We start from the raw sequence: 223,551 nt of genomic DNA, 5'->3' as shown, positions 1-223,551 counted from the left end.
GCGAACCGCCGGCCAATCCCGGCGTGATCCGCAAGGCGACTGTCGCCTAAGACGCGGGCTTTGGCGCCGGCGGGTCAGCGATCCGCCGCGCGCTGAGGATCTTTACCGGCGGCTCCAGCATCTGGCCCTTGAGCGGCCCCTCGCCCTTGATGGGTGAGAGCGGCGCATCCCAGATCTTGCGCACCACATCCATCCCCTGCGTGACCCGGCCAAAGGCGGCAAAACCGGCCTGGGCTTCAGGTTCGGCCGCCTTGGGATCGGCATCCAGGCTGGGCAGGTCCGACAGCAGGATCGACCAGTCGGCCGTTGCCGTGCCGGGCGCATGGCGCGCCATCGAGATTGTGCCGGCCTTGTGATTGATCCCGGTCAGGCTGGTCGGCTCATGCGCGATCGGTTTGAGCACCTTCAGCGGATGGCCCTGCAAGCCGCCCTGGATCAGGCCATTGGGCTGGTCGCCCCAAGGGAGCCGCATCGAGCGGTAAAACACGATCCCATCGAACTTCTTGAGATCGACATAGCGCACGAAGTTCTGCGTGGTGATCGGCGCACGCTTGTTATCGAGCTCTAGCTCGATCATGCCCAGTTCGGTCACCAGCGCGATCTTGACCGTGTCGCCCAGCGGCGGAGCCGGCTTGGCAGCGACGGGGCGCTTGGCCGGGGCCTTCTTGGGCGGCGCGGCGGCCGCCAGCACGAAGAGGGCAGGAATGGCGAGCAGGGCGAATCGACGGTTCATGGGCTGATGCTGCCTGATTACAGCCCGGTTTTCACCACCCAGTCGTGGAAGATCCGCACTGCCCGCACGTCCAGCGCGTGCGGCTTGCAGATGAACCAGTAGGAATAGGGGCTCTTGACCTCGATATCGTAGAGGTTGGCCAGGCGGCCATCCTGCGCGCGGTCGAAATGGGCATCATGCATGATCGCGATGCCCAGGCCTTGGGCCGCAGCCTCGAGGATCAGCTGTCCCGAATCGTAATGGTCGATCGCCGCCGGCTCCAGATCGGGCAGGCCGATCGCCTGCTTCCAGGCGATGAAGCTGTCGGGCAGCTCGTTGTGGATCAGGAAGGTCTGGCGCGACAGGGTTTCGCGATCGGGCACCGGTCCGATCTCGTCGGCCAGGACCTTGGAAGTGATCGCATAGACCTTATTGTGATCGAGCTGGACCGCATGGAACGAAGGGTCCGGCTGGGGCGACAGGATGAAGGCCGCATCGAGCGTGTCACCGACCCGGTGATCAAGATGCGGGCTGGTGTCGAAGTCGATATGCAGCCGCGGTTGGGCCTTGCGCAGTTCGGGCAGGCGCGGGAACAGCCGCTGGCTGCCGAACAGCGGCAGGACGCCTAGGCGCAGGCGCAGCACGCGGCTGTCCTCAACCTGGCCCTCGACTGCCGCCGCAAGTTCGTCGAACTTGGGTGCTACCGCGTTGTAGAAGGTGCTGCCATCGTCAGTCAGCTTCATCGCCTGGTGCTGGCGCGTGAACAGCCGCTTGCCGATAAAGTCTTCCAGGGCTGACACCCGGCGCGAGAGCGCCGAGGGGCTCAGGCCAAGCTCATCGGCCGCCGCGCGGGCAGAGCCAAGCCGGACGATCCGCACAAACGCTTCGATCGCGCGCAGAGGGGGCAGACGGCGAATGGCCAAGGGTTACTCTTCGGATTCGTCCTGGGGAGAGGGCGGATGCAGGCGCAGACGGGTAACATGCTTTTCATTGCCTGCAATCACTTCCAGCCGCCAACCGCTGGGATGCTCGAGGATTGACCCGACTGGCGGCACCGCCTCGGCCAGCAGGAAGGCAAGGCCGCCAAGCGTATCGACGTCTTCCTCAACCTCAGCCAGGCGGCGGTCGATCGCTGCGGCCACGTCTTCCAGCTCCGCCCGGGCATCAGCTTCCCACATGCCGTTTTCAAGCCGGGTCAGCAGTTCCTCGGGCGCGTCATCGTGTTCGTCCTCGATCTCGCCGACGATTTCTTCGACCAGGTCCTCGATGGTGATGATCCCGTCGGTGCCCGAGTATTCGTCGATCACCACGGCCAGGTGGACGCGGCTGGCGCGCATGTCGTTCAGCACGTCCAGCGCCCCGCGCGCCTGCGGGACATAAAGCGGCTGGCGCAGCAGGCTGGTCCAGTCTTTGGGCGGCTTGCCGCTGGCCAGATGCTTGAACACATCCTTGATCAGGACCATGCCGACGATCTCGTCCAGCGTGTCGCGATAAACAGGCATGCGCGAATGGCCATGGTCGGCAAAGGCCGCAACAACGTCTTCCCAGCTGGCGGTTTCAGGTACGGCGACGATCTCGCCGCGCGGAATCGCGACATCGTCAGCATCGTGCTCGCTGAAGTGGAGCAGATTGCGGAGCATCTCGCGCTCCAGCGCGGAGAGGTCGCCGTTGCGGACCGAGCCGCCGTCGTCCTCGTGCTCGTCGATCGCTTCTTCCAGCTGGGCGCGCAGCGATTGCTCGCCGCCGCCGTCAACCCGCTCAAACCAGCGCTTGATCGCGCGCCAGGTGGAGCGCCTAGACTCCCCTTCTCCGGATGGGCCCTCGGCCATGGTACCTGTCAGTCCCCTTTTGGCGATCCGGTCACTGGATCGCGATCGCCATATGGGTCGGCAATGCCCATCAACGCAAGAGCCTTGATTTCCAGTGCTTCCATCGCCGCGGCGTCTTCGTCGGAGTGAACATGGTCGTGGCCCGCCAGATGGAGCAGGCCATGAACAACCAGATGGGCGGCATGGTGTTCCAGCGGCACGCCCTTGTCCGCGGCCTCGCGCGCGCAGGTTTCGAGCGCCAGGGCGATGTCGCCCAGCAGTTCGGGCGGGCCTTCAGGGCTGAGCGCCAGCAGGCCTTCGCGCTCCAGCATGGGGAAGGACAGCACGTTGGTCGGCTTGTCCTTGCCGCGCCATTCGCGGTTGAGTTCGTGCACTTCGGCATCGTCGGAGAACAGCAAGCTGGCGGACAGGCGCGGGTTGGCCAGTTCGGGAGCCACCTGGCTCAGCGCGGCAAGGGCGCGCCCGGCCACGGCTTCCCAGTTCGGGGGTGTGGGCCAACCGGCTTCGATCGCGATTTCCAGTTCCAAACCAGTCTCCGTCACCCCGGACCTGATCCGGGGTCCCGCTTTTCAAGCCCGACATCAAGGGGAAGCGGGACCCCGGGTCAAGCCCGGGGTGACGAGGAACGGCCGACTGACCTACCCATGCTGCCCCTCATAGGCATCGACAATCCGCCCGACGATCGGGTGGCGGACCACGTCGGCGCTGGTGAAGCGGGTAACGGCTATCCCTTCGATGCCCTCCAGCCGGGCGACGGCGTCGTTAAGGCCGCTCATCTGCGGTCCGCCGGGGATATCGACCTGGTTGGGGTCGCCGCAGATCACCATGCGGCTGTTCTGGCCGAAGCGGGTGAGGAACATCTTCATCTGCGCGGGCGTCGTGTTCTGCGCCTCGTCAAGGATGATGAAGCTTTCGGCCAGGGTTCGCCCGCGCATGAAGGCGATCGGCGCGATTTCGATCTCGCCCGAGGCGAGCCGGCGCTCGACCTGCTCGGGCGGCATGCAATCGTAAAGCGCGTCATAGAGCGGGCGCAGATAAGGATCGACCTTGTCCTTCATGTCGCCCGGCAGGAAACCTAGCCGTTCCCCTGCTTCCACCGCCGGCCGGCTCAGGATCAGGCGCTGGACGGAACCAGTGATCAACTGGGAGACCGCCTGAGCCACCGCGACATAGGTCTTGCCGGTACCGGCCGGCCCGAGTGCGAAGATCACGTCGCGGCTGGCCAGCGCCTTCATGTATTCGATCTGGGTCGCGCTGCGCGGGACGATCGTTTTCTTGCGGGTGCGGATCATCACTGAGGGGGCGCCGGTATCGCCCGAGACGATTCCTTCCAGCGTCGGTTCAGCCGACATCATGATGATCGATTCGACCGCACCGGGATCAAGCTCCTGCCCGTTCATCAGCCGCTGGTGCATGGTCTTCAGCACGTCGCGCGCACGGGCCACGCTTTCTTCCGGTCCTTCGATCTGGGCACGATTGCCGCGCGCAGAGATGAACACGCCGAGCCGGTTTTCGATCTGCACCAGGTTGGCGTCGAACTGCCCGAACAGCGCCCCCAGGATCGTGGCTTCGTCAAATTCCATCTCCGTCCGGGCACGGCGGGGCTGGATGCGGGTTTGCCCGAAGACATCGCGGTCATCGTGGGCGCGGGCAGGTTTGCGAGCCATAAAGTGGGCGGGGCGCTCCTTTCAGTGCAGCCGGACTGGCTGATTCGAAGCTTAGGCGCAGGCGTGCCGCGCGCAAGCGACACTGGGGTTACAGTCGGTGGAAAACCGGTCAGACGGTGGCAGGTTCCAGCAACCGGGCCGACAGCGAATTCGGCCCTGCTTCGGTCAATTCCACCTCGACCAGGTCGCCGATCGCGGCATCGCCCGTAAAGTGGACCGACTGCAGCCAGGGGGATTTGCCAAGCCACTGGCCGGCGTGGCGGCCCTGCCGTTCGACCAACACGGTGCAGCGTTTGCCCAGCGAAGCCTGGTTGAAGGCCAGTTGGCTGGCGTTGACCGCGGCCTGGAGGCGCTGGAGCCGCTCGTCCATTACTGCGGCGGGAACCTGTCCGTCCATCGTCGCGGCGGGCGTGCCAGGGCGGGCCGAATACTTGAAGCTGAAGCACTGGGCATAGCCGACCTGTTCGACCAGTCGCAGCGTGTCTTCGAACTCGGCATCGGTCTCGCCCGGGAAGCCGACAATGAAATCGCCCGACAGGGCAATGTCGGGCCGCGCGGCGCGAACCTGGTCAAGCACGCGCAGATAGCTCTCGGTTGTGTGGCTGCGGTTCATGGCCTTGAGCACCCGGTCATTCCCGGCCTGGACCGGCAGGTGCAGGAACGGCATCAACTGCGGCACGTCGCGGTGGGCGGCAATCAGCCCGTCGGTCATGTCGTTGGGGTGGCTGGTGGTATAGCGGATCCGGGCAAGGCCGGGGATCACCGCCAGCACTTCGATCAGCTTTTCCAGCCCGCGGCCATCCGCGTCGCGCCAGGCATTCACGTTCTGGCCCAGCAGGGTCAGTTCGCGCGCACCGGCCTCGACCAGCTTTTTCGCTTCTTCGACCAGATCGGTGAACGGGCGCGAAACTTCGGCGCCGCGGGTATAGGGCACCACGCAATAGGTGCAGAACTTGTCGCAGCCTTCCTGTACGGTCAGGAAAGCGCTGGGGCCAACCTTGCGACGCGCCGGCAGGGCATCGAACTTGGTCTCGGCCGGCATGTCGGTATCGACCGCGCGGCGGCCCTCGACCGCTTCGGCGATCATCGCCGGCAGGCGGTGATAAGCCTGGGGCCCCACCACCATGCTGACGGCGGGCGCGCGCTTCATGATTTCCTCGCCCTCAGCCTGGGCGACGCAGCCGGCCACCGCGATCAGCGGGCTGGTGCCGTCCTCGCGGCGCAAGCGGCCAATGTCGGAATAGACCTTCTCGGCCGCCTTCTCGCGGATGTGGCAGGTGTTAAGTACGACGAGATCGGCCTCCTCCCCCTCGGGCGCGGGGGTGATGCCCTGCTCGCCCAGCAGTTCGGCCATGCGTTCGCCATCATAGACGTTCATCTGGCAGCCGAAGCTCTTGACCCGATAGGTCCTGGGGGGCGGAGTGGGGCGCATGGGCCGCGCCGATACGCCAATTGGCGCAGCTTTTGAAGCGCTATCCGCTTAGCCGCGCCAGCATCGCGTCGCGCGCGGCCTGGGCGATGGTCTTGCGGCTGGCCAGCTCTGCCCCGCTCAACACCGGCAGGAAGTGCACGGTCAGCTCAATCGGGCGGCGGCGGGCGAGCAGCCGGAGGAAATTGTCGACGCCGTGCTCTTCGCCGACCCAGGCAATGTCTGCGGCTTCCGGGCCGAAGTGGAGCAGCACCGGCTGGACCGCGATGCCATCGGGTAGCGGTTCCAGCGCAGAGAGCAGCGAGCTCTTGAACGGCAGCAGGCCCGTGCCGTCGCTGGTGGTGCCTTCCGGGAAGATCGTCAGCGCCCCGGTATCGCGGATCGCGGTGCGCACATCCTCGACCTGGCGAGCAACGCTCTTGCGGTCGTGCCGGGCCACGAAGACCGTGTCGTTCATCTTGCACAGCCACTTGAGCAGCGGCATCGCAGCCAGGCCATCGTGGCCAACAAAGGCGCTGCCGGTGGTGGCCGCCAGCGCCGGGATATCAAGCCAGGAAACATGATTGGCCAGCAGGAAGGCCCCGCGATGGACCTTCTCCCCCCGCGTTTGTAGCCGCATCCCGGCAATCGCGCCGATTCCAGCCAGGAAGAAACGCGGCACCGGATTGTGGCTCATGAAGGGCTTGGCAAGGTAATAGAGTGGCAGGCAGGCCAACAGGAGCAGCAGCATCGCCGCCAGCCGCAGCGTAACCCTAACCCAGCCTAGCAGCGGTAGGCGGCGCGGCCGGCTGAGCGCGATCGCCACGGGTGGTTACTGGCCTTCCCGGCCAAGACGGACGCCGTAAAGCTCCATCCTGTGGTCAACCAGCCGGTAGCCCAACTTTTCGGCGATCTGGCGCTGCAGCGCCTCAAGCTCAGGGTCGACGAATTCGATCACCTTGCCGGTTTCGACATCGATCAGGTGGTCGTGGTGGGCTTCGGGCGCGGCTTCATAGCGGGCGCGGCCATCGCCGAAATCGTGACGATCAAGGATGCCAGCCTCTTCGAACAGGCGCACGGTGCGATAGACCGTGGCGATCGAGATGCGCGAATCGACGGCGACCGCGCGCTCGTGCAGCTTTTCCACGTCCGGATGGTCAGTGCTTTCGGACAGCACCTTGGCAATTACACGGCGCTGCTCCGTGATGCGGAGGCCGCGCTCGGCGCAAAGGGCTTCGATGTCGATCTGCTGGTGCACTGGCTGTCCGTCAATGAAACGTCCCGCCGGATATGAACCCGGCGGGACGATTCTTCAACCGCGTGTGGCGGACTTATCCGGCCTCAGGCCTTGGCAGCCTTGGGCTTGCGGCCACGCTTCTGACCCGGCTTGCGGCCCAGGCCGATCTTCTTGGCCAGTTCGCGACGCTTTTCGGCATAGTCCGGGGCAACCATAGGATAGTCGGCGGGCAGGTTCCAGCGCGCGCGATACTGTTCCGGGGTCATGCTGTAGTGCGTCATCAGGTGGCGCTTCAGCATCTTCAGCTTCACGCCGTCTTCCAGGCAGACGATGTGATCGGGCTTGACCGAGGCGCGGATCGAAACCGCCGGCTTCGGCGCTTCTTCCACGATCGGAGCGGCAACCTGGCCCAGACCGGCGAGCGCCCCATAGACCTTGCTGATCAGCGGAGCGACATCATCGACCGAGACGGGGTTGTTGCTGACATGTGCGGCAACAATATCGGACGTCAGTGTAATAAGCATCTCATTCAAGTCGGACTGCGGAGTTTCCATGACCCGCTACCTTTCGTTCTAAGCGACCACTTTGTTTTTTTGTTTCGCAGCGAGTCCTGAAACCTGCCGCATTGTTCGCCTATGCCGGTTAAGCAGCTATCGCAAGCCAAATGATGCTAAATTTGCTGAAAAGGATCGACTTTGTACGAACGGCGTTAACTATAGTGAGCAGCGAAAAGTAATCGCGTCAAGTCGATCTCCACCAGGGGTGCGGTAGTAGTTGGTGCGGGTGCCGATCTGTACGAAGCCATTCTGCCGATAGAGGTGGACTGCCGGATTGTCGCTCCGCATCTCCAGCAAAAGCTGCCTTGCCCCGCGCAGGCGGGCATCATCTTTGCATTGCTGCAACAATTGGTTACCAATCCGGCGGCGACGAAAATCAGGCGAAACTGCGATGAGAAGCAGTTCTTCTTCCTCGAACCCATAGCGTGACAAAGTAAAGCCGGCGGGTTCGCCCAGGACCTCGGCGATCCGGTAGTGACAATTGCCGACCAGCAGTGCGTCTTCCACCTGGCGGCGGGTCCAGGCCTCGCCATAGACCGGATCAAAGGCGGCCTGCATCACCGCCATGATCCGATCGATATCGTCAGCCGGCGGCATCATGCTGCGGGCAGGCGGGCGTCCGGGGCCCGGCCATAGAGCGGCTGATCGGCCGGTCCGATCAGGACAGCAGGGAGCAACCCGAAAGAGCGGGCGTCGGGATGCAAGGGCAGCGCCTGTCCAGAGCCGCGTCGTGTTACCAGTGCTTCGGCCTGGGTGCCGGCGACAAGATCGATACTGCTGGACGCAGCTGCTGCATCCGGATTCAGCGAGGCGAGTTCACCAAGCGGAAGACCGTCTGCCGCGAACGATTGAACGAACCACTCGCCATGCCCGCCAGTCATCGCCACGGTGCAGGGCTGCGTGCCCGCCTGGTCCTGCGCCATGGCTGCAACCAGGGCGAGAGAGGGATAGCCGACCAGCTCGCAATGCCAGGCCAGCGCCAGCGCCCGTGCGGCGGCAAGTCCGACCCGCACGCCAGTAAAGCTGCCCGGGCCAAGCGCGACAGCGATGCGATCTGCTCTTCCCTTGTCAGGCAGCGCGCCGATCATCGGCACCAGTGCTTCGGCATGGCCGCGCCCCAGCAGGCGGTAGTCGCCCGCCAGCACGTCATAGCCCTGCAGCAAGGCAACCGAGCAGGCCTCGGTCGCGCTATCGATTACCAGCGTCTTCATTACGCGCCTGTTAGCGCGTCAGGCTTTTTTGGCAAAGTGCGGCTGCGGACGGATGTCCGCCGTGCACTCAGGCAATCCTGTTGAAGGTATCGAAATCAGGGCGTGGGCTGCGCTCAAAGATCGTCGCGGGATCGCCGTAGCCAAGGGTCGAGATGAAGTTCGACTTCACCCGCGGCGTTTCGGCGAAAAAGGCTGCGTCAACGGCGTCGTTTGAAAAGCCCGACATCGCCCCCGTATCCAGCCCCAAAGCGCGCGCGGCGAGGATGAAATAGGCGCCCTGGAGCGAGGAATTGCGCATTGCCGAAACCTCGCGCAGCGGTTCGTTGCCATCGAACCAGGCCTTGGCGTCGGTGTGCGGGAACAGCCAGGGGAGCTGTTCATGATAATCGATGTCCATGCCGATGATCACGGTAACCGGGGCCTTGAGCACCTTTTCGGCATTGGCCGGCAGGCAGCAGGCGGCGAGCTTGGCCTTGGCCTCGTCCGTGGTGCACCAGACCAGCCGCGCGGGCAGCATGTTGGCGCTGGTTGGGCCGAACTTCATCAGGTCCCAGATCGCATGAAGCTGTTCGGTGCTGACCGGCTTGTCGAGGTAGCCGTTATAGGTCCGCGCCGTGCGGAACAGCTGATCGAGCGCAGCATCGCTGAGCGGCTGAGACATGTGTAACTCCCCTGTTTGTGCGGTGCAGATCAGGCCGCGCGAACTTCGCTCACCTCTGGCACGTAGTGCTTAAGCAGGCTCTCGATCCCGTGCTTGAGCGTTGCGGTCGAGGACGGACAGCCCGAGCAGGCGCCCTGCATCGAAAGGTAGACCACGCCCTCGCGGAAGCCGCGATAGGCGATGTCGCCACCATCATTGGCGACGGCCGGACGGATCCGGGTTTCGAGCAGTTCCTTGATCTGGGCGACCACGTCGGCGTCGGCCGGATCGTCGCCGTAGTCGGCGTCTTCTTCAGCCGGGACAGCAATGCCATTGCCACTGGCCGCATGGAACAGCGGGGCCTGGCTGACGAAGTGATCGAGCAGGATCGCCACAACCTGGGGCTTCAAAGCCGACCAGTCCGCGCCCTCACCAGCAGTGACCGAAACGAAGTTGAAACCGAAGAATACGCCAGTCACGTCGCCCAGGCTGAACAGCGCTTCGGCCAGAGGAGAGGCGGCAGCCTCGGTCTCGTCGCGGAAGTCGCGGGTGCCGGACGGCATAACTTCCTGCCCGGGCAGGAACTTCAGCGTGGCCGGATTCGGGGTGGTTTCGGTCTCAATAAACATGAGGCCGATGTAGGCCTTTACCGGGCGGGTTCAACCGCCAAAATCACAGCTCGCGAAGGGCCTGCGCCGGCTTGGCCCGCAGCAGCGGCAGCGAGCCGGCCAGCGCGAAGGCAACGGTCATTCCCAGGCCAGCGCCCAGCACGGCCAGCACCTGCGGCCAGTTGGGCAGCCAGTCGAACTTGAACAGCTGCACGATCACCAGCCAGCCGATCGCCGAACCCAGGACCAGCGCCACGCCGGCAAGCAGCAGTGCCAGCAAGCCATATTCGGCCAGCTGCAGCAGCAGCAATTGCCGCCGGCTGGCGCCAAGGACGCGCAGCACCACGTTATCGTAAAGCCGACTGGCCCGCGCTGCGGCAATCGCGCCGAGCAGTACGGCTATCCCGGCCAGTACCGCGACCGAGGCCGCAGCAAGGATGGCGGTTGAGACCTGCGTCAGCAGTTCGCGCGCTTGCTTGAGCACGCCGCCGACCTCGATCACCGAACTCGCCGGGAAGGCCTTGAGCAGTTGCGGGAGCAACTGGGTGCGGTCGGCGCCAGCGGGCAGGTCGATCGTCGCTGCAAGGTTGTGCGGGGCATCGGCCAGCGTGTTAGGCGAGAAAACGAGGACGTAGTTGAAGCCCATCGAATCCCAGTCGATCCGCCGGAACGAGGCGATCCGCGCGCTGCGCTCTACGCCCAGCACACCGATGGTGATCTTGTCGCCCAGCTTCAGATCGATCGCCTTGGCCAGTTCCTCGTCAACCGAGACCAGCGGCTCGCCGGAATAGTCCTTGGGCCACCACTGGCCGGCAGTGAGCGAATTGCCTTCGGGCAGGGTGGCAGAATAGGTCAGTCCGCGCTCACCGCGCAGTGGCCAGGCTTCCTCGGGAATTTCCTTGAGGTCTGCCACCCGGGTCATCGCGTTCTCCGGGCCATAGGCCAGGATCGCCCCGCGCAGTGCGGGAACCTGGCGGACCTTGGCCTGCGGCGCGGCGGCCAGGACGATCCGCTCCATCTCTGCGGCGCGGTCGCGCGGCAGATCAAGCATGAAGTAGTCCGGCGCGCGCTGCGGGACGCGGCTGGCGATATTGGCCGAAAGGCTGGTCTGGACGACAGCAAGCAGGACGAACGCCGAAAGGCCGAAGCCCAGCGCGGTCACCAGCGATCCCGTCTGCGCGCCCGGGCGGTGGAGATTGGAGAGCGCCAGGCGCAGCAAGGGCCGCTGCGGTCGCGGCAGGCGCGCTGCCAGTTTGCGCAAGGCCCAACCAAGCAGGCCAAGCAGGCCGAGTACGACAATGGCGCCCGCCAGAAATCCGGCGGTTACGGGCAACTGCGCCGCGCTTGCCAAAGTCAAGCCGATGATTGCGGCAAAGCCCAGGCCGACGGGCCAAACCGCTTCACGCCACTGACCCGAAAGGGGCGAGACCCGTGCGCGCATTAGCGCCAGCGCCGGGAAACGCCGCGCGGCAAGTAGCGGCGGGGCGGCAAAGACCAGCCCGACCAGCAAGCCATAGGCGGTGGCCCGAGCAAGCGCCGCCCAGTCGAAAACGATACCGGGGGCAACCGGCAATAGTGCCCCAAGCGCCTTGCCAAGGGCAGGCATGACCAGGATGCCCGCCAGCAAGCCTGCAAGGCTGCCAACCACGGCGGCGGCCAGCAGTTGCAGCAGGTAGATCCGGGTGATGTCGCGGCTGGTCGCGCCAAGCACCTTCAGCGTGGCGATGCTGTTGCGCCGTGCCTCAAGATAGGAGGATACTCCGCCGCCGATCCCGATCCCGGCAATTGCCATCGCCGTCAGGCCGACGAGGACCAGGAACTCACCCATCCGCGATACGAACCGGTCCGCCCCCGGCGCGGCCCGATCGCGCTGGCGATAGGTAAAGCCCGAGGTTGGGAACTTCGCCTTCAATTCGTCAATCGTCGCCACCGGATCGCGCTGCGCTGGCAGCAGCAGACGGTACTTGCTGCGGTACATCGCGCCAGGGGCGGTCAGGCCGGCGGCTTCGGGAAAGCCATCAGCAACGATCACCGTCGGGCCGAGCGCAAAGCCCTCGCTCAGGCGGTCGGGTTCATCGGCAATAACGCCGGCGATCTTCAGCGTCTGACCCGCCAGCGAGAACGTGCCGCCATTCTGTTGTTCCAGCCGCGCCAGTGCATCGGGTGAGACCCAGGCCGTACCGGGTGCCGGCGCGCCAACCTTGCGGCCATCGCTCAGCGTCAGCCGGCCGACCAAGGGCCATGCCTGGTCCACGGCCTTCAGCTCGATCGGCACCACGGTTTCGTCGCTTGAGGCCATGGCCTGCAGTCGCACGCCGCCCGAAAGTTTCCCGAACTTCTCAAGCTCGGCGCGTTCGGCCGGGGTGGCACCGCGCTGCCAGACCTCGATCTGGACGTCCCCGCCAAGGATCGTTTGCCCGCGCGACTTCAGCTCGTCCTCGATCGCCCCGGTCAGCGTGCCGATCGCCGCCAGCGCGCCGACCCCCAGGAACAGGCAGGCCAGCAGCAGCCGCAGGCCGCGGAACCGCGCCGACAGGTCGCGCCGGGCAATCGTCCAGGCGGTGGACCAGGAAAGGGCGGTCTCACTCACGCGGCGGTATCGCTCGCAATGCGGCCATCGGCGAGCGTCACCACCCGTTCACAGCGTTCGGCCAGGCCTGCATCGTGCGTGATGATCACCAGCGTGGCCCCGGCGTCGGCGCGGCGCGCGAACAGCAGGTCAACGATCGAACTGCCAGTAGCGGCGTCGAGGTTGCCGGTCGGCTCGTCGGCAAAGACCAGCGCGGGGCGCGGGGCGAGCGCGCGGGCGATGGCAACGCGCTGCTGTTCGCCGCCCGAAAGCTGGGAGGGATAGTGGTGCAACCGGTGGCCAAGGCCAACGGCGGCCAGTTCCGCTTCTGCGCGGGGGCGGGCATCGTCCATCCCGGCCAGCTCCATCGGCGTCATGACGTTTTCCAGCGCTGTCATAGTCGGCAGCAGGTGGAATGCCTGCAGCACGATCCCGATCCGCCCCCGGCGCGCGGCGGCAAGCGCATCCTCGTCGAGCGCGGCAAAGTTCTCGCCGGCAACATCCAGCGCCCCGCCGCTTGCCCGCTCAAGGCCTGACAGAACCGCCATCAGCGAGCTCTTGCCCGATCCCGAAGGGCCAAGCAGCGCCAGGGTCTGCCCCTGCGGCACGGCCAGGTCGATCCCGCGCAGGATCTCGACCGCCGCCTCGCCAGAGCCAAGGGTAAGTGTCAGGTTCGTGGCGGTGATCGCCATCTGGGGGCTTGTCACGTCAGCGAATGGCCATAGCTAGGGGGAAACGAACTGAAGGAACCTTCCGGCATGAAATGGAAATCGGCAGCGCGACTTGCAAGCCCCAGCGGGCTAATCTTGGCGCTGGTCTTTGTGCTGGGTGCCTGCGGATCGGAGCAGCCGGCCACGCCTGCGCCTGCGCAGAGCGCCAGCGCGGTGCCGGACCTGCCGGTGATGGGCGATGAACTGCGGATCGTTGCACTGGGGGACAGCCTGTTCGCTGGTTACGGGCTGGAACCCGGCCAATCCTATCCCGCGCGGTTGGAAGCGGCGCTGCGCGCGCGCGGGCTGAACGCGCGGATCACCAATGCCGGGGTTTCCGGCGATACCACGGCGGGCGGTTTGGGCCGCCTCGATTTCACGCTCAACAGCATGGAAAAGCCGCCGGCGCTGGTGGTGATCAGCCTGGGCGGCAACGACATGCTGCGCGGCCTGCCACCTGAAGCGACCCGCAAGAACCTTGACGAGATGCTGGGCAAGCTCAAGGCGCGCGGCATTCCCGTGGTGCTGATGGGCATGCTTGCCGCCCCGAACCTGGGAGCGGACTATCGCGGCAAGTTCGATCCGATCTATCCGGCGCTGGCGAAGAAGTACGACGCGGCGCTGGTGCCGTTCTTCCTTCAGCCCCTGCTGGGGCGGCCCGACCTGGTTCAGGCTGACCGGATTCATCCAACCCTGGCGGGGATCGACCTGATGGTCGAAGCGACGGTGGATCAGGTGGCCGGGGCCCTGCCGAAGGTAACTAACCCAGCCGCTCCGCCTGCCCGTCCCTGACACGCCAGATTGCCGCTTCGTCGGCAATCGCCGCGAACGGGGCCAATTCTGTCCCCGTCAGCCAGACCTGGGCACGACCAGTGCGCAACCGGTCGAACAGCGCGGTGCGGCGCACCGGGTCAAGGTGAGCGGCGACCTCGTCCAGCAACAGCAGTGCCGGGCGGCTGTCTTGCAAAAGATCGGCATGGGCCAGGGTGATCGCGATCAGCAGCGCCTTCTGCTCACCGGTCGAGCAGGCGCTGGCGGGCTGGTCCTTGCCCGCCATGGTCACGGCCAGATCGTCGCGGTGCGGCCCGGTCAGGGTGCGCTGCGCGGCGCGGTCGCGGCGGCGGGTGGATGCAAGCTCGGCGGCCAGCGCGGCAGCATCGCGCGGCCCGCCCGGCTGATAAGAAAGTATTGGCCGGGCAAAAGGCGTTTCGGGCAGGAGCGCCAGCCGCTCGGCCAGCGCGGCCACCAGCCGCGCCCGCGCCTCGGCGACGAGCGACCCGGCTTCGGCCAGCTGGCTTTCGAGAGCCTCAAGCCAGGCCGGATCGGGTTCCGCTACCTCGCTCAACAGCCGGTTGCGTTCGCGCAGGGCATTCTCCATCCGCGCTGCGTTCCGCGCATGGCCGGGTTCGAGCGCGAGGACCAGCCGGTCGAGAAAGCGCCGCCGCGCGCCGGCCCCTTCGCTGAACAGCCGGTCCATCGCCGGGGTCAGCCAGCCGATCGACAGCCATTCAGACAGGCCCAGTGCAGGAATCTCGGCGCCGTTCGCGCGCGCCACCCGTCGCCCCGGTCGGTCCGGCTTGATGCCCGTGCCAAGCTGCACCCCGCCTTCGAGCTCGGCACTGACAGCGCAGCCACCGTCGCCGCCCTGGCTCGGCAGTTCGGCCAGGGCGGCGCGGCGTAGCCCGCGGCCCGGAGCGAGCAGCGAAAGCGCCTCGAGCACATTGGTCTTGCCGGCCCCGTTCTCTCCCACCAGCAGATTGAACCGCGCTGTCCCTGAGAGGCGCGTCTCGGGGTGATTGCGAAAATCGGTCAGGGTGATGCGGTCCAGCGCCATTGGCGTGGCGATAGAGCGCTGCCCATGCCCTGTCACCCCACAGCACTGATCCACACAGTTGGTGAATTTTCCCAAAACGTGGCATTCATCCTGCGGAAAGTTCCTCGGAAAAATTCGAAAATCACGAAATTCAGCCGTTTTTCAAAACTGGCACGGTGTCTGCAATCATTGTGGCATCCGCAGGAATGGTCCGGCGGACGGAAAATTGGATAGGGAAATGACAATGTTTGGCTTCTCGCAACTGCCCGCTCGCTTCACCGCCGCAGTGTCGGCCTTTGCTCTCTCGCTTGCCCTGATTGGCGCCACTGTCTCGATGCCGAGCCAGGCCCAGGCCCAGACCTCGGGTGCCTATGTCGGAGTTGTCGCGTAATGGGCTCGATCGATCGCTCGCGCTCTGATAGCGCCCCCGCCGCCGGCTTCCGGCTCGACAAGGTCAACGGCAAGTTCATGGGCGTCAGCGCCGGAATTGCCAATCACTTCAACGTCGATGTGACGCTGGTCCGCCTGGGCTGGGTTGTCGGCACGGTCCTGGGCTTCGGCTCGCTGGTCCTGATCTACCTCGCAATCGGCCTCATCGCCGATTGACCATCGCCGGTGAGGCCCCGTCCAACCAGGGACGGGGCCGCCCACCGGAACGTTTTAGACCGAATTCGCCTTGGCAAAGGGCGAGAAGTCGGTCCCCTCGTCAAAGACCTCCACCCCCTCGCGGCGCTTGAGCCAGCCGACCACCGCATAGGTCACCGGGGTGAGCAGCGCTTCCCACAGCACCTTCAGCAGCCAGTTGGTGACCATCACGGTCAGCACCTGTTCGGTCGTCCAGATCCCGAGGAAGGCGATCGGATAGAAGATCAGGCTGTCCACTGCCTGGCCGAAAAAGGTTGAACCGATTGTGCGGCTCCACAAGGCCTTGCCCTTGGTCCAGATCTTCATCTTGGCAAGGACGAAGCTGTTGACGAACTCCCCCGCCCAGAAGGCGATCACCGAGGCGGCAACGATCCGCCAGGTGCTGCCGAACACGCTTTCATAGGCGGCCTGGCCGTCCCAGCCCTCGGCCGGCGGCATGGCCACCACGACATAGCTCATGAAGGCCATGAACAGCATCGCGGCAAAGCCCATCCACACGCAGCGGCGAGCATTGGCATAGCCGTAAACCTCGGTCAGCACGTCGCCGATCACGTAAGACACCGGGAAGAACAGGATCCCCGCGCCAAAGGTAAAGCCGCCCAGTGTCGCCAGCTTGCTCGCCCCGATCAGGTTGGACAGCAGCAGGATCGCGACGAAGGCCGCCATGACATAGTCGAAATAGCGGAAATGGCGGCGTGCGCCGGCCACTCCGTCCAGCTGGGCTAGGTTCGTGCTCATGCCCCTGCCTAACCCGGTTTGCGCGCCGCGCAAACCCCGCCTATGGGATGCACGGCGCGCGCCCGTAGCTCAGCTGGATAGAGCACGTGACTTCTAATCTCGAGGCCGCAGGTTCGACTCCTGCCGGGCGCGCCAGCTTTCCCCGGGTTGCGGCAGCAGCCAAGGTAGCCAGTTCATTCCCAGGCCAGAGCAAGCGCGCCAGCCGTTGATGGGAGAGCTGCGCCGAATGTGCGGGTTCGGGAACATCGGGCCCACACGTACGGCCAGGAAGGTCACGAAGCGCAAGTGCTAATCCACGGTCAGGACATAGGGTCACGGCTGAATGGACCTACGGCCACGACCCCTATACACTTACCGGCCAGGCTTGAGTGGCTTAAGCGGGATCGCCCGGATCGATCCCCCTCACCGGACGACTTTCGCCAAAGCGCGGGTCGTTTGATTGCAGTGGAATTACTGCGACAGGTGCTTAACCCTCCCATTGTGGCGCACCGATGCACTAGACACGGCCCGGCAGATCGTCCGGCGGGAGGAGCGACGCGATAGCAGGCGGTCGAGGTCGGACCCGCTGAGGTCCATTTCTGCTTCGGCGGCGATGCGCTAGGGATCATCGGGGCTGAGGCTTGAGGACTTGACGAAGTGAACGTTATCATTTAGGTGAACGTTCACATTTGGAATAGTGTGCGCCTTAAAGCACGCATTTCTGGGGAGGAAGCGCTGATGAATGATTCGCGGAAGATCGCGTCGAGGCACCTGCTGATCGGTGCATCGCTGCTGGCACTGGGGCTGACTAGCCAGGTCGCCCAGGCCCAGGAAGCTGCGCCCGAATCCGGTGCTGAGGATGAGATCGTCGTTTCCGGGATCCGCGCCAGTTTGAAGGCCTCGATGGACCTCAAGCGCGACGCCCAGGGGGTGGTCGATGCGATCTCGGCTGAAGACATCGGCAAGTTCCCCGATACGAACCTGGCGGAATCGCTGCAGCGCATCACCGGCGTTTCGATCGATCGCAACAGCGGTGAAGGGTCCAAGGTCACGGTCCGCGGCTTCGGGCCAGACTTTAACCTGGTGCTGCTCAATGGCCGCCAGATGCCGGCCTCGGGCCTGGGCAGCTGCTGCGAAGCCCCGGCCTCGCGCAGCTTCGATTTCGCCAACCTGGCCGCCGAAGGCATTGCCGCAGTCGAAGTCTACAAGTCGGGCCGCGCTTCGCTGCCTACCGGCGGTATCGGCTCGGTCATCAACATCCGGACCCCGCGTCCGCTCGATCGGCCCGGCTTCCAGGGCAGCGTTGCGGTCAAGGGTGTCTATGACCACACCTTCGAAGGCACCGAGATCACCCCGGAAGTCTCGGGCATCGTCAGCCAGACCTTCGCCGACGACAAGATCGGCATTCTGCTGAGCGGTTCCTACCAGAAGCGCAAGGCCAGCCTGGCCCAGTTCAACGCCGGCTGGCGCGAAGGCTATCTGGGCAACGAAAACAACTGGGGCTCGCTCCCGGTTGACGCCAACGACTGGCGCGGCAACTTCGCCCAGACCCAGAACCGCCCGAACGCGACGACCGTCTACCAGGTCACCCAGAACGCCGGTTACGATTTCACGGATATCGAGCGCGAGCGCATCAACGGCCAGGTCGTGTTGCAGGTGAAGCCCAGCGATACGCTATCGGCCGTGATCGATTACACCTACTCGCAGAACACGATCGATGCCCGCACCAACAGCATCGGCGTATGGTTCAACCACAATCAGACTTCGAGCAGCTGGACCAACGGCCCGGCCGCCGGCCCGAACTTCTACGCCGAATCGTTCGGCGCGGGCGAAGGCAAGGACCTGGCGATCACCGGTGCGCTGGCCGCCAACCGGTCAACCAACCACTCGATCGGCGGCAACCTCAAGTGGGATGGCCCGGGCGGGCTGCGGCTTGAGCTCGACGGCCACCACTCGACCGCCGAAAGCAAGCCGACCTCGCCCTATGGCAGCAACATTGCCATCGGTAGCGCGATCTTCGGCGTGCGCGACCAGCGGGTCGATTTCACCACCGAAATGCCGGTGATCTCGGTCAACATGTACCCGGGATCGGAAATCGCTGCGTCGAACATCCGGCCGGCCGGCAACGCCATGCGTAACGCCTACATGAAGGACACGATCAACGAAGTGTCCTTCCGCGGCGGCTGGGATTTCGATGCCTCGCTGATCGACAGCCTCGATTTCGGGGTCACCTACACCGAGAACAAGGTGGTCTCGCAGTACGGCTTCCTGCAGAGCGACAGCTGGGGTGGAACGCTGAGCGCGGCGCAGACCCCGGATGACATCTACACGCTGACCGGCCTGCCGAGCCGCCTGGCCGGCATGGACGGGTCGAACGGTGCCGGGATCATCCAGAACTATTTCCAGATCGATACCGCGCGCCTGATCACCCTGCTTGACCAGCAGGTCGGCATCTGCCGCACGCCCTGGACCGGAACTCCGATCCCGGGCACCTGTTTGGCACAGTACACCACCGATCGCCGCATCCAGGAAAAGACCTGGTCGCCGTTCATCCAGTCGAAGCACAGCTTCGATCTGGGGACTGCCCGCGCCAACCTGCGGCTTGGGGTGCGGTATGAGAAGACCAAGATCTCGTCTTCGGCGCTGGTGCCCGTGCCAACTGGCACGAGCTGGGTTGCTGACAACGAAATCGGCCTGATCTTCGGTGCCCAGTCGGACTTCACCACCCTGACCGGTGAGTATGACAACTGGCTGCCTGCCTTCGACTTCGATGTCGGCATCGGTTCGAACATCAAGCTGCGCGCATCGTACAGCCACACGATCACGCGGCCCGACTATGCCAGCATGCAGGGCGGGATCACGGTCAACCAGCCGCTCCGTCCGGGTGGTGGCAGCACCGCCGGCAGCGGCAACCCTGGCCTGATCCCGTACAAGTCGAAGAACATCGATCTCTCGGCCGAGTGGTACTATGGCGATACGAGCTACATTTCGGTTGGCTACTTCAACAAGAAGGTCAGCAACTTCATTGCCAATACCACGGTCCAGGGACCGCTGTTCAACCTGACCAACCCCGCCACCGGTGCCGCAGTCCAGGCCGCCCGGACGGCGCTGGGCGGGAACCCGGGCTTTGCCGCGATCCTCGCTTATCTGGCGGTCAACAACCCCAGCGTGGTTGAATTCAGCAACGGCACGCCGCGCGGCGTGCTTGGCCGGCCGACCGACCCGGCGGTGCAGTTCACCATCACCCAGCCGGGCAACAGCACCCAGGTGGCGAAGCTCAGCGGCTGGGAGTTCGCGATCCAGCACAGCTTCTGGGAAACCGGTTTCGGCGCACAGCTGAACTATACGATCGTCAACAGCGATACGAAGTTCGACAACACGCTGCGCTACACCGCCACCCAGTTCGCGGTGAATGGGGTTTCGGACAGTGCCAACGCCGTGCTCTACTATGACAAGAACGGCTTCCAGGCCCGCGTTGCCTACAACTGGCGCGATGGGTTCCTGAGCGGCTATGGCTTCGATCCCTATTACATCGACGCCTATGGCCAGTTCGATGTCAGCGCGAGCTGGGAGTTCAAGAAGGGCCTGACCGCCTTCGTCGAGGGGATCAACATCACCAAGGCGGATCGTCGCGGCCACATGCGCAACGACCAGACGGTGTTCTTCGCGGCACCGGGTTACGCCCGCTACTCGGCGGGTCTGCGCTACACCTTCTGATGACAGGCGGATAGAACCGCCTGGCTGAAACGAAGAGAGCCGCACTGCTTGCCGGTGCGGCTCTCTTTCGTCATGGTCTGGCCGGCAGAACAACGGTGCGCAGGGAATGGAAAGTCCGATCCGGCAAGTGGTGATCGTGGGTGGCGGTACGGCCGGCTGGCTCTCCGCTTGCCTGCTGGCTGCGCGGCTGCCGGAACTGACGGTCACCCTGGTCGAGAGCCCCAACATCCCGACCATCGGGGTGGGCGAGGGGACCTGGCCGACCATGCGCGAGACGCTGGCTTCGATCGGCATCCCCGAGGCCGAGTTTCTGCGCGAATGCGATGCCGCCTTCAAGCAAGGTTCGCGCTTTGATGGTTGGGTCACCGGCGCCGGAGATGACACCTATCTCCACCCCTTCACTTTGCCGCCGCTGGGCGATCTGCGCGAATTGCTGGCGGCCTGGCAGCAGGTCGCGCCGGATCAGCCCTTTGCCCAGGCAATGACGCCGCAGGGCGCGGTCTGCGCGGCGGGGCTCGCGCCGCGTCAGCGGGCGATGCCGGACTTTGCCGGGGCGCTGAACTATGCCTATCACCTTGATGCCGGAAAGTTCGCCGCACTGCTGATGCGCCATGCGACCGGGCGGCTGGGCGTCCGCCATGTCAGTGCCGAAGTCTGCGGGACACGCGCGGCTGCGAACGGCGATATTGCCGCCGTACTGCTGCGCGATGCCGGAGAGCTCGCGGGTGACCTGTTCCTCGATTGCACCGGCCAGGCGGCGCTGCTGATCGGCGGGCATTGCCAGGTTGACTGGATCGACCGTTCTGACGTCTCGTTCAACGATCGCGCGCTGGCGGCGCAGGTGCCGGTCGAGCCGGGCAGTCCGATTGCCGCGCAGACGGTCGGCACCGCACACCGCGCTGGCTGGATCTGGGACATTGCTCTGCCGACACGGCGCGGGATCGGCTGCGTCTATGCCTCGCGCTTTCTCGATGATGATGCTGCCGAAGCGGTCCTGCGAGACTATATTGCTGCCAAGGTTCCGGGTGCCGATGCCGCCACGATCCAGCCGCGCCGGCTGGCCTTCCAGACCGGCCACCGCGCCCGCTTCTGGCAAGGCAATTGCCTTGCCGTCGGTCTCTCAGCCGGTTTCATCGAGCCGCTTGAGGCATCAGCGATTGTCCTGATCGAGCTGTCGCTGCGGCGGCTGATCGAAGCCTTCCCGGCGGATCGCGCAGCGATGGAGCCCTTATCGCGCCGCTTCAACGACTTGTTCCGCCAACGCTGGGACCGGATCGTCGAGTTCCTCAAGCTGCACTATGTCCTGAGCCGGCGGACCGAACCCTATTGGCTAGCGCAGCGCGATCCGGCGACGATCCCCGAGCGGCTAACGGAAAGCCTGGAGCTCTGGCGCCACCTGCCGCCGTCGCCGCGCGATTTCCCCGATTTTGAGGAAATCTTCCCGGCCGCCAGCCAGCAGTACGTGCTCTATGGCATGGGCTTCCCGCTGCCATCGCGTCTGCCGCAGCCCAGCGGCCAGGCGCTGGCCCGCATCTCCGAGGTGCGCGACCGGGCCCGCGCCATGCAGGCCGGCCTGCCCGAAAATCGCAGCTATTTCGCGGCGCTTGCCGCTTCCGCGCCAGAAAGGCCCGCCGCCGCATCATGAGCAATCACCAGATCTTGAACCCGACCGATCACGGCGCCCTGCGCGTCCGGGCCGACGCGGCGCCCGAGCTTGGCGATGGCGTGATGTCGTGTCTGGTGGTGCCAAGTGAGTTCCGCCGGCTGGCCTGCGAATATCCGATCTTCTTCCGGTTTGATGGCGAAAGCCGCAGCTTTGCCGCGCTGGCACTGTTTGGATTTGAAGGCGGGGAGAACCTGTTCCTTGAAGACGGCCGGTGGGACGCGGCCAGCCGGCCCTTCGCCATGGCGGTTCAACCGTTCCTGGTCGGTCGGCCGCAAGGCGGCCAGGGCGCGGGGCAGGTGCACATCGACATGGACCACCCGCGCGTGGTGCTGGCCGGGGGCGAGGGCGTGCGCGTGTTCGACGATGCCGGCCAGCCCAGCCCCTGGCTGGAAGAGGTTGCGGGTATGCTGGGTGCGCTCGATGAAGGCTACCGTGCCAGCGGCGAATTCTATGCCGCGCTGGATCGGCACGATTTGCTCGAGCCGTTCTCGATGGACGTGACGCTGGACAACGGCGCCAGCCACCGCTTGGTCGGCTATCACCTGATCAACGAGGAAAAGCTCCGCGCGCTCGATGCAGCTGCACTGGCCGGACTGCATGACGCTGGCCACCTCGAGCCGATCTTCATGGCGCTCGCTTCGCTCGGCAATCTGGGCAAGCTGGTGCGGCGCAAGAACCGGCGGGCCGATGGCTGAAACGGCCGACATCCTGGCCGATCTGCCGCGCGTGGCCGAGGAGATGCTTGCCCCCGCGGCGCTCGACGCGCGATTGGCCGAGGCGGACCAGCCCTTTGTGGTGCGCGGGCTGGCGGCGGACTGGCCGCTGGTGCAGGCAGGGCTGGAAAGCGCCGATGCCGCGCGGGCCTATCTCGTCTCGCTTGGCCGCGAAGCCAAACTGACCGGGACGATCGGTGAACCCGGCGGCGGCGAGCGGCTGTTCTACAACGCCGCGATGGGGATGAACTTCCGCTCGGCCCAAGGCCCACTCGACGGTTTCCTCAAGCTGATGGCGCGCGACGAGAGCGATCCCGCAGCGCAGACGATCTACCTCTCCTCGATCGACATGCGGACCTATTTCAACGGTCTGGTTGAGGCCAACAATCTGCCGCTCGGTGATCGCCGGCCGCTCGAATCGATCTGGATCGGCACGCGCACCCGGATCGCCGCGCATAACGACGTGCCGGATAACCTGGCCGTCTGTGCGGTCGGTAAGCGGCGCTTCACGCTGTTTCCGCCCGAGCAGTTCGCCAACCTCTATCTGGGTCCGCTGGAGAATACGCCGGCGGGCCGTCCAGTCTCGATGGTTGACCTGCTTCGGCCCGATTTCGAAACCTATCCGCACTTCCGCGAGGCGCTGGCGCAGGCGCAGGTGGCCGAGCTGGAGCCGGGTGACGCCGTGTTCATCCCCTCGCTGTGGTGGCACCATGTCGAAGGGCTGGCACCGTTCAACGTGCTGGTGAACTACTGGTGGCGCGATGCCCCGCACTTCCTGGGCAAGCCCGAGGATGCCCTGTTCCACGCGATCCTGGCGCTGCGCGATCTGCCCGAGGCGGACAAGGCGCGCTGGCGCGACCTGTTCGATCACTATGTCTTTATGGGTGGAGCAGCTGTGACCCAGCACCTGCCACCCGAGGCGCGCGGCATTCTGGCGCCGCTGACTGCTGAAACTGCCGGCCAGATCAAGGCCCACCTCTTGCGGAGTCTCTCGCGATGAACCCCACCAAGAAACTGCGCGTCGTTGTTGCCGGCGGCGGCACGGCCGGTTGGATGACCGCCGCTGCGCTCGCTGGAACGCTGGGCGATTGCATCGAGCTGACGCTGGTCGAATCCGATGCGATCGGCACGATCGGCGTCGGCGAAAGCACGATCCCGCCGATCGTGCTGTTCAACCGTCTGCTCGGGATCGGGGAGGCAGAGTTCATGGCCGCGACCCAGGCGACCTTCAAGCTGGGGATCAAGTTCGAGAACTGGAAGGACGTGGGCGAGACCTATTTCCACTCCTTCGGCACCACCGGCAAGGATCACTGGTCGGCGGGCTTCCAGCACTTCTGGCTGCACGGGCTGAGCCAGGGGATCGAGCACAGCTATGATGACTACTGCCTGGAACTGAAGGCGGCCTTGGAAGGCAAGTTCGCGCACCTGCCCGATGACAAGATGAACTATGCCTACCAGCTCGATTCCGGGCTCTACGCCGCCTTCCTGCGCAAGCGTGCCGAAGGGGACGGGGCGGTTCGGATCGAAGGCAAAATCGCCGAAGTCGAGCTGGACGGCGAAAGCGGCAATATCGCCGCGCTGCGGCTGGATTGCGACCGGCGGATCGCGGGTGATCTGTTCATAGATTGCACCGGCTTCCGCGCCTTGCTGATCGAAGGCGCGCTCCACGCCGGGTTCGATGACTGGACCCATTACCTGCCGTGCGATTCCGCCATTGCCGTGCAGACCGCCAGTGTCCGCCCGCCGGTGCCCTATACCCGCGCGATTGCCCATGATGCCGGCTGGCAGTGGCGCATTCCGCTGCAGCACCGCCAGGGCAACGGGATCGTCTATTGCAGCCGCTATCTCGACAAGGATGCGGCGCTGGAGCGGCTGCTCGGCACGGTCGAGGGGCAGGTCCTGACCCAGCCCAATTTCATCCGCTATACCACCGGCGCGCGGCGCAAGCAGTGGCACCGCAACTGCGTGGCGATCGGTCTGTCGGGCGGGTTCATGGAGCCGCTGGAATCGACCTCGATCCACCTGATCCAGCGCGCCGTGCTGCGGCTGATCCGGATGCTGCCTGGCGGCCCAGTGAGCGAGCGCGACATCGCCGAGTTCAACGACCAGCAACTGACCGACATGGATCAGATCAGAGACTTCCTGATCCTGCACTACAAGGTCACCGAGCGGCGCGATTCCCCGTTCTGGCGGCACTGCGCGGCCCTGCCGATGCCCGATAGTCTGGCCCAGAAGATCGAACTGTTCCGCGAAACCGGCCGCGTCTTCCGCAAGAACGAGGAGTTGTTTGTCGAGAACAGCTGGGTTCAGGTGATGATGGGGCAGGGCATCATGCCCGAAAGCTATCACCCGATCGCCACCAAGCTGCGCGCCGACGAGCTCGACAAGTTCCTGGCCATGCTGCGCGATTCAGTCGCCAAGACTGTCGCCGGCCTGCCCGACCACCAGACCTATATCGCCCGCTATTGCGCGGCGCAGGATGCACGGGCGGCATGAAGCGCGCGGCGGTTCTTGCTCTGGCCCTGCTGGCGGCGCCTGCTGCGGCGGCTGACAATTGGACCATGGTCTGGTCGGACGAGTTCGATGGCGACAAGATCGACCGTTCCAAGTGGGGCTTCGATGTCGATTGCTGGGGCGGCGGCAACGACGAGCACCAGTGCTATACCAAGAGCCCGCGCAATGCCACGATCGAGGATGGCAAGCTGGTCATCACCGCGCGGTATGAGCGCGTTACCGGCCCGGCGCTGCCCGAGCATCTGCGCCGCACCTCGGCCACGCCCGAGGCCGAAGCGACCCGCGACATCAGCTCGGCCCGGCTCTCCACTCGCGGCAAGGCTTCGTGGCGCTATGGCAAGGTTGAGGTGCGGGCCAAGCTGCCGCAAGGACAGGGGACCTGGCCAGCGATCTGGATGCTGCCGGAAAAGGACCGTTACGGCACCTGGGCTGCATCGGGCGAGATCGATATTCTTGAGGCCGTGAACCTGGGCGTGCCCTGCGCCAAATGCCCTGGTGGGCGCGAGAACACGATCCTTGGCACGCTCCACTTCGGCGGCAAGTGGCCGAACAACAAGCACAAGGGCGAGGAAGTGCCCTTCCCCGAAGTTCTCGACGGCGGCTTCCACACCTATGCGATCGAATGGGGGCCGGAACGGATCACCTGGCAGGTTGATGGCAAGACCTATGCCGTGCGCACGGCCGATGAATGGTCGACCACCGGCTCCAAGGTTCGCGGCGCGCCATTCGATCAGCCGTTCCACCTGATCCTCAACCTTGCAATCGGCGGCAAGCTGGCCGAAACGCGCGGGCTTGGCGGGGTGCGACTTGACAGCTATCCCAAGCGGATGGAGATCGATTGGGTTCGCGTCTGGCAAGTGCCCGAGGCGAAAGGGATCTCCGCCGAGACTGGCTCGGCGCAAGGGGGCAAGTAATCGATGGCGCGACGCCGCCAGGCTGTAACGATCAAGCACGTGGCTGCCGATGCAGGGGTTTCGCTGCAGACGGTCAGCCGCGTCATCAACAATGAGCCCAACGTCCGTCCGGAAATGAAGGAGCGGGTCCAGGCTTCGATCGACAAGCTGGGCTATGTTCCATCGATCGCTGCCCAGCGGCTGAGCGGATCACGCTCTTACCTGATCCTCGCCATCAACGACCGCGACCGCACGATCGCTGACTGGCAGGCCCGCCAGGGGACCGACTGGGTCGATCAGATGCTGCTGGGCGGCATGCTGAAGTGCGCCGAGCACGGCTACCGGATGATCTTCGAACTGGTCGATACGCACTCCGACCATGTCGAGCGCGAACTGCTCGGTGCCATTGCCGCGCTGCAGCCCGACGGGATCATCCTGACGCCGCCGCACTCCGACAATCCTCAGATCGTCAGTTTCCTCGCTGAACAGAAGATTCCCTTCGTGCGGATCGGCTCGATCCAGAACGGCGCGGGCATCCCGGTCTCGATGGATGATGAGGGCTCGGCCTATCAGGCGACGGAGCACTTGCTGGAACGCGGCCATCGCCGGATCGGCTTTATTTCTGGCTCAAGCGAATATGCCCTCAGCGGCTGGCGCGTCGATGGCTGGCGGCGCGCGATGACGGAGGCGGGGCTGCCTTGCGACGGGCTGCTGGCCGAAGGTGACTTCAGCTTTGCCTCAGGCGTCGAAGCGGCCGGCAAGCTGCTGTCCGGTCCCCAGCGGCCAAGCGCAATCATCGCCAGCAATGACCAGATGGCGCTCGCCACGCTGGAGGTTGCGCGGCTGATGGGGCTGACGGTGCCGCGGGACCTGTCGCTGATCAGCTTTGACAACACGCCGCTGGTCCACTTCACCCAGCCGCCGCTGACCGCTGTCGATCAGCCGATTGCCGCGACCACATCGCGGGCGGTCGAGTTGCTGATCGCCGCCCAGAAGGGGCAGCCTGCGCCCAAGGAACTGACTGTCGAGCGCGCCAGCATCTTCGTGCGCGAATCCGTTGCCCCGCTTGCAGACGCACCGGGTGCTTGATCCGCGCGCACCGGTTGACCGGTTCATCCTGCTCTATGCACTGGCCTGGGCGGGCGGAACGATTGGCTATGTCCCGCTGCTTTCGATCCTGCTGCCGGTTCAGGTCGCAGGCCTGGCCGGCAAGACTACCGGGGTGGATTGGCTGGCCTATATCGCGCTGATCGGCGCGATCGCGGCGAGCCTGGCGGGCATTCTGTTCGGCTTCCTCAGCGACATCACCCATAACCGCCGCGGCTGGATCGCCGCCGGGCTGGCGCTGTCCTGCACCCTGTTGCTGGTGATCGGACGGATGACCAGCCTGCCCGGAATTGTCGCCGCGATTGTCGCCTGGCAGCTCGGGCTCAACATGATGCTTGGGCCGCTGGCCGCATGGGCCGGTGACCTGGTCCCTGATGACCGCAAGGGCCTGCTTGGCGGACTGATGGCCTTTGCGCCGGGGTTGGGGGCGCTGTCGGGGGCGCTGGTCACCATTCCCGGATTGGCGGATGGGCAGGCGCGGCTGGGCCTAGTTGCCCTGTTGGTGGCTGTCTGCGTGCTGCCGGTTGTGCTGAACAACGCACCGCCCCTGCTCGAACGCCCTCAGGCGCCGTCTGAACAGCATCGTGCGCGCGGTTTGGCGCTGCGGATGTGGCTGGCGCGGCTGGCAGTCCAAGTGGCCGAAGCGACGCTGTTCGCTTACCTGTTCTTCTGGCTGCTCAGCCTGGACCCCACAGTCAGCGATAACCAGACCGCACGGCTCTTCAGCCTGATCATGCTGGTTTCGGTGCCGTTAGCCCTGCTGGTCGGTCGATGGTCAGACCGTACCGACCGGCCGATTGCCCCGCTCCAGATTTGCGCGCTGGTCTCGGCGTTGGGGCTGCTGGGCATGGCCCTTGCGCCTGGCGTGACTGGAGCGATGCTGGCCTATGGCCTGTTCGGCGTGTCGAGCGCGGTGTTTCTTGCGCTGCATTCGGCCCAGACCCTGCGGATCCTGCCCCGGCCCGACCGGCGCGGGCGCGATCTGGGATTGTTCAATCTTGCCAACACGGTTCCGTCACTGGTCATGCCGTGGTTGACCATCGCGATTGTCCCCGTGGCGGGCTATCCGGCCTTGTTCGGCCTGCTGGCCCTGCTGGCAGCGAGCGCCGGACTGCTGCTGCAGAAGGTCTCACCCGCCCGCTAAGCCAGCAACTTGACTTTCCCCCTTTCCTCATGCGAATGAGAACGTTCACAAAATACCGGGGTGAGAGAGTTCAATGCGCATCGGGATGCTGACGGTCGCAAGCGTCATGTTGGTGGCAGGCTGCGCGCAGGGGCCCGCCGTTTCGACCGCGCCGGTCGCGCTGGCTCAAGCAGCGCCGCAAAGTGAAGACGCGCGGATTGCCGACCTGCTGGCTCGGATGAGCCTGGAGCGCAAGGTCGCCCAGCTGATCCAGCCGCAGATCAACTCGTTCACCGCCGCCGACATGGAGCGCTACCGCTTTGGCAGCTACCTCAACGGCGGCAACGGCGGCCCCTATGGCGACGAGTTTGCACCGGCTTCCCAGTGGCTCAAGCTGGCGGACGAAATGTGGGAAGCCTCGACCGAGCCGCTGCCGAACGGCGAACCGGCGATCCCGGCGATCTGGGGAACGGACGCCGTCCACGGGCACACCAACGTAATTGGCGCGACGATCTTCCCGCACAACGTTGGCCTTGGCGCCACCCGCGATGCCGGTCTGGTGCGGCGGATCGGCGCGGCGACCGCGCTGGAAATGCGCGCAACCGGCATCGAGTGGGATTTCTCACCGACCATCGCTGTGGCGCGCGATCGGCGTTGGGGACGCTCCTATGAAAGCTATTCCCAAGACCCGGATATCGTCGCGCCGCTGGGTGCCGCGCTGATCGAGGGGCTGCAAGGCAAGGTCGGCACGCCGGAACACCTCAGCGGTGACCGGGTCATCGCCACGGCCAAGCACTTCTTCGCCGATGGCGGCACGACCCAGGGGGTCGATCAGGGCGATGTCAGCGGCGATATCGCCGAATTGAAGGCGATCCATGCCAAGCCCTATCCCGCCGCGATTGCCGCGGGCGTGGAAAGCATCATGGCCAGCTTCAACTCGGTCAACGGGGTGAAGATGCACGGCAACCGCGATCTGCTGACCGGCGTGCTGCGCGATGAATTCGGCTTCAAGGGCATGGTCGTGGGGGACTGGAACGCCCATGGCCAGATTCCCGGCTGCAAGGTGGACGATTGCACCCAGTCGCTACTCGCCGGGCTCGACATGTACATGGTGCCTGACGACTGGCGCGCGCTCCACGCCAATCTGATGCGCGACGTGCAGAACGGCACGATCCCCATGGCGCGGCTGGACGAAGCCGTGGCCCGCGTGCTGCGCATGAAGCTGCGGCTGGGTCTGCTGGAGCCGACTGCGGTCAAGCCATCGCTGCGACCCAATGGCGGCAATTTTGCGCTGCTCGGCGCGGCCCAGCACCGCGCCGTTGCGCGCGAGGCTGTCGCCAAGTCGCAGGTCCTGCTCAAGAACGATGGCGTCCTGCCGCTGGCCGCTGGTGCCAAGATTCTGGTAACCGGCCGCGGGGCGGACAGCGTCGCCCAGGCCTCCGGTGGCTGGACGCTGACCTGGCAGGGCGGGCTCGAGCTGACCAACGAGAAGTATTTCCCTGGCGCCACCTCGATCTGGACCGGCCTCAAGCAAGCGGCCGAAGCGGCGGGCGGATCGGCCACGCTGTCGGTTGACGGCAGCTATGCCGCCAAGCCCGATGTCGCCGTGGTGGTCTTCGGCGAGGAGCCTTACGCCGAATTCGAAGGTGACCGGAAGAACGCCGTCTTCACCGATGAGGAAGGCCTGAACCTGCTGCGCAAGTTCAAGGCGGCCGGCGTGCGCACCGTGGCCGTATTCCTTTCGGGCCGGCCACTATGGATGAACCGCGAGATCAACGCTGCCGACGCCTTTGTCGCCGCCTGGCTGCCGGGCAGCGAAGGCGCCGGCGTGGCCGACGTGCTCTATGGCAAGCGCCCCGCTACCGGCCGGCTCTCATTCAGCTGGCCGGCCCACTGCGATGGCAAGCCGGTCAACGGGCCGGAAGGCGCGCTGTTCAACCTCGGTTACGGTCTGAGCCTGGGTGAGCGCAGCACGGTCGGCAAGCTCGATGAAACCTGCGCCTACCTCAACGCCGGCCCGGCAGCTGACTGGTTTGTCGATGGCAAGCTGGCGCCCGGAACCATGATCACCGGCGATGGCGCACCGCTGCCGGGCCTGCGCGGCCAGGCCGGCGGCATCGCCGCGCGCGGGGTTGATCGCAAACGCCAGGAAGATGCGCGTGAGATCACTTTCGCTCCGGGTGCGACCCTGTCCTTCGCCCATCGCCAGTCCGGTTCGGGAGCGTTCCGGATCAGCTATTTCCTGCCCGATCAGCCGCAGGCGCCGGTCAAGCTGACGCTAGGCAAGAACAATGTCGACATCACCCGCCAGCTTGCGCTGAGCGCGGGGAAGGGCTGGCGCGAGATGATCATCACCGATGCCTGCGCGCCGGGGCTTGGCCAGTCGCTGGCGATTACCTCCAGCGGGCCGCTCAAGCTGCAGATCGCAGCCGTATCGCGCCAGGCCATGCCGGCGGGGGCGGACTGCTCGTTCTGACGCTCAGAGCGTCTTGATGATGCCAGAGAAGTCCACGCCGCCGTTCCCGGCAGCCGCGAAGGCTTCGTAAAGCTCTTCGGCGCGGGTGCCCATCGGGACATTCGCGCCAACGCTCTGCGCAGCTTCGAGCGCGAGCTTGAGGTCCTTGAGCATCAGCGCGGCAGCGAACCCGCCCTGGTAGCCATTGTCGGCGGGCGATTGCGGGCCAACGCCGGGGACCGGGCAATAGGAGGTCATCGACCAGGACTGGCCCGAGGCCTTCGACGAGATATCGAAGAAGGTCTGGAGGTCCAGCCCGAGCTTCTCGGCCAGCGCAAAGGCTTCGCAGGTGGCGATCATCGTCGCGCCCAGGATCATGTTGTTGCAGATCTTGGCGGCCTGGCCCGCGCCGCTGGCACCGGCGTGGATCACGGCCTTGCCCATGGCGGCCAGGATCGGTTCGGCGCGCTTGAAGGCGTCCTCGGTGCCGCCGACCATGAAGGTCAGCGTACCGCCATTGGCCGCAGCGATCCCGCCCGAAACCGGGGCATCGACCATCGCATAGCCAGCGGCTTCGGCGGCAGATGCAACCTTGCGCGCCGTATCGACGTCAATGGTCGAGCAATCGAGCAGCAGCGCGCCAGCCGGAGCCTGGCCGATCACGTCGGCGGTGTAGACGCTCTCGACGATCTTGCCGTTGGGCAGCATCGAAACCACCGCATCGACGCCCTGCACGGCCTCACGGACGGTCGGGAAGACCGCGCAGCCGTTGCCCGTGGCGCGCTCGGTCGCCTCGGCGCTGAGATCGAAGGCATGAACCGTGTGCCCGGCCTTAACCAGGTTCGCGGCCATCCCGCCGCCCATGTTGCCGAGGCCGATGAAAGCGATCTTCATAACACACCCAACTCCGAGAGAAATCCAAAGCCGCCAATGAAGATCATCACCGGGCCGAAAAGCGACATCATCACCAATTGGAAACGCTGAAGCCACCGATCGAAACCCGTCACTGGTAGAGGCTCAGCGCCAGTGACCTTCAAAATACCCGCCTCAAGAATGCTGATGTTGTCGTGTTTGAGGTTGCGCCAGCCGCCCACCGCAGACCATGTGAAAAACACGCCTGCACCAAACATGACCACTGAAATGATTAGCGCCCGGTCCATACGCCCGGCCGCTTCTCGATGAAGGCGCCCATGCCTTCGACCTTGTCCTCGGTCGCGGTCAGGACCTGGAAGATCCGGCGCTCCATGATCAGGCCCTGCTCCAGCGTCATTTCGAAAGCGGCGTTGACCGCTTCCTTGTTGGCGATGACGGCGAGCGGGGGCATGGCGGCGATCTCGGCGGCGAGCTTGACCGCCTCGTCGACCAGGCTGGCAAGCGGGACAACGCGTGAGACCAGGCCCGAGCGCTCGGCTTCCTCGGCGCCCATCATCCGCCCGGTCAGGCACATTTCCATCGCCTTGGACTTGCCGATGGCCCGGGTCAGCCGCTGGCTGCCGCCCATGCCCGGGCCGACGCCCAGCTTGATTTCGGGCTGGCCGAACTTGGCGTTCTCAGATGCGATAATGATGTCGGCCATCATCGCCAGCTCACACCCGCCGCCCAGGGCAAAGCCGTTGACTGCGGCGATCCAGGGCTTGCGCGTGGTCTTGACCAGGTGGCTGGTCCAGCGGCTGAAGAAGTCCTGCGCAAAGAATTCGGCGGCCGGCTTTTCAAACATTTCCTTGATGTCGGCGCCGGCAGCAAAAGCCTTTTCGCCCGCCCCGGTGAGGACCGCGCAGCCCTTCGAGGCATCGGCCTCGAACTTCGCGAAGGCGTCGATCAGCTCTTCCAGCACCGTTGAGTTGAGCGCATTGAGCGCCTGCGGCCGGTTAAGCGTGACCAGCGTCACCGCGCCGCGCTGTTCGACCAGGATGTTTTCATAGCTCATAGGGGTTTCCATTCCTCATCGGCGGGGAGGGGGGCGAAGATGCTGTCGATCAGCGCATCGCTCACGCCCTCGGGGGTGGCGGGGTCCCACTTGGGGGCATTGTCCTTGTCGACGATCACCGCACGGACGCCTTCGGCAAAGTCGGGGCGGGTCAGGACACGCGAGGCGATGCGGTATTCCATCACCATGTTGGCGGCAAAGTCGGCGCAGTTGAGGCTGTCATGGAGCTGGCGCAGCGCGACCTTGCAGGTCTGGGGTGACTTGGTGCGCAGCGCGGCGAGTTCCTTCGCGGCCCACTCGCTGTCGTCGGCCGCCAGGCTGGCGAGGACGTCCTCATAGCGGTCCGAAGCAAAGTGCTTGGCGATCGCGGCCGCATTGGCCTCGATCTTCGCCGGCGGCGGGGTGACTGCCAAGGCGGAGAGGACCTGGCCCGGCTCGTGGCCGTGGGCAATCCGCTCCTTGGCCTCGGCCAGCACATTGTGCGGGAGGTAGTGGGTGGCAAGGCCGGCCCACTTGCACTCGGCTCCATCGAGCCGCGCGCCGGTCAGCGCCAGGAACTGGCCGATCCGGCCGGGCAGGCGCGAGAGGTACCAGCCGCCGCCGACATCGGGGAACAGGCCGATCCCGGTTTCGGGCATGGCGTAGCGGGTGTTCTCGGTCGCGACGTGGAACCGGGCGGGCTGCGAAATGCCGACCCCGCCACCCATGGTGATCCCGTCCATGAAGGCCACCACCGGCTTCTCGTAAGTGAAGATCAGGTGGTTGAGCTGGTACTCGTCATGGAAGAACTTGCGGCCCGAAGTGCCGCCATCGTTCAGCGCTGAATTGCGCAGAAAGGCGATATCGCCGCCGGAGCAGAACCCGCGGCCTTCGGCGTGATCGATGATCACGGCCTTGACCTCTGGATCGTCGCGCCATTCAAGCAGCGCCGCCGTCATGGCGTGGACCATCGGCAGGGTCAGCGCATGGATCGCACCGGGGCGGTTGAGCGAGAGGAAGCCGGCGGCCCCTTCGCGGCGAATGATTACTTCGTCGGTCATTGGCGGAGGAGGTCCCGGCCGACGATCATCCGCATGACCTGATTGGTCCCTTCAAGGATCGAATGGACGCGCAGATCGCGCCAGAAGCGTTCGATCGGATAGTCCTTGAGATAGCCATAGCCACCGAACAGCTGCAGTGCGTCGTTGACGATCTTGCTGCCGTTGTCGGTCGCCAGGCGCTTGGCCATGGCCGAAAAGCGGCTCTTGTCGGGCGCATTGGCGGCAACCTTGCAGGCGGCAAGATAGAGCAGCGCGCGCGCGGCTTCGAGGTCGGTGGCCATGTCGGCCAGCATGAACTGGGTGTTCTGGAAATCGGCCACGGGCTGGCCGAACTGCTGGCGCTCCTTGGTGTACTTGATCGCCTCATCCAGGCAGCGCTGCGCCCCGCCAAGCGAGCAGGCGCCGATGTTGAGGCGGCCACCATCGAGGCCGGCCATGGCAAAGCGGAAGCCTTCGCCCTCCGCCCCGACGCGGTTGGCGACGGGCACGCGGCAATCCTCGAAGATCACCTGCGCGGTGGGGGAGGCATTCCAGCCGAGCTTCTTTTCCGGCGCACCGAAGGAGAGCCCCGGTGTATCCTTCTCGACCACCAGGCAGGAGATGCCCTTGGCACCATTGTCGCTGGTGCGGACCATGCAGACGTAGATATCGTTCACCCCGCCGCCGGAGATAAACTGCTTGGTGCCGTTGAGGACGTAGTGATCCCCGTCGAGCCGCGCCGTGGTCTTGAGCGCCGCCGCGTCAGAGCCCGAGCCCGGTTCGGTCAGGCAGTAGGAGGCGATCTGCTCCATGGAGACCAGCCCCGGCAGGTACCGCGCCTTGAGCTCGGCTGAGCCGAAGCAATCGATCATCCAGGCGGCCATGTTGTGGATCGAGATATATGCGCTGGTCGCCGGGCAGCCATAGGCCATGGCTTCCATGATCAGCGCTGCTTCCAGCCGGCCAAGGCCGATCCCGCCGCTCTCTTCCGAAACATAGATCGCGCCAAAGCCCAGCTCACCGGCGGCTTTCCACACGTCGACCGGATAGTGATGCTCCTCGTCCCACTGGGCGGCGAACGGCGTGATCCGGTCAGCCGTGAACTTTTGCGCCATGTCCTGGATGGCGAGCTGGTCTTCGGTAAGGGCAAATTGGTCGGTCATTGAACTCACTTAGCCTGGCAACGGGTGTATTTGAACGGTTCGGGCGCCGCATCCTGTCCGGCTTCGCGGCGGATAAGGGTGCCGTCCTGAAGCTCAAGCGTTTCTTCGCGCTGCCAGGTCATGCCTTCACCGGTGAAGTCGAAGCTGGCGCGGATCCGCGTGTCGCTTGCTTCAGTGATCGCACCCAGCTTGCCGAGCGATTCATAGAACTTCAGCGTGGTCGCATCGATCAAGAGCAGGCCCTTGGCGTCGCCCTTGGTCGATGTGCAGTCCGCCGGGACCAAGCCCCAGGCGCCGCGCAGCTGCTCGGGAATGGCATCGATCTGCACTGCGGCCGGAGTGGTAGCGCCAGGTGTCGCCGCCTCACTGGAATCGGGCGCCGGTGCCTTCTCGCTTGAGCATGCGGCCAGCGCGCATAGCAGTACGGCCGCGGAAAGTCGGGTCATCATACGTAACTCCTCCTTTGCCGGGGCCACGCCGCTGCAGCGGCCTTCACCCCATGGTCGGAATGACGAAGGCATTGCCGCCATCGGGCGAGCCATCGGGCCAGCGGGCGGTGACGGTCTTGACCTTGGTCCAGAACTTCACGCCTTCCATACCGTGCTGGTTGGTATCGCCAAAGGCGCTGCGCTTCCACCCGCCAAATGTGTGGTAGGCGACCGGCACCGGGATCGGCACGTTGATGCCGACCATGCCGACGTTCACGCGGGCGGCAAATTCGCGGGCGGCGTGGCCGTTGCGGGTGAAAATGGCGACGCCGTTGCCATACTGGTGCTTGCTCGGCAGGCTCAGCGCTTCCTCGAAGTCCTTGGCGCGGACCATCTGCAGGACCGGGCCGAAGATCTCGTTGTGGTAGCTGCTCATGCCCGGGGTCACGCGGTCGAACAGCGTTGGGCCAACGAAAAAGCCGTTCTCATGCCCCTGCAGCGTGAAGCCGCGGCCATCGACCACCAGTTCGCCGCCTTCGTCAACGCAGGTCTGGATCCAGCGTTCGATGTTTGCCTTGTGCTGCGCGGTGACGACCGGGCCGTAATGCGCCTCGGGATCGGTTGAGATGCCGATCTTGAGCGCTTCGATCGCCGGGATCAGCTTGGCCTTGAGGCGCTCGGCGGTGTCATCGCCCACCGGCACGACGACTGGCAGCGCCATGCAGCGCTCGCCCGCCGAGCCGAAAGCGGCACCGGCGAGGTCGTTGACCACCTGATCGAGGTCCGCATCCGGCATGACGATGCCATGGTTCTTGGCCCCGCCCATCGCCTGGACGCGCTTACCGGCGGCGACGCCGCGGTTGTAGACATAGTGGGCGATGTCCGACGAGCCGACGAAGCTGACCGCGCTGATGGCCGGGTGGTCGAGGATCGCGTCGACCATTTCCTTGTCACCGTGGACAACCTGGAAGATACCCTCGGGCAGGCCTGCTTCCAACCAAAGCTCGGCAAGGCGCACCGGCAGCGAAGGGTCGCGCTCAGAGGGCTTCAGGATAAAGGCATTGCCGGTCGCCATCGCCACCGCGCCCATCCACAGCGGGATCATCGCCGGGAAGTTGAACGGGGTGATGCCTGCGCCGATGCCCAGCGGCTGGCGCATCGAGTAAACATCGATCCCAGGGCCGGCACCTTGGGTATATTCGCCCTTCAGCGCGTGGGGGATGCCGCAGCAAAATTCGACCACTTCCAGCCCGCGCTGGATATCGCCCTTGGCATCGGCGATGACCTTGCCGTGTTCGATGCTAAGCATCAGTGCCAACTCGTCCATCTTCGCCTCGACCAGGGCCTTGAAGTTGAACATCACGCGGGCACGGCGCTGGGGGTTGGTGGCGGCCCAGGCGGGCTGGGCGGCCTGGGCAGCGGCAACCGCGCGGTCCAGCGCGTCCTGGCTGCCGAGTACGACTTCGGCCTGCACGTCGCCGCTGTTGGGGTCATAGACCGGCGCCTTGCGGGCGGCGGCAAGGCCACCGGTACCACCGGCGATGAAATGGTCGATCTGGCGCATGATTGGTGATCCCTCTCGAATCTTTGTGGCGCTGCCATGCGCCCCGACTTCGATGCAGACAACACCCAATTTTGCGGATAGAACCTGCGAATATGCAGGGCATGGACTGGAGCGACTTGCAGGTATTCCTGGCGATCGCCCGGGCGGGCCAGATGGGCCGCGCGGGGGCGGCGCTGGGCGTGGACCCGACCACCACCAGCCGCCGCCTCCGCCGCCTTGAAGCCGCCTTGGGCGAGACCCTGTTCGAGCAGACCCGCGAAGGTCAGGTGCTGACCGAAGCGGGCGAACGGCTGCTCGCCAAGGTCGAAGCGATGGCCCAAGCTGCGACCGCGATCCGCGAGGGTGGCCCCGCCAGCGCGAGCGGGCTGCTTTCCGGCACGCTCCGGATCAGCGCCTCGGAAGGCTTCGGTTCGTGGTTCCTGGCGGCCCACGTGCCCGATTTCGTTCGCGCCCACCCGGCGCTGACGCTGGACCTGGTTGCCAACAGCGGTTTCCTCAGCCTGTCAAAGCGCGAGGCGGACATCGCGGTCATGCTCTCGCGGCCCAAGGCCGGGCCAGTGATTGCCCGCAAGCTCAGCGATTACAGCCTGAGGCTCTATGCCGGCCAGGCCTACCTCGACCATGCCGGCGCGCCGCACAGCCCGGCCGACCTGCTCAAGGGCCACAGCCTGGTCGGCTATATCCCCGACCTGCTCTATGCTCCGGAACTGCGCTATCTTGATGAGCTCCAGACTGGCCTTGCCCCGGCGCTGCGTTCTTCCAGCATAAACGCCCAGCACCACCTGATCGCTGCTGGCGCCGGGATCGGCGTGCTGCCGTGTTTCATGGGCGATGCGGATCCGGCGCTAGTGCCGGTCTTACCAGAGCGGCGGATCACCCGCTCGTTCTGGCTGGTGACTCACAAGGACACCCACCAACTCGCCCGGGTGCGGGCGGGGCGTGACTGGATACTGGGGGTGGTGCAGCGTCACCGGGGCCAGCTATTGCCGGAGTAGCCCAAGCTGTGCGGGTCAAGCCTGCACCGGCGGTATGGTCTTAAGGCATTTCGAAGGTCGGATGGGTCTTGCTCAAGTGGTCGACAATGGCCGAATGCATCGGACGCTCAAAGTAGACACCAGCCACGTTCTCTCTGATCCACCGAACGTAGCCGACCCAGATTTCGAGCGTTTCGAGCTTGATGATGACCCTGTGACCGGGCTTGACCGACCCATCGAACAGCTCGATCTTGCAACCCTGCTCAGAGATATCGACCAGTCGGCCGCCGATCTGCCCTTTAACTGCGCTTCGGACGCTGGCCTTGGCCTTCAGCGGGCGCCGCTGGCTTTCCCGCTCGATAGTGAATTTGGGGAAGCGATTTTCGATCGGCGACATGGTGAACTCACTGTGGCGGCACGCGATCCACACTATCCGCCGCGTGTTAAGGGTTTGCTAAAAGACCCGTCGCTGGCTTCTGAAAAACGAGCTCTGCAATCAGTTCTGGCGGAAAAGGTCTCCAACCGGGACAGTGAAGGCGGCGGTCAGGCCTTCCGGTTCCCAGGTCTGGGTAATTGTTCCGTAAAGCTGATCGCGTGCCGTGGTTTCGATCAGCGCGAGACCGAAGCCGGGTGTGGTTGGCGGAGAAACAGGTGGGCCGCCGCTCTCGCGCCATTGCAGGGTAAGGCGCTGGTCAGGGCCGGGGGTGCCGGCTTGCCAGCTGACAGCCACGGAGCCGCCAGAGACCGACAACGCACCGTGCTTAAGTGCGTTGGTGATCAGCTCGTGGACGATCAGCGCGATCGACTGGGCAGTGAGCGGTCGCAGCCGGACCTTCGGACCGTTGATCGTGACGCGTTCGGCCTGGGCACCCTGGCGCGGGATATAGGGGGACAGTTCCTCCTCGATCAGATCGCGCAGCTCGGCTCCGTCCCAGCGGTTCTGTGCGAGCAGGGTGTGAGTGCGTGCCAGGCTGCCAATGCGCCCGCTGATCGCCTTGCGGAATGCGATGATATCTGATGCTTCGGTAAGCTGCACGATCGCCTGGATCACCGCCATGATGTTTTTCGCGCGGTGATCGACCTCGCGCGAGAGCAGATGCTCGCGCGATTGCGCAGCCTTGCGCTCAGTGATGTCGATAAAGGCCGCAACCGCGCCGCGCAGCGTGCCATCGGGGGCATAGAGCGGGGTGGCATTGCCCAACAGGTCGCGCAAGGTGCCGTTGGCAAAGGCAATCCGCTCTTCAAAGTCGCGCACCAACTCGCCGCGGGCGGCGCGCTGGACCGGCAATTCCGACGGAGCAAGTTCGTGGCCGGTACTATCGAGCACCTTGAAGTGGGCCACCGCAGGGTTGTCATCGCTGGACTTCGACATGTTGTCGGTCACATCGGGCAACTGGAGCAACTCGGCAGCGAAACGGTTGCCTGTGATCTGGGTGCATGCGGAATCGCGCGCCACCCAAATTGCCGCCGGGACCGCGTCGAGCAGGACCTGAAGCTCTTCTGCGCGGGCGCGGGCCACCTCTTCGGCTTGGCGCAGCAGGCGCCCCTGTTCGGCCAGGGCGTTTTTGGCGCGGCGCTCGTTGGCGACGACGGCAAGGACCAGGATTGTCACCGCCGTCACGGCAATGAACTGCTGCACCAGCGAAACTTGCGGACCGCCAGTATAGGCAAGTGCGGTCATCGGGCCGAGACCGTGATCCGTGGCCCAAACCGCGAGGGTGGCCAGAATTGTCACCGCCAGCGATGCGCCGCGCAGCTCAAAGGCTAGTGCAGCCCAGACGAGCACCGGGAAGACGTGCCAGGTGCGAAGGAAGGCCTGGTCCGGGGGAAGCAGAAACAGGCAGGCAAAGGCGGTCGTCACCAGCATCACGGTGGCAAAGTGAAGCCAGCCCAGCGCGCTAAGCCGCGGGGCGGGTCGGGACCACGAGAGCACCAACGGACCGATCAGTATCGCGCCGACGAAATAGGCGACAACCCAGTTGGAAAAGACCTGGACCATAATGGCAAAGGGATAACCCGTGACACTTGCCATGATTGCAGTTCCGAGCGTTGCTGCGACAAGCGCGCCCGCCAGGCCGCCCCACACGAAGTAGCGCAGCAGCTCCGGCAAATCGGGCAGGGTACAATCGATCCCGCCCCGGCGCCGGACCAGCAACAAGGGCACAACCACGGCGACCGTGTTGGCCAGGGCCAGGGCCAGTTCGACCCACAAGGGTAGCTGCGATCCAGCCAGCCAGCCTGCGGCCAGCCTGCCCAGAAAGATCGCAGGCCACAGCCGCAATCCGCCCAGGAGCAAACCGGCGACGGCCACACCGGACGCCGGCCAGACCGGGCTCGCCGCGCCAAAAATCGTCGACCATTGCAGCCCCAAACAGGCCAGCGCGACATAGGTCAGGAACAAGGCCAGGAAGGTTACGACTGGATTGTCGGCGAACTTCCAGTTGCGCACTCCATTCGGCGGCATTGACATCCCCGGTTGGCCCAATTCGTTAAAGCTAACAGATCGTGTGCAGAAGTGACACCTGTATGGACTCGGTCCGTCGCAAGGTTTGGTCCCGCTTGTGGATAGTGCAGCGCTTGATCGATCCGCTGCATCCAGCCAGTGTGGGGCAAAGGCATCCGGGGGCAATAATGATACGACAGGTACTATCGGCGACTGCGCTGCTCGCGGCGATCGGCGCACCTGCTGCAGGAGGCAGCGCTTATGCGTCGATAGCCTTGAGCGAGACAGAGGCCGCGAGCCCCACGCTTCCGCAGCTACTCTCAGCTCGCGAGCGCGCCGAAACGGAAAATCGCCTGCTTGCCGCGCGGCTTGATAGGGTCATCCCGGCGATCATGCGAGAGCAGGGGATCGACCTGTGGCTGCTGGTGGCACGCGAGTATTTCGAGGAGCCGGTCGTCGCCTCGATGCTCGATGCCGAGAACATGCATGCCCGGCGCCGGACGATCCTGATCTTCTACGATCCTGGCCAGGGCAAGCCGGTCGAACGGCTGACGGTCAGCCGCTATGGCCTGGGCGGCCTGTTCGCGCCAGCCTGGGATCCGGCCAAGCAGCCGGACCAGTGGCAGGCAGTGGCCGAGCTGATCGCCGCGCGTAATCCAGCGAAGATCGCGATCAACACGTCAGACCTCTACCAGTTCGCCGATGGCATGACGGTGAGCCAGTATGACAAGTTCACCGCCGCATTGCCCGCGCCGCTGCGCGCGCGGATCGTCAGCGGCGAAGGGCTGGCGATCCGCTGGCTGGAAACCCGCACGCCGGCGGAAATCGAGCTTTATCCCACGATCCTGCGCACGGCCCATGCGGTTATCGCCGAGGCCTTTTCGCGCAAGGTCATTACCCCTGGCGTGACGACGGCCGAGCAGGTTCAGTGGTGGTACCGTGATCGGCTGCTGGAATTGGGGCTGACGCCCTGGTTCCATCCCTCGGTCGCGATCCAGCGCCAGGGCGCCAAGGGCATGCTCGACGGGGCTGAAGTCATTCGCCCGGGTGACCTGTTGTGGACTGATTTCGGTATCACCTACCTGCGGCTCAACACCGATACCCAGCACCTGGCCTATGTGCTGAAGCCGGGCGAAACTGCGGCACCGGCCGGATTGCGCCAGGGGCTGGCGAACAGCAATCGCTTGCAGGATATCCTGCGCCGCCACTTCGCAATTGGGCGCAGCGGCAACGAAGTGCTCGCGCTGGCGCGGGCTGAGGCGATCGCTGCTGGGCTTGAGCCCTCGATCTATTCGCACCCGATCGGCCTTCACGGCCATGGGGCTGGACCTTCAATCGGCTTCTGGGACAATCAGAATGCCGATCCGCGCGGCAGCGGCGTGATCAACGCCAATACCGCCTGGTCGATTGAGCTGACAACCTATGCCGCCGTCCCCGAATGGGGCGGCCAACGTGTCGATTTTCGGGCGGAGGAGAACGCTTTCTTCGATGGAAATAGCGTCCGTTTCATCGATGGCCGCCAGACTGAGCTGACGTTGATCCCTTGAGCAGTAGAGATCCGTTGAACTGCGGATCGCCGGATTAGCGGGGCAATTAGCCTTACTGTTTACCTTGATTGGAATTCCCGTCCCGCTGGGGTTTTATGAGAACGCTCATGAATACGACAGTAACTGCCGCTAGTTCACCCGCACCGATTTCTCCCGCCAGCGCGGCAGGCCGGTCGATGGCGCAGCTCGCCTTGTATTCTGGCATCAGGGCACGGCGCTATGGCCTTCCGGCGCAGTACATTCGAAATGCCGGCCGAACCGAACATATGCCTCGTTTTTCAGGCGATTGCTTGCATCTGGCAGGAACTCGGAAGGGGTCCCGCGATGGGTAAGCAGGAGACGCAATCCGAGTTGGCGGCTAACTTGGATAAGCTGCTGGTGGAATGCCTGCGGATGGCTGATGAAGCCGGATTTGGCATGACCGCCATTCACATCGCCACAGCCCGCGATGCTCTCGCCAAAGAAGATCTGATCAAGGTGCAAGATACGCGGCTGCGCAGGGAGCCTGGCAACGAGAATGAACTTGCACCCAGGTCATGAGCGGCCTCTCGGCGCAATGAACGGCGCTGCCTAGAACAATCGGCATTCAAACAACGCGGCCTCCTGGCGTTTCAGTCTCCAGTGCCAGTTAATGTGATTCAGACGATCAAAGCATAAGGCTGATAGGGCTCAATCAGCTTCGGTCAAAGTATCCAACGCCATCTGCACATATGCCGCCGCCAGGGGCTTCTTTAGCTTATCGAGCAACAGGAGCGCCTTGGAGAGCTGATCTCGCAGTTCGGATATCGTCGCTGTGCTGTCGTCCGCGCCTGCCTGCGACTTGAGGCTGCTGTCTGCTGGCATCTCTGAACATCCCGACCCTTGTTAAGGCCCGTTATATCAAGCAAAAAAATACGTGCAAACGCATATATTCATCGGCCTGGGCTGCCGCAGCCCATTGGCAAGGCGCCCAAGCAAGGGTGCATTCGACCATAAATTTGCCAGGTAGCGTGAAGAGCGGATTGACAGCCTAAGTGTCTATGTGATTCTTCATGGCACACCGTCAGAGCGCTGCTCCAAAGAAGGGGCAGAGAGCAGAAGGTGAAGGCCAGTGATTGGGGGGCTTTTGACGGCATAACGGGGTGCTAAAGCAAATGAAAGTTCAGGTCGAAGAGAACAATCTACAGGAGCAACTGCGGGACCTTGGTGCCTATCTGTTGCAACTTGCCGATGGTCGGGCCGCTCCTCGGCCTAACTCGGAAGTAGTCTCGCTTGAAGATCGCTCGGCCAGGCCGGACGGCGCCCCGATTGATGACAGTATACGACTTCGGAACATAGCGCGCGAAGAGTATCGCCGGCGCCGTTCACGTGGCGATTACTTCGATGAATATCTATTTGCCGAACCGGCTTGGGATATTCTGCTTGATCTCTACGTGGCCCATGTTGATGAGATCAGAATTTCAGTAACTTCGGCTTGCTTGGCTTCCTCATCGCCCAGCACAACCGCCTTGCGGTGGGTTGCCATTCTTGAAGGACAGGGCCTGGTTAAGCGGACTGGCGACAAGGCCGATCAGCGTCGGACCTGGGTCGCGCTGACTGATCTCGGGGTCCAGAAGATGACGAACTATCTCCGCGGCAAGTTAGCCTCTGCCAGACCGAACCGCTCCAAGTACGCTTAGGCGCCAAAGGTCGCAGCTGCGCAAGGCGCTTCGATAACCGGATTTGGCGGCGCCGGCGCAATGCTTGGCACGCTTGAGCGGGCCTCGCGCTCTTGCGTCACTGGCTAGTTGTGCGGTCTGGGCAAACTTGGCCCCCGCAGGACATCCAGTGCCAGTTGGACATGGGCTGCGGCCAGGCTGAGCTTTGCTTCATCCAACTGGAGGAGCAAATCTTCGGTTGCTTGGATAATGTCGCGCTGCACGAGTCCTGCGTCGCGTCCGTGTCCAATATGATCGCTATGCGGCGTTGCCACTCAAAATCCTCCAGAAAGTGTCGACGCGCTAAGCTTCAAGCCTTTGCCCAACAACCTGAAAAAAATTACTGGTCCACCCAGATGCTGGCTCGTCGACGGTTTCTTTCTTCAAGTTTCTCCCACCAGGTCGGCGGCATCACGCGCGCTGCAGACGCGCTGATTCCGGATAAACCATCGATCTCGCTATTCGGTTCCACCTCAGCGACATCGCAAGACAATAATTGTGAAGATGGGGTCCCAGCCGATCGCAAACGGGCCATCAATTGCGTTCAGCCGCTTTCGGACATGAAGTTTGCCGGCCTTTAACTGTTCGCGTTAACTGGTGTTAACGAGCCAGTCCGCTACGCCGAACGCGATGGTGCTGGGGAGTGCGCGATGGTTCAAAGTGCCGGACGAGCAGCTGCGCTGGGAACGATCCGTGACCAACTAGATGGAGCGATCGAAGTTCAGCACACCCAGTCTGGTCAAATGGGGATATCGGTTTGAACTGCCGTCAAACATCCGGTCCTGGCAGTCGCTGAGATACCGACGAGCTTGTTATGTCAAAGGACAATTGGGGCTCTGACCAGTTTGAAGTCTTGTTATTCGGATCTCGCCGGCAGTATAAAGCCCGAGTGGGATATCTTATATCGAACTGATTTAAACAACTCATACTTAAGAAACATTATTATTCAATAATACGGAATAATTTTGAAAATATATATATAAGATATTGGAAATCATTATGTGTTCGGCGCGTAGCGGATGGAATTTTTGATCTACGAGTAGTTCTTATGATAAATTCGGTTTGATGATAATTTTTTGCATATTAGATATGAAAAAGTAATTATAAAATTGCTTTGGGGATCATAAATTTGAAATTTATTTACAGCCCGACTTGCATAATCGCCTCAGTTAGTCGAAGAGGGATCGTCGCGAAGCAAGTGTGCTCATCATCTAGGGAGACAGCTCCGTGAGCGATCGTCAATCTTTGCCGCGTGTGCAAGAGCAGACTGTTTTCCAGAAAGCCGCTGGCGAAGTGCTCGCCCAGCGGATCGAAGCTCTGGCCCTGGAACTGCGAAGCGTTAGTAATCCTGAAGCAGGCGCATTTGCGAGCAATGAAACCCTGAGCGTACTCGCTGCGACGCTCCGCATCGTTCTGAAAAAGATTGACGAGATATTCGAGTTCGAAGGGTTCGTCTTTACGCCAGCGTGCGTCATCCTGCTCGAACTGTTCCAGGCACGGGCAAGGGGCAGCGTCCTCTCGATCTCTGCCCTATGTCAACCGATGAGCTCATTGGCAGTGGGTCTGCGCTGGATAGAGGTGCTGGAGAGCTGGCAGCTAGTCGAAAAGCTCGACGCCGGCTCTGACGAACCGAAAGTGGTCTTGACGGAAAGGGGTTACCTCCGAACAGCACAAGCTCTTCAGTTGCTGTTGTGATGCGCTATGATCCACCACATTCGCGGGTGGCTTGTCATCGCCTGAGAGCGACCGGAAGCTACTGGTGTTCAAGCAGTCCTTCAAAGCAATCCATCGCTTCAGCCCGAAGCAATATCAGCGCGTGCTCGACGTAAGCCGCCGGGATCCGGTTGTGGGCCCGGTCCAACGCATCAAGTGCCGCCTCTAGCAGCGCAATTGCACCTTGGAGGTCGGAAGCGTTTTCGAACGCAATTTGCAACAATTCTGCTTTCACTCTGAAGTTCCTTCCCAGAAACCGCGCGCCTATGACAGCGCACCGCGCGCATAACCCTGAATGTGGCCGTCAGGTTCCATTCATGAAGCGGCTGAGCAACAAAGGCCGCATCGCGGTCATTCCGCTTCTGATTCAGCAGATACCGCTGGGACGGCGTCAGCCAGCGCCCGGTCGACTTCCAGCAAAGCTTGCTTGAGATGCGCTACCGCTTTCTCGATTTCCGGTTCAGGGTGTCCCTGATGCGCCTGCAAGCTTAAGATTACATTCGCCAGCTCGGCGCGAACAGACTGCAACAGAGCATTGGAATCGGCGGTTGTAAGCATGGCGGTCCCCTTCCGCTCTGGCTCCCGCCGGCGACCATCTCGTGTCGCGGTGAGGTTGGCCCTCCCGCGGCATTTGATGGGGCAGCGGGAGTCGCCTGAGCTGGCGCAGTTAGCCACGCCTGCGCCTGGAAGCACGTGATCTTGATCACGCCCCACCAAAGCCGTGCCATACACTAGAGCCCGGCACTTGCTTATCCGGTGAATTGCGGATGGCGGGGTTTCTGGGCCGCTCACCATCCTGCCCTATCGCTGTCGTCACCGGCCTTTGACTGGTAATCGAGGAGAAGCTCATGAATATGGCTGTATCTGGTGCTGTTGGACGCGGTCATGCCGCTCATGCGCGCCCGGCCAATTTCGGCCAACTCAACTCTGCGATCGCGCGCGGCGACCTTGCTGTCGCGCAGAGCGCATTTACCGCGCTCAATGAATCGACTGCACCTGCCGCAATGGCTGCGAAGGCTCGCGGCTCGATGGAAGCCGTTGGCGCTGCCATCGCCTCGGGCGATGTCGAGGCAGCCAGAAAATCGCTGGCGGATTTCCGTGCAGGCCGCCGCACCGAACCTGCACCTTCGGCCGAGCCCGCGCCGGTTGAAGCACCGGCCCTTTCGCCAGCGCCAGAACCTGGGGCTAGTGCACTCCCCACCCAAGTTTCCACGACGGAACAGATCATCGCAATGCTTGCAGGCACGGATTCAGCCGCCAAGACTCCGGCCTAGGCCAAAGGCAGAAAAGCAAGACCGGCAGGCATCGGCTGCCGCCGCACCAAAGTTAGGGACATCCCAAGGGTCGCAATGGGCCGCCCGTTTTCAAACGGGCGGCCCATCATCGCGGCCGATGATATTGCCGCCCTCAATGGTACTAACCTAGCCGTGCGAACCGACCATTCGCTCATCCGGTTGGCGATTTCGCCGGGCTCTGCGCGACCAGGCGGTAGCCAACACCAGGTTCGTTGAGGATAAGCTTTGGCCGGGCTGGATCACATTCCAGCTTCTTGCGCAGGGCTCCCACCGCAACGCGCAGGTAGTCGACATGGTCCTGCTGCGCCGGTCCCCAGACGGCGCGAAGAAGCTGGGTGTGGGTCAGCACGCGGCCTGTGTGCTTGGCAAGCTCGGCAAGGACAGCGAACTCCTTCGGCGTCAGGCGCACCGCTTCGCCGCCTCGCAAAACCTTGCGGCGGTGCAGATCGATTGAGAGCTCGCCAAGTTCAATCGCCTCATACTGCTCGGCCGGACCGACATCGACGAGGTTGTCGATATGCCGTTCGACCCGGGTAACCTCGGCATCAAGTTGCGTTACCAGCGCCTTGTTGGCGCTGCCTTCGCGGCGCAGCGCACGGACGGCGCCTTGGATCGCCTTCAGACTGGGCTTCACATCATCGCCGATCGAGGTGAGGAGCGCAGAGCGGATCTTGTCGCGCAGGCGTAATGCCGCACTCTCGCGCGCCTCGCCATCAAGCCGCGCGCGGTCGAGCGCGAGGGCCATCTGGTCAGTCAAGCTTTCAAACAAGAGCAGTCCATCATCGCGCACGGGCGGAGTGCCATCGGTTCGCGCGAGACCGACCACAGCGACAACCTGGCCGTCCGCCGTGACGACGTGGAACTGCCAGTCGGCCTGCGGTGCGCGCTTTTCCCCGCGTCCGGAGCGCTCGCCCGACTGGAGCGTAAACGATGCCGCAGCGAGATCACTTGGGCTGAGCGCCGCTTCAGCTGACGACTGCGCGAGCAGCTCACCATCGTCATTCTGACCCAGCACGACGACATGGCAATCAAACAATTCTGCGAGCCGAAGTGCGCTCGCTTCGGCAACCTGCGTCTCACTGCGCGCGGAAAGCAGGCGGCGGGCGAAGCCAGCAATCATGGCATTGCGCGCCGCATGCTGGGAAGCCAGTTGCGCCTGCCGCCGGACCGATGACGCCAGCTGGCTACAGACCACGGCGACAAGGAACAACACGACCACGGTCACCACATCGGCCGCAGCATGAATCTCGAACGTATGCAGGGGCTCGGTGAACCAGTAATTATAGGCCAGCGCTGAGGCCACCGCCGCGACCAGCCCCGGGCCTAGCCCGCCGTAAATCGCCGCCCCCAGCACGGGCAGCAGGTACAGCATCACTACCGGCGAATTCCCCCAGCGGGAGGCGAGGTAGAGCCCGAAAGCAGTCGAAAGAACGACAAGCAACAAGGCGCCGCAATATGCAGCGAGCTTCATGCCGATTGAGCGGTCGAGGTCCGACACGACGGTTGGGGCGTCTCTCATGGCGCGAAGATGCAACCAAGGTTCTGCGGCGTCGAGCAATTATGCCATGTACCCACGAAATCCACATGGAATCTTTATGCCGCGAGCGCCCACAATGAAGACATGTCACACAGCACTTCGGCCCGCGTTCGCGCAGCTAACCAAGCCCCCTCACCCCAGCCGCAGAAGGACAGCTTTCCCGTTCTCATGCTCGGCGCCATCGGCGTCGTATTCGGCGATATTGGCACCTCCCCGCTTTACGCGATGAAGGAAAGTTTCATCGGCCCGCACCCGCTGGCTGTCGATCGGGTGCATATCTTTGGCGTGCTCAGCCTCGTGTTCTGGTCACTGATGCTGATCGTTACGGTCAAATATGTCTTCGTCGCCATGCGGGCCGACAACCGGGGTGAGGGCGGCTCCTTCGCGCTGCTGGCACTGATCTCGAGCCACCTCGATGACCGGCGCAAGGCGTTGCTCATGGTACTGGGCGTGGCTGCTGCCGCCCTGTTTTATGGCGACGCCATGCTGACCCCGGCAATCTCGGTGCTCTCCGCTGTCGAGGGGCTGACTATCGTCGAGGCGCGGCTTGAGCCTTTGGTCTTGCCGATTGCCGTGCTGATCCTGCTGGGACTGTTTTTCATCCAGTCCCGCGGCACGGCAAAGGTGGGCGCGCTGTTCGGTCCTATTGTGCTGGTCTATTTCGGGACGCTCGCCACGCTTGGCGTGGTCAATATTGCTGCGCGGCCGGAAATCCTGGCCATCTTCAACCCAGTATGGGCGCTTGAATTCTTCCAGAAGGATCCCCGCCTCGCCTTCCTCGCGATGGGATCCGTTTTCCTTGCCGTAACGGGTGCGGAGACGCTCTATGCCGACATGGGCCATTTCGGCCGCAAGGCAATCGGGGCGAGTTGGCTAGTCCTGGTTTTCCCTTGCCTGATGCTCAACTACATGGGCCAGGGGGCGCTGCTGCTTGCCAATCCGGCGGCGGTGGAGAACCCGTTCTATCTGATGGCCCCTGATTGGGCACGCCTGCCGCTGATCATCCTTGCGACCTTGGCAACGATCATCGCCAGTCAGGCAGTGATCTCAGGCGCTTTCTCGGTCACGCACCAGGCGATCCAGCTTGGGTTTCTGCCGCGCTTCAAGATCCTCCACACCAGTGAGAAATCCGCTGGGCAGATCTACATGCCTGCTATCAATTGGGGCCTGTTGGTCATGGTGCTTGTGCTGGTGCTGGGCTTCCAGGAATCCACACGGCTGGCCTCGGCCTATGGCATCTCGGTGGTCGGCACCATGCTGATAACCACGGCCATGCTTGCTTTCCTGCTGTTCAAGGTATGGCGCTGGAAGCCGTGGGCAGCGGCAGCAACGATTGGGCTGTTTGCCCTCGTGGACGTATCGTTCTTCCTGTCCAACATCGCCAAGATCGCCGACGGCGGTTGGGTGCCCTTGCTGGTCGCGGGCGTTATCTTCACTGTGCTGACGACCTGGGCCAAGGGGCGAAGTGTGCTTCGCCATCACTTGCTAGCCGATGCCATACCGCTTGAGGTTTTCGTCAAGTCCACCGCTGCCTCGGTCCACCGGGTCAAGGGCACCTCGGTGTTCCTTTCTGCCGCAAGGGAGGGCGTTCCTGCAGCGCTGCTGCACAACCTCAAGCATAACCAGGTCCTGCATGAAAATGTCGTGCTGTTGACCGTGGCGGTAGAGGAAACTCCGCGAGTTGAGGCGGAAAAGCGGTTGGAGATGCGCAGCGTGGGCCACGGCTTCACGCGGGTGATCCTGCACTATGGCTTTACCGAGGAAATTGACATTCCGCGTGACTTGGCACCCATCAGCCAACACGGCATCGGTCTCGAGCCCATGCGGACCAGCTATTTCCTTGGGCGGCAAAAGCTGATCGCCGCAAAAGAAGTGGCCGGCATGGCATTGTGGCGCGAACACCTGTTCGCCTGGCTGCTCAAGGTTTCGGAGTCGGCGATGGATTACTACCGCCTGCCCGCCAACCGTGTTGTCGAGCTTGGTAGCCAACTTAGGATCTAGGTTTCACACAATCCGCCGCGATCATTGCGATGACTGCGCACGCCGAGCACACGAGTCATTGCGTGCTGATCTGGCACTCCACGAAGCAGGCGGTCGTCCAGGTGCGCCGATCTGCAACCCCCGGTGGTTTGTGGACGTAGACCTGCTAGGTCTGGCAGCATGACCAAGATCCACAAGCTTTCCGGTATCGTCGACGTCGACGGGTTTCAATACGAGTGGGAGCTGCGCAGCGAGCCGCAGTGGGGCGAGTCTGAAGGCTGGAAAGGCATGACTGTCGCTTTGCTGCGCAGGCACACACAGCGCGGCGCCTTGCTGGAATTCCCCCCGCCGAAGCGCTTGCTGAAGGGCATGCAGCGCGGCCGGCTTCAGGTCAGTGACGCGGTCATAATCAGGGGCATCCAAGCAGCCTTGCAGGCCGGTTGGGAGCCCGCTTCGCGGGGAAAGCCGATCGTTTTCGTGGTCGATGCTGATGGCAACTAGCTGCACGCCAGCCTTCGTTTAGCTTAGTCGTTCAGCCAATCCGCCGTGATCTCGCCCCGGTGCCCCTCGGGCGCCAGCGCGGCGCGCAGGGCTTCCAACAGCGGCGGCAGCGCCTGCGAAAAGGCGTAGGGCGGGTTCACGATAAAGAGACCGGCGCCGTTATAGCTGCCCGGCTGATCGCTGTCGTAAAGCCAATGTTCCACGCACAGGAACTTGGGGATTCCGAGCCGGCGCAGCTGCTGCTTCCACCGCGATTGCGTGGCGCGGTCTTTCAGCGGATACCAGATCACCGTCACGCCATGTGCCCATTTGCGGTGTGCCGCGGCGAGCGTGGCCGTGATGCGAGCGCGTTCGTCCGTCTGCTCGTACGGCGGGTCAACCACAACCACACCGCGAGGGGATCGGGTCGGCAGCATCGCCAGCCAGAATTCGTAAGCGTCGCGCGCATGCACGGCGGCAGATGTGCCGCGCATTGCGCTGCGCAGAGTATCGACATCCTGAGGATGCTTTTCATTCAGAATCAGGAAGTCCTGCGGGCGCAGAAGCTGCGCCAGAATCCGCGGCGAGCCGGGGTAGAGGCGCGGTGCTGCTCCCCCGGTATCTCCGTCATTCACCGCCTCTACGGCGGCACGGTATTCGCCCAGCAAGGGGTTCGGATCGGCAAAGGCCCGCAGCACGCCCTGTGCGGCCTCGCCGGTGCGGCCTGCCTCCTCGCCAGCAAGATCGTACAGCCCGCAGCCGGCATGGGTATCGATCAGGGTCAATGCGCTCTGCTTGTGCTGCAAGGCCCGCACGAGTGCGATCAGCAGGCTGTGCTTCACGACATCGGCGCTGTTGCCGGCATGGAAAGAATGGCGATAATTCACTGCGATTCAGAGTCCTGGCGTTTTGCCTTTATATGAGTTGTTGGCTGCAGCCGGAGTGCCGCCAAGAGTCTCTGGCTTCAACCCTATTAGGCCCAGCCCTTAAACCGCGCGGAACTGCGCCGTTCTTCGGGCATGCGATGCCCGAAGGCCAAACTCGGTTACCTTGTGAGACTGATTGGTGCGGTCGAGAAGACTCGAACTTCCACGGGCTTTCGCCCACAACGACCTCAACGTTGCGCGTCTACCAATTCCGCCACGACCGCTAAATCAACGGGGCGAAGCTTGTCGCCCCGGGGGGGTAGGAGCGGGCCATTAGCAAAGGGTTCCGGGGGGTGCAAGCGCGGAAAGGGCGCGGCACCTTACACGTACTGTGCCGGGCCGGGACGTCCCGTTCTGAACGATTGCGGTTATGGTAAATTCGCCGTTTACCTATGGCGATGATTGCTCCCCTGCTCCTGCTGACCGTTGCCGCAGGCGCTTCTGCGCCGGCACCCGAAGCGCCGCGCGGCGGGGTTCAGGCTGTGGCCTTGGCGACGGTCGAGATCGTTTCGGCAGCGCGAGCGACGATTGATCCCGGCCCGCAGGAGCCACACCGCCAGGTCCGGCGCAATGGCACCGGGCAGGCGCTGATCGAGTTCGAATAGCCTAGTTTGGCTTCCAGCCGAATTCAGCCCGCACGCCGGACTTGGGTACCGGTACCAGGGCCTCGCGAATGTCGGCGCTTTCACCTGGCGCCAGGACGCGCTTGGGTGAGCGGACTTCGGCGCTATAGACGATCCGCCCGCCTTTTTCGCGCAGCACGATCAGGATCCCCGGCACCGAACGCGGGCTTTGCGAGGTGTTGGTGACCGTGCCGTTGGCGCCGAAATACCAGGTGCCGTTGGGCAGTTGATAGCGGTCCTGCTGGCGCGGCGGAAATTCCAGCTTCAGCCCCGGCTGCTCTTTGGCGAAAACCGGCTTGGCGAAGGGCATCCAGTCCGGCAGGCCGTACCAGGCCGTTGCGCCGACTGCCCCGATCGAGATCGCGGCGAACAGCACGGCGGCCATCATCCACATCCGGGCCGGATTGCGCCGCGGTGCCAGCAGCGGCTGGTGGTCGAACTGCGAAGCCTCGTCATAGTCGCCATAGGGACTTTGATAGATCGGTTCGGAATAGACCGGCGGGACGGGAACCTCGTCTACCGGCGGTGCGGCATCCAGCCGGTGGCTGGCCGGAGCAGGTTCCTGTTCCGGTTCAGGTGCCGGCTGCGGTTCGGGCTCAGTCGGTGCTTCGGACTCAGGCTTTGAAGCAGCATCGGCCGGTTCGGCTGCCGGTTCCGCCGGTTCCGACCAGTTCCAGCCCGAAGTGGGCGGCGCGGCTTCGGCTTCGGCCTTGGGCGGCTCAGCAGCTTCCGGCTCGGGCGTTGGCGGCGGCGGTGGCACTGGTGCCGGCGCGGGTGGCGGCGCGATCTGCGGGCCTTCCTGGAACCAGTTGTGCTTGCACTTGGCACAGCGCACGGTCCGCCCGTCGACGCCGATCGCACTGTCGGGCACGACATAACGGGTGGCACAGGCGGGGCACGCGATGATCATCGTGCCACCGTTAAGCATGGTGTGCCGCAAGGGAGCAAGCGCAAGGACGGTGAAGCTGCGCTGCATTGCCCTTTTTTCCACATTGATTGGTCGCTATAGCCGCCCGCGAAGAACCCTCTTGCCGGATTGACCTTGCCCGCGATGACCCCCGGAACTCCAGGATGACCACAGCCGGCCCCGGGGAGATCGTGCATTTCGACAATGTCGGGCTGCGCTATGGCACCGATCGCGAGGTGCTGAGCGATGTTTCGTTCACGCTTTTCCCGGGCAGCTTCTATTTCCTGACCGGGGCGAGTGGTGCCGGCAAGACCTCGCTGCTCAAGCTGCTCTATCTCGCCCAGCGCCCGTCGCGCGGGATGATCCGGATGTTCGGCACCGATGCGATCACCCTGCCGCGCGATCGCCTGCCGGGCTTCCGCCGCCGGTTGGGCGTGGTGTTCCAGAACTTCCGGCTGGTCGAGCATCTCTCGGCCTATGACAACGTTGCGCTGCCCTTGCGGGTGGCCGGGGTAGCCGAGCGCGAGCTGACGAAGCCCGTCACCGACATGCTTGAATGGGTTGGCCTGGCTGACCGGATGCAGGCCCGCCCGGCCCAGCTTTCGGGCGGAGAGCAGCAACGCGTGGCGATCGCCCGGGCCGTGATCGGCCGACCCGAACTGCTGGTCGCCGACGAGCCGACCGGTAACGTCGATCCTGACATGGCGGTCAAACTGCTGCGGTTGTTCGAAGCACTCAACCGGCTGGGAACGACCGTGGTTGTCGCGACCCACGATGTCCACCTGCTCAAGAAGGTGCCGGATTCGCTGATTATGCGGCTCGACAAGGGGCGGCTGTCCGATCCAACCGGTGCGCTGCGCTATCCGCCGCGCCCGCGGTCGATGCAGGGCTGAGCGGCATGGCGATCAAACTTCCCCCGGTACCGGGCAGTTCGCTGATGCGCGGATTGCGGTCGCTCTCGGGCCTCAACGATACCGAGCTGGTTCCGCAGTCACGCCTGGCCGGGCCGATGCCCTGGGTGATCGCGATCATGGTCGCGCTGACGGTCATCGCCGCTGCTGCTGGTCTTGCCGCCAGCAATGTTGCGCGCAATGCCGCCGATACCTTGGCTGGCGGGGTGACAGTCCAGATCGTCGAAGCGGATCCCACGGCGCGGTTGCGCCAGGCCGAAGCTGCTGCAAAGCGGCTTAACGCCGTGCCGGGGATCGATGCGGCAACCGTGGTCAGCCAGGAAGAGGTTGAGCAGTTGATCGAGCCATGGCTTGGCGGGCTGGTGATCGAGGGACAGGAAATCCCTGTCCCGGCGATCGTCGACGTGCGGCTGCGCGAAGAGGTGACGGGCGAAAAGCTTGGTTCGCTGCGGCGCCTGCTGCGCGAAGTGACACCCAATGCGCGCGTGGATGCCCAGTCGACCTGGCTGCGGCCGGTCTTTGGCGCGATCGATTCGCTACGGCTGCTGGCCCTGGCCCTCGTCGGCCTGCTGGCAGCGGCGCTGGCGGCGGTGGTGCTGCTGGCGGTGCGCAATGCGCTTGGCACCAATCGCGAGACGATCGAGATCGTCCATCTGCTGGGCGGCACCGATCAACAGATCGCGCGACTGTTCCAGCGTTCGGTTGGCTTCGATGCGGCTGGAGGCGGGGCAATCGGCCTGGGGCTTGGCCTGGTGGCCGTGCTGCTGCTGGGACAGCAGTTTGCCGGGCTCGACGCCGGATTGGTCAATGGCGGTGCGCTGGGCTGGGTTGATTGGCTGCTGCTGGCGCTGGTCCCGGTCGGCGGGGTGGGTCTCGCCATGTTGACCGCGCGCTGGACCGTGCTGCGCGCGCTGCGGCGGATGCTTTGATCATGGCTCGCACGCTTGGCCGGTTCTTCGGTTTCATTGTTCTGATCTGGGCGCTGGGCTTTGTGCTGTTCGCCGTAAATCTGCCGCAACCGGCGGGTGAGGAGCGCACCGATGGCGTGGTCGTGCTGACGGGCGGGGCCGGGCGAATTGAGCGCGGACTTGAAGCGGTCAAGCGCGGCTGGTCGCGGCGGCTCCTGGTCTCGGGCGTGGATCGCAGCGTCAAGCCATACGAGTTTGCGATCGAGTATCGCGTGCGCCCCGCGCGGATGGCTTGCTGTGTTACGCTGGGATATCAGGCGATGGACACCCAGTCGAATGCGCTGGAAACCGCCGAATGGCTAAGGCGTCAGCGGGTTGAGAGCGTGCGCCTGGTGACCAGTGACTGGCATATGCGCCGCGCCCGGTTGGAACTGGACCGGTTGGCCCCGCCTGGCGTCACCATTGTTGCCGATGCCGTGCCGACGCGCCCGAGCCTGTCGACCCTGTTTCGCGAATACAACAAGTATCTGGCGCGCAGCCTTGCTGCTGCGCTACGGCCGCAGTGACCCGTCATGATCCTGCTGCGCAACTTCCTTTTCTACATGGCCTTCTATCTGGGCAGCCCGGCCTATGTGCTGCTGGCTGCGGCACAGTATGCCTTGGGGATGGACCGGGCCTTCCGACTGACGGTGGAGCGCTGGTCGCGCTTTCATGCGGCGATCGCGCGGAACCTGTTGGGCATCAAACTGGTAGTAGAGGGTGAGATCCCCAAGGGCCCAATCCTGATCGCGATGAAACACCAGTCATTCTACGAGGCGATCTACGTCCCCGGCTTCTTTGATCGCCCGGTGGTTTTCGCCAAGGCGGAACTGATGCGCATTCCGGTCTGGGGCAAGGTCGGCCAGCGCTATGGCCTGATCGCGGTCCAGCGTGACCAGGGTGCTTCGGCGCTGCGCAAGATGCTGAGCGCGGCGCGCGCCTATAGCGCTGAGGGCCGGCCGCTGGTGATCTTCCCGGAAGGCACCCGTGTGCCCTTTGGCCAGCGCGGCGAGTTGCAGGCCGGGTTTGCCGGGCTTTACAAGCTGCTTGGCCTGCCTGTCGTGCCGGTCGCGGCCAACAGCGGGCCGCTTTACCACCGCTGGCTCAAGCAGTCCGGGACAGTGACTTACCGGATCGGCGAAACGATTCCGCCGGGCCTCCCGCGCGAGGAAATCGAGGCGCGGGTCCAGGATGCGATCAACGCCCTGAACGGCCCCGCCGCGTGAGCGACCAGGCCCGGCGCTCCCCGCTCGACGTGCTGGGGCCAGGGCTGGTTACGGGCGCGGCGGATGACGATCCCTCGGGCGTCGGCACTTACAGCCAGGTCGGCGCGCAGTTCGGCTATGGCATGGGCTGGACGCTAGTCTTCGGCTTTCCGCTCCTCGCCGCGATCCAGGCGATCTGCGCGCGGATCGGCGCGACGACTGGACGCGGCATCGCCCAGAACCTGCGGCGGCACTATTCGCCCGCCTTGCTGCGCGTGGTGGTGATCCTGCTGCTGGTGGCCAATGTCATCAACCTCGGCGCGGACCTTGGCGCGATGGGCGCGGCGGTCGCGCTGCTGATCCCCGGGCCGGTGCTGGCCTATACCGTCGGTTTCGGGGTGGTCAGCGTGCTGCTGGAAGTGTTCCTGAGCTACAACAGCTACGCCCGCGTGCTGAAGTGGGCCACGCTGTCACTGTTTGCCTATGTCGGCGTGGTGCTGGTGGCCAATGTGCCACTGGGTGAGGCTGCGCGCGGCCTGCTGGTGCCGCAATTCAGCTTCGATCGCGATCACGCGATGGCCCTGGTGGCGATCTTCGGGACCACGATCAGCCCCTACCTGTTCTTCTGGCAGGCCGGGCAGGAGGTGGAGGAACAGCACCGCCGCCACACCAAGCCGCTCCACATCAGCCCGCGGGATGCCGGGCCGGAACTGCGCCGGATCCGGCTCGATACGCTGGTCGGCATGGGCTTCTCGCACCTGGTCGCGCTGTGCATCGTGATCGCCACCGCGGCGACGCTGCACGCCAATGGCGTGCGCGAGATCGAAAGCGCGGCCCAGGCGGCCGAGGCGCTGCGCCCGATTGCCGGAAATCTGGCCTTCGCGCTGTTTGCGGTCGGGATCATCGGCACCGGCCTGCTGGCCGTGCCGGTCCTGGCCGGGAGCGCTGCCTATGCGGTGAGCGAAACCTTCGGCTGGACTGAAGGTTTGAACCGCAAGCCCAAGGAAGCAAAGGCTTTCTACGGCGTGATCGTGTTGGCAACAGCGGGCGGGATCGCGCTCAATTTCATCGGCATCGATCCGATGAAGGCGCTCTACTGGGCGGCCGTGGTCAACGGCCTGCTCGCTCCGCCGCTGATGACCGTCACCATGTTCATCGCGACCAATCCCAAGGTCATGGGCAAGCTGGTGCTGTCGCGGCGGTTGAAGGCCGTGGGCTGGCTGGCGACCGCCGTGATGTGGGTAATCGCCGCAGTCTTCCTGCTGGTCTAACCCATCCCGCTTAACCGGCGTGATCGCTGCGGCCGAAGTCGGGCCGCGCATCGTCCTGGCCTTCGGCGATGATCGAGCGGCGGATCGCGCGGGTGCGGGTGAACAGGTCGAACAGCGTATCGCCATCGCCCCACCGGATCGCCCGCTGCAGCGCGGTCAGATCCTCGCTGAAGCGCTGGAGCATTTCGAGCACGGCGTCCTTGTTGGTCAGGAACACGTCGCGCCACATTGTCGGGTCGGAGGCGGCGATACGGGTGAAGTCGCGGAAACCGCCGGCCGAGTACTTGATGACCTCGCTCTGCGTCACGCCCTCAAGATCGGAGGCCGTGCCGACGATGGTATAGGCGATCAGGTGCGGGAGGTGGCTGGTGACGGCCAGAACCAGGTCATGATGCTGGGCATCCATCAGCTCGACCTTGGCGCCCAGGCCCTCCCAGAAAGCAGACAGCGCCGCGACCTTGGCCGCATCCGCGCCCTCGGGCGGGGTGACGATGCACCAGCGGCCCAGGAACAGGCTGGCAAAGCCCGCATCCGGCCCGGAACGCTCGGTCCCCGCCACCGGGTGGGCCGGGATGACGGTGTGACCTGGCAAGGCCTTCGCCAGCGCCTCTGCCACGCTCTGCTTGGATGAGCCGACGTCGCTGATCACGGCTCCGGCGGGAATGGCGCTGGCCAGTTCGCCTGCCACTTCGCCAATCGCGCCAACGGGCACGCAGAAGATCACCAGGTCAGCCTGCGCGACGGCTTCGGCCCCGGTTTCGCAGACCGTACCGACCAGGCCGCGCTCGGCGGCGCGGGCGCGGGTGGCGGGATCGCGGTCCCAGCCGGTGGTGGCGACGCCAGGCAGGCGATCCTGCACCGCCAGGCCGATCGAACCGCCCAGCAGGCCGAGGCCGATGATCGCGACGCGCTCAAAACTCATCGGGCCGCCTCCGCCATTTCGCGCAGCGCGGCGGCAATGGCGTCCATCTGCTCCGCCGTGCCAATCGTGATGCGCAGTGCATGGCCCAGGCCCTGGTTGGGCAGCCAGCGGACGATATAGCCGCGCTCGGCCAGCCCGTTGTAGGCCGCCTCGGCGCTCAGTGCGCCTTCGAACAGCACCAGCAGGAAATTCGCCTCGCTCGGCACGGCGCGCAGGCCGTGATTGCCCAAGGCCTCGATCGCGGCGGCAAAGCGCGCCCGCTCGGCCCGGTTATGCTCGCGCGATGCGGTCACGAAGGCCTGGTCGGCCACTGCCGCCAGCGCCATGGCCTGGCCGCTGTTGGTCACGTTGAACGGCCCGCGGATCCGGTTGAGCGTATCGATCAGCCCCGGCGCCCCGGTGGCCCAGCCAATCCGCTCACCCGCCAGGCCATAGATCTTGGAGAAGGTGCGGGTGACGAGCACGTTGGCGTGGGCCGCCGCCAGCTCAAGGCCGTGGTCGTCCTGCTCGGGCGTCAGATACTCGGCATAGGCCTGGTCGAGCACGAACAGCACGTCGGCGGGCAGCCCGCCATGGAGCCGCGCCACCTCGCTCGCCGGCAGGTAGGTCCCGGTCGGGTTGTTCGGATTGGCCAGGAATACCACCCGTGTCCGCTCGGTCACGGCGGCCAGCAGGGCATCGACATCGCTGCCATAGTCCTTGTCCGGTGCCTCGATCGGCACGGCCCCGCAGCGCCGCGCGGCGATGTCGTAAACCGCAAAGCTGAAGCGTGAGAACAGCACCTCGTCGCCCTGGCCGGCATAGCCCTGCGCGGCCAGGTTCAGCAGTTCGTCCGAACCGGTGCCCAGCACGATCCGCGCCGGGTCGATCCCGTGCAGCGCGCCCAGGGCTTCGCGCAAATCGCTGCTGCCCGGATCGGGATAGAGGCTGGGAACCTGCGCAGCGGCCCGCGCTGCCAGGGCCGCCGCGCTGGTGCCCAGCGGGTTCTCGTTGGCCGAAAGCTTGACCAGCGGCCGCCCGTCCGCACCGCTCGCCTTGCCGGGAACATAGGCGTGGATGGCATTGATCCAGGGCTTGGGGGCAGGGGCGTTAGTCATGATGGACGGGCCCTTAGCAGGCTTGCGGGCAATTGACAGCCTGCTCGCGCTCCCCCAATCCCGCGCCCATGGCCGACGCCGAAGCCTTGCTGGCCCAAAGCCACGTGCTGGAGCACGCTGCGCCGCTTGCCCTTGATGGCGGGCAGGCGCTGACCGGCGTGCGCGTGGCCTATGAGACTTACGGCACGCTCAATGCCGACAAGTCCAACGCGGTCATCATCTTTCATGCCCTGACGGGGGACCAATGCGTCGCCAGCCCGCATCCGATCACCGGCAAGCCGGGTTGGTGGGTGCGGATGGTCGGCCCGGGCAAGCCGATCGATACCGACCGCTTCTTCATCATCTGCGCCAATGTGCTGGGCGGCTGCTATGGCACGACCGGGCCGGCCAGCCTTGGCCCGGATGGCCAGCCCTATGCCATGCGCTTCCCGGTCATCACGATCCGCGACATGGTCCGCGCCCAGGTCGGCATTCTCGACGCGCTGGGGATCGAGCAGCTCCATGCCGTGGTCGGCGGGTCAATGGGCGGGATGCAGGCGCTGTCCTTTGCCGCCAACTGGCCCGAGCGGACCCGCGCCGCACTGGTGATCGCCAGCACCGCGCGCCACACGGCGCAGAACATCGCCTTTCACGAAGTCGGGCGGCAGGCGATCATGGCCGATCCCAAATGGAAGGGCGGCGACTATTACGCCGGCGGCAAGGGCCCGGACAAGGGTCTCGCCGTCGCCCGCATGGCCGCGCACATCACCTACCTCTCCGAAGAGGGGATGCATGAGAAGTTCGGGCGCAAGCTGCAGGACCGGACCGAGAAGACTTTTGGCTTCGATGCCGATTTCCAGGTCGAAAGCTACCTGCGCCACCAGGGGCTGAGCTTCACCGACCGGTTCGATGCCAACTCCTATCTCTATATCACCCGGGCAATGGACTATTTCGACCTGGCCGAGGAAGTTGCCGGTGGTGAGGGGGGCGGCCGCCTGGCCGACGCCTTCCGCGCCAGCAAGGCCCGGTTCTGCCTGGTCAGCTTCGATACCGACTGGCTCTATCCCACGGCGGAAAGCCGGACGATCGCCCACGCCCTCAATGCCGCCGGCGCGCCGGTCAGCTTTGTCGAACTGTCGGCGCCATTCGGGCATGACAGCTTCCTGCTCGATGTCCCCGCGCTTGACCGGGTGATTGCCGGGTTTCTCAAGCAATGACTGCACTGCGCCCCGATCTGGCGGTGATTGCCGCCAATGTCGCGCCGGGCAGCCGCGTGCTCGATATCGGCTGCGGCGATGGCGCGCTGATGGCGGCGCTGCGCGACGGCAAGCAGGTCGATGCGCGCGGGATGGAGCTTGATCCGCACGACGTCGCCGAATGCGTCGCCAAGGGGCTGTCGGTGATGCAGGGCGATGCCGATAGCGACCTGATCGACTATCCTGACGCCGCTTTCGACTATGCTATCCTGTCCCAGACGCTGCAGACCACCAAGCGGCCGGACAAGGTGCTGGACGAACTGCTGCGCGTTGGGCGCCAGGCCTTTGTCAGCTTCCCCAATTTCGGCCACTGGCGGGTGCGAGCCAGCCTGCTTTGGAATGGACGGATGCCGGTGACACGGCTGCTGCCGATCGCCTGGTACGAGACGCCCAATATTCACCACGTGACGGTCAGCGATTTCCGCGATCTCGTGGAAGCCAAGCATCTGACCGTGGAGGGCGCCTGGTTCCTCTCCGGCGACAAGCGGATCAGCGACGCGGCCGCCAGCTGGCGCGCCGAGCACGCGGTGTTCCTGCTCTCGCGCTAGCAGACCTGCAGCACGCTATCCTCGCGGGCTAGTGCCCACAGGCTGAGCCCGGCGCTTGTCGCCCGCTGGACCGCCAGCGAGGTCGGCAGCGAAATGCAGACCAGGGTGGTGGCCCCGCCGCGCACGGCCTTCTCGACAATCTCGTAACTGCACCGCGCGGTCGAAAGGACGAAACCGGGCGCGACTGCCTGGCCGGTGCGAGCCATGGCGCCGATCAGCTTGTCGAGCGCATTGTGGCGGCCGACATCCTCGCGCAGGGCGGTGACGGTGCCATCCGGCCGGCAATGGGCGGCGGCGTGGGCTGCGCCGGTCGCCGCGCCCAGCGGCTGGCGATCGCGCAGGGCCGCAAGGGCGGCAAAGATCGCGGCCGGTTCGATCGGATCGTGCAGAGCGACCGGGGGCAGGGGCCGGGCCACTTCGGCCAGGTTCTCGATCCCGCACAGCCCGCAGCTCGATTCCGCGACACGGCGCCGGACGCGGTCTTCCAGCTTGTCGATACCAAGTCCGGCCAGCTGGGCGCGAACGATCCAGCCCAGTTCGACTTCGGCAATCGCAATGTCGGAAAGGTCGGTTGCCCGGGCGGCCAGCCCTTCGCTGAGGGCAAAGCCGGTGGTGAAATCTTCGAGGTCCTGCGGGCTCGCCATCATCACCGCATAGGACAGGCCGTTGAATTCCAGCGCAACGGGCGCTTCCGGCACCCAGGCGCGCGTGATTGCGCGCCGGGTGCCGTCAGGCTTTACTTCGGTTACATCCGGTGCAGCGCGCACAGCTTGTTGCCATCGGGATCGCGCAGGTAAGCCAGGTACAGCTTCATCCCGCCGTCGCGCACGCCCGGCGGGTCTTCGATCGCCTTGCCGCCCGCGGCAACGCCGGCAGCGTGCCAGGTGTCGCACTCTTCCGGGGAGTTCATCGCAAAGCCGATGGTCATGCCGTTGCCAGGGGTCGCCGCCTCGCCGTCGATCGGCTTGGTGACAAGGAACATGCCGCCATTGTGCATGTAGATGATCCGGCCCTTCGGATCGACAATGCCGGGCTTGCCGCCCACTGACACGAAGAGCGCGTCGTAAAATGCCTTCGAACGATCGATGTCGTTCGAGCCTACCATCATATGGCTGTACATGGCCCTGGTTCCTCTCCTTGGGTTGCGGGAAGCAACCTGTTTAAGCGCGCGATTAAGGACGTCAATCGTTTCACGCGCCCGGTCGTGCCAGCGCGGCAAAGCGCACGGCATTGGCAAAGGCGGCGGCGCGGCGGGCGCGGCGTTCCTCGGCCTCGGCATCGCGGCCCCATTGCTCGGCCTGCCATTCCTCTTCGAGTTCGGCCGCGATCCACAGCGCCCCGGCATCGGCACCAGGCTCCAGCGCGGCGAGGCCGATTACCAGCGAGGCAGCCAGCGACGTGAGGGTATTGAGCGCGGCTAGTGCCAGCGGATCAACGCCCTCCAGCCGCTGCGCCAGCCGGGCCAGCGTTTCGGGCGGCTGGGCACGGTGGATGACCCCGCTGATCCGCTCGAATCGGACGCCGTAACCCGCCTCGGCAGCAGCCAGCAAAGGCTCCCACCGCTCAAGCTGGCGCCGGTAGAGCGCTTCGCCCGGATCGGCGCGGTAGCAGAGCGTATCGGTCTCGGCGAAGCCCAGCAGGGTGGTGCGCACCGCCGCAGCGTCGGTTGCGACCACGTCGATCGCATAGTCGGCCATGTCGCGCAGCACGAAGCTGGCGGGCACAATGGTCTCTTCCTGCGCAGCCCATTCGGCGGCGAGGGCGGCGGCAAGGGCCTCGCTCGGCACGACCTGCTGGTTGCCGCCCGCCGTTTTCACTCCGCGCCCGTCAAGCTGGACCTGCCAGCCGCCGGCAACCGCAGCGGCTTTTGCATCCTTGTAGAACCGCTTCATTCGGACGGGGTCTTCCACTTGCGCGAGAGCAGCAGCGGCGCGAGCAGCGCCTCGAACAGGCCGGCGGCGGCCAGGACGAAGCCGGCCTCGCGCGGCCAGTCGATCCGCCCGGTCATCACCAGCAGGCCAACCAGGACCATCGCCACGCCGCTCAGCCGCACGATCTGGATGACGATAAAGCGGTTGCGGGCCTGGGTATCGTTATCGCTCATGACAGCAGCTCCAGCAGATGGCGGGGATCGCGGGCGACGGCTTCGGCCCCGGCTTCGGCCAGCTCGTCAGGGGTATGGTAGCCCCAGTCGACTCCCAGCGCGCGAACCCGGGCGTTGACCGCCATGACCATGTCATAGGCCGTATCGCCGATCATCACGGCGTGCTGCGGCAGAGCGCCAGCCTCGAACAGCGCGGCATCGAGCATGGCCGGGTGCGGTTTCGAGGGGTGCCGGTCGGCCGTCTGCAACGTCACGAAATGGCGGCTGAGCCCGTGGGTGGCGAGGCAATGTTCAAGCCCCCGGTCTGACTTGCCCGTGGCGACACCCAGCAGCCAGCCATCATCGCGCAGCGCATCAAGCAGTTCGCGCACCCCGGCATAGAGCGGCTCAACCAGCTGTCCGGCCTCGCGCGCCGTGCGGAAGGCGTGGCGATAGGCAAGATCGATCCCCTGCCGCAGCTCTTCATCGGCATCAGGCACCAGCGCCCGCACTGCCTGCGGCAAGCTGAGGCCGACGCTGCGACGCACCAGGTGCCGGTCGGGCGCGGGCAGGCCGTGCGCCGCAAAGGCCGTGTCCATCGCCTCGCAGACTGCCGCCTGGCCATCGACCAGGGTGCCATCGCAATCGAATACGGCGAGGCGGGTCGTCATCCGGCCAGGTTCCGCATCAGCGCGGCAATCGCGGCCGAACCGCTGGCCTCCAGCCCGGCGGCAACCCGCTCGCGCTCTTCGGCTGGCTTGTTCTGGCTAAGCTTCAGCGTCTCGCGCCAGCCCAGGATCTCCAGCTCGAAGCCAATGATCCCGGCCATCAGCCGGCGGATATAGTCAGGCGGGCTCTTGTCCATGGTCCAGGGCTCACCCGCCAGGCGGGCTTCCTCGCGCGCCGAGAGTGCCTCGAGGTGGCCCAGCAGCCCGTCGCTATCCATCCGCCGAACCCGTCCTTCGAGTTCGAGCGACACATAGTTCCAGGTCGGCACCTGGCCCTGGTCGGCATACCAGCGCGGGCTGACATAGCCGTCCGGGCCGTTGATCACCGCCAGCACGGTCGCGCCGTCAAGATGCTTGGCCAGGCCATTGCCGCGCGCGATGTGGAATTGCAGCGCGCCGTCCCCGGTCGAGACCAGCGGCGTATGCGCCAAGCGCGGCCCATCGGGCGTGGCGGCGAAGACCATGCCAAAGCCGATCTCCTCGATCAGCGTTTCCAGCAGCGCGCGGTCATCGTGGCGGAACTGCGGGTTGGGGTGCATCAGTAACCTCCCCTCCCGCTTGCGGGAGGGGCCGGGGGTGGGCCCTTGCGCGAGCGGTGATTGGTTGCGGGCCCACCCCAAACCCCTCCCGCAAGCGGGAGGGGCTTATCGGCAGCACTGCGAACCGGACGGTTCATTTCTTCCTACCCGTCGGCTTCGGACTGCCCTTGCCCTTGGTTGGGCCGCGCTTGGCCAAGGCCTTCGTCACGGGCTTTCTGGTCGCCACCCGGCCATCAGCGCGGCCGCGCCGTTCGCCGCGGCGCTCCTTGCGGACCTGCTTGGCATGGGCCTTGGCGGCCTGTTTTTCATCCGCCTTGCCGGGCTTGTAGGGCTCGGGCAGGGCGTCGCCGTCGTCCTCGTCAAAGCCCAGGCTGGCCATGGTATTGGCGAAATGCTCGGGCAGCTCCGCCCTCACGTCGATCACATCGCCATCGGGATGGTCGATGATCAGGCGGCGGGCGTGCAGGTGCATCTTGCGGCTGATCGAGCCAGACAGGAACGCCTCCGGCCCGCCATACTTGCCATCGCCCACGATCGGGTGGCCGATCGCCGCCATGTGGACGCGCAGCTGGTGGGTGCGGCCGGTCAGCGGTTGCAGTTCGACCCAGGCGGCGCGGTTGCCCGCCCGGTCCAGCACGCGGTAGCGGGTGCGGGCAGACTGCCCTTCGCCGCTCTTATCGACCATCATCTTCTCACCGCCGGTGCCCGGCTGCTTGGCCAGCGGCAGCTCGATCAGGCCATCGGCGATGTCCGGCACGCCGGTGATGATCGCCCAATAGATCTTGCGGGCGGTGCGGCCCGAGAAGCGCTTGGAGAAATAGGCTGCGCTGCCCGGCGTGCGGGCAATCAGCAGGACACCCGAGGTGTCCTTGTCGAGCCGGTGGACCAGCCGCGGGCGCGGCGCGCTTTTGGTGCCCTCTAGCCCGCCCCCAACGAAAGCATCGAGCAGCCCGTCGACATGCTCCTTCATGCCCGATCCGCCCTGCGTCGCCAGGCCGGGCGGCTTGTTGAGCACGATCGCGGCGCGGTCCTGGGTGATGACCATGGCTTCGGCCCGGGCGATCTCTTCCTCGGACAGCTCGCGGCGCGGCTTGGCGCCGCCCTTGGCCGGGGCATCGCCGCCGGGCGGCACGCGTACAACCTGGCCGGCGGAGAGCCGGTCGGCCGGATCGGCGCGCTTGCCATCGACGCGGATCTGCCCGGTGCGGGCCCAGCGGCTGATCATGGCAAAGCCGATCTGCGGCAGGTGGCGCTTGAACCAGCGGTCCAGCCGCACGCCATCGTCGTCGTGCTGGACCGTGAACTGGCGAACTTCGCTACTCATGCAATTCCTCGCGCCAGGGCCAGCCCGGCAAACAGTCCGCCCACACCCAAGGCCAGCGACAGGCCGACATACAGCGCTGCCTGGCCGAGCGCACCGCGCTCCAGCAGCAGCGCGATCTCCAGGCTGAAGGCGGAAAAAGTGGTAAAGCCGCCCAGCACGCCCACGCCCAGCAGCAGGCGCCACTGCTCGCCGCCGGTGCCATTGCGGGCCAGCCAGCCGGCTAGCAGGCCCATTGCCAGGCTGCCCAGTACGTTGACGGTCAGCGTAGCATAGGGAAACGGATGCGCCCCGATCAGCCGCCCCGCCGCAAAGCGTAGCCATGCCCCGACCGCGCCGCCAGCGGCGACGGACAGCGATGCGGCCATGAAGGAAGGCTGGGCAGTCATTGCCGGTGCCTTAGCCGGGGTTTGGGAAAACCGCCACCCTTGCGCATTAGCGGGCGAGCCAACCTGCCTTGTCACCCCGGACCTGTTCCGGGGCAGTGCTTTTCTTCGGCGACGCTAGCCAAGATCCGGTGCTCCGCAGGAAGGCAGCACCGCCCCGGAACAAGTCCGGGGTGACTATTATGGGTGGGGGCGCGCTTTCCCCGGCGCCGCCAGACAGACCAGCGCCGCCACCACCGTCCCCAGGCACAGGTGCCACGGAAAGGCCACGCCCTTCAGCGCGAGCGGGAGGCCCAGTGCGTCGATCACATAGGGCTGGAAGGCCAGCACGGTCAGGAACCCCGCGGCAAAGGCGGCCAGCACGCTGGCGGAAGACCCGCGGCGCGAAAACAGCGCCACGCCGTAAACCCCCAGCAGCCCGGAATAGGCAAAGGCCATCACCCCCAGCACGAAGTCCAGCAGCGCCGTATCGGCATAACGCTGCCAGTAATAGGACAGCACCGCCATGGCGAACAGCGCGAGGCCCAGCGCCACCGTGGCAATCCGCCCCATCCGCACGAAATGGGCCTCGCTCTTGTCGCCCGCAAAGGGCCGGTAGAGGTCATTGACCAGCACCGCCGACATCGAGATCAGCCCCGAATTGATCGCCGCCGCCGCGATCACGCCGACGGTGACGAGGCCGCGTAGCCCCGGCGGCAGCTCGGTCAGGATGTAATGCATGAACACGGTGACCCTCTCACCGTTGTAAGTGCCAGCGGCCGCGCCTTGATAATGCAACCACAGCAGCGCGCCGATAGTCAGGAACAGCAGGATCACCGGCAATGAGGCCCAGGCCGAAACGAACAGCGCCCGCGTGCCTTGCCTGGCATCGCGGCAGGCCAGCACGCGCTGGGTGGTATCCTGGTCCAGCCCGGCATTGGCGAAGTTCAGCAGCACCACCCCGGTCAGCACCGCCCACAGGCCGAACGGTGCGGACAGGCTGGGGGAGGGGTCGATCAGCGCCAGCTTGTCGGTGCCATCGGGGGCATGGCGAAGTGCGTCGATCGCCTGGGGCAGGGTCAGCGGCAGGCTGGTCCACAGGAACCAAGCCACCACCAGCGCCGCGCCGACATAGAGCACCACCTGCACCAGGTCGCTCCAGATCACCGAATTGAGCCCGCCCATGAAGGTAAAGGCCAGGCCAAACACCAGCAGGATCAGCATGGCCACCAGCATGTGGCCGGGTGCGACATCGAGGAACAGGATCATCGAGACGGCGATGGCGGCCAGGTACAGCCGCGCCCCGCTGGCGAGGATCCGGCCGACCAGGTACATCCCCGCCGCCGCCCGCCGCGCGGTCGCATCGAACCGCGTCTCCAGCAGCTCATAAACCGTGGTCACCCCGGCGGCATAGAACTTCGGCATCAGCCAATGCCCCACCAGCCAGGCCGCCACCAGCGTCGAGAAGACCCCGCCGATATAGGTAAAGTTGCCGCGATAGGCGAAGTCCGGCACGCCCAGGAACGTCGCCGCCGATTGCACGGTGGACAGCACCGAAATCGCCACCAGCCAGGTCGGCGCATGATGCCCGGCCAGGAAATAGTCCTCGCTCTTCATGCCTCGCCGCGTGGTCAGCCACCCGGCAGCAGCCAGCAGCACCACGTAGAGGCCGAGCACGGCCCAGTCGGGCAAGGTGAAAGTGGTGTTCATGCGTCCCCCTGGGGCGGGGTGTAGCGCCACTTACCCTTCCGCGTCACCCCGCACTTGATGCGGAGTCCCGCCTGCACTGGCGAGCGAGAGGAGGCGGCAGGGAAAAAACCCGGCCCCGGATCAAGTCCGGGGCGACGGAGAAGGGAAAGCGCTTACATCTCCTCCCGCGCAGACCAGGCAAGGAAAAAGCCTGGCAGGACCAGCGCGGTCGTGAACATCAGCAGCATGAAGTTCTTCATGACGCCGACCGACAACTCAAAGCCGATCACTTTGGCCAGGAACTCGGGCACCATGCCGCCCAGCACAGTCATCGCGACGATATACTTGAAGGCAGAGAAATAGGCGCGGTTGCGATCGGCCAGCTCGCGTTCGTCCAGCATGGCATCGGGGGCATTGGCCATGACGCCGTAGGTGCCGATAAAGAACACGATGCTGGCGATCATGCCGGTGAGGGCGGCAAAGCCCACGATTGCTTCGACCGAACCGTCAGCCGAAGGCAGACCCAGCTTGGCCAGGAACCAGCTGTGCATCGCGATCAGCGAATAGCTGCCAAGGATCCGGGCAGTGCGCGGGCTCTGGTTGATGCGGGTGATACGGGGGGCTTCAGTCTGTACCATTGCGGTTCTCCTCGGCAGCCTTGCGATCAAGCTGCGCAGCAAGGGATGGGAAGGGTTCGAGCGCGAACAGCGTTTCCACGCTCACGCCAAAGGCCTGGGCCAGTTTCAGGGCGAGTTCTACCGTCGGCCGGTAATCCCCCCGCTCAAGATAGCCGATGGTTTGCGGGTTCACCGCAACCAGTTCTGCCAGCTCCTTGCGAGAGAGGCCCTTTTCCTGCCGAAAGAGATTGATGCGATTGAAGAGCATGCGCGCCATCTAATCGAGTCGTTGTATATATACAACAGAAAAATTTCATTTCTGCATTTTTGAATGAAATTCCGACGAGACCATGGATTTTCCTACACCGCCACCGCCTGCTAAAGTCGCGCCGGCTCTTTCTTATCGTCGATCCCCCCGCTTCGCCGGCCAGCGCGCTGACCCGCTGCGCGCAGCGGCCCATTTTCTTATTCTCCAACCGGCGCATCCCCGCCAAAAACGGCCCGAAGCCCAGCAAATCCGCCAGTTCCAGCCTGTTGGAAGAAGCGGACTCGGTGTCAACTGTGTCAAGTCCAACGTAACGCTGCCCGAATCCCGATGGCTTTGGCGTGGGGCGGCACGTCCGGCCGCAGGAGCGTGCAAAAGCTTGCCTTTGCGGCGACTCCTTGCTAACGGCCCCCCACTTCGAGCCGGTCCTGTTCGGATTCGGCACGGTTTTTCGTTGCTTTTCGTAGGGCGCAACCCCGCTGAACAGATTCGCGTGGGGCTCTGTGCTTTCGTTTGTGAGGTGTGTCGGTTTATGCAAATTCTCGTCCGCGACAACAATGTCGAACAGGCTCTGCGCGCGCTTAAGAAGAAGCTGCAGCGTGAGGGCGTGTACCGCGAGATGAAGCTGCGCCGTCACTTCGAAAAGCCTTCGGAAAAGCGCGCCCGTGAAAAGGCCGCCGCTGTCCGCCGCGCCCGCAAGATGGAGCGCAAGCGGATGGAGCGTGACGGCGTCAAGTAAGCTTGCGCGCGTTTTGCCGATAAGCCATGAGGGCGCGGAGCAATCCGCGCCCTTCGCTTTTGGCGCATAGCAGGAAGAGAATTCATGACCGAGATCACCCGCGTTCCGCTGCAACCGATCGCCAAGGGCGCGCTGGGCAAGCTGTGGCTGGGCGTGGCCGCGGCGGCGCTGGCGGCTGGCGGCCTGGCCTGGGCCACCCTGCCCAAGGGCGTCGATGTCGATGTGATCAAGGCCGGCACCGGCCCTTCGCCGACCGTCGCCGATGTGGTCCAGATCAACTACAAGGGCATGCTGGAAAACGGCAAGGTCTTCGACCAGGCCGAACGCGCGGTCTTTCCGGTGGAAGGCGTGATCCCCGGCTTCACCCAGGCGCTCGAAAAGATGCAGAAGGGCGGCAAGTACAAGGTCGAGATCCCGGCCGAGCTGGCCTATGGCGCTCAGGCGCAGCGCAACCCGCAGACCGGCGCGGTCGAGATTCCGGCCAATTCGGATCTGGTGTTCGAGATCGAACTGCTCGATTTCAAGAGCCGGGCCGAGGTTGAGGCCCAGATGCGGATGATGCAGCAGCTGCAGCAGCAGATGCAGGCCCAGGGCGGCGGCGCGGCCAAGGGCGGAATGCCCAAGGGCGGCATGCCGCCCCAGCCGCAATAAGCACCTGCCTTGAAGCGCGCGCTGGCCGATGCTAGCGCGCTGGCAACCAATTCTAACCTAAGGGAACGCCATGTCGGTCGATACCGCTACCGTGGCCAAGATCGCCGCGCTGGCCCGGATCAAGCTGTCCGAGGGTGAAGTTGCGGCGATGGTGCCGGAACTGAACGGGATCCTCGCCTGGGTCGAGCAGCTCGGTGAAGTCGATGTCACCGGCGTCGAGCCGATGACCGCCGTGATCGAGAACAAGCTCCGCCTGCGCGATGACGTGGTCAACGCCGATCCGCTGACCGGCGGTGACAACCGCGATGCCATCCTCGCCAACGCCCCTGCGGCCGAACACGGCTTCTTCGGCGTGCCCAAGGTGATCGAATAGCATGACCGACCTGACCGAACTGGGCGTCGCGGCGATCCGCGACGGTGTCGCCAAGGGTGATTTCACCGCGGTTGAAGTGGCCGAAGCGTTCAACGCCAATGTCGCCGCCGCGCAGAGCGCGCTGAACGCCTTCATCGTCGCCACGCCGGAGAAGGCGCTGGAAGCGGCGCGGGCCACCGATGCCAAGCGCGCCAAGGGTGAGCCGCTCGGCAAAATGGGCGGCGTGCCGATCGGCATGAAGGACCTGTTCGCCACCAAGGGCGTCCAGACCACTGCCGCCAGCCACATCCTCGAAGGCTTCACGCCCGAATACGAAAGCACCGTCAGCCAGAAGCTGTGGGATGCCGGCGCGGGCATGCTGGGCAAGCTGAACCTTGACCAGTTTGCGATGGGTTCGTCGAACGAGACGAGCTACTTCGGCAATGTCATCTCGCCCTGGCGGCGCAACGATGGCGGCAATGCGGCGCTGGCGCCCGGCGGGTCTTCGGGCGGCAGCTCGGCGGCAGTCTCGGCCCGGCTTGCCCCTGCTGCGACCGGCACCGACACCGGCGGCTCGATCCGCCAGCCCGCCGCCTTTACCGGCATTTCGGGTATCAAGCCGACTTACGGCCGCTGCTCGCGCTGGGGCATCGTCGCCTTTGCTTCGTCGCTCGACCAGGCTGGGCCGATGGCCCGCGACGTGCGCGATTGCGCGATCATGCTGGAAGCCATGGCCGGGTTCGATCCGAAGGATTCGACCAGCCTCGACCTGCCGGTGCCCGCATGGGAAGCCGGCCTCTCGGGCGACCTCAAGGGCAAGAAGGTCGGCATCCCGCGTGAATACCGCATGGACGGGATGGACGCCGATGTTGCCGCCAGCTGGGATGCCGGGATTGCCTGGCTGAAGGACGCGGGCGCCGAGATCGTCGACGTGTCGCTGCCGCACACCAAGTACGCCCTGCCGGCCTATTACATCATCGCACCGGCCGAAGCCTCGTCCAACCTCGCCCGCTATGATGGTGTCCGCTACGGCCTGCGCGACCTGCCCGATGGGGCCGGCCTGCAGGACATGTACGCCGCCACCCGCGCGGCGGGGTTCGGGGCAGAGGTCAAGCGCCGCATCCTGATCGGCACTTATGTGCTCTCGGCCGGCTTCTATGACGCCTATTACACCCAGGCGCAGAAGGTCCGCACCCTGATCGCGCAGGACTTCAAGAACGCCTTCACCCTGTGCGACGTGATCCTGGCACCCACCGCGCCGACCGCCGCCTTCGGCCTGGGCGAGAAGAGCGACGATCCATTGAGCATGTACCTCAACGACGTCTTCGCCGTCCCGGCGAGCCTCGCTGGCCTGCCAGCCATGTCGGTCCCCGCTGGACTCAACCGCGAGGGACTGCCGCTGGGCCTGCAGATCGTCGGCAGGCCGTTTGACGAGCAGGGTGTCCTCAACGCCGGCCTCGCGATCGAAAGCCGCGCTCAGTTCTCGGCCAAGCCGGAAAAGTGGTGGTAAGATGAGCAACTATCGCATTCAGGGCGCCACGGGCGAATGGGAAGTGGTGATCGGGTTGGAAGTCCACGCCCAGGTTTCCACTCAGGCCAAGCTGTTCTCCGGCGCCGCTACGGCCTTTGGCGCGGAGCCCAACAGCCAGGTCAGCCTGGTCGACGCGGCCATGCCCGGCATGCTGCCGGTGCCGAACCGTGAGTGCATTCGCCAGGCAGTGCGCACCGGGATGGCGATCAACGCGCAGATCAACAAGTGGTCGCGGTTTGATCGCAAGAACTACTTCTATGCCGATCTGCCGCAGGGCTATCAGATCAGCCAGCTCTACCACCCGATCGTGGGTGAGGGCGCGATCGAGGTGATCCTGGACGAAAAGGACCCGGAAGGTTCGACCAAGACCATCGGGATCGAGCGGATCCACGTTGAACAGGACGCCGGCAAGCTGATGCACGATCAGCACCCGACCATGTCCTATGTCGATCTCAATCGCTCGGGCGTGGCGCTCATGGAGATCGTCAGCCGCCCCGACATGCGCTCACCGGCCGAGGCTGGGGCTTATGTCGCCAAGCTGCGGCAGATCCTGCGCTATGTCGGGTCCTGCGATGGCAACATGGACCAGGGCTCGATGCGCGCCGACGTCAACGTTTCGGTCCGCCGTCCGGGCGAGCCCTTCGGCACCCGCACCGAGACCAAGAACGTCAACTCGGTCCGCTTCGTGATGGCTGTGGTCGAGCAGGAGGCGATGCGCCAGGTTGGCGTGATCGAGGACGGCGGCACGGTTGTCCAGGAAACCCGGCTCTACGATCCGGACAAGAACGAGACCCGCTCGATGCGCAGCAAGGAAGATGCGCACGACTATCGCTATTTCCCCGATCCTGACCTGCTGCCGCTGGAACTGGACGATGCCTTCCTTGAGGAATGCCGCGCCAGCCTGCCCGAGCTGCCCGATGCCAAGCGTCACCGCTATGAGACTGCGCTGGGTCTTTCGCCCTATGATGCGGCGCAGCTGACGCTAGAGGTCGAAACCTACCAGCAGTTTGAGGAAATGCTGGCCGCCGTGGTCAAGGCCAGCGGCAAGGGCGAGCGTGACCTTGCCAAGCGGGTCGCCAACTGGCTGTTGTCTGAGCGGGCCGGTGTGCTGAAGTCGATCCCGGAAGGGGCGGCGCACCCCAAGAACACGGTTGCGGCCAATACCGCGTTGATCGTCGCGGCGAGCGAAGGCACGATCTCGGGCAGTAAGGCCAAGGAAATCTTCGCCGCCTACCTCACCAGCGACATCGACCTTGCGGCTGAAATCGACGCCAACAAGCAGACCAGCGACACCGGCGCGATTGAAGCGGCGATCGCGCAGATCCTGGCCGACAATGCCGACAAGTTGGCCGAGTACAAGGGCGGCAAGGAAGCGCTGTTCGGGTTCTTCGTCGGCCAGACGATGAAGGCGATGCAGGGCAAGGCCAACCCGCAGGTTGTCAACGAACTCTTGCGCAAGGCGCTTGCCAACTAGCTGACGGTAACGCAGAAACCTCCCAATTGATGTCCGGGGGAGGGGTCCAGAATGCGGAGTGTTTCGCTGGTTACGGCTGTTGCCGTGGCCTTCGCGTCGATGCCGGTGGGGGCGCAGGAGCAGGCCGCGCCGCAGATCGTGCCCTATGAGCTGCCCGATCCGGCCACGCTGGCCATGCCCAAGCTGGACTTCACCCCGACCCCGGCGGACGAGGCCGACTTCGACAAGTACTTCTATTTCCACCGCGAAGGCACCGGCTTTGCTGAAGCCTATTCGGACATTCGCGAATGTGACGCCCTCGCGAGCGGCTCAAGCATCTATCTTGATGGCAGTGCGGCGATGGCCGGCGCCATGGCGAACTATGGCGTCTTGGCCGCCGGGATCGGCTCGGCAGTTGGCGGCCTGATCGCCGATGCGATCTTCGGTTCGGCCGCGCGCCGCCAGCAGCGCCGGATCAATCTGCGCAACTGCATGGGTTTCAAGGGCTATCAGCGCTACGGCATTTCCGGAGAGCTGTGGAAGGACTTCAACTTCGAGGAAGGTCACGGCCGCAAGAAGGAGGGCGAGCGCGACGACGCGCTTGAGATCCAGGCACTGGTGGCATCGGGGCCTAAGCCCGAGACGAAGGAGTTGGGGCTGTGATCCGCGCACTTAAACTGATCCTGGCGGCCAGCGCGCTGGTTGCTCCATCACTGGTCCTGGCCCAGGCGGTCGAGGAGAAAAACCTTGTTTCGGGCAAGCAGAAGCTCGATCCGGCATCAGGCTATATCTTCATCCAGGCTAACTACCGCACTTTCGGGACTTTCCTGCGCGTGCCGGATGACAGCACCCGCGCCGAACACAAGAAGGACTGGGACGAAGCCTTCGCCAAGGCGCAGAAGAAGTACCCCAGCAAGGTCAAAGACTGGGAAGCCGAAGTTGCCATCGCCAAGCAGACCCGCAAGGCGCCACCCGAACCCCCGGTCGAGCCAACGCCCGAGAACTTCTCGATCGATCCGATCGAATTGCGCGATACCGTGTCGTTCGGGCCGATGTTCATCTATAACAAGGATGAAGTCGCAAGTCGCTTCAACTACCTCACTGCAGTTAAACCAGGCACCTACATCTATTATGGTCCGGTGCTGATGCAGCCGGGCGGGATCACCGGCGGACAGTGCTTCTGCATGGGAACAGTCCGGTTCGAAGTGAAGCCAGGCGTGATCACCGATCTGGGCAACTTCCTGATCGCTGCGCCCGATGCTGTGAAGGACTGGGATGTCGCGAGCGCCGACGCCTGGCGGCGGGCAGAGGAGAAGGCGGCAAAGAAGGGCGAACCGGTTGACATGCCTGGTGCCGGACGGCCCAAGCTGGCCTATGGCGTGCCGGACAGCCTCAAGGCATTGCCCGCGGTGCAGGCCGAGTTCCACGCCCACGGCAAGCTCAACAACTACTACGCGCTGATGTTCACGCGGATTCCCCCGATCCAAGGCGTGCTGGCCTATCGCCGCGATACGGTTATCGATCTGCGTACCGGACAAGATGTGCCCAACCCGGTCATCAAGACCCAGGTCAAGATCAAGAAGTAAGCCTTGCGGGCAAAAGAAGGGGCGCCGGAAGCACTGCCTCCGGCGCCCTTGCTGTTCGGTTCGCCGAGATCAGCCCTTGCGGGTGCCGCTCATCGGGAAAGTGCCGAATGCGCCGGCCTTTACGCCGCCGGTGATCGTGTCGCCATCGACGGTTGCTTCGCCTTCCAGCGTCATCGGCATCGGGACGGTCATCTTCATTGACCAGGTCAGCTTGTTGCCGTCGATCTTGCCGTTTTCAAGGTCCATCGAACCCATCGCCCCGGCGTTCTTGCCGGTGAAGGTGTCACCATCAACCACGATCGTGAACTCGCTCTTCTGATCGCCCATCGGGGTCTTGGTCACGCATTCATAAGTGCCTGCAATCGACATCGATTCTCTCCTCAACTTACAGCGGGGTAAGTAAGTTCTTCCTTGCTCGCCCGCGCGCCGCTGTCAATCGGGCAGCGCGCGGGCCAGAGCAGGGTCACTTGGCGGCTGGAATTACCTCTACCGGAAGGCCGAGCTGCTTAAGCTGCGGTTCGACCACCTTGGCATCGCCGACCACGACATAGACCAGACCTTCGCCCAGTTTCATCTCGCGCGCCTTGGCGTCGAGCTCGGCTGCGGTCATCGTCTTGTAGCGATCGGCCAGGGTCTCGTACCAGGTGTCCGGCCGCTTGAAGTTGACGATGTTGACCAGGCCGCCCAGCACGTCACCCGAGGTTTCGAATGAGCCGGGGAGTTCGCGCGCGCTGCCGGTGGTTGACCAGCCCAGCTCCTCGGCGCTCACGCCGTTGGTTGTGAGGAAGCTGGTCAGTTCCTTGCGGATCTCGGCGATCGAATCCCCGGTACGGTCAGCCTGGACCGGTGCCTGGACGCGGAATGTGACCCGGTCCTGGGTGTTGCCCACGCCGCTGCCGGCGCCATAGGACCAGCCCTTGGTCTCGCGCAGGTTCATGTTGATGCGCGAGAGGAAGTTGCCGCCCAGGATATCGTTGGCCGAGCGCAGCGTCAGCAGATCATCGGTGCCCTTCACCGGCAGGACCTTGCCCGCCAGGATCAGCGACTGCGGCGAGGCCGGACGGTCGACCAGCACGATCCGTTCCGACTGGACCGGGATGGGCACGTTGAAGTTCTTGGTCGGTGCAGGGCCGGCCGGGCCCTTCCAGTCGGCGAAGCTGGCTTCGAGCAGCTTGGTCACTTCGGCCAGCGAGGTATTGCCGCTGACGAAGACCTTGGCGGTTTCTGGGCGGAACCACTGGTCGTGGAAGTCCTTGAGCTGCTCACGGGTCAGCTTTTCGACCACGGCCGGATCACCCGTGCCCGACGGCGCGATGCCATAGGGGTGGTCTTTGCCGTAGAGCAGTGGCTGAAGCACGCGGCTGGCGATTGGGCCAGGATTCTTCAGCTCGGCGCGGATCGCGGCAAGCTGCTGGACGCGGACCCGCTCCAGTTCGGCCGGGGCCAGCGCCGGGCGGCGGATGAAGTCCGAGAACAGCTTGAGTGACGGCGCCAGGTTGGGCGTTACCGTATCGAGCTGGAACGAGGTGGTGTCGGTATCGGCAAAGCCGCGGATGTTGGCGCCAAGGCGCTCGCGGGCGCGGGCCAGCTCGGTCGAATCGAGCTTTTCCGTGCCTTCGTTCATCAGCCGCAGCAGCAGCGCCTGGGTGCCGAGCGCCGACTTGGGATCGGCGGCAAAGCCGGCATCAAACGAGACGCGGACCGAGACCACCGGCACAGCTGCGCGCCGGGTGAAGTAGACCTGCATCCCGTTGGAGAGCTTGGCCCGTTCGATCGTCGGGAAATCAAGCGGGGTCAGTTCGCCCACCTCGGGCAGCTTGGAGCGGTCTGCCTGGGTTGCCGTGGCTGCACCGCCAGCCCCGGCGACCGGGAACAGCGGATCGCGGAAGAAGGCCGGGCGCGCGCCCAGGCCGTCGGGCGAGACGACATAGCCGCCGCGGTTCTCACCGCCTTCGGTGCGGGTGCCAGGCTCAACTGTCAGCGAGAAGACCGGGCGCGAAAGCCACTTCTGCATCGCGGTGCGGACCGCCGCCGGGGTCAGCTTGGCCATCCGGTCGAGCGCGATCCGGTAGTGGCCCGGCGTGCCGTTGTAGAGCAGGCCTTCCGCCAGCGTGGGGGCCTTGCCGCTGAATCCGCCGACCGATTCGAGCCCGCGGATCTCGTTGGTGGCATAGGTCGTGCTGGCCCGGCGCAGTTCGTCAGGGGTCGGGCCTTCACGCAGGAACTTTGCCACTTCGCCATCGAGCGCGGCACCAACCTTGGCCGGGTCTTCTCCCGGCTTGACGTCGGCATAGATCACGAACTGGCCGCCCTGGGCAAAGATCTGGGCATCGGCGGTGACGCCAACAGCGACCTTCTGCTGGCGGACCAGCGCGTCATCGAGACGCGAGCTGGCGAGGCCGCCCAGCACCGAAGCGCCGGCTTCCAGCGCGAGGTAATCAGGATTGTCGAGGCCGGGGATCGCCCACATGCGGTAGATCCGCGTGGTCGCCACCTGGTCTTTGATGGTCTTGGCCAGCGGCGCCGGCAGATCGGGCACCGGTACACTCACCGGCTTGATCTTGGGACCAGCCGGGATCGCGCCAAACCACTTGGTCACCTTGGCCTGAGCGGTCGGCAGGTCGATGTCACCGGCCAGCACCAGGATCGCATTGTTGGGGCCGTAGTTGTCGCGGAACCACTGCTTCACGTCTTCAAGGCTGGCACCGCTGAGGTCTGCCATCGAGCCGATGGTCGAGTGGTGGTAAGGGTGGCCCGAGGGATAGAGGTTCTCCAGCTGCTCATATTCGACCAGACCATAGGGCTGGTTGTCACCCTGGCGCTTTTCATTCTGGACCACGCCGATCTGGTTGGTCAGCTTTTCCTGGGTCACCGCGCCGAGCAGATAGCCCATCCGGTCGCTTTCCAGCATCAGCGCCCGGTCGAGCGCGCCGGTCGGCACGGTTTGGAAATAGTTGGTGCGATCAAACCAGGTGGTGCCGTTGAAATCGGTCGCGCCGACTTCCTGCAGCGGCTTGAAGAAATCGCCCGGGGAGTTTTCCGAGCCGTTGAACATCAGGTGTTCGAACAGGTGCGCAAATCCGGTTTTGCCCTTGGGCTCATGCTTGGAACCGACCCCGTACCAGACCGAAACGGCGACGACCGGTGCCTTGCGATCAGTGTGGACCAGGACCTGCAGACCATTGGGCAGGGTGAACTGCTGGTAGGGAATATTGACCGACTTCACGAGCGCCGAAAGCGGTGCCGGTTGCGGGTCCTTAGCAGTGTCCTTGGCCAGGGCCGGGGTCCCGGCAATGGCAAGTGCGATGATCGATGCAGTAAAGAATCGTGGCATAACAGGCCCCTTTTGCGACGTCGCGCCTTAGCTAGCAGAGCGGGACGCAGGCGCCAGCGCATGCGCCGTCTTTTCGACCAACTGCAAACGCGGCTGGACCTGCGGTTTTAGTCACCGGCCTAGTCACCGGGCTGGCGCACCTCGGTGCTGCGATAGCGGACCTGCTGCTCGCTGTTGGCGGGCACGGCCAGCACCAGCACCTGCTTGCCGGGCTTGCGCTCGGTTCGCCCGGAAAGCCGCGAAAAACGCATGTCGCTGCCGGTCGGAAACTCCAGCTCGAAGCGGATCGGAAAGGGGTTGGCGTTCTTGACCGTGACCAGGTGATCGGCCCACTTGCCCTTTAGATCGCTGGCCTCTTCCTCGTGCTCAAGCGTCACCTCCTCGCTATTGCCGATCTCAAGTTCGACCTCCTCGTCGACTGCCTTGTCCGGCAGAGTGCTTTCGCCCATCACCATCGTGCCGTTTTCGCCATCCTGGTAGAACACCAGGCGACCAGCCGGGAGCGGCTTGCCCAGGCCCTCCTTCTCACTATTCTTGAAGCGGAACAGGATCTGCGGATCGCTCGGTTCGTTCCACTCCACCTTTGAGCGATAGGCCAGCACGCCCTTGATCTCGTCCTTGGCCAGAAAGGCAACCTGCTTCTGCGACTGGGCCGCGACGGTGACCGGTATCGGCACGCGATAGAGCTTGAGATCGCCCAGGCCCTCCATCACGGCAGTGACCGCGACAGGTGCCGACATCAGCGAGGCTTCGCGCCGCATGCCCGTGACGATGATCTCAGCTGAATCGGCCATTGCCATCATCATCGGCGGTGGCGCGGGCGGGGGTGGCGGTGGCGGCGAACGGAGCCCGCTGGAAGTCGTGCCAGCCGGCCAGCAGCCCCAACTTCGGTTAAGCGAACTGGCGGCCCAGCGGGCGTCTTCGCCGGTGTCGTCGCTGGTCGCGTCCGAGCGCTGGATGCGGCCCGCCACGGCGGCGAGCGTAGCTTCGGGAAAGGTCGTTTCGTCGCCGCTTGCCATGGTCAGCCAGCCCAGCAGGCCGACTGACTGGCCATCTGGAGCGATCGTAACGACGTAGTTCGCGTCCCAATCGAACCCGGTAGCCAAATAGGCTAGGGTGATCGTTACCGTGCCGCCCGGCTGGTCACGCGTGGTCATCGACAGCACCGGCTTGGCCGAGAGCGTTGCTGGAACGTTAGGGTAGAGAACGGTCTGGTTGAGGCCCGAACAATAGAGCGCCTCGATCCCGCGCGGTGTGGTCACCACCAGTCGGTCGGCGGCGGAACGGATCGTCGCGCTTTCCTCCACCGTCTTGCCGGTGGCCGGATCGGTGTGGCGCAGGGTCACGCGCTGGCCGGTGAAGGCATCGACCAGCCCGCCGTGTGAGAGCAATGCAGCGTCGCGGTTGCGTTCGCGCGGTGCGGCGTTGAACATGATTGCGGTCTGGGGGACAATCCCGCCAGCGACGCCTTCAAACCGTACCGTTGCCACTCCGGCGGGCAGGGTGACAGTACGGGTTTCGACGATCAGCGCCAGCGAAGACGGGTCATCCGCATCAATCGGGTCCTCGCCCCGGTCGGGATCGCGATAGAGCGTCACCGCAACCTTTTCTGGCACGGCCGAGATGACGACTGGCGCGCGCTCTTGCGCAGCCAGCGGCGCGGCGATCAACAGCAGCAGGGCGGCGAAGCGGCGCAAGCGCTTACCAGGGCGTGAGGAAGGTGACGGTCAGTTCAACCTTGCCGTTGGCCGGCACCGGCACCTCCCAGCGGCGCTCGTCGGCGTTCTCCTGCATGCCTTTGATGCTCTCCTGCGGCACACGGACATCGCGCCACCACCACCATTGGCCAAGGCCGCCCTGGACCACGTCGACCGTCACCGGTTCGGGCTTGGCGTTGGTGACGATGTATTTCATCTGGGTGCGCCAGAACTGCTTGGGCCGCTCGACCGCGGTTTCGCGCACCGAGCCATCGGGCATGGTCACCCGCCAGCGTTCGAACTTCTCCCACTCGTCGGTGGTGATGCTCTCACGCTTCTCGACCACCGGCTGGACCTTCACGTCAAAGGCATCACCGGTGCGCAGTGCCAATGACGAGCCGGCCGGGGTGTGCGGAATGTCGCTCTCCCCAATGAACTGCGCCTGGCCGCGGCTGTCGCGCATGTAGACACGGACGACCCCCGCTGGCAGCGCCTCGCCGATCCCGCCCTGGCGAGCGGAAGAGAACTTGAGGATCGAGGCTGCGCTTTCAGCCTGGTCCGCGCTGGCCAGCCAGCCGCTGCGAAACTCATATCCGCGCCGCGCCGGCACGCCTACGGCATCAAGGAAGCTGACCTGCTTGGTCTGGGCATTGGCGATCGTGGTGCGACCCTCGATCGGGTAGACGTGAAAATCGCCCAGCCGCTGGCTGGTCCCACTCTCCGTTCCGGCGACATTGCCGCGCGGACGGCTGCCGGCACCGCGGTAATAGGCCGGTGACTGGTTGATCCGCCCGACGCTGCCCGCCACCAGCAAGGCCCGGGCATTGCTGAAGGTGGTGCCGGTGCTGTTGGTCAGGGTGATCCAGCCCTGGACATCTATTTTCCCGGCTTTGTCGTCGAACAGCGCGACATAGTCCGCCTTCCAGCCCAGGCCCGGGGTCAGGTAGCTGAGCGACATCGGGCGCGGGCCAGCCTTGGCAGCATCGACAGTCACGCTCAGCGTCGGGCGGGCGCGCAGGCCGGGCGGGATGGCATCGAAGATCACCCGCACCGGCAGGCCATCGTCGCGCAGCACCTCGATCCGCTCGCCGATCCGCAGGACCACACCGCCGTTGACCGCCAGCACCGTTGCCCGCTCGCGGGTTTCGGCACCGGTCGCCGGATTTGTGTGCAGCAGGGTGACCGTCTGTCCCACGGCCTTCTCCATCAGCGCAGCGGGGGAGAGCAGGTCATAGTCAAAGTTCTGCTCGACAATCCCGAAGCCTTCGCCGCCCAGTGTCACCGTTTCGGAGCGGATCTGGGCCGAGACATCGGGAAACTCCTGCCGTGACTTGCCGGCGGGCAGATTGACCTGCCGCACATCCTGCACCAGCGCCTGGCCATTGTTGTAGATCGTGACCGACAGATCGCCCTGCGCCGACCGCTCCTGCGCCAGTCCACTGCCCGCCAGCATGGCCAGACCGGCCCCTGTTATGATCCGCCGCATCGCCAAGGCTCCTCTTCCCGTGTCCTGCAAAGACTAGGCCGTTTCAGCACTTTGTCACCAGCCTGCAACAGATGGGCATGCAAGTGCCGTCAGCCCCTTGCGAATCGTGCCGAGCCGATTACGCTTTGCTGAACGCCTGCTATCCTGTGGGCCTGGAGGGCGGGGTTTGCTCAAATTTTCCATGCGGTTGCTGGCCATTGCGCTGGCTGCGGTCGGGGTAGTGCTGCTGGCGCCGACCGTTCCGCTGCTGGCACAAGGCGCGCCGATCCCTTCGGTTCTGGAAGAGCTCAAGACGGTTACCGCTGATGAAGGGCAGGCCGGCTTTATCGCCCGCTTTTCTCCGCAGGAGCCCAGGGTCGAACCGCTCAACTCCAATCCGGAAAGTCCCGCCCTGATTATCCGCAACACGTTGCGGGTGAATTCGATCCCGGTCCGTAGCGTGCAGAAAGGACTGGTCCGCATGGTCTCTTTTGAGACGCGCGGTGCCGATCTGGTCATCCGCTTCGATACGGTAAGGCCTGCGACGGCTTCGATCGAACCGGCTGGTCCGGCAACGATCCAGATCAAGATCCGGCCTGTCAGTGAAGAAGAGGCGACAGGTAGCCGTCCGCTTGGTTCGCAGAGCGAGCCGGTGGCGAAAGCCAGCGAGCTTAGCCCGCGAGCGGCTCTAAATCCGGGCGATCGGTATGAACTGGTGCCGCTTAAATATGCCGATGTCAGCGAAGTGATCGGCCTCTTGGGCGATGGCACCACTATCGAGCCGAACAACGTGTTCATTCGCCGCGAGCCCGGCTTTGGTTCACCTGCTGCGGGCAATCAGCCGAGTTACTATCAGAGCCAGAGCGCCGCGCAGGCTCAGCCTAAGCCGCTCGGCCAGGCGTTTGGCAACGGCTTGGGGATCGACCGACGGCTCAATGCGATCTGGATCACGGGCAGCGCCGAATACATCGAGCGGATCAAGGATCAGATCGAACTGATCGACGTGCCAGTGGACAGTGTCATCCTCGAAACACAGTTTGTCGAACTGACCGAATCCGGCGCAAAGAACCTGGGCATCGATTTCAATAATGGCGCTGGGCAGATTGCAGCCGGACGGCTTGAAACAGGCTCTTTCCTGCCAAACAGCATCAGCCTCAATCCGCGCGACGTACTGCCATCCGGCGTGCTTCAGGCGGCGATCTATGCGCAGATCGAGAAGGGTGAAGGGCGCATCCTCTCGCGTCCGCGCATCGCGGCCCAATCGGGTTCCACCGCAAAGATCATTACCGGGGATGCCCTGCCAATCCTGACCTCAATTGCGCTCTCCGGGGTCAACGCTGTCTCGCAGCAGGTGCAGTATGTGAATGTCGGGGTGACCTTGCAGATCGCGCCGCGGGTCAGCCCGGATGGCTATGTCACCTCCCAGATTTATGGCGTGGTTTCCTCGGTTACCGGCTTTTCGCAGGGCTACCCCACGATCAGCCAGCGCGAGGCCGAGACTTCTGCTTCGGTGCGGGATGGGGAGACTTTCGTGATCGGCGGCCTAACGCAGGAAAACGTCCTGCGCCGCAAGGGCAAGGTGCCGATCCTTGGTGACATCCCGCTGGCGGGCGAATTGTTCAAGATCGAGCGATCGACCCGCTCGAAGACCGAGCTCTACATTGTCATTACACCGCACATCGTGCGTCATCGCCGCTTTGAAGAGAGCGCGACGGGCGCTGCACCACCATCTGGTGGAGCAACTGCCGGCTCGCAAGATACGAAGAATTGAGCGTCACTTCGCCTGGGTGGGAGGCGGTGAAACAATCTTTCCCAAGGCGTAGTTGGCTAACAACAAATATTTGTTAAACTGTGTAGAATTGGGAAATTCCGGCACTAGACTAATGCTGTTTGTGCGTTAGTCTCAGCCATCGCTCCGTGTTCTTACGGGGACGGTCGCACTGATGTGAATCTCATGGGAGAACGGGGATTATGACCAAGACGATCCGATTGGCGCTTGCCGCACTGCCGTTTGCCGCACTGGCCGTGCCGGCCCAGGCTCAGGTGGCGGGAGAGAAGATCCCGAACGCCTATATTTGCGTGTTCAAGGCCGGCGCGGTTGGACGCGGCCAGGCAGAGGCTGAGGCGCGCGGTGCCGTCCAGGCCCATGGTGGGCAGATGGGTCATGTCTACCGCAACACCATCCGCGGCTTTTCGGCCAACATGCCGGCCGCCGCGATCGAACGCATGAAGGCCGCCAATCCAAACATTGCCTATTGCGAGCAAGACCAGTTCATGGCGACCCCGCCGATCCGGATCGAAGCACGGCCCGGCGGTGGCGGCACCCAGCCGCCGCAGGAAACCCCGTGGGGCATCGCTCGCGTGAATGGCGGGGCTGCTGGCACCTTTGGCACCGCCTGGGTGATCGATACCGGGATCGATCAGACCCATCCCGATCTCAATGTCGATACGGCGCGCAGCCGCAGCTTCCTCGGCGGCACGACGCTGCCCTGGGATGAGAACGGCCACGGCACGCACGTTGCCGGCACGATTGCGGCACTGAATAATACGATTGGCGTGATCGGCGTGGCACCGGGTGCGCCCGTGGTAGCCGTCCGCGTGCTCAATCGTCGTGGCAGCGGAACCAATTCGGGCGTCATCGCCGGGGTCGACTATGTCGGCAGCGCGGGCCGGGCAGGCGATGTTGCCAACATGAGCCTGGGCGGCGGCGTCAGCCAGGCCCTTGACGATGCGGTGATTGCCGCGGCTGCTGGCGGCGTAAAGTTCGCGCTCGCGGCAGGTAACGAATCCGATAATGCCAACAACCACTCGCCGGCTCGTGCGAATGGTCCAAACGTCTTCACAGTATCGGCCTTCGCCAACGGCGATGTCTGGGCCAGCTTCTCGAACTATGGCAACCCCCCGATCGACTATGCGGAACCGGGCGTGTCGATCAAGTCGACCTGGCTGAGCGGTGGCTACAACACCATCAGCGGCACTTCGATGGCGACGCCGCACCTGGCCGGCATCCTTCTGGCGCGGGCAACGCCGGCCAATGGCGGCACCGTCAGTGGCGACCCGGCTGCTCCAGCGGACACGATCGGCACCCGCTGATCATCCAGTTCGAACCAAGCGAAGGGGTCCGGGCAACCGGGCCCCTTTTCGTTTGGCTTCAGTTGGTCACCACCTCGCGGCTGCGGGCATGGGCGAGGATGCTGGGACGATCGAAGTAGACCGGCTTGAACCGCTTGGCGGCGAACAGCGGTGCCTGGTCGGCATAGTGCGGGCTGTTCGGGCGGGTGGTTGCTGCGCCATAGGGCTGGATCGACTCCGAGCGGACCTGGCCGGCCTTGTCCCATTCGATCAGCATGACAAAGCTGTCACCGTGTTTGACCGAAAGCCTGCCGTCGGGATCGACATCCCAGTCGGTCGCGGCGCGCAGGGTATCGCCGCCGCCGTCCATCGGCAGGTCGACCTTGCCCTGGCGAATGCGCAGCACCTCACCTAGCGGCGGGTCGATCCGGCCGAAGTGCTGCTTCAGGTGCGCGACGCTTTCTGCCAGCACGGACCCTGGGTCCGGGGGGCTTTTCAGGCCGTAGCTGGCCTTCATTGCCGGTTCGAGCACCATGACCGCCAGGGCATCGGCGCCATTGCCGCGCCCATCGGCGGTCATGTCCCACCCGGCGAGCAGGCGCTGGGCCGCGGCTAGCTCACCTGACAGCTTCAGCTTCGCGATCCCGTCGAGCATCCAGGCCACATAGCCGGCGCGTTCATATCCGGTGTCGAACTTGATCCGCAGCAGTTCCTCTCGGCCGATCCGGGGTGTTTCGGCCAGCAACTTGGCGGCGCGCAGGGTGCGATTGGTCAGATCGGTTTCGACCCCCCAGATCGCCGGAACCTTGGCCGGATCCAGTTCGCTGCCCGGACCCGCAGCCAGGAACGGCGTGTTGTTTGAATTAAAGACATAGCCGGAAGCCGGATTGACCACCTTGGGCACCAGGCGCCAGGCGATCGGGCCTTGCCAGATCAGGTCGGAGCGATCGCCCGGCACCACGCTGCGCCAGTTGGGGCCCGCCTTCCGGTCGGGCAGGGCGGCATTGTACCAATAGGCGATATTGCCGGCCTTGTCTGCGTAGATGAAATTGGTGGCGGGCACGGCCTGCATGGCCATCGCTGCCTGCCATTGCCCAAAGTCCTGGGCTTTGGTGATGCGGTAATACTGCGTCACGCTGTCGATCCGGCCCATTCCGGCATAGCGCACCGCAAAGGCTCCGCGCGCATTTATCAGCGCCGGGCCGTGGGCGGTGCGCCAGACGGTGCGCGGTATCGGCAATACGAAGGGGCCGAACCGCACCGGCAACCACACGCGCTTGCCCGCTAGTTTCTGCCATTTGCCATCAAGGCGATAGCGGGTGCCGATCTTGTCGAGCTCCAGCCGGTAGATGTCGATCAGGTCGGGCCGGTTGACCGTGTTGGTCCAGCCCAGGTTGGCATTGTGGCCCATGAACGGGAAGGGTGAGCCGGGGAAGGTTGCCCCGGCAAAGTTCCAGCCCTGCTGGCTCGAAATGCGCAGCTCGTACCAGGCGACCCCACCGCGCCAGGGCTGATGGCTGTTGGAAAACAGACGGGTTACCCCATCGCCAGAGCGTTTGGGAGCGATGGCAAAGGCGTTGGATCCGGCGTTCTCAACCGTCTCGCCAATCGGCAAGGGCATCGGCCGCGAGGTGACAAGCTGATCGCCGCCGCCCTCACCGAACAGCGGTGCCGGCTTGCCATCCAGCCGCGGGCCGTGCTCCGGACGGAATTCTGTCCCCTCGCTCAGCGGCCTCAGCACCCGGTCCAGCCCAAAGAAAAAGGGCAGTCGCAAGGCGAAGCCGGTGGCGATATCCTTGCCGTTGACCGGGAATAGCCGCGTCAGGCGGATCTCGCTGCGGTGCTGGGCAGCATAGCGGTTGAGGCCCGCGGCATAGGCTTCCAGCACGGCGCGGACATCGGCCGGCAGCTGATCATAGTCGCGATTAGCCGCATCGCGCGCGCCCACGAAGTGATAGGCGAAGTCGACACCCGCCCCGTCCATCCCGGCGATCGCGCCATAGCGGCCGCGGGTCATGGCCACGACTTCCTGCAGCGTCTTGAAATCGTCCTCGGCATGGGCCCAGGCCGTGCCGAAGGCGACATCGGCGTCGGTCTTGCCGATGATGTGCGGTACGCCCCATTCGTCGCGGAGCACCTCGGCGCGATAGTCGCGCCGCGGGGGCGGGGGGCCAGGTTGCTCGGCAAGATAGGGTTCCCATGAAGCGAGCGTAACGGCGGCAATCGCTGTCACAACGATCAGGCCGCCAAGCCCCTTGCCCATCCAACCCATGATTCTCCCCTTCAGATTTTCGTTTTGGCTGCTGTGGCCCACCTTGAAATGCTCGGCAAAGATGGTCAATTGCGCGGCAACGGGCTGGGGGGCTTGTCTTGGGAGAAAATCACCATGCGCCTCTTCCTGGCCGCTACCTGCCTTGCTGCCTTCGTTTTGCCTACCGCTCCGGCCCAGGCTCAGACCGTGATAGGTTCGGGCGTTCCCGCTTCGACCGCGAAGAACAGCGCCGAACGCCCGATCGGCTTTGCCGCTGCTGCGCCCGCGGATGCGGCTCTGGTCGTCCTGACCGCTGACAAGGCGATCCCCGCCGATGCGCCGCTTTCGGCAGACGAGCGCAGGGCGGTCGAGGCCGCGCTGGCCGCTGGCGGCTTTGCGGCCAAGGCCAATGAAGCCCTCTCTCTGCGCGGAATCGGCGCGCGTCCGCGCATTCTGATGATGGGTCTCGGCAAGGACGGCGGCAGCAAGGCGGTAATGGAGGCCGCTGGGAAGGCCGCGCAGGAACTGCGTAGCGAGAAGGCCCCTATCGCCATCGCTGGGGCCGGTAGCGGCGCGCTGATGGCCGATGCGGCCTTAGGCTATGCGCTGGGGCAGTACCGCTTTGACCGCTACAAAACCACGACCGGCGCGGCTCCTTCGACCGCAGCCGTAACGATCCTCGGCAGCGACACGGCGACGGCTCAGGCTGCCTGGAGCGGCCGCCACGCCGCGACCGCCGAAGCTGTGCGGTTCAGCCGCGACCTGTCGAACGAGCCGGCTTCGACGATCTACCCAGACAGTTTCATTGCCCGCACGCGTGAAGCCTTTGCCGGGGTTCCCGGCGTTTCGATCGAAGTGTTGGACGAGGCTGCGATGCGCAAGCTCAACATGGGCTCAATCCTGGGCGTCGGGCAGGGCAGCCCGCGCGGTTCGCGGCTGCTGCTGGTGACCTACAAGGGCAGCGATGCCGCCCCGCTGGCGATGGTCGGCAAGGGCATCACCTTTGACAGCGGTGGCGTTTCGATCAAGCCGGGTGCGGGCATGTGGCGGATGAAGGCTGACATGTCGGGCGCGGGCGCCGTGGTAGGCGCTGCGCTGAGCCTCGCCAAGAGCAAGGCACCGGTTCACGTTGTTGCGGTCGCCGCGTTGGCTGAGAATATGCCGGACGGAAACGCGCAGCGGCCCGGCGATGTCGTCCGCACGATGAGCGGCAAGACCGCCGAGATCTTCAGCACCGATGCGGAGGGCCGGATGGTTCTGGTCGATGGGATCGAGTATGTGGCGGCCACCCGCAAGCCCGCCGCCATTGTCGATGTCGCGACCCTGACCGGGGCCAAGGTCACGGCGCTGGGCGATGAGTATGCCGGGCTGTTCGGCCGTCACGACGGACTGGTTGCTGCGGTCCAGGCGGCGGGCGAGACGACGGGCGAGGCCGTCTGGCGTCTGCCGCTGCACCCCAACTACGCCGAGGATCTCAAGTCCGATGTGGCCGATATCAAGCACGGCACCGAGGGTGTGCCGCCCGGTGCCGGCCACGGTGCGCACTTTATCGGCTATTTTGTCGATCCGGCCACGCCCTGGGCTCACATTGATATTGCCGGCAATGAAATGAGCGATACAGCCAAACCCTTGTCCCCCAAGGGGGCGACCGGCTTTGGCGTGCGGCTGCTCGATGAACTGGCGCGGACCTGGAAGCCGTAACCTGATCTTTTCTCGTATCACCCTCTTGTGTTGCCGATAAGCAACACTACTTTCGGTGTCACAGGAGGGTGATACACCGATGAACCTCGAAAAATTTACCGACCGCGCCAAAGGCTTCCTGCAGTCCGCGCAGACCGTGGCGATCCGGCTAAACCATCAGCGGATCACGCCGGAACACATCCTGAAGGCGCTGCTCGAAGACAACGAAGGCATGGCTGCCGGTCTGATCCAGCGCGCGGGCGGCAATGTCGGCATAGCCCAGGCCAAGGTGGACGAAGCGCTGGGCAAGATCCCGGCCGTTTCGGGCAGCGGCGCGCAAGCGGCACCGGGGCTGGAAAATGATTCCGTCCGCCTGCTTGACGCCGCCGAACAGCTTTCGAGCAAGGCCGGGGACAGCTTCGTCTCGGTCCAACGGATGCTCCAGGCGCTCGCGCTGGGTACGACCAATCCGGCTGGGCAGGCGCTGAAGGCGGCCGGCGTTGATGCACAGAAGCTGGAGGTTGCGATTCAGGAGCTCACTGGCGGGCGCACTGCTGACAACGCCAGTGCCGAGAACGCCTATGACGCGATGAAGAAGTATGCCCGCGACCTGACCCAGGCCGCGCGCGACGGTAAGCTCGATCCCGTGATTGGCCGCGACGAGGAAATTCGGCGCACGATCCAGATTCTGGCCCGGCGGACCAAGAACAATCCCGCGCTGATCGGCGAGCCTGGAGTCGGCAAGACTGCGATTGCCGAGGGCCTTGCCTTGCGCATCGCCAATGGCGACGTGCCCGACAGCCTCAAGGATCGCCGACTGATGTCGCTCGACATGGGCAGCCTGATCGCGGGCGCCAAATACCGTGGCGAGTTCGAAGAACGTCTCAAAGCTGTGCTTGACGAGGTCAAGGGCGCCGAAGGCGAGATCATCCTGTTCATCGACGAGATGCACACCCTGATCGGGGCGGGCAAGGGCGAGGGGGCGATGGACGCCTCCAACCTGCTCAAGCCCGCGCTGGCCCGCGGCGAACTGCACTGCATCGGCGCGACCACGCTCGACGAGTATCAGAAGTACGTTGAGAAGGACCCTGCGCTGCAGCGGCGCTTCCAGCCGGTCTTTGTGGGCGAACCAACGGTCGAGGACACGATTTCGATCCTGCGCGGTCTCAAAGAAAAGTATGAGCTGCACCACGGCGTGCGGATCGCTGACAATGCGATCGTCGCCGCGGCAACGCTATCCAACCGCTACATTGCCGACCGCTTCCTGCCCGACAAGGCAATCGACCTGATGGACGAGGCGGCTTCCCGCATCCGCATGGAAGTGGAGAGCAAGCCCGAGGAAATCGAAGTGCTCGACCGGCGGATCATCCAGCTGAAGATCGAGGAACTGGCGCTCGCCAAGGAGAGCGACCAGCCTTCGAAGGATCGTCTTGCGGCACTGAAGGAAGAGCTGGCCAACCTTGAGCAGCAGTCCGCCGAGCTGACCACGCGCTGGCAGAACGAGCGCGACAAGATCGCTGCTGAAGGCAAGATCAAGGAGCAACTAGATCACGCCCGGCTCGAGTTGGAGCAGGCCCAGCGCAATGGTGACCTCGCGAAGGCGGGTGAGCTTTCGTACGGCCGCATCCCCGAGCTCGAAAAGCAGCTGGCCGATGCGCAGGGCGCTTCGGAAAACGCATTGCTGCGCGAAGAGGTGACCGCTGACGACATCGCCGCCGTGGTCAGCCGCTGGACCGGGATCCCGGTCGACCGGATGATGGAAGGCGAGCGCGAAAAGCTGCTCAAGATGGAAGAGGCAATCGGTCAGCGCGTGATCGGCCAGCAGGATGCGGTGGTCGCCGTGTCAAAGGCGGTGCGGCGTGCCCGCGCCGGGCTGCAGGACCCGAACCGGCCCTTGGGCTCGTTCCTGTTCCTGGGCCCCACGGGCGTCGGCAAGACCGAGCTGACCAAGGCACTCGCCGGGTTTCTGTTCGATGACGATACCGCAATGGTCCGCATCGACATGTCGGAGTTCATGGAGAAGCATTCGGTCGCCCGCCTGATCGGCGCGCCTCCGGGCTATGTCGGCTATGAGGAAGGCGGCGTGCTGACCGAAGCGGTGCGGCGCCGGCCCTACCAGGTCGTGCTGTTCGACGAGGTTGAGAAGGCCCACAGCGACGTGTTCAACGTCCTGCTGCAGGTGCTCGACGATGGCCGCCTGACCGATGGGCAGGGCCGCCAGGTCGATTTCACCAACACGCTGATCATCCTGACCAGCAACCTGGGCAGCCAGTATCTGGCGAACCTGGAAGACGGGCAGGACGTTGAAAGCGTCGAGCCGCAAGTGATGGAAGTCGTGCGCGGGCATTTCCGCCCCGAGTTCCTCAACCGGCTGGACGAGATCATCCTGTTCCACCGCCTGGGCGTGGAGCACATGGCGCCGATCGTCGAGATCCAGGTTGGCCGGGTGGCCAAGCTGCTGAAGGACCGCAAGATCGTGCTCGAGCTGACCGACGCCGCCAAGCGCTGGCTGGGCCGGGTCGGTTACGATCCGGTCTATGGCGCGCGGCCGTTGAAGCGGGCGGTGCAGCGCTATCTGCAGGACCCGCTGGCCGAGAAGCTGCTGGGCGGGGAGATCCCCGATGGCAGCACGGTCAAGATCGACGAGGGCGATGGCGCGCTGACGATCACGGTCTGATACAGCCAGCCACGGACACAAAGAAAGGGGGCCGGAACTTGCGTTCCGGCCCCCGATCTTTTGCCTTGCGGCCCGTGCCTTAGAAGTTGGCGCGGAAACCGGCGTAGAAGAACCGGCCGAAGGTTTCGTACGGGTCACCACCGGCAGTGCCCAGCAGGCCGAGCGGCGGCTTGCGGTCGGTGAAGTTGTCGACGCCCATGTAGAAGCTGTACTTCTTGTCGGCGGTTTCAAAGTTCACGCGGGCATTGTGGTAGATCACACCCGGGTAATAGACCTGCGGGAACTGATCGAGGTTCTGCGGGTCCAGGGTGGTCAGCGTGTTCGGCGTGCAGGTGCGGCCGGTGTAACCGGTCGAGCCGCTGGTCGGGCAGATCCCCTGGTAGGGGTTCTGGGCTTCCCAGGTACCGATGGTCTGCTTGCCGATGTAACGCAGGTTGTAGGACACATCGACCGGACCGAAGTCATAGTTGATGTTGAAGTTGGCCGCCCAGCTCGGGTCGCCCAGCTCGTCCTTGATGCGGTTCGGTTCCTGCGGGAACAGCGGGTTGGTGAAGTTTTCACGCTTCAGCACCCGGGTCGCGATCCCGCGCAGCGACAGACGGTGACCGTTGTCGAAGGTCTTGCGATACGACAGGTCGATGTCGATACCGTCGGCCTTCAGCGCCGCGAAGTTGATGCCGCCCGCGATCACGGCCGGATCCACGAACAGACCGGTCGAGGCATTGCGGTTGACGGTGGCGCAGTACGGGTTGGAGATCCCGCCAGCGGTGTCATAGCAGAGGTTTACGATCTGCTGGGCACCAAGGGCCGAAATCACGTTCTCAACCTTGATCCGATAGTAGTCGATCGTCAGGTTGAGGCCCGGGATGAACCGCGGTTCGATCACCACACCCAGGGTAAGGCTCTTGCCCTTTTCCGAGTTCAGGGTCGGGTTACCGCCCGAGAGGAATGGCGTGCTCGAGGTGAGCGCGGTGCAGTTCCGCCAGGGCGAACCAACCGCGCCGTTGAACGCGGTGGTGGCGCAAGCCGCGGCCGAAGCAGCATTGTGCACCGTCGGAACGCCGGCCGCGGCGCAGTTTGCAGCGCGGTTCGGGTTGCCGGTGATGTTGTTGCTGTCGCAGGGGTCGGCGATGAAGGCGAAGTTCTGCGAACCGGCCGCGAACAGGTCGCTCTGCGTCGGCGCGCGGACCGAAACCGCGTAAGCCGCACGGAAGCGGATGTCCTCGATCGGCGCCCAGATGCCGTCAACGTTCCACGCCCAGACAGTGCCGGCGCGGGTGTTGTAGTCCGACACGCGAGCAGCGCCGCGGACCGACAGTTCCTTGGCGAACGGCATGTCCTTCAGCAGCGGCACGTCGAGCTCACCGAAGGCTTCCTTCACGGTAACCTTGGGCGGAGTGAACGGCGCCAGAGCGTTCAGGAAGGTCGAACCGCTGGCGGTGAAATCGTCCCACACGCTCGAGGCAGTGTCTTCACGGTATTCGCCGCCCAGCACGAAGCCGATCGGGCCGCCAGGCAGTTCGAACAGCTGCGAGCTGTCACCCGAAACACTGGCCAGGAAGTTCAGCGATTCTGCGCGCTCGGTGCGGATGCCATCCGAATGGATGAAGTCCAGAGCGGCCTGGCTGGACTTGCCGAAACCAAACAGGTTGACGGGGACGCAGTCGGGACGAACGTTGGTGGTGGCGTTGATCGCGCAGATCACGCGCTGACCCGACGAATTGGTCGCAAAGTTCGAACCGCTGAAACCAGCCGGAGCCACGACCGCTTGAGTTGCCAGCAAGAAGCCGTCGTCATTGCCGGCCAGATCGAACAGCAGCAGGTTGTTCTTCGCAGCAACATCGGCTTCGAAGCGCCCGTAGTTGACGGAAACTTCGTAGTTCCAGTCATCGTTGAACGTGCCTTCAATCCCGCCGACGATGCGGAAGGTCTTGCGGTTGTGGTCTTCGCTACGACCACCAAAGTCGACGTTGAAGCGCGACATGGTGAAAACGCCGGTCGGCGAAAGGCAACGGCCGGTCGCCTGCAGCTGGGTCAGGTTCTGCGCCGATAGGAAGCCGTTGGAGCAGCTCAGTTCCGCACCACCGCCGAAGAAGCCCGGGATCGAGCCCTGGAAGAAGCTCGGCTGGCCTTCGCCAAAAGCATCGACATGGACATACTTGGCTTCGACATAGGGACGGAACGCATCGCTGATGTCATAGTGCGCAAGCAGGTTGAACGCGAAGCGCTGGGTGCCAGCGGCCATCACGCCGGTGTTGCGCAGGGTCGAGCCATTTCCGCCGATCTGGTTGCCTGAACCGACCGGAGCATAGGACAGCGTCGGGGTGTCGGCATAGAGCGTGCCATCGTTGGCAAAGCGCAGGTAGCGACGGGTCGGGCTAGTCGACGGATCAAGCGCGCCGATGGTGCCGGCATCCGAGATCGCCGCGTTGCGCACGCCGCAGACAAAGGCGTTGTCGTAGATGCCATCGGTACCGCCCGGTTCGCCGCCGGTCGGCTCAACGACCTGGAACTGGCAGCGGCCAGTGAGGGCACCGGTGATATCGTCACGCTGATAGAAGAACAGCGGTTCCGCCTTGGCATATTCGGCGGCGATGGCGATGTTGCCACGACCGTCGGCGAAGTTCTTGCCCCAGGTGCCCGAGACGAAGTAGTTGCCACGGTCGCCGCGCGACGAGATCGCGCCCTGACCGCGGAAGGCGAGGCCTTCGTAATTGCGCTTCAGCACGAAGTTCACAACCCCGGCAACGGCGTCCGAACCGTAAACGGCCGAGTTACCGCCGGTCACGATGTCAACGCGCTCAAGCAGGTCAACCGGGATGGTGTTCACGTCAACCAGGTAGTCACCCGGCGAGGCTGTGATGTGGCGCTTGCCGTTGACCAGCACCAGGGTGCGGGGCGTGCCGAGACCACGAAGGTCAAGGATGTTGAGGCCGGCGGTGCCGATGAAGCGCGACGAGTTGCCAGCGCTGAAGGTCGAACGCAGCGAAGGAAGGTCGTTCAGTGCATCACCCAGCGAGACGTCGCCGGTTTCGGTGAGTTCACCGACCGAGACCGAGGTCAGGGGAACGGGCGAGCTGAGCGTCGGGCGAGCGATACGCGAGCCGGTAACGACGATCTGACCGCCTTCTTCCGAATCGCAGACGCCGTTGGCGTTTTCATCGGCGCATTCGGCGGTCTGGCTGGCCTGCGGCGCAGCATCCTGCGCGAAGGCCGGCGTAGCGACACTTGCCACACCCAGCATAGCAACCGCGATGGCGGCGCTTTCCAGGCTGGTCGCGCGGTAAAGCGCGGACTTGCTGAAGAACTTCATGTGTTAGCCCCTTGATCATGACCCGGCACAATAACCGGATCGGCGCGAAGTCAGGTGCCCTTTGGAGAGGGAATCACCCTTCTGGTCCCCTGCGGGACCGGATGGGGCTTCCTGAAATAACCGGTACTGCGATGCAATTTGGAATTAAGGTCAGGTACAGGTTTCGGTCGTGCTGTTGTCATTTTACAACAGGCACAAGCAACCTGCGGTCCGCAGGAAACGATTCATCGCGCGATGCACGCTTGACGCTCCGCCGGGGTCACCTTAATCGATCGATTAAACACGTTTCGCAGGAAAGGAATCGGTTCGATGGCTACCGCCTATATCGTAGATGCAGTCCGCACCGCCGGCGGCCGCCGCGGCGGACGCTTGGCCGGAGTTCACCCGGTCGATCTTGCCGCCGCCACGCTTGATGCGCTGGTTGCGCGCACCGGGATTGATCCGAACGCGGTTGACGATGTCGTGATGGGCTGCGTTAGCCAGGGCGGCCAGCAGGCCGGGCAGGTCGGCCGCAATGCTGTGCTCGCCTCGAAGCTGTTGCCGCAATCGACCCCGGCGGTGACGATTGACCGCCAGTGCGGTTCCTCGCAGCAGGCGATCCAGTTTGCGGCGCAAGCAGTGATGAGCGGCACCCAGGACGTGGTGATCGCCGCCGGCATCGAAAGCATGACCCGCGTGCCGATGGGCTCCACCGCGATCTTCCACATGAAGGAGGGCCTGGGGAACTACAAGTCGCCCGGTCTGGAAGAGAAGTATCCCGGCGTTTCCTGGTCGCAGTTCATGGGCGCCGAGATGATCGTCAAGAAGCACGGCTTCACCAAGGACCAGCTCGACCAGTTCGCGCTTACCAGCCACCTGCGCGCCAAGGCTGCAACCGAGGCCGGGGCCTTCAAGAACGAGATCGTGCCGATCGAGATCGAAACCCCCGAAGGCAAGCAGTGGCACACCATTGACGAAGGCATCCGCATGGACGCCACGCTGGAAGGCATCGCCGGGGTCAAGCTGCTGCAGGAAGGCGGCGCACTGACCGCCGCGACCTCCAGCCAGATCTGCGATGGCGCTTCGGCTGCACTCGTCGTCTCGGAAGAAGCGCTCAAGCGCTACAACCTGACCCCGCTGGCCCGGATCCACACCCTGACCGTGACCGCCGGCGATCCGGTGATTATGCTGGAAGAACCGCTGTTCGCGACTGACAAGGCGCTGGCCAAGGCTGGTTTGAAGATCGGCGACATCGACCTTTACGAAGTCAACGAAGCCTTCGCCTCGGTGCCGATGGCCTGGCTCAAGCATACCGGCGCCGATCCGGACAAGCTCAACGTCAATGGCGGCGCGATTGCGCTGGGCCACCCGCTCGGCGCTTCGGGCACCAAGCTGATGTCGACGCTGCTCAACGCGCTCAAGGCGCGCGGCGGCAAGTATGGTCTGCAGACAATGTGCGAAGGCGGCGGCGTCGCCAACGTAACGATTGTGGAAATGGTTTAAGCTTCAAGGGAGCAATCTGAAATGAAACTCGACAACACTGTTGCCGCGGTCGTTACCGGCGGTGCTTCGGGCCTTGGTGCTGCCACCGCCCGGGCGCTGGCCGCCAAGGGCGTCAAGGTCGCGATCTTCGACCTGCAGGAAGAGAAGGGCAAGGCTATCGCCGACGAGATCGGCGGCGTGTTCTGCGAATGCAACGTGACCGACGATGCCTCGGTCGATGCCGCCTTCGCCAAGGCCCGTGAAGCCCATGGGCAGGAGCGGATCCTGGTCAACTGCGCCGGCACCGGCAATGCGATCAAAACTGCCAGCCGCAGCAAGGAAGATGGCAGCATCAAGCACTTCCCGATGGATGCCTTCAACTGGATCATCCAGATCAACCTGGTCGGTACCTTCCGCTGCATCGCCAAGTCGGCGGCCGGCATGATGACGCTGGAGCCGCAGGAAGACGGTGATCGCGGCGCGATCGTCAACACCGCTTCGGTCGCGGCTGAAGACGGCCAGATGGGCCAGGCGGCCTATTCGGCCTCGAAGGGCGGCGTGGTTGGCATGACCCTGCCGATTGCTCGCGACCTTGCGAGCGAGAAGATCCGCGTCAACACCATCCTGCCGGGCATCTTCGATACCCCGCTGCTGGCCGGTGCGCCGCAGAACGTGCGCGACGCGCTGGGCGCCTCGGTGCTTAACCCCAAGCGCCTGGGCAACCCGGATGAATATGCCAATCTCGCCATGTGCATGATCGAGAACGGCTACTTCAATGGCGAGGATGTCCGGCTTGACGGCGGCATCCGCATGGCGCCCCGTTAAGCAACAGGAACCTGGCCGGGCGTCATAGGTTGACGTCCGGCCGCACCCTCCCCGGGAGAGAGACATGGGCTATTCGCAGATTGACCTTCATATTGGCGAAGGCATCGCCACCCTGACGCTCAACCGGCCGGAGAAGATGAATGCCTTCACCCGCACGATGATGGACGAGATCATCGATGCGATGGACCGCACCGACGCCGATGATTCGGTCCGGGCGGTGATCTTTACCGGGGCAGGCGACCGTGCCTTTTGCGCCGGGGCTGACCTGACGCCCGATGATGGCCGCGCGGTCTTTTCGGACTCGACGCCGGTCGAGGACCTGTCCGATCCGCGCGTCCGCGATGGTGGCGGGCTGCTGACGCTCCGCCTGTTTCAATCGAAGAAGCCGCTGATCTCGGCCTGCAACGGCGCGGCGGTGGGTGTAGGCGTGACCATGCAGCTGCCGATGGATATCCGCCTCGCCAGCGACAACGCCCGCTATGGCTTTGTCTTCGCGCGGCGCGGGATCGTGCCCGAAGCGTGCTCCAGCTGGTTCCTGCCGAAAATCGTCGGGATCAATCAGGCGCTCGAATGGTGCATGACTGGCCGGATTTTCGGTGCCGAGGAAGCGCTCAAGGGCGGACTGGTCCGCTCCGTCCACGCGCCGGGCGAATTGATTGATGCAGCGCGCGGCCTGGCGCGTGAAATTGCCGACAACACCTCAGCCGTTTCGGTCGCGATGACCCGCGCCATGCTCTGGCGGATCCCTTCGGGCGCGCACCCGATGGAGGCGCACAAGGTCGATAGCCGGGCGATCTACCGCCTGTCGAAGGGGGCCGATGCGAAGGAAGGTGTGCAAAGCTTCCTCGAAAAGCGCCCGCCCGCCTTTCCGCTACGGGTTTCGAGCGATATGCCAGACTTCTATCCTTGGTGGGGAGAGGAGCCGCCCTTCGCATGAGCCAGCTGGCTGTTGATCAGAACGAAGCCCCCGAGGGCGCACGCGAACTGCTGCTGCACACCGCTTCGACGATCATGCGCGAAGGCGATATCGTCGATATCTCGCTGTCCGAACTGTCGCTGCGCTCAGGGCTCAACTCGGCGTTGGTGAAGTATTATTTCGGCAACAAGGCCGGATTGATGAAGGCCCTGCTTGATCGCGACATGCAGGGGATCGTCCACGCGGTCGACGCGTTGATGTCGAAGGAGTGGGATCCCGAAGCACGGCTGCGCCATCACATCGGCAAGATGGTCGAAACCTATTACGAGACGCCTTACCTCAACCGCCTGCTGATGCGGCTAGTGCGCGAAAGCGATCCCGAAGAAGCGCACCGGATCGCCGATTCCTATCTCAGCCCATTGAGCCGCGCCTATGATCGGCTGATCAAGGACGGGGTCAAGCAAGGCGTTTTCCGCAAGGTCGATCCCCAGCTGTTCTACTTCACGGCGACCGGAGCCTGCGACCGGTTCTTCTCCTCGCGCCTGGTACTGAAGCACTGCTATGATACCGAGGCGCTAACCGCGGAACTGCGCGATCGCTATCGCGAACACTGCATCGATTTCATCATGGCGGGGATCCTCGCGCACAACTGAGCTGAGGATTGGCATGAGTGAGTGGCATATCGGCGTGATCGGCGGCTCGGGCCTGGCCGGTGGCGTCGGGCTTGAGAACGCCCAGGAAATCGCAGTCGAAAGCCCATTCGGTGAACCGTCTTCGGCGGTAACTACCGGCACACTCGCAGGCGTTCGCGTTACCTTTCTGCCGCGCCACGGGATTGGCCATGCCATTCCACCGGCTTCGGTCAATTTTCGTGCCAATATCGACGTGCTGAAGCGCTGCGGGGTAACTGATGTCATCGCGCTTTCGGCCATCGGTTCGCTGCGCGCGGACATGGCACCGGGGCAGATGGTGGTGGTCAATCAGTTCCTTGATCGCACCGTCAGCCGTCCGGCCAGCTTCTTCGGTCCTGGCCTGGTTGCCCATGTCAGCTTGGCCGATCCGGTTTGCCCGCGGCTGTCAGAGGGACTGGCCGATGCCGTTGCGGCTGAGGGTGCTGTTGTCCATCGCGGCGGCACCTATGTAGCGATCGAAGGCCCGCAGTTTTCGACCCGCGCAGAAAGCCTGCTCTATCGCAAGTGGGGCGGGGACGTGATTGGCATGACCGCAATGCCCGAAGCTCGCCTCGCCCGCGAGGCAGAGCTGCCCTATGCTCTGCTTGGCATGGTGACCGACTATGACGCCTGGCGAACCCACGAGGCTGGGGTCGAGGCTGGCGATGTGCTGGCGGTGATGCAGGCCAATGCTGCGCTGGCCGGCCAGGTGCTGCGCCGCTTCCTTGCCAGCCTGCCCGAGACGCGGCCCGCTAGCCCGATTGACCGCGCGCTCGATCATGCGATCATGACCGCCAAGGCCCAGCGCGACCCGATGCTAGTCGCCAAACTGGGCGCCGTTGCCGGAAGGGTGCTGGGATGAGCGAGCTGGTCCTGTACGATTACTGGCGCTCCTCTGCTGCCTACCGCGTGCGGATCGCGATGAACTTGAAGGGTCTGTCCTGGACCTCGCACACGGTCGATCTGGCGGCGGGTGAGCAAAGCGGGGCAGAGCACATCGCCCGCAATCCCCTTGGGCTGGTGCCGGTGCTTGAGGTGGATGGCGAGGCGATTGCCCAGTCGCTGGCGATCATCGATTATCTCGATGCCCGCTGGCCCGAACCGCGTCTCTTGCCGGCCGACCCGATGGCCCGCGCCCATGTCCTCGGCCGGGCGATGACGATCATTTCGGAAGTACACCCTTTGCAGAATCTGCGGGTCCAGAACTTCCTGCGCGACGAACTTGGGGCGGATGTGGCGGGCGTTACCCGCTGGCTGCATCGTTGGCTGGGCGATGGCCTGGCCGCGCTTGAGGCCGATGCGCCCGAGCATGGGCTGTTCGGCGGCGATCGGCCCAACCTGATCGATATCTGCCTGGTCCCGCAGATGTACAGCGCTCGTCGATTTGCCGTCCCACTTGAGCGCTTGCCCAGGCTGGTGCGCATCGACGAGGCGCTCCGGGCGATCCCAGCAATCGCGGCTTCTGCCCCCGAAGCGGTGAAGCCGGCGTGACGGCGCTTGGCGCGGCAAACCGGTTGCACTAGAAACCGATTCGATGGCCAAAGACAGCTCACGCCTGGCGGATTTCCTGCCCTATCTGATGTCGGTCACCACCAACGCGGTGAGTGACATGATCGCGGGCGAATATCGCGCCCGCTTTGGCCTCAAGATCCCTGAATGGCGGGTCATGGCGGTGCTGGGCGATGCCGGGGCCCAGACCCAGCGCAGCCTGGTTGGTGCGACCCGGATGGACAAGGTCGCAGTCAACCGCGCCTGCAAGGTGCTGGAGGATCGCGGCCTCGTGGCGCGCAGCCCGAATGCGGATGATGGCCGCTCCCACCACATCGAGCTGACCGCCGCCGGCAAGGCGATGCACGGCGAGATCATGCCGCTGGCGCTTGATATGGAGCGGCGGCTGTTCGCATCGCTTTCGGCCGCCGAACTGAAAGATTTCAAGGTGCTGCTGGCGCGGATCACCAACCGGGTGGCCGAACTCGAAGGCGCCGATCCAACCAAGGAATTGTCCCGATGAAATTCGCCACCCTTCCCGGAGGGCGCGACGGGCGCCTCGCCGTGGTCAGCACCGATCTGGCCTGGTACGCAGATGCATCGCACCTAGTGCCGACGCTGCAAGCGCTACTTGATGACTGGGATCGGCATTTTCCGGTGCTCCAGGCCCTGGCGACCGAGCTGGAACATGGCGCGATCCCGCGCGAACGGTTCCATGAACGCGAGGCGCTGGCCCCCTTGCCGCGCGCCTATCAGTGGGCTGACGGTTCGGCCTACGTCAATCACGTCGAACTTGTCCGCAAGGCGCGCGGGGCCGAACTGCCCGAGAGCTTCTGGCACGATCCGCTGATGTACCAGGGCGGCAGCGACGATCTGCGCGGTGCCCGGGCTCCCATCATTCTGGCCGACGAGGGCTGGGGCTGCGATATGGAAGCCGAGATCTGCGTCGTGACCGGCGACGTGTCGCAGGGTGTCTCGCCTGCGGCGGCGCTCGATCACATCCGGCTGGTCGGCTTGGTCAACGACGTTTCCTTGCGCAATCTGATCCCGGACGAGCTGGCCAAGGGCTTTGGCTTCGTCCAGTCGAAACCCGCCAGCCATTTCTCCCCGGTCTTCGTGACGCCTGATGAACTGGGCGATGCCTGGACCGGCGGCCGGCTCAATCTGGTGCTGCGGGTCGACCTGAACGGCGAGGCCTTTGGCCGGGCCGAGGCGGGTGAGGAATGCACTTTCGATTTCGGCACGCTGATCGCACACCTCGCCAAAACCCGGCGGGTCATGGCCGGATCGATCATCGGTTCAGGGACGGTCTCCAACCGCGATCCCGATGGTTCGCCCGGTCGCCCGTGCAAGGATGGCGGGCGCGGCTATTCCTGCATCGCCGAACAGCGGATGATCGAAACGATTGCCTCTGGCAAGCCGGCCACGCCGTTCCTGCGCTATGGCGACAGCGTGCGGATCGAGATGCGCGACCGCGCCGGCCACTCGATCTTCGGCGCGATCGATCACACTGTGGTCAAGCCCTAGACCCTAAAACGAAACCGGGCCGGAACTCCTTTCGGAGAACCGGCCCGGAACGGGTACCCCACCCTTGAGTGGAAGTTCTAGCCGCCGCCCTTGACTGGGCCGTTGCTCGAGAAGGCGTCGGCGATCGAGCAGGCTGCCGGGCCAAGAATGACGACGAACAGCACCGGCAGAATGAACAGGATCAGCGGTACGGTCATGATCGCCGGCAGACGCGCCGCCTTTTCTTCGGCCCGCATCATGCGTTCATTGCGGAATTCGGCCGAAAGCACGCGCAGCGCCGAGGCCAGCGGCGTACCATAGCGTTCGGTCTGGACCATGGTGGTGGTCACACCCTTGACCGCCTCCAGGTTCACACGCCAGGCGAGGTTTTCGAAAGCCTGGCGGCGCTCGCTGAGGAACGACAGTTCGATCGCGGTGAGGGCGAACTCGTCCCCCAGTTCCGGATAGGCGCGGCCCAGTTCGCGCGCCACGCGGTTGAACGCAGCGTCGACGGTCAGACCGGCTTCGGCGCAGATCACCAGCAAATCGAGCGCATCGGGCAGGCCCTTGCGGATCGCGTCGGTGCGCTTTGAGATCAGGTTGCCGATGTAAAGCTCGGGACCCTTGTAGCCCAGACCAACCGCCGCAGCGAAGGCCATCAGCTTCTTCATCCCGCCCCATTCGGGGAAGACGTTCATGCCATAGATCGCGATCCCGGCTATACCGCCCAGCACGATCGGCAGGACCATGCGCGCAAAGATCACGACAATGCCGAGTTCCTTCTTGCGGATCCCGGCCTGGGCCAGTTTCTGCTGGATGGCCTCGACCTGGCTCTGCTGCAGCACCTTCAGTGCCGACAGCGTGTCCTTCATCTTGTCGGCCGTCTCGTTCTTGCGGACGAGCGAGGCGCGCTTCTTGGCGGTCTGAGTAATGATGCCGCTCTTCAGCTGGTCGCGCCGCTCGTTGAGCGACTTGACCCGCTTTGCCATTGGATCGCGGATCGTCACAGCCGTGTAGATCGCGAACAGCACCGCCGTGGCTGCAAGGCCGGCCAGGATCGAGCCGACCCAGATTACGTCGACGCCGAGCAGCGTGGGACCGGGAGGTGTATTCAACATGTCCTGTTCCTGTCCCTGCTCAGATTTCGAAGCTGACCATCTTGGCCATGATGAAGGCCCCGATCGACATCCAGGTAAGGCCGCCCAAACCGGTCACGATCAGGCGATCGTCGGTCCAGAAGCCGGCGAGATACTTCGGGTTGATCATGTAGATCATGATGAAGACGATGAACGGCAGTGCGCCCACGATATAGGCCGAGGCTTTGGATTCTGAGCTCATCGCCTTGATTTTGAGCTTCATCTGGGCGCGTTTGCGCAGCACGTCGGCCAGGTTCGAAAGCGTTTCGGCCAGATTGCCGCCGGTTTCCCGCTGGATCGCCAGCGTGATGCAGAAGAAGCTGAATTCAGGAGTGTTCAGGCGGTCGGCGGTTTCCTGGAGGGCGTCTTCCATGGTCTTGCCGATCTTGATCCGTTCGGTCACCAGCTTGAATTCCTCGCCCACCGGACCCGGAACTTCGGTCGAAACCACGCCCAGCGTTTCGGTCACCGGCAGGCCCGAGCGCAGGCCGCGAACCAGCAGCTCGATCGCGTCTGGGAACTTGGCGGTAAAGGCGTTGGTGCGCCGGCCGATGAAGAAGCTGACCACGAAGTGCGGCAGGCCGGCACCGACCACCAGGCCAATGCCCAGCGACAGCGCGGCAGCACCCGTCTTGATGAACAGCAACAGCGCCACGACCAGGGCGAGGCCGCCCGAGGCGTAGACATACTGACTCAGTGTCCAGCCCTTGCCGGTGCGGTGGAGCCGCATCATGAGCGCCGCGACACGACTTTCCGAACCTGCGATCTGGTGCAGTTTGGGCTTGCGCGCAGCCACAGCTTTCTTGAGCTGCGCCTCAACCTTGTCGACCGTGCTGTCCGAGTGGCGATAGCGCAGCCCCTGGAGCCGGCGCGATGCTTCCTTCGCCGGCGAAGGTCCGGCAAAGCCCATATAGCCCAGCACCATGAATGCCATCATGCCCACGGCGATCAGCAGCAGTTGGGTGATGTCCATTGACTGATCAGGCCTTCTTCAAAAAGGGATGATACGGGTTCCGGGCCAGGCTTAGGCCCGGGCCGGTTCCGTGGCGGTCTTCTTGGGCAGCAGCGCCTTGAGATCGAACTTGCCAAGCAGCGACGACTTGGGCTTGATCGCATCGTCGACAGCTTCGCCATCACCCACGCCGTGGACCGACTTGGCGATCTCGCGGATCACGCTGCCGGCCTTGGTCGAGCGGTTGGCATCGGCAAAGGTCTGTCCCAGCTTGGCGGCATTGGCCGCAGCCTTGGCGTCATAGGGAATGGTGAAGCCGATCTTGCGCTCGATCGAGGCCTCGAAATCGGCCTTGCTGATCTCGCCCGTGCCGGGCAGCACCTTGTTGGCCACGACGATCGTTTGCACGTGCGGTGCGTTACTTTTCATCCAGGACAGGACGCGGATCGCGTCGCGCGCCCCTGCCAGGGTCATTTCCGTGACCAGCAGCACGACGTTCACGTCGTTCAGCAGGTGCGGGAAGTTGATCAGCATGTTGCGCGGCAGGTCGATCACCGTCATCTCGAAAGCCTGCCGGAATTCTTCCTGCAGCTGGATGAAGGCGGCACCGTCAGTCATCAGCGGCGAGTTGATCGGCGCTTCGGCCGAAAGGATCGCCAGATGATCGTTGGCGCGGATCATCGCGCGTTCGATAAACAGGCCGTCGATGCGGCTGGGGTTTTCGATCGCATCGGTCAGACCGCGGCCCGGTTCGAGGTCGAGTGCCAGGGCACCGGTGCCGAAATGGATATCCAGATCGAGCAGCGCGGTCGGCTGCTTTTCATCACCGCTGAAGAGCCAGGCGAGCGAAGTCGCGATGGTTGAGGCGCCGACGCCGCCGCGGGTGCCGAGCACGGCGACCGAGACATGCTTCTTGGCCGCAGCCGGATCATGCGCCTTGGGCGTGGCAAAGACCGTCTGAGCATTGATCAGCGCATCGCGGACCTGACCGGGCGAGAGCGGTTTCAGAAGGTAATCCTGAATCCCGCTGCCAAGCAGGTCGCGATAGAGGCGCACGTCGTTGACCTGGCCAATCGCGATCACCACCGTGCCGGGTTCGCAGACCTCGGCCAGGGCGTTGATATCGCTCAACGGGTCGCCGCTTTCCGACAGGTCGACCATCAGGATGTTCGGGCTGGCCGAGATAGACAGCGACTGGACCGCGTTGCGCAGGCCACCCTTGTTGCACTTCTCGGGCTGCCAGCCCATCTCGATCACGACCGGACGCAGGACATCAAGCGCGGCATCGTCGCAGATATAGGCACTGAAGGCGTCACGATTGCCGGACGCGCCGGGCTTCCAGGGAGCATTCATGGCTTACTGGCCTTTCTTCTGGGTATTATTTTCCTTGAGGCCGTCTTCGCCCGTGGGCTTGGCGTCTCGATAGGATTCAATGGCCTTGTTGCTGCTCATCACGACAGTGCGGCCGGTCGTGTTGGCGCCTTTCAACAGATGCTCAGGATCAGCCACCATCGCCGCCAGGTTGGCATTCGAGGCGCAGCCATAGTTGGTGCTGGTGGCGTTCTTGAAGTTTGTGTCCGACTTGGCCGACCAGTCCGGGCAACCCGGAACCGTAGCCGAAGCTCGGGTCACGATCACCCGCGCAGTGCCTGCGCTGACAGCGCCAGGGGTAACCGGTGCCGTATCGCCGACCAGCAGGCCAAAGCGTCCGGCTACAGCTTCCACGGCTGCGCGGGTCGCACCGCTGGACAGCGGATCGTCGATCGAGATCCGGTCACCGTAACGCAGGTCCATCGCTTCGAACCAGCCAGCCAGTCGGCGGGATTCGGGGAGCGAGAGGCCACCCGGATTGGTCGTCACGTCAAACGTGTAATTGGTGCGGCTGACAACCGGCTGGTGGACACTTTCCAGCTGGGTGTTCTGGGCCATGCCACCACAGCCGGCAAGCATGGTGCTCAGCGAGAGAGCGATGGCGGCGCCAAGCGCCTTGCGGTTCTGGTTGCTACGCATGGTCATCACCTCTCTCAGTTCATGCTGAAGCCGGGCGCGGCGGCTTCGGCAGCAGCAGTGCGCGACTTCTTCTTCGAACGCTTGTCATCCACCGGAACAGCAGCCGGCGGCGTATCGAGTTCACCCACCTTGGGGGCAGGCGCGCCGTCCGGGGCGGCAGTCGGCACCGGGCGGGTACCGCCCGACTTGCCGTTGTTTTCCATGTTCCCGAACACCCGCTGGATGTCGGTAGGGTTCTGGTAGCCGTCGGTCGGCAGCTTGATGTCGTTGGCATCGACCGGGTTGACCAGATAAGGGGTCACCACGATCACCAGTTCGGTCTCGCCGCGCTGGAAATTGGTTGAACGGAACAGCGAACCCAGGATCGGCAGGTCGCCGGCGCCGGGCATCTTCTTCACGGTGTTCTGGGCATTGTTGCCCATCAGTCCGGCGATCATGAAGCTTTGGCCGGAACCCAGCTCGATCGTGGTTTCAGCACGGCGCACGGTCAGCGCAGGGACGTTGAAGCCGTTGAGCTGGATTGAGCCCTGGCTCGACAGTTCCGACACTTCCGGGCGGACCCGCAGCGAGATCCGGCCATTGGCCAGGACCGTAGGAGTATAGGCCAGGCTGACACCGAAGCGCTTGTATTCGACCGAGGTCGAACCCAGGCCCTGGCTGATCGGGATCGGATATTCGCCCCCTGCCAGGAAGTCGGCCGTTTCGCCTGATAGCGCAGTCAGGTTGGGTTCTGACAGGCTGGTGACGAGGCCAAGGGTTTCACCCAGGTCCAGCGCGCCCAGCACGTCCATGCCAAACAGGCGACCAGCGGCAGCAATGGTGGTGCCGTTCGCAGCCTGGTTGACGATGTTATAGCCATCGCCCTTGTAGTTGTTGCCCACGGCCAAGGGACCCATCGGCTGGCGCAGCCCGGTCACCGGATCGACGAACGAAGGGGCTACCTGCTTGAACGCAGGGCCTTGGCCGATGCCGAACTTGAACCCGCCCGAATCGTCGACCGAGGTCAGGCTGGCGCCGATCTGCTTGACCAGCGAGCGGCTGACTTCGGCAAATTTGACGCGCAGGTTGACCTGCAGCGGCGTCGCGGTCTTCAGCCGGGTGATGACATTGGCTTCCTTGCCGACAAAGGCTTCGACCAGCCGCTTGGCTTCCGAGGCGTCTTCGGGCGAGGCAATTGTGCCGGTCAGCAGGAAGGTGTTGGTCCCCATCGTCGAGACGGCCACCTTGGCATCGGGCATGGCCATCCGCAGCATCTGGTCGACGCTGTCGATGTTCGAGCCGACGCGGACATTGGCTGACCAGATGACGTCGCCGGCAGCGTTGCTGGCATAGACGGTGGTTTCACCACCGGCCTTGCCGAAGACATAGAGCTGGCGCTGCGACTTCACCTGGACATCGGCAACCGAGTCATTGGCGACGAACACATCGGCCATGTTGCCGCCGATGGTGACCAACTGACCCTTGCCAATCGACAGCACGACATCGTTTGCCGGGCGGGTCATTGACTGGGCATGGGCTGCCGGAGCGGAAGCCAGGGCCAGCGGGGCCAGCATGCAGCTGGCGCTCAGCAGGGTGGTAACAAGGCGCTTCATCGGATTGCCTTTCTTCAGGGCGGTCGCGGCGTGGTTGGCGTTACGGATCATCTCAGCGCCTCCCGACCTGTTCGACAGAGGTGTTCTTGCCGCGGGTCACCCGGACCACCGGGCCCTGCGGAGCAGCAGCAATGACCGAGGCACCAGCGGACGAGGGGGCAGAAGCGGCGACCGCACGCGGCGCGATCGACGCCGGGGCGAGGGTGCGGCGCTGGAAGCGCGAGACGTCACCACCGGTCACGAAAGAGGTCGCGCCGTCGATCGGGCGGTTCATCGCCTGGCCGAGCAGCTTCTCTTCCTGTTCCTTGGTCGCGCCGGCCGGCACCTTTACAGTGCCGCTGGCGATCGCCTGATCGAGCTCAGTCTGGTTGTCGGCCAGGCTGCGCAGCGCCAGGCTGATCGTGCCGATGGTCTGCGCAACGGCAACCTTCTCGGCAATTTTCGGCGTCACTTCGACCGTGATCGAGCGGAACCCGCGGACGACAGTCTTGCCTTCGACGATTTCGGTTTCGGTTGACTGGTCTGTGGCAAGAACGCGAACGTTGCGGAGGATGGTTTCGGCGGCCTTGAGGGCTCCGCTGCTGCCACCGTCATCGCCGCGAACTGTCTGGGTCAGCACCAGGTCGACGTGGTCACCCGGGAAAACGAAGCCAGCCACGCCGGTCTTCTGGGAGACCGGGATCGTCACGGCGCGCATGCCCGGGCCAAGCGCCGCAGCCAGGAAACCGCGGTCGCCAGGCGAGACAAGCGCACCCTGGGTCACCGGCTGACCGGCGGTCACAGGATAGCGGACCACGGTGCCAAGCAGCTTGTTCATGTCGGCTTCGCCGTCGATGAAATAGGCGTCCTGCACCATTTCTTTTGGCCAGGCTTGGAACGAGATCGAATCCGCCGTGATGATCGTGCCGACGGGGAGCGCACGCTGCGCGACTAGAACCTTCGGACCTTGCGGGACCTGCGCTGCCTCGGCCTGGGGGGCCGAGGCCCCGGCAAACAGGGTTCGGGCGGCCATGGCCGTGCCGATCGCAACGACCAGCGCGCCAAGCAGCAACATCAGCTTCTTCTTATCCATGGCTTTGCAAGCCCCCTAGAAAAACACCAAGATCGGAAGGGTTATCGGTGCGAAATGGTTAAAATCCGGTTCCACCCACTGCGCCGCTGGCGACAGCTGTCTGCGCAGCCGGAAGGAACTGGCTGGCCAAGGCCCAAAGCCCGGCAGTCGAAATCGCGACGCCATAAGGAATTGCCAGGCGTTCGCGGCGGCCGCGCATGCTGTGCCAGACGGCCAGCACTACGGTCAGCACGCCGCCCAGCAGCGCCATCATGATCACTAGTTTCAGGAACCAGGATGGTGCGATCCACAGCGCCAGCGCCGAAAGCAGCTTCACATCGCCGCCGCCCATGGCGCGCAATGCAAACAGACCGGCGCAGACGGCGAAGGTCACCACTGCAATGCCCAGCTGCCAGGCCACGTCCGGCCACAGGCTTAGCCCGCTGGCCCACCAGTAGAGCGGCGCACCCAGCGCGATCGCTGCGTTGAGCCAGTTGTCGATCTGGCGGCGGCGGATGTCGGTAAAGGCGGCAACCACCAGCGCGATTGCCAAGGCCCCCAGCAGTACGTATTGAAATTCGACGTTCGGCATTGCCCGCCCCCTGGTATCGGGAGCATGGATACAGGGCAGGGCTTACCAAAAAGTAACCAAGGTAAAGAGGCTCGAATTAGCCACATGTCCGCCGCGTTCGATCGCCGGGTCATTCCTGCCGAAGCCGCTGAAAGCCGCTGGATTGCGCCCGATGGCCAGGCCATCCGCCGGATCGACTGGGCGCACCCCAATCCGCGCGGGGCGATCCTGTTCATGAGTGGGCGCGGTGACTTCTATGAGAAGTACCTTGAGGCCTTGTCCTACTGGAATACCCAGGGCTGGTCAGTAACCGCCTTCGACTGGCGCGGTCAGGGCGGATCGGGGCGGCTGGGCAGCGATCCCTATACCGGCCATATCGACGATTATGGCACCTGGGTGGCGGACCTCAGGGCCTTCTGGCGCGAGTGGTCGGCCACGGTCGGCGGCCCGCGCGTAGCGATCGGTCATTCGATGGGCGGCCACCTGACGCTGCGCGCCGCGGCGGAGCAGGCGATCGATCCCGCCGCGCTGGTGCTCTGCGCGCCGATGCTGGGCCTGCGCGATGGCAATATGCCCGACTGGCTGATGCACCTGGTGGCGCGCATGATGTGCCGTCTGGGTGATCCGGCGCGGCCGGCCTGGAAGTGGAGCGAGAAGCCCGGACAGCCGCCGGACAGCCGGGGTGATCTGCTGACCCACGATCCCGACCGCTATGCTGACGAGCTGTGGTGGCGTGACGCCCGGCCCGAGGTGGTCATGGGACCCGGTTCGTGGCGCTGGGTTGAGCGGGCCTATGCCTCGATGCGCTGGCTGGCCCGGCCCGAGGTGCTGGCCCGGGTCAAGCAGCCCGTGCTGTTGCTGGCAACTGACCGGGATGCGCTGGTCAGTTTCAAGGCCAGCGCCCGAGCTGCGGCGCACTTGCCGATCTGCGAGCTGGTCAATCTTGGCGAGCGCGCAAGACACGAAATCCTGCGTGAGACTGACCCGGTGCGACTGGAGGCTCTGGCGCGGATCGATGCCTTTCTGGCAAGGGCCGCGGCATGAGCGAGAAGTTCGATTTTGCGGTAATCGGGGCGGGGATCGCCGGCGCGTCGGTCGCCGCAGGCCTTGCCCCGCATGCCCGCGTGCTGCTTTTGGAAGCGGAGGACCGGCCCGGCTATCATTCCACAGGCCGCTCTGCCGCTTTCTGGACGGAGAGCTATGGCGGGCCGCAGGTTCAGCCGCTGACGACAGCATCGGGGCCGTTCCTGCACGAGCATGGCTTCCTCAGCCCGCGCGGTGCCTTGACACTGGCCCGGCAAGCGGAACTGGCCGAACTCGCTGCCTTTGCGGCGGAGTTCCGAGACCTTGGCGTGCGGGTCGACGATCTTGACCGCGCTGCGCTGGAAGCCCGTTTGCCAGGTTTGCGGGCCGAGTGGGTCGCCGGAGCCTATGAGCCTGATTGTTGCGACATCGATGTCGCCGGTTTGCATCAGCACTGGCTTACCGGTGCACGGCAAGGCGGGGCAGAGCTGTGGACTCGCTCTGAACTGGCGCAGGCTGAACGGCGCGGCTGCGCCTGGTCGCTGACCCTGACGGATGGGCGCACGGCTGAGGCCGAAGTGCTGGTCAATGCTGCGGGAGCCTGGGCCGATCCGGTGGCGGAGCGGGCGGGGGTGCGGGCGCTTGGCGTACAGCCCTACCGCCGCACTGTGGCGCAGTTGCGGCTTACGGACGGACCACCTGCTGACCTGCCACTGGTGCTCGGCATCGATGGTCTGTTCTATTTCAAGCCCGAGGCTGGGCGGCTGTGGCTGAGCCCGCATGACGAGACCCTGAGCCCGCCCTGCGATGCTGCGCCCGAGGAGCTGGATGTGGCCCTGGCGATCGATCGGTTCGAGCACGTAGTGGACTGGCCGATTGCCCGGATCGAGCACCGCTGGGCGGGGCTGCGCTCTTTCGCGCCCGATCGGCTGCCGGTCTATGGCTTCGAGCCCGGTCAGCCCGGGTTCTTCTGGTTTGTGGGGCAAGGCGGCTTTGGCATCCAGACCGCGCCGGCCGCCGCCGACCTGGCCTGCGCGCTGCTGCTGGGTCAGACGCCGGCCGCAGTAGATCCGGCGCCCTATGATCCGCAGCGGTTTCGCTAGCGAATCACAGTTTTGACGCTAGGCTGGGCGAGTCGTCGCAATCCTGGGAGGTATCCCGACATGGCTCACCGTTTCGAAATCCGTCAGAACAAGGCTGGCGAGTTCGTCGCCTATTTCTGCTACAACGCGGAAACGATCTTCTGGACCGAAGGCTACAGCAGCAAGGCCAGCGCCAAGAACGCGATCGAATCGATCCTCAAAAACGGCCCCGGCGCCGAAGTGGTCGATACGACCGCCGGCTAACCCACCTTGCCTGAGAGGGCCGCATCGCTCGCCAGGCGGTCGGCCCGCTCGTTCTCTGGATGGCCATCGTGGCCCTTGACCCAGATCCAGTCGATCCGGTGCCTTCGGCGCGATTCGAGTAGCTGTTGCCACAGGTCGGCATTCAGCACCGGCTTCTTCTGCGAATTGATCCAGCCGTTCTTTTGCCAGCCGAAGATCCACTTGGTGATCCCGTCGATCACATAGCGGCTGTCAGTATGCAGCGCGACGTGGCACGGCTCCTTCAGCGCATCGAGCGCGCGGATCACCGCGGTCAGTTCCATCCGGTTGTTGGTGGTATGGGCTTCGTGGCCCGACATTTCCCGCTCATGCTGCCCCATCCGCAGCACCACGCCCCAGCCGCCAGGGCCGGGGTTGCCCTTGCAGGCGCCGTCGGTGTAGGCTTCAATCCGCTTCATGTGGCGGCAAAGACGGTGGCATTGGCGGGATCGGCGTAGAATTCCAGGCGCCGGGCAAAAGCCACTGGGTCCTTGCGGGTGACCAGGGCATCGGCGGGGGTGTTAACCCAGTCCCAGGCCCGCGTCAGGGCAAAGCGCAAGGCGGCCCCGCGCGCCAGCAAGGGCAGGGCGCTGCGCTCAGCGTCCGAAAGCGGGCGGACCTCCTCGTAACCGGCGATCAATGCTGAAGACAGCGCCGGATCGAAGTGCTTGCCATCATTGGAAAAACACCAGGCGGCGTGCGTCACCGCCAGGTCATAGGCAAACAGGTCGGTACATGCGAAATAGAAGTCGATCAGCCCGGTCACCTGGGCGCCCAGCATTAGCACGTTGTCCGGGAACAGGTCGGCATGAATGGTCCCGCGCGGCAGGCCTTCGGGCCAGCCAGCCAGCACAGCAGGGAGTTCGCGTGACACCAGTTCGGCAAAGCCTGGGTCGATCTCGGCCAGCCCGTCCGGCCCGCATTCCTGCGCCAGCCGCTGCCATTCGGCCCGGCCCATCGCATTCTCCCGCACGCCGGCAAAATCAGCAGCAGCCAGCTGCATCTGCGCCAGCGCGCGGCCTACCGCCTGGGCCTGCCCCGGCGTTGGCGCGCTCACCGAGACGCCCGGCAGAAATTCGATCAGCGCCACAGCCTTGCCATCGAGCAGGCGATAGAGGTTGCCCTGGCGGTCATGGATCGTGCGCGGCACCGGGCAGCCGCGCGCGGAGAGGTGATCGAGCAGAGAGAGGAAGAACGGCAGGTCGCCCACTTCGATCCGGTATTCGTACATGGTCAGGATGAAGCGTGCACCGGCTCCGTCCTTGCCAGTGGTTTCGACGAGCCAATTGCTGTTGGAGATCCCCTCGGCGATGCCCTTGACCGAAGTTAGCTCACCAACATCGAATTCCGCTACCAGCCCGGCCAGCACTTCGGCGCCAAGGTGCGTATAGACCGCCACGCCTCGAACCTAGTCCGCGAGCTGCCGGGGCAGCTTGAAGATGATCTTTTCCTCGGCCGTGACGACCTGCTCAACCGCGACCGTCCGGAACTCGCCGATCCGGTCGATGACTTCCTGAACCAGCGTTTCGGGCGCAGAAGCCCCGGCGGTCAGGCCCATGGTCTCAACCCCGTCAAACCAGGCTTCGTCGATTTCGCTGCCGCGCTGAATGAGGTGCGCCGTCGCACCGCAGCGCTGGGCAACCTCGACCAATCGCAGTGAATTGGAACTGTTGGGCGCACCGATCACCAGCACCAGCTGGCATTCCTCGGCGATTGCCTTGACCGCGGCCTGGCGGTTGGACGTGGCATAGCAGATGTCCTCTGCCTTGGGGCCGGCGATCCCGGGATAGCGGGCGCGCAGGGCTGCAACGATTTCTGCCGTGTCATCCACCGAAAGGGTGGTCTGGGTTAGGAACGAGAGCGCAGCGTCGGCGGGAAAGTCCAACGCGGCGACATCTTCCAGCGTTTCGACCAGGGTGATCGTGCCTTCTGGCACCTGGCCGAACGTACCGATCACTTCCGGGTGGCCCTTGTGGCCGATGAACAGGATGTGCCGCCCTGCCTCGATCTGGCGTTCGGCCTGGCGGTGCACCTTGCTGACCAGCGGACAGGTGGCATCAAGCCAGTCGAGACCGCGTTCAGTAGCATTGGCGGGGACCGACTTGGGCACGCCATGGGCGCTGAATACCACCGGCGCGCCATCGGGCACTTCGTCCAGTTCCTCAACGAAGATCGCCCCCTTGTCGCGCAGGCCATCGACCACGAAACGGTTATGCACGATCTCATGCCGGACATAGACCGGCGCGCCATAGCGGCTCAGGGCGCGCTCGACGATCTCGATCGCGCGGTCGACCCCGGCGCAGAAGCCGCGCGGGGCGGCGAGCAGAAGGCGAAGGGCCGGTTTGCCCGGCTGCGGAAAGGGCGCGTTCATGTTCGCCCCCCTAGCGTTTTGGCATTGACGCCGCTAGGGCAAGTTCTGCCCAAGGACAGGAACCTGCCAGAATGACGCCTCGTACCCGCCTCTATGCCGCCGTAACCATTGCTGCTGCCCTGGCCGGGTGCCGCGGGACCGGGGACCTGGTGGTCGATGAAGGCGTTGGCATCACCGCCGTGCGCAGCGCCTGCCCCGCCGTCGGCGTGCCCGACTACACTGGCGACGTAACCCTATTCCGCACCCCCGGCGTGGCCACGGCCGACAATATTGACCTGGTCGCCGCGCTGACCAATGTCCGGTCGACCTGCAACGAGACGGGTGAGCGGGTCTATACCGCCGCCACCTTTGACGTGCTGGCTCGCCGCACCGACGTGCGCGGTGCCCGCACCGTCACATTGCCCTATTTCGTCACCGTCCTGCGCGGCGGCAGCGCGGTGATTTCGAAGCGGGTCGGCTCGGTCACCATCAACTTCGCCGATGGCCAAGAACGCGCCCAGGTCAGCGGCTCGGCCAGCGCCTATGTCGACAAGGCTGAAGCCAGCCTTCCGGCCGATATTCGCGAACAGATCACCCGCAAGCGTAAGGCTGGCGATGCGGATGCGGCAGTAGATCCGCTCTCGCGGCCCGAGGTCAAGGCGGCCGTCGCCCGCGCGACTTTTGAAGTGCTGGTTGGCTTCCAGCTCAGCCAGGACCAGCTGAGCTACAACGCCACGCGCTGATCGCAGGCCCTCCCGCTGCGGGAAGGTTTCATTTCCAGCCCAAACCGTCTAACCGGCGCGCCATGACTGCTGCCTTGACCATTCACGCCGCCTTTGTCGGCCATATTGCCGCTGCGCTTGATGCGCTTGAAGCCGCCGGTACCCTGCCGGGCGGGCTTAACCGCGCTGCTGTGGCGGTGGAGCCGCCCCGCGATCCGAGCCACGGCGACCTGGCGACCAACGCGGCAATGGTGCTGGCGAAGCCCGCTGGCCTCAACCCCCGCGCCCTGGCCGAACTGCTGGTGGCAGAACTGACCAAGGTGCCGGGCGTGGCCAGTGCCGAAATCGCCGGTCCCGGCTTCATCAACCTGCGCGTCGATGCCGCGGCCTGGATTGCCGAACTGCGGGCGATTGCGGCGCTTGGTGGCGATTATGGCCGGTCGACCATGGGGCAGGGCAGCACGGTCAACGTCGAATATGTCTCGGCCAACCCTACCGGGCCCATGCACATGGGCCACTGCCGCGGTGCGGTGGTCGGCGATGCGCTGGCAACGCTGCTGGAATTCGCCGGGCACAAGGTGATCCGCGAATACTACGTCAACGATGCGGGTGCGCAGGTCGATGTCCTCGCTCGCTCAGTCCACGTCCGCTACCGCGAAGCGCTTGGCGAGGCTGTCGGTGACATTCCCGAGGGACTCTATCCGGGTGAGTACCTGATCCCGGTCGGCCAGGCACTCGCCGCCGAATTTGGCGACAAGTACGCCAAGGCACCCGAGGCTGACTGGCTCATCCCGTTCCGCACCCGCGCCGTTGCGGCCATGCTTGAGATGATCAAGGCCGACCTGGCCTTGCTTGGCATCCATCACGACCTGTTCTCCTCTGAGGCAGAGCTGCAAGCCGCCGGCAAGCCGGACGAGGCCGAAAAGTGGCTGCGCGCGCACGACCTGGTTTACGACGGCCAGCTTGAAGCGCCCAAGGGCAAGACGCCCGAGGACTGGGAGCCGGTCGAGCTGCCGCTGTTCCGCTCGACCAAGTTCGGCGATGATCAGGACCGTCCGATCAAGAAAAGCTCGGGCGAATGGACCTATTTCGGTGCCGATCTCGCCTATCACTTCCAGAAGGCGCAGAGCGCTGACGCGCTGGTCGATATCTGGGGCGCGGACCATGCCGGCACGGTAAAGCGGATCAAGGCTGCCGTCGCTGCCATGACCGGGGCCGAGGGCAAGCCCACGCCGTTCGAGGTCAAGCTGGTCCAGATGGTCCAGCTGATGAAGGGCGGCCAGCCCTTCAAGATGTCAAAGCGGGCGGGCAACTTTGTGACGCTGGCTGACGTGGTCGAGATGGTCGGCAAGGACGTGGTCCGCTTTACCATGCTGACCCGCAAGCCCGATGCGCAGATGGACTTCGATTTCGACAAAGTGGTCGAAGCCTCGAAGGACAACCCGGTGTTCTACGTCCAGTACGCCCACGCCCGAATCCGATCGACCCTGCGCAAAGCAGCAGCCGAAGGCTTTGCGCCAGGAGATGCCGCGCTCGAACTGCTGGGCGAAGAGGAGCTTGGCCTGATCAAGCTCGCTGCTCAGTTCCCGCGGCTGGTCGAAGCGGCGGCCGTAGCGCGTGAACCCCACCGCGTCGCCTTTTTTCTCCAGGACCTTGCTGCAGCATTCCACGGTTACTGGAATGTCGGGAATGACCGGCCTGAAAAGCGCTTCATCGTGGCACAGGACGCCGCGATCACCTCCGCAAGGCTTTATCTTGCCACGCAAATCGGGCAACTTGTCCGCAATGGCCTGGCGCTCCTCGGCGTTGAGGCGGTGGAGGAAATGTGATGGTGGGGGCCATGGACGATCGCCGCGACGAGCATGACTGGGACCAGCATGACGACGATCGGCTGGAAACCGAGCAACTTGAGCTTGATGCTCCGGAAGATCGCCTGCCGTGGCTGGAAAGCGCCGAAGATGACGACGAGTACGAAGGCTACGACACCAGTCGGCTCCTCGTGATTTTTCTGGGCGGGCTGGCTGTCCTGGTCGCCGTGGTCGGCGGGATCTGGTGGTTCACCAACCGTGGCCCCGATCCCGAGCTGGTTGCCGATGGCAGCGTGGTTGCGGCACCGACTGAACCTTACAAGACTGCCCCGGCCAACCCCGGCGGCAAGACGTTTGATGGCACCGGCGATGTCAGCTTCGCGGCCTCCGAAGGGCAAGCGCGTCCGCCGGTGATGGCCGGTCCGGCCGATGCCGGTACTCCAACGACCGCTCCTGCACCGACTCCAGCGGCTACTGCTGCATCAACTCCCGCCGCTGCTTCAGTCGGGGTCGGTGTCCAAGTCGGCGCGTACTCTTCGCAGGCCACAGCCGAAGCCGGCTGGGCCAAGCTGGTGGCGCAGGCCAATGGCGCCTTGGCGGGTGTGTCGCACCGCGTGATCGCCGGCACGGCTGACAACGGCACGATCTATCGCCTTCAGGCCGTTGCTTCTGACCGCGCGAGTGCCACGGCGCTGTGCGGCCAACTCAAGGCTGCCGGCATTTCCTGCCAGGTGAAGTAAGCCGGTAATCCACACGCATCGGGGCTGGCCTGCTTGCGCGGCGGCGCACTTAGTGCGAACGTTGGCTGTCATGACTCCCGCCATTTTCGGCCTTTCCGGACTGACCCTGACCGCCACGGAGCGGGCCTTTTTCCGTGAGGCCAACCCGGCGGGCTATATCCTGTTCGGCCGCAATATCGAAAGCCGCGAACAGGTGCGGGCGCTGACCGATGATCTGCGGGCGATCCACGGCCGCGAAAAGCTGCTGATCACCATCGACCAGGAAGGTGGCCGGGTCGCCCGGATGAAGCCGCCAGTCTGGCCAGTCTATCCAGCGGGTGCCGTGTTTGACCGTTTGTTCGACCTAGCCCCCGCATCGGCCATCGAAGCCGCGCGTGCCAATGCCGAGGCGCTGGGGCATGATCTGCACGAGGCCGGCATTACCTGTACCCACGCGCCAGTGCTGGATGTCCGCCAGCACGGTGCGCACGATGTGATCGGTGACCGTGCTTACGGGTTTGAGCCGCTGCGGGTTGCTGCCATAGGCCGTGCGGTGCTCGATGGCCTGGCTCGCGCCGGGGTGGTCGGGACCATCAAGCATATGCCGGGACATGGCCGCTCAATGGTCGATACCCACAAGGAGCTGCCGACCGTCTCGGCCAGCGCGGCCGAGCTGGAAAGTGATATCGCCCCGTTCAAAGCCCTGTCCCAGGCGCCCATCGCCATGACCGGGCACCTGGTCTTCACCGCCTGGGATGCCGACCATCCGGCGACGCAATCACCCTTTGTGATCGAGCGGATCATCCGCGGGAAGATTGGCTTCGATGGACTGCTGCTGACCGATGACCTCGATATGGAGGCGCTGTCCGGCACTGTGCCTGACCGTGCCGAAGCTGCGATCCAGGCCGGGTGCGACATTGCGCTCAACTGCTGGGCGAAAATGGACGACATGACTGGCATCTGCGAGCGGCTTGGCTCCATGTCCGAAGCAACCGCCGCGCGCCTCGCCCGCGCGCTCAGCGCGATCCGCGCGCCGCAGCCAACGGCCGAGCAGGCCGAGCTTGCGGCCAAGCGCGATGCCCTGCTGGCGCTGCTTGAAACCGCGGAGGTGCGAGCATGAGCGAGCTCGATGACGCCCCGGCGATCACCCTGCCCGAGGATGAATGGGCCGGACCCGGCGCGGCGGCGACCGAGGATGCTGCGCTCTACCTTGAACTCGATGGCTGGGAAGGGCCGCTCGACCTGCTGCTCGACCTTGCCCGGCGGCAGAAGGTCGATCTGCGCAAGATTTCGATCCTGGCGCTGGTGGACCAGTACCTGACCTATATCGAGCGGGCCGAGGCACTGCGGCTGGAACTGGCCGCCGATTACCTGGTGATGGCGGCCTGGCTGGCCTACCTCAAGTCCGCCCTGCTGCTGCCGCGCGACGAGCAGGAAGACCCGAGCCCCGAAGAGCTGGCGCTGCGCCTGCAACTGCGGCTGCAGCGGCTGGCGGCGATGCGCGATGCGGCGGCGCGGCTGATGGGGCGTGACCGGCTGGGCCGCGACGTGTTCCTGCGCGGCGCGCCGGAAGGTCTGCGGGTCGATCGCAAGTCTCTATGGCAGTGTGACTGGTTCGCGCTGGTCCAGGCCTATGGCCAGGTCAAGGCGCGGACCCAGCCGGTGGTGCACATGGTGCGCGACCGGATGGTGATGACGCTCGACAGCGCTTTGTCGCGGGTCTCGGCCATGCTCGGCGTCAATCTCGACTGGATGGAGCTTCGCGATTTCCTGCCGCCGCACGCCGATCCCAAGCTGCGCCGCTCGGCCATGGCTTCCAGCTTCGTCGCCGCGCTGGAACTCGCCCGGCTGGGTAAGGCGGAATTGCAGCAGGAACAGACCTTTGGTCCGCTCATGCTGCGCGGGATCAAAGCATGACCCGTCCGGACGATCTGGTCCGCGCGGTCGAGGCGACGTTGTTCGCGGCCGAAGAGCCGATGACGGTCGAGGCGATTTCTACCCACCTCGGCGGGGCCGACGTGAAGGCTGCGCTGGCCGAACTGGCCGCGACCTACAAGGATCGCGGCGTTCAGCTGGTCGAGCGGGCCAGGCGCTGGCATTTTCAAACCGCGCCGGATCTTGCCCACTTGCTCCGGCGCGAGCGCGAGGAGGTGCGGCGGCTGTCGCGCGCCGCCACGGAAGTCCTCGCGATCGTTGCCTATCACGAACCGGTTAGCCGCGCCGAGATCGAAGCGATCCGCGGCGTCCAGACCGCCAAGGGCACGCTTGACGTGCTGATGGAGGCGGGCTGGGTGCGGATCGTTGGGCGCCGTGAAGTTCCTGGCCGTCCAGTGATTTATGCCACCACGCCTGAGTTCCTGACGCACTTCGGGCTGGAGAGTCGGCGCGACCTGCCCGGGCTGGACGAACTCAAAGCCGCCGGTTTGCTCGATCCGGTCGACGATGCCCTGGCCGATGCGATGGAAACAGCCGATCAGCGGAGAGAAGCCGCTGAGGCTGAAGCCGGACTGGCAAGCGAGGACGAAAGCGCCTAGATAGGCGGAGACGGGGGCCGGAACCTCGAATTGGAGTCGATAAAATGGGCGGTTTTTCAATCTGGCACTGGCTGATCGTGCTGCTGGTCGTGCTGGTCCTGTTCGGGCGCGGCCGCGTGTCGGAAATCATGGGTGATTTCGGCAAGGGCATCAAAAGCTTCAAGCAGGGCATGGCTGACGAAGAGACCAAGCCTGCGGCGCCGCCGGCCCAGATTCCCGCGCCGGGCGAGACCACTGCCGCCACCGAGGCGAGCAAGACTGAACAGAAGTAAGCAGGCAGGACCAGGCGCGTGTTTGATATCGGCGCCTCCGAGCTGCTGCTGATCGTGATCGTCGCGGTGGTGGTGATCGGTCCGAAGGACCTGCCGCTGGCGTTGCGCACGGCCGGGCGTTGGATCGGCAAGATCCGGCGGGTGTCCGGTCATTTCCGGGCGGGCGTAGAGACGATGATCCGCGAGGCGGAACTCGCCGAAATGGAAAAGAAGTGGCGCGAGCAGAACGAAGCGATCATGCGTGAGCATCCGCCCGAAAGCGCCAGCGCCGAAGCCGCGCTGATCGGGCAAGACCCGGGCACAGTGAAGGCGGAGGAGCCGGCGACCGCCAGCCCGGAAGCCGCCCCTGCCAAGCCGAAACGCGCCAAGGCGAAGCCCAAACCGGATCAGGCCGCCTGACATGGTGCTGAAGATCAAGGACATCGACGAGACGCAGGCACCGCTGCTCGACCACCTGATCGAACTGCGCGCGCGGCTGATGCGGATAATCCTGGCGCTGGTGGTCGCTTTCTTCGTCTGCTTCTATTTCGCCAACGACATCTTCGGCTTCCTGGTTCGCCCGCTGACCAATGCCTTCCCGCCGGGGCAGGGCAAGCTGATCTACACGCAGCTTTACGGAGCGTTCTTCGTCAACGTGAAGGTAGCGCTGTTCGCCGCATTTCTGGTCTGCTTCCCGATCATCGCCAACCAGCTTTGGGCCTTTGTTGCGCCGGGGCTTTATGCCAAGGAAAAGAAGGCCTTCCTGCCGTTCCTGCTGGCCACGCCGATCCTGTTTACCGCCGGCGCGGCGCTGGCCTATTTCGTGGTCATGCCGACCGCGTTCCACTTCTTCCTGGGGTTTGAGGGTGAGCGCGGTGGCCTTTCGCTTGAGGCCTTGCCCGAGACTGGTGCCTATCTCAGCCTGGTCATGCAGTTCATCATGGCTTTCGGGATCAGCTTCCTGCTGCCGGTTTTGCTGCTGCTGCTCAACCGCGCCGGCATCATCAGTCGCGACGATCTGGTGCGGGCGCGGCGCTATGTGATAGTCGGCATCACGATCATTGCCGCGGTGATCACGCCGCCCGACGTGATCTCGCAGCTGATGCTCGCGATCCCGCTGTGGCTGCTTTACGAAAGCGCGCTGGCCATCATGTGGTTTACCGATCGCAAGAAGGCAGCAGCGACCGGGACCGAACTGGCCCCCACCCCGGGCGAGACGATTTCCTGAACGTCAGTTGCCGTGCTGGTGCACCGGCCGGCCGCCAACCCAGACCTGCATTACCTGCGTCGCGCGGATCTCAGCGGGTGAAGCCAGCATCGGATCCCGGTCGATCAGCAGGAAGTCGGCGCGTTCGCCGCGCTGCAGCCGGCCAAAGCGGCCTTCGGCAAAGCCGGCATAGGCACCACCCGATGTGTAGGCGGCCAGGGCCAGCTCACGGCTGACGCGTTCCTGCGGCTGCCAGCCGCCAAACGGCTGCCCGTCCGGTCCGGTGCGGCTGATTGCGGCGGCGAAGCCTGCCCAGGGATCGGCCAGTTCGACCGGTACATCCGAGCCGAAGGCCAGCCTGGCCCCGCTCGCCGCAAGGCTGGCCCAGGCATAAGCCCCGGCCAGACGGTTCGGTCCAAGCCGCGCTTCGGCCATCAGCCGGTCGGAAGTCTGGTGGACCGGCTGCATCGAGGCAATCACCCCGGCCTTGGCAAAGCGTGGAATGTCAGCCGGATCGACGACCTGGGCATGCTCGATCCGCCAGCGCCGATCACCGGTGTAGGTCTGGTTCATGTCCTCTATCGCGGTGAGCGCAGCGGCATTGGCCTCGTCGCCAATCGCATGGATCGCAACCTGGAACCGATCGAGCGCGGCGCGGCTCATGAAGTTCTTGAGCTGGGTATCGCCTGTCACCCGCAGACCCTTGACGGTCGGCGCATCACTGTAGGGTGCCTTCAGGCTCGCCCCGCGCGAACCGAGCGCACCATCGGCATAGAGCTTCACCCCGTTGAGGCGCAGTTTGTCGTCATAAAGCCAGGGCGAGGGGCCGGGGCCGCCGATCAGCGCCATGTTGTCGGTCCCCATGGCATAGGCCATGATCCGAACGCGCAGCGAGCCATTGTCGCCGGCGCGGCGGAAAGACTGCCAGTCTTCAACGGTTGTACCCATGTCGGCAATGGCAGTCACACCCCGCGCCAGCAGGATTTCCTGCGCCTTGGCAAGAGCCAGGTCACGATCCTCAGGGCGCGGTGCGGGTACCGCCTTGGCGACCAGTTCGGTCGCATTGTCGACCAGCACCCCGGCAGGCTTGCCGCCAGGCAGCCGCTCGATCGAGCCGCCGGCCGGGGCCTTGGTAAGTGCCGTGACGCCCGCAGCGGCCAAGGCCTTGCTATTGGCCCATCCGGCATGGCCGTCGACGCGCTCAAGCCAGACCGGGCGATCACCGATCACCGCATCAAGCTCGGCAGCGGTGGGGAAGCGCTTTTCCGGCCACAGCTCCTGGTTCCAACCGCGGCCGAGGATCCACGGGCGGTCCGGGTTGACCTTTGCATAGGCGGCAACCTTGGCCAATGCCTCTGCCAGCGATTTCGTGTCGGTCAGATCAAGGGTCAGGGCGGAGAAGCCCAGGCTCATCACGTGCCCGTGGCTGTCGATCATGCCCGGCACCATGACCTGGCCCTGGCCATCGACGAAGTAATCGACCTTGCCGGGGCGCTTGTCGCCGCGATGGAGGACCTGCACGATCCGGCCATCGTCGCCGATGAGAAGGCCGGTGAAGCGTTCAACCCCGCCGGTCGCGTCAATGGTCAGGCCGTCAACATTGTCGACCAGCGTATCGGCAAGGGCAGGAGCGGAAAGGGCGAGGGCAGCCGTTGCCGCCAGCAGTGCGCGGATCATGCGCCACCCCGCTTGGGCAGTCGGCGGATCAACGAGGAGGTATCCTGCCGGCCGCCGCCCAGCGCCTGTACCTCAGCATAGAACTGGTCGATCAAGGCGGTGACCGCCAGCGGCACGCCAAGCGAGCGGCCTTCTTCCAGCGTCAGGCCCAGGTCCTTGCGCATCCAGTCCACCGCGAAGCCAAAGTCGAATTCGTCTTTGGCCATTGTGTGCCAGCGATTGTCCATCTGCCAGCTTTGCGAAGCCCCCCCAGAAATCGCGTCATAGACCTTGTCGAGATCGAGGTGCGCGGCCTGGGCAAAGCGCATCGCTTCAGAGAGGCTGGCCAGCACGCCGGCAAAGGCGATCTGGTTGACCATCTTGGTGGTCTGCCCGGCGCCGGCCTTGCCGACATGGACGATCCGCTTGGTATAGGCTTCCATGATCGGGCGCGCGGCTTCGATTGCTTCGTCGCGGCCGCCGCACATCACGGTCAGCGTGCCGTTCTCCGCCCCGGCTTGGCCGCCCGTGACCGGCGCATCAACGCAGTGGACCTGCAGGTCGCGCGCCTCCACCGCGATCTGGCGAGCGATCCGGGCCGATACGGTGGTATGGTCGATAAACACGGCACCCTTGCGCAGCGTCGCGAAGACCCCGGTCGGGCCGAGCACGACGTCGGCCAGGTCATCGTCGTTGCCTACGCAGGTCAGCACCACCTGCGCGCCTTCGGCCGCTTCGGCGGGGGTTTGCGCGATGCGGACGGCGAGACCGGGATTGGCTGCCTGCCATTTCTCCAGTCGCTGCGGGCTGCGATTGTAGATGGTCAGCTTGTGACCGGCGTTGCCGATGTGCCGCGCAATCGCGCCGCCCATCACGCCCAGGCCCAGGAAGGATACGTGTTTTGGTTCGCTCATCCCCCGGTCATAGCGGCTTGAGCAGGCTTTTCCAGACGGGCTTGATTGTATTCCAGATTGAGGGTGAAATCGCCCGAGCAGATTCCCGGCGCTTGCCTGGCATTCTCGCATTGCAGGTCTTGCGCAGGAATGCGCATCATCGACATCCCATTACGGTGCAACCCGGACAGGCCAGCCGCAGCCGGGCGGTTCCCTCCGCGGCCCCAAGTGGGATGGTCAACCCGGTGTCGAAGCGGGCTTTGGAACGGCAGCGCATTTCTTGCCTGCCTGCGGTTTGCATGGGGCGGCGCTTTCCGTTACGGCCCGCGCATCATGACCAGCCTTGTTGAAACGCCCGCCCTCCTGACCCTCGACGATGTTCGGGCAGCGGCGATGCGTATTAGCGGCGCGGTCGTGCGGACGGACATCGATCACTCCCAGACCCTGAGCGACATTACCGGCGCGCAGGTCTGGCTGAAGTTCGAGAACCTGCAGTTCACGGCGGCATACAAGGAACGCGGCGCGCTTAACGCGATGCTGCTGATGGACCCGGAAAAGCGCGCTCGCGGGGTGATCGCGGCTTCTGCCGGCAATCATGCCCAGGGCCTGTCCTATCACGGCACCAAGCTGGGCGTGCCGGTCACCATCGTCATGCCGCGCCCGACGCCATCGGTGAAGGTGATGCAGACCGAGGCGGTCGGCGGCAAGGTTGTGCTGCATGGCGAGACTTTTGACGAGGCCTATGCCCATGCCCGCCTGCTTGAAGCGGAGCTGGGGCTGACCTTTGTCCACCCGTTCGACGATCCCCATGTTGCAGCAGGTCAGGGCACGGTTGCTCTCGAGATGCTTGAGGACGTGCCCGAGCTCGATACGCTGGTGATCCCGATTGGTGGCGGTGGCCTCGCCTCGGGGATGAGCGTAGCTGCCCGCGCCATCAAGCCGGACATCCGGATCATCGGCGTCGAGGCTGAACTGTTCCCTTCGATGTACAATCGGCTGAAGGGCGCCAACCTGCCCTGCGCCGGCGACACTCTGGCCGAAGGCATTGCAGTCAAGGAACCGGGCGCTTTCACCAGCAAGGTCCTGGCCGATCAGCTCGATGATCTGGTGCTCGTCAGCGAAGGCCAGATGGAAAGCGCACTGGCCCTGCTGGTGCAGATCGAAAAAACCGTGGTCGAAGGTGCCGGGGCTGCCGGCCTTGCTGCAGTGATGGCCTATCCGGAGCTGTTCAAAGGCCGCAAGGTGGGGATCGTGCTGACCGGCGGCAATATCGATACCCGCCTGCTCGCCAACGTGCTGCTGCGCGATCTTGCCCGGTCGGGCCGTCTCGCTCGCCTGCGGCTGACATTGCAGGATCGGCCCGGCGCACTGTTCAAGGTGATGCGCGAGTTTGACAAGCACTCGGTCAACATCATCGAGATCTATCACCAGCGGATCTTCACTACCCTTCCGGCCAAGGGCCTGATCACCGATATCGAGTGCGAGGCGCGCGATGCCGATCAGCTCGATGCGCTCGTCGCCTCGCTGCGCGAAGCGGGCTATTCGGTGACGCAGGTGGAACTGGGCTGAGCCCGATTTCTGCCTTCCGCCGCATGGCTGTGCAAAATAACGGTTCGTTTACCCTGTTTCGTGGTTAAAACTCTTTCAACGCCACCCTAGCGCGGGCATAGTGCCAGACGTTAACCCGGAAGAGGATTCCAACAGCCCGTGAACGCCCCTGTGCGCTTTCCCCGGTTTTTCGTGACCAGCCCGGCGCCGTGTCCCTATTTGCCGGGGCGCAGCGAACGCAAGGTATTCACGGAACTTAAGGGTCCGCATGCGGACGCCCTGAACGATGCGCTGGGCCGGATTGGCTTCCGTCGCAGCCAGACCGTGGCCTATCGCCCCTCGTGCATTGACTGCAACGCCTGCGTCTCGGTCCGGGTCGTAGCGGACGAGTTCAAGGCCTCCTCCACCCAGCGCCGCAACCTAAAGCGCAACCGGGACCTGGTAACCACGTTCTGCCGGCCATGGTCGACTGCCGAGCAGTTCGAACTGCTGCAGCGTTACCTGGGCGAACGCCACCCCGGCGGCGGCATGGCGGCGATGGACGAAGTCGATTTTGCCGACATGGTCGAGCATACGCCGGTCGATACCTACATGGTCGAATACCGCGAGCCCACTGCCGATGGCTCTCCCGGCCGCCTGGTTGGCGCCTGCCTGACCGACAAGCAGGGCGACGGGCTGTCGATGATCTACAGCTTCTACGATCCCGACCATGCCGAGCGCGCGGGTCTGGGCAACTACATCATCCTCGATCACATCCGCCGCGCGACCGAAATGGGGCTGCCGTTCGTCTACCTCGGCTACTGGGTCGAGGGCGCGCAGCGGATGCAGTACAAGGTCCGCTATCGCCCGCTTGAGCGGTTGACCCGCTCAGGCTGGACCCGGATCAGCGATGCTGAGCAGGATCGCCTGATTGCTGCCGCCGCAGTCGGTCGCCGTAACGCCGCTCTGCCGCTCGACGGCAGCGGTAAGGATGGTGTCCCCGGCGGACAGGACCAGTACCGCCTGGCCGATCCGGCCTAACCTTTCAGCAAGAGAACTTGCGCCGTCTCCAGCACCCGGTCATTGCCGGCGGCGATATCGGCTGCGTTATTGTGGACGGCGATGTCGGGCGTGACGCCGGCATCGGGTTCGCGGGTTTCCGGGTAATAGCCGATCAACGGCACGTCGAATTCGATCCCGCTTTCCGGCAGCCGCGCAAAGAAAAATGCCCCACCATTGATTCCGCGCCGATTGCCGCCGGTAGTCTCACCGATCAGCGTGCCAAGCCCTGACGCCTTGACCAGACTGGCGAACTGGTAGGTGGCCGAACTGTTCTGGGGGCTGGTTAGCACCGCCATCGGCACGGTCAGGCGCGGTTCCTGCGGCTTGATCAGGCCATCGTCCTCCCACCGGGTCAGCCGCAGAAACCGATCGTCGTGCGGCTGGACTTGGTCACCCCAATTGCGGAAGCTGTCGTCCCAAGTGTCGAGATAGGGGTTGAGCGCGGCGGGCACCTGACGATAGCGCACCAGCCGCGCCGCCTTGGGCCGAGCAATGTCCTTGGCGGCAAGGCGCGCCAGAATCAGATCACCGCAGTCATTGCCGCCCTCGTTCTCACGCAGATCGACGATCAGGCCCTTGGCGCCCTTCAGGCTGTCGAGCCGCTCGTTGAGCCAGGCCTGCCAGTCCCACTTGCTGTTGTAGACCGCCCACCCTGGCATGGTCAGCAAGGCGATCCCATCCGGCCGCATTTCCCACTGCCAGATCGGTTCATTGCTGCGCGGATCAAGCGCGCGGATGAACTTCTTGCGCGCGCCGAGGTCCACGGCCGGCACATCAATCCAGGCGTCACGGCTGGTGCCGGGTGCGCGAAAATGGACGTTGAATTTACCGCCCTTCGGCGCGCCGTAAGCGAGGCCGCGCAGCACGTCGAAGGTCTCGATCTCGTCCGCTCCGGTCGGCGAAAGCAGGGCGCGGCGCTTGCCGTCGTTGCTGCCATCAGCGCGGACCAGCGGCTGCAGGCGGCGCAGGATCGCGGCGGGGGGAACGCCGTCGATCGCCTTGATCACACTACCCTTCGGCAGCCAGAGGCCCTCGGCCTGGTTCTCGGTCACCACCATCTGATCGCCGATCCAGCGGAAGGCGAGTGGCAGGCGATCCTTACGGGTGAACAGCCGCTCGGCCACGGCGCGCTTCTGGTTGTAGAAGCTGGGATAGGAATGGCCGCAGCGGATGCTGGCAAGGAAGCCAGTCAAGGCCAGGAAGCGGTCTTCCAGGTCCGGTGCCGCACTCCAGCGTTCACCCAGCTGGGCCAGGCCAGCCTCAAAGGCTGCAGGGCTGAGGTAGCGGTGCAACCCCGGGTGGAGCGTGCGCAGGATTTCGCCCACCAGGCGAATGTCCTCGCTTTGGCGCGGGCTGGCGCGCAGGATGGCGGGGGTGGCTAAAGCTGCGCTGGAAAGCGCAGCGGCGGAGAGGAATTGGCGGCGGTGCATCATGTTGGCCGTTCTGCCCAAACCAGGGCCAGGATGCGCCTCAATTTGCCAATTTGCTGCGTTTTTCCGGTTTTGAGACGCGGCGGCGATAGGCTGACGGGGCCTCGCCCAGGGCAGCCGCGAAGGCGCGGTTGAAGCTGGCTTTTGAGCCGAAGCCTTCTTCCAGTGCGATGGTGAGGAGGTCGGCCTGGTCACCGCTCCGTAGCCGTTCGGCCACCGCCTCGGCGCGCAAGGCGGCGATGAAGCTGGCAAAGTTGCTGCCAGCGCCCTGGTTGATCGCGCGGCTGAGATAGCCCGTGTTGGTCCCCAGCCGCCGGGCGAGGCGAGCCAGCGTCAGCTCCGGATCGCGCGCCAAGCCTTCGACCCGGACTTTCGCCGCCCACTCGCGACCCAGTGCGGTCCAGTCCTTGCTGTCGGGTGTCGCTGCGGGGGCAAGGTCAGCCAGGCGCGGGAAGGGCAAGGCGGCGTGGCGCCAGCCCTCGATCCCAAGATACAGCGCGCAAGCCGCCATGGCCAGGTACAGGCCCATCAGGTTGACGTAACCCAGCGGCGCGATCAGGTCCCACAGGCTGTAGCTGGCCCAGACCGCAAACAGCAGCCCCAGCGCCGCCAGCGCTCCGGCCAGCCAGCGCCCAGCATACCGGTGCGTATCAGCAACATGATCGGGCAGGGCCTGGCGATAGGCCGTCAGCCGCCTGGCCGAGGCCCGGCCATACCCGGCCATCTGCGCCAGCAGCGCAAGCGAGGTGATCAGTTGGTAAGTGCCCGAGGAGCGTTCCGCCCAAGCCATCTTGGCATCGAATGGCAGGGCAAAGCAGGCCGCGAGATAAAGCATCTGCCCAGCTGCGGGCAGCAAGTGCCGCCAACCTTGCAGCGGCCAGCGACCTTCGGTCAGCGCGGTCAGATAGAGCCAACCAAGCGGCGCCACTACCAGCGTGATCTGGAACGGCGCGAAGGTCAGCCACATCCATTTGTCGTAGAACCCGGCAAAGCCGATCAGCCAGGGCATGACCATCAGTGCCAGCACCGCCAGCAGTGCAGCGAGCGTGCGGTTGGCGCTGCGGTTGGGCAGGGTCAGGGCCAGCGCTGCGGCCAGGATGACCAGCTGCATCACGGCCACCGTCAACACCGCCGTCCGCCAACCGAAGCTCAATCCTTCAAGCATGTCAGCAAGATGCCTGTGACGAGGCCGCGCTGCAATGGGGGCTTAAGGGCGGGGCGAGCCGAGAAATTCCACCAGCCGATCGCGCCAAACGCGATAGCCGTCCCGGTTGGGGTGGAGGCCATCGTTGAACAAATCGCGGCGTTGCAGGCCCTGCTGATCAGTGAAGGCCGGGTAGAGATCGAGATAGGCCATGCCATTTGCCGCCGCATAGCTGCGCAGCATGGCGTTGACCGGCACGACCAGGTCACGGTTCTTCTCGGTGGAGTCGGTCGGCAGCAGCGACTGGATGACGATCTGTGCCCCCGGCTTGCGCTCACGAATGCGGTTGGTGACCGCGACCACGCCGCGATAGATGCTGGCCGTGGCAGGACTTTCGGCATCGAACGAGTTGTTGATGCCCAGCATCACGAAGATCCGCTCCGGCTGCAGATCGCGCCGATCAAGCCAGCCCTGGCCGCCTTTCGCGGCGGGCAGCAGGCGGTGCAGCACATGCTCGATCCGGTCACCAGACACGCCGAGGTTGAGCGCGGATCGCGCGGGAACGCCGCCACCAAAGCTTTCATCCCAGACCGCACGGCCCATGAACTGGCCCGGAAACCAGGGGTTGGCATCGAGGTGCCAGAAGTCGGTGATCGAATCGCCAATGAAGACCAGCCGGACCGGCCGCAGGCTCTGCCGCGAAGCGAGTTGCCGGTCGATCTCGCCAGCGCGCTTTTGCCAGTAATCAACCCGCGGGGCGGGCCGCTCCGCCACGAAGACGGCAGGTGTCTGGGTGAGGGCGGGGAGCGGTGTCGAGAGCGCCAGCGCGGTGGCCAGGCCTTTTGTCCAAGTTCGGCCGTGCATCATCCCCATCATCCCACCCGTTGTTATCGCCTGCGAGGCTATCGGCTGGACCGGGGCGGGGCCAGCGCGCGGCATACGTATACCCACCGCACAACACTGGCCAAAAGCAAACCCCTCCCCGCGCGGGCGGGAAGGGGGCTGTGCTTGCTCAGGTCAGTGCGATCAGGCCGGCAGGCCGCTGATCGACTTCATTTCCATGAAGTCCTTGAGGCCGGCCAAGCCGCCTTCGCGGCCGTTGCCCGATTGCTTGTAGCCGCCGAACGGCGCGCCCGGGCTAGGGCCCCAGTTGTTGATCGCGACCATGCCGGCGCGCAGCTTCGGCGCCACGGCCGCGGCCTTGGCCGGATCGCCGGTGATCGCGGCCGAGAGGCCGTATTCGGTGGCGTTGGCCAGTTCGATGCCCTGCTCGAGGCTGTCATAGGTCAGGATCGTGGCGACCGGACCGAAGATTTCCTCGTTGGCGATGCGCATGTCCGGGGTCACGCCCGAAAACACGGTCGGCTGGACATAGTAGCCGCGGTTGACGCCGGCCGGCAGGTCGGTGCCGCCGGTTTCCAGCTTGGCGCCTTCATCGATCGCCGACTGGATCAGGTCGCGGACCTTGTCGTACTGCGCCTTGTTGACCAGCGGGCCAAGGTGGTTGCCTTCGGCCATCGGGTCACCAACCGGGGTGTGCGAGTACATGTTCTTGTAGAACGCGACGGCCTCGGCCTCGCGGTCCTTGGACACCAGCACCTTGGTCGGGCTGATGCAAGACTGGCCGGTGTTGATCAGCGGACCCATCGCCACCGGGGCGAGCTGGGTGGCGAAATCGGCATCGGGCAGGACCAGGTTGGGCGACTTTCCGCCCAGTTCCTGGTGGACGCGCTTGACGGTCGGCGCGGCGGCGATCGCCACGGCGATGCCCGCACGGGTCGAGCCGGTGAAGCTGACCATTTCGATGTCCGGGTGGCTCGAGATCGCGTTGCCGGTGGTCGGGCCATCGCCCTGGACCAGGTTGAACACGCCCGGCGGCACGCCGGCAGCATCCAGGATCTCGGCAAAGATCGCGGCGTTGGTCGGGCACTCTTCCGAGGGCTTCAGCACCATGGTGTTGCCGGCGGCGAGGGCCGGGGCAACCTTTAGCGCGATCTGGTTGAGCGGCCAGTTCCACGGGGTGATCATGCCGACCACGCCGATCGGCTCGTAAGCCACCTTGAAGCCCGGACCGTCTTCCATGAAGTCAAAGTCCTTGAGCGCGGCGATGGTGCTCATGAAGCCGCCGATCCCGGCGCCAACCTGGGCCGTGCCGGCGAAGGAGACGGGCGCGCCCATTTCCTCGGCCATCGACATGGCAAGGTCTGCGCCGCGCTTCTTGTATTCCTCGACAATCCGGTTGAGCAGCGCGAGCCGTTCTTCCTTGGTGGTCTGGCTGAAGGTCTTGAAGGCGCGGCGCGCGGCCGCCACGGCCTTGTCTACGTCAGCCTTGGTGCCGACCGAGATGACCGCGCAAGCTTCTTCCGTGGCCGGATTGATCACTTCGCGGCGGGCGCCGCCTTCGCTGTCCACCCACTTGCCGTCGATATAATGTTGCAGCCGCTCGCGCATCGCGAATCTCCCTTAATGGATCGATTAAACGCGGACTATGTCGGACCCGGCGGGCAATATTTCAAGCGTCAATCTTGCCAGGGATGCCTGACAAGAGTTCTTGACAGGCGAATCGGTATCGGTAAAGAGTTCTTTACAGGCTGAGAAAGGGCTGCGGTGGAAAACCGGTTGAAGGAACTGCGCGAGGCGGCCGGCTGGAGCCAGGGCGAACTGGCCCGGCGGCTGGGCGTTTCGCGCCAGACGATCAATGCGGTTGAAACCGACAAGTACGATCCCAGCCTGCCGCTGGCATTGCGCATGGCCAAACTGTTCGGCTGCGCCGTGCCGGAGATATTCATCGACCGCTGGGAACCGGAGATCTGATCATGGAAGCGTCGCGCAGGAAGTTTGGCATCGTGATCGTGCGGATGGCAATCGGCGCAGTGGCTGGCTTTGCAGCCATGAAGTTCGGGCTGGAGAGCGGCCTGGGACCGCTGCTGCGTGAAGCTGGCCCGGGCAGTGCGGCCCTGGCCGGATGCGGGCTGATCTATGGATTGATGGGGCTGTTTGTTGGCATTGGCGTGGCAGTGCCGGGGATGGGTGCCAAGCTGCTCAACGTCACCGGGCGCGAGGATATCGAGGACCAGCGGGCGCAAATGACGGGCGGCGCGGTAAGCTGCCTGGCGCTTGGCATCGGTATGATCTTGTTGGCGCTGGCCACGCCGGGCGGGGCGGTGCCGGGTGAAGTCGGGTTGGCTGCGTTCGGCTTTGCCCTGTTCCTGACCGCGGCGATCACCCTGCTGCAATGGCGCGGCTATGACGAACTGTGGCGCAACATGTCGATGGAAAGTGCTGCCTGGGGCGGCACGCTGATTGCCATGACCTTGCTGGTGTGGGGGGCGTTGGCCTTGATTGGCCGGGCGATCCTGCCGGATCCGGCTGGCCTGGTTGCGCTGGTCATGGGTTTGAACCTGCTCGGCACTTTCATTGCGATCGGACGGCGCGGTCTGCTGATCGAGGCTTAAGCGGATCAATCGCCGCGATAGAGCGCCGCCTCGGCTGTACGCCGGCGAACTAGACCGCTGAGGCGGCGACCGCCGGCATGGACCCACTTGCCGAATTCGCCCGCCGCACCGATAAAGTCCCCGCCCCTGTGCAGCCTGGTCAGCGTCGCGCGGGCAATCGCGCCGGTGTTGTAGTGAAAGCTGACCAGGGCATCGAACTGCTGCTGGCTGGTCGGCGCTTCACCAAGCGCGCGGGCGACTTCGGCGCTGTAGCGGACCAGGTCCGCCTCCAGCCGCGCATCGCACTGCGCCTGTGACCAGACCGTTCCGGGGGCGATGCCAGGTCCCGTTGCGCCCCAGCCGATGGTCCAGGGATCGCCGCCTGTGCCGGGATCGGGGTAAGCCTCGAACAGGCCATCGGCCCGCCTTTTCGAGCAGCCTTCGAAGCGCTTGATCAGGCTGACCCCGTTGGGGCCGATCCGGCGGGCGGTCTTGGCCGGCGGTGCCTGGTCGGTCGTCTGGCCGATCGCCCGGTCGGTCGCCTGGTCCAGCGCGGTGACTTCGGCAGTGCGGAAGCTGCGGCCCAGCAACCGCCGGACAGCGTCAAAGATCGGTTTGCGGTTCATCGGAAGAGCCCTCGCGATATGGCGGAAGGCAAGGCATTTACATCACACAAGGTGCTGTAGGAAAATGGTTTCTGAAAACGCGAAGGGCGTCCGGATTGCTCCGGACGCCCCCTCGGTGAACCGATGACAGGCCTGAATCAGGCGCTGTAGTACATGTCGAATTCAACGGCCGACGGCGTGGTTTCCCAGCGCATCACTTCCGGCCACTTCAGTTCGATATAGGCTTCGATCTGGTCCTTGGTGAAGACGCCGCCCTGCAGCAGGAAGTCGTAATCGGCTTCCAGGCTTTCGAGTGCTTCACGCAAGCTGCCGCAGACGGTCGGCACCTGGGCCAGTTCGGCCGGCGGCAGATCGTAGAGGTTCTTGTCCATGGCTTCGCCCGGATGGATCTTGTTCTTGATCCCGTCGAGGCCGGCCATCAGCAGCGCCGAATAGCACAGGTAGGGGTTGGCCATCGCGTCGGGGAAGCGGAATTCCACGCGCTTGGCCTTGTCACCGGCGCCATAGGGGATGCGGCACGAAGCCGAACGGTTGCGGGCCGAATAGGCCAGCAGCACTGGGGCTTCGTAACCCGGGACCAGACGCTTGTAGCTGTTGGTGGTCGGGTTGGTGAAGGCGTTGAGCGCCTTGGCGTGCTTGATCACGCCGCCGATGAAATAGAGGCACATGTCGCTGAGGCCGGCATAGCCGTTCCCGGCGAACAGCGGCTTCCCGCCATCCCAGATCGAGATGTGGGTGTGCATGCCCGAACCGTTATCGGTCTTGATCGGCTTGGGCATGAAGGTCGCGGTCTTGCCATAGGCCTGGGCGACCTGCTGCACGACATACTTGTAGACCTGCATGCGGTCAGCGGTCTGCACCAGGGTGCCGAAGGTCAGGCCAAGCTCGTGCTGGGCCGAGGCCACTTCGTGGTGGTGCTTGTCGCAGGGCAGACCCATTTCGAGCATGGTCGAGACCATCTCGCCGCGAATGTCGACGCACGAGTCGACCGGCGCGACCGGGAAGTAGCCACCCTTGGCGCGCGGACGGTGAGCCAGGTTGCCGCCATCGTACTCGCGGTTGCCGTTGGTCGGCAGTTCGATGTCGTCGATCTTGAAGCCGTTGCCATCGTAGCCGTCATAGAAACGGACGTCGTCGAACAGGAAGAACTCTGCTTCCGGACCAACATAGACGGTATCGCCAATGCCGGTGGTCTTGAGGAAGGCTTCGGCGCGCTTGGCAGTCGAGCGCGGGTCGCGGCCATAGAGGTCACCGGTCGAAGGCTCGACGATGTCGCAGGTGATGATCATCATCGGCGTGGCGCTGAACGGATCGATGAAGACCGAATCCAGATCCGGCTTCAGGATCATGTCGGACTCGTTGATGGCCTTCCAGCCTTCGATCGACGAACCGTCGAACATCAGGCCGTCTTCCAGCTCGTCCTCACCCATCACGTGGGCGCACATCGTCAGGTGCTGCCACTTGCCCTTGGGATCGGTGAAACGCAGATCGACCCACTCGATCTCCTCTTCCTTGATCCGCTTGATGATGTCCTTGGCCTTGGTCATTGGTCTTCCCTTTTTAAGTCCCCGACCTGCGGCCGTGGGCGTGTTCCGGATGGAATGGTTGGATCAGATGGCGTCGTTGTCACGCTCGCCGGTGCGGATGCGGATCGCCTTCTCGACGGCGTAGACAAAGATCTTGCCGTCACCGATCCGGCCGGTCTGTGCAGCGGCGGCAATCGCTTCAACAGTGCGGTCAGCCAGGTCATCGCTCACCACGACTTCAAGCTTAACCTTGGGCAGGAAATCGACAACGTATTCGGCACCGCGATAGAGCTCGGTATGGCCCTTCTGGCGGCCAAAGCCCTTGGCCTCGGTCACCGTGATGCCGGAAACGCCCACTTCGTGCAGTGCTTCCTTTACCTCATCGAGCTTGAATGGCTTGATGATCGCTTCGATCTTTTTCACTTCGTATTCCCCTGCGCAGCATGCCGGTACCGTCCCAAGTGCTGGGCCGGCCCGGCCTTATGGAATGCCACGCGCGCTTCCTATCAAGAATCGTGCCAGTGGCCTGTCAGGGGGCCTAGTTGATCGCTGCGTCTGCGAAAAGGGCTGAATCGCAACAAATGAATTTTGCGAGTCATTCGCGTGTAATTTTTGCGAAGTGCGCGGCGGTTCTGGCTTGCCTGATTTTTCAGCAGACGCTGCCTAAATAATGAGCAAACTACAGGTTGAGGCCTGCCGTTTCGTTGAGCCCGGCCATCAGGTTGAGGCTTTGCACGGCAGCACCACTTGCCCCTTTGCCCAGGTTGTCGAGCCGCGCGACCAGGCGCGCTTGTGACCCATCCTTGGCGCCGAAGACCCACAGATCAAGGCGGTCACTGGGCTGCATCGAGCGGCGCAGCAGCAGCTCGTCCTTGGGTTCATCGTGGACGGTCACGATTTTGCTGCCGGCATAGAATTCGACCAGCGCCAGCCGCAGCACCTCTGGGGATCCCGCCATTGGCATGGCGCTCAGCGGCAGCGGTACTTCGACCACCATGCCGCGATGCGCATCGATCACGGCGGGGGCGAAGAGCGGCGGATGGGCCAGGCCGGCATAGCGCTGCATTTCCGGCACGTGCTTGTGCCCCATTCCCAGTCCATAAGCGCGGAAGGCGATATCGCCATCCTCGTCAAACCGCTGGATCAGCGCCTTGCCGCCACCGGAATAGCCCGAAACGGCGTTGACGGTGTAGGGCCAGTCCGCTGGCAGCAGCCCCGCGCGGACCAACGGCGCAACCAGGCCCAGGAAGCCGGTGGGATAGCAGCCCGGATTGCTGACGCGGGAAGCCGAAGCGATGGCTTCGCGCCCGGTCAGTTCGGGGAAACCATAGGTCCAGCCATCCGCCACCCGTTGCGCGCTGGAGGCATCGATGATCCGCACCTTGGCGCCCTCGGCCAGGGCCAGGGCTTCCTTGGCAGCTTCATCGGGCAGGCACAGCACGGCAAAGTCCGCCGCGCGATAGGCATCGCGCCGCGCGCGCTCATCCTTGCGGGCTTCTTCGTCCAGGATCAGCAGTTTGAATTCAGTGCGGCGGACAAGGCGTTCGACGATCTCCAGGCCTGTGGTCCCGGCGGCACCATCGATGAAGACCTTGTGCGCCACCTCAGTCGTCGAGCGCTTCGACCGGCAGGTAGCCGACAAAGCCATCCTCGCCGACCTGGCCCCAGGCCCAGCCGCCGGTCACATCGAGCACGTTGAAGACTGTGCCTGCGGCCAGATTCTCGCGCACTTCGGCATCGGCCCGGTTGGCGGCGAGCAGGCTGGCGCCGCCCGCGACGACCTTGCGCGGCATCGGCACGGCATAGTGCGGCACGAAGCAGCGGCCGGCGAGGCGGATATGCGCCAGGTCCCCGCGCACCGGCCAGTGCGCCGCGTCAAGCTTTTCAGCCGGGCCGTTGAGGCCATATTGGCCTGCGGGAATGGCGGATGCGGTCAAGGTTTGGTGCCCCGGAAACTGGAAGACCGGGCGATTAGCGCCGGATGCCCCTGCTATCAAGCTATCCATAACGCCCCTTTAACAGCCCCCATGCCGCGCGCAGGCCCAGTGCGTCGCCGCCCTTGGGCCGGCCTGGCTTGGCGGCGGGGCGCCAGGCGAAGGTATCGAAGTGGGCCCAGTCGGTCCCGACCGGCACAAACCGGTCAAGGAACAGCGCGCCGACCGAGGCCCCGGCAAAGCCGTTGCTGCCGGAGTTGTTGAGGTCGGCAATGTCGCTCTTCAGGTACTCGCGGTAGCCATCATAGAGCGGCAGGCGCCAGCAGGGATCGCTCGCCGCTTCGCCTGCCGCCAGCATTTCCGCGGCGGTTTCATCACGCCGAGTGAACAGGGCGGGGAGGTCCGGGCCGACCGCGACGCGGGCTGCGCCGGTCAGGGTGGCAAAGTCGATCACCAGTTCGGGTTCTTCCTCGCCGGCGCGAGTCAGGGCATCGCCCAGCACCAGCCGCCCTTCGGCATCGGTATTGCCGATCTCAACCGAGATCCCGGCGCGGCTTTTCAGCACGTCACCGGGGCGGAAAGCATTGCCGGCAATCGCGTTTTCCACCGCCGGGATCAGCAGGTGCAGCCGGACCTTGAGGTGATGCTGCATGACGAGCTGGGCGAGGGCGAGGGCATGGGCTGCACCGCCCATGTCCTTCTTCATCAGCGCCATGCCTGAGGCCGGCTTGATATCGAGCCCGCCAGAGTCAAAGCACACGCCCTTGCCAACAATCGCCAGCTTCGGGTGCTTGGGATCGCCCCAGGTCAGCTCCAGCAGGCGCGGGGCATGATGGCGTGCGGCAGCGCGGCCGACGGCGTGAACCATCGGATAGCCCTGTTCCAGCGCATCGCCGCTGGTTACCTTGATCTCGGCCTTGTGCGCCTTGGCAACACGGGCAACTTCGGCCTCAAGCTGAGCCGGGCCCATGTCTTCCGCTGGCGTATTGACCATATCGCGGACCAGGGCCGTGGCGGCGACTTCGGCGAGCGCCGGGCTGATCGCCGCAGCAGCCTTGGTCAGCAGCACACGCGGGCCTTCCTCGCTCGGTTCGGCGCGGTAGCGGTCAAAGCGGTACTGCCCGGCCGCCCAGCCGAACAATGCCGGGCCGCTATCGGCATTCGCGACGCGATAGGTCCCTGCTGGCAGGCTTTCGCCCAGCCGAGCGAGGCACCAGGTGCCGAGTTCGCTGGCATTCGCCACGCCGGTAACAACCGACCAGTCCTCACCATTGGGCAGGATGGCGTGTTCGAAGGGGCCAGCGGAAAACTTCTGCGCGGCCAGGGCAGCACGGGCCGCGCCGGGCAGGCCCTTCAGAAAATCATCCAGCCCCGCCTTGTCGACGACATGGATCGGCGTGGCGCTTTGGTCACGGTCGGGCTGGATCAAGGCATGCTTATCGGTCATGGAAGCAGCCATAGCCGCGCTGCGGCGCAAGGTGCGAGAGGAAATTGGCAAATGCGCAAGGCCGCGATCCTGTTCCTGCTGCTGGCGACGGCCTGCGTGCCCGAAAAGGACGAAAGCAAGGCGCCCGATGCGCCGGAAACCGCAACGGCCATTGCGGTCACCCCGACTGAAGCCGCAACGGCCGCGCCCCAGCCGCGCAAGACCGAGGAACGGACCAACGCGTTCGAATTCGATTACAGCTACCCCGCCGAAGCCGCTGCCATCCCGGCGCTGGCCGCCGAACTGGATGCGGACCTGGCCAAGCAGCGCCGCGAACTGGTGGCGGCTGCGCGCGAGGGGCAGGTGGCCGCCAAGGAAAACGGCTTCCCCTTCAACCCCTATTCCTATTCGGCGGGCTGGTCGGTCGTGGCGGACTTGCCCGGCTGGCTCAGCCTCTCAGCCGGGGCAAGCACCTATACCGGCGGGGCGCACCCCAACCACTGGTCGCAGGCGCTGCTGTGGGACAAGGCCGCTGGCCAGAGCCGCCGCGCGACCGATCTGTTCACCTCGCGCGGCGCACTGGCGGCGGCGCTCCGCGATCCCTTCTGTAAGGCACTCAACCGCGAACGCGCGGCGCGGCGGGGCGAGCCGATCGACCCGGCCAGCGAGGACATGTTCGACCAGTGCATCGATCCCACGGCCTCCACCGTGATCCTCGGCTCCTCCAACAAGCAGCAGTTTGACCGGATCGGGATCCTTATCGCGCCCTATGAAGCCGGACCCTATGCCGAGGGCGATTACGAGGTCACCCTGCCAGTGACCAAGGCCGTGCTGGCGGCGGTCAAGCCCCAATATCGTTCGGTCTTTGCGCTGGGCCGCTGACGCCGCCCTCGCTTTTTGGCGGGGATGCGCCTATATGGCGGGGCGATGACACAGTATCAGGTAGTAACCGGAACCGAGACCGTCCTGCGCGACGGCACGATCAAGCTCCACGGGCCGGAAGGCTTCGAGGGGATGCGCCGCGCCGGGCGGCTGGCGGCAGAGATCCTTGATGCGCTGGTACCGCATGTCCAGCCGGGGGTTTCGACCCAGGAACTGGATGATCTGGTGCGCCAGATGACGCTCGATGGCGGCGCCGTGCCGGCCACCCTGGGCTACCGCGGCTATACCCACTCGTGCTGCATCTCGATCAACCACGTGGTCTGCCACGGCATTCCTTCGGACAAGGTCCTGAAGGACGGGGACATCGTCAATATTGACGTCACCCCGCTGCTCGATGGCTGGCACGGCGATACTAGCCGGATGTACCTGGTCGGCGATGTGCCGCTGAAGGCGAAGCGGCTGGTCGACGTGACGCACGAATGCCTGATGCTGGGCATCGAAGCAGCCAGCCGCCCCGGCGCGCGGCTGGGTGATATCGGTGCCGCGATCCAGACCTTTGCCGAAGCCAATCGCTATGGCGTGGTCCGCGAATTCTGCGGGCATGGCCTGGGCCGGCTGTTCCACGATTCGCCCGAAGTGGTCCACGCTGGGCGCCATGGTACCGGCCCGGAACTGAAGCCGGGGATGTTCTTCACGATCGAACCGATGATCAACCTCGGCAAGCCCGGAGTGAAAGTGCTGGAAGATGGCTGGACGGCCGTGACCCGCGACCGCTCGCTTTCGGCGCAGTTCGAACACTCGATCGGGATCACTGAGAACGGGGTGGAGATCTTCACCAAGTCGCCCAAGGGGCTGGACAAGCCGCCCTACTAACTCCGTCCACTTCGGATCGCTGCGCCAGCGGCAAAGGGCGTGATCGCCACAAGTACCAGGCTGAAGGCCGCGGTGAGGGCGATGCCCGCCTCGCCGCCGGTCGATAAACTACCCGCACCAAAGACCAGCAGCGGCACAGCCAGCGGGATGACCAGCAGGCCCCCCAGCGCCGCGCCGCCGCGCAGTCCGGCCGTCAGCGCCGCAACCAGCACGCCCAGCGCGGCAAGGCCCGGTGTTCCGGCCAAGAGGCCCAGCTCGACCGTCTGCAATGTCGCTGCGTCAATCCCGACCAGCGCGCTGGCAGGCACAGCGGCCATCAGCAGCGCCGGGGCGAAGCTGAGCCAGTGGGCGACCATCCGCGCGGTCATGGCCAGTTCCTCGCTGATCCCGCGCAGCGCGAGTTGGTCGAACAGGCCCAGCTCCAGATCGGGCTCGACGAGCCGGTCCAGCGGCAGAATCGCCGCCAGCAGCGCCGCGATCCACAGTACCCCGCCGCCGGTCCGCGCCAGCACTGGCGCATCGGGACCGACCGCGAAGGGATAGAGCATCGCGACCGCCAGGAAGAACAGCACCGGCAGCAGGGTCGCCCCGCGCCGCTCACCGCCAAGCAGCAGGCTAAGGTCGCGCCGCAGCAGGATCAGGAAATGCCTCATGCGGTAAAGTCCGCCAGATCGATCGCTGCGCCGCCCGGCAGGGCAATCGGCTGGTGCGAGGCAACCAGGGCAATCCCGCCTTGCGCGCAGTGCTGCGCGACCAGTGCCTCGACCAGCGCAACGCCGCGTGTATCAAGGCCATTCAAGGGCTCATCGAGCAGCCAAATCGCGGCCTCCTGTCCCAGCAGCCGGGCCAGCGCCGCGCGCTTCTTCTGCCCGGTGGAAAGATAGCGCACCGGCACTTCGAGGAGGCTGGAGAGACCAAGCTGGGCCAGTTCAGCATCGCCCGGCCCGTCGAGCCGCTGCCAGAAGCCCAGCGACTTGCCCAGTGGCAGGCCGGGGTCGAGGGCAGGGCGCTCGTCGAGCAGACCGACACTGCCTTGGCGTTCGACTGTGCCGACCAGCGGGCGCAGCAGTCCGGCGAGGATGCGGATCAGGCTGGACTTGCCAATGCCGTTGGCGCCCTTGACCTGCAGCGCCTCCCCCGTTGCCAGCTCCAGCGCGAGGCCGCGGAACAGCAGCCGCTCGCCGCGCTGGCAGGCCAGATTGTTCGCAGTCAGGCGGCACGCTTGCATCACCCAGCGCGATAGGGGAAAGCGGGCGCACTGCCAAGGAGCCGCTCATGTCGATTGCCCGCCTGACCGATACCGAACTGTCCGATCTGCTGACGCGGCACCCGGACTGGCAGCTCCGCGCCGATGGCCTCGCGCTGGAACGCACGTTCAAGTTCACGGATTTCAACGAAGCCTTCGGCTTCATGACCCGCGTCGCGCTCTATGCCGACAAGGCCGATCACCACCCGGAATGGTTCAACGTCTACAACCGGGTGGAGATCACGCTGACCACGCATGACGCCGGCGGTATCTCGGGGCGCGATGCGGCGATGGTGGAGTGGCTGGCGGGCGTTGCAGCCTGACCACTTCGATGAGGCATGAGTTTAGCTATTCAGGGTAAACCCAGCCCTCAGCTGAGCCATAATCTACGGGCTTCCTTCCGAGGTTTTTCTCCAAGAGGCGGGTTTCACGGTCTGACCAGCCTTCATCGGGGTCAAACTCCCCTGGGTATGTAAAGTCGAATGTGAAGTCGGCATCATTTATGATCAGTTCGAAGTACTCCCAGCGCTTCCCTTTGGGTTCGGCGTACCAGGCGTCGAGCACTGGGTCGGATAGTTTGTCGAGCATGTCGTGCCGTAAGATATGGTCGCCTTCTTCTGAATAGACGGCGATGCTGACAAAACCATCGTCTGCCATACAGTAACTAAATATCTTGCCATCAGATTCTACAAATTCATCGATTATGTCCACAATACGACGATAGTTGGACTGCCGATCGGCACTGTCGCTGCTACCCATCTTGTTTGCCCTTCTTATTCGATAGTCTTATCGAGTGCTCCACACCGTTTATGTACCAAACAACATCAATTTTGTGTGGGCGGTTGGAGCGACCTTCAAATCGCGGCCTGATATCAACTGCCACTTTCTTGCCCCGAGCGAGACTACGAGCCCATTCGTCTTCAAGTGCCCGATATCGCCCGCGATTGACATTGGAATCCTGAGCGAAATGATTGAATTTTTCGCGCGGGCCGTTGAATCTAGTGCCGATGTAATGGCCACCATCGTCAGTCGGCAGTCGATCGGGCCTACCTGCACGTGCCTGCATTGACCGAGACGCTCTGAGCGTGGCCCTGCGGTAAGCGTTCCTGAAATCTGCCGCGTGCGAAATTGCGCATCAATCCCAAAGGCGTAGCCATTTGCGCAAATTGTCTTGACGACCGAGTTTGGGGATGAGGAAGCACTTGGACGCTCGCTTGGCGCTGGCCCCGGTTGCCTGACGATAATCGGCGGCGGGCTTTGTAGCTTGGCTGGCTTTGGCTTAGATTTGGGTTGGGGTAGTCCGGTTGAGTCCCCGGAGACCGCTGCGCCACCTCCATCAAAGCCACCGCCGCCGCCAGCAAATCCGCCAAACCGGGGTGGTACCTTTCGGCCCATTCCCGCACGGGTGAACCGACCATCCTCAATATCGTGCCATGGGTTGTATTTCAGTGCCAAAGACGCGCCAGGGCTCGTCAGCACCACGCCTGTGCGCAGGTAAATCTCAAACCTGCTCTTGCCAGCAAGAAGCAACCCTTGGGGACTCATCGCCAAACTCCAATTGCATTGGCGATGGGGCTAACATTCTAAGGCCTTGTAGGAAAGAACAAAAATAGAACAAAAATGGATGTATCTTCCTACTTCCCCAGCGGCCGCGCGCTGGAGCGCATCTGCTTGCGCACGCGGCCGGGCAGCCAGCGGGCGGCGAAGGCGATGCGGTGGGCGGTCTTGCCGACACGGTTGTGGAGCTGGTCGCCGTGGACTGCAGCCCAGGCCGTTTCCGCCACTTCGCTGACCGGGGTGATTTCCAGCCCCGCCTCAACCACCCGTTCGCGGATGGCTTCGTTGCTGCCCTGGTTCGAGGTCATGTCGATCAGCGGCGTGTCGATGAAGCCCGGCATCAGGCTGGCGACCTTGATCCCGTCTTCGGCCCATTCGCCATCCAGGCTTTCGGTGATCGCGCGCACGCCGAACTTGGTGGCGGAATAGACCGAGGCGCCCGGCGTGCCATAGATCCCGGCAGCGCTGGCGGTGTTGAGCAAGCACGAACCCGGCGCGCTGGCCTTGAGCCATGGATAGGCGGCCTGGGCACCGAACAGCACGCCCTTGAGGTTGATATCAAGGCAGCGCTCGATTTCCTCGGGCTTGTTCTCGATCAGCGCGCCGCCCAGCGGAATGCCGGCGTTGTTGAAGACGACATCGATCTTGCCGCCGGCCGCCTTGGCAAAGGCCTCCAGCGCCGCATCCCAACCGGCACGGTCGCGCACATCAAGCTTGTGCTGGAAGGACGATCCGGCCGGCAGCAGCGCCGCCGTATCCTTCATCCCGCTTTCGCTGATGTCGGCCAGACCGACAAACCAGCCATTGGCGGCAAATTTCTGCGCCACGGCCCGGCCAATGCCCGAACCGCCACCGGTGATGAAGATGGCCTTCCTTACAGTCATGTCAGTAACTCCCTGCGCCCCTCTATCGCGGCGCAGGGAGTTCTGTCGAGCGGCAATTCTACTTCGCCAGCGCCTCGCTCAGCCCCTGCACATGTGCCGCACCTTCGACGATTTTGGCGGTCGACTTCTTGACCGTATCGCCGATCGGCTCGGCCCGTCCGCCCAGACAGGTGGCAAGGAAATTCTCGGCCACGGCGGTGAAGGCGATGTTGTTGGCGGGCTTGGCAAAGCCGTGGCCTTCATCCGGGAACAGCACATAGCTGACCGGGATGCCCCGGGCCTTCATCGCCGCGACAATCTGGTCGCTCTCGGCCTGGTTGACGCGCGGATCGTTGGCGCCCTGGCCGATCAGCAGCGGCCGCACGATATCGCCGGCCTTGTATAGCGGCGAACGCTCGCGCAGCAGCGCCACGCCTTCCGGTGTATCGGGATTGCCCATGCGCTGGACAAACTGTTCACGGATCGAAGCCCAATAGGGCGGGATCGTCTTGAGCAGGGTTTCCAGGTTCGACGGGCCGACGATATCCACGCCGCAGGCGAACTTGGTGGGGGTGAAGGTGACTCCGGCCAAAGTAGCATAGCCGCCATAAGACCCGCCCATGATCGCCACCTTGTCCGGGATCGCGATGTTCTTGGCGATGGCCCAGTCAACCGCGTCGATCAGGTCATCATGCATCTTGCGGCCCCATTGCAGGTCGCCAGCGCTGATGAAGTCCTTGCCGAACCCGGTCGAGGCGCGGAAGTTGACTGCCAGCACGGCATAGCCGCGATTGGCCAGCAGCTGGTGGTAACGGTCGGTGCCAAAGCTGTCGCGGCCCCACGGCCCGCCGTGGACCAGCAGCACCATCGGAACCGGCTTGTCGGGCACACCATCGCCATCGGGATCGCTGCCATAGGGCAGGGTCAGGTAGGAGACGAGGTTCAGGCCGTCGCGCGACTTGATCTCGCGCGCATACATCGCTGGAAGCGGCGCGCCGACCAGATCGGGCCGGGGATTGTAGAACTCGGTCAGGGTGCCCTTCTTGCGATCGTAGAGCCAGGTCCGCCCCGGTTCGGTGACCGGATCGTTGCCAACGATCCAGCGGTCATCCTTATCGGTGCGCGAGGCGACGAAGAATTCGCCCTTCAGCTTGGATTTCAGGAAGGCCAGCGACTTGGCGATATCGGGATCGATCGCGGTCCATTCGTTCTGCAGATAGTCGACCGAATAAGCCTCAACCTCGCCGGTGACGGGATCGCTCAGCGTGCCGCCGATATCGGCGCGGGCATCCTGGGCAACGATCCGTTTCTTGCCGGTGGCCACATCCTCGGCAATCAGCGCGGCGGTGTTGCGGCCGCGGCTGTCGAGCCAGTAGAGCGTCTTGCCATCGGTGGTGAACCCGGCTGGGGCGGTAGTCAGCGAATCCTCAAGCCCCGTGCTGCCAAACGGCTGGGCATCGACTTTGCCATTGGTGACCCGGAAATAATCGAGCCCGCCCTTGGCATTGGCCTTGCTGGCCAGGCGGATCACCAGGTTGTTGTCAGCCGTGAAATCGGCATAACCGCCATCGTTGCGCAGCACCTCGGTCAGCTTGCCGGTCTTGAGATCAAGGCTGTGGATGTCATGGTAGCGCGCATCGCGGTTGTTCAGGCCAACCAAGATCCGGTCGCGGTGGAGCGTCGAAGCGCCGACCAGGGTCACGCGGGTCTTCTCGAACGGCGTCAGGTTGCGTTCGGTCCCGGTCTTGGGGTCGATGCCATAGAGCAGGAAGTTCTCGTCGCCGCCCTTGTCCTGGATGTAGAGCACCGACTGGCTGTCGGGCGCCCAGAAGTACTGGCGGATCGGGCGGTCCTTGCTGCTGCTGATCGCCTTTGCTGCGGCTAGGTTGCCCGCCGGGGCGACCCAGATGTTCATCACCCCGTTCACCGGCGCAAGCCAGCTCAGCCACTGGCCATCCGGGCTGATCCGCCCGGCCGACTTGACCGGATTGCCGAACAGCGCCTGGCGCGGGATCAGCGGGTTGGCGGCATCGGCATTGAGCGTGGCCGGGGCGGCCAGGGCTGTAGCGGCCAGCACGGCGGCCAGCGCCGGCTTTACTTTGAACATGAATGGTCTCCCGTTAGTGTATTGCTTAGACAATACACGTTCCGCGATCCTTATCAAGCGTGTTGCGCAGCAGCTTAAAGCGCTGGATTGTTATAGCAATGCCAGGTGAAGATCGCCGTCGCTCCCCGGTGCGGGCGCCAGGCTTCGGCCATCTCGCGGGTCAGTTTTTCGCTCGGGCGTTCGGGCAGGTCGAGCAGTTTGTGCAGGCCTGCCTGAACCGCCAGATCGCCGGCCGGCCAGATATCCCCGCGCCCTTCAGCGAAGAGCAGGTAGATCTCGGCTGACCAGCGGCCGATGCCCTTGATCTGGGTCAGCTGGGCGATGGCTTCCTCGTCGTCGGCGGGCAGGGCCTCGAAATCGAGTTCGCCGTTCACTACCAGTTCGCACAAGCTCCGCATGTAGCCCTGCTTCTGCTTGGACAGGCCGCAGGCGCGCAGGGTATCGAAATCGGATTCGAGCACCTTTTCAGGCGGCAGTTCGGGCCCAAGGTGGTCTTCGAACTTGCGCCACATCGATGCGGCCGCCGCCACGCTGACCTGCTGGCCGACGATCGTGCGCATCAGCGTGCCATAGCCGCGCGGGCGGATCCGCGGCTCGGGATAGCCGGTGCGGGTCAGCGCGCTGGCAAAACGCGGTTCGATGGCGGCCACGCTGTCGAGGCCGTGTTTAAGCTGCTCTGCGGTCAATCCCACACCAATGGTCCTGCTTGCCAAAGGAAAGCGCGTTGGTTAGCAGCCCCGGCGAAGCGCCGATAGGGTGCAGAGAAGAGGAAACGACGCGATGCCGAAGCTGGTAGTGGTCAATCGGGCTGGTGAAGAAAAGACGGTCGAGGCTTCGGCTGGCCTGTCGGTGATGGAAGCGATCCGCGACAACGGCTTTGACGAACTGCTGGCGCTGTGCGGCGGCTGCTGCTCCTGCGCCACCTGCCACATCCACGTCGATGCCGACTGGGCGGCCAAGCTGCCGGCGATGAGCGAGGACGAAAACGATCTGCTCGACAGCTCGGACCACCGCGGCGAAACCTCGCGCCTGTCGTGCCAGATCCAGCTGACCGACGCGCTCGATGGCCTGAAGGTCACGATTGCGCCGGAAGACTGAGCTTAACAGGGGGCAAGCGCAAATGCGTTGCGCCGCGCCCCCGGCAGTCCTACCTCTCGGGCGATGACCATGGCGCTCGTTCAGAACAACACGCTCGACCTGATCGGCAACACCCCGCTTGTCCTGCTGCAGGGGCCGAGCGAAGCCGCTGGCTGTGAAGTCTGGGGCAAGTGCGAATTTGCCAACCCCGGTGCCTCGGTCAAGGACCGTGCGGCGCTCTGGATCATCCGCGATGCCGAGGCGCGCGGAGAACTGAAGCCTGGCGGCACCGTGGTCGAAGGGACGGCCGGCAACACCGGGATCGGCATTGCCCTCGTTGCCAATGCGCGCGGTTACAAGACCGTGATCGTCATGCCGGACAACCAGTCCAAGGAAAAGATGGACACCCTGCGTGCCTTGGGCGCCGAACTGGTGCTGGTGCCGCCGACCAAGTTTGCCGATCCGGCGCACTTCGTCCACACCTCGCGCCGCCTGGCCGAAGAGACCGAGGGTGCGGTCTGGGCCAACCAGTTCGACAATGTCGCCAACCGCAAGGCCCACATCGAAAGCACCGCGCCGGAGATCTGGCAGCAGCTGGAAGGTCGGATCGATGGCTTCACCTGCGCTGCGGGCACCGGTGGGACAATCGCCGGGGTGGGCCTTGGGCTGAAGGCCTTTGACGAGAATATCCGCATCGCCCTGACCGATCCGCACGGCGCGGCGCTGTATAGCTATTACGCAACCGGCGAATTGAAGGCCGAAGGCACTTCCGTTGCCGAAGGGATCGGACAGGGCCGGATCACCGCCAACCTCGAAGGCGCCCCGATCGATACCCAGTTCCGCATCTCGGACGAGGCCGGACTGGAATGGGTCGCGCGCCTGCTGCGCGAGGAAGGGCTGTGCCTGGGCCTCTCATCGGGGATCAACGTGGCCGGGGCGGTCGAGCTCGGTAAGCAGCTGGTCGCCGAAGGGCGCAAGGATGTGCGGGTCGCAACGATCCTGTGCGATACTGGCTTCCGCTATCTCTCCACGCTCTACAACGCCGACTGGCTGCGCGCGAAGAATCTGCCGGTCTTCCCCTGGCTGGGCTGATCGGCTAGACCTGACCTATGGCCAGTCAGCCAAACCGACCCGTTCCCCAACATTTCGTTCCCCCAACTGCGCGTGAATTGCGCGCTCAGGCGGTGCAACGGCTTCAGGCGGGGCTGTTCGGTCTTGCGGCGATTGTCTTGCTGGTCGGCCTTGCCAACATCATCAACGACCGCGCCCGGCTTTCCGAAAGCCCGGCTCCGACCGCCGCCGCGTCGGCCAAGGCTGATGAGCGCGGCGATCCGCTGGCCGATATCGGTGTAGTCCCGGCCGCTTCACCGGAAGCCCCGGCCAGCTCCCGTGTCACGCCCAAGAACTAGGCTCTTCGCTGCGCTGCTGCTGATCCTCGCCGCCGCATTCGGTTGGACTGTGCTGACCCGTCCTGCCGAGCCAGAGCGCGCGGTTGGCCTGTTCAGTTCGCTGCCGATCCTGTGGGGCGAGGGAGACGACCTGGGGGACCTGCTGAAGAGCGACCGACCGGCGCATCGGGTCAGAACGGCGCTTGAAGCAATTGGCCCGGTCAGACCTCTCGATACGCTGGAGCGGCTCGGGCCGGACCTGAAGCGCCTGGTCATCGCCCAGCCGCGGCCGCTTTCGCCGGCCGAAAATGTTGCTCTCGATAACTGGGTGCGGGGCGGGGGGCAGCTGCTCTTGCTGGCCGATCCGATCCTTACCGAGCATTCGGTCCATGCGGTTGGCGATCCGCGTCGGCCTCTGGATGTTGCGCTCCTCTCGCCGATCCTCACCCGTTGGGGGCTGGAGCTGACCTTTGACGAGACGCAGCCGGCGATGCTGCGGAGCGTCGCCGCCCACGGTCCGGCGATACCGGTCGCTCTGGCTGGAGCCTGGCGGACTAGCAACCCGCACTGCCGGCTTGAGGCTGATGCATTGCTTGCGGTCTGCCGGATCGGCCAGGGTAAGGTGGTCGCCCTGGCCGACGCCGAAGTTGCGGCCGCCAATGACACCGAAGCCGTGCGCGCTCCGGCCCTGGCCGAGCTGCTCCGCCGCGCCTTCATTACCGTCTGATCCGGATCAATTCGGGGAAACTGCGGGAAGTCTCGTCACCATGTGTCGAGTCGCACGGTAAACTGCTGATTTTTTGAAAGAACAAAGCATAAACGAAACGGTGCTTTACGCACCAATCAGTGAAACCACTGACGTAAATTCAACAATTTACCGAATTATCCCGTGATTTCCCGCAGAAAGCCCTTCCATCCCCAATATTCAGTGTTAAGAAATCGTTTCATCGACAGTGATGTTGGCCTTCGCACCCCGCCTTTGGGGTGCCGGTTGCCGGGGCGGGCAACCGGAACGGAGGGGGATTTAACCGCCGGACTTTCCGGCATGTGGGGCAGGTGGCGTGGAGGCGGTTCGGCCGATCAGCTATAGCGGGCAGGGCTTTTCGCTGATGGGCGAAAAGGGCCGGTTCGTGCTGCCGCCAGACTTCCGTAAGGCTGTCCGCGATTCCGGCCAGGGCGAGCGCGTTTTGTGTCTGGCCAAGCACCCGCGCTGGAAGTGCCTGATCGGTTTCGGGCTTGGCCGCGTCAGCGAATTCGAAGCTGAGCTGGACCGCGAAGAGCGGATCGCTCTAGAGCGCAACCAGGATTACGATCGCGAACTGCGCGCCAATCAGCTCTATGGCTTTGCCCGGGTGCCATTCGACGATTCCGGCCGCTTCGTCTTGCCTGAGCGCTATTTCAAGCTGGGCGGGATCGACAGCGCCGCCTTCTTCCAGGGTGGTGGCAAGTCCTTCACGATCTGGAACCCGGCTGAACTGGCCAAGATGGGCGCCGGCTGGGAAGATGCGCAGGAGGCCTGCGCCGAACTCGCCGCCCAGGCCCAAAACGGGAAGGGGCGCAAGTGATGGCCCCCGCAGCTGTCCCGCACATTCCCGTCCTGCTTGATGAAGTCGTTGCCGCCCTCGCTCCCGCCCCTGGTGCGGTGATCGTCGATGCGACCTTTGGCGCGGGCGGCTATACCCGCGCGTTGCTTGATGCAGGGGCTACGGTCCACGCTTTTGACCGTGACCCCGATGCCATTGCCGCTGGACAGGCCTGGCCTGAATGCGCCGAGCAGCGGCTGGTGCTTCACCCGCGCCGTTTTTCGGAAATGGTTGCCGCCCTGGCAGAAGCCGGCGTTGCCCGGGTCGACGGCATCGCGATGGATATCGGCGTCTCCTCGATGCAGCTCGATCAGGCTGGTCGGGGCTTTGCCTTTGCTGCTGACGGCCCGCTCGACATGCGGATGAGCCAGGACGGCCCCAGCGCGGCCGATTTCGTCAACACCGCGCCCGAGGGCGAGATTGCCGACGTGCTGTTCAACTATGGCGAAGAGCGCCAGTCACGCCGCGTTGCCCGGGCGATTGTGGCCGCCCGTCCGCTCGAAACCACTGGCCAGCTCGCCGCCGTGGTGCGCAAGGCGCTGGGCTATCATCCCGGCATGCCGAAGGACCCGGCCACTCGCAGCTTCCAGGCAATCCGCATCCATGTAAATGCCGAGCTGGACGAGCTCAACGCCGCGCTCACAGCCGCCGAGCAGCTGCTGAATCCCGGTGGCCGCCTGGCCGTGGTCAGCTTCCACAGCTTGGAAGACCGGATCGTGAAGCAGTTTCTGCGCGAAGCGGGCGGGGCGCTGGCCAATGCCTCGCGCCACTTGCCGCAGGTCGCCCCAGCGGCCGCACCGACCTTCGATCATATCGCCAAGGCGGTTCGTCCGTCCGCTACCGAACTCGCCCGCAATCCCCGCGCCCGTTCCGCCACGCTGCGTGCGGCGGTGCGCACCGCTGCTCCCGCTCGCCAAAGGAGGGCTGCATGAACCTGACCCGTGACCGGATGCGTTCGATTGGCTGGGTGGCCTTGCTGATCACCTGTGCCGCGCTGACTCTGGTGCTGATGGTCCGCGTCAATGCGGTGAAGAGCGAGGTCCAGCTCGCCCAGCGGCAGATCAACGCAGTGAAGCAGGAAAAGCTGTTCCTCGAGACCGAGTTTCTGACCCGCGCCAACCAGCAGCAGTTGCGGAACCTCAACGCGATCGAGTTTGGCTATCAGGCGCCCACTGCTGGGCAGTATCTGGAAGGTGAGCGCCAGTTGGCAGCACTGGGCAAGGCGCGCGGCCCCAACGCGCCCGAGCCGATCCGCGTCGCCAGCGCCGGTTCACTGGTCGAGGACGAAAACCCGATCGCAGCGATGGTTTCACCGCTGACGGGCAAGGCCATGGCGGCTGAGGTCAAAGTGGCCGATACGCGCGACGCATCCGAAAAGGCCACTACCGCCGCCAAGCTCAGCGCGCGGCTGACCAAGCTCGACCGGGCGGGGGTCCGCGCCGAATGAACACCCTGGCGGTTTCCAGCATCGTCGCCTCCGGCCGGGTGGAAATCGCCAACACGCGCCGTCAGGCGCTGACCATGGCCAAGGCGCGGATCGTCGTGGTGGCGCTCGGTTTCGCTGCGCTGGCGTTAATCGCTGTGATGCGCGTGCTCTATCTCGGCTTGGTTGAAGGCACCCCGGCCAATGCCGCTGGCTTCGGCATGACCCCGCAGCGCGGCGATATCGTCGATCGCAATGGCGCGCCACTGGCCCGTGCCTTTCCGGCCTATGCGCTGTGGTACAACCCGGCCGCGCTGGGTGACGATGGTGCGCCGCTGGTCCGCCCAGTGAACGAAGTTGCCGCCGCGCTTAACCGCATCTTCCCGGATATGGATGTGGCCGAAACGGCCGCGCGGCTGGCTTCTGGCCGCCCCGGCTATCTGCGCCGCCGGATCCTGCCGGAAGACGCCAACAAGATTCACGCGCTGGGTGAGCCCGCGCTGGAATTCCCGCGCGAGACCGAGCGGTTCTATCCGCAGGGTTCACTCGCTGCACACGTGCTTGGCTTCGTCGGAGCTGATGGTCGCGGCCATGTCGGCATGGAAGGTGTCTTCGACAAGTACCTGACCGACCCGGCCACCCGGGGAACCCCGGCGATGCTCTCGCTCGATAGCCGGGTCCAGGGTGCGCTCGAAGACGAACTGCTCAAGGGCATCGCCGATACGAATGCCAAAGGTGCGGCTGGCCTAGTTCTTGATGTCGAGACCGGCGAAGTGCTGGCGCTCGCCTCGCTGCCCTCGTTCAACCCGAACCTGATCGACAACGCCAGCGCCGGCAACATCTTCAACCGCGTGACCAACCAGGTTTACGAACTGGGCTCGACCTTCAAGCCGATCACCGTCGCTGCCGCGATCGATGCCGGGACCGTCACTGACCTGTCGCGCCGCTACCAGTCAGGCCGCCCGCTTGAGATCGGCGGTTTCCGCATTCGGGATTCGCACCAGTTCGGCGCTTCGCTCAACGTGCCCGAGGCGCTGATCCATTCGTCCAACATCGTCACCGCGCAGATCGCCGATGAACTGGGCGGACCGCGCCTCAACGCCACGATGCGCTCACTCGGTATGAACGAGCGCCCCTATATCGAATTGCCGGCGCGTGGCTTCCCGCTGTGGCCGAAAGGAGAGTGGGCCCGGATCACAACGATGACCGTGTCCTATGGTCACGGCATTGCCGTCACCCCGCTGCATCTTGCCACGGCCTATGCAGCGCTGGTCAACGGCGGGATCTGGCGGCCCGCGACGCTCAAGAAGCTGGCCCCCGGCGAAGTGCCGCAGGGCCACCGGGTGTTCAAGGCCTCGACCAGTGCGCGGATGCGGCAGCTGCTGCGGATGATCGTGGTCGATGGCACCGGCAAAAAGGCCGATGCCGCCGGTTACCGCGTGGGTGGCAAGACCGGCTCGGCCGAAAAGCCAGGCGTCGGTGGCTATCGGCGCAGCTCGTTGGTTTCGACCTTCGCTGCCGCCTTCCCGATGGACCGCCCGCGTTACGTCATCATTGCCATGCTCGATGAGCCGCAGGGCACAGCTGCCACCTCGGGCCAGCGCACCGCCGGCTGGAACGCGGCGCCGATCGTCGGCCGGGTTGTCCCGCGCATTGGCCCGCTACTTGGCATTATGCCCGATCCGACCCGCGACGTGGACATTTCCGACCTTTCACCGCTGGTCGGTAATGGAGACGGCGAATGAAGCTGGCGCGGCTGGCAGAGCTTGCCGGCATTCCCCTCGCCAACGCAGCAGAAGCGCAGGTCACCGGCTTCGCGATCGACAACCGCAAGGTTGCCCCCGGCACCGTGTTTGGGGCCTTCCAGGGCGCTGCCGTTAACGGTGAGGACTTTATCCCAGCCGCCGTCACTGCGGGCGCCGTGGCTGTTGTCGCCCGGCCCGAAGCCAAAGTGGAAGGTGCGGTCCACATTGCGGCCGACAATCCGCGTCAGGTTTTCGCGCAGTTGGCCGCGCAGTTCTTTACCCCAGTTCCGGCCACGCTGGTTGCGGTGACCGGGACCAACGGCAAAACCTCCACGGTCGAAATGACCCGGCAGATCTGGCGTATGGCCGGGCACCGTGCTGCCTCGATCGGCACGCTGGGCGTCACCACTGCGGACGAGAGCATTTCGACCGGGCTGACTACGCCCGACATTGTCACCTTCCTCGCCAACATGAGCGGGCTGGCGCGCGAAGGCGTGACGCATGTCGCTTACGAAGCGTCGAGCCACGGCCTCTCGCAGTATCGCAACGAAGGGCTGGTCGTCGCCGCCGGCGGCTTCACCAACCTCAGCCGCGATCACCTCGATTACCACAAGACCATGGAAGACTACTTCGCGGCCAAGATGCGGCTGTTCGACGAAGTGGTCGCCGATGAAGGCGCAGCGGTGATCTGGGCTGACGACCAGTGGTCGGAGCGCGCGCTGGCACATGCCAGCAAGCGTGGGTTGAACCTGTTCACAGTTGGCGAGAAGGGCGAGGGGATCCGGCTCGTCAGCCGCACGCCGGGGCAGCTCGGCCAGCTGCTGGAACTGGTTCACGCAGGCCAGACGTGGAAGGTCAACCTGCCGCTGATTGGCGCTTACCAGGCCGCCAATGCACTTGTTTCGGCCGGACTGGTGCTGACGACCGGCGGCGATGCGGCGCAGGTGTTTGATGCGCTGGCCCGCCTGCAGCCCGTCCGGGGCCGGCTGGAACGCGCCGCGATCAGCCGCGCCGGGGCGCCGGTCTATGTTGACTATGCCCACACGCCCGATGCGCTTGAGGCGGCGATTGCCGCGCTGCGCCCGCATTGTTCGGGTCGGCTGATTGTCGTCTTCGGAGCCGGCGGTGATCGCGATCAGGGCAAGCGCCCGGAAATGGGCCGGATTGCTGCCGAGCAAGCCGATCTGGGCATCGTTACCGACGACAATCCCCGCAGCGAGGAACCAGCGGCGATCCGTGCCGCGATCCTGGAAGGCGGGGCAGGCAAGCTTCAGGAAGTGGGCGATCGCCGGGCGGCGATAGCGGCAGGAATTACAGCGGCGGGGCGCGATGACATCGTGCTTGTGGCCGGCAAGGGTCATGAACAGGGACAGATCATCGGCGCGGGGGAATCCATGCGCGTGCTGCCCTTCGATGATGTTACAGTAGCCAGGGAGTGTGCTGCATGAATGCCGTTGCCCGGATCCTCGAATGGCCGATCGAAGTTGATGACGCGCAGGGCCTGGCGCTGTGGACTGCGGCTGAGATCGCGGCGGCAACCGGCGGCACGGCCAGTGGCGATTTCTTGGTCTCGGGCGTCGAGATAGACAGCCGGGACGTGATCGAGGGTGACCTGTTCTTTGCCCTTAAAGGCGAGGCAATGGACGGTCACCGCTTTGTCGATGCGGCCTTCGCCAAGGGCGCAGCCGCAGCCGTGGTCGACCGGCCGATCAATGGCCCGCACATCCTGGTCGAGAACACCTCAACTGCACTTGAGCTTCTTGCGAAGGCAGCGCGCGACCGGACCATGGCGCGTGTGCTTGGGGTCACCGGCTCGGTCGGCAAGACCGGGGTCAAGGAAGCCATCTTTGCGGCGCTGGACCGCTCAAGCCGAGGGCGCGCGCACCGTTCGGTCAAGAGCTACAACAACCACGTTGGCGTCCCGCTTAGCCTTTCGCGCACCCCTGCTGCGACCAAGTTCGGCGTCTTCGAAATGGGCATGAACCACGCAGGTGAAATCCGTGCGCTGACCGCACAGGTCCGTCCCCACGTTGCGCTGATTACCACGATTGCCCCGGCCCACATCGAGAACCTGGGTTCGATCGAGGCGATTGCCGATGCCAAGGCAGAGATTTTCGAAGGGCTGGAACCCGGCGGCACCGCGATCATCCCGGCCGACGTGGCCCAGTACGGCCAGCTGCGTCGCACGGCCGAACGGTTGGGGGTCAAGATCGTCTCATTCGGACGCAGCGATTTTGCCGATGTCCGCCTGCTTGATGCCGTGCCGGCACCAGGCGGTGGCTCGCTGGTCACGGCCGACATGGGGGACCGGCGCTTGTGCTATACCGTCGCGACGCCGGGCGAACACTGGGTGGTCAACTCGCTCGCCGTGATCGCCGCCGTGCGCGAGCTGGGCGGGGAACTTGGCGCAGCCGGCCTTGCCCTGGCCGAGCTTGAAGGCCTGAAGGGCCGCGGCGCCCGCCACCGGCTGCCGGTGGAGGGCGGCATCGCCCTGCTGATCGATGAAAGTTACAATGCCAACCCGGCCTCGATGAAGGCGACGCTGGCGGATCTAGGCAATACGACTGCTGCCCGCCGCGTGGCCGTGCTGGGTGCGATGAAGGAACTGGGCGAGCATGGCCCTGCCTTCCATGCCGGGCTTGCAGTTCCGCTGCGTGAGGCGGAAGTCGACGAGGTAATCCTAGTTGGCGACGAGATGCTCCCCTTGGCCGAGGAACTGGGGAAATCGGCCACTACGGCGCTTGGCAAGCCCATGGCCTTCGCCCATTGCGGGTCTGTTGGGGAGACTTTGGCAGCGCTCGGCAAGCTCGGTTTGCGAGCCGACGATGCCATTCTCGTCAAGGGGTCGAATTCCGTCGGGCTGGGGGCCGTCGTCTCCGCACTGACGCAGCACAAGGATTGAGATCAGGATGCTTTACCTGATCGCGGAGTATTTTGAGTTTTCGGGTCTGGCGAACCTCATTCGCTACCAGACCTTCCGCGCGGGTGCGGCCCTGATGACGGCACTGGTGATCGGCCTGATCATCGGTCCGAAGTTCATCAACATGCTGCGCGTCCGCCAGGGCAAAGGCCAGCCGATCCGCGAAGATGGGCCGCAGAGCCACCTGGCCAAGCGGGGCACCCCGACCATGGGCGGGCTGATGATCATGATTGCCCTGGTGGTTTCAATGCTGCTGTGGATGGACCTGTCGAGCCCGCTTGTCTGGGCTTGTCTGATGGTCACCAGCGGGTTTGGGCTGATCGGGTTCCTTGACGATTATGACAAGGTCAAGAAGCGCAGCACCGCCGGGGTATCAGGGCGGGTTCGGCTGCTGGCGGAATTTACCGTCGCCGGTCTCGCCGCCTGGATCATGATCGGCCATACCAGCACCAATCTCTACGTGCCGTTCCTTTCGGGCCACTATATCCCGCTCGGGCCCGCCTATTTCGTCTTCGCCGCTTTCGTGATTGTCGGCGCGGGCAATGCCGTGAACCTGACCGACGGACTTGATGGCCTGGCGACCATGCCGGTGGTGATCGCCGCCGGCACCTTCGCGATAATTGCATACCTGGCGGGACGGGCCGACTTTTCGGCCTATCTCGGCATTCCGCACGTGCCGCGCGCGGGTGAACTGGCGATCCTGTGCGCCGGGATCATGGGGGCTTGCCTGGCTTTCCTGTGGTTCAACGCGCCGCCGGCGGCGGTGTTCATGGGCGATACCGGCAGCCTCGCCCTTGGCGGTGCGCTGGGCGCGATCGCCGTCGCCTCGCGGCATGAGATCGTGCTGGCCATCGTCGGCGGCCTGTTTGTTGCCGAGGCGCTGTCCGTGATCATCCAGGTCGCGGTCTACAAGCGGACTGGCAAGCGCGTGTTCAAGATGGCGCCGATCCACCACCACTTCGAGCAGCTGGGCTGGAAGGAATCGACCGTGGTGATCCGCTTCTGGATTGTCTCGATTGTCCTTGCCCTCATCGGCTTGTCGACGCTCAAGCTGCGATGATCACCACGCCCGCCTTCGCCGGTAAGCGCTATGCCGTCCTCGGTCTGGCCCGCTCGGGCCTTGCTGCGGTGGAAAGCCTGCTGGCGGGCGGGGCGAAGGTCACGGCTTGGGACAATCGCGAGGAACCGCGCCGCTGGCTTGAAGGTCGGGTGGAACTGGCCGATCCGCTGGCGACAGACCTTGCGGGTTATGCCGGCGTGGTTGTTTCGCCGGGCGTGCCGCTTAACACCCACCCGATCGCCGGCCATGCTGCTGCGGCCGGAGTGCCGGTGATCGGGGATATCGAGCTGTTCGCGCTGGCCCGGCCGCACCTGCCGGCGCACCGCGTGGTCGGCATAACCGGGACCAACGGCAAGTCGACCACCACCGCGCTGGTCCACCACGTGCTGCAAAGCGCCGCGCTGCCGACGCGGATGGGCGGCAATATCGGACTGCCTGTGCTGGGCCAGTCGCCCCTGCCACCGGGCGGGGTCTATGTGCTGGAACTGTCGAGCTACCAGATCGACCTTACCCACTCGCTGGCCTGCGATGTTGCCGCGCTGCTGAATATCACGCCCGACCATCTTGATCGCTATGACGGGTTTGAGGCCTATGCCGCCAGCAAGGCCCGGCTATTCGCGATGCAGCATGCCGATCAGCCAGCCGTTTTCGGCACAGGCGATCCAGAGACCCGCGCCGTGGCTGAGCGCGAACTGGCGCGTCGTCTCGCCGGCAAAGTCCATTCGGTCGACGGCCAGGACCTGCTGCATCTTCAGCCCAACTGGCCGACATTGCAGGGGCCGCACAACCTGCAGAACGCTGCAGTTGCGGTCGCCATTGCCGAGGCTCTGGGCCTGACCCCCGCGCAATGGGGCCCGGCGCTGGCCAGCTTCCGCGGTCTGCCGCACCGGATGGAGCGTGTGGCCGAGGCAGGGGGAGTGCTGTTCATTAACGACAGCAAGGCCACCAACCCGGCTTCAGCCGCACCGGCCCTCGGTGCTTTCCCACCCAAGCCGGACAAGCGTATCCACTGGATTGTCGGAGGCCTTCCCAAGGGCGATGACCTTGATGAATGCGCGCCCTATTTTGGCAATGTCGCGGCAGCCTATACGATTGGTGAAGCCGGGCCGCTGTTTACCGAGCTGCTGCGCCCCCACATGCCGGTCACCCGCAGCGAAATGATGTGCGATGCGATCCAGCAGGCAATGGCTGCGGCCAAGCCCGGCGATGTCGTGCTGCTATCCCCCGCCTGCGCCAGCTTTGACCAGTTCCGCGATTACGAAGCGCGCGGCGACAGCTTTCGCCAGATCGTTCAGGCGCTGATCGCAGATCAGGTTCCCACCGGGGAAGGAGCGCACTAATGGCCACGCATCCGCCCTTCGTGCCGCGCGCCGGACAGGCCCCGTCAGCGGTCGGCCTGCCCCGCCAGCGCCGCAACCGCCGCAGCGAATTCGCGATTTGGTGGCGCGAGGTTGATCGCGTGCTGCTGGGCTTGATCCTTTTGCTGATGGCACTGGGAACGCTGGCAGTCGCTGCTGCCTCGCCGGCCAGTGCCCAGCGGCTCTCAACCGCGCGGGTCAAGCTGGATGATCTCCACTTCTTTTACATTCACCTGCGCTGGCAGCTTGTCGGCCTGCTGGCGATGTTCGGCGCAGCCTCACTGCCCAAGGACATGGCGCGCCGGTTTGGCATTTTGCTTGGCGCGGCGATGCTGGTTGGGCTGTTCCTCGTGCCGGTGGTCGGCTCGACGGTCAACGGCGCGAAGCGCTGGCTCAATTTTGGCTTCTCGCTCCAGCCATCGGAATTCCTGAAGCCGGCCTTCGCGATCTGTCTTGCCTGGATCCTCTCTTGGCGGGCCCGCGATCCCAAGCTGCCGGTCCTGGCGCTCAGCACCGGGGCCATGCTGCTCGTGGTTTGCCTGCTGATGCTGCAGCCCGACTTTGGCTCGGCCATTCTCTTTGCGGGCGTGTGGTTCGTCCTGGCGCTGCTCGCCGGAATCTCGGTTCAGCGCATCGGTATGGTTGGGGCCGCCGGGGTTGGCGGCATTACGCTGGCCTATCTTTTCTATGAGAACGGCCGTAACCGCATCGATGCCTTCCTTGGCGGCGGTTCGGCGTTTGACCAGGTCGATTTGGCCAGCCGGACACTGCTGTCAGGCGGCTGGACCGGCACCGGCATCTGGCTTGGCAAGCGCAAGATGGCGCTGCCCGAGGCCCATACAGACTACATCTTTTCGGTGATCGGTGAGGAGTTCGGCCTGCTGATGTGCCTGGTGATCGTAGCGCTTTATGTCGCGATCGTGCTGCGCGTCCTGTTGCGGCTGCTGAAGGAGGATGACCTCTTCACCACGCTGGCGGCAGCCGGGCTGACTGCGCAGTTGGGTGGGCAGGCCTTCATCAACATCATGGTCAACCTGCAGCTGTTTCCGTCTAAGGGCATGACCCTGCCGCTGATTTCGTACGGCGGCTCGTCTACCATCGCGCTCTGCCTTGGCGTTGGCCTGCTACTGGCGATAACCCGGCGCAATCCGTTCATCGAACGCGAACCTTTCAAGATCGGCAATTTCGGAGACCTGTGGAAATGACCGGTCCAACGCGGCACTATGTCCTTGCCGCCGGCGGCACCGGCGGTCACTTGATTCCGGCCTTTGCCCTGGCGGTTGAGCTGGAGCGGCGCGGACATCACGTTGCGCTGGTGACTGATACGCGCGGTGCCAAGCTGCCGGGCAAGCCGGACAGCCTTGTTACCCACGTTCTACCCGCCGGTCGGATCGGCAAGAACCCGCTGCACTGGCCTAAGGGGATCGGCGCGATCCTGGAGGGCAAGCGCATGGCCGAGCGGCTGTTCGAAAGCTTCCAGCCGGCCTGCGTGGTCGGTTTCGGCGGCTATCCTGCGTTCCCGACGATCTGGGCGGCGACTGCGAACGGCGTGCCCGCCGTGATCCACGAACAGAACGCCGTGCTGGGCCGGGTCAACCGGTTGATGGCCAAGCGGGTCGATGCAATCGCGACCTCCTACAACCAAGTGGACCGGCTCAAGCCAAAGTTCGCCCTCAAGACCCATCTGGTCGGCAACCCCGTCCGCGCCGCAGTCCTAAGCCTGCGCGACGAGCCTTTCCCGCCGTTCAGCGAGGACGGCCTGCTGCGCGTGCTGGTCACCGGTGGTAGTCAGGGCGCCAGCGTTCTCTCGCAAGTCGTGCCCGATGCGCTGGCGATGTTGCCCGCCGCACTGCGTACGCGCCTGCAGGTGACTCAGCAGTGCCGACCCGAGGATATCGAAGCCGTCCGCGCCCGCTATGCCGGGCATGACATTCCGGCCGAACTTGGCACCTATTTTGAGAACATGGCCGAACGACTGGCCGATACCCACCTGTTCATCGGCCGCGCGGGAGCCTCGACCATTGCGGAGCTGACAGCTGTTGGCCGTCCGGCGATCCTGGTGCCGCTGCCGATCGCGACCGACGATCACCAGGCGGCGAACACGCGCGAGATCTGCGCCGCCGGCGGCGCGCGGATGATCCGGCAGGAACGGTTTACGGCGGCTGAAGTCGCTAAGCAGATCCTGGCCATTGCGCAAAGCCCCGAAACTCTGGCGAACGCGGCGCATGCCGCTTGGAACTGTGGCTATCCCAAGGCGGCGCAGGACCTGGCCGATCTGGTCGAAAGCTTTGGCGGTACCCCGCTGATGGACGTGATCCGCGTGGCCGATGCGACGATTGCTGGCGCAACCTTTGGCAGCGCAGCGGCAGCTGGTTAGGAAGAGATTGGAATGAAAGGCGTAGGCACTGACATCGGCACGATCCACTTCGTCGGCATCGGCGGGATCGGCATGTCCGGCATTGCCGAAGTGATGCACAACCTGGGCTATTCGGTCCAGGGCAGCGACATTGCCGAAGGTTATGTCGTGGAAGGCCTGCGTGCACGCGGGATCAAGGTCATGATCGGCCACAAGGCTGAGAACCTGGGCGATGCTGCCGTGGTCGTAACCTCGACTGCCGTAAAGCGGGACAATCCTGAAGTTGTTGCCGCGCTCGAAACCCGCGTACCGGTGGTGCGCCGTGCCGAGATGCTGGCCGAGCTGATGCGACTGAAGCGCACGGTTGCCGTGGCCGGCACTCACGGCAAGACTACCACGACCAGCCTCGTCGCGGCGCTGCTCGATGCCGGCGGGGTCGATCCGACCGTGATCAACGGCGGGATCATCAATTCCTACGGCTCCAACGCGCGCCTTGGCGAAAGCGAATGGATGGTGGTTGAAGCGGATGAGAGCGACGGCTCGTTCCTGCGGCTCGACGGGACCATTGCCGTGGTCACCAACATCGATCCCGAGCACCTCGATCACTACGGCTCGTTCGATGCGATCAAGGACGCCTTTGTCGAATTCATCGAGAACGTGCCGTTCTACGGCTGTGCGGTGCTGTGCATTGACCACCCCGAAGTCCAGGCCGTTATCCCCAAGGTCCGCGACCGCCGCGTCGTGACCTATGGTTTCTCGGCCCAGGCCGATGTGCGTGGTGAGAACGTCACGCCGTTCCCCGGCGGCAACCGCTTTGACGTGGTGATCCGCCAACGTGACGGTTCGCAGCGGCGGATCGAGGGGATCGAGCTGCCAATGCCCGGTCGCCACAATGTCCAGAACGCGCTCGCCGCTGTCGGCGTGGCGGTCGAGATGGGCTGCGCGGATGCAGTCATCCAGACCGGCTTTGCCAAGTTCGGCGGGGTCAAGCGCCGCTTCACCAAGGTGGGTGAGATCGATGGCGTGACCATCATCGACGATTATGGCCATCATCCCGTCGAAATCCGCGCTGTTCTCGCCGCTGCGCGCGAAGGGGTGCAGAACCGTGTAATCGCCGTGGTCCAACCGCACCGCTTCACGCGCCTACGCGATCACCTGGCTGAGTTTCAGGCCGCCTTCAACGATGCCGATCTGGTCTATGCGGCCCCGGTCTATGCTGCCGGCGAAGCCCCGATTGAGGGCGTCGATTCCGCCGCGCTGGTTGAAGGGATCAAGGCGCGCGGACATCGTTCGGCCCAGCTGATCGCCAGCGCCGATGCTCTGGCCGCCGAACTGGCCGATGTCGCGCAGCCGGGCGACATGGTGGTCTGCCTGGGGGCGGGGGACATCACGAAGTGGGCCGGCGGTCTCGAAGCCGCCATCCGCGTTTTCCGGACCGGCGGATGAGCACGGCCACGCTTCCCTCTGTCCGGGGCAAGCTGACCCCTTCGGCCCCGCTGGCGCCGCTGGTCTGGTTCAAGTCCGGCGGCGCGGCGGAGTGGCTGTTCGAGCCGAAAGACATGGCTGACCTGCAAGGCTTCCTACGCGAGCTTGACCCGGCAGTGCCAGTGATGGCGCTTGGGCTGGGCAGCAACATGATCGTCCGGGACGGTGGTGTGCCGGGCGTGGTGGTGCGGCTGGGCAAGGCCTTTGCCAGAGTTGAGCAAACTGCAGATCTGACATTGAACTGCGGCGGCGGGGCCTCGGGCATTCTCGTATCCTCCACTGCGCGCGACAATGGCATCGCGGGTCTGGAATTCCTGCGCTCGATCCCGGGCACGGTTGGCGGCTTCGTGCGGATGAACGGCGGGGCCTATGGCGGCGAGGTCAAGGATATCCTGGTCGATTGCGACGTCGTCCTGCGCGACGGATCGCTGGTAACCCTGCCGGTCGCCGACCTGCACTATACCTATCGCCATTCCGAACTGCCCGAAGGAGCGATTGTTGTTGCCGCACGGTTTCGCGGGAAGCCCGGCCAGCCGGACGCCATCCAGGCCGAGATGGACCGCATTTCCGCCAGCCGCGAAGCGAGCCAGCCGCTCCGCAGCAAGACCGGCGGATCGACCTTCAAGAACCCGGCTGGGCACAAGGCCTGGCAACTGGTTGACGAAGCCGGGTGCCGGGGGCTTCAGCTGGGCGGCGCGCAGGTCAGCGAGAAGCACACCAACTTCCTTCTGAATCTGGGCGAAGCGACCAGCGCCGAGATCGAAGCGCTGGGCGAGGAAGTGCGGCGCCGGGTCAAGGAAAAGTCTGGCGTCGAACTTGAGTGGGAAATCCAGCGAGTGGGGAAGAAGTGAGCCTGCCTAAGCTTCATGTTGCGGTCCTGATGGGCGGCTGGTCGAACGAGCGGCCGGTCAGCCTCATGAGCGGGGAAGGGGTGGCCAAGGCGCTGGAAGAGCGCGGGCACCAGGTCACCCGGATCGACATGGACCGCGATGTCGCGGCCAAGCTGGCGGCGACCAAGCCGGACGTGGTGTTCAATGCCCTGCACGGCACACCGGGCGAGGACGGCTCGATCCAGGGCATGATGGACCTGATGGGCCTGACCTATACCCATTCAGGCATGGTCGCTTCGGTCATCGCGATCGATAAGGAACTGACCAAGCAGGCGCTGGTCCCCCACGGTATTCCGATGCCGGGCGGGCGGATCGTGCCGGTGACAGAGATTTACGAGCGGGATCCGCTCGAGCGGCCCTATGTGCTGAAGCCGGTCAACGAAGGGTCTTCGGTCGGCGTGGCAATCGTCACTGCCGAGGGCAACTACGGCAACCCGATCAGCCCGGACACCAAGGGTCCGTGGCAGGAATTCGATAGCCTGCTGGCAGAACCCTACATCCGCGGCCGCGAGCTGACCACGGCGGTGCTGGGCGATCGCGCGCTGATGGTCACTGAGCTACGGCCGAAGTCGGGCTTTTACGATTTCGACGCGAAATACACCGAGGGCATGACCGAGCATGTCTGCCCGGCCGAAATCCCGGATGAGATCACCCGGGCCTGTCTCGATCTGGCGCTGCGCTGCCACCAACTGCTTGGCTGCAAGGGTTGCAGCCGCACCGATTTCCGCTGGGATGACGAGCGCGGACTGGCAGGCCTGTTCGTGCTGGAAACCAATACTCAGCCGGGGATGACGCCGCTCAGCCTCGTGCCGGAGCAGGCCAAGCACCTGGGGATCGAATATGGCGAACTGGTCGAGATGATCATCGCCGAGGCGCTCGCTGAGAGAGATCGCAAGGGGGGCAAGCGGTGAGCCAGACGATCAAGCGTGGCGGCAAGAGCGTCCGCAAGGCTGCTGCCGCCCAGGGCAAGGTCCGGCAGGTGCGCGCCGCCAAGGCAAAGACCGGCTCGGCCATCGGCACGGCGCTGGGCTGGCTGCCGATCAGCGAGGAACAATGGCAGCGGGTGTTCCTCGCCGTGATTCTCGGCGGGGCAGCCGTGCTCGCTTGGACCGTGGCGAGCTTTGCCGGGGTGCCGGCCATGGCCCAAATGCAACTGGCCCAGGTGGCAAGCGATGCAGGCTTCGAAGTGCGCCGGGTCGAAGTGCGCGGGGTCAAGAACCTCAACGAGCTGAAGGTCTATGAGCGTGCCCTGGCTGAACGCAACCGGGCCATGCCGCTGGTCGATGTTGATGGCCTGCGCGAGGAATTGCTCCAGCTGTCCTGGGTGGAGGATGCGCGGGTATCGCGTCAGCTACCGGACTCGCTCGTGGTCGACATTGTCGAGCGCAAACCCGCTGCGGTGCTGCGCAAGGCTGACAAGCTGGTACTGATCGACGCCACCGGGCACGAGCTTGAAGTGGTGGGACCCGCTCGGGCCAAAGGAAAGCTGGTGGTCTCCGGCCCCGGGGCGGGCAAGCAGGTGGTTGCGCTCCAGGAACTGATGGCGGCCGCCCCTGCTTTGAAGCCGCAACTGCGCGAAGCCGAATGGATCGGCAATCGTCGCTGGAACTTTACCTTCAAGACCGGCCAAGTTCTCGCCCTGCCTGAGGGTACCGACAAGTCGGCCAAGGCGCTGATGACCTTCGCGCGCCTTGATGGCGTCAACCGCCTGCTGGGCGGCAAGGTCGCCGCTTTCGACATGCGTGCGGGTGACCGCATCTATCTGCGCGTACCGGGCCGTACCGATGCGATCGAGCATCCCGTGCCCAAGCCGGCAGCCAGCGAGGCCACCAAGCCCGAAGACGCGGTCAAGGCCAAGCCCAAGTCCGAAACGTCCAAGCCGGCGGACAAGGACTGATGGCTACGCCCCGCATCGTCCGCACCTTTGGCGCGGTCAACATCGGCTCGTTTCGTATCTCGGCGATGGTCGCCGGGCTGTCGGAAACGGGTGAGATGGTGGTGCTGGGGTCGGGGCACCGCGCCGCCCAGGGGATCAAGCGTGGCTATGTGACCGACATGCAGGCCGCGACCTATGCCGTGCGCGACGCGGTTGAGCGGGCTGAGAAGATGGCCAACACGGCCGTTACCTCGGTCTGGATCGGCTCGTCCGGTGCCGGCCTCGCCAGCCAGGTCGCCCAGGTCGAAATCGACATCGGCGGGCGCCGGATCGAGGAAGACGATATCGAACACCTGCTGGTCGCCGCACGCGACGTGATCCAGCCGGACGGTCGGATGGTGCTTCATGCTCAGCCAGCGCACTATACGCTCGATGGTGCCGACGGCGTATCCGATCCCAAAGGGCTCCATGCCGAGCGGCTTGGGGTCGATATTCACGTGATGCTCGCCGATGGGGCGCCGGTGCGTAACATCACCGAGACGGTCCAGAATGCGCACTTGCAGGTTGAGGCCGTGGTCGGCTCACCGATTGCGGCCGGTTATGCTTGTCTCAACCCGGAAGAGCGTGACCTGGGTGTGGCCTTGGTTGAGTTCGGCGCGGAGGTAACCAATGTCTCGGTCTATGCCTCGGGCATGCTCCTTGGCCTAGTTACGATCCCGATGGGGTCGGGCGACGTGACCGATGCGATTGCCTCGGCCTTCGGGATTCGCCGCTTCCAGGCCGAGCGGCTGAAATGCGTCCACGGATCGGCCATCGCCAGCCCTTCGGACCACCGCGAGATGATTCCGGTCAACGCTCCGGGCGATGAAATGACCGGGCCAATCGCCCGCCATGCCGATGACAAGAACCGGATCCCCCGCGCCGAACTGATCTCGGTCATCACCGAACAGCTGGCGCGGCTGACGGAAGAGGTTTCGCGCGCGTTGAAGTCGCTGGGCTTCACTGGCCAGCGCGGTCAGCAGATCGTGCTGACCGGCGGCGGGGCCGAGCTGGCGGGGTTGGCCGACTATGCCCAGGCGGCGCTCGGCAAGCCGGTCCGGATTGGCCGCCCCTTGCACATCAAGGGTCTGCCCGAAGCCCATGCTACGCCTGGATTTTCTACCCTGGCGGGTCTTGTGCTCTACGCTGCGGCGGACCCGATCGACATCCGCAAGGTCGGGCGGGGCAAACAGCAGATTACCCGGTTCGACAAGCTTGGCCTAGTCGGCCGGCTCTATCGTGCCGTGCGGGAGTATTTTTGAAATCCCGCGTGTGGTCCGGAAAACCTGAGGGTGACTGTGGACAACGTAGGATTACGGGTTGGAAACTTGGATTCTTGCGGTGCACTAACCACGTTAGTTGTTAGAATTGCATCCGCTTGCCGGACAGGAGAGCGCCATGAGCATCAATATCGGACCGCCAGCCGTTGAAGAGCTGCGTCCCCGGATCACCGTGATCGGGGTGGGTGGTGCAGGCGGAAACGCCATCGCCAACATGATCGGTGCCGGGATCGAAGGTGTCGACTTCGTGGTCGCGAACACCGATGCCCAGGCGCTCAACAACTCGATTGCCGAACACCGCATTCAGCTTGGCCCGGATATCACACAGGGCCTAGGCGCCGGTTCGCGTCCTGAAGTGGGCAAGGCTGCCGCCGAAGAAACCCTGGCAGAGATCGACCGGGCACTGGATGGCGTCCACATGTGCTTCATCGCCGCCGGCATGGGCGGCGGCACCGGTACTGGCGCGGCCCCGGTTGTCGCCAAGGCGGCACGTGAAAAGGGCGTGCTGACGGTCGGCGTGGTGACCAAGCCGTTCCTGTTTGAAGGTACCCGCCGGATGCGTTCGGCCGAGGCGGGGATCGAGGAGCTGCAGAAGCACGTCGATACCCTGATCGTCATTCCCAACCAGAACCTGTTCCTGGTGGCAAAGGCGGAAACGACCTTCAAGGAAGCCTTCCTGCTGGCCGATGAGGTGCTGCAACAGGGCGTCCGCTCGATCACCGACTTGATGGTCATGCCTGGACTGATCAACCTCGACTTTGCGGACGTCCGCTCAGTCATGGCCGAGATGGGCAAGGCGATGATGGGCACGGGTGAGGGCAGCGGCGAGAACCGTGCGCTCGAAGCCGCCGAGAAGGCGATTGCCAATCCGCTGCTTGATGGCGTGTCCATGCAGGGCGCGAAGGGCGTGATCATCTCGATCATCGGCGGCGACGACATGAAGCTGCTCGAAGTCGACGAGGCTGCGAACCACATCCGCGAACTGGTCGATCCCAATGCCAACATCATCTGGGGTTCGGCCTTCAATCCGGATCTCCAGGGCAAGATTCGCGTCTCGGTGGTCGCCACCGGGATCGAGCAAAGCGCCAGCCAGGCCGAAGAGGCCAGCCGTCCGTTCAACCTGACCGCGTCGCGCGGGCCGGTGCGTCCGCAAGCCGAGACCCAGCCGCTGTTCGGCCGGTCGGCGCCCGCACCTGAGACTGAGTCCGAACCGGTGGCCGAATTGGCACCCGAGCCAGAACCTGAACCGGAAGCCCAGGCCGAGGCGCCTGCTCCGGTTGCCAGCTACAGCGATGATGACTGGGATGCGGCCGAACCCGCTGTTGCCGATGATGAGCCGCTTGAGCTTGAGATGGAAGCGGAAGAGCCGGCTTCCGACGTGGAACCGGCCGCCGAAGCCGAACCAACTGATGATCTGCTGAGCAATGCCTCGCGCCTAGTTGAAGAAGACCAGCCGGTGGCGGGCGGCCTGCCGGGTCGTCGCCGTGGTCTGGTTTCCAGCGAAAGCGGGGAAATGGACACCGGCGCCGATGACGCTGGCGAAGCGCCGATCCAGCCGGCCACCAAGCCGCCGCGCGTCTCGACCGGCGGCGCCACCCTGTTCGAGCGCATGGCCAACCTTTCGCGCGGCGGGCGTTCGAAGGACGAAGATGAGGATGACGATGATGGCGATGGTCCGTCGATCAGCATTCCCCGCTTCCTCGGCCGGCAGAATAATCAGTAAAGTGGATTGAACCTGGCGGTTCGGCGCAAAGCCGTTCCGCCGGGGGCATAATTCGATTAATGCTGCCGGGTCGCCAAATCGGCGGGTCGTTCATTCTCGCTTTCAGGGTCCCGATGTCCCCCTCCATTTCGGCCAGACTGGTCCGTTTCGCGCTGCTGACCGGGTCCTCGTTTGGCCTGGCACTGAACCCGGCTTTTGCTCAGGCCGATGCCCAGGTCGACGATGGTGAGATCGACGCGGTCAGCCAGCCGGTGGTTCAACCACTGCCGGGCGGGCCGGGGATGATGCTTAATGCGGCGCTGAACAAGCTGGCTCGTAACCCGCGTGACGTGACGGCGCTGATCGAGGCAGGCAAGGCATCGGCCGCGATCGGTGATGCCGAGGCCGCAATGGGTTTCTATCGCCGTGCCGACCAGCTGCAGCCGGCCAATCCCAACGTCAAGGCCGGGCTGGCAGGGGCGATGGTTCTGGCTGAAGATCCCTATTCTGCGATCCCGCTGTTTGAAACAGCCGAGCGTCTCGGGCCAGTCGATCCCAAGCTGCTGTCGGAGCGCGGCCTCGCCTATGACCTCGTCGGCGATAATGAACTGGCCCAGCGCTACTACCGCCAGGCACTCAGCGCCGGCCCTGATGACGAGACGCTGCGACGCCTGGCGCTAAGCCAGGCGATCTCGGGCGATCGGCGCGGTATGGAAGTTACGCTTAGCCCATTGCTGCAGAAGCAGGACAAGGCTGCCTGGCGGACCCGCGCTTTTGCCTTCGCGATCCTGGGGCTGGCTAGCGAGGCCGAGGCTGTCGCCCGCGCCAACCTGCCCGAAGCAGCGGCCGGAGGGATGGTCGCCTACCTGCGCTATATGCCGCGGCTGACCGCAGCGCAGCAGGCTGCTGCCGCCAATCTGGGCCATTTCCCGCGCGCGGCGGAGATCGGGCGCGACGATCCGCGCATTGCCGCCTTCATCCGGCCGAAAGTCGTGCTGGCTGCGGCTGACAAGCCGGCGGCGGCCACCGTCCCGGTCAAGAACGATCGCGCCAGCCGCTCGCGCAACCGCCAGGTTGCCAGGCAAGAGCAGCCCAAAGTCGAAGCTGCCAAGCCGGCGCCTGTCCGCGTCGATGTCCGGCCAGTGCCGCCTGAACCCCAGCCGGTCCGGATCGCCGTGGCACCGCCGCCAGCGCCCACGCCGGTCCCGGCAGCTGCACCAGCCCAGCAGCCGAAGGCGGCTGTGCCCAGCCCAGCGTCTGCGGCTGCGCCGAGTCCCGGTTTGGAAAGCAAGCCCGCGGCAGCTGCGTCGGCCCAGTTTGACCTTGCCAGGACTGTTGCCGCACCGGCTCCCCCGCCTGCACCAACGCCAGCACCGGCACCCGCACCCGCACCGGTACCGGTGGTCGTGGCACCGCCACCTCCGTCTCCGCCTCCGCCGGCACCGCCCCGCCAACGCAGTCTGGCCGATGTCTTTGCTGACCTCGCCCCGCCCAGCCGCGAGGCTGAGCCGATCGCTGGGGCGGTTGACCTGCGCAAGATCGCAGCCGACCGCGCCAAGGCCGAAGCCGCTGAAGCGAAGGCCGCCAAGGCCAAGGAAGCCGCCGCCAAGAGCCCTGCGGCGACTCAGCCCAGCCGGATCTGGATTCAGCTCGCCGCGAGCCGCGACAAGCCTGGGCTGGCCGGTGATTTCCGCCGCTTCAGCCGCAACGACCCCGATTTGTTCAAGGGGCGCAAGGGTTTCACCAGCGCTTGGGGCCAGGCGACGCGGCTGCTGACAGGTCCGTTCCCATCTGAGAAGGCGGCCACCACGCTGCTCGCCCAACTGAAGAAGGCGGGGATTTCGGACGCTTTCGTCTGGACCAGCCCGGCCGGCCAGGTGGTCGATCCGTTGCCCACGGCGAAGTGACGTCAGGACGTCTTTTCCACACCTTGTAAACAGGGTTGTAAAGTTTTGCGCAGCCGCGGCGAGGCCGCCCATTGTCGCCGGACCCGTGGCAACGCATCCAGCGCCCATGATGCAGGGCAACCGCGATTATCAACGTGACGAGGATGCGGCTCCGGTCGACATGCTGGCGTCGCTTTTCGAGGCGCGCGGCTGGCCCTGCGAGTTTGTAGGCGAGGACGAGATCTCGGGCGAGATCAAGGGCAGCTGGGCCAACTACACGGTGCGCGGCATCTGGCGGCGCGAGGACCACGTGCTCCAGCTGCTCTGCCTGCCCGATATCCGTGTGCCGGACGACAAGCGCACCGGCGTCTACGAGCTGCTGGCCCTGGTCAATGAACAGCTCTGGGTCGGCCACTTTGACATCTGGTCGAACGGCAACGTGCTGCTTTACCGCCACGGCCTGCTGCTGGGTGATGAAGGTCTGCTGAGCCTGGCCCAGGCCCAGGTTGCGGTCGAAGCTGCGATTGAGGAATGCGACCGGTTCTACCCGGCCTTCCAGTTCATCCTGTGGGGCGACAAGACCCCCGAGGAAGCGCTTGCCGCCTCGCTGGTCGATGCGGCCGGGGAAGCGTAGGGCTTGCCGATGGGCAAGCTTGATTCGATCCTGATGGTCGGCTGCGGCAACATGGGCGGGGCCATGCTGCGCGGCTGGCTGGCAGCCGGCGCCGATCCGGCCCGGTTTACAGTGGTCGATCCCTATCTCGCTGGGGCCCCCGATGGCGTAGGCCTGCTGCGTGAACTGCCGCCGAGCCACTTCGATGCTGTCCTGCTGGGGGTAAAGCCACAGGGCTTTGCCGAGGTTGCAGCTGGGCTCGCTCCGCAGGTTGGCCCCGAAACGTTGGTACTGTCGATCCTCGCCGGCATCGAATTGGCCAGCCTTTCCGCTGCGCTGCCCGATGCCGCTGGCTGGGTGCGGATCATGCCCAACCTAGCGGCGGCGTTGGGCAAGTCGCCGATGGCCTTGGCCGAGCTTGGCCTTGATCAGGCAGTACGCAATGAGGTTAACGAGCTTCTGGCACCACTTGGCACTCCCGAATGGATCACCGAGGCGCAGTTCGATCTCGCTACGGCGCTGGTCGGTTCGGGTCCGGCCTTCGTCTATCGCTTCATCGATGCGCTTGCAGCGGGTGGGGCAGAGCTTGGCTTTAGCACAGCTCAGGCGCAGCGGCTGGCGCTCGCCATGGTCGAGGGCGCGGCCGAGCTGGCGCGCGAGTCGCCGCATTCGCCGGCTGAACTTGCCCGGATGGTTGCCAGCCCGGGCGGCACGACCGAGGCCGGTTTGAAAGTCCTCGATGCCGATCAAGCGCTTGAAAAGCTTGTCGTGGCGACCTTGCGCGCGGCGCGGGACCGTGGGGCGGCGCTGGCGGCCTTCTCGGCAGCACCAAAAGAGAGTTAATCAGGACCAGATCATTCCGATTTCACTTGAAAGCGGCGCTGATCTTACCGATATTCCATGCATCGGGTGGCTATAGTGCGGCCCGCAACACGGAGATTAAGTCATCATGGCTAACTGGAACGATCCCCAGCCCACCAAGACGGGCTTCGGTGCGTCCCCCAGCCTCAATGGCGAAGTGCTTGGCACGGGCGTGACCTTTGACGCGGGTCTGCGCAAGCACATGCTCGCCATTTACAATTACATGGCCTCCGGCGTGCTCCTCTCGGGCATCGTCGCGCTGCTGTTTGCCAATTCGGGTCTTGCGGCCCAAGTGCTTGCCACACCGCTGCGCTGGGTGATCATGCTGGCTCCGCTTGGTTTTGTCTTCGCGATGAGCCTGGGTGCCAATCGTATGGCCACCAGCACGCTCCAGCTGCTGTTCTGGGGCTTCTGCACCGTCATGGGCCTGTCGATGTCGTCGATCTTCCTGGTCTTCACTGCCAGCTCGATCGCCAGCACGTTCTTCGCCACGGCCGGTGCCTTCGCGGGTCTCAGCCTGTTCGGCTACACCACTAAGAAGAGCCTGTCCGGCATGGGTTCGTTCATGGTGATGGGCCTGATCGGGATCCTGATCGCGATGCTGATCAACATCTTCTTGCAGTCGAGCGCGCTCCAGCTGGCGATCTCGATCCTCGGCGTGGTGATCTTCGCGGGTCTGACCGCATGGGATACGCAGCGCCTGAAGCAGGAGTACTACATGCTGCAGGGCACCGAATTCGCCGGCAAGGCGGTCGTGCTGGGCGCGCTGACGCTCTACCTGGACTTCATCAACATGTTCCAGTTCCTGCTGAGCTTCCTGGGGAACCGCGAGTAACCCTTCGCAGTTCATCAAACTGGGCTCTGATCGTGCCCGGCGCGCTATTCGGCGCGCCGGGCATTTTCTTTGCGAGTGCGAGGGGCTAAGGCGCGGCTTCAGCTTGGGGCAAGCTTGCCTTGCTATGGAATGCCCTTGGCGGGGTTGGAGAGGGTCAAAGAATGGCACGCTATACGTTGAACACCGCATTGGGGGCTGCGGCGCTCTCGCTGCTGCTGGTTGCCAGTGCGGCCGATGCGAAGAAAAAGAAGCCTGTCCTCCCGCCGCCGCCACCACCGCCCCCCGCTGAGAAGTGGGTCTTCGTGCCTTACAAGCCCAGCCCGCCCAACAATGCCTCGCCCAATTTCGTGACACCGGCAGTAGGTGCCGATGGCCTGCGGGTCAGCGTCAACCGCAACATTTCGCCCGCTCAGACCACCTGGAACCTGCGTTCGGGCTATAACGTCGCCGCGCTGAACTGCCTTGAGCCCAAGCACGCCCAGATCGTGGTCAATTACCGCGCCTTTCTGCGCACCCATGCCAAGGCGCTGCGCGCGGCCAACCTACAGGTCGATAGCGAATGGCGCGGCAAGTATGGCGCGGGCTTCGTCAAGAACCGCGAAAAGTACATGACCGAAGTCTACAATCGCTTCGCCATGCCGCCGACGCTCTCAGCCTTCTGCGATGCGGCGCTGGCGATGAGCAACGACGCCAAGGCGGTGAAGGTTGGCCAGCTTGATCGCTTCGCCGCGGTCAGCCTGCCGAACTTGGAGATCGTGTTTGACGATTTCTACAAGCGCTACGATCAGTACAAGGCTGACCTGGCCGCCTGGGAGACCAAGTGGGCCGGCTATGCCCCAGGTACCAATATCCTGGTCCCGGTCACCAGCCCACTGGCGATGGCGGAAACCCGCGCTACCGCGCAGTAACTTTTGCGCTTCCAAGCCGGAGCGCCTTTCGCTAAGGGGGCGCCTCGCATCAGGCGGCCTGCCGCCTGTTAGCACTGGAACGGGGCCGTAGCTCAGATGGGAGAGCGCGTCGTTCGCAATGACGAGGTCAGGGGTTCGATCCCCCTCGGCTCCACCAGTGTACCGCAAATTGCTCCAGATCGGCCTGCGAACGGCACCGGCCTGCGCTTCCGGTGCTCACGACCCTGATGGTCGCTGCGCGCCGGTTCTCGCCCGGCACCATTCTCGGCTCGATCTGAAGCAATTTTCGGCACACTGGCTGTGCTTTTTCCAAAGCGCGACAATCGCGCCAAATCCCGTTAGAACCGTTCCATGCATTTTCTCGACCAGGCCAAGATCTACATCCGCTCCGGCCAGGGCGGCCCCGGGGCTGTGTCGTTCCGGCGGGAGAAGTATGTCGAATACGGCGGCCCTGACGGCGGCAACGGCGGCAAGGGCGGGGACATCATTTTCGAGGCGGTCGCGGGCCTGAATACCCTGATCGACTTCCGCTATGCCCAGCACTTCAAAGCCCCGCGCGGCGTTCATGGCTCGGGCAAGAACCGCAATGGCGCGGCCGGCAAGGATTTGGTGATCAAGGTCCCGGTCGGCACCCAGCTGATTTCCGATGATGACCGCGAAACCGTGCTGCTTGACCTGACCGAGGCTGGCCAGCGCGTGACCTTCCTTGAAGGCGGCATGGGCGGGCGCGGTAACGCCAGCTACAAGACCAGCACCAACCGCGCCCCGCGCCAGCATCAGCCGGGCGAGATGGGTGAGGAGATGTATGTCTGGCTGCGGCTCAAGCTGCTGGCCGATGCCGGGTTGGTCGGCTTGCCCAATGCCGGCAAGAGTACCTTCATCAACCAGATCACCAACACCAAGGCCAAGGTCGGCGATTACGCCTTCACCACGCTGAAACCGCAGCTAGGCGTTGTGCGGCACCGCAACCGCGAATTCGTGCTGGCGGACATTCCTGGCCTGATCGCGGGAGCGGCTGATGGCGCAGGCATTGGTGACCGGTTCCTTGGCCATATCGAACGCTGCCGCGTGCTGATCCACCTGATCGACATCAATGGCACCGATCCAGCCGAGGCGCTGGAGATCATCGAGGAAGAACTCGAAGCCTATGGCAACGGGCTTGATGAAAAGCCGCGCCTGATCGCGCTCAACAAGGTCGACACGGTCGATGCCGAGCTGGTCAAGATGTTCATCAAGGAACTGAAGGCTGCGGGTGCGAAGAAGGTCTATCCGATCTCCGGCGCGACGGGCAAGGGCATGGACGCCCTGCTCGATGCCGTGATCGAATACCTGCCCGCCGCCACCGGCACCGAACGTCCGGCTGGCGAACAGGAAGAGGGCGACGACAAACCCTGGTCGCCCGTCTAACCCCAACGCAGTCGTCATCCCCGCGAAAGCGGGGACCCAACACGAGACGTAGCCAGAAAGGCTTACCGTTCAGGGAGGCCCGGCTGCGCTCGATTGCAGCCGCTGGGTTGTGCGCCAGTATTGGAGATGGGTCCCCGCTTTCGCGGGGATGACAGGTAGTAAAAGCTTGCGGGAGCGGGCCCGTCCGCTAATCGGCAAGCCATGAAGATCACCCGCCTGTCCGATCTGGCCGATGCCGCGCTGTGCCGCCGCCTGGTGGTCAAGGTTGGCTCGTCGCTGCTGGTCGGCAAGGACGGGGTGCGCCGGGCCTGGCTGGAAGGCTTGGTGGCAGAGATCGCCGCCGCCCGCGCAGGCGGGCAAGAAGTGATCGTCGTCTCCTCGGGCGCGATTGCACTAGGTGCGGCCAAGCTCGGTCTCGACAAGGGCGGGCGCGGGAGCCTGGCCGATGCCCAGGCTGCTGCAGCAGTCGGGCAGATCGCCCTCTCGGGCCTCTGGGCCGAACTGCTGAGCGCGCACGGCGTCACCGCCGCGCAATTGCTGCTGACGCTGGAAGACCTGGAAGACCGCCGCCGCTACCTCAACGCCACCGCCACGCTGACCCGGCTACTCGATGCCGGGGCCGTGCCGGTGATCAACGAGAATGATAGCGTCGCCACCCAGGAAATCCGCTTTGGCGATAACGACCGGTTGGCCGCTCGGGTGGCCCAGGCGGCGCAGGCCAATGCCGTGCTCCTGCTGTCCGATGTCGATGGCCTGTTCGATCGCAACCCGGCCGAACCGGGGGCCATGCTGCTGCCCGAGGTGCGCGGGGTGACCGCCGAGGTTCATGCCATGGCCACAGGCGGATCTTCGTCTGGCATGGGCTCTGGGGGCATGACGTCGAAGCTCCAGGCGGCCGAGATTGCCGAGCGCGCCGGGATCGCGCTGGCCATCGCCAGTGGCCTGTACGATGCGCCGATTGCCCGCGCTTCGGCCGAGGGGATCGGCACGCTGTTCCTGCCGCGCCGCAAGGATGCCGGGCGTAAGGCCTGGCTCGGCGGTCGGTTGCGGCTGAAGGGTGCGCTGGTGATCGATGCAGGGGCGGCGCGGGCATTGGCCAAGGGTTCCAGCCTGCTCGCGGCCGGGGTGATCAGGGTCGAGGGTGAGTTCCAGCGCGGCGATGCCGTGGCGATCCGCAGCGAGGCGGGCGAAACGCTGGCCCACGGCCTGGCCGAATACGATGCGCTCGAATGCGCGCGGCTTATGGGCCACAACTCGGCCGAACACGCTGCCTTGCTTGGCTATGCCCCGCGCTCGGCCGTGGTCCACCGTGACCAGATGGTGGTGCTGTGACGATAGCCGTAACCGGGGCGACCGGGTTTGTCGGCCAGGCCCTGCTTGATCGTGCCGAGGAGGCCGGGATTGCCGTCCGAGCGCTAAACCGCCGCGACCAGCCGCCACGCGCCGGAGTTGAGTGGGTGCGCGGCGACCTCGATGACCATGCGGCGCTCAGGAAGCTGTGCCGGGGCACAGAAGCGGTGATCCATGTCGCTGGCGTGGTCAATGCGCCCGACCCGGAAGGGTTCGAGCGCGGCAATGTCACCGGCACGCTCAATGTGATCGAAGCAGCGCGCCAGGCCGGTGTGCCGCGGCTGGTCCATGTCTCCTCGCTCTCCGCGCGCGAGCCGGACCTATCAGTCTACGGCGCCAGCAAGGCCCGCGCGGAAAAGCTGGTGCGCGCCAGCGGGATCGACTGGACCATTGTGCGCCCACCCGGAATCTACGGCCCGCGCGATACCGAGTATCTCGAGATGTTCCGGCTCGCTCGCTGGGGCCTTCTGCCGGTGCCGCCGCGCGAAGGGCGCAGCTCGCTGATCCACGTCGATGATCTCGCTCGCCTGCTGCTGGCGCTGCTGCCGCGCAGCGAAGAAGCCTCGCACCGGGTTTACGAGCCCGATGATGGCCGCAAGAACGGCTGGAGCCACTATGAACTGGCCCGGACGATCGGCTGGGCGATGGGGCGGCGACCCTGGGTGATCCACCTCAGCCGCGCTTCGCTGGAACGGGTGGCGCGCGCCGACCGGTTCGTGCGCGGGCCCAGGGCCAAGCTGACGCTCGATCGGGTCGGGTACATGGCGCATCCGGATTGGGTGGTGACCCACGGTTCTCGTCCCCCATCCGGTCTGTGGCGCCCGCTGATCCCGACGCGCGAGGGGCTGAAGGCCACGGCGCAATGGTATCGCGACAACAACTGGCTTTGAGCACCTAAGCAGCCGCTTATTGCGACCAGGCTAAGCGGCTGTGCACTGGCCCATCGGTCCCACACCGCCCATCGACGGCTCCAGCAACTCGCCAGGAGCCGGGACAATGACCAATGCACTGACCAAGCCGCGCCGCTGGGATCCGATCGTCAAGCTGACCCATTGGGGCATCGTTGGCGCGGTCATCGGCAATGCGATTGTCACCGAAGAGGGCTCGGGCTGGCATATCTGGGTTGGCTATGGCCTGGCCGCGCTGCTTGCCTTGCGCTTGCTGTGGGGTCTGGTCGGTCCGCGCGAGGCCCGCTTTGCGGCCTTCCCCCCCAGCCTCGCGCGGGCCACAAATCACCTGGGCGAGATCCGCCGGGGCGAGGTGGTCCGCCACCAGTCGCACAATCCGCTTGGCGCGCTGATGGCCTATGCGATCTGGGCGACGCTGGCGGTGATCGTGGCCAGCGGGATTGCGATGTCCGGCCCGCCGCCCTCCGATCCGGCAGCGGTCAAGGGTGAGCATGGCGAGCAGGGCGAGGTTGCCGCCGCGATCCTGCAGACGGTCATTCCTTCGGCCAGGGCCGAGGAAGCGGGTGAGGACGAAGGCGAGGAGGCCGGCGAGGGTGCTGAGAGCGAAGGCGAAGAGTGGCTGGAAGAAATGCACGAAATCGCGGTCAACTTGCTCTATGTCCTGATTGCCCTGCATCTCGCCGGCGTGGTGTTCGAAACCCGCCGCTCAGGCCGCGAGGTGGTGGGGGCGATGATCCCGGGGGGCAACCGCCGGACCTGACGGAACGGGGCATGACGAACAGGGTAAGCCAGATCAGACAACGCCGCGACCGGCAGGCCTTGCTGGTCGCGGGCGTTGTTGCGGTCCAGGCGGTGGCGGCAGTGTTCTTTGTGGCCGATGCCTTGGGTGACTTCGCTGCCGATGGGGTGACTGCCCATATTCTGATCGAGGCGCTGATTGCCTTTGCCCTGCTGGCCGGGGTGTTTGTCGGCGCGGCCCATGTCCGCCGCCTGCTGGCTGAGGCGCAGCAGCGCGAGCAGGCGCTCGACATCGCCCGGGGTGCGCTCAGCGAACACATCGCGGCGCGCTTTGCCGACTGGGGCCTGACCGCGGCCGAGAGCGACGTGGCGCTGTTTGCGCTGAAAGGCTGCGATGCAGCGGAGATTGCCGCCTTGCGCGGGGCGGCGCAGGGCACGGTCCGGGCCCAGCTCAGCCAGGTCTATGCCAAGGCCGGGGTGACGAGCCAGGCCGGTTTGGTCAGCCTGTTCCTCGAAGATTTGCTTTAGAACGCCGGATCGTAACCCGGCGGCAGCGCCTCGGCGGCGCCGTCGACGTGGATGCCGCATTCGGTTTTGTCCCAGCCCTTCCAGCGGCCCGAGCGCGGGTCTTCGCCCGGCGCGACCTTGGTGGTGCAGGGGGAGCAGCCGATTGAGGGATAGCCTTGCGCAACCAGCGGATGAGCCGGGAGGCCGGTGGCCTCGAAATAGGCGCTGACCTGGCCGCTTGACCAGGTGGCAAGCGGATTGATCTTGAGCCGGCCCTGGGCATCGGTCTGGTCGAGTTCGAAGGTCTGGAGCCCGGCGCGGGTCGCGCTCTGGAAGCCCTTGCGGCCGGTAAAGCTGGCATCGAAATGGGTGAGGGCCGCGGCCAGCGGCTGAACTTTGCGGATTTCGCAACAGCCGTCAGGGTCATAGGACCAGCGCAGGCCAGTGCCATCACGCGCGGCGAGGGCCTCGGCATTGGGCGTCAGGTTGACCAGGTTGGTCATGCCCAGGCGCTTCATCACCGTATCGCGATAGTCCAGCGTTTCGGGGAAGTGCTTGCCGGTATCAAGGAACAGCACCGGGACCGAGCGATCGATCGTGGCGATCAGGTGCAGCAGCACCGCGCTTTCCGCGCCGAAGCTGGAAACGGCGGCGACGTCACCCGCCAGTCCCTCGCGCAGCACCGCGCGGAGCATGGCGATGGTCGGTACGTCGGCAAAGCGCGAGTTGAGCGCATCGACATCGGCCGCGGTAAAGCGCGGGCCGGTGTGAAGCTTGTCAATGCGCCGTGCCGGTTCAGCCATGCCGCTTGCTCCAGATCGCTGCGCGCCCATCGGTAGTTGGCTGGTAGACATCCGAGTAGCGGTTGAAGGCGTTCTCGGCGTCGATCGGATCAAGCGGAACTTCAGGCGCAAAGGCATCGAAGCCGCAGCGACGCAGGAAGGCGAGCTGGTCAACCAGCACGTCACCAACGGCGCGCAGTTCGCCTTGGTAGCCGGCCTCGCGCAGGATCCGCGCGGCCGAATAGCCGCGGCCATCGCCGAACACCGGGAAGTTCACCTCGATCAGCTGTAGGCGCTCAAGGTGCGGGAGCAGATCGCGCGCATCGTCACCCGGCTCAAGCCGGACGGCGGCGGCGTTGGTCTGCTCGCCGAAGGCATCGACCGTGACGCCAGGATCGGCGACGGGTTCGTCATCGCGGAAGCGGAATTGGACCTCAGCCATAAAGCGCCTCCTTGAACGGGGCCATGCCGATGCGGCGGTAGGTATCAAGGAAACGTTCGTTATCCGAACGATTTGCGAGATATACTTGCGTCGCCTTCTCAACTGCATCCACGATCCCGTCCTCGTCGAAACCGGGCCCGGTGATCGTGCCGAGCGACGTGTCGGCCGCCTCGCTGCCGCCAAGCAGAAGCTGGTAGTTCTCCACCCCCTTGCGGTCGACGCCAAGGATGCCGATGTGGCCGGCGTGGTGGTGGCCGCAGGCATTGATGCAGCCCGAGATCTTGAGCTTCAGCTCACCGATTTCCTGCTGCCTATCCGCCAACCGCTGGCTGATCTTCTGCGCCACCGGGATCGAGCGGGCATTGGCCAGGCTGCAATAGTCGAGCCCCGGGCAGGCGATGATATCGCCGACCAGGTCGAGGTTCGCCGTGCCGAGGCCTTTGGCATCCAGCGCCTGCCACAGCGCGTAAAGATCAGCCTTTTTCACATGCGGCAGGACGATGTTCTGGGCGTGGGTGACGCGCAACTCGTCGAACGAGTACTGCGCCGCAAGGTCGGCCATCAGCCGCATCTGTTCGCCCGTCGCGTCGCCCGGAATGCCGCCGACCGGCTTCAGACTGATCGTCGCGGCGATATAGCCCGGCTGCTTGTGGGTGACGCAGTTGTTGTCAACCCACAGCGCGAAGTCGGGATCGCGGCGGTCCAGGTCATCGGAAAGACCAGCTTCAAACGGCGGATCGGCAAACATTGCCTTGATCCGCTCCAGCTCGGCCCGCGGGGGTTCGACGTTCTGCGCCAACAGGTGCGCGAACTCGGCCTCAACCTGGCGGGTATATTCTTCCTTTCCAAGCTCATGGACCAGGATCTTGATACGCGCCTTGTACTTGTTATCGCGGCGGCCGTGGCGGTTGTAGACCCGCAGGCAGGCCTCGGCATAGGTGATGAACTGATCGATCGGCACGAAGGGATTGATGCACGGCGCAATCATCGGCGTGCGGCCCATGCCGCCGCCGACGTAGAAGGCCGCACCGATCTCGCCAGCCGCATTCCGCACAATCTGCACGCCGATATCGTGCAGCTTCATCGCCGCGCGGTCGATGTCAGAGGCGATTACCGCCATCTTGAACTTGCGCGGCAGGAAGCTGAATTCGGGGTGGAAGGTGCTCCACTGGCGGATCAGTTCGGCATAGGGCCGGGGATCGACCACCTCGTCTGCTGCGGCGCCGGCATACTGGTCCGAACTGGTGTTGCGGATGCAATTGCCGCTGGTCTGGATCGCATGCATCTCAACCGATGCGAGCTCGGCCAGCAGGTCGGGCGCTTCTTCCAGCTTGATCCAGTTGTACTGGATGTTCTGGCGGGTGGTGAAGTGGCCATAGCCGCGGTCATACTTGTCGGCGATATCGCCCAGCATCCGCATCTGCGCACCTGACAGCGTGCCATAAGGGATGGCAACGCGCAGCATATAGGCGTGGAGCTGCAGATAGAGCCCGTTCATCAGCCGCAGCGGCTTGAACTGGTCCTCGGTAATGTGGCCTTCAAGCCGGCGGCGCACCTGGTCGCGGAATTCCTCGACCCGGGCATCGACCATTGCCTGGTCGTAAGTGTCATACTTGTACATCAGATCACCCAATCGCCGGCGGTCGGATCAGCCGGCTTCAAAGTCAGGTCGGGGCGCACGGTTGGGCCGAGCGCGCGAATGCGTTCCTTGATGTGGCCGGGGCGCACCCCGGTCTCATCCTTCACCGCGTCGATCGCATAGGCGGCGTTGACGCGGCGCGCGGCCAGTTCGCGGGCCAGAATCGTGTCGGCGTGATCGCCAACATCGACCGCGTCTTCGACATGGAGCGACCATTGTACGCCGTCCCACCAAGTGACGGCGCCGGTCTTGAGGTCATTGCCGGTCAAGATCTTCATGTCGTGGCCTCCAGCGCCAAGGCGCGCAACGCTTCAACTTGGGGTTCGGCGGTCACTTCGCCGATCACGATCACCGCCGGACTCTTGACCTTCGCGCGGGCCACAAGGTCCGGCAGTCCGGCGAGACTGGTGCGCAAGACGCGCATCTGCGGGCGCGTGGCATTCTCCACCACCGCGACCGGCATGTCGGGTGCCAGACCGTCCTCGATCAGCTTGTCGGCAATCGCCTCGGCCGTGGCAAGGCCCATGTAGATGACCAAGGTGCGACCCTTGCCGGCGAGACCCGCCCAGTTCTGTTCGCTAAGGCCCTTGCACTGGCCGGCCACGAAGCTGACCACCGAGGCCGAACGACGGTGGGTCAATGGCATTTGTGCAGCAGCGGCAGCGCCGATTGCAGCGCTGATGCCGGGGACCACTTCGACGGCTACGCCAGCTGCCTGGCAGGCCTCGGCCTCTTCACCGCCGCGTCCGAAGATGAACGGATCGCCGCCCTTAAGGCGGACCACTTCCTTGCCGGTCAGCGCCTCGCGGACGAGGAGCGCGTTGATCTCTTCCTGCGGCATGGTGTGGCGCGAACGGCGCTTGGCGACCGAAACCAGCCGGGCCTCGGGCCGCGCGAGCGCGAGAATTGCGGGATCGACCAGGCCGTCGTGGACGATCAGCCTGGCCCGCATGATCAGCCGCGCGGCGCGCAGCGTCAACAAGTCAGGATCGCCGGGACCAGCGCCGACCAGCCAGACCTTTCCGGGCTCGGGAGTAGGATTGCTCATCTTGCCCAAGTGCGCTTTCGGGCGCGCCGCTGCCAGCCAGAATGCCTTTGCGGGGGCTTAGGATAGCTTTTCCCGGTCAGCCGGCCGGGATGACAACGCCGTTCTCGTTAAAGAGGCGCCAGACATTGCGGAGAATGGCCGAGCGGATCATGCCGGTACCGATTTCGGGTTGGCTGATCGAGACCTGGATTTCGAACTCGATGCCTTTTTCGGCGAAACTGACCAGCCAGACTGCCGGCTTGGGCTCTGGCTGGACGCGGTCCACGCCCTCGATCGCCTGGAGCATCAGCCGCTCGGCCAGGTCAAGGTCGGTACCGTAAGCCACGCGGACGGGCACCTTCATCCGTTCGTCCTTGGTGCTGGCGGTCCAGTTCTCGACCGCTGAAGTCATCAGCAATTCGTTCGGGATCAGATACCTGATGTGGTCGCGGGTGGTAACTGCGACGGCGCGGATGCCGATGCGGTTGACCTTACCAACGGTCTTGTCCGAGCCGGTGCCGACCGCGATCACGTCGCCCGGCTCGATCGAGCGGTCCATGAGCAGGATTATCCCTGAGATCAGGTTGCCCAGCGTCTTCTGCAAACCAAAGCCGATGGCCAGGCCAAATGCGCCGGAAAACACGGTCAGCGCGGTCAGGTTAATGCCAAGGATATCGACACCAATCAGCACCAGCGCGGTCCAGACGGCGATGTTGACCAGCTTTTCGCCCAGCACCTGTTGTGCAAGGTCGAGCCGAGTCATGCGGCGGAAGACCCGGCGCACGAACCGGGTCAGCGTCCACCCGATCACGACTACCCCGACGACCACGGTCAGGATCTTGAACGCGACCAGCAAGGAGATGTGATAACCGCCCAGATCGAACCCGATCGTATCGAGCCAGCCCAGAAATTCCGGCCAGCTCATGCCGCACTCCACGCCGCAAGGCCGCGTTCAAGGTCGGCGATCAGGTCGGCCTGTTCTTCTAGTCCGATCGAGAGGCGAACCCCAAAGCGGTCGGCCGCGTCCATGCCGGGAAGCGGCCAGCGGGTCGCAGTCCGCAGGCCCGCCGGATCGATCGGGGTAACGAGGCTCTCGAACCCGCCCCATGAATAGCCGATGCCAAAAAGAGTGAGCGCATCGATGAAGGCATCGCGCGCCTTGCCGTCCTTGCCCTTGAACACCAGGCTGAACAGGCCGCAGCCACCGGAGAAATCGCGGGTCCAGAGCTCGTGCCCCGGGGATCCCGGCAGCATGGGATTGAGCACGCGGGCAACTTCCAGGCGCGCTGAAAGCCACTGCGCCAGCGCCAGCGAACTGGCCGTCTCGCGCTCCAGCCGCAGGCCCATCGTGCGCAGGCCGCGCAGGGCGAGGGCGGCATCGTCGGGCGAGACTACCTGGCCCAGGCTCTGCGCGGTCTTGCGCAGCTTGGCGTAGTACTTTTCGCCTGCCGCGGCGCTGCCCATCATCAGGTCAGAATGGCCGCCGACGTGCTTGGTCAGGCTCATTACGACAATGTCCGCGCCGCGTTCCAGCGCAGGGAAAGCCAGCGGTCCGGCCCAGGTATTGTCGAGCACCACGACGATGCCGCGTTCCCGCGCGAGGGCAGAGAGCGCTGGCACATCCTGCACTTCGAGCGTCAGGCTGCCGGGGCTTTCCAGCAGCACGGCCTTGCAGCGTTCGCAAGCAGCGGCGGCAAAGGCGGCGGGATCGAGCGGATCGAACCAGCGGGTTTCAATGCCCATGTCCTTAAGCAGCCCACGCGCCATCGAGCGGGTTGGCTCATAGGCGTTGTCGGTCATCAGCAGGACATCGCCCGGTCGCAGCACAGAGAACAGCGCGCCGGCCACTGCCGCCACGCCTGACGGATACAGCACAGTCCCGGCTGCACCCGGCTCCAGCTCGGTCAGCGCATCGGCCAGTGCCCACTGGGTCGGCGAACCGCGGCGACCGTAATAGAAGTGGCCGTCCTCGTTGGGCTTGCCGGCATGGACCGCCGCAGAATCGGGATAGAGGTGCGTCGAGGCGCGCCACACCGGCGGGCTGACCACCGATCCTGGTTGGCTGGGCGTGCCCGTCCATTCCGCGCTGCGTCCGGCCCCAACAAGGCGGGTTGCGGGACCTAGATTATCAGGTGTTTTCTTCGCCAAACCGGATCCGTTCGTAGTCGCTGCTCAGGCCGCGCCGGTCGCCTTCGGCGTGTCCGGATCGGCCCCCCACTCGCTCCAGCTACCGTCATAGAGCTTAGCGTCTTCCTTGCCCAGCAAGTGCATGGCAAACAAGAGCACACAGGCAGTAACGCCGCTGCCGCAGGTGGTAACGATTGGCTTGCTAAGGTCGATCCCGGCCCCGGCGAAGGCTTCCTTCAGCCCGGCCTTGTCCTTGAAGGTGCCATCGGCATTGAACAGGGCAGAATAGGGCAGGTTGCGCGATCCGGGGATGTGGCCAGCCGCGATGTGCGGGCGCGGATCGGCTTCCTCGCCGGTAAACCGGGCGGTCCCGCGCGCATCGAGCACCTGTTCGGCCCCGCTCGCAACATTGGCCAGCATCTGGTCCTTGCTGCGGACCTTGCCCTCTTCCTGCCAGGCGGTGAAATGACGGTGGCGCAGCGTTTCGGGGCCCTCGGCCAGCGGGCGACCTTCGGCCTTCCACTTCGCAATCCCGCCATCGAGGATCGCGACGTTGTGCGCGCCGAACAGCTTGAGCATGAACCAGGCGCGGGCTGAGGTTTTGACCGCGCTGTCATCATAGATCACGATCCGGCTGCCATCGCCCAGACCGAGCGATTGCATGCGGCTGGCGAACTTTTCCGGCGGAGGAAGGGTATTGTCGACCGGCGAACCGGTGTCGACCAGATCGGCCAGGTCCATAAAGACGGCACCAGGAATGTGGGCCGCCAGGTATTCGTCGAGCGCGCTGCGGCCTGTGGCCGGCATATGCCAGCTGGCATCGACGATGCGCAGGTCGCTGGCGCCAATTTCATTGGCCAGCCATTCGGTGGTGACAAGACTATCCATATGACCCTCGCGTCCTCCTCGCGCTGACCGGGCCCGCGCATTTTTGCGTGTCAGGTCCGGGCGAGTGCCGCGCTCCTCTTCGCTGCACCTGCGAAAGGAGGCTTAACCCGCCTCTGGCCGCGCGTCGAGGGCAATTTGGTCAGCCGACCGCGCGCTGGCCAAGCTTGCCGAAAGTGCGCGGGCCAAGGTCGAGCCGGAACGGGCGCAGCGCACCGCCGGGCTGTTCGGGCAGTTCACCGATCACAAACGTCTGGGCAAGGACCAGCGACTCGTCGGCCGCCTGCGCCGCTTGCACCCGCAGCCGGGCGAGCGGCACGAAATAGGCCGCATTGCCAGCGCGGATCGGGGTAATCGCGGTCAACGGCAGGCGCATTTCGCCCTTGAACTCGGCGCTTGCTCCAGGAGCAAGCTCGACCAGCGCATGGCGCAGTTCCAGCTTCTGGTCAGGATTGGCAATCTGCTGCTCGACCGGCAGTGACGAATGGGCAGCAACCATGTCGCCCTCGATCGCCAGCGCGCTGAGCGGGGCAGCGCCATGGTTGGTGAGCGTCAGCTGGTAGGTCAGCGTGGTCGCCATCAGCGAAGCATCGAGGCGGCGCGCTTCAAGCGAAATGTGCAGGCCATCAGGCCGTGGGGCGGGGCTGGGCTCAGGGGGGCGCACAGGTGCAGCGGGCGGGGGCGGAGCAGGGTTTGTGGCAGGCTCGGGCTGCTGCAACGGCGCGGGCACCGCCGGCGGTTCAAATTCGACCTTGGGCGCCGCGTCTGACTTGCGCCGACGCCACAGCAGCCCGCCGACCAGCGCCAGCAGCGCCAGGGCGCCGACCAGCGCGCCCGTGGCAAACGCGGCCCAGTCCGAAGCCTCGGCAGTCGTGGCGGCTGGTTCGCTTGCGACAGGCGCCGGAGCGGGGGCCGGAACGGCGGTCGGCACGGCCGCTGCCGGAGCCGGCGTGGCAGTTCCCGGAAGAGCAAGCGGATCGGCGGCAGCGCTGGGACTGATTGCCGGTGCAGGCGCGGGGCGCGGGGCGGTGGTCTGCCGCGCGATCGGCTGGCGCGGCGCTGCGTTTGGCGATGGCGTTGCGGTCGGAGGAGGAGCAGTGGTCGGGCTGGCGCTCGGCTGCGGCGTGGCAGTCTGCGTCGGGCGGGGGCGAACAACCGGTGCGTCGGTATCGACCGGTCCGGCAGGGCGGGCACTGGGGCTGGCGGTGCCCGGAGGCAGACTGAATGTGCCTTGCGCCGCTGCGGGCAAGGCCAGGCCTAGCGCCAGTACCGCAAGTCCGTTCCTGAATGCCCCCATTGGTATTGTCACTTCGCGCACACCCTTACAATGCCCCGTGCGGCTGGCACCGGGAGCCCTGAATAGGGAGTGAACCCGCGCATTCAACCCGGTGGCTTGTGTTGCAGACGCGTTCGGGGCAAGGCCGTGCCATGTCGGACACACTTCAGCCCCTCCACCTGGGCCAGACCAGCGCGCTCCCCGCCTCGCCGGAAGAAGCGGTGCTGGACTATGTGCCCAATCCGCGTCCAAACGCGCTCTACCTGGCACGCTTCGCCGCGCCGGAATTCACCTCGCTTTGCCCGGTCACCGGCCAGCCCGATTTTGCCCACTTGGTGATCGACTATGCCCCGGGCCAGACAATCGTTGAATCGAAGAGCCTCAAACTGTTCCTTGGCTCATTCCGCAATCATGCCGGCTTTCACGAAGACGTGACGGTCGGCATCGGCCAGCGCCTGTTTGACGAGATGCAGCCACGCTGGCTGCGAATCGGTGGCTATTGGTACCCGCGCGGCGGCATCCCGATCGACGTATTCTGGCAAAGTGGCGCGCCGCCCGAAGGACTGTGGGTGCCCGATCAGGGCGTATCAGGGTACCGCGGGCGCGGCTAATCGGTCACACCTGAAACTAAAAAAGCGAGCCATTACGGATTGTCGGTTTCGTACGAAAGCGGGCTCTACTAAGCGCGCGCCCAGAATTCTATGCGTCCCCAACCCCTCCCAACCCAAGGACCACCATGATGCGCACCAAGCTGCTGCTCAGCCTTTCCGCTATTGCCGTTGTCGCCACTTCGGCCCCGGCCTTCGCCCAGGAATCGACCGACGAGACCCGTCTCGATGAAATCATCGTCACCGCCCAGCGCCGTGAGGAAAACCTCCAGGACGTGCCGGTTTCGGTCGCCACGCTCGGCGGTGAAACCCTGGCCGCTGTCACCGGCGCCGGTGCCGATATCCGCGCCCTCTCCGGCCGCGTCCCCAGCCTGAACATCGAAAGCTCGTTCGGCCGCACCTTTCCGCGCTTTTACATCCGCGGCCTGGGCAACACCGATTTTGACCTCAACGCCTCGCAGCCGGTCAGCCTGGTCTATGACGATGTCGTGCTGGAAAACCCGATCCTGAAGGGCTTCCCGGTGTTCGACCTTGACCGCGTCGAAGTGCTGCGCGGGCCGCAGGGCACGCTGTTCGGCCGCAACACCCCGGCCGGGATCGTCAAGTTCGATACCGCCAAGCCGACCTCGAAGAACAACTACCTGAAGGCCAGCTACGGCAGCTTCAACACCATCAACGCCGAAGCCGGCGTCGGCGGTGAACTGGGCAACGGTATCTCGGCCCGCCTTTCGGTGCTGTACCAGCGGCGCGATGACTGGGTCGACAACCTCGACGCCCCAGGCGAAAACAACCTCGAAGGCTTTGAAGACCTCGCCGCCCGCCTGCAGATCCAGGCTGACCTGAGCGATGCCTTCACCGTCCGCGTCGTCGGCCAGATCCGCGATTTCGACGGTACCGCCCGCCTGTTCCGCGCCAACGCCTTTGCCAAGGGCAGCAACAAGCTGATCGGCCTGGGCGGCCCGACCACCGAGTTCAAGCGCGATCAGGTCCGTGCCGATGGCCTGAACTTCCAGCGCCTGCGCAACTACAACCTGGGCATGACTGCCGAATACGATGCCGGCCCGGTCACCATCACTTCGGTCACCAGCTACTGGAACGGCAACCTCTACAGCCGCGGCGATATCGATGGCGGCTTCGGCAATGCCTTTGCCCCGACCATGGGCCCGGGCTTCATCCCGTTCTCGGCCCAGTCGCAGGACAACGTGCCGAGCCTCGACCAGTTCACCCAGGAACTGCGCTTTGCCAGCAACAACACCGGCGGCCTCGGTTATCAGGCTGGTGTGTTCTACCTGAACGAAAAGCTCGACATCACCAGCTTCGACTTCGGCGCGCCGACTGACACTACCCCGGCCGCCATCGCCACCCAGCGCCAGGGCAGCACCGCTTGGGGCCTGTTCGGCTCGCTCTCTTACGAGTTCGAAAACGGCGTAAAGCTGCAGGGCGGCCTGCGCTACAACGATGACCAGCGCAAGATGGTCGCCGCCCGTCCGGTCGATACCCGCCCGGGCTTCCTTGGCTTCGGCGGCCCGGTGCCGGCCGTCACCACCGAAGTGGGCGACAACGTCCTGACCTGGGACCTCGCCGCGAGCTATCCGCTGAGCGACGACGTCAACCTCTTCGCCCGCGTCGCCAAGGGCTATCGCGCTCCGGCAATCCAGGCCCGCCTGGCCTTCGGCCGCACGCCTTCGGTCGCCAACAGCGAAACCACGATGAGCTATGAAGCCGGGATCAAGTCGACCCTGGCCGATGGCAAGCTGCGCTTCAACCTGACCGGGTTCTACTTCAGCACCGACGATCTGCAGCTGACGGCTGTGGGCGGCGCCTCGAACTTCACCACGCTGCTCAACGCCGCGAAGGTCGATGGTTACGGCTTCGAAGCCGAACTGGAAGCCAAGCCCGCCCAGGGTCTGACGCTGACAGCCGGCCTCTCGTACAACCACAACGAGATCAAGGACCCGAACGCCTTTGTCGCCGGCTGCGGCGCCAACTGCACCGTCACCAGCCCGCAGCGCGTCGGCAGCCCGGGGATCTTCTCGATCAACGGCAACCAGCTGCCGCAGAGCCCGCGCTGGATCGCCAACTGGACGGCCGGTTATGCCGCCCCGATGGGCAATGGCGAAGCCTATGTGTTCACCGACTGGGCTTATCGTTCGAAGGTACAGTTCTTCCTCTACGACTCGGTCGAATTCAGCGACGACAAGATGCTCGAAGGCGGCCTGCGGATTGGCTACCGCACCGATAAGTTCGACATTGCCGCTTACGCCCGCAACATCACCAACGATGTTTCGGCCGTTTCGGGGATCGACTTCAACAACCTCACCGCGATGGTCAACGAACCGCGCGTGTTCGGTGTGGAAGCCTCAATCAAGTTCTGATCGCGGCTACCGTCTTTAGCGAATGGCCCCGCCGGAGCGATCCGGCGGGGCTTTTCGTGCCAATGATTGACTTTCGTCTGGCAGGCGCGAAGCTAGGGGTGTTTCAACAGGGGTGTTGGCGTGGACAGAAAGGTTTTGGCAGCCGTCTGCCTAAGTGCCGCGATTGCCGCCGCCTATCTGGCCGTGGCTTCGACCAACACCGCCATGATCACGAAACTCAGGACCGGAAGCACTTTCACGATCGTTTACGTGGTGGGGGCCGTTCTGTCCGGCTTCATCGGTTACAGCTTTGCCAGCCTGTTCGAGTTGCGTCTTCTCAAGCGACTGGTGATGGTGGGCAGCATGGCTCTCGGCCTCTATGCTTGCGGCAATATCAGCCGGGGCTTGCTGATCAGTCGGCTATTTCAGCAGGATCTGACCCGCGGTGAAGAGGCACTGCCCGTCACGCAGCTGCGCGGAAAAACGCTTGGCTTGCGTTCACCCCATACCGGCACCGTGTTCTACCTGCCCACCACGATCGTAGCCAGCCCGGGCCTTGCGCAGTTCGCGCTGGCCGGAAAATGCGGCAAGGTAAAGGTTGAAGAAAATGCAGCGGGCGACAAGCGCATCGCGGCCGACAATCGTCCGCTTTCAATCTACGATGTAGTACACTGCCCGGGCAAATTACGCGCGCGCTGAAATCTGCAAGAACGATTGTATTCAGGCCAAAGCGGTATCAAAGATGTCGGCCAGCCTGGCGAGCAAGTCGTCAACATCGTCTTCGCTTTGGTAGAGTGCAAATCCGATCCGCAGCACGTCGTCGCGAAGATCTGTGATCACGCCCCTGTCCGATAGCAAGTCGTAGAGGATGGGAGCGAGTTCGCCCTTGAAGGCTAGAAACCGGACGCGAGGTTCGGAGATCAGCGATAAGTCTGGCAGCGGGTTGGCGGCCAGAAACCGTGCCTTCAGTCCATCGCAGTGCGCGCTGATCGCAGCGGTGGTCAGGCCTTCGCTCGTCAGCGTCCGCTGCACCGCGTTGAAGCGGTAAAGCCCAGACGGATCAAATGTGCTGCCCAGGTAGCGCCTGCCATCGGGGGCGAAGCCGACGCCGCCCTGCTTGGCTGCCAGGTCATCGAATGCTGCAAACCAGCCAGTGTACTCGGGGCGGGGGCCGAAACCCGGCGGGGCATGGAGGAAGCAGGCGCCTTCGCCGGCCATGGCATATTTGTAGCCACCTGACAGGTAGAAGACACGGTCCGCGATCGCCGAGAGGTCGGTCGGCAAGGCCATGAAGCCGTGATAACCATCGATCACCACCCATGGCCCCTCGGGCCGGGCGAGGGCGGCCAGGTGCTCGATCCCGTCCAGCACCTTACCCGAATTGAACTGGACCTGGCTGGCGAAGATCAGGTCGAATTGACCGCTCTCGGCGGTCTCGACCACTTGCTCCAGCGGCACGGTGGTCAGCGCGATCCGTCCGGCCTCGGCCCAGCGCAGCGACTGGCGGCGAAAGGAGTGGAACTCGCCATCGCTCGCCAGCACGCGCGGGCGATCCATCGGCAGGGCCGAGACGATCCGCACCAACAGTTCGTGGGTATTGGGCGCAAAGGCGATGCTGGCCGGATCAGGCAGGGCGAGCTCGGCCGCAATCTGGCTCTGGGCCTCGGGGATTACCGCGCCGAACACCCGGTCCCATTTGTGGTCAGCCAGGACGGCGGCGTCTTGCCAGGCTTCGGCGTGCCCATCCCAGCTGGCATCGGGCCAGAGGTGGTGGCTGTGCGCGGCAAAGTGCAGGCGGCCAGGCGCGGCGGCAAGCGCGCGGGAGAAGAGGCGCTTGTAGCTCACAGACTGGTCCTGAGGGTCCACAGTTCAGGGAAGGCGCGCTTGCCCAGGGTGGAGTGCAGATAGGCCGCACCCGCCGTGCCGCCGGTGCCCCGCTTGCCGCCGATCACGCGCTCCACCGTCAGCACGTGCTTGTGCCGCCAGGTTGCCATGGCATCGTCGAGATCGACCAGCTTTTCGGCGAGCTGGTAAAGCTCCCAATAGCGGTCGGTGTGGCGATAGACTTCGAGGAAGGCCGCCTCGACCGCTTCGTTGGCCTCATGGGGCTTGGTCACATCTCGCCCGAGTACCTCTGTCGGGATCGGCAGACCGGCCCGTGCGGCGGCGGCAATCGCATCGTCCCACAGGCTCGGCGCGGCCAGTGCGGCTTCCATCGCCGCGCGCGCTTCGGGGCGATCCTCCTGATAGGACAGGAAGCGCTTATCCTTCAGCCCCAGCATGTATTCGACCGTGCGGAACTGGTCGGACTGGAAGCCGCTGGATGGCCCCAGCACGTCGCGGAAGCGGGTGTAGTCACTCGGCGTCATGGTCGCGAGGACGTCCCAGCTCAGCGTCATCACCGCCTGGATCCGGCTGACCCGCGCCAGCGCCTTGTAGGCCGGCACCAGCGCCCCCGCCTGGACCTGTTCCTTGGCCAGCCGCAACTCGCGGATCATCTGCTTGAGCCACAGCTCCTTGGTCTGGTGGATGACGATGAACAACATCTCGTCATCGCAGTCAGACTGCGGGTGCTGGGCAGAAAGCAGGTCGTCGAGCGCGAGGTAGCGCGCGTAGGTCATGGTCTGGTCGGTCATGGACGGACCATTCCCCGATCAGGTTACAATTGCAACCGTGTCAGCGCGTACCAAGGCCCCGGGCGATGATCCCGCGCAGGATTTCGCGCGTACCGCCGCGTAGCGACCAGCTCGGCGAATTGTGGACGATATTGGCAAGGACCGAAGCATAGGCCCCGGCCGCGCGCGGATCGGGTTCGGCGTCGATCAGTTCGCGGGCGATGTCGGGCAGGGCCTGTTCGAACAGCGCGCCGACATCCTTGACGATCGCCGCCTGGAGGTTGGCGTTCTGGTGCTCCTGCAACATCCCAGCGACCGAGCGCGACAGACGCCGCAGCACGGCGAGGCGCGCGGTGACCCGGCCAACCGTGATCTGCGCGGCATCGCTATCGCGGCCTTTCAGAACCTCGATCAGCTGGACCATCAGCTCGATCGAGGACAGGAAGCGTTCTGGGCCCGAGCGCTCAAACGCCAGCTCGCTCATCACCTGATCCCAGCCCTGGCCTTCTTCACCCAGCAGCATGTCGGCGGGCACCACGGCGTCCTCGAAATGCATCTCGTTGAAGTGGTGCTGGCCGGCGAGGTCGATGATCGGCTTGATCGTCAGGCCCGGGGTGTTCTTGAGGTCGATCAGCAACTGGCTGGTGCCCATGTGGCGGTCAGCTGGGGTCCCGCTGGTGCGGCAGAACAGGATCACATAGTCAGCCTCGTGCGCGAAGCTGGTCCAGACCTTAGTCCCGGTGACGCGGTAGACATCGCCGTCCTTCACCGCCTTGGTGCGGGTCGCGGCCAGGTCAGAGCCCGAGTCCGGCTCGCTCATCCCGATCCCGAACGACAGCTCGCCCGCGGCGATGCGGGGCAGAAATGCCTGCTTCTGTGCCTCGGTGCCGAACTTCAGGATCGAGGGGCCAGACTGGCGATCGGCAATCCAGTGCGCGCCAACTGGTGCCCCGGCAGCGAGGCATTCCTCAACGATCACAGCGCGTTCAAAGGCGCTCCGCTCATGCCCGCCATACTGCTTCGGCCAGGTCATGCCGAGATAGCCGGCCTGGCCCATCGCCCGGCTGAAGCCGCGGTCATAGCCATACCAGTTGTCGCTGCGCTGGCGCGGGGTGCGGTCCTTCAGCTGCTCATCCAGGAAGGTGCGGAATTCGGCGCGCAGGGCGACAACCTCGGCGCTGTCGGCTGGCGGGGCGGGAAAGGGAATCGCGGTCATAGTCCAGTCACCATCGGCCAATAGCCCGGACCGCCAGCGGCAAGCGCGGCAGAGCCCAGCAGTTTCGCCCAGGATACCTGACCGCCGAACTCGTCACGCCAGGCCCACAGGGCAGTGGTGTAAAGGTGGAGCCGGTGCTCACGGGTAAAACCGATTGCGCCGTGCATCTGGGTGGCAATGGCAGCCCCGGCGGTCGCGGCTTCGCGGGCGCGCAGCGTGCCGGCGGCTACGCCCAGCACGTCATGGCGGGCCAGCGCTTCTCCGGCCAGGTCGGCGGCGGCCGTGGCGCAGGCCAGTTCGCCGGCCAGCTTGGCCAGCTCATGCTGCACGACCTGGTTCTTCTGGAGCGGCTTGCCGAACTGGACGCGGGTGGCGGTGTGGCTCAGCGTCATGTCGAGCGCGGCTTCGAGCGCCCCGGCGATCTGGAACGCGCGAACAGTCGCGCCCGATGCCAGCGGGCACCACGGCAGCGCCGCTTCGGCATCGACCGTCCAGTCGATGGCAAGAGTCGGGCGCGGGTGGAAGTTGGCGGAGGTGCCAGCCGCGGCAATGGTCCAGCCAGCGCGCGGTACGCGGCAGAGCGTGTCCCCCACGGCCAACGCCAGGCAATCGAGCTGCTCACCCCAGGCAACGCGGGCGACGGTGCCGGTCAGGCGGCCATTGCTGAGTGTCAGGTCATCGGCCCGGGCGATCCCGGCGGGGCCTTCGGCCAGGGCCAGACCGGCGGCGGCGAAGAGCTGGTTGGCGGCCATTGTTTCGGCGACGGGGAGCGGCATGGCGTGGCTGCCGAGCAGGCGGAGCGCTTCGCCAGCTTCGGCAAAGGACAGGCCGAAGCCGCCCTGGTCCTCAGTCAGCAAGGCCAGCGGCAGCCCCATTTCCTCAACCTCGGTCCACAGCGCCGGGAGCCACTGTCCCTCGCGCGCGGCGGCTTGCGCTGCATCGTCGAGCGACCGCTCGAACAGCCGCGTGATCATCTCTGCAAGCATCTAATGACCGTCCCTGCGTGTGTTATATGGTGCCGGCTGCAGGGATCGAACCCGCGACCCCCTGATTACAAATCAGGTGCTCTACCAACTGAGCTAAGCCGGCAACGTGGTCTTTGTGCTGGTGTCCTTTGCGTCAGGCCGCGCCAAAGGTCCACCCCTCTGTTTGGGCAATTTCGGGGGTAAGCCCGTACGGAGACCAGAGCGCCGGATCGTGCGCGGCCTGGCGCAGCCAGGCGGCGGTGATCAGGGCGTCGGCGGCATGGTCGGTAATGGCGCCCGTTCCTGCAACTGGCTCCGAGCCGAGCGCGATCAGCGCAGCGCCAAGATCGGCATAGTCACGAATTTTCGATGCCCCGGTGCGCCGCCCCGCCGCACGCGCGGCGATGGTGGTGTAGATCTCGCAAACCACCGAACCAGTTTCCGGCAGCGGATCGATCGGCCAGACTGGCAAGCGCTGTTCCAGACGGTGGAGCAACCGCATCCCCGTCAGGCTTGATTTACCGACCTGCGCCGCGCCGACCAGGTTGAAGTTGGAATAGGGCCGGCAGCCCATCGCCTCCTGCACGCGCTCGGTTACCCGAAAGCGGCCGCGCCCCCCGCCGAACAGATCGCCCTCGCGTCCGCCGTGGCGGCGGAAGTGGCGGGCGGCTTCGGGGTGATCGACGAGGCTGCTGGCCGATAGGTGCGTATCAGCGGCGCAGACCCGGTCGACCAGCGCCCATAGCTCGCGGGCCGTTGCTGGGCTCTCCGCCCAGCCGGGAAAGAAGCCGCCGGCATCCGCGTGGGCCAGGCTGATCCCCATGTCGAAACCGACAATGGAGCTATCCGGCAGTTCGGTCAGCAGCCAGTCGAGCACTTCGGGGCGCGACCAGCGATGGCCAGGGCGGACCAGTTCGGGTGCGTCCCCACCGGCGCTGCACAGCGCAACCGCAATCCCATGGTGCCGCTCGCCTGCTGCGCCGGACCAATCGATCGCCGCAAAGTGCCGGAATCTGCCGGGCTTCATTCCCCGCGCAGCTCACGCCGCTTCTTGTCCCACCACTCCAGCCGCTTGAGCACCTCGCGCTCGAAGCCGCGTTCGACCGGGCGGTAGTAATCCTGCGCCGCCATGCCTTCCGGCCAGTAATCCGCGCCGGAAAAGCCGTCCTCGGCCTCGTGGTCATACGCATAGCCCGCGCCATAGCCGATGTCCTTCATCAGGTTGGTCGGGGCGTTGAGGATATGGGCGGGCGGGGCCAGGCTGCCGGTTTCCTTGGCGCTCTTCCACGCTTCCTTTTGCGCGACATAGGCCGCATTCGATTTGGGCGCAGTGGCGAGGTAGAGGCAGGCCTGTACGATCGCCAGCTCGCCTTCCGGACTGCCGAGGAACTGATAGGCATCCTTGGCGGCGAGGCACTGGACCAACGCCTGCGGATCGGCGAGGCCAATGTCCTCGCTGGCAAAGCGCACTAGCCGGCGCAGCACGTAAAGAGGCTCCTCCCCGGCGGTTAGCATCCGCGCCATGTAGTAGAGGCTGGCCTGCGGGTCAGAGCCGCGCAGCGCCTTGTGGAGCGCGGAAATGAGGTTGTAATGCCCGTCGCGGTCCTTGTCATAGACCGCCACGCGGCGCTGCAGGAAGGCGCCCAGGCCAGCCGGATCGAGCGGTTCCGGGATTGCCGCATTGTAAAGCGTTTCAGCCTGGTTGAGCAGGAAGCGCCCATCGCCATCGGCGCTCGCGACCAGCGCTTTGCGCGCATCAGGGGTGAGGGGGAGCGGGCCAGCTATGGCCTCGGCCCGGGTCAGCAATTCATCGAGCGCGCGGGCATCGAGCCGGTGCAGGATCAGCACCTGCGCGCGCGACAGCAGCGCGGCGTTGAGCGCGAACGACGGATTCTCGGTCGTCGCGCCAACCAGCGTGACGGTGCCCTTCTCGACAAAGGGCAGGAAGCCATCCTGCTGCGCGCGGTTGAAGCGGTGGATCTCGTCCACGAACAGCAAGGTGCGTTGCCCCATCTTCGCCGCGGTCTCAGCCTCGGCAAAGGCCTTCTTGAGGTCAGCGACGCCCGAGAATACCGCGCTGACCGAAACGAACCGCATCCCCACGGCATCGGCCAGCAGCCGCGCCGTGCTGGTCTTGCCGGTGCCGGGTGGGCCCCACAGGATCATGCTGGAGAGGCGCCCCGCCGCAACCATCCGCCCGATTGCGCCTTCCGGCCCCGTCAGGTGCTCCTGCCCGATGACTTCGCCCAGATTGCGCGGTCGCAAGCGGTCAGCCAGCGGCGCATCCTCGCGCGGTTCATCCGGCGCGGCACCGGGCAGGTCTTCGGCAAACAGGTCAGCCATAGGCTCAGCATAGGGGCAGGGAAGGATTCGGACGAGGGGGCTTGAATAGATACCTCTAAGATATATCTTGAGTGCATCGAAGACTCGAAAGGAATGGTCTGATGTTTTTTCACTACGCCAATCACGGCTGCGGCAAGAGCGCCGGCGGGCGCTGGCGCGGCTCGCGCACTTGGGGCCCGTTTGCCTTCCAGTGGGACGCCGGTAGCGAGGATGCGCCGCGCCGCAGCCGCCGCCGGATGTTCGATGGCGGCGAACTGCGGCTGGTGCTCTTGAAGCTGATCGCCGATGAACCGCGCCACGGCTATGACCTGATCAAGGCGATCGAAGAGCTGACCGGCGGGGCCTATGCCCCCAGTCCTGGGGTGGTCTATCCCACGCTGACCCTGCTGGGCGACATGGGCCTGATCGCCGAGGCGCAGGGCGATGGCACCCGCAAGCGCTTTGCAGTCACCGAAGAAGGCACCGCACACCTGGCCGAGCGCGCCGAAGAGGTTAAGGCGCTGCTTGCCCGTCTGTCCGAAATGGGTGAGGCGCGCAGCCGGCCCGATGCGGCTTCGCTGCGCCGCGCGATGGGCAACCTGCGCCAGGTGCTGATCCACAAGGTCCGCGCTGGGGAAGCCGGGCCGGAGCTGATCGACGAGATCGTCACCGCGATCGACGAACTGGCCCGCAAGATCGAGAAGCTCTGACCGCCGATTTTGCCAATCCGGTTTCTCATGATACCTTTCCCCCATCCTGACAACGGGATGGGGGAAAAAGGATGGAAAATTCAGTCGCAAGTGCGCAATCGACCACCTTCAAGGTCGTTGCCTGGCTTGGCCTCGTTTGGAATATCCTCGGGGCTTGTCTTTATCTGTGGGCCAAGCTCGATCCGGCCGGCGCAGCCGCCGGCGCAAGCCCGGCGATGCAGGAATACATGGTCAATATGCCAATCTACGCCCACATCGGCTGGTCGCTGGGCATCTGGGGATCGCTGCTGGGTTCGGTGCTGATGGTAATGAGGCGGCGGCAGGCGGTGCCGGCCTTCCTGGTCTCGCTGCTCGGCGCGCTGGCCAGCTTTGGCGCGCAGCTGCGGGCCGGGGTGCTCGATCCAGGCATGACCGTGTTCATCCTCGCCGTGATCGCGCTGCTGCTTTGGCTCAGCCGGCGCGAAGTGGCAGCGGGCCGGTTCGCCTAAGTCACCGCCGGTTCAAGGCCGATTTCTGCCGGATCAGCCGGATATAGGTATCGGCGACGACCTGGTTGATTTGGTCCCATGAGAAGTCCCGGCTGCGCCGTTCGCCCGCCTCACCGTGGGCACGGCGCAGCGCCGGGTCCTCAATGTAGGACTGTAGCGCCTCGGCAAACTGGCTTACTGCGCCCGGCCGGATCAACCGGCCTGAACGGCCATTGGCGACGAGGTTCTGGCTGCCCGTCGCAGCGGCGGCAACCACGGGCAGGCCGCTGGCCATCGCTTCCAGACTGACATTGCCGAAAGTCTCGGTGGTCGAGGGGAAGAAAAGGACGTCCATGCTGGCCACCGCCTTGCCCAGGTCCGCGCCCGCCATGTAGCCGCAGAATACCGCCTGCGGCAGGCGCGCTTCCAGCCACGGCCGCGCCGGGCCATCGCCGACGATCAGCGTGCGGTGCTGCACGCCCTTGCGGCGCAATTCGTCGATGGTGTCGGAAAAGACGTCGAGCCCCTTTTCCATCACCAGCCGGCTGTGGAAGCCCACAAGCACTTCATCATCACCAATGCCCAGGCTGCGACGCCATTCCAGGGAGCGGTGCGAGGGATCGAAGATCTCGCGATCGACCCCGCGCGACCAGATGTCGATGTCGTAATTCATCCGCTGATCGCGCAGTACCTGGGCCATCGATTCCGACGGGGCAACCAGGGCATCGCAGCGGCGATAGAGCCGGCGCAGCAGGGCTTCGACCACCGGTTCGAGCCAGGCCATGTTGTAATAGCGGAAATAGGTTTCGAACCGGGTGTGGACCGAGGCCAGGACCGGGATCTTGCGGTGCCGCGCCCAACTGACCGCACGGTGTGCAGCGAAATCGGGCGATGAAATCTGCACCACGTTGGGATCGAAAGCCTTCAGATCCGCGCGCACCCGGGGACTCAGCAGCAGCGGCACGCGGTATTCGCCGCGCCCGGGGAAGGCGAAGGACGGCACGCTGACCAGATCGCCTGTGGCTGGAAAGGCTGGCTCGTCCACCGTCGGCGCATAGACCCGCACCTGCGCGCCCTGGCGGAGCAGATAGCCGACCAGCCGGTTCAGCGCCTGGTTCGCGCCGTCGCGGACGTAGTTGTAGTTGCCGCTGAACAGGGCAATGCGCAGGTCGCCGGTTTCCATCGGCAATGCCCCTAGCCGATTGCGGCGGCGGGGGCGAGTCAGGCCGGGGCGGCAGGGAAGGTGAGGACAAAGGTTGTCCCCATCTCGGACGCCGCCAGTTCGAGCTGGCCATGGCCGTTTTCGGCCAGGGCACGCGCGATAGGGAGGCCTAGGCCCGTGCCCCCGGCGGCGCGCTTGCTGGTGAAGAACGGATCGAACACCCGCTCCCGGTCCCCCTCGGGGATACCGGGGCCGTTATCGGCCAGCGTGATCGTCACTTCATCGTCGGCCAGGCTGGCGGCAATCTTGAGCGCGCTGGCACCAGCCTGGCGGGCGTTCTCGGCCAGAGTGGTGACGATGGCTTCCAGCGCACCGGGTTCGGCGGCAAGCGGCGGCAGGTCGGCTGGGATCGCAAGCTCAGCGGCAAAGTCTTCGCGCCGCAATCCGTCAGCCACAGCCGCAAGGATCGGGGCGAGGGCCGTTCGCGCGGCAGGGTCAGCGCGGCCCATATCCGCCTGGGCCAGTTCCATCAGCCGGCTGACCAGCCGCGATAGCCGCCCGGCATCGGCGGCCATGTTGCTTAGGAAGCGTTGGCGCTCAGCGTCGGCCATGGTCGCGCCGTGATCCTGCAGCAGCTCGATCCCGCCCGACAGGCCGGCGAGCGGCGTCTTGAACTCATGGCTCAACGCTGCGGCAAAATCGCGCAGGTAACGCGAGCGGCGGGCAATCGCTGCCGACATGGCGGCGAAATCGTCATAGAGGCTGCCGATCTCGCGCACTTCGAGCGTCGGCCGCCGCGGTGCGGCATGGCGGCCCTGGGCCAACGCGCGGCTGGCCCGGCTGAGCCGTTCGACCGGGCTGACGATCGCGCGGGCCAGCACCCCGGTCAGCACCAGCAGCAGTGAAAAGATCGCCGCGACGCCCAGTGCGATCTTGCCGCGATCCTCCCACATGCCCCGGAACAGCGCCCGAGGGCTGCGCGAAACGAGTACGGCCCCAACCACCTCGCCCCGCACCACGATCGGGCGGGCCTGGTGCATCCGGATCGAGGTTGCCCGGCTGATCCAGTCAAGCGGGGTATCGCGCAGGTAGGCATCGTTGTGGCGCAATACGGTGCGGGGTGCGCCGGAAAGCGCGCTTTGTACCTCGGGCACCGCCGCCAGGCTCAGCCCCCGGTCGCGCCCGCTCAGCAGCAAGCCCTGGCGATCGAGCAGCAGGATCGAGGCGAGCGTGGCGCGCTTGGTTTCGGCAATCGCAGGGGCTAACCGCTCGGCCACTTGCAGCGCCACTGGATCGGTGGGGGCGAGGCTCACGCTGGCCGCAGGGCGTTCGGGGAGGACCGGGGAGGAGCGCAAGTCGACACCGCTTGGGGCATCCTCATAGTTCTCGCGCGGGTCTTCCTGCGGCTCAGGCGGGGCGGCCGCCGCCGGGCCTGGCCACAGCAGCGCGGCGCTGGCGGCAATCGCGGCGCTCTGCGCGGTCAGCTCGGCCTCGGTGCGGCGAATCAGCGCGTTCTCGTAAACGCGTAGACCCAGGGCAGCGATGCCGGGGAGCGCGGCGACGAACAGCAGGGTCCCGAACAGCAGCCAGCGCAGCCGCGGCACGGGCCAGAGCCGCAGGGCCAGACTGCGCAGCGCGGCGATCATGCCGGGGTGCAGGGCCCGAGCCGGTAGCCAACCCCGGCCCGCGTCTCGACCAGGCTGTCACACCCCGCCTCGGCAAATTTGCGGCGCAGGTTGCGGACATGGCTGTCGATCGTCCGGTCGGTGATCGCAAACCCGGGACCGTGGAGCCGGTCGATCAACTCGTCCCGGCTGAAGAAACGGGTCGGGACGGCCGCCAGGGTGCGCAGCAGAGTGAACTCAGTTACGGTCAGCGCCACGTCCTCCCCCTGCCAGCGCGCGGCCCAGCCATCGAGATCGAGGCTCAGCCCGCCGCGCCCCATTGGCTCGGCCACGGGTGCGGTATCGCGGGCAGAGCGCCGCAGGATCGCCTGGGCGCGGGCCACGACCTCACGCGGGGAAAAGGGCTTCACGACGTAGTCGTCCGCCCCCAGCTCAATCCCCAGCACGCGGTCAAGCTCGTCATCGCGGCTGGAAAGGAACAGGATCGGCAAGTCGCCCTGGGCGCGCAGCCGGCGGCAGACTTCCAGTCCGTCCATCCGCGGCATGTTGATGTCCAGCACCACCAGGTCGGGCGCGTCCTGGCCGATTGCCGCCAGCGCCGCCTCCCCATCCTCGGCTTGCGCCGTCTCGATCCCGGCTTTGGCGAAGGCGAAGACCAGCACCTCACGGATATGCGGGTCATCGTCGACGATCAGGACGCGGCGGGTCATGGCCTTGCCTTGTGGCGGTTCCGGCGGGAAGGTCAACCAGCCTTGGCCGCGGGATCATAAGGCACGCCCGAGCAGTCATAGCGCTCGCCCGGATAGGTCTGCACCGGTCCGACCCGCCGCTCGGCCTGGGCCAGTCGCTGCTGCCCAAGCCAGGTCCAGCCGCCCTCGGTCAGGATCTGGCCCTGGCGGTACTGCACCTGCGTGCGCAGCAATTTCACCCGCTGGTGCAGCATAGGATCGAGCGGGCGCTGCTCAAGCTCGATCAGCGGCAGCAGCGCCGAAGGGCCAAGTTCGGCCAGATAACACAGGTCGAGCACCGCGCCACTGCCGTCGACCTCGCGGGCGTGGCGCACGTTCCACTGCGCGGCAATCGCCCCGGTATCGATGAAGGCGTAAGCGCACAGCAGCAAGGCCGCCGCGCCGCAGTTGGCATTGATCAGCCACGCGGCGGACTTTTGCTTGAGCAGCCGCCACAGGATCAGCCCCAGGCCGAGCGCGACCAGTCCCATCCAGGCGAATGCGGCAATCCGCAGCCGGGTCAGCGAATAGGCATCGATATAGTCATAGAGCCGCAGCATGGCGGAAGCGACCAGCACCACGTTCTGCGCGATCCACAGCATGACCAGGCGGCGCACCAGCGGGCTGGCTGCGGTCTGCGAACCCGGGCGCAGCGTGACCAACACGAACAGTGCGGCAAGTAGGGCCGTCGCCACCAGCGGATAGGCCCCGCGGTGGGCATAATCGGCCAGGGTCATGCCTTGTGGCAGCGGCACCAGCCCCCACAGCCAGGCCAGATCCATCGCGTTCTGCACCACAAAGATCAGGTTGAAGGCCAGCAGGCTGAGTAACACCGAAGTCGGGCTCACCCCTGGCAGGGCCAGATCGCCCGACCCATCGAAGGTGCCAAAGAATGGCCGGCTGCGGCGCGGGCGCAGCACGCCCCAGGTGACGACCGCCACGAAGGTCCAGAAGAACAGCCGCTCGAACAGGGTATCATCGGGGAAGGGCAGCGAGAGGCTAGCGAAGAACTGTTCGATCACCGGGTTAGCCGAAGCGAACAGCAGCAGGATCACCGCCGATCCCGTCAGCGGCAGAACCAGCGCGGGCAGCGTGCGGCGCAGGCCGGCGACCGACTGGGGCTTGCGGCGGTGGCTGCGGGCCAGCTTGAACAGGTCGATCAGCGGCCCGAACAGCGCCTTGAAGCCATGGGCGAACAGTCGCTGCGCCCAGCGCCAGCCATCGTCAAACCGCGCCGTGCCGGGCAGCAGGATCGCCAGACCCAGCGCCACCCAGAACAGCACGAACGCCAGGATAGTTGCGTCGATTGCCATGGCCCCGGCCATCGCCAGCGCGACCATCAGCGCGGCAAGCGCCCGCCGGTCACGCCGCAGCGCCGGCAGGGCGAGGACCGCCGCCACGGCCAGCGCCGCGCCGAACAGGCCAAGCCAGCCGTGGCTGTGCCCGCCCTGATAGAACACCCGGTCCGCCAGCCAGGCCAGCGCAGCGGCCAGCACCAGCTTGAACCAGAACCCGTGGCGATAAACTGCTGACATGCGAAATCTCCCCTGATGGCAGGAGAGGGTCTAGCGCGGCGCAGCGCAGGCCGTGCTGGCGCAGCCTTGTGCTTGTTGTGCAGATCCGGTGCAGGCGGGCAGGCTCAGTACCCCTGCGCCTGCCCGTCCTTGCGCATTTCGGTCGCGCCGGTCAGCACGCCGGTCTTGGGATCGCGGGCGATCGCCTGATATCCGCCAAACATCGCGCCGTCCTTCACCACTTCGACCTTGTGGCCCATGGCCTTCAACGCGGCGACGGTTTCAGCCGGGATGCCGGGTTCTACATAAAGCGTGCCGAGCGGGTCGATCGTCGGGCCGCTGGCCGGCTCGGTCGGCTCGCGCCCCCCTTCGTGGTTCAGCCGCGCGGCATCGCCCGCTTCCTGCAGGTTCATGCCGTAATCGACCAGGTTGATCAGCACCTGCACATGGCCCTGCGGCTGCATCCCGCCGCCCATCAGCCCCAGCGTCATATAGGGCTGGCCATCCTTCTTCACGAAGGCCGGGATGATCGTCTGGAACGGGCGCTTGCCGGGCGCATAGGCATTGGCGTGCTTCGGATCGAGGCTGTAAAGCTCGCCCCGGTCCTGGAACATGAAGCCCAGCCCGTCGGGCGTCAGCCCGCTGCCCATGCCGCGATAGTTGGACTGGATCAGGCTGACCATCAGCCCGTCCTTGTCGACCACGGTCATGTAAGTCGTGTCACCTGGCCCTTCCAACTTCGGCTCGGGCTTGGGCTCACCAGGCGCGAATTCTGGCGAGGCGCGGTTGGGATCGATCAGGGCGAAGCGCTTCTTGCCATATTCGTCCGACAGCAGATCCATCGGGAAGGGCGCAAAGCCCGGATCGGCATAGAACTTCGCGACGTCGGCATAGGCTAGGCGCTTCGCTTCGGTGATATAGTGCAGCACCTGCGCGCTGCCGCGTTCCCATTGCGCCAGGTCCACGTTCTTGAGAATATTGGCCATCTGCAGCGCGGCGAAGCCCTGCGTGTTGGGCGGCAGCTCGCACAGCTCATAACCTTTGCGATAGGCTACACAGACCGGCTCGAACCAGTCGCTGCGGTGGGCGGCAAAGTCCTCCAGCGTATAGGCCGATCCCTGCCGCTTCAGGTAATCGACCATTACCCTGGCGCTCTGTCCGCGGTAAAACTCGTCGCGCCCGTTCTGTCCGATCCGCTCCAGCGTATTGGCTAGGTCCGGATTGCGGAACACCTCGCCGGCCTTGGGCGAGGCACCATTGGCAAACCAGGTTGCACGGGCATTGGTGAAATCGAACTTGGCCGAATTCGCCTCGAAGTTACGCAGCGCGCGGCGATAGTATTCGGCGATTACCGGGGCGACCGGATGGCCCTCGCGCGCATAGCGGATCGTCGGGGCAAGCAGATCGGCCATCGGTTTCGACCCGAAACGGGCGTGCATGGTGAACCAGGCATCGACCGTGCCCGGGATCGTCACCGGCAGCGCGCCCAGCGGCGGCAGGCTCTTGGCATCGCCCAGCTTGGCCTTGAGCTGCTTAAGCGTCTGCCCCTTGGGGCTGCGGCCGGACCCGTTGAGGCCGTGCAGCTTGCCGGTTTTGGGGTCATAGATGATCGCGAACAGGTCCCCGCCGATGCCATTGCCGGTCGGCTCCATCAGCCCCAGCGCGGCATTGGCCGCAATCGCCGCGTCAACCGCATTGCCGCCGGCCTTCAACACATCGAGTGCGATCTGCGTCGCCAGGGGATGCGCCGTTGCCGCCATGCCATTGCGGGCATAGACCGGACTGCGTGACCAGGGCGCGCCCGCGGGTCGTCCGCCCGCCCCGATCTGCTCGGCGACCGGGCGAAGCTTGTCTGGCTGTTCCTGCGCCAGACTCGGCTGTGCGAACATGGTGAGCGAGGCGGACAGAATGAGGGCGACGCGCTTCATGGCATACTCCGGCGGCTGGATAGCGGAGTGAAGCTCTAAGACGGAGGTGTGCTGGCGGCAAGCCGCCATACGGTGACGAGTAATGGGACCTCATGGCTAAGGCCTTGAGCCGTTAATCCGCCATAGTCTGGTCGCTACCGAAATGTCTGGAATCAAAAGGGCTTAACCGCACTAAATGGACAGCAAAGCAACGCGAACAGAAAAGAACAATTAAGCATTCGTGAACTGTGAATTCAGCATTTTACCGGAAGTCTGTTTCATACACGAAAGACAGCTTCAATGCTTCACTCGCGGAGTTCCAAAGTCCTTGGTTCGGGCGCTCGGCTATGCCGAAGTCGCCGGGCGATGTTCGTGGAGATCGATACCGGCGAAAGCGGTTTGATCCGAGCAGTGACCAGCAATCTTTCCCGCGGAGGTCTTGCGGCAATCGGCGATAACGCCATGCAGCCGGGCGATCACGTCTTGCTTCGCTTTGGCAATGGACCGCAACGTGCGGCGACTGTGGTATGGCGAAAAGGCCGCCGGACAGGCTTCAAGTTCGATCGCGAACTGGACCTGCCCGATCAGCTGGACTTGAACCTTCAGCAGCACAGCTGACGCCAACGCAACCGGCCATACAGCGCTCGTCAGCCAGGCCTGGGGCCCTTGCGGTGCGGCTTGGGTTTGCCCTTGAACGGCGCCCGCCCGCCGCCAGGGCGGGGACCCCGATCGTTGGCCCGAGAGCCGGGCTCGGCTCGCGGCCGGTTCTCTCTTGCTGCGTCGCGCGGGGTTTCGGGGGAGAGGTCTATAGTGATCCCGCTCTCGTCTTCGCTGCCGGGATTGGCAGTGCGAGCGACTGCAGCGCGGAACTTGGCTTCGATCGCGCGGGGGATCTGGAAGAAGGTCTCGTTCGCGGCGATGCGGATCGCGCCGATCTCAGTGCGGGTCACGTGGCCGCGGCGGCACAGCAGCGGCAGCAGCCAGCGTGGATCAGCATTGTGGCGCCGGCCGATGTCCATGCGGAACCAGACCGTATCATCAAACCCTTCGCGGTGATGGACCGGACGGGCCTGGCCATCGGGCTTGGTCCGCGCCGACAGGTCGATCAGTTCTTCGGGCTCGGGCAGGCGGCTGGCGTGCGCGCGGACGAGAGCGAGCGCCAGTTCTTCCGGGCCCATCGTGGCGAGCAGTCGGCCCGCCAGTTCGCTTTCGGCCTCACTCGGCTCGATCGGCGCGGTCAGCGTGGCGATCAGGCGTTCATGGTCCTGGGCGCGGATTTGTTCGGGGCCGGGGACGTCCATCCATTGCGCGTCGATCCGCGCACCGCGCAGCATCATCTCTACCCGGCGGCGGCGCGGGTAGGGGACAATCAGGACAGCAGTGCCCTTCTTGCCCGCCCGGCCAGTACGGCCAGAGCGGTGCTGAAGCGCTTCGGCATCACGCGGGATTTCGACGTGGATGACGAGGCTGAGCGAGGCGATGTCGATGCCGCGGGCGGCAACGTCAGTCGCGACGCAAACCCGGGCGCGCTTGTCGCGCAGCGCCTGCAGCGCCTGGTTGCGCTCGTTCTGGCTGTGCTCGCCGGAGAGCGCGACGGCTGCGAAGCCGCGCTCGACCAGGGTGGCGTGGAGGTGACGGACATTGTCACGCGTGGCGCAGAACAGCATCGCCGTTTCCGCTTCGTGAAAGCGCAGCAGGTTGACCACCGCGTTCTCAATGTCGGAGGGCGAGACTGTGACGGCCTGGTAGGCGATGTCGCCATGGCCCTGCTCGTCGCCGACGGTCGAAATGCGTAGGGCCTCGTGCTGATAGCGCTTGGCCAGGGCAACGATCGGCTTGGGCAGGGTGGCCGAGAACAGCAGGGTGCGGCGGTTCGCGGGCGTTGCGTCGAGCAGCTCCTCGAGGTCTTCGCGGAAGCCCATGTCGAGCATCTCGTCGGCCTCATCGAGCACCACGAAGCTAAGCGCGGACAGGTCCAGCGCGCCGCGTTCCAGGTGATCGCGCAGACGGCCCGGGGTGCCGACCACGAAATGCGCGCCCTGGTAGAGCGCGCGGCGTTCGCGCGACGGGTCCATGCCGCCAACACAGGTGGTGACGGTGGCGCCGGTCCCGGCGAACAGCCAGGTCAGCTCGCGGCTGACCTGAAGCGCCAGTTCGCGGGTCGGGGCGACAATCAGGGCCAGCGGCGCTGCTGCGCGGGGCAACTGGTCATCAGCCAGCAGCGCGGCGCCCATCGCGAGCCCGAAGGCGACGGTTTTGCCCGAGCCGGTTCGGGCCGAGACGACAAGGTCGCGGCCCAGGGCCTCGGGCTCGATCACGGCAGCCTGGACGGCAGTGAGATCAGCGTAGCCCCGCGCGGTTAACGCGGCGGCAAGCGGAGCGGGAAGGGCGGCGAATGGCGCGGCTGACGCTGCACCAGGCAGCGAGCCTGATTGTGCCATAGGAGTTACGCCATTTCCTTCTTGCGCGACGCCTTCTTGCGCTCGTGCGGATCGAGGATCGCTTTGCGCAGACGGATCGACTGCGGGGTGACTTCGACCATTTCGTCGTCGTCGATGTAGGCGATGGCCTGTTCCAGCGTCATGATCCGGGGCGGGGTGAGGCGGATCGCGTCATCCTTGCCGGTCGAGCGGAAGTTGGTCAGCTGCTTCGACTTCATCGGGTTGACTTCAAGATCTTCGGGCTTGGCGTTCTCGCCGATGATCATGCCCTCATAGATCTTGTCCTGCGGACGCACGAACAGCACGCCGCGGTCTTCCAGGCTGTTGAGAGCATATCCGACGGCTTCCCCGGCGCAGTTCGAGATCAGCACGCCGTTCTGGCGGCCCTCGATCGGACCCTTGTAGGGGCCGTACTTCTCGAACAGGCGGTTCATGATCCCGGTGCCGCGCGTGTCGGACAGGAATTCGCCGTGGTAGCCGATCAGGCCGCGCGACGGTGCCGAGAAGGTGATGCGGGTCTTGCCGCCGCCCGACGGGCGCATGTCGGTCATTTCCGCCTTGCGCAGCGCCATCTTGTCGATGACCGTGCCCGAGTGTTCGTCGTCCACGTCGATCACAACGGTTTCGTAAGGCTCGGTGCGCTGGCCGCCATCTTCGCGGAACAGCACGCGCGGGCGGCTGATGCCAAGCTCGAAGCCTTCGCGGCGCATCGTTTCGATCAGCACGCCCAGCTGAAGTTCGCCGCGGCCGGCCACTTCGAAGCTGTCCTTGTCGGCAGATTCGGTCACACGGATCGCAACGTTCGATTCCGCTTCGCGGAACAGGCGGTCGCGGATCATCCGGCTGGTTACCTTGCTACCTTCGCGGCCGGCCATCGGGCTGTCATTGACGGCGAAGCGCATCGACAGGGTCGGCGGGTCAATCGGCTGGGCATGCAGCGGTTCGGTGACCGAAGGATCGCAGATGGTGTTGGCAACGGTTGCTTCGGTTAGGCCGGCGATCGAGATGATGTCACCGGCGCGGGCTTCGTCGACGGGGACGCGCTCAAGACCACGGAAGGCCATCAGCTTGGAGGCGCGGCCGCTTTCGACAATCTTGCCCTCCGAATCCAGTGCGTGGATCGGCGAGTTGACCTTGACCGTGCCCGACTGAACCTTGCCGGTCAGGATGCGGCCGAGGAAGTTGTCGCGATCAAGCAGGGTCACGAGGAACTTGAACTCGCCATCGACGTCGGCCGCCGGGGCGGGGACGTGGTCCACGATCTTCTCGAAAAGCGGGGTCAGGGTGCCTTCGCGCAGGGTGGGGTCTTCGTTGGCATAGCCGTTGCGGCCCGAGGCGTAGAGCACGGGGAAGTCGAGCTGGTCGTCGCTGGCGTCGAGGCTGACGAATAGGTCGAACACTTCGTCCAGCACTTCCTGAATGCGCTCGTCCGGGCGGTCGATCTTGTTGACGACGACGATGGGGCGCAGCCCGAGGGCTAGCGCCTTGCCCGTGACGAACTTGGTTTGCGGCATCGCGCCTTCTGAACTGTCGACCAGCAGGATCACGCCGTCGACCATGCTCAGGATGCGCTCAACCTCACCGCCAAAGTCGGCGTGGCCGGGGGTATCGACGATGTTGATACGCGTGCCGTTCCATTCGACCGAGGTGCACTTGGCCAGAATGGTGATCCCGCGCTCCTTTTCGAGGTCGTTCGAATCCATTGCCCGTTCTTCAACGCGCTGGTTGTCACGGAAGGTACCGGACTGGCGGAAAAGCTGGTCAACCAGCGTGGTCTTGCCGTGGTCAACGTGGGCGATAATGGCGATATTGCGCAGCGGCAGCGGGGCGGACATTCTGGCGGGCTTTCGATTGAGGCGGGGCGGCGATTTTGCTGCGCCGCAACATTTACTGGCGCGCCCCTAGCCGAAAGGGGGCTTCCGGGCAAGTGAATCGGTATCTTGTGCGGTATTGGTATTTTGTTTCGTTGCGGCTAGAGGCGCGGGCCATGAGAAAGCATCTTATTCGCGCCCTGCTGCTTGGCGCTGCCGCCCTTCCCGCAACTGCCTATGCTCAGGAAGCTCAGGTCGAAGAGGAGGCGCAGCCCGCCCCCGACGCGCCCGAGGCCGCTGAAGGCGAAGGCAACGAGATCGTCGTTACTGCGACCAAGCGTGAGCAGACGCTGCAGGACGTGCCGGTGGCCGTATCTGTGACCACTGCCGAAACGATCGAACGTGCCCAGATCCGCGATCTGAAGGACCTGCAGACCCTCGTTCCGGCGCTGCGCGTCACGCAGCTCCAGTCCAGCGCCAACACCAACTTCATTATCCGCGGCTTCGGCAACGGGGCCAACAATCCCGGCATCGAACCCTCGGTCGGCGTGTTCGTCGACGGCGTCTATCGCAGCCGCACTGCCGCCCAGATCGGCGACCTACCCGATGTCCAGCGCGTCGAAGTGCTGCGCGGCCCGCAGTCGACCCTGTTCGGCAAGAACGCCAGCGCCGGCGTGATTTCGATGGTCACCCGCGAGCCCTCGTTCAAGTTCAAAGGCAGCGTCGAAGCCAGCTATGGCAACTATGACGCCTTGGTTCTCAAGGGCTATGTCACCGGCCCGCTGACCGAGAATATCGCCGCCAGTGTCGCGGCTGGGATCAACAAGCGCGATGGCTACGTCACCGACCTTGGCTACAATGGCAAGGCCAACGAGCGTGACCGCTGGTTCGTGCGCGGCCAGCTGAAGTTCGAACCCAGCGATGCGCTGAAGGTTCGCCTGATCGCCGATTACGACAAGATCGATGAAGTCTGCTGCGCCGTCGTCAACGTTCGCCGTTCGGGCGCGACTACCGCGATCGAGGCGATTGGCGGCCGGGTCAACAATTCGGCCACGCCGTTCGCCGACGTGGCCTATACGAACTTCCCGTCATCGAACAAGATTGAGAACTGGGGTCTGTCGGGCCAGGTCGATTACCAGGTCGGCCCGCTCAAGCTGACCTCGATCACCGCCTATCGCAACAGCTCGAGCCTGACCAACCAGGACTCCGACTTCACCAGCGCCGACCTGATCGGCCAGAACGTTGGCGATGTGGACATCGGCACCTTCACGCAGGAACTGCGTCTGAACGCCAACTTCCTCGACATGTTCGACCTGATGGTGGGCGGGTTCTTCTTTGACGAGAACGTCAAGTACAAGAACACGCTGACCTATGGCACACAGTTCCGCCCCTATGTGAACCTGCTTTCGGGCGGTGCGGTGACCCAGCTTGAAACGCTGGTCCTGGGTGTTCCGGTGAACACCTTCCAGCGCGCCGGGCAGGGCATGTTCGATGACCTGCGGATGGACAACCAGGCCTGGTCGATCTTTGGCAACTTCGATGTCAAGCTGGGCAACAAGCTGACCCTGACGCTGGGCGGCAACTACACCAAGGACCGCAAGGACGTTGTGACCAACACCGTCAGCACCGATACCTTCTCGGCGCTGGACTTTGTGGCGATCGGCGGCGGCGTGATCCGCAACACGGTGATCGCGCAGCAGGTCGGCACGGCGCTTGGCCTGGGTGCTCCGGCCAATGCGACCCAGATTGGCGGGTTCGCCGTGGCCCAGCCGGCGATCTACAGCGCGATCGTCAGCGGTGCGACCACCTTCGCCAACGCCAACGCGACCAACCCGGCGGTCAATCCGCTGCTCGGCCTGCGTCCGCTGCAGTTCCTGCCGCCGTTCCTCAATATTCCGAACGCGGTAGAGAACGGGCAGACCCGCGACGGCAAGTGGACCTGGACCGCGCGCCTCGCCTGGGAGATCACCGATACGGTCAACACCTACCTGTCCTATGCGACCGGCTTCAAGGCGAGCTCGTTCAACCTCTCGCGCGATAGCCGTCCGCTGGCCAGCGATCTGGCTGCTCTGCGCACCGCCGGGCTGACCGTGCCGAACCTGACCACCGGTTCGCGCTATGCCGGGCCCGAAAATGCCGAAGTGTTCGAACTCGGCATCAAGGCCAACTGGGGCATTGCCAGCGCCAACCTGACGCTGTTCAAGCAGACCATCACGGGCTTCCAGTCGAACGTCTTCACCGGCACCGGCTTTGCCCTGGCCAATGCCGGCAAGCAGTCGACCTATGGCATAGAGTTCGATGGCATGGTCAAGCCGACCGAGGAGCTCAGCCTCAACCTGTCGCTGGTCTACCTCGATCCGAAGTATGACAGCTTCGCCGCATCCGCCGTGGGTGACCTGTCGGGCACCCGTCCGGCCGGGATCCCGGGGCTGTCGACCACGATCGGGGCGCAGTGGAACAAGGAACTGGGCAATGGTGACCGCGTGATCCTGCGCGGTGACTGGCACTACGAATCCGAAGTGCAGATTGCCGAAGGCCTTCCAGCCTTTATCCAGCGCAATGCCCTGGGCCAGGTGACTTCCTACCAGCCGGCCTTCGACGCGGCGCGCCCGTTCACCCGTGAGGTGAGCGAGATCAACGCTTCGCTCAGCTATGTGATGATGAACGGGATCGAGTTCAGCCTGTGGGGCCGCAACCTCACCAACAACCGCTACCTGGTGCAGATCTTCGACTCGGTCGCGCAGTCGGGTTCGGTTTCGGCCTATCCGAACCAGCCGCGCACCTATGGGGCGACGGTCCGCTTCAAGTGGTAAGCTGACCTGCAATTCGAACCAGCGAAGGGGGCGGGCAACCGCCCCCTTTTGCGTTTTGGGAACAAGCAGGTTGCACAGGCTATTCACTGGCCCTTCACCTTTGCGGGGCCTATAGCCAAACCATGCGATCTTCGTTCCGCGCGCTGCGCCGCCTCGCCTTTGTAGTTCCATTGCTGGCCCTGGGCGTCCAGCCGATTGCTGCCCAGAGCAGTGCCGCCAAGTCCAAACCAGCCGCCGCCGCCCCCGCCAAACCTGCGGCCACCGGTCCATGGCTCTATCGCGGCAGCGACGTACCGCAGGACAAGGAATGGGTGTTTGGCGAACTGCCCAACGGCGTGCGCTATGCCGTGCGCAAGAACGGGGTGCCGCCGGGCCAGGTCGCGATCAGAGTGCGGATGGATGTTGGATCCCTGCACGAGGAAGAGAGCGAACGCGGCTTTGCCCATTTGCTCGAACACCTCGTGTTCCGCCAGTCGCGTTATCTGGCCGAAGGGGCGGCAATCCCAACCTGGCAGCGGCTGGGCGCAACCTTCGGCAGTGATACCAATGCCGAGACCAGCCCGGTCTCGACGACCTTCAAGCTTGATCTGCCCAACGCCACCCCGGCCAAGCTTGATGAATCACTGAAGCTGCTTTCGGGCATGATGATCGCCCCAGCGCTGACCGAGGCCAATATCCGCACCGAAGTGCCGATCGTCCTCGCGGAAAAGCGCGAGCGCGGAGGGCTGGCCGAGCGGGTCGCCGATGCGACCACGCAGACCCTCTTTGCCGGGCAGCGTATGGCGATGCGCCCGGTAATCGGCACGACCGAAACCTTGCAGGCCGCCAATCACGCTTCGGTCCGCGCCTTCCATTCGCGCTGGTATCGACCTGACAATGCCGTGATCATCGTCGTTGGCGATATCGAGACCGCGCAAATCGAAGCGATGGTGCGCCAGCATTTCGCCGATTGGCCGGCTATCGGCAAGCGCACCCCAGCGCCTACCTTCGGTGATCCGATCGCCCCCAAGGGCAGCAATCCGGCCAACCCGATCGGCCAGACCCGCGTGGTGGTCGAGCCCGACTTGCCGCGCGGCCTGACCTATGCCGTGATGCGCCCGTGGCGGCCGGTGCAGGATACGATCGCCTACAATCAGGGGATCATGCTGGATTCGCTGGCCCAGGCGATCATCAACCGACGGCTTGAAGCCCGGGCGCGAGCCGGAGGCAGCTTCCTGTTCGCGCAGGTCAACCAGGAAAAGGTCAGCCAGTCAGCCGATGCAACCTTTGTCTCGGTCACCCCGCTTGACGAAAATTGGACCAGATCGCTGAAGGAAGTGCGCGGCGTGATTGCCGATGCGCTCGCCACTCCACCCAGCGATGACGAAATCGAGCGTGAGGTGGCAGAGTTCAACGTCGCTTTCGAAAGCTCGGTCGAGCAGCGCCGCCTGTTGGCCGGAGCCAAGCTGGCCGATGACATGGTCACGGCGCTCGACATTCGCGAGACCATTGCTTCGCCCGAGACCGTGCTGGAAATTTTCAACAGCTCGCGCAATCTGTTTACGCCGCAAGCGGTCCTCGAGCACACGCGCCGGCTGTTCAAAGGCGTCGTGACCCGCGCGGTTTATGTGACGCCCAAGGCGGACGAGGCTCAAGCGGCGTCACTGGCGGCCGCGCTGGCCGCCCCTGCTGTGGCCGATCCCAAGGCGCGGCCCGGCGGTAAGCCGATCTCCTTTGCCGAAATGCCGGCCATTGGCGCACCGGGCAAGTTGGTCAGCAGCGGTTCGGCCGGGATCCTCGGGATCGAGCAGCTGGAGTTCGCCAATGGCGTCAAGGTCCTGTTATGGCCAACCACCGATGAGCCGGGCCGCGTCTCGGTCAAGGTCCGGTTCGGGGCCGGTTTCCGCGCCTTCAGCGCGGGCGATGCAGCCTATATTGCGCTTGGCGACATGGCGCTGGTCGGTTCGGGCCAGGGTCAGCTTGGCCAGGAAGAGCTCGATCGGATCAGCACGGGCCGCAAGATGGGCTATGACTTCGCGATCCAGGACGCCTCGTTCCAGTTTTCGGCCGATACGCGCTCAAGTGACATGGCCGACCAGCTGTTCCTTTTTGCGCAGAAGTTCGCCCAGCCGCGCTGGGATAGCGGACCAGTACTGCGGGCCAAGGCGGCGGCACGGCTGCGTTATGAAAGCTTCTCGGCCTCGCCGCAGGGTGTACTGGAACGCGATCTGGAGTTCCTGCTGCGCGGGCGCGATCCGCGTTTCCGCACGCCGACCCCGCAAGAGGTTGAGGCCGCAACCCCTGAAGGCTTCCGCCAGGTTTGGCAGCCGATCCTCGAACAGGGGCCGATCGAAGTCCAGCTGTTCGGCGACTTTACGCGCGACCAGGCCGTGGCGGCCCTTGAACGCAGCTTTGGTGCCCTCGCGCCGCGGCCAGCCTATGCCGCGCCGCTTCAGCCGGCCCGGGTCCCCACCCTGCCGCCGTCGGGCGTGCCGGTGACGCTAGACCACCGCGGCGATCCAACCCAGGCCGCTGCGCTGATCAGTTGGCCTACTGGCGGCGGCATGGCCAGCATCACGGAGAGCCGACAGCTCGTGATCCTTTCAGACCTGTTCCAGAACCGGCTGATGGACGCGATGCGCGAGAAGCTGGGCGCGGCCTATGCGCCGCAAGTTCAGAATAGCTGGCCGCAGGACCTGGAGAACGGCGGGTCGCTGACCGCCATGGCCCAGCTTTCGCCCAAGGCTGTCCCGGAATTCTTCAAGGCGGCCGAGCAGATCGCGGCCGATCTCGTCGCCCAGCCACCCAGCGCCGACGAGTTGGAGCGGGTGATCGAGCCGCTGCGCCAGCAGATTTCGCGCGCCAGCACCAGCAGCAGCTTCTTCATGTACCAGCTGGAAGGGGCAACGAGCGAGCCCGCCAAATTTGCCGGACTGCGGACCTTGCTCTCTGACTATACCCGCGCCACGCCGGAGCAGATGCAGGCGCTCGCGCGCAAGTATCTGCAGCCCGGGCGCTCGTGGCGGGCGCAAATCATGCCGCAGGGTGCTGCCGTGGCCAGCGCTGCGGCCCGCCCCTCCAAGCCCCTCGCCCCAGCGCCTGCCGAAGGGCGATAGGCGACATATTGTTTCCCGATTTGGCTGATCGGCTTTTCGTCTTTTGCAATTGCGAACCGACGGCGCTATGGCGCGCGCTCGCAAAGGAGCAGAGCAGTGGCAAGTAACTGGACCCCCGAAAGCTGGCAATCGCGCGAAGCCCGGCACCTGCCGGTCTATCCCGACGCGGCCGCGCTCGGCAAAGTAACGGACACACTCACCACCTTTCCGCCGCTGGTCTTTGCGGGTGAGGCGCGCGCGCTGAAGGCCGATCTGGCCCAGGTCGCAGCGGGCAAGGGCTTCCTGCTGCAGGGCGGGGACTGCGCCGAAAGCTTTGCCGAATTCCATCCGAACAACATCCGCGATACCTTCCGCGTGCTGCTGCAGATGGCAGTTGTGCTGACCTTTGCCAGCAAGCAGCCGGTGATCAAGGTTGGCCGTCTGGCCGGTCAGTTCGCCAAGCCGCGGTCCTCGCCAGTCGAAGTGATCGATGGCGTCGAACTGCCGAGCTACCTGGGTGACAACATCAACGGGATCGAATTCACGCCCGAAGCCCGCATTCCCAATCCGCAGCGTCTGCTCCAGGCCTATTCGCAGTCGGCGGCGACGCTCAACCTCGTGCGCGCTTTCTCGACCGGCGGCTATGCCAACCTACGCCAGGTCCACCAGTGGACGCTCGATTTCATGGGCCGCTCGCCCTGGGCCGAGAAGTTCGCCGAAGTCAGCACCCGGATCGGCGAGGCGCTGGACTTCATGGAAGCCTGCGGGATCGATCCGCGCACCGTACCGCAGCTGCAAGGCACCAGCTTCTACACCAGCCACGAGGCGCTGCACCTGCCCTATGAGCAGGCGATGACCCGGCAGGATTCGCTAACTGGCGATTGGTACGATACCTCGGCCCACATGCTGTGGATCGGTGACCGGACCCGGTTCGAAGGGTCGGCCCACGTCGAATACCTGCGCGGGGTCGGCAATCCGATCGGCTTCAAGTGCGGGCCCAGCCTCGCGCCTGACGAACTGCTGCGCCAGCTGGATGTACTCAATCCTGGCCGCGAAGCGGGCCGCATCACGCTGATCAGCCGCTTTGGCGATGACAAGGTTGAAGCTGGCCTTGCTCCGCTGGTCCGCGCGGTGAAGCGCGAAGGGCACCCGGTGGTCTGGTCGTGCGATCCGATGCACGGGAACGTCATCAAGGCCAACAGCGGTTACAAGACCCGCCCGTTCGATCGCATCCTCAATGAGGTGCGCGGCTTCTTTGCCGTCCACCGCGCCGAAGGCACCCATGCTGGCGGCATTCACATCGAGATGACCGGGCAGGACGTGACCGAGTGCGTCGGCGGGGCCGTGGCGATCAGTTCCGAAACGCTGGCTGATCGCTACCACACCCATTGCGATCCGCGGCTCAACGCCGCCCAGTCGCTGGAACTGGCCTTCCTGCTGGCCGACATGCTCAACGCCGAAGCCGGCGAACGCGCCCAGCGCGCGGCGTGATCGCGCGCGAGCTGCTTGGCAGCGCCCAAGTGCCCGGCGGCGAGGAGCTCAAGCTCTTCGCCCATGGTCGCGATTTCATGATCGTGATGGGCCACAACGAGCTGATGAGCACCCGCATGCGCGGCTCGGAAGAAGCGCTGGCGACGATGACGCTCGACCGGCTCAAAGGTCGCTCCGCGCCCAACCTGCTGATCGGCGGCTATGGCATGGGCTTTACCCTGCGCGCAGCGCTGGCCCGGCTGGGGCCGCAGGGCCGCGTAACTGTGGCCGAACTGGTGCCGGAGATCATTCAGTGGGCGCGCGGGCCGATGGCTGAGGTTGCGGCCGGTTGCCTCGACGAACCGCGCGTGCGGTTGGTGATGGACGATGTTGGCGATGCCATCCTGCTCGCGCCCGAGCCGTTCGATGCAATCCTGCTCGATGTCGACAACGGCCCGGACGGGCTGGTCCGGCCGGAGAACAACCGGCTCTACGGCAAGGCCGGCTTGCACAACGCCCGCAAGGCGCTTGCCCCCGGCGGTGTCCTGGCGATCTGGTCGGCCGAACGCGATGACAAGTTCGTCCGCCGTATGGAAAGCGTCGGCTTCGCGGTCGAGGAAGTCGAAGTCCGCGCCCGCTACGACGCCGAGGGCAAGGGCAAGGGACCCCGCCACGTCATCTGGTTTGCAACCTACGACAGTTAGGGCAGCAGCAGCGTCGATCCCGTTGTCTTGCGGGCTTCGAGATCGCGGTGGGCCTGGGCCGCATCGGTCAGGGCATAGGTCTGGCCGATCGTGACGGTCAGCTTGCCGCTGGCGACCATGTCCCACAGCTTGGCTGCGCCCGACAGGGCATCGGCCGGCTCGCGCCAGTAATCGAACAGCGTCATGCGGGTCACGAACAGTGAGCCATGCGCAGCCAGGACGCCCAGGTTCACGCCAGTCACCGGGCCGCTGGCATTGCCAAAGCTGACGATCATGCCGCGCCGCCGGACCGACTTGAGCGAAGCCTCCCAGGTCGCCGCACCAACCCCGTCATAGCTCACCGCCACGCCAACCCCATCGGTGGCCGCACGGACTTTGTCGGCCAGTTCCGGATCGCTGGTCAGCAGCACCAGTTCGGCACCGGCCTGCTTGGCCAGGTCGATCTTGTCGGCACTGCCAACCGTGCCGATCACGCGCACGCCGCGCGCCTTCAGCCACTGGACCAGCAGGAGCCCGACACCGCCCGCAGCGGCCGGGACCAGCGCCCACTCGCCTGCGGCAAGCGGGGCGCAGCGCTCAGCCAAGGCTTCGACCGTCGCACCCTTGAGCAGGACTGCCGCAGCGGTCTTGGAATCGACGCCATCGGGTACCGGGAACAGGTCCGTCTCTTTCAGGATGCGGGCGCTGGCATAGGCGCCCGGGCCGGTAAAGCTGGCGACGCGCTGGCCGGGGGCGACCCGCGTCACGCCTTCGCCTACGGCTTCGACCACGCCGGCGGCTTCCATGCCGAGCCCGCTAGGCATCGGCTGGGGGTAAAGCCCGGTGCGGTGATAGGTATCGATGAAGTTCAGCCCGACCGCCTCCTGCCGAACCAGCACTTCTCCGGGTCCAGGGGCGGGCAAGTCCACCGTGCGCCACTGGATCACTTCGGGGCCGCCGGTCTGCTCGAAGTAGGCCTGAACTGCTTGCATCTCTGAACTCCTTTTGGCGTTTATGCCTGGGCTTCGCGCCAGTCGCGGCGAACCTTTTTGGCGAGGCTCCATTTGTGGACCTCGGTCGGGCCGTCATAGATGCGGAAGGCCCGGACTTCGCGGAAGACCTGTTCTACGATCGTCTTGTCGGTCACCCCGGTCCCGCCCATCACCTGGACGCAGCGGTCGGCGATCCGCATCAGCGCTTCGGACACGGCAACCTTGGCCATCGAGCTTTCAGTCGTACCCAGGCTGCCGGTGTCAAGCACCCCCGCGCACCAGTCGATCATCAGTTCGGCCTGTTTGATGTCGATCAGGTTCTCGGCCAGCATGAAGCCGACGCCTTCGTGTTCGATCAGCGCCTTGCCGAAGGCCATGCGGCGACAGGCATAGTCGCTGGCAATCTCATGCGCGCGGATGCAGCAGCCGAGCCAGCGCATGCAGTGCGAGAGGCGCGCCGGGGACAGGCGGACCTGGGCATATTTGAACCCGTCGCCGGGCTCGCCCAGCATCTGGCTGGCAGGGACACGCAGGTTGTCGATCGTGACAGTGGCATGGCTGCCGGGCATCGAGCTATCGATCGTGTTGGGCACGTCATCAATCCGGATTGCGGGATCGGGCAGGTCGACCAGGAACATGCAGGCGCCGCCGTCTTCGGCCTTGGCCATGACAATGCCCACGCTTGCTCCGTCCGCGCCGGTGATGAAAGTCTTGCGACCGTTGATGACCCAGTGGTTGCCGTCCTGGCGGCAGGTGGTGAGCATCATTGACGGGTCAGACCCGGCGCCGTTGTCGTCCGAGGGTTCGGTCATAAAGAAGGCGCTGCGGGCGCGGCCTTCGACGAGCGGTTTCAGGAAGTGGTCTTTCTGCTCCTCGGTCGCCTTGTGGCCCAGCAGGTACATGTTGCCCTCGTCTGGCGCCATGGTGTTGCAGGCCAGCGGGCCTAGTGGCGAAAGGCCCGACTTGATCAGCACCAGCGCCGTTTCGCGCTGGGTCATGTGACTGCCATCGGCCAGGATATGCGGAGTGAGCACGCCCGCCGCACGGGCGTGTTCGCGCATCTCATAGACCAGTTCGTCCAATGGCGCGCCGTGGTGGTCGCGGCGTGGATCGCGTTCGTAGGGGACCACGACATCGCGGACGAAGGACTCGACACGGTCGGCGATTGCGACGGCGCGTGGAGACGGGTTCAGGCTGAGTTCGATTCTGGACATGACGGGTCCCTTAGGTTGGCCCGGCGATCGCGCGAACTGGCATAATGCGCAAGGAATGGCTGGGGCGGAAGGATTCGAACCTTCGCATGCCGGTACCAAAAACCGGTGCCTTACCGCTTGGCTACGCCCCAGCAACCGCGCGGCCTTTAGCACGCCGCGCGGCAGAGGGAAGGGGGCTATTGCGCTTCGGTCAGTTTATCGAAATCGGCGGCTGAATGGCGCTCGATCAGGCCGGTTGCGACATTGACCTTCTGCCCGCGCTTCACTGCCGGGCGGGCCAGGATTTCCTCAACCCAGCGACCGACATTGGTGTATTCGTGGAGCGACAGGAAGTTGGCGGCATCGTTATAGGCGAACCCGCGATAGAGCAGGCCGAACCAGGCATAGACCGCCATATCGGCGATCGTGTATTCGTCCCCCGCCAGGAACCGAGCCTCCGCCAGCCGCTTGTCGGCCACGTCGAACAGCCGCTTGGTTTCCATGGCATAGCGATCGATCGCATATTCGATCTTGATCGGGGCATAGGCATAGAAGTGGCCGAAGCCCCCGCCGATGAATGGTGCACTGCCCATCTGCCACATCAGCCAGGACAGGCATTCGGCGCGACCCTTGGCGTCGGTTGGGATGAAGGCACCGAACTTCTCGGCCAGGTGCAGCATCATCGCGCCGCTTTCGAACAGTCGGATCGGTTCGGGGCCAGAGCGGTCGAGCAGGGCGGGGATCTTGGAATTGGGATTGATCGCGACAAAGCCTGATCCGAACTGGTCACCTTCGCCAATGTTGATCAACCAGGCATCGTATTCTGCGCCGCTATGGCCGGCCTCCAGCAGTTCCTCGAACAGGATCGTGACCTTCTGGCCGTTGGGCGTGCCGAGCGAATAGAGCTGGAACGGGTGCTCGCCGACCGGCAGTTCCTTCTCATGCGTCGCGCCCGAGATCGGCCGGTTGATCTTGGCGAACCTGCCGCCGCTTTCCTTGTCCCAGGTCCAGACTTTGGGCGGGGTATATTCGGCATCGGCCATCGCGGGGCACCTTTCGTTTCAATCTGCGAGCGGAAGGTGGCGGCGATGCCCTACAAGCGCAAGTGCGGGACCGGCAATCTCTTTGCTGCTTTTACTTTCCGTTAAGCAAGATCAACTAAACCTTTCGGCATGGCTTCGCTCGCGTTCAACTTCTTCCGCTCGTCGCGCCCCTCGCCGGTCCAACCGCCAGAGCTGGTCGCCGCCGATGCGGCTGCGCTGCGGGACATGTCGCTGGAGATCCCGCGCAAGTGGCGGATGCTGGACGCGCTGACCGCCGAGCTGGGGCAGATCGCCGGGGTGCCGACCATCGTCAAGCGGCCCGAGCAGCAGTTCTTCCCGATTGCGGCGGAACTGGCCGGCGGCGAACTGCGCGATGCGATTTCCGCCGAACTGACGGACCTCATCGACCTGCTTGAACCCGCGGTAGAGGTTTTCAGCCAAGCCCCCAGGCTCAGCCAGGGTGACCTCAACATGGTCCATAACCTGCTGGAACAGGTTACCGCCGTGCGCATGCGGATGCTGGCCGCGATCCCTCCGGCCGAAGCCTGAGCTTCACTTAGCCCGTTTACATTGCAGTGCAGCACGGCTAGGGGCGCCTCCATGCTGATGGCCATTACCAAGCCGATTACCATTAAACCGACTCGCGGCAGCGGGGCGGTTCGTGGTGCGCGCTGGACAACGGCGTAACCCAAACGAACCAAGCCCCGCGCAGGTTGCGGGGTTCTTCATCAGCAAGCGCCAGAACCCCGCAACTCCCGCAAAGACTGGAGATGTGAAGATGGTGCAGAGATTTTCCGAAGGACAGCAGCTCAACGTCGGCGTGGTCGGCGCAACCGGCCTGGTCGGCTCGATGATGCGCGAATTGCTGGCTGAGCGGAACTTCCCGGTTGGCACACTGCGGCTGTTCGCCTCGGCCCGCTCGGCCGGCAAGCAGGTTGATTTCAATGGCCAGCTAGTGACGGTCGAAGATGCCGAAACCGCTGACTATGCGGGGCTCGACCTGGTCTTCTTCTCCGCCGGTGGGTCGACCTCGAAGGTCCTGGCGCCAAAAGTGGCCGCAGCGGGTCCGATCGTGATCGACAACAGCTCGGCCTGGCGCAGCGATCCGGATGTGCCGTTGGTGGTCGCCGAAGTGAACCCCGATGCCCTCGCCAATATGCCCAAGGGCATCGTTGCGAACCCCAATTGCACCACTATGGCCGTCATGCCGGTGCTGAAGCCGCTGCACGACGAGGCAGGCCTGAAGCGGCTCATCGCCTCGACCTATCAGGCGGTGTCGGGTGCGGGGGTGGCCGGGATCGAAATCCTTGCCAAGCAGCTTGCTTATGTCGGTGATCGCGCGGCCGAACTAGCCCGCAATGGCCAGGCGGATTGTCTCCCTCCCGCAGAGAAGTGGGCCGCGCCGATCGCGCACAACATCGCCCCGCTCAACTACGTTCTGGGCGAGGATGACTATACCGAGGAAGAGCTCAAGCTGCGCGACGAAAGCCGCAAGATCCTCGATATTCCGGGTCTGCCGGTTTCCGGCACCTGCGTGCGCGTACCGGTCTTCACTGGCCATGGCATCTCGGTCAATGCCGAGTTCGAACGACCGATCTCGGCCGCTCGCGCGCTGGAACTGCTTGAGGCAGCGCCCGGCGTTGTCGTGACCGCAGCTCCGGATTCTCTCGCAGCAACAGGCATCGACCCGGTGCTGGTCGGCCGTGTCCGCCCAGATCGCTCGGTCGAACACGGCCTCGCCTTGTTCGTGGTGGGCGACAACCTGCGCAAGGGTGCCGCGCTCAACGCCGTGCAGATCGCTGAGGTGCTCTGCGGCCGCCCTGTGAAGTGATCTTGGCTGTTACTTGACCTTGAAGGTTAGCTTCCCGGCCATCTTGTGACCATCGGCGCCAGTCGACTGCCACCGCGCCTCATAGGTGCCGGTGCGCAGCGGCTGGCGCAGGTTGAGCGTCAGCGTCTTGTTGCCGTTCGACCAGGCTGGGACGAAGTTCTTGATCGGCATGATCCCGTGGTTGGCGTGGCCTGGCATCGCAGTCATGACCAGCTCAACCCCGGTCTTGGCGGGTAGCAGCGTGTCGGAGAAGTTCAGCACCACGGTTTTGGGCGCAGCGGCGGTGCTGCCTTCGGCCGGGCTGGCGCTGGCGACCTTGACGTGGGCGAGCGCAGGGGCCGACAGGGTCAGTGCGGCAGCTGTGAGGAGGGTGGGGAGGCGAAACGACATGAGGTTACTCCTAATCAAAACCAGAACCGGACGCCCATGACCACGCTGGTCACGCTCGGGTCCTCGCCCGCCAGGCGGGCATAACGGGCGCTGTCGCCCAGTCTCCAGCCCTGTTCGATCCCGATGTAGGGGGCGAATTCGGGCACGATCTCATAGCGCAGCCGCAAGCCGGCCTCGATCTTGTCCACCCCGGCACCGACCTTGCGGGCCGGATTGTCCTGCGCGGCCAGACTGACTTCGACCCGCGGCTGCAGGATCAGTTTTTGGGTAATCCGCTGGTCGACCTCAGCCTCGATCCGGGCAGTCAGGTCGCCGCGCTGGGAAAGGAACAGCGCGGCGTCGATTTCGAACAGGTAGGGTGCCAGGCCCTGGATCCCGACCACGGCATGGGTATCGGTCTCACCCGCCAGATCCTGCCTGACGCCAACCTGCAAATCCCAGAACGGTGCGACCGCCCTGGACCACAGCGCCTGAACCTCGGCGTCCTCAACCTCCTCGCCCAGCGCGGCTTCGCCCTCGCTTTTCAGCCAAAGCTTGCTGGTGGGGTTACCGTAATAGCCCTGAACATCCCACAACAGGCCATCGTGGCCCTGCCGCGCCTGGTATTCAAGCCGGTCGGCCTGAAGCCAGGTGGTCACCGTGCTGCCATGCTCCCGCTTCAAGGCGGCGCGCGATGGCGCCATGGCCTCGGCTCCCCAGATCGCATCGGCAGCCCGCGGCGGACCGGAGCCTGCCTCTTCGGGCGGAGGCAGTTCCATCGTCGGGCCGGGCGAGGGATCGACTGGCTCGGGCTGAGGTTCCCCAACGGGCTGCGGCATCTGGTGGCCCGCGTGCGGATCGTGGCCTTCGTGGCTCTGCGCGACGACAGGTGTAGCCAGCGGCAGCGCGGCGAGCGCGGTCAGGAGCGCAAGCCGGCTCACTTCGCGCCCTCCGGACCCATGACGGTGACGATCTGCATCATCCCGCCGTGCATGTGGTAGAGCAGGTGGCAGTGGAAGACCCAGTCGCCTGGCTCGTTGGCGGTCAGGTCAAAGGTCGCGCTCGCGCCCGGCTGGACGGTGACCACGTTCTTGCGCGGCTGGAAGGCGGGCGACTGGCCGTTGACCAGTTCGAAGAACATCCCATGCAGGTGGATCGGGTGGGCCATCATGGTGTTGTTGACCAGCTTGACCCGGACCCGTTCGTTCCAGGCAAAGCGGATCGGCACGTCGCTGACGGCGTTGAACATGTGCCCGTCGAACGACCACATGTAGCGCTCCATATTGCCGGTGAGGTGCAGTTCGAGCAGCCGGCTCGGTTCGCGGGTGTCCCTGTTGGGGGTCAGAGCCGCAAGGTCGCGATAGGTCAGCACGCGGTGGCCGGCATCGCGCAGGCCGATGCCGGGATCGCCCTGCTTGTCCTCTGGCGCCATCGAGACCATGTCGATCCCCGGGCCGATCTTCACGTCGGGCGGCAGCAGGCTGATGTCGCGCATCGGCATGCCGTCCATGCTGGTGCTGGACTTGCCAGCGCCGCCGTGATCGTGCCGGCCATCTCCGTGGTTCATGCCCATATCGGCCATGGTCAGCAGCGGGGGCTGGCGCAGCGGCGGCACCGGCGCGCGCAGGCCGGGCGTAGTGGTGAGCGTGGCGAGCGCCATGCCGGACCGGTCCATCGATTCGCACACGATCGAAAAGGCATTGCCATCCGGCTCGACCAGCAGGTCATAGGTCTCGGCCACGGCGATCTGCAGTTCCTCGACTGTCACCGGCTTCACCGCCTGGCCATCGGCCGCCACGACCGTGAGCTTGAGGCCCGGAATGCGGACATTGAAGAAGGTCATGGCCGATCCGTTGATCAGCCGCAGCCGCACCCGCTCTCCCCGGCGGAACAGGAATTCCGGCCCAGTCTGCGCCGGCAGGCCATTGGCGAGGTAAGTATAGGTGGGCGCGCTGACATCGGCGATGTCGGTCGGCGGCATTCGCATCTGCGCCCACATCCGCCGCTCGGCGCCAGTCATCGGGTAGTCGTCGGTCCAGGTGGTCTTCTGGCGGTTGAAATAGCCTTCGCCGGTGCGCAGCCGGTCAAAGATCTGGTGCGGGTGCATCGCGGTGAACTCGCTCAGCAGCAGCACGAATTCGCGGTCAGACTGGATCGGATCGGGCTCGGCCGAATCGACGATCAGCGGACCATAGTGGCCGGACTGTTCCTGCAGACCCGAATGGCTGTGGTACCAATAGGTGCCCGACTGGCGCAGCGGGAACTTGTAAGTGAAGGTCTCACCCGGCTTGATGCCCGGAAAGCTGACGCCGGGTACGCCATCGAACTGGAACGGCAACAGCAGCCCATGCCAGTGGATCGAGGTGTCCTCATGCAGGCGGTTGGTGACCCGCAATGTGACCTCGTCACCTTCCTTCAGCCGCAGCAGCGGGCCCGGCACCGTGCCGTTGACCGCCACGCCGAGCCCGCGCCGTCCCGCCACTTCGCGCAGGCCATCGGCGACAGTCAGATCGATTTCCTTGCCGGTCAGCACGCCGAAGCCGGCCGGGATAAGCGGCCCTTTGGGCATCCGGTGGCCACCATGACTCATCCCGTGCCCTTGCGCCCAGGCGGGCAAGGGGGCGAGGGCGAGCCCGGCTCCGGTGGCAGTCAGGAAGCGACGGCG

General features: G+C 64.8%; 219 protein-coding genes and 5 tRNA genes (2 of these 224 running past the window's edge). 112 read left to right on the top strand and 112 right to left on the bottom strand.

What is annotated here, in order from left to right:
- A protein-coding gene (locus FRF71_RS02165; RefSeq protein WP_147089015.1) for a peptidylprolyl isomerase crosses the window boundary here: on the top strand, window positions 1–50 show its final stretch. 397 nt of this gene lie to the left of the window's left edge; the window shows 50 of its 447 coding nt (coding positions 398–447); the start codon falls outside the window, past its left edge; its stop codon occupies window positions 48–50.
- Here the strand turns inward: FRF71_RS02165 and FRF71_RS02160 are convergent.
- From FRF71_RS02160 to FRF71_RS02090, 15 genes are all read right to left on the bottom strand, one after another.
- On the bottom strand, window positions 47–733 hold the full coding sequence (locus FRF71_RS02160; RefSeq protein WP_147089014.1) for a peptidylprolyl isomerase: 687 nt from the start codon (window positions 731–733) through the stop codon (window positions 47–49). The two genes, FRF71_RS02165 and FRF71_RS02160, sit on opposite strands and share 4 nt — an antisense overlap.
- A gap of 17 nt (window positions 734–750) precedes the next feature.
- Window positions 751–1,635 (bottom strand): LysR substrate-binding domain-containing protein, encoded by an 885-nt coding sequence (locus tag FRF71_RS02155; RefSeq protein ID WP_147089013.1) that lies wholly within the window; start codon window positions 1,633–1,635, stop codon window positions 751–753.
- A gap of 3 nt (window positions 1,636–1,638) precedes the next feature.
- Window positions 1,639–2,541 (bottom strand): hemolysin family protein, encoded by a 903-nt coding sequence (locus FRF71_RS02150; protein ID WP_147089012.1) that lies wholly within the window; start codon window positions 2,539–2,541, stop codon window positions 1,639–1,641.
- An 8-nt stretch (window positions 2,542–2,549) separates the two neighbouring features.
- Window positions 2,550–3,068, bottom strand: coding sequence for an rRNA maturation RNase YbeY (gene ybeY / locus FRF71_RS02145; protein WP_147089011.1), 519 nt, complete (start codon window positions 3,066–3,068; stop codon window positions 2,550–2,552).
- A 111-nt stretch (window positions 3,069–3,179) separates the two neighbouring features.
- Window positions 3,180–4,208, bottom strand: coding sequence for a PhoH family protein (locus FRF71_RS02140; protein ID WP_147089010.1), 1,029 nt, complete (start codon window positions 4,206–4,208; stop codon window positions 3,180–3,182).
- Between the two features lie 109 nt (window positions 4,209–4,317).
- Window positions 4,318–5,640, bottom strand: a complete 1,323-nt coding sequence (miaB, locus tag FRF71_RS02135; protein ID WP_147089009.1) for a tRNA (N6-isopentenyl adenosine(37)-C2)-methylthiotransferase MiaB — start codon at window positions 5,638–5,640, stop codon at window positions 4,318–4,320.
- Window positions 5,641–5,680: 40 nt separating this feature from the next.
- On the bottom strand, window positions 5,681–6,442 hold the full coding sequence (locus FRF71_RS02130; protein ID WP_238339368.1) for a lysophospholipid acyltransferase family protein: 762 nt from the start codon (window positions 6,440–6,442) through the stop codon (window positions 5,681–5,683).
- Between the two features lie 6 nt (window positions 6,443–6,448).
- Window positions 6,449–6,874 (bottom strand): Fur family transcriptional regulator, encoded by a 426-nt coding sequence (locus tag FRF71_RS02125; RefSeq protein ID WP_147089008.1) that lies wholly within the window; start codon window positions 6,872–6,874, stop codon window positions 6,449–6,451.
- Window positions 6,875–6,957: 83 nt separating this feature from the next.
- Window positions 6,958–7,407 (bottom strand): Ros/MucR family transcriptional regulator, encoded by a 450-nt coding sequence (locus tag FRF71_RS02120; protein ID WP_147089007.1) that lies wholly within the window; start codon window positions 7,405–7,407, stop codon window positions 6,958–6,960.
- A gap of 159 nt (window positions 7,408–7,566) precedes the next feature.
- The gene (locus FRF71_RS02115) at window positions 7,567–8,010 is read right to left on the bottom strand and encodes a GNAT family N-acetyltransferase (RefSeq protein ID WP_147089006.1); all 444 of its coding nucleotides are present in this window, start codon (window positions 8,008–8,010) and stop codon (window positions 7,567–7,569) included.
- The gene (gene tsaB, locus FRF71_RS02110; RefSeq protein ID WP_147089005.1) at window positions 8,007–8,621 is read right to left on the bottom strand and encodes a tRNA (adenosine(37)-N6)-threonylcarbamoyltransferase complex dimerization subunit type 1 TsaB; all 615 of its coding nucleotides are present in this window, start codon (window positions 8,619–8,621) and stop codon (window positions 8,007–8,009) included. The genes FRF71_RS02115 and tsaB overlap by 4 nt, the downstream gene beginning before the upstream one ends.
- A 67-nt stretch (window positions 8,622–8,688) precedes the next feature.
- Entirely contained in the window at window positions 8,689–9,282 is a 594-nt protein-coding gene (locus tag FRF71_RS02105; RefSeq protein ID WP_147089004.1) for a malonic semialdehyde reductase, read from the bottom strand.
- A 29-nt stretch (window positions 9,283–9,311) separates the two neighbouring features.
- On the bottom strand, window positions 9,312–9,890 hold the full coding sequence (locus tag FRF71_RS02100) for a NifU family protein (protein WP_147089003.1): 579 nt from the start codon (window positions 9,888–9,890) through the stop codon (window positions 9,312–9,314).
- Window positions 9,891–9,933: 43 nt separating this feature from the next.
- Entirely contained in the window at window positions 9,934–12,459 is a 2,526-nt protein-coding gene (locus FRF71_RS02095; protein ID WP_147089002.1) for an ABC transporter permease, read from the bottom strand.
- Window positions 12,456–13,130 (bottom strand): ABC transporter ATP-binding protein, encoded by a 675-nt coding sequence (locus tag FRF71_RS02090; protein WP_147089001.1) that lies wholly within the window; start codon window positions 13,128–13,130, stop codon window positions 12,456–12,458. Before FRF71_RS02090 ends, FRF71_RS02095 begins: the two co-directional genes overlap by 4 nt.
- A 66-nt stretch (window positions 13,131–13,196) precedes the next feature.
- On the opposite strand from FRF71_RS02090, the gene FRF71_RS02085 reads away from it, so the two are divergent.
- Entirely contained in the window at window positions 13,197–13,940 is a 744-nt protein-coding gene (locus tag FRF71_RS02085; RefSeq protein ID WP_238339366.1) for an arylesterase, read from the top strand.
- Here FRF71_RS02085 and recF read toward each other — a convergent pair.
- Window positions 13,909–14,982 carry a DNA replication/repair protein RecF gene (recF, locus tag FRF71_RS02080; protein WP_147089000.1) on the bottom strand — a complete coding sequence of 358 codons (1,074 nt, stop codon included), beginning with the start codon at window positions 14,980–14,982 and terminating at the stop codon, window positions 13,909–13,911. The genes FRF71_RS02085 and recF overlap by 32 nt on opposite strands.
- 217 nt (window positions 14,983–15,199) lie before the next feature.
- Between recF and FRF71_RS15385 the strand changes: the two genes are divergently transcribed.
- Both FRF71_RS15385 and FRF71_RS02075 read left to right on the top strand, forming a co-directional pair.
- Window positions 15,200–15,352 carry a hypothetical protein gene (locus FRF71_RS15385; protein WP_161597865.1) on the top strand — a complete coding sequence of 51 codons (153 nt, stop codon included), beginning with the start codon at window positions 15,200–15,202 and terminating at the stop codon, window positions 15,350–15,352.
- The gene (locus tag FRF71_RS02075; protein WP_147088999.1) at window positions 15,352–15,567 is read left to right on the top strand and encodes a PspC domain-containing protein; all 216 of its coding nucleotides are present in this window, start codon (window positions 15,352–15,354) and stop codon (window positions 15,565–15,567) included. The genes FRF71_RS15385 and FRF71_RS02075 overlap by 1 nt, the downstream gene beginning before the upstream one ends.
- A gap of 54 nt (window positions 15,568–15,621) precedes the next feature.
- On the opposite strand, the gene FRF71_RS02070 is transcribed toward FRF71_RS02075, so the two are convergent.
- The gene (locus FRF71_RS02070) at window positions 15,622–16,344 is read right to left on the bottom strand and encodes a queuosine precursor transporter (protein ID WP_147088998.1); all 723 of its coding nucleotides are present in this window, start codon (window positions 16,342–16,344) and stop codon (window positions 15,622–15,624) included.
- Window positions 16,345–16,402: 58 nt separating this feature from the next.
- On the opposite strand from FRF71_RS02070, the gene FRF71_RS02065 reads away from it, so the two are divergent.
- From FRF71_RS02065 to FRF71_RS02020, 10 genes are all read left to right on the top strand, one after another.
- Window positions 16,403–16,479, top strand: a tRNA-Arg gene (locus FRF71_RS02065).
- 582 nt (window positions 16,480–17,061) lie between these two features.
- On the top strand, window positions 17,062–20,040 hold the full coding sequence (locus FRF71_RS02060) for a TonB-dependent receptor (protein WP_147088997.1): 2,979 nt from the start codon (window positions 17,062–17,064) through the stop codon (window positions 20,038–20,040).
- Between the two features lie 106 nt (window positions 20,041–20,146).
- Window positions 20,147–21,685, top strand: coding sequence for a tryptophan halogenase family protein (locus tag FRF71_RS02055; protein ID WP_147088996.1), 1,539 nt, complete (start codon window positions 20,147–20,149; stop codon window positions 21,683–21,685).
- Entirely contained in the window at window positions 21,682–22,401 is a 720-nt protein-coding gene (locus tag FRF71_RS02050; protein ID WP_147088995.1) for a SapC family protein, read from the top strand. The genes FRF71_RS02055 and FRF71_RS02050 overlap by 4 nt, the downstream gene beginning before the upstream one ends.
- Entirely contained in the window at window positions 22,394–23,419 is a 1,026-nt protein-coding gene (locus FRF71_RS02045; RefSeq protein ID WP_147088994.1) for a cupin-like domain-containing protein, read from the top strand. Before FRF71_RS02050 ends, FRF71_RS02045 begins: the two co-directional genes overlap by 8 nt.
- A complete protein-coding gene (locus FRF71_RS02040; protein WP_147088993.1) occupies window positions 23,416–24,915 on the top strand; it encodes a tryptophan halogenase family protein in 1,500 nt (499 codons plus the stop codon). The genes FRF71_RS02045 and FRF71_RS02040 overlap by 4 nt, the downstream gene beginning before the upstream one ends.
- Window positions 24,912–25,847, top strand: a complete 936-nt coding sequence (locus FRF71_RS02035) for a glycoside hydrolase family 16 protein (protein ID WP_147088992.1) — start codon at window positions 24,912–24,914, stop codon at window positions 25,845–25,847. The genes FRF71_RS02040 and FRF71_RS02035 overlap by 4 nt, the downstream gene beginning before the upstream one ends.
- Before the next feature lie 3 nt (window positions 25,848–25,850).
- Entirely contained in the window at window positions 25,851–26,915 is a 1,065-nt protein-coding gene (locus tag FRF71_RS02030; RefSeq protein ID WP_147088991.1) for a LacI family DNA-binding transcriptional regulator, read from the top strand.
- Window positions 26,908–28,077 (top strand): MFS transporter, encoded by a 1,170-nt coding sequence (locus tag FRF71_RS02025; RefSeq protein ID WP_147088990.1) that lies wholly within the window; start codon window positions 26,908–26,910, stop codon window positions 28,075–28,077. The genes FRF71_RS02030 and FRF71_RS02025 overlap by 8 nt, the downstream gene beginning before the upstream one ends.
- A gap of 73 nt (window positions 28,078–28,150) precedes the next feature.
- Entirely contained in the window at window positions 28,151–30,532 is a 2,382-nt protein-coding gene (locus FRF71_RS02020; RefSeq protein ID WP_147088989.1) for a glycoside hydrolase family 3 protein, read from the top strand.
- A gap of 3 nt (window positions 30,533–30,535) precedes the next feature.
- On the opposite strand, the gene mmsB is transcribed toward FRF71_RS02020, so the two are convergent.
- The 7 genes from mmsB to FRF71_RS01985 are packed head-to-tail and all read right to left on the bottom strand — an operon-like array spanning window position 30,536 to window position 36,612.
- Window positions 30,536–31,405, bottom strand: a complete 870-nt coding sequence (gene mmsB, locus FRF71_RS02015) for a 3-hydroxyisobutyrate dehydrogenase (RefSeq protein WP_147088988.1) — start codon at window positions 31,403–31,405, stop codon at window positions 30,536–30,538.
- Entirely contained in the window at window positions 31,402–31,671 is a 270-nt protein-coding gene (locus FRF71_RS02010; protein ID WP_147088987.1) for a hypothetical protein, read from the bottom strand. The genes mmsB and FRF71_RS02010 overlap by 4 nt, the downstream gene beginning before the upstream one ends.
- Complete coding sequence (locus FRF71_RS02005; protein WP_147088986.1) at window positions 31,656–32,438, bottom strand: enoyl-CoA hydratase-related protein; 783 nt, start codon at window positions 32,436–32,438, stop codon at window positions 31,656–31,658. The genes FRF71_RS02010 and FRF71_RS02005 overlap by 16 nt, the downstream gene beginning before the upstream one ends.
- Window positions 32,435–33,478 (bottom strand): enoyl-CoA hydratase/isomerase family protein, encoded by a 1,044-nt coding sequence (locus FRF71_RS02000; protein WP_147088985.1) that lies wholly within the window; start codon window positions 33,476–33,478, stop codon window positions 32,435–32,437. Before FRF71_RS02000 ends, FRF71_RS02005 begins: the two co-directional genes overlap by 4 nt.
- Window positions 33,475–34,620, bottom strand: a complete 1,146-nt coding sequence (locus tag FRF71_RS01995; RefSeq protein WP_147088984.1) for an acyl-CoA dehydrogenase family protein — start codon at window positions 34,618–34,620, stop codon at window positions 33,475–33,477. The genes FRF71_RS02000 and FRF71_RS01995 overlap by 4 nt, the downstream gene beginning before the upstream one ends.
- A 5-nt stretch (window positions 34,621–34,625) precedes the next feature.
- Window positions 34,626–35,066, bottom strand: coding sequence for a hypothetical protein (locus tag FRF71_RS01990; RefSeq protein ID WP_147088983.1), 441 nt, complete (start codon window positions 35,064–35,066; stop codon window positions 34,626–34,628).
- 46 nt (window positions 35,067–35,112) lie between these two features.
- Window positions 35,113–36,612 (bottom strand): CoA-acylating methylmalonate-semialdehyde dehydrogenase, encoded by a 1,500-nt coding sequence (locus tag FRF71_RS01985; protein ID WP_147088982.1) that lies wholly within the window; start codon window positions 36,610–36,612, stop codon window positions 35,113–35,115.
- Between the two features lie 92 nt (window positions 36,613–36,704).
- Here FRF71_RS01985 and FRF71_RS01980 point away from each other — a divergent pair, with 92 nt between their 5' ends.
- Window positions 36,705–37,607, top strand: a complete 903-nt coding sequence (locus FRF71_RS01980; RefSeq protein WP_147088981.1) for a LysR family transcriptional regulator — start codon at window positions 36,705–36,707, stop codon at window positions 37,605–37,607.
- Window positions 37,608–37,647: 40 nt separating this feature from the next.
- Here FRF71_RS01980 and FRF71_RS01975 read toward each other — a convergent pair whose 3' ends face one another.
- On the bottom strand, window positions 37,648–37,983 hold the full coding sequence (locus FRF71_RS01975; protein WP_147088980.1) for a PilZ domain-containing protein: 336 nt from the start codon (window positions 37,981–37,983) through the stop codon (window positions 37,648–37,650).
- 99 nt (window positions 37,984–38,082) lie between these two features.
- Window positions 38,083–40,050 carry an HWE histidine kinase domain-containing protein gene (locus FRF71_RS01970; RefSeq protein WP_161597864.1) on the bottom strand — a complete coding sequence of 656 codons (1,968 nt, stop codon included), beginning with the start codon at window positions 40,048–40,050 and terminating at the stop codon, window positions 38,083–38,085.
- Between the two features lie 254 nt (window positions 40,051–40,304).
- Here FRF71_RS01970 and FRF71_RS01965 point away from each other — a divergent pair, with 254 nt between their 5' ends.
- Together FRF71_RS01965 and FRF71_RS01960 are read left to right on the top strand one after the other, a co-directional pair.
- The gene (locus FRF71_RS01965) at window positions 40,305–41,576 is read left to right on the top strand and encodes a M24 family metallopeptidase (RefSeq protein ID WP_238339364.1); all 1,272 of its coding nucleotides are present in this window, start codon (window positions 40,305–40,307) and stop codon (window positions 41,574–41,576) included.
- Between the two features lie 324 nt (window positions 41,577–41,900).
- On the top strand, window positions 41,901–42,116 hold the full coding sequence (locus FRF71_RS01960) for a hypothetical protein (RefSeq protein ID WP_147088977.1): 216 nt from the start codon (window positions 41,901–41,903) through the stop codon (window positions 42,114–42,116).
- A 129-nt stretch (window positions 42,117–42,245) separates the two neighbouring features.
- Here the strand turns inward: FRF71_RS01960 and FRF71_RS15380 are convergent, their stop codons facing one another.
- Window positions 42,246–42,419 (bottom strand): hypothetical protein, encoded by a 174-nt coding sequence (locus FRF71_RS15380; protein ID WP_161597863.1) that lies wholly within the window; start codon window positions 42,417–42,419, stop codon window positions 42,246–42,248.
- Between the two features lie 290 nt (window positions 42,420–42,709).
- Here FRF71_RS15380 and FRF71_RS01955 point away from each other — a divergent pair, with 290 nt between their 5' ends.
- The 3 genes from FRF71_RS01955 to FRF71_RS01945 all read left to right on the top strand — a co-directional run bounded on the left by FRF71_RS01955 (window position 42,710) and on the right by FRF71_RS01945 (window position 44,947).
- Window positions 42,710–43,234: a helix-turn-helix domain-containing protein gene (locus tag FRF71_RS01955; RefSeq protein ID WP_147088976.1), complete on the top strand. Its 525-nt coding sequence runs from the start codon at window positions 42,710–42,712 to the stop codon at window positions 43,232–43,234.
- Window positions 43,235–43,395: 161 nt separating this feature from the next.
- Window positions 43,396–43,833: a hypothetical protein gene (locus FRF71_RS01950; protein ID WP_147088975.1), complete on the top strand. Its 438-nt coding sequence runs from the start codon at window positions 43,396–43,398 to the stop codon at window positions 43,831–43,833.
- A gap of 646 nt (window positions 43,834–44,479) precedes the next feature.
- Window positions 44,480–44,947: a hypothetical protein gene (locus FRF71_RS01945; protein WP_147088974.1), complete on the top strand. Its 468-nt coding sequence runs from the start codon at window positions 44,480–44,482 to the stop codon at window positions 44,945–44,947.
- A gap of 58 nt (window positions 44,948–45,005) precedes the next feature.
- Here FRF71_RS01945 and FRF71_RS01940 read toward each other — a convergent pair whose 3' ends face one another.
- Together FRF71_RS01940 and FRF71_RS01935 are read right to left on the bottom strand one after the other, a co-directional pair.
- Entirely contained in the window at window positions 45,006–45,200 is a 195-nt protein-coding gene (locus FRF71_RS01940) for a hypothetical protein (protein ID WP_147088973.1), read from the bottom strand.
- A 116-nt stretch (window positions 45,201–45,316) separates the two neighbouring features.
- On the bottom strand, window positions 45,317–45,523 hold the full coding sequence (locus FRF71_RS01935) for a hypothetical protein (RefSeq protein ID WP_147088972.1): 207 nt from the start codon (window positions 45,521–45,523) through the stop codon (window positions 45,317–45,319).
- A gap of 290 nt (window positions 45,524–45,813) precedes the next feature.
- Between FRF71_RS01935 and FRF71_RS01930 the strand changes: the two genes are divergently transcribed.
- Window positions 45,814–46,239 carry a hypothetical protein gene (locus tag FRF71_RS01930; protein ID WP_147088971.1) on the top strand — a complete coding sequence of 142 codons (426 nt, stop codon included), beginning with the start codon at window positions 45,814–45,816 and terminating at the stop codon, window positions 46,237–46,239.
- Between the two features lie 172 nt (window positions 46,240–46,411).
- On the opposite strand, the gene FRF71_RS15725 is transcribed toward FRF71_RS01930, so the two are convergent.
- Window positions 46,412–47,779, bottom strand: coding sequence for a DUF4118 domain-containing protein (locus FRF71_RS15725; protein WP_147088970.1), 1,368 nt, complete (start codon window positions 47,777–47,779; stop codon window positions 46,412–46,414).
- Between the two features lie 102 nt (window positions 47,780–47,881).
- On the opposite strand from FRF71_RS15725, the gene FRF71_RS01920 reads away from it, so the two are divergent.
- Together FRF71_RS01920 and FRF71_RS01915 are read left to right on the top strand one after the other, a co-directional pair.
- On the top strand, window positions 47,882–49,798 hold the full coding sequence (locus tag FRF71_RS01920) for a potassium transporter Kup (RefSeq protein ID WP_147088969.1): 1,917 nt from the start codon (window positions 47,882–47,884) through the stop codon (window positions 49,796–49,798).
- Window positions 49,799–49,957: 159 nt separating this feature from the next.
- Entirely contained in the window at window positions 49,958–50,278 is a 321-nt protein-coding gene (locus FRF71_RS01915) for a hypothetical protein (protein ID WP_147088968.1), read from the top strand.
- 23 nt (window positions 50,279–50,301) lie between these two features.
- Here FRF71_RS01915 and FRF71_RS01910 read toward each other — a convergent pair whose 3' ends face one another.
- Together FRF71_RS01910 and FRF71_RS01905 are read right to left on the bottom strand one after the other, a co-directional pair.
- Window positions 50,302–51,144 carry a 23S rRNA (adenine(2030)-N(6))-methyltransferase RlmJ gene (locus tag FRF71_RS01910; RefSeq protein WP_147088967.1) on the bottom strand — a complete coding sequence of 281 codons (843 nt, stop codon included), beginning with the start codon at window positions 51,142–51,144 and terminating at the stop codon, window positions 50,302–50,304.
- Between the two features lie 176 nt (window positions 51,145–51,320).
- Window positions 51,321–51,407: transfer RNA gene (locus FRF71_RS01905), tRNA-Leu, on the bottom strand.
- A 168-nt stretch (window positions 51,408–51,575) separates the two neighbouring features.
- Here FRF71_RS01905 and FRF71_RS01900 point away from each other — a divergent pair.
- Complete coding sequence (locus tag FRF71_RS01900; protein ID WP_147088966.1) at window positions 51,576–51,788, top strand: hypothetical protein; 213 nt, start codon at window positions 51,576–51,578, stop codon at window positions 51,786–51,788.
- 1 nt (window position 51,789) lies between these two features.
- Here FRF71_RS01900 and FRF71_RS15675 read toward each other — a convergent pair whose 3' ends face one another.
- Window positions 51,790–52,782: an MJ0042-type zinc finger domain-containing protein gene (locus FRF71_RS15675; RefSeq protein WP_272949951.1), complete on the bottom strand. Its 993-nt coding sequence runs from the start codon at window positions 52,780–52,782 to the stop codon at window positions 51,790–51,792.
- A gap of 95 nt (window positions 52,783–52,877) precedes the next feature.
- Between FRF71_RS15675 and ftsE the strand changes: the two genes are divergently transcribed.
- The 5 genes from ftsE to FRF71_RS01870 are packed head-to-tail and all read left to right on the top strand — an operon-like array spanning window position 52,878 to window position 57,047.
- Window positions 52,878–53,606: a cell division ATP-binding protein FtsE gene (ftsE, locus tag FRF71_RS01890; protein ID WP_147088965.1), complete on the top strand. Its 729-nt coding sequence runs from the start codon at window positions 52,878–52,880 to the stop codon at window positions 53,604–53,606.
- A gap of 5 nt (window positions 53,607–53,611) precedes the next feature.
- Window positions 53,612–54,553 (top strand): cell division protein FtsX, encoded by a 942-nt coding sequence (locus tag FRF71_RS01885; protein ID WP_238339362.1) that lies wholly within the window; start codon window positions 53,612–53,614, stop codon window positions 54,551–54,553.
- A gap of 2 nt (window positions 54,554–54,555) precedes the next feature.
- The gene (locus tag FRF71_RS01880; RefSeq protein WP_147088964.1) at window positions 54,556–55,098 is read left to right on the top strand and encodes a YdcF family protein; all 543 of its coding nucleotides are present in this window, start codon (window positions 54,556–54,558) and stop codon (window positions 55,096–55,098) included.
- A 6-nt stretch (window positions 55,099–55,104) separates the two neighbouring features.
- Window positions 55,105–55,797, top strand: coding sequence for a lysophospholipid acyltransferase family protein (locus FRF71_RS01875; protein WP_147088963.1), 693 nt, complete (start codon window positions 55,105–55,107; stop codon window positions 55,795–55,797).
- On the top strand, window positions 55,794–57,047 hold the full coding sequence (locus tag FRF71_RS01870; RefSeq protein ID WP_147088962.1) for an NRAMP family divalent metal transporter: 1,254 nt from the start codon (window positions 55,794–55,796) through the stop codon (window positions 57,045–57,047). Before FRF71_RS01875 ends, FRF71_RS01870 begins: the two co-directional genes overlap by 4 nt.
- A 10-nt stretch (window positions 57,048–57,057) precedes the next feature.
- On the opposite strand, the gene FRF71_RS01865 is transcribed toward FRF71_RS01870, so the two are convergent.
- Both FRF71_RS01865 and hisC read right to left on the bottom strand, forming a co-directional pair.
- Window positions 57,058–57,969 (bottom strand): prephenate/arogenate dehydrogenase family protein, encoded by a 912-nt coding sequence (locus FRF71_RS01865; protein ID WP_147088961.1) that lies wholly within the window; start codon window positions 57,967–57,969, stop codon window positions 57,058–57,060.
- Window positions 57,966–59,066, bottom strand: a complete 1,101-nt coding sequence (hisC, locus tag FRF71_RS01860) for a histidinol-phosphate transaminase (RefSeq protein WP_147088960.1) — start codon at window positions 59,064–59,066, stop codon at window positions 57,966–57,968. The genes FRF71_RS01865 and hisC overlap by 4 nt, the downstream gene beginning before the upstream one ends.
- A gap of 68 nt (window positions 59,067–59,134) precedes the next feature.
- On the opposite strand from hisC, the gene metX reads away from it, so the two are divergent.
- Both metX and metW read left to right on the top strand, forming a co-directional pair.
- Entirely contained in the window at window positions 59,135–60,262 is a 1,128-nt protein-coding gene (gene metX / locus FRF71_RS01855; RefSeq protein WP_147088959.1) for a homoserine O-acetyltransferase MetX, read from the top strand.
- Window positions 60,259–60,849 carry a methionine biosynthesis protein MetW gene (metW, locus tag FRF71_RS01850; RefSeq protein ID WP_147088958.1) on the top strand — a complete coding sequence of 197 codons (591 nt, stop codon included), beginning with the start codon at window positions 60,259–60,261 and terminating at the stop codon, window positions 60,847–60,849. The genes metX and metW overlap by 4 nt, the downstream gene beginning before the upstream one ends.
- Here metW and fdhD read toward each other — a convergent pair.
- The 11 genes from fdhD to FRF71_RS01790 all read right to left on the bottom strand — a co-directional run bounded on the left by fdhD (window position 60,846) and on the right by FRF71_RS01790 (window position 68,459).
- Window positions 60,846–61,616 (bottom strand): formate dehydrogenase accessory sulfurtransferase FdhD, encoded by a 771-nt coding sequence (gene fdhD / locus FRF71_RS01845; protein ID WP_147088957.1) that lies wholly within the window; start codon window positions 61,614–61,616, stop codon window positions 60,846–60,848. The two genes, metW and fdhD, sit on opposite strands and share 4 nt — an antisense overlap.
- A complete protein-coding gene (locus FRF71_RS01840; protein WP_147088956.1) occupies window positions 61,595–61,969 on the bottom strand; it encodes a VOC family protein in 375 nt (124 codons plus the stop codon). Before FRF71_RS01840 ends, fdhD begins: the two co-directional genes overlap by 22 nt.
- 70 nt (window positions 61,970–62,039) lie before the next feature.
- Window positions 62,040–62,741 (bottom strand): ATP12 family protein, encoded by a 702-nt coding sequence (locus tag FRF71_RS01835; RefSeq protein ID WP_147088955.1) that lies wholly within the window; start codon window positions 62,739–62,741, stop codon window positions 62,040–62,042.
- Window positions 62,738–62,953 carry a hypothetical protein gene (locus FRF71_RS01830; RefSeq protein WP_147088954.1) on the bottom strand — a complete coding sequence of 72 codons (216 nt, stop codon included), beginning with the start codon at window positions 62,951–62,953 and terminating at the stop codon, window positions 62,738–62,740. Before FRF71_RS01830 ends, FRF71_RS01835 begins: the two co-directional genes overlap by 4 nt.
- The gene (locus FRF71_RS01825) at window positions 62,950–63,603 is read right to left on the bottom strand and encodes an HAD-IA family hydrolase (protein ID WP_147088953.1); all 654 of its coding nucleotides are present in this window, start codon (window positions 63,601–63,603) and stop codon (window positions 62,950–62,952) included. Before FRF71_RS01825 ends, FRF71_RS01830 begins: the two co-directional genes overlap by 4 nt.
- Window positions 63,600–64,199 carry an FMN-binding negative transcriptional regulator gene (locus FRF71_RS01820; RefSeq protein ID WP_147088952.1) on the bottom strand — a complete coding sequence of 200 codons (600 nt, stop codon included), beginning with the start codon at window positions 64,197–64,199 and terminating at the stop codon, window positions 63,600–63,602. Before FRF71_RS01820 ends, FRF71_RS01825 begins: the two co-directional genes overlap by 4 nt.
- Window positions 64,200–64,332: 133 nt before the next feature.
- Entirely contained in the window at window positions 64,333–65,523 is a 1,191-nt protein-coding gene (locus FRF71_RS01810; protein WP_147088951.1) for an RluA family pseudouridine synthase, read from the bottom strand.
- Entirely contained in the window at window positions 65,520–65,909 is a 390-nt protein-coding gene (crcB, locus tag FRF71_RS01805; protein WP_238339360.1) for a fluoride efflux transporter CrcB, read from the bottom strand. Before crcB ends, FRF71_RS01810 begins: the two co-directional genes overlap by 4 nt.
- Before the next feature lie 177 nt (window positions 65,910–66,086).
- Window positions 66,087–67,595, bottom strand: coding sequence for a sodium:solute symporter (locus FRF71_RS01800; RefSeq protein WP_147088950.1), 1,509 nt, complete (start codon window positions 67,593–67,595; stop codon window positions 66,087–66,089).
- 152 nt (window positions 67,596–67,747) lie between these two features.
- Window positions 67,748–68,212 carry a hypothetical protein gene (locus tag FRF71_RS01795; protein WP_147088949.1) on the bottom strand — a complete coding sequence of 155 codons (465 nt, stop codon included), beginning with the start codon at window positions 68,210–68,212 and terminating at the stop codon, window positions 67,748–67,750.
- Window positions 68,199–68,459, bottom strand: a complete 261-nt coding sequence (locus FRF71_RS01790; protein ID WP_238339358.1) for a helix-turn-helix transcriptional regulator — start codon at window positions 68,457–68,459, stop codon at window positions 68,199–68,201. Before FRF71_RS01790 ends, FRF71_RS01795 begins: the two co-directional genes overlap by 14 nt.
- Window positions 68,460–68,988: 529 nt before the next feature.
- Between FRF71_RS01790 and rpsU the strand changes: the two genes are divergently transcribed.
- The 7 genes from rpsU to FRF71_RS01755 all read left to right on the top strand — a co-directional run bounded on the left by rpsU (window position 68,989) and on the right by FRF71_RS01755 (window position 74,768).
- Complete coding sequence (gene rpsU, locus FRF71_RS01785; RefSeq protein WP_147088947.1) at window positions 68,989–69,195, top strand: 30S ribosomal protein S21; 207 nt, start codon at window positions 68,989–68,991, stop codon at window positions 69,193–69,195.
- Between the two features lie 84 nt (window positions 69,196–69,279).
- A complete protein-coding gene (locus FRF71_RS01780) occupies window positions 69,280–69,846 on the top strand; it encodes an FKBP-type peptidyl-prolyl cis-trans isomerase (RefSeq protein WP_147088946.1) in 567 nt (188 codons plus the stop codon).
- A gap of 70 nt (window positions 69,847–69,916) precedes the next feature.
- Window positions 69,917–70,219 carry an Asp-tRNA(Asn)/Glu-tRNA(Gln) amidotransferase subunit GatC gene (gene gatC, locus FRF71_RS01775; RefSeq protein ID WP_147088945.1) on the top strand — a complete coding sequence of 101 codons (303 nt, stop codon included), beginning with the start codon at window positions 69,917–69,919 and terminating at the stop codon, window positions 70,217–70,219.
- A 1-nt stretch (window position 70,220) separates the two neighbouring features.
- On the top strand, window positions 70,221–71,708 hold the full coding sequence (gene gatA, locus FRF71_RS01770; RefSeq protein WP_147088944.1) for an Asp-tRNA(Asn)/Glu-tRNA(Gln) amidotransferase subunit GatA: 1,488 nt from the start codon (window positions 70,221–70,223) through the stop codon (window positions 71,706–71,708).
- Between the two features lies 1 nt (window position 71,709).
- Window positions 71,710–73,203, top strand: coding sequence for an Asp-tRNA(Asn)/Glu-tRNA(Gln) amidotransferase subunit GatB (gatB, locus tag FRF71_RS01765; protein ID WP_147088943.1), 1,494 nt, complete (start codon window positions 71,710–71,712; stop codon window positions 73,201–73,203).
- Window positions 73,204–73,254: 51 nt separating this feature from the next.
- Window positions 73,255–73,845: a hypothetical protein gene (locus tag FRF71_RS01760; protein WP_147088942.1), complete on the top strand. Its 591-nt coding sequence runs from the start codon at window positions 73,255–73,257 to the stop codon at window positions 73,843–73,845.
- Entirely contained in the window at window positions 73,842–74,768 is a 927-nt protein-coding gene (locus FRF71_RS01755; RefSeq protein ID WP_147088941.1) for a hypothetical protein, read from the top strand. Before FRF71_RS01760 ends, FRF71_RS01755 begins: the two co-directional genes overlap by 4 nt.
- Window positions 74,769–74,837: 69 nt before the next feature.
- Here FRF71_RS01755 and FRF71_RS01750 read toward each other — a convergent pair whose 3' ends face one another.
- From FRF71_RS01750 to FRF71_RS01735, 4 genes are all read right to left on the bottom strand, one after another.
- Complete coding sequence (locus FRF71_RS01750) at window positions 74,838–75,137, bottom strand: hypothetical protein (RefSeq protein ID WP_147088940.1); 300 nt, start codon at window positions 75,135–75,137, stop codon at window positions 74,838–74,840.
- 94 nt (window positions 75,138–75,231) lie between these two features.
- Window positions 75,232–78,102 (bottom strand): M16 family metallopeptidase, encoded by a 2,871-nt coding sequence (locus tag FRF71_RS01745; protein ID WP_147088939.1) that lies wholly within the window; start codon window positions 78,100–78,102, stop codon window positions 75,232–75,234.
- 119 nt (window positions 78,103–78,221) lie between these two features.
- Window positions 78,222–79,799, bottom strand: coding sequence for a DUF4139 domain-containing protein (locus FRF71_RS01740; RefSeq protein WP_147088938.1), 1,578 nt, complete (start codon window positions 79,797–79,799; stop codon window positions 78,222–78,224).
- A 4-nt stretch (window positions 79,800–79,803) separates the two neighbouring features.
- Window positions 79,804–81,285 (bottom strand): DUF4139 domain-containing protein, encoded by a 1,482-nt coding sequence (locus FRF71_RS01735; RefSeq protein WP_147088937.1) that lies wholly within the window; start codon window positions 81,283–81,285, stop codon window positions 79,804–79,806.
- Between the two features lie 166 nt (window positions 81,286–81,451).
- Here FRF71_RS01735 and FRF71_RS01730 point away from each other — a divergent pair, with 166 nt between their 5' ends.
- Window positions 81,452–83,035: a type II secretion system protein GspD gene (locus tag FRF71_RS01730; RefSeq protein WP_147088936.1), complete on the top strand. Its 1,584-nt coding sequence runs from the start codon at window positions 81,452–81,454 to the stop codon at window positions 83,033–83,035.
- Window positions 83,036–83,235: 200 nt separating this feature from the next.
- Complete coding sequence (locus FRF71_RS01725; RefSeq protein WP_147088935.1) at window positions 83,236–84,357, top strand: S8 family serine peptidase; 1,122 nt, start codon at window positions 83,236–83,238, stop codon at window positions 84,355–84,357.
- Window positions 84,358–84,415: 58 nt separating this feature from the next.
- On the opposite strand, the gene FRF71_RS01720 is transcribed toward FRF71_RS01725, so the two are convergent.
- A complete protein-coding gene (locus FRF71_RS01720) occupies window positions 84,416–86,608 on the bottom strand; it encodes an acylase (protein WP_238339355.1) in 2,193 nt (730 codons plus the stop codon).
- 114 nt (window positions 86,609–86,722) lie between these two features.
- On the opposite strand from FRF71_RS01720, the gene FRF71_RS01715 reads away from it, so the two are divergent.
- The gene (locus FRF71_RS01715) at window positions 86,723–88,288 is read left to right on the top strand and encodes a leucyl aminopeptidase family protein (protein WP_147088934.1); all 1,566 of its coding nucleotides are present in this window, start codon (window positions 86,723–86,725) and stop codon (window positions 88,286–88,288) included.
- A 79-nt stretch (window positions 88,289–88,367) separates the two neighbouring features.
- Complete coding sequence (clpB, locus tag FRF71_RS01710; protein WP_147088933.1) at window positions 88,368–90,944, top strand: ATP-dependent chaperone ClpB; 2,577 nt, start codon at window positions 88,368–88,370, stop codon at window positions 90,942–90,944.
- Between the two features lie 79 nt (window positions 90,945–91,023).
- Here clpB and FRF71_RS01705 read toward each other — a convergent pair whose 3' ends face one another.
- Window positions 91,024–94,257 (bottom strand): TonB-dependent receptor domain-containing protein, encoded by a 3,234-nt coding sequence (locus FRF71_RS01705; RefSeq protein WP_147088932.1) that lies wholly within the window; start codon window positions 94,255–94,257, stop codon window positions 91,024–91,026.
- Between the two features lie 309 nt (window positions 94,258–94,566).
- Here FRF71_RS01705 and FRF71_RS01700 point away from each other — a divergent pair, with 309 nt between their 5' ends.
- The 8 genes from FRF71_RS01700 to FRF71_RS01665 all read left to right on the top strand — a co-directional run bounded on the left by FRF71_RS01700 (window position 94,567) and on the right by FRF71_RS01665 (window position 101,145).
- On the top strand, window positions 94,567–95,739 hold the full coding sequence (locus tag FRF71_RS01700; protein ID WP_147088931.1) for an acetyl-CoA C-acetyltransferase: 1,173 nt from the start codon (window positions 94,567–94,569) through the stop codon (window positions 95,737–95,739).
- Between the two features lie 21 nt (window positions 95,740–95,760).
- Window positions 95,761–96,543, top strand: a complete 783-nt coding sequence (locus FRF71_RS01695) for an SDR family NAD(P)-dependent oxidoreductase (protein ID WP_147088930.1) — start codon at window positions 95,761–95,763, stop codon at window positions 96,541–96,543.
- A 64-nt stretch (window positions 96,544–96,607) separates the two neighbouring features.
- Window positions 96,608–97,480: a crotonase/enoyl-CoA hydratase family protein gene (locus FRF71_RS01690; protein ID WP_147088929.1), complete on the top strand. Its 873-nt coding sequence runs from the start codon at window positions 96,608–96,610 to the stop codon at window positions 97,478–97,480.
- Window positions 97,477–98,112 carry a TetR-type transcription factor C-terminal domain-containing protein gene (locus FRF71_RS01685; protein ID WP_147088928.1) on the top strand — a complete coding sequence of 212 codons (636 nt, stop codon included), beginning with the start codon at window positions 97,477–97,479 and terminating at the stop codon, window positions 98,110–98,112. Before FRF71_RS01690 ends, FRF71_RS01685 begins: the two co-directional genes overlap by 4 nt.
- 13 nt (window positions 98,113–98,125) lie before the next feature.
- Entirely contained in the window at window positions 98,126–98,992 is an 867-nt protein-coding gene (gene mtnP / locus FRF71_RS01680) for an S-methyl-5'-thioadenosine phosphorylase (protein WP_147088927.1), read from the top strand.
- The gene (gene maiA, locus FRF71_RS01675; RefSeq protein WP_147088926.1) at window positions 98,989–99,621 is read left to right on the top strand and encodes a maleylacetoacetate isomerase; all 633 of its coding nucleotides are present in this window, start codon (window positions 98,989–98,991) and stop codon (window positions 99,619–99,621) included. Before mtnP ends, maiA begins: the two co-directional genes overlap by 4 nt.
- A gap of 43 nt (window positions 99,622–99,664) precedes the next feature.
- Entirely contained in the window at window positions 99,665–100,141 is a 477-nt protein-coding gene (locus FRF71_RS01670) for a MarR family winged helix-turn-helix transcriptional regulator (protein WP_147088925.1), read from the top strand.
- Window positions 100,138–101,145 (top strand): fumarylacetoacetate hydrolase family protein, encoded by a 1,008-nt coding sequence (locus FRF71_RS01665; RefSeq protein ID WP_147088924.1) that lies wholly within the window; start codon window positions 100,138–100,140, stop codon window positions 101,143–101,145. The genes FRF71_RS01670 and FRF71_RS01665 overlap by 4 nt, the downstream gene beginning before the upstream one ends.
- Before the next feature lie 77 nt (window positions 101,146–101,222).
- On the opposite strand, the gene FRF71_RS01660 is transcribed toward FRF71_RS01665, so the two are convergent.
- Genes FRF71_RS01660 through FRF71_RS01630 form a run of 7 tightly spaced genes read right to left on the bottom strand, consistent with a single transcriptional unit; the run spans window position 101,223 to window position 108,457 of the window.
- Window positions 101,223–102,242, bottom strand: a complete 1,020-nt coding sequence (locus FRF71_RS01660; protein ID WP_147088923.1) for a type II secretion system F family protein — start codon at window positions 102,240–102,242, stop codon at window positions 101,223–101,225.
- A gap of 19 nt (window positions 102,243–102,261) precedes the next feature.
- Window positions 102,262–103,233: a type II secretion system F family protein gene (locus tag FRF71_RS01655; protein ID WP_147088922.1), complete on the bottom strand. Its 972-nt coding sequence runs from the start codon at window positions 103,231–103,233 to the stop codon at window positions 102,262–102,264.
- Between the two features lie 51 nt (window positions 103,234–103,284).
- The gene (locus FRF71_RS01650) at window positions 103,285–104,565 is read right to left on the bottom strand and encodes a P-loop NTPase family protein (RefSeq protein ID WP_147088921.1); all 1,281 of its coding nucleotides are present in this window, start codon (window positions 104,563–104,565) and stop codon (window positions 103,285–103,287) included.
- A gap of 3 nt (window positions 104,566–104,568) precedes the next feature.
- Complete coding sequence (locus FRF71_RS01645; RefSeq protein ID WP_337678493.1) at window positions 104,569–105,228, bottom strand: CpaD family pilus assembly protein; 660 nt, start codon at window positions 105,226–105,228, stop codon at window positions 104,569–104,571.
- 8 nt (window positions 105,229–105,236) lie between these two features.
- The gene (locus FRF71_RS01640; RefSeq protein ID WP_238339352.1) at window positions 105,237–106,865 is read right to left on the bottom strand and encodes a type II and III secretion system protein family protein; all 1,629 of its coding nucleotides are present in this window, start codon (window positions 106,863–106,865) and stop codon (window positions 105,237–105,239) included.
- Between the two features lies 1 nt (window position 106,866).
- The gene (cpaB, locus tag FRF71_RS01635) at window positions 106,867–107,886 is read right to left on the bottom strand and encodes a Flp pilus assembly protein CpaB (RefSeq protein ID WP_147088920.1); all 1,020 of its coding nucleotides are present in this window, start codon (window positions 107,884–107,886) and stop codon (window positions 106,867–106,869) included.
- 58 nt (window positions 107,887–107,944) lie between these two features.
- Window positions 107,945–108,457, bottom strand: coding sequence for an A24 family peptidase (locus tag FRF71_RS01630; protein ID WP_147088919.1), 513 nt, complete (start codon window positions 108,455–108,457; stop codon window positions 107,945–107,947).
- An 84-nt stretch (window positions 108,458–108,541) separates the two neighbouring features.
- On the opposite strand from FRF71_RS01630, the gene FRF71_RS01625 reads away from it, so the two are divergent.
- The 3 genes from FRF71_RS01625 to FRF71_RS01615 are packed head-to-tail and all read left to right on the top strand — an operon-like array spanning window position 108,542 to window position 110,805.
- On the top strand, window positions 108,542–109,480 hold the full coding sequence (locus tag FRF71_RS01625; RefSeq protein WP_147088918.1) for an alpha/beta fold hydrolase: 939 nt from the start codon (window positions 108,542–108,544) through the stop codon (window positions 109,478–109,480).
- A complete protein-coding gene (locus FRF71_RS01620) occupies window positions 109,477–110,562 on the top strand; it encodes an NAD(P)/FAD-dependent oxidoreductase (protein WP_147088917.1) in 1,086 nt (361 codons plus the stop codon). The genes FRF71_RS01625 and FRF71_RS01620 overlap by 4 nt, the downstream gene beginning before the upstream one ends.
- 60 nt (window positions 110,563–110,622) lie before the next feature.
- Entirely contained in the window at window positions 110,623–110,805 is a 183-nt protein-coding gene (locus FRF71_RS01615) for a YegP family protein (RefSeq protein ID WP_147088916.1), read from the top strand.
- On the opposite strand, the gene rnhA is transcribed toward FRF71_RS01615, so the two are convergent.
- The 3 genes from rnhA to ispH are packed head-to-tail and all read right to left on the bottom strand — an operon-like array spanning window position 110,802 to window position 113,194.
- A complete protein-coding gene (gene rnhA / locus FRF71_RS01610) occupies window positions 110,802–111,242 on the bottom strand; it encodes a ribonuclease HI (protein ID WP_147088915.1) in 441 nt (146 codons plus the stop codon). The genes FRF71_RS01615 and rnhA overlap by 4 nt on opposite strands.
- Window positions 111,239–112,222 (bottom strand): homoserine kinase, encoded by a 984-nt coding sequence (gene thrB, locus FRF71_RS01605; RefSeq protein ID WP_147088914.1) that lies wholly within the window; start codon window positions 112,220–112,222, stop codon window positions 111,239–111,241. The genes rnhA and thrB overlap by 4 nt, the downstream gene beginning before the upstream one ends.
- A gap of 9 nt (window positions 112,223–112,231) precedes the next feature.
- On the bottom strand, window positions 112,232–113,194 hold the full coding sequence (ispH, locus tag FRF71_RS01600) for a 4-hydroxy-3-methylbut-2-enyl diphosphate reductase (protein ID WP_147088913.1): 963 nt from the start codon (window positions 113,192–113,194) through the stop codon (window positions 112,232–112,234).
- 71 nt (window positions 113,195–113,265) lie between these two features.
- Here ispH and FRF71_RS01595 point away from each other — a divergent pair, with 71 nt between their 5' ends.
- The 9 genes from FRF71_RS01595 (at window position 113,266) to tatC (ending at window position 120,435) form a co-directional block, all read left to right on the top strand.
- Entirely contained in the window at window positions 113,266–113,916 is a 651-nt protein-coding gene (locus tag FRF71_RS01595) for a hypothetical protein (protein WP_147088912.1), read from the top strand.
- 62 nt (window positions 113,917–113,978) lie between these two features.
- Window positions 113,979–115,724 (top strand): arginine--tRNA ligase, encoded by a 1,746-nt coding sequence (argS, locus tag FRF71_RS01590; protein ID WP_147088911.1) that lies wholly within the window; start codon window positions 113,979–113,981, stop codon window positions 115,722–115,724.
- 11 nt (window positions 115,725–115,735) lie between these two features.
- On the top strand, window positions 115,736–116,443 hold the full coding sequence (locus FRF71_RS01585; protein WP_238339350.1) for an SPOR domain-containing protein: 708 nt from the start codon (window positions 115,736–115,738) through the stop codon (window positions 116,441–116,443).
- A gap of 70 nt (window positions 116,444–116,513) precedes the next feature.
- Window positions 116,514–117,542, top strand: coding sequence for a beta-N-acetylhexosaminidase (nagZ, locus tag FRF71_RS01580; RefSeq protein WP_147088909.1), 1,029 nt, complete (start codon window positions 116,514–116,516; stop codon window positions 117,540–117,542).
- A complete protein-coding gene (locus tag FRF71_RS01575; RefSeq protein ID WP_147088908.1) occupies window positions 117,539–118,339 on the top strand; it encodes a segregation and condensation protein A in 801 nt (266 codons plus the stop codon). Before nagZ ends, FRF71_RS01575 begins: the two co-directional genes overlap by 4 nt.
- Window positions 118,336–118,956, top strand: coding sequence for an SMC-Scp complex subunit ScpB (gene scpB, locus FRF71_RS01570; RefSeq protein WP_147088907.1), 621 nt, complete (start codon window positions 118,336–118,338; stop codon window positions 118,954–118,956). Before FRF71_RS01575 ends, scpB begins: the two co-directional genes overlap by 4 nt.
- 44 nt (window positions 118,957–119,000) lie before the next feature.
- Window positions 119,001–119,228 (top strand): twin-arginine translocase TatA/TatE family subunit, encoded by a 228-nt coding sequence (locus tag FRF71_RS01565; RefSeq protein WP_147088906.1) that lies wholly within the window; start codon window positions 119,001–119,003, stop codon window positions 119,226–119,228.
- Window positions 119,229–119,246: 18 nt separating this feature from the next.
- Window positions 119,247–119,627 (top strand): Sec-independent protein translocase protein TatB, encoded by a 381-nt coding sequence (gene tatB / locus FRF71_RS01560; RefSeq protein WP_147088905.1) that lies wholly within the window; start codon window positions 119,247–119,249, stop codon window positions 119,625–119,627.
- Between the two features lies 1 nt (window position 119,628).
- Window positions 119,629–120,435 (top strand): twin-arginine translocase subunit TatC, encoded by an 807-nt coding sequence (gene tatC / locus FRF71_RS01555; RefSeq protein ID WP_147088904.1) that lies wholly within the window; start codon window positions 119,629–119,631, stop codon window positions 120,433–120,435.
- A 3-nt stretch (window positions 120,436–120,438) separates the two neighbouring features.
- On the opposite strand, the gene FRF71_RS01550 is transcribed toward tatC, so the two are convergent.
- From FRF71_RS01550 to FRF71_RS15375, 3 genes are read right to left on the bottom strand one after another with little or no spacing between them, the layout of a single operon-like run.
- Complete coding sequence (locus FRF71_RS01550; protein ID WP_147088903.1) at window positions 120,439–122,091, bottom strand: amidohydrolase; 1,653 nt, start codon at window positions 122,089–122,091, stop codon at window positions 120,439–120,441.
- Window positions 122,088–122,984, bottom strand: a complete 897-nt coding sequence (locus FRF71_RS01545; protein ID WP_147088902.1) for an NAD(P)-dependent oxidoreductase — start codon at window positions 122,982–122,984, stop codon at window positions 122,088–122,090. Before FRF71_RS01545 ends, FRF71_RS01550 begins: the two co-directional genes overlap by 4 nt.
- A complete protein-coding gene (locus FRF71_RS15375) occupies window positions 122,981–123,130 on the bottom strand; it encodes a hypothetical protein (RefSeq protein WP_161597862.1) in 150 nt (49 codons plus the stop codon). The genes FRF71_RS01545 and FRF71_RS15375 overlap by 4 nt, the downstream gene beginning before the upstream one ends.
- Before the next feature lie 166 nt (window positions 123,131–123,296).
- Between FRF71_RS15375 and FRF71_RS01540 the strand changes: the two genes are divergently transcribed.
- Entirely contained in the window at window positions 123,297–124,532 is a 1,236-nt protein-coding gene (locus FRF71_RS01540) for a threonine ammonia-lyase (RefSeq protein ID WP_147088901.1), read from the top strand.
- A 138-nt stretch (window positions 124,533–124,670) separates the two neighbouring features.
- Window positions 124,671–125,531, top strand: coding sequence for an arginyltransferase (locus FRF71_RS01535; protein ID WP_147088900.1), 861 nt, complete (start codon window positions 124,671–124,673; stop codon window positions 125,529–125,531).
- Here the strand turns inward: FRF71_RS01535 and FRF71_RS01530 are convergent.
- From FRF71_RS01530 to FRF71_RS01515, 4 genes are all read right to left on the bottom strand, one after another.
- A complete protein-coding gene (locus tag FRF71_RS01530) occupies window positions 125,528–126,982 on the bottom strand; it encodes a S41 family peptidase (protein WP_161597861.1) in 1,455 nt (484 codons plus the stop codon). The two genes, FRF71_RS01535 and FRF71_RS01530, sit on opposite strands and share 4 nt — an antisense overlap.
- Window positions 126,983–127,022: 40 nt before the next feature.
- Window positions 127,023–128,147 (bottom strand): AraC family transcriptional regulator, encoded by a 1,125-nt coding sequence (locus FRF71_RS01525; protein WP_147088898.1) that lies wholly within the window; start codon window positions 128,145–128,147, stop codon window positions 127,023–127,025.
- A 42-nt stretch (window positions 128,148–128,189) separates the two neighbouring features.
- Window positions 128,190–129,065, bottom strand: a complete 876-nt coding sequence (locus tag FRF71_RS01520) for an SGNH/GDSL hydrolase family protein (protein ID WP_147088897.1) — start codon at window positions 129,063–129,065, stop codon at window positions 128,190–128,192.
- Between the two features lie 87 nt (window positions 129,066–129,152).
- Entirely contained in the window at window positions 129,153–130,577 is a 1,425-nt protein-coding gene (locus FRF71_RS01515; RefSeq protein WP_147088896.1) for an aldehyde dehydrogenase family protein, read from the bottom strand.
- Window positions 130,578–130,733: 156 nt separating this feature from the next.
- Here FRF71_RS01515 and FRF71_RS01510 point away from each other — a divergent pair, with 156 nt between their 5' ends.
- Window positions 130,734–130,940: a helix-turn-helix transcriptional regulator gene (locus FRF71_RS01510; protein ID WP_147088895.1), complete on the top strand. Its 207-nt coding sequence runs from the start codon at window positions 130,734–130,736 to the stop codon at window positions 130,938–130,940.
- A gap of 2 nt (window positions 130,941–130,942) precedes the next feature.
- Entirely contained in the window at window positions 130,943–131,581 is a 639-nt protein-coding gene (locus FRF71_RS01505) for a hypothetical protein (RefSeq protein ID WP_147088894.1), read from the top strand.
- Between the two features lie 5 nt (window positions 131,582–131,586).
- Here the strand turns inward: FRF71_RS01505 and FRF71_RS01500 are convergent, their stop codons facing one another.
- The 6 genes from FRF71_RS01500 to FRF71_RS01475 form a co-directional block, all read right to left on the bottom strand.
- The gene (locus FRF71_RS01500; RefSeq protein WP_147088893.1) at window positions 131,587–132,186 is read right to left on the bottom strand and encodes a lysozyme; all 600 of its coding nucleotides are present in this window, start codon (window positions 132,184–132,186) and stop codon (window positions 131,587–131,589) included.
- 137 nt (window positions 132,187–132,323) lie between these two features.
- Window positions 132,324–133,733: a type I glutamate--ammonia ligase gene (glnA, locus tag FRF71_RS01495; protein WP_147088892.1), complete on the bottom strand. Its 1,410-nt coding sequence runs from the start codon at window positions 133,731–133,733 to the stop codon at window positions 132,324–132,326.
- A 63-nt stretch (window positions 133,734–133,796) separates the two neighbouring features.
- A complete protein-coding gene (locus FRF71_RS01490) occupies window positions 133,797–134,135 on the bottom strand; it encodes a P-II family nitrogen regulator (RefSeq protein WP_147088891.1) in 339 nt (112 codons plus the stop codon).
- Window positions 134,136–134,391: 256 nt separating this feature from the next.
- Complete coding sequence (gene argC / locus FRF71_RS01485) at window positions 134,392–135,315, bottom strand: N-acetyl-gamma-glutamyl-phosphate reductase (protein WP_147088890.1); 924 nt, start codon at window positions 135,313–135,315, stop codon at window positions 134,392–134,394.
- 1 nt (window position 135,316) lies between these two features.
- Window positions 135,317–135,649, bottom strand: a complete 333-nt coding sequence (locus tag FRF71_RS01480; protein WP_147088889.1) for an SH3 domain-containing protein — start codon at window positions 135,647–135,649, stop codon at window positions 135,317–135,319.
- Between the two features lie 61 nt (window positions 135,650–135,710).
- Window positions 135,711–137,093, bottom strand: coding sequence for a leucyl aminopeptidase family protein (locus tag FRF71_RS01475; RefSeq protein ID WP_147088888.1), 1,383 nt, complete (start codon window positions 137,091–137,093; stop codon window positions 135,711–135,713).
- Window positions 137,094–137,144: 51 nt separating this feature from the next.
- Here FRF71_RS01475 and FRF71_RS01470 point away from each other — a divergent pair, with 51 nt between their 5' ends.
- Together FRF71_RS01470 and map are read left to right on the top strand one after the other, a co-directional pair.
- Window positions 137,145–137,954 carry a DUF3298 and DUF4163 domain-containing protein gene (locus tag FRF71_RS01470; RefSeq protein ID WP_147088887.1) on the top strand — a complete coding sequence of 270 codons (810 nt, stop codon included), beginning with the start codon at window positions 137,145–137,147 and terminating at the stop codon, window positions 137,952–137,954.
- A gap of 45 nt (window positions 137,955–137,999) precedes the next feature.
- Window positions 138,000–138,827 (top strand): type I methionyl aminopeptidase, encoded by an 828-nt coding sequence (map, locus tag FRF71_RS01465; protein WP_147088886.1) that lies wholly within the window; start codon window positions 138,000–138,002, stop codon window positions 138,825–138,827.
- Here map and FRF71_RS01460 read toward each other — a convergent pair.
- Together FRF71_RS01460 and ccmA are read right to left on the bottom strand one after the other, a co-directional pair.
- Window positions 138,824–139,480 carry a heme exporter protein CcmB gene (locus FRF71_RS01460; protein ID WP_147088885.1) on the bottom strand — a complete coding sequence of 219 codons (657 nt, stop codon included), beginning with the start codon at window positions 139,478–139,480 and terminating at the stop codon, window positions 138,824–138,826. The genes map and FRF71_RS01460 overlap by 4 nt on opposite strands.
- Window positions 139,477–140,055 carry a heme ABC exporter ATP-binding protein CcmA gene (gene ccmA, locus FRF71_RS01455; protein ID WP_147088884.1) on the bottom strand — a complete coding sequence of 193 codons (579 nt, stop codon included), beginning with the start codon at window positions 140,053–140,055 and terminating at the stop codon, window positions 139,477–139,479. Before ccmA ends, FRF71_RS01460 begins: the two co-directional genes overlap by 4 nt.
- A 47-nt stretch (window positions 140,056–140,102) precedes the next feature.
- On the opposite strand from ccmA, the gene FRF71_RS01450 reads away from it, so the two are divergent.
- On the top strand, window positions 140,103–140,396 hold the full coding sequence (locus FRF71_RS01450) for a 4a-hydroxytetrahydrobiopterin dehydratase (RefSeq protein WP_147088883.1): 294 nt from the start codon (window positions 140,103–140,105) through the stop codon (window positions 140,394–140,396).
- A 25-nt stretch (window positions 140,397–140,421) separates the two neighbouring features.
- On the opposite strand, the gene FRF71_RS01445 is transcribed toward FRF71_RS01450, so the two are convergent.
- The 5 genes from FRF71_RS01445 to FRF71_RS01425 all read right to left on the bottom strand — a co-directional run bounded on the left by FRF71_RS01445 (window position 140,422) and on the right by FRF71_RS01425 (window position 145,292).
- A complete protein-coding gene (locus FRF71_RS01445) occupies window positions 140,422–140,832 on the bottom strand; it encodes a hypothetical protein (RefSeq protein ID WP_147088882.1) in 411 nt (136 codons plus the stop codon).
- Complete coding sequence (locus tag FRF71_RS01440; RefSeq protein ID WP_147088881.1) at window positions 140,825–141,139, bottom strand: DNA/RNA non-specific endonuclease; 315 nt, start codon at window positions 141,137–141,139, stop codon at window positions 140,825–140,827. The genes FRF71_RS01445 and FRF71_RS01440 overlap by 8 nt, the downstream gene beginning before the upstream one ends.
- Window positions 141,140–141,707: 568 nt before the next feature.
- On the bottom strand, window positions 141,708–142,514 hold the full coding sequence (locus tag FRF71_RS01435; RefSeq protein ID WP_147088880.1) for an SDR family oxidoreductase: 807 nt from the start codon (window positions 142,512–142,514) through the stop codon (window positions 141,708–141,710).
- Window positions 142,515–142,572: 58 nt separating this feature from the next.
- Window positions 142,573–144,600 carry a S9 family peptidase gene (locus FRF71_RS01430; RefSeq protein ID WP_147088879.1) on the bottom strand — a complete coding sequence of 676 codons (2,028 nt, stop codon included), beginning with the start codon at window positions 144,598–144,600 and terminating at the stop codon, window positions 142,573–142,575.
- A 74-nt stretch (window positions 144,601–144,674) separates the two neighbouring features.
- Entirely contained in the window at window positions 144,675–145,292 is a 618-nt protein-coding gene (locus tag FRF71_RS01425) for a DNA-3-methyladenine glycosylase family protein (RefSeq protein WP_147088878.1), read from the bottom strand.
- An 88-nt stretch (window positions 145,293–145,380) separates the two neighbouring features.
- Here FRF71_RS01425 and FRF71_RS01420 point away from each other — a divergent pair, with 88 nt between their 5' ends.
- From FRF71_RS01420 to FRF71_RS01270, 31 genes are all read left to right on the top strand, one after another.
- Entirely contained in the window at window positions 145,381–145,698 is a 318-nt protein-coding gene (locus tag FRF71_RS01420; RefSeq protein WP_147088877.1) for a 2Fe-2S iron-sulfur cluster-binding protein, read from the top strand.
- A 63-nt stretch (window positions 145,699–145,761) separates the two neighbouring features.
- The gene (locus FRF71_RS01415; RefSeq protein ID WP_147088876.1) at window positions 145,762–146,769 is read left to right on the top strand and encodes a cysteine synthase A; all 1,008 of its coding nucleotides are present in this window, start codon (window positions 145,762–145,764) and stop codon (window positions 146,767–146,769) included.
- A gap of 92 nt (window positions 146,770–146,861) precedes the next feature.
- Window positions 146,862–147,086, top strand: a complete 225-nt coding sequence (locus FRF71_RS01410) for a hypothetical protein (protein ID WP_238339347.1) — start codon at window positions 146,862–146,864, stop codon at window positions 147,084–147,086.
- Window positions 147,067–147,792, top strand: a complete 726-nt coding sequence (locus FRF71_RS01405; RefSeq protein WP_147088874.1) for a motility-associated ABC transporter substrate-binding family protein — start codon at window positions 147,067–147,069, stop codon at window positions 147,790–147,792. The genes FRF71_RS01410 and FRF71_RS01405 overlap by 20 nt, the downstream gene beginning before the upstream one ends.
- Window positions 147,793–148,126: 334 nt before the next feature.
- Complete coding sequence (locus FRF71_RS01400) at window positions 148,127–148,630, top strand: division/cell wall cluster transcriptional repressor MraZ (protein WP_238339344.1); 504 nt, start codon at window positions 148,127–148,129, stop codon at window positions 148,628–148,630.
- Entirely contained in the window at window positions 148,630–149,580 is a 951-nt protein-coding gene (rsmH, locus tag FRF71_RS01395; protein ID WP_147088873.1) for a 16S rRNA (cytosine(1402)-N(4))-methyltransferase RsmH, read from the top strand. Before FRF71_RS01400 ends, rsmH begins: the two co-directional genes overlap by 1 nt.
- Window positions 149,577–150,095, top strand: coding sequence for a hypothetical protein (locus tag FRF71_RS01390; protein ID WP_147088872.1), 519 nt, complete (start codon window positions 149,577–149,579; stop codon window positions 150,093–150,095). Before rsmH ends, FRF71_RS01390 begins: the two co-directional genes overlap by 4 nt.
- Window positions 150,092–151,816 carry a peptidoglycan D,D-transpeptidase FtsI family protein gene (locus FRF71_RS01385; protein WP_147088871.1) on the top strand — a complete coding sequence of 575 codons (1,725 nt, stop codon included), beginning with the start codon at window positions 150,092–150,094 and terminating at the stop codon, window positions 151,814–151,816. The genes FRF71_RS01390 and FRF71_RS01385 overlap by 4 nt, the downstream gene beginning before the upstream one ends.
- On the top strand, window positions 151,813–153,264 hold the full coding sequence (locus tag FRF71_RS01380; protein WP_147088870.1) for a UDP-N-acetylmuramoyl-L-alanyl-D-glutamate--2,6-diaminopimelate ligase: 1,452 nt from the start codon (window positions 151,813–151,815) through the stop codon (window positions 153,262–153,264). Before FRF71_RS01385 ends, FRF71_RS01380 begins: the two co-directional genes overlap by 4 nt.
- On the top strand, window positions 153,261–154,718 hold the full coding sequence (locus FRF71_RS01375; protein ID WP_147088869.1) for a UDP-N-acetylmuramoyl-tripeptide--D-alanyl-D-alanine ligase: 1,458 nt from the start codon (window positions 153,261–153,263) through the stop codon (window positions 154,716–154,718). Before FRF71_RS01380 ends, FRF71_RS01375 begins: the two co-directional genes overlap by 4 nt.
- Window positions 154,719–154,725: 7 nt before the next feature.
- A complete protein-coding gene (gene mraY / locus FRF71_RS01370; RefSeq protein WP_147088868.1) occupies window positions 154,726–155,796 on the top strand; it encodes a phospho-N-acetylmuramoyl-pentapeptide-transferase in 1,071 nt (356 codons plus the stop codon).
- Window positions 155,793–157,136: a UDP-N-acetylmuramoyl-L-alanine--D-glutamate ligase gene (gene murD, locus FRF71_RS01365; protein ID WP_147088867.1), complete on the top strand. Its 1,344-nt coding sequence runs from the start codon at window positions 155,793–155,795 to the stop codon at window positions 157,134–157,136. The genes mraY and murD overlap by 4 nt, the downstream gene beginning before the upstream one ends.
- Window positions 157,136–158,359, top strand: coding sequence for an FtsW/RodA/SpoVE family cell cycle protein (locus tag FRF71_RS01360; RefSeq protein ID WP_147088866.1), 1,224 nt, complete (start codon window positions 157,136–157,138; stop codon window positions 158,357–158,359). The genes murD and FRF71_RS01360 overlap by 1 nt, the downstream gene beginning before the upstream one ends.
- Window positions 158,356–159,531 (top strand): undecaprenyldiphospho-muramoylpentapeptide beta-N-acetylglucosaminyltransferase, encoded by a 1,176-nt coding sequence (murG, locus tag FRF71_RS01355; RefSeq protein WP_147088865.1) that lies wholly within the window; start codon window positions 158,356–158,358, stop codon window positions 159,529–159,531. The genes FRF71_RS01360 and murG overlap by 4 nt, the downstream gene beginning before the upstream one ends.
- A gap of 12 nt (window positions 159,532–159,543) precedes the next feature.
- The gene (gene murC, locus FRF71_RS01350; RefSeq protein WP_147088864.1) at window positions 159,544–160,956 is read left to right on the top strand and encodes a UDP-N-acetylmuramate--L-alanine ligase; all 1,413 of its coding nucleotides are present in this window, start codon (window positions 159,544–159,546) and stop codon (window positions 160,954–160,956) included.
- The gene (murB, locus tag FRF71_RS01345) at window positions 160,953–161,846 is read left to right on the top strand and encodes a UDP-N-acetylmuramate dehydrogenase (RefSeq protein ID WP_147088863.1); all 894 of its coding nucleotides are present in this window, start codon (window positions 160,953–160,955) and stop codon (window positions 161,844–161,846) included. Before murC ends, murB begins: the two co-directional genes overlap by 4 nt.
- Window positions 161,843–162,796: a D-alanine--D-alanine ligase gene (locus tag FRF71_RS01340; RefSeq protein WP_147088862.1), complete on the top strand. Its 954-nt coding sequence runs from the start codon at window positions 161,843–161,845 to the stop codon at window positions 162,794–162,796. Before murB ends, FRF71_RS01340 begins: the two co-directional genes overlap by 4 nt.
- A complete protein-coding gene (locus FRF71_RS01335; RefSeq protein ID WP_147088861.1) occupies window positions 162,793–163,782 on the top strand; it encodes a cell division protein FtsQ/DivIB in 990 nt (329 codons plus the stop codon). The genes FRF71_RS01340 and FRF71_RS01335 overlap by 4 nt, the downstream gene beginning before the upstream one ends.
- Entirely contained in the window at window positions 163,782–165,062 is a 1,281-nt protein-coding gene (ftsA, locus tag FRF71_RS01330; RefSeq protein WP_147088860.1) for a cell division protein FtsA, read from the top strand. Before FRF71_RS01335 ends, ftsA begins: the two co-directional genes overlap by 1 nt.
- A 136-nt stretch (window positions 165,063–165,198) precedes the next feature.
- Complete coding sequence (ftsZ, locus tag FRF71_RS01325; RefSeq protein ID WP_147088859.1) at window positions 165,199–166,803, top strand: cell division protein FtsZ; 1,605 nt, start codon at window positions 165,199–165,201, stop codon at window positions 166,801–166,803.
- Between the two features lie 113 nt (window positions 166,804–166,916).
- Window positions 166,917–168,689, top strand: a complete 1,773-nt coding sequence (locus FRF71_RS01320; RefSeq protein ID WP_147088858.1) for an SPOR domain-containing protein — start codon at window positions 166,917–166,919, stop codon at window positions 168,687–168,689.
- Window positions 168,690–168,795: 106 nt separating this feature from the next.
- Complete coding sequence (locus FRF71_RS01315) at window positions 168,796–169,302, top strand: type III secretion system chaperone family protein (RefSeq protein WP_147088857.1); 507 nt, start codon at window positions 168,796–168,798, stop codon at window positions 169,300–169,302.
- A gap of 9 nt (window positions 169,303–169,311) precedes the next feature.
- Window positions 169,312–170,124: a pyrroline-5-carboxylate reductase gene (gene proC, locus FRF71_RS01310; protein WP_147088856.1), complete on the top strand. Its 813-nt coding sequence runs from the start codon at window positions 169,312–169,314 to the stop codon at window positions 170,122–170,124.
- Between the two features lie 106 nt (window positions 170,125–170,230).
- On the top strand, window positions 170,231–170,977 hold the full coding sequence (locus FRF71_RS01305; protein WP_147088855.1) for a Bax inhibitor-1/YccA family protein: 747 nt from the start codon (window positions 170,231–170,233) through the stop codon (window positions 170,975–170,977).
- A gap of 161 nt (window positions 170,978–171,138) precedes the next feature.
- The gene (locus FRF71_RS01300) at window positions 171,139–171,885 is read left to right on the top strand and encodes a hypothetical protein (RefSeq protein WP_147088854.1); all 747 of its coding nucleotides are present in this window, start codon (window positions 171,139–171,141) and stop codon (window positions 171,883–171,885) included.
- Window positions 171,886–171,966: 81 nt separating this feature from the next.
- A tRNA-Ala gene (locus FRF71_RS01295) sits at window positions 171,967–172,042 on the top strand.
- 194 nt (window positions 172,043–172,236) lie between these two features.
- Window positions 172,237–173,292, top strand: a complete 1,056-nt coding sequence (gene obgE, locus FRF71_RS01290) for a GTPase ObgE (protein ID WP_147088853.1) — start codon at window positions 172,237–172,239, stop codon at window positions 173,290–173,292.
- Between the two features lie 201 nt (window positions 173,293–173,493).
- A complete protein-coding gene (gene proB / locus FRF71_RS01285; RefSeq protein WP_147088852.1) occupies window positions 173,494–174,624 on the top strand; it encodes a glutamate 5-kinase in 1,131 nt (376 codons plus the stop codon).
- Complete coding sequence (locus FRF71_RS01280) at window positions 174,621–175,532, top strand: NAD-dependent epimerase/dehydratase family protein (RefSeq protein WP_147088851.1); 912 nt, start codon at window positions 174,621–174,623, stop codon at window positions 175,530–175,532. The genes proB and FRF71_RS01280 overlap by 4 nt, the downstream gene beginning before the upstream one ends.
- A gap of 106 nt (window positions 175,533–175,638) precedes the next feature.
- The gene (locus tag FRF71_RS01275; RefSeq protein ID WP_147088850.1) at window positions 175,639–176,310 is read left to right on the top strand and encodes a cytochrome b/b6 domain-containing protein; all 672 of its coding nucleotides are present in this window, start codon (window positions 175,639–175,641) and stop codon (window positions 176,308–176,310) included.
- A gap of 11 nt (window positions 176,311–176,321) precedes the next feature.
- Window positions 176,322–176,816 carry a helix-turn-helix transcriptional regulator gene (locus FRF71_RS01270; RefSeq protein WP_147088849.1) on the top strand — a complete coding sequence of 165 codons (495 nt, stop codon included), beginning with the start codon at window positions 176,322–176,324 and terminating at the stop codon, window positions 176,814–176,816.
- Here the strand turns inward: FRF71_RS01270 and FRF71_RS01265 are convergent.
- The 9 genes from FRF71_RS01265 to FRF71_RS15670 all read right to left on the bottom strand — a co-directional run bounded on the left by FRF71_RS01265 (window position 176,813) and on the right by FRF71_RS15670 (window position 184,994).
- A complete protein-coding gene (locus tag FRF71_RS01265; RefSeq protein WP_147088848.1) occupies window positions 176,813–177,598 on the bottom strand; it encodes a phosphoadenylyl-sulfate reductase in 786 nt (261 codons plus the stop codon). The two genes, FRF71_RS01270 and FRF71_RS01265, sit on opposite strands and share 4 nt — an antisense overlap.
- Complete coding sequence (locus tag FRF71_RS01260) at window positions 177,591–178,019, bottom strand: DUF934 domain-containing protein (RefSeq protein WP_147088847.1); 429 nt, start codon at window positions 178,017–178,019, stop codon at window positions 177,591–177,593. Before FRF71_RS01260 ends, FRF71_RS01265 begins: the two co-directional genes overlap by 8 nt.
- Window positions 178,012–179,640, bottom strand: coding sequence for a nitrite/sulfite reductase (locus tag FRF71_RS01255; RefSeq protein WP_147091480.1), 1,629 nt, complete (start codon window positions 179,638–179,640; stop codon window positions 178,012–178,014). Before FRF71_RS01255 ends, FRF71_RS01260 begins: the two co-directional genes overlap by 8 nt.
- Window positions 179,640–179,936 carry a DUF2849 domain-containing protein gene (locus FRF71_RS01250; protein WP_147088846.1) on the bottom strand — a complete coding sequence of 99 codons (297 nt, stop codon included), beginning with the start codon at window positions 179,934–179,936 and terminating at the stop codon, window positions 179,640–179,642. The genes FRF71_RS01255 and FRF71_RS01250 overlap by 1 nt, the downstream gene beginning before the upstream one ends.
- Window positions 179,933–180,706 (bottom strand): uroporphyrinogen-III C-methyltransferase, encoded by a 774-nt coding sequence (gene cobA, locus FRF71_RS01245; RefSeq protein WP_147088845.1) that lies wholly within the window; start codon window positions 180,704–180,706, stop codon window positions 179,933–179,935. Before cobA ends, FRF71_RS01250 begins: the two co-directional genes overlap by 4 nt.
- 76 nt (window positions 180,707–180,782) lie before the next feature.
- The gene (locus FRF71_RS01240; RefSeq protein WP_147088844.1) at window positions 180,783–181,610 is read right to left on the bottom strand and encodes a mechanosensitive ion channel family protein; all 828 of its coding nucleotides are present in this window, start codon (window positions 181,608–181,610) and stop codon (window positions 180,783–180,785) included.
- Window positions 181,607–182,833, bottom strand: coding sequence for a cystathionine beta-lyase (gene metC / locus FRF71_RS01235; protein ID WP_147088843.1), 1,227 nt, complete (start codon window positions 182,831–182,833; stop codon window positions 181,607–181,609). The genes FRF71_RS01240 and metC overlap by 4 nt, the downstream gene beginning before the upstream one ends.
- Window positions 182,834–182,857: 24 nt before the next feature.
- Window positions 182,858–183,700 (bottom strand): 3-mercaptopyruvate sulfurtransferase, encoded by an 843-nt coding sequence (sseA, locus tag FRF71_RS01230; RefSeq protein ID WP_147088842.1) that lies wholly within the window; start codon window positions 183,698–183,700, stop codon window positions 182,858–182,860.
- Between the two features lie 139 nt (window positions 183,701–183,839).
- Window positions 183,840–184,994, bottom strand: a complete 1,155-nt coding sequence (locus tag FRF71_RS15670) for a hypothetical protein (RefSeq protein ID WP_147088841.1) — start codon at window positions 184,992–184,994, stop codon at window positions 183,840–183,842.
- Window positions 184,995–185,125: 131 nt separating this feature from the next.
- On the opposite strand from FRF71_RS15670, the gene queF reads away from it, so the two are divergent.
- The 3 genes from queF to FRF71_RS01210 all read left to right on the top strand — a co-directional run bounded on the left by queF (window position 185,126) and on the right by FRF71_RS01210 (window position 188,634).
- Window positions 185,126–185,584, top strand: a complete 459-nt coding sequence (gene queF, locus FRF71_RS01220; protein ID WP_147088840.1) for a preQ(1) synthase — start codon at window positions 185,126–185,128, stop codon at window positions 185,582–185,584.
- 128 nt (window positions 185,585–185,712) lie between these two features.
- Window positions 185,713–187,956: a TonB-dependent receptor gene (locus FRF71_RS01215; RefSeq protein WP_202878091.1), complete on the top strand. Its 2,244-nt coding sequence runs from the start codon at window positions 185,713–185,715 to the stop codon at window positions 187,954–187,956.
- A 120-nt stretch (window positions 187,957–188,076) separates the two neighbouring features.
- Window positions 188,077–188,634, top strand: coding sequence for a hypothetical protein (locus tag FRF71_RS01210; protein ID WP_147088838.1), 558 nt, complete (start codon window positions 188,077–188,079; stop codon window positions 188,632–188,634).
- Between the two features lie 21 nt (window positions 188,635–188,655).
- Here FRF71_RS01210 and FRF71_RS01205 read toward each other — a convergent pair whose 3' ends face one another.
- The 7 genes from FRF71_RS01205 to FRF71_RS01175 form a co-directional block, all read right to left on the bottom strand.
- Window positions 188,656–189,780, bottom strand: a complete 1,125-nt coding sequence (locus FRF71_RS01205; protein ID WP_147088837.1) for an aminotransferase class V-fold PLP-dependent enzyme — start codon at window positions 189,778–189,780, stop codon at window positions 188,656–188,658.
- Complete coding sequence (locus FRF71_RS01200) at window positions 189,777–190,571, bottom strand: tryptophan 2,3-dioxygenase (protein ID WP_147088836.1); 795 nt, start codon at window positions 190,569–190,571, stop codon at window positions 189,777–189,779. Before FRF71_RS01200 ends, FRF71_RS01205 begins: the two co-directional genes overlap by 4 nt.
- A gap of 40 nt (window positions 190,572–190,611) precedes the next feature.
- On the bottom strand, window positions 190,612–191,766 hold the full coding sequence (locus FRF71_RS01195; RefSeq protein WP_147088835.1) for an acyl-CoA dehydrogenase family protein: 1,155 nt from the start codon (window positions 191,764–191,766) through the stop codon (window positions 190,612–190,614).
- A complete protein-coding gene (locus FRF71_RS01190) occupies window positions 191,763–192,752 on the bottom strand; it encodes an acyl-CoA dehydrogenase family protein (RefSeq protein ID WP_147088834.1) in 990 nt (329 codons plus the stop codon). Before FRF71_RS01190 ends, FRF71_RS01195 begins: the two co-directional genes overlap by 4 nt.
- A gap of 27 nt (window positions 192,753–192,779) precedes the next feature.
- Window positions 192,780–192,855: transfer RNA gene (locus FRF71_RS01185), tRNA-Thr, on the bottom strand.
- Between the two features lie 30 nt (window positions 192,856–192,885).
- Entirely contained in the window at window positions 192,886–193,758 is an 873-nt protein-coding gene (locus tag FRF71_RS01180; protein WP_147088833.1) for a hypothetical protein, read from the bottom strand.
- Window positions 193,755–195,074, bottom strand: coding sequence for a replication-associated recombination protein A (locus FRF71_RS01175; RefSeq protein ID WP_147088832.1), 1,320 nt, complete (start codon window positions 195,072–195,074; stop codon window positions 193,755–193,757). Before FRF71_RS01175 ends, FRF71_RS01180 begins: the two co-directional genes overlap by 4 nt.
- Window positions 195,075–195,175: 101 nt before the next feature.
- Between FRF71_RS01175 and FRF71_RS01170 the strand changes: the two genes are divergently transcribed.
- Window positions 195,176–195,763, top strand: coding sequence for a PadR family transcriptional regulator (locus FRF71_RS01170; RefSeq protein ID WP_147088831.1), 588 nt, complete (start codon window positions 195,176–195,178; stop codon window positions 195,761–195,763).
- 71 nt (window positions 195,764–195,834) lie between these two features.
- Entirely contained in the window at window positions 195,835–196,251 is a 417-nt protein-coding gene (locus FRF71_RS01165; RefSeq protein ID WP_147088830.1) for a hypothetical protein, read from the top strand.
- A gap of 1 nt (window position 196,252) precedes the next feature.
- On the opposite strand, the gene FRF71_RS01160 is transcribed toward FRF71_RS01165, so the two are convergent.
- From FRF71_RS01160 to ggt, 5 genes are all read right to left on the bottom strand, one after another.
- On the bottom strand, window positions 196,253–197,413 hold the full coding sequence (locus FRF71_RS01160) for a glycosyltransferase family 4 protein (RefSeq protein ID WP_147088829.1): 1,161 nt from the start codon (window positions 197,411–197,413) through the stop codon (window positions 196,253–196,255).
- Window positions 197,414–197,451: 38 nt separating this feature from the next.
- Entirely contained in the window at window positions 197,452–199,038 is a 1,587-nt protein-coding gene (locus FRF71_RS01155; protein ID WP_147088828.1) for a sensor histidine kinase, read from the bottom strand.
- The gene (locus tag FRF71_RS01150) at window positions 199,035–199,727 is read right to left on the bottom strand and encodes a response regulator transcription factor (protein ID WP_147088827.1); all 693 of its coding nucleotides are present in this window, start codon (window positions 199,725–199,727) and stop codon (window positions 199,035–199,037) included. Before FRF71_RS01150 ends, FRF71_RS01155 begins: the two co-directional genes overlap by 4 nt.
- A gap of 32 nt (window positions 199,728–199,759) precedes the next feature.
- Window positions 199,760–201,280, bottom strand: coding sequence for a DUF4153 domain-containing protein (locus FRF71_RS01145; RefSeq protein ID WP_147088826.1), 1,521 nt, complete (start codon window positions 201,278–201,280; stop codon window positions 199,760–199,762).
- A 104-nt stretch (window positions 201,281–201,384) separates the two neighbouring features.
- Window positions 201,385–203,187 (bottom strand): gamma-glutamyltransferase, encoded by a 1,803-nt coding sequence (gene ggt / locus FRF71_RS01140; protein ID WP_147088825.1) that lies wholly within the window; start codon window positions 203,185–203,187, stop codon window positions 201,385–201,387.
- A 279-nt stretch (window positions 203,188–203,466) separates the two neighbouring features.
- Here ggt and FRF71_RS15760 point away from each other — a divergent pair, with 279 nt between their 5' ends.
- Window positions 203,467–203,784 (top strand): PilZ domain-containing protein, encoded by a 318-nt coding sequence (locus tag FRF71_RS15760; RefSeq protein ID WP_147088824.1) that lies wholly within the window; start codon window positions 203,467–203,469, stop codon window positions 203,782–203,784.
- 29 nt (window positions 203,785–203,813) lie between these two features.
- Here the strand turns inward: FRF71_RS15760 and FRF71_RS01130 are convergent, their stop codons facing one another.
- Both FRF71_RS01130 and typA read right to left on the bottom strand, forming a co-directional pair.
- The gene (locus FRF71_RS01130) at window positions 203,814–205,607 is read right to left on the bottom strand and encodes a DEAD/DEAH box helicase (protein ID WP_147088823.1); all 1,794 of its coding nucleotides are present in this window, start codon (window positions 205,605–205,607) and stop codon (window positions 203,814–203,816) included.
- A 5-nt stretch (window positions 205,608–205,612) separates the two neighbouring features.
- Window positions 205,613–207,442: a translational GTPase TypA gene (typA, locus tag FRF71_RS01125; RefSeq protein WP_147088822.1), complete on the bottom strand. Its 1,830-nt coding sequence runs from the start codon at window positions 207,440–207,442 to the stop codon at window positions 205,613–205,615.
- Between the two features lie 152 nt (window positions 207,443–207,594).
- Between typA and FRF71_RS01120 the strand changes: the two genes are divergently transcribed.
- The 4 genes from FRF71_RS01120 to FRF71_RS01105 all read left to right on the top strand — a co-directional run bounded on the left by FRF71_RS01120 (window position 207,595) and on the right by FRF71_RS01105 (window position 215,479).
- Window positions 207,595–210,231, top strand: coding sequence for a TonB-dependent receptor (locus FRF71_RS01120; protein ID WP_147088821.1), 2,637 nt, complete (start codon window positions 207,595–207,597; stop codon window positions 210,229–210,231).
- 122 nt (window positions 210,232–210,353) lie between these two features.
- Window positions 210,354–213,326 carry a M16 family metallopeptidase gene (locus tag FRF71_RS01115; protein WP_147088820.1) on the top strand — a complete coding sequence of 991 codons (2,973 nt, stop codon included), beginning with the start codon at window positions 210,354–210,356 and terminating at the stop codon, window positions 213,324–213,326.
- A 96-nt stretch (window positions 213,327–213,422) separates the two neighbouring features.
- The gene (locus tag FRF71_RS01110; protein WP_147088819.1) at window positions 213,423–214,796 is read left to right on the top strand and encodes a class II 3-deoxy-7-phosphoheptulonate synthase; all 1,374 of its coding nucleotides are present in this window, start codon (window positions 213,423–213,425) and stop codon (window positions 214,794–214,796) included.
- On the top strand, window positions 214,793–215,479 hold the full coding sequence (locus FRF71_RS01105) for a spermidine synthase (protein ID WP_147088818.1): 687 nt from the start codon (window positions 214,793–214,795) through the stop codon (window positions 215,477–215,479). Before FRF71_RS01110 ends, FRF71_RS01105 begins: the two co-directional genes overlap by 4 nt.
- Here FRF71_RS01105 and FRF71_RS01100 read toward each other — a convergent pair.
- The 4 genes from FRF71_RS01100 to yghU all read right to left on the bottom strand — a co-directional run bounded on the left by FRF71_RS01100 (window position 215,476) and on the right by yghU (window position 218,686).
- Window positions 215,476–216,450, bottom strand: coding sequence for a quinone oxidoreductase family protein (locus FRF71_RS01100; RefSeq protein WP_147088817.1), 975 nt, complete (start codon window positions 216,448–216,450; stop codon window positions 215,476–215,478). The two genes, FRF71_RS01105 and FRF71_RS01100, sit on opposite strands and share 4 nt — an antisense overlap.
- Window positions 216,451–216,470: 20 nt before the next feature.
- Window positions 216,471–217,664 carry an acyl-CoA dehydrogenase family protein gene (locus FRF71_RS01095; protein WP_147088816.1) on the bottom strand — a complete coding sequence of 398 codons (1,194 nt, stop codon included), beginning with the start codon at window positions 217,662–217,664 and terminating at the stop codon, window positions 216,471–216,473.
- Window positions 217,665–217,720: 56 nt separating this feature from the next.
- Window positions 217,721–217,795 (bottom strand) — tRNA-Gln (locus FRF71_RS01090).
- A 45-nt stretch (window positions 217,796–217,840) separates the two neighbouring features.
- Window positions 217,841–218,686, bottom strand: coding sequence for a glutathione-dependent disulfide-bond oxidoreductase (gene yghU / locus FRF71_RS01085; protein ID WP_147088815.1), 846 nt, complete (start codon window positions 218,684–218,686; stop codon window positions 217,841–217,843).
- 129 nt (window positions 218,687–218,815) lie between these two features.
- On the opposite strand from yghU, the gene FRF71_RS01080 reads away from it, so the two are divergent.
- Window positions 218,816–219,235, top strand: coding sequence for a hypothetical protein (locus FRF71_RS01080; protein WP_147088814.1), 420 nt, complete (start codon window positions 218,816–218,818; stop codon window positions 219,233–219,235).
- A 229-nt stretch (window positions 219,236–219,464) separates the two neighbouring features.
- Window positions 219,465–220,517: an aspartate-semialdehyde dehydrogenase gene (locus FRF71_RS01075; protein WP_147088813.1), complete on the top strand. Its 1,053-nt coding sequence runs from the start codon at window positions 219,465–219,467 to the stop codon at window positions 220,515–220,517.
- 9 nt (window positions 220,518–220,526) lie between these two features.
- On the opposite strand, the gene FRF71_RS01070 is transcribed toward FRF71_RS01075, so the two are convergent.
- The 3 genes in view from FRF71_RS01070 to FRF71_RS01060 are tightly spaced (at most 14 nt apart) and all read right to left on the bottom strand, a layout consistent with a single transcriptional unit that may run on beyond the window.
- Window positions 220,527–220,907 carry a copper resistance protein CopC gene (locus tag FRF71_RS01070; RefSeq protein ID WP_147088812.1) on the bottom strand — a complete coding sequence of 127 codons (381 nt, stop codon included), beginning with the start codon at window positions 220,905–220,907 and terminating at the stop codon, window positions 220,527–220,529.
- 14 nt (window positions 220,908–220,921) lie between these two features.
- Window positions 220,922–221,827: a copper resistance protein B gene (locus tag FRF71_RS01065; RefSeq protein WP_238339325.1), complete on the bottom strand. Its 906-nt coding sequence runs from the start codon at window positions 221,825–221,827 to the stop codon at window positions 220,922–220,924.
- A protein-coding gene (locus FRF71_RS01060; RefSeq protein ID WP_147088811.1) for a copper resistance system multicopper oxidase crosses the window boundary here: on the bottom strand, window positions 221,824–223,551 show its 3' portion. 15 nt of this gene lie beyond the right edge of the window; only the last 1,728 of its 1,743 coding nucleotides appear in the window; its start codon lies off the right edge, out of view; the stop codon is at window positions 221,824–221,826. Before FRF71_RS01060 ends, FRF71_RS01065 begins: the two co-directional genes overlap by 4 nt.

The organism is Novosphingobium ginsenosidimutans (assembly GCF_007954425.1).
Lineage (GTDB): Bacteria > Pseudomonadota > Alphaproteobacteria > Sphingomonadales > Sphingomonadaceae > Novosphingobium > Novosphingobium ginsenosidimutans.
Note: the sequence above shows the minus strand (reverse complement) of the source record. Positions and strands in the feature narration are given on the sequence as shown.

Excerpts from the sequence above, each read along its gene's own strand:
- FRF71_RS01715 (WP_147088934.1), top strand. The coding sequence starts at position 86,723 with ATGCGCCTCTTCCTGGCCGCTACCTGCCTTGCTGCCTTCGTTTTGCCT.
- FRF71_RS15670 (WP_147088841.1), bottom strand. The coding sequence starts at position 184,994 with ATGGGGGCATTCAGGAACGGACTTGCGGTACTGGCGCTAGGCCTGGCC.
- FRF71_RS01540 (WP_147088901.1), top strand. The coding sequence starts at position 123,297 with ATGACCAGCCTTGTTGAAACGCCCGCCCTCCTGACCCTCGACGATGTT.
- FRF71_RS01435 (WP_147088880.1), bottom strand. The coding sequence starts at position 142,514 with ATGACTGTAAGGAAGGCCATCTTCATCACCGGTGGCGGTTCGGGCATT.
- FRF71_RS02150 (WP_147089012.1), bottom strand. The coding sequence starts at position 2,541 with ATGGCCGAGGGCCCATCCGGAGAAGGGGAGTCTAGGCGCTCCACCTGG.
- FRF71_RS01705 (WP_147088932.1), bottom strand. The coding sequence starts at position 94,257 with ATGAAGTTCTTCAGCAAGTCCGCGCTTTACCGCGCGACCAGCCTGGAA.
- FRF71_RS01995 (WP_147088984.1), bottom strand. The coding sequence starts at position 34,620 with ATGACCGACCAATTTGCCCTTACCGAAGACCAGCTCGCCATCCAGGAC.
- FRF71_RS01505 (WP_147088894.1), top strand. The coding sequence starts at position 130,943 with ATGGAAGCGTCGCGCAGGAAGTTTGGCATCGTGATCGTGCGGATGGCA.
- FRF71_RS02050 (WP_147088995.1), top strand. The coding sequence starts at position 21,682 with ATGAGCAATCACCAGATCTTGAACCCGACCGATCACGGCGCCCTGCGC.
- FRF71_RS01305 (WP_147088855.1), top strand. The coding sequence starts at position 170,231 with ATGGCTAACTGGAACGATCCCCAGCCCACCAAGACGGGCTTCGGTGCG.
- FRF71_RS01200 (WP_147088836.1), bottom strand. The coding sequence starts at position 190,571 with ATGACCGACCAGACCATGACCTACGCGCGCTACCTCGCGCTCGACGAC.
- murD (WP_147088867.1), top strand. The coding sequence starts at position 155,793 with ATGATCACCACGCCCGCCTTCGCCGGTAAGCGCTATGCCGTCCTCGGT.
- FRF71_RS02070 (WP_147088998.1), bottom strand. The coding sequence starts at position 16,344 with ATGAGCACGAACCTAGCCCAGCTGGACGGAGTGGCCGGCGCACGCCGC.
- FRF71_RS01735 (WP_147088937.1), bottom strand. The coding sequence starts at position 81,285 with ATGCGGCGGATCATAACAGGGGCCGGTCTGGCCATGCTGGCGGGCAGT.
- FRF71_RS01415 (WP_147088876.1), top strand. The coding sequence starts at position 145,762 with ATGACCATGGCGCTCGTTCAGAACAACACGCTCGACCTGATCGGCAAC.
- FRF71_RS01240 (WP_147088844.1), bottom strand. The coding sequence starts at position 181,610 with ATGAGCTGGCCGGAATTTCTGGGCTGGCTCGATACGATCGGGTTCGAT.
- FRF71_RS01645 (WP_337678493.1), bottom strand. The coding sequence starts at position 105,228 with ATGACCATGCGTAGCAACCAGAACCGCAAGGCGCTTGGCGCCGCCATC.
- FRF71_RS02005 (WP_147088986.1), bottom strand. The coding sequence starts at position 32,438 with ATGAGCTATGAAAACATCCTGGTCGAACAGCGCGGCGCGGTGACGCTG.
- FRF71_RS01955 (WP_147088976.1), top strand. The coding sequence starts at position 42,710 with ATGAAAGTTCAGGTCGAAGAGAACAATCTACAGGAGCAACTGCGGGAC.
- sseA (WP_147088842.1), bottom strand. The coding sequence starts at position 183,700 with ATGGATAGTCTTGTCACCACCGAATGGCTGGCCAATGAAATTGGCGCC.
- FRF71_RS02000 (WP_147088985.1), bottom strand. The coding sequence starts at position 33,478 with ATGACCGACGAAGTAATCATTCGCCGCGAAGGGGCCGCCGGCTTCCTC.
- FRF71_RS01655 (WP_147088922.1), bottom strand. The coding sequence starts at position 103,233 with ATGGACATCACCCAACTGCTGCTGATCGCCGTGGGCATGATGGCATTC.
- proC (WP_147088856.1), top strand. The coding sequence starts at position 169,312 with ATGGGCAAGCTTGATTCGATCCTGATGGTCGGCTGCGGCAACATGGGC.
- FRF71_RS01130 (WP_147088823.1), bottom strand. The coding sequence starts at position 205,607 with ATGGCACAATCAGGCTCGCTGCCTGGTGCAGCGTCAGCCGCGCCATTC.
- FRF71_RS01095 (WP_147088816.1), bottom strand. The coding sequence starts at position 217,664 with ATGTCCAGAATCGAACTCAGCCTGAACCCGTCTCCACGCGCCGTCGCA.
- FRF71_RS02115 (WP_147089006.1), bottom strand. The coding sequence starts at position 8,010 with ATGATGCCGCCGGCTGACGATATCGATCGGATCATGGCGGTGATGCAG.
- FRF71_RS01780 (WP_147088946.1), top strand. The coding sequence starts at position 69,280 with ATGACCGAGATCACCCGCGTTCCGCTGCAACCGATCGCCAAGGGCGCG.
- FRF71_RS01440 (WP_147088881.1), bottom strand. The coding sequence starts at position 141,139 with ATGCAGGCACGTGCAGGTAGGCCCGATCGACTGCCGACTGACGATGGT.
- FRF71_RS01615 (WP_147088916.1), top strand. The coding sequence starts at position 110,623 with ATGGCTCACCGTTTCGAAATCCGTCAGAACAAGGCTGGCGAGTTCGTC.
- FRF71_RS15725 (WP_147088970.1), bottom strand. The coding sequence starts at position 47,779 with ATGAGAGACGCCCCAACCGTCGTGTCGGACCTCGACCGCTCAATCGGC.
- FRF71_RS02105 (WP_147089004.1), bottom strand. The coding sequence starts at position 9,282 with ATGTCTCAGCCGCTCAGCGATGCTGCGCTCGATCAGCTGTTCCGCACG.
- FRF71_RS01885 (WP_238339362.1), top strand. The coding sequence starts at position 53,612 with ATGGCGATCAAACTTCCCCCGGTACCGGGCAGTTCGCTGATGCGCGGA.
- FRF71_RS01190 (WP_147088834.1), bottom strand. The coding sequence starts at position 192,752 with ATGCTTGCAGAGATGATCACGCGGCTGTTCGAGCGGTCGCTCGACGAT.
- argS (WP_147088911.1), top strand. The coding sequence starts at position 113,979 with ATGACTGCTGCCTTGACCATTCACGCCGCCTTTGTCGGCCATATTGCC.
- FRF71_RS01825 (WP_147088953.1), bottom strand. The coding sequence starts at position 63,603 with ATGACGACCCGCCTCGCCGTATTCGATTGCGATGGCACCCTGGTCGAT.
- FRF71_RS01520 (WP_147088897.1), bottom strand. The coding sequence starts at position 129,065 with ATGCCGCGCGCTGGCCCCGCCCCGGTCCAGCCGATAGCCTCGCAGGCG.
- FRF71_RS01300 (WP_147088854.1), top strand. The coding sequence starts at position 171,139 with ATGGCACGCTATACGTTGAACACCGCATTGGGGGCTGCGGCGCTCTCG.
- FRF71_RS01545 (WP_147088902.1), bottom strand. The coding sequence starts at position 122,984 with ATGAGCGAACCAAAACACGTATCCTTCCTGGGCCTGGGCGTGATGGGC.
- FRF71_RS01975 (WP_147088980.1), bottom strand. The coding sequence starts at position 37,983 with ATGTCGCCGATCGAAAATCGCTTCCCCAAATTCACTATCGAGCGGGAA.
- FRF71_RS02055 (WP_147088996.1), top strand. The coding sequence starts at position 20,147 with ATGGAAAGTCCGATCCGGCAAGTGGTGATCGTGGGTGGCGGTACGGCC.
- rnhA (WP_147088915.1), bottom strand. The coding sequence starts at position 111,242 with ATGAAGCGGATTGAAGCCTACACCGACGGCGCCTGCAAGGGCAACCCC.
- FRF71_RS01930 (WP_147088971.1), top strand. The coding sequence starts at position 45,814 with ATGAATATGGCTGTATCTGGTGCTGTTGGACGCGGTCATGCCGCTCAT.
- FRF71_RS15385 (WP_161597865.1), top strand. The coding sequence starts at position 15,200 with ATGACAATGTTTGGCTTCTCGCAACTGCCCGCTCGCTTCACCGCCGCA.
- murG (WP_147088865.1), top strand. The coding sequence starts at position 158,356 with ATGACCGGTCCAACGCGGCACTATGTCCTTGCCGCCGGCGGCACCGGC.
- FRF71_RS02040 (WP_147088993.1), top strand. The coding sequence starts at position 23,416 with ATGAACCCCACCAAGAAACTGCGCGTCGTTGTTGCCGGCGGCGGCACG.
- FRF71_RS01650 (WP_147088921.1), bottom strand. The coding sequence starts at position 104,565 with ATGAATGCTCCCTGGAAGCCCGGCGCGTCCGGCAATCGTGACGCCTTC.
- FRF71_RS01500 (WP_147088893.1), bottom strand. The coding sequence starts at position 132,186 with ATGAACCGCAAACCGATCTTTGACGCTGTCCGGCGGTTGCTGGGCCGC.
- FRF71_RS01935 (WP_147088972.1), bottom strand. The coding sequence starts at position 45,523 with ATGCTTACAACCGCCGATTCCAATGCTCTGTTGCAGTCTGTTCGCGCC.
- FRF71_RS01430 (WP_147088879.1), bottom strand. The coding sequence starts at position 144,600 with ATGTTCAAAGTAAAGCCGGCGCTGGCCGCCGTGCTGGCCGCTACAGCC.
- FRF71_RS01670 (WP_147088925.1), top strand. The coding sequence starts at position 99,665 with ATGGCCAAAGACAGCTCACGCCTGGCGGATTTCCTGCCCTATCTGATG.
- FRF71_RS01475 (WP_147088888.1), bottom strand. The coding sequence starts at position 137,093 with ATGACCGATAAGCATGCCTTGATCCAGCCCGACCGTGACCAAAGCGCC.
- yghU (WP_147088815.1), bottom strand. The coding sequence starts at position 218,686 with ATGGCCGATGCCGAATATACCCCGCCCAAAGTCTGGACCTGGGACAAG.
- nagZ (WP_147088909.1), top strand. The coding sequence starts at position 116,514 with ATGACTCCCGCCATTTTCGGCCTTTCCGGACTGACCCTGACCGCCACG.
- FRF71_RS01840 (WP_147088956.1), bottom strand. The coding sequence starts at position 61,969 with ATGTACAGCCATATGATGGTAGGCTCGAACGACATCGATCGTTCGAAG.
- FRF71_RS01160 (WP_147088829.1), bottom strand. The coding sequence starts at position 197,413 with ATGGAAACCGGCGACCTGCGCATTGCCCTGTTCAGCGGCAACTACAAC.
- FRF71_RS01115 (WP_147088820.1), top strand. The coding sequence starts at position 210,354 with ATGCGATCTTCGTTCCGCGCGCTGCGCCGCCTCGCCTTTGTAGTTCCA.
- scpB (WP_147088907.1), top strand. The coding sequence starts at position 118,336 with ATGACCCGTCCGGACGATCTGGTCCGCGCGGTCGAGGCGACGTTGTTC.
- FRF71_RS01265 (WP_147088848.1), bottom strand. The coding sequence starts at position 177,598 with ATGGCTGAACCGGCACGGCGCATTGACAAGCTTCACACCGGCCCGCGC.
- FRF71_RS01375 (WP_147088869.1), top strand. The coding sequence starts at position 153,261 with ATGAATGCCGTTGCCCGGATCCTCGAATGGCCGATCGAAGTTGATGAC.
- FRF71_RS01385 (WP_147088871.1), top strand. The coding sequence starts at position 150,092 with ATGAACACCCTGGCGGTTTCCAGCATCGTCGCCTCCGGCCGGGTGGAA.
- FRF71_RS01820 (WP_147088952.1), bottom strand. The coding sequence starts at position 64,199 with ATGCACCCCAACCCGCAGTTCCGCCACGATGACCGCGCGCTGCTGGAA.
- FRF71_RS01070 (WP_147088812.1), bottom strand. The coding sequence starts at position 220,907 with ATGTCGTTTCGCCTCCCCACCCTCCTCACAGCTGCCGCACTGACCCTG.
- FRF71_RS01585 (WP_238339350.1), top strand. The coding sequence starts at position 115,736 with ATGGACGATCGCCGCGACGAGCATGACTGGGACCAGCATGACGACGAT.
- FRF71_RS02045 (WP_147088994.1), top strand. The coding sequence starts at position 22,394 with ATGGCTGAAACGGCCGACATCCTGGCCGATCTGCCGCGCGTGGCCGAG.
- clpB (WP_147088933.1), top strand. The coding sequence starts at position 88,368 with ATGAACCTCGAAAAATTTACCGACCGCGCCAAAGGCTTCCTGCAGTCC.
- FRF71_RS01420 (WP_147088877.1), top strand. The coding sequence starts at position 145,381 with ATGCCGAAGCTGGTAGTGGTCAATCGGGCTGGTGAAGAAAAGACGGTC.
- obgE (WP_147088853.1), top strand. The coding sequence starts at position 172,237 with ATGCATTTTCTCGACCAGGCCAAGATCTACATCCGCTCCGGCCAGGGC.
- map (WP_147088886.1), top strand. The coding sequence starts at position 138,000 with ATGACACAGTATCAGGTAGTAACCGGAACCGAGACCGTCCTGCGCGAC.
- ccmA (WP_147088884.1), bottom strand. The coding sequence starts at position 140,055 with ATGCAAGCGTGCCGCCTGACTGCGAACAATCTGGCCTGCCAGCGCGGC.
- ftsE (WP_147088965.1), top strand. The coding sequence starts at position 52,878 with ATGACCACAGCCGGCCCCGGGGAGATCGTGCATTTCGACAATGTCGGG.
- metW (WP_147088958.1), top strand. The coding sequence starts at position 60,259 with ATGACTGCACTGCGCCCCGATCTGGCGGTGATTGCCGCCAATGTCGCG.
- ftsZ (WP_147088859.1), top strand. The coding sequence starts at position 165,199 with ATGAGCATCAATATCGGACCGCCAGCCGTTGAAGAGCTGCGTCCCCGG.
- FRF71_RS01470 (WP_147088887.1), top strand. The coding sequence starts at position 137,145 with ATGCGCAAGGCCGCGATCCTGTTCCTGCTGCTGGCGACGGCCTGCGTG.
- FRF71_RS01120 (WP_147088821.1), top strand. The coding sequence starts at position 207,595 with ATGAGAAAGCATCTTATTCGCGCCCTGCTGCTTGGCGCTGCCGCCCTT.
- FRF71_RS02140 (WP_147089010.1), bottom strand. The coding sequence starts at position 4,208 with ATGGCTCGCAAACCTGCCCGCGCCCACGATGACCGCGATGTCTTCGGG.
- FRF71_RS01660 (WP_147088923.1), bottom strand. The coding sequence starts at position 102,242 with ATGTTGAATACACCTCCCGGTCCCACGCTGCTCGGCGTCGACGTAATC.
- FRF71_RS01915 (WP_147088968.1), top strand. The coding sequence starts at position 49,958 with ATGACCAAGATCCACAAGCTTTCCGGTATCGTCGACGTCGACGGGTTT.
- FRF71_RS01790 (WP_238339358.1), bottom strand. The coding sequence starts at position 68,459 with ATGCTCTTCAATCGCATCAATCTCTTTCGGCAGGAAAAGGGCCTCTCT.
- FRF71_RS01550 (WP_147088903.1), bottom strand. The coding sequence starts at position 122,091 with ATGATCCGCGCACTGCTGGCGGCAACGGCTGCCCTCGCCCTTTCCGCT.
- FRF71_RS02020 (WP_147088989.1), top strand. The coding sequence starts at position 28,151 with ATGCGCATCGGGATGCTGACGGTCGCAAGCGTCATGTTGGTGGCAGGC.
- FRF71_RS01745 (WP_147088939.1), bottom strand. The coding sequence starts at position 78,102 with ATGCCACGATTCTTTACTGCATCGATCATCGCACTTGCCATTGCCGGG.
- FRF71_RS15380 (WP_161597863.1), bottom strand. The coding sequence starts at position 42,419 with ATGCCAGCAGACAGCAGCCTCAAGTCGCAGGCAGGCGCGGACGACAGC.
- FRF71_RS01155 (WP_147088828.1), bottom strand. The coding sequence starts at position 199,038 with ATGATCGCCGCGCTGCGCAGTCTGGCCCTGCGGCTCTGGCCCGTGCCG.
- metX (WP_147088959.1), top strand. The coding sequence starts at position 59,135 with ATGGCCGACGCCGAAGCCTTGCTGGCCCAAAGCCACGTGCTGGAGCAC.
- FRF71_RS01900 (WP_147088966.1), top strand. The coding sequence starts at position 51,576 with ATGGCGATGATTGCTCCCCTGCTCCTGCTGACCGTTGCCGCAGGCGCT.
- FRF71_RS01215 (WP_202878091.1), top strand. The coding sequence starts at position 185,713 with ATGCGCACCAAGCTGCTGCTCAGCCTTTCCGCTATTGCCGTTGTCGCC.
- maiA (WP_147088926.1), top strand. The coding sequence starts at position 98,989 with ATGAGCGAGCTGGTCCTGTACGATTACTGGCGCTCCTCTGCTGCCTAC.
- FRF71_RS01165 (WP_147088830.1), top strand. The coding sequence starts at position 195,835 with ATGGAAAATTCAGTCGCAAGTGCGCAATCGACCACCTTCAAGGTCGTT.
- FRF71_RS01150 (WP_147088827.1), bottom strand. The coding sequence starts at position 199,727 with ATGACCCGCCGCGTCCTGATCGTCGACGATGACCCGCATATCCGTGAG.
- mraY (WP_147088868.1), top strand. The coding sequence starts at position 154,726 with ATGCTTTACCTGATCGCGGAGTATTTTGAGTTTTCGGGTCTGGCGAAC.
- FRF71_RS02075 (WP_147088999.1), top strand. The coding sequence starts at position 15,352 with ATGGGCTCGATCGATCGCTCGCGCTCTGATAGCGCCCCCGCCGCCGGC.
- FRF71_RS01275 (WP_147088850.1), top strand. The coding sequence starts at position 175,639 with ATGACCAATGCACTGACCAAGCCGCGCCGCTGGGATCCGATCGTCAAG.
- gatB (WP_147088943.1), top strand. The coding sequence starts at position 71,710 with ATGAGCAACTATCGCATTCAGGGCGCCACGGGCGAATGGGAAGTGGTG.
- glnA (WP_147088892.1), bottom strand. The coding sequence starts at position 133,733 with ATGACCAAGGCCAAGGACATCATCAAGCGGATCAAGGAAGAGGAGATC.
- hisC (WP_147088960.1), bottom strand. The coding sequence starts at position 59,066 with ATGACTAACGCCCCTGCCCCCAAGCCCTGGATCAATGCCATCCACGCC.
- FRF71_RS01270 (WP_147088849.1), top strand. The coding sequence starts at position 176,322 with ATGACGAACAGGGTAAGCCAGATCAGACAACGCCGCGACCGGCAGGCC.
- FRF71_RS01970 (WP_161597864.1), bottom strand. The coding sequence starts at position 40,050 with ATGCCGCCGAATGGAGTGCGCAACTGGAAGTTCGCCGACAATCCAGTC.
- gatC (WP_147088945.1), top strand. The coding sequence starts at position 69,917 with ATGTCGGTCGATACCGCTACCGTGGCCAAGATCGCCGCGCTGGCCCGG.
- FRF71_RS01950 (WP_147088975.1), top strand. The coding sequence starts at position 43,396 with ATGGGCTGCGGCCAGGCTGAGCTTTGCTTCATCCAACTGGAGGAGCAA.
- FRF71_RS01760 (WP_147088942.1), top strand. The coding sequence starts at position 73,255 with ATGCGGAGTGTTTCGCTGGTTACGGCTGTTGCCGTGGCCTTCGCGTCG.
- recF (WP_147089000.1), bottom strand. The coding sequence starts at position 14,982 with ATGGCGCTGGACCGCATCACCCTGACCGATTTTCGCAATCACCCCGAG.
- rsmH (WP_147088873.1), top strand. The coding sequence starts at position 148,630 with ATGGCCCCCGCAGCTGTCCCGCACATTCCCGTCCTGCTTGATGAAGTC.
- FRF71_RS01835 (WP_147088955.1), bottom strand. The coding sequence starts at position 62,741 with ATGAAGCGGTTCTACAAGGATGCAAAAGCCGCTGCGGTTGCCGGCGGC.
- FRF71_RS02010 (WP_147088987.1), bottom strand. The coding sequence starts at position 31,671 with ATGGACCGGGCGCTAATCATTTCAGTGGTCATGTTTGGTGCAGGCGTG.
- FRF71_RS01450 (WP_147088883.1), top strand. The coding sequence starts at position 140,103 with ATGTCGATTGCCCGCCTGACCGATACCGAACTGTCCGATCTGCTGACG.
- tsaB (WP_147089005.1), bottom strand. The coding sequence starts at position 8,621 with ATGAAGACGCTGGTAATCGATAGCGCGACCGAGGCCTGCTCGGTTGCC.
- FRF71_RS02035 (WP_147088992.1), top strand. The coding sequence starts at position 24,912 with ATGAAGCGCGCGGCGGTTCTTGCTCTGGCCCTGCTGGCGGCGCCTGCT.
- FRF71_RS01260 (WP_147088847.1), bottom strand. The coding sequence starts at position 178,019 with ATGGCTGAGGTCCAATTCCGCTTCCGCGATGACGAACCCGTCGCCGAT.
- FRF71_RS01515 (WP_147088896.1), bottom strand. The coding sequence starts at position 130,577 with ATGCGCGAGCGGCTGCAACATTATATCGACGGCAAGTGGGTGGACAGC.
- FRF71_RS01625 (WP_147088918.1), top strand. The coding sequence starts at position 108,542 with ATGTCCGCCGCGTTCGATCGCCGGGTCATTCCTGCCGAAGCCGCTGAA.
- FRF71_RS01980 (WP_147088981.1), top strand. The coding sequence starts at position 36,705 with ATGCAGGGCATGGACTGGAGCGACTTGCAGGTATTCCTGGCGATCGCC.
- FRF71_RS01750 (WP_147088940.1), bottom strand. The coding sequence starts at position 75,137 with ATGTCGATTGCAGGCACTTATGAATGCGTGACCAAGACCCCGATGGGC.
- mmsB (WP_147088988.1), bottom strand. The coding sequence starts at position 31,405 with ATGAAGATCGCTTTCATCGGCCTCGGCAACATGGGCGGCGGGATGGCC.
- FRF71_RS02030 (WP_147088991.1), top strand. The coding sequence starts at position 25,851 with ATGGCGCGACGCCGCCAGGCTGTAACGATCAAGCACGTGGCTGCCGAT.
- FRF71_RS01700 (WP_147088931.1), top strand. The coding sequence starts at position 94,567 with ATGGCTACCGCCTATATCGTAGATGCAGTCCGCACCGCCGGCGGCCGC.
- FRF71_RS01380 (WP_147088870.1), top strand. The coding sequence starts at position 151,813 with ATGAAGCTGGCGCGGCTGGCAGAGCTTGCCGGCATTCCCCTCGCCAAC.
- murB (WP_147088863.1), top strand. The coding sequence starts at position 160,953 with ATGAGCACGGCCACGCTTCCCTCTGTCCGGGGCAAGCTGACCCCTTCG.
- mtnP (WP_147088927.1), top strand. The coding sequence starts at position 98,126 with ATGAGTGAGTGGCATATCGGCGTGATCGGCGGCTCGGGCCTGGCCGGT.
- FRF71_RS01685 (WP_147088928.1), top strand. The coding sequence starts at position 97,477 with ATGAGCCAGCTGGCTGTTGATCAGAACGAAGCCCCCGAGGGCGCACGC.
- FRF71_RS01990 (WP_147088983.1), bottom strand. The coding sequence starts at position 35,066 with ATGACCCGACTTTCCGCGGCCGTACTGCTATGCGCGCTGGCCGCATGC.
- FRF71_RS01525 (WP_147088898.1), bottom strand. The coding sequence starts at position 128,147 with ATGCTTGAAGGATTGAGCTTCGGTTGGCGGACGGCGGTGTTGACGGTG.
- ftsA (WP_147088860.1), top strand. The coding sequence starts at position 163,782 with ATGGCTACGCCCCGCATCGTCCGCACCTTTGGCGCGGTCAACATCGGC.
- tatC (WP_147088904.1), top strand. The coding sequence starts at position 119,629 with ATGGTGCTGAAGATCAAGGACATCGACGAGACGCAGGCACCGCTGCTC.
- FRF71_RS15375 (WP_161597862.1), bottom strand. The coding sequence starts at position 123,130 with ATGTCGATGATGCGCATTCCTGCGCAAGACCTGCAATGCGAGAATGCC.
- murC (WP_147088864.1), top strand. The coding sequence starts at position 159,544 with ATGAAAGGCGTAGGCACTGACATCGGCACGATCCACTTCGTCGGCATC.
- FRF71_RS01180 (WP_147088833.1), bottom strand. The coding sequence starts at position 193,758 with ATGAAGCCCGGCAGATTCCGGCACTTTGCGGCGATCGATTGGTCCGGC.
- FRF71_RS01620 (WP_147088917.1), top strand. The coding sequence starts at position 109,477 with ATGAGCGAGAAGTTCGATTTTGCGGTAATCGGGGCGGGGATCGCCGGC.
- proB (WP_147088852.1), top strand. The coding sequence starts at position 173,494 with ATGAAGATCACCCGCCTGTCCGATCTGGCCGATGCCGCGCTGTGCCGC.
- FRF71_RS01320 (WP_147088858.1), top strand. The coding sequence starts at position 166,917 with ATGTCCCCCTCCATTTCGGCCAGACTGGTCCGTTTCGCGCTGCTGACC.
- FRF71_RS01875 (WP_147088963.1), top strand. The coding sequence starts at position 55,105 with ATGATCCTGCTGCGCAACTTCCTTTTCTACATGGCCTTCTATCTGGGC.
- FRF71_RS01575 (WP_147088908.1), top strand. The coding sequence starts at position 117,539 with ATGAGCGAGCTCGATGACGCCCCGGCGATCACCCTGCCCGAGGATGAA.
- FRF71_RS01695 (WP_147088930.1), top strand. The coding sequence starts at position 95,761 with ATGAAACTCGACAACACTGTTGCCGCGGTCGTTACCGGCGGTGCTTCG.
- crcB (WP_238339360.1), bottom strand. The coding sequence starts at position 65,909 with ATGACTGCCCAGCCTTCCTTCATGGCCGCATCGCTGTCCGTCGCCGCT.
- FRF71_RS15760 (WP_147088824.1), top strand. The coding sequence starts at position 203,467 with ATGCTTCACTCGCGGAGTTCCAAAGTCCTTGGTTCGGGCGCTCGGCTA.
- FRF71_RS01195 (WP_147088835.1), bottom strand. The coding sequence starts at position 191,766 with ATGACCGCGATTCCCTTTCCCGCCCCGCCAGCCGACAGCGCCGAGGTT.
- typA (WP_147088822.1), bottom strand. The coding sequence starts at position 207,442 with ATGTCCGCCCCGCTGCCGCTGCGCAATATCGCCATTATCGCCCACGTT.
- FRF71_RS01880 (WP_147088964.1), top strand. The coding sequence starts at position 54,556 with ATGGCTCGCACGCTTGGCCGGTTCTTCGGTTTCATTGTTCTGATCTGG.
- FRF71_RS01640 (WP_238339352.1), bottom strand. The coding sequence starts at position 106,865 with ATGATCCGTAACGCCAACCACGCCGCGACCGCCCTGAAGAAAGGCAAT.
- FRF71_RS01255 (WP_147091480.1), bottom strand. The coding sequence starts at position 179,640 with ATGTACAAGTATGACACTTACGACCAGGCAATGGTCGATGCCCGGGTC.
- FRF71_RS01795 (WP_147088949.1), bottom strand. The coding sequence starts at position 68,212 with ATGGTACAGACTGAAGCCCCCCGTATCACCCGCATCAACCAGAGCCCG.
- FRF71_RS01390 (WP_147088872.1), top strand. The coding sequence starts at position 149,577 with ATGAACCTGACCCGTGACCGGATGCGTTCGATTGGCTGGGTGGCCTTG.
- cpaB (WP_147088920.1), bottom strand. The coding sequence starts at position 107,886 with ATGGATAAGAAGAAGCTGATGTTGCTGCTTGGCGCGCTGGTCGTTGCG.
- FRF71_RS01250 (WP_147088846.1), bottom strand. The coding sequence starts at position 179,936 with ATGAAGATCTTGACCGGCAATGACCTCAAGACCGGCGCCGTCACTTGG.
- FRF71_RS01565 (WP_147088906.1), top strand. The coding sequence starts at position 119,001 with ATGGGCGGTTTTTCAATCTGGCACTGGCTGATCGTGCTGCTGGTCGTG.
- FRF71_RS01960 (WP_147088977.1), top strand. The coding sequence starts at position 41,901 with ATGGGTAAGCAGGAGACGCAATCCGAGTTGGCGGCTAACTTGGATAAG.
- ispH (WP_147088913.1), bottom strand. The coding sequence starts at position 113,194 with ATGAACGCGCCCTTTCCGCAGCCGGGCAAACCGGCCCTTCGCCTTCTG.
- FRF71_RS01810 (WP_147088951.1), bottom strand. The coding sequence starts at position 65,523 with ATGAGTAGCGAAGTTCGCCAGTTCACGGTCCAGCACGACGACGATGGC.
- FRF71_RS01690 (WP_147088929.1), top strand. The coding sequence starts at position 96,608 with ATGGGCTATTCGCAGATTGACCTTCATATTGGCGAAGGCATCGCCACC.
- queF (WP_147088840.1), top strand. The coding sequence starts at position 185,126 with ATGTCGGACACACTTCAGCCCCTCCACCTGGGCCAGACCAGCGCGCTC.
- FRF71_RS01100 (WP_147088817.1), bottom strand. The coding sequence starts at position 216,450 with ATGCAAGCAGTTCAGGCCTACTTCGAGCAGACCGGCGGCCCCGAAGTG.
- FRF71_RS01865 (WP_147088961.1), bottom strand. The coding sequence starts at position 57,969 with ATGAGTTTTGAGCGCGTCGCGATCATCGGCCTCGGCCTGCTGGGCGGT.
- FRF71_RS01170 (WP_147088831.1), top strand. The coding sequence starts at position 195,176 with ATGTTTTTTCACTACGCCAATCACGGCTGCGGCAAGAGCGCCGGCGGG.
- FRF71_RS01920 (WP_147088969.1), top strand. The coding sequence starts at position 47,882 with ATGTCACACAGCACTTCGGCCCGCGTTCGCGCAGCTAACCAAGCCCCC.
- FRF71_RS02120 (WP_147089007.1), bottom strand. The coding sequence starts at position 7,407 with ATGGAAACTCCGCAGTCCGACTTGAATGAGATGCTTATTACACTGACG.
- FRF71_RS01530 (WP_161597861.1), bottom strand. The coding sequence starts at position 126,982 with ATGCACCGCCGCCAATTCCTCTCCGCCGCTGCGCTTTCCAGCGCAGCT.
- FRF71_RS01460 (WP_147088885.1), bottom strand. The coding sequence starts at position 139,480 with ATGAGGCATTTCCTGATCCTGCTGCGGCGCGACCTTAGCCTGCTGCTT.
- FRF71_RS01145 (WP_147088826.1), bottom strand. The coding sequence starts at position 201,280 with ATGTCAGCAGTTTATCGCCACGGGTTCTGGTTCAAGCTGGTGCTGGCC.
- miaB (WP_147089009.1), bottom strand. The coding sequence starts at position 5,640 with ATGCGCCCCACTCCGCCCCCCAGGACCTATCGGGTCAAGAGCTTCGGC.
- gatA (WP_147088944.1), top strand. The coding sequence starts at position 70,221 with ATGACCGACCTGACCGAACTGGGCGTCGCGGCGATCCGCGACGGTGTC.
- FRF71_RS01595 (WP_147088912.1), top strand. The coding sequence starts at position 113,266 with ATGACGCCTCGTACCCGCCTCTATGCCGCCGTAACCATTGCTGCTGCC.
- FRF71_RS01725 (WP_147088935.1), top strand. The coding sequence starts at position 83,236 with ATGACCAAGACGATCCGATTGGCGCTTGCCGCACTGCCGTTTGCCGCA.
- FRF71_RS02090 (WP_147089001.1), bottom strand. The coding sequence starts at position 13,130 with ATGGCGATCACCGCCACGAACCTGACACTTACCCTTGGCTCTGGCGAG.
- FRF71_RS02060 (WP_147088997.1), top strand. The coding sequence starts at position 17,062 with ATGAATGATTCGCGGAAGATCGCGTCGAGGCACCTGCTGATCGGTGCA.
- FRF71_RS01445 (WP_147088882.1), bottom strand. The coding sequence starts at position 140,832 with ATGGGTAGCAGCGACAGTGCCGATCGGCAGTCCAACTATCGTCGTATT.
- FRF71_RS01985 (WP_147088982.1), bottom strand. The coding sequence starts at position 36,612 with ATGCGCCAGATCGACCATTTCATCGCCGGTGGTACCGGTGGCCTTGCC.
- FRF71_RS02160 (WP_147089014.1), bottom strand. The coding sequence starts at position 733 with ATGAACCGTCGATTCGCCCTGCTCGCCATTCCTGCCCTCTTCGTGCTG.
- FRF71_RS01080 (WP_147088814.1), top strand. The coding sequence starts at position 218,816 with ATGGCTTCGCTCGCGTTCAACTTCTTCCGCTCGTCGCGCCCCTCGCCG.
- FRF71_RS02100 (WP_147089003.1), bottom strand. The coding sequence starts at position 9,890 with ATGTTTATTGAGACCGAAACCACCCCGAATCCGGCCACGCTGAAGTTC.
- cobA (WP_147088845.1), bottom strand. The coding sequence starts at position 180,706 with ATGAGCAATCCTACTCCCGAGCCCGGAAAGGTCTGGCTGGTCGGCGCT.
- FRF71_RS01360 (WP_147088866.1), top strand. The coding sequence starts at position 157,136 with ATGGCCACGCATCCGCCCTTCGTGCCGCGCGCCGGACAGGCCCCGTCA.
- FRF71_RS01665 (WP_147088924.1), top strand. The coding sequence starts at position 100,138 with ATGAAATTCGCCACCCTTCCCGGAGGGCGCGACGGGCGCCTCGCCGTG.
- FRF71_RS01720 (WP_238339355.1), bottom strand. The coding sequence starts at position 86,608 with ATGGGTTGGATGGGCAAGGGGCTTGGCGGCCTGATCGTTGTGACAGCG.
- FRF71_RS01630 (WP_147088919.1), bottom strand. The coding sequence starts at position 108,457 with ATGCCGAACGTCGAATTTCAATACGTACTGCTGGGGGCCTTGGCAATC.
- FRF71_RS02085 (WP_238339366.1), top strand. The coding sequence starts at position 13,197 with ATGAAATGGAAATCGGCAGCGCGACTTGCAAGCCCCAGCGGGCTAATC.
- FRF71_RS01175 (WP_147088832.1), bottom strand. The coding sequence starts at position 195,074 with ATGGCTGACCTGTTTGCCGAAGACCTGCCCGGTGCCGCGCCGGATGAA.
- ggt (WP_147088825.1), bottom strand. The coding sequence starts at position 203,187 with ATGAAGCGCGTCGCCCTCATTCTGTCCGCCTCGCTCACCATGTTCGCA.
- FRF71_RS01315 (WP_147088857.1), top strand. The coding sequence starts at position 168,796 with ATGATGCAGGGCAACCGCGATTATCAACGTGACGAGGATGCGGCTCCG.
- rpsU (WP_147088947.1), top strand. The coding sequence starts at position 68,989 with ATGCAAATTCTCGTCCGCGACAACAATGTCGAACAGGCTCTGCGCGCG.
- FRF71_RS01830 (WP_147088954.1), bottom strand. The coding sequence starts at position 62,953 with ATGAGCGATAACGATACCCAGGCCCGCAACCGCTTTATCGTCATCCAG.
- FRF71_RS01075 (WP_147088813.1), top strand. The coding sequence starts at position 219,465 with ATGGTGCAGAGATTTTCCGAAGGACAGCAGCTCAACGTCGGCGTGGTC.
- FRF71_RS15675 (WP_272949951.1), bottom strand. The coding sequence starts at position 52,782 with ATGCAGCGCAGCTTCACCGTCCTTGCGCTTGCTCCCTTGCGGCACACC.
- FRF71_RS01800 (WP_147088950.1), bottom strand. The coding sequence starts at position 67,595 with ATGAACACCACTTTCACCTTGCCCGACTGGGCCGTGCTCGGCCTCTAC.